General features: G+C 57.8%; 202 protein-coding genes, 2 tRNA genes, 3 rRNA genes, 2 other RNA genes and 1 riboswitch (2 of these 210 only partly in view). Of the genes, 112 read left to right on the forward strand and 97 right to left on the reverse strand.

Going from position 1 to position 230,091, the window contains the following annotated elements; all coding sequences use genetic code 11:
• The 3 genes from yidC to KOL70_RS12280 form a co-directional block, all read left to right on the forward strand.
• Positions 1–1,633, forward strand: partial view of a membrane protein insertase YidC gene (gene yidC, locus KOL70_RS12270; RefSeq protein WP_021506916.1) — the 3' portion only. 14 nt of this gene lie to the left of the window's left edge; the window shows 1,633 of its 1,647 coding nt (coding positions 15–1,647); its start codon lies off the left edge, out of view; it ends in the stop codon at positions 1,631–1,633.
• An 81-nt stretch (positions 1,634–1,714) separates the two neighbouring features.
• Entirely contained in the window at positions 1,715–3,079 is a 1,365-nt protein-coding gene (gene mnmE, locus KOL70_RS12275; RefSeq protein WP_088516155.1) for a tRNA uridine-5-carboxymethylaminomethyl(34) synthesis GTPase MnmE, read from the forward strand.
• A 226-nt stretch (positions 3,080–3,305) separates the two neighbouring features.
• A complete protein-coding gene (locus tag KOL70_RS12280) occupies positions 3,306–3,896 on the forward strand; it encodes a malonic semialdehyde reductase (RefSeq protein ID WP_021506918.1) in 591 nt (196 codons plus the stop codon).
• 41 nt (positions 3,897–3,937) lie between these two features.
• On the opposite strand, the gene KOL70_RS12285 is transcribed toward KOL70_RS12280, so the two are convergent.
• Positions 3,938–4,447 carry a flavin reductase family protein gene (locus tag KOL70_RS12285; RefSeq protein WP_031279601.1) on the reverse strand — a complete coding sequence of 170 codons (510 nt, stop codon included), beginning with the start codon at positions 4,445–4,447 and terminating at the stop codon, positions 3,938–3,940.
• Positions 4,448–4,740: 293 nt separating this feature from the next.
• Between KOL70_RS12285 and KOL70_RS12290 the strand changes: the two genes are divergently transcribed.
• Positions 4,741–5,505 (forward strand): 4'-phosphopantetheinyl transferase superfamily protein, encoded by a 765-nt coding sequence (locus tag KOL70_RS12290; protein ID WP_215480722.1) that lies wholly within the window; start codon positions 4,741–4,743, stop codon positions 5,503–5,505.
• A gap of 27 nt (positions 5,506–5,532) precedes the next feature.
• On the opposite strand, the gene KOL70_RS12295 is transcribed toward KOL70_RS12290, so the two are convergent.
• A complete protein-coding gene (locus tag KOL70_RS12295) occupies positions 5,533–6,846 on the reverse strand; it encodes an NCS2 family permease (protein WP_058770726.1) in 1,314 nt (437 codons plus the stop codon).
• A gap of 151 nt (positions 6,847–6,997) precedes the next feature.
• Between KOL70_RS12295 and yieH the strand changes: the two genes are divergently transcribed.
• Positions 6,998–7,660 (forward strand): 6-phosphogluconate phosphatase, encoded by a 663-nt coding sequence (yieH, locus tag KOL70_RS12300; RefSeq protein ID WP_215480723.1) that lies wholly within the window; start codon positions 6,998–7,000, stop codon positions 7,658–7,660.
• A gap of 227 nt (positions 7,661–7,887) precedes the next feature.
• Here the strand turns inward: yieH and KOL70_RS12305 are convergent, their stop codons facing one another.
• From KOL70_RS12305 to ravA, 27 genes are all read right to left on the reverse strand, one after another.
• Positions 7,888–9,126, reverse strand: a complete 1,239-nt coding sequence (locus KOL70_RS12305) for an MFS transporter (protein ID WP_088516154.1) — start codon at positions 9,124–9,126, stop codon at positions 7,888–7,890.
• Positions 9,127–9,245: 119 nt separating this feature from the next.
• Complete coding sequence (phoU, locus tag KOL70_RS12310) at positions 9,246–9,980, reverse strand: phosphate signaling complex protein PhoU (protein WP_021506924.1); 735 nt, start codon at positions 9,978–9,980, stop codon at positions 9,246–9,248.
• A 14-nt stretch (positions 9,981–9,994) separates the two neighbouring features.
• Complete coding sequence (gene pstB, locus KOL70_RS12315; protein ID WP_021506925.1) at positions 9,995–10,768, reverse strand: phosphate ABC transporter ATP-binding protein PstB; 774 nt, start codon at positions 10,766–10,768, stop codon at positions 9,995–9,997.
• 44 nt (positions 10,769–10,812) lie between these two features.
• A complete protein-coding gene (gene pstA / locus KOL70_RS12320; RefSeq protein WP_021506926.1) occupies positions 10,813–11,700 on the reverse strand; it encodes a phosphate ABC transporter permease PstA in 888 nt (295 codons plus the stop codon).
• Positions 11,697–12,659, reverse strand: a complete 963-nt coding sequence (gene pstC, locus KOL70_RS12325) for a phosphate ABC transporter permease PstC (RefSeq protein ID WP_136546232.1) — start codon at positions 12,657–12,659, stop codon at positions 11,697–11,699. Before pstC ends, pstA begins: the two co-directional genes overlap by 4 nt.
• Positions 12,660–12,745: 86 nt before the next feature.
• On the reverse strand, positions 12,746–13,789 hold the full coding sequence (gene pstS / locus KOL70_RS12330) for a phosphate ABC transporter substrate-binding protein PstS (RefSeq protein WP_021506928.1): 1,044 nt from the start codon (positions 13,787–13,789) through the stop codon (positions 12,746–12,748).
• Between the two features lie 143 nt (positions 13,790–13,932).
• A complete protein-coding gene (locus KOL70_RS12335; protein WP_021506929.1) occupies positions 13,933–14,742 on the reverse strand; it encodes a hypothetical protein in 810 nt (269 codons plus the stop codon).
• A gap of 35 nt (positions 14,743–14,777) precedes the next feature.
• On the reverse strand, positions 14,778–15,269 hold the full coding sequence (locus tag KOL70_RS12340; protein WP_072209746.1) for a fimbrial protein: 492 nt from the start codon (positions 15,267–15,269) through the stop codon (positions 14,778–14,780).
• Positions 15,270–15,752, reverse strand: a complete 483-nt coding sequence (locus KOL70_RS12345) for a fimbrial protein (RefSeq protein ID WP_215480724.1) — start codon at positions 15,750–15,752, stop codon at positions 15,270–15,272.
• Positions 15,753–15,985: 233 nt separating this feature from the next.
• Entirely contained in the window at positions 15,986–17,815 is a 1,830-nt protein-coding gene (glmS, locus tag KOL70_RS12350) for a glutamine--fructose-6-phosphate transaminase (isomerizing) (protein WP_215480725.1), read from the reverse strand.
• Positions 17,816–17,995: 180 nt separating this feature from the next.
• Positions 17,996–19,366: a bifunctional UDP-N-acetylglucosamine diphosphorylase/glucosamine-1-phosphate N-acetyltransferase GlmU gene (glmU, locus tag KOL70_RS12355; RefSeq protein ID WP_215480726.1), complete on the reverse strand. Its 1,371-nt coding sequence runs from the start codon at positions 19,364–19,366 to the stop codon at positions 17,996–17,998.
• A gap of 591 nt (positions 19,367–19,957) precedes the next feature.
• Positions 19,958–20,377: a F0F1 ATP synthase subunit epsilon gene (locus tag KOL70_RS12360; RefSeq protein ID WP_021508191.1), complete on the reverse strand. Its 420-nt coding sequence runs from the start codon at positions 20,375–20,377 to the stop codon at positions 19,958–19,960.
• Between the two features lie 24 nt (positions 20,378–20,401).
• The gene (gene atpD, locus KOL70_RS12365) at positions 20,402–21,799 is read right to left on the reverse strand and encodes a F0F1 ATP synthase subunit beta (RefSeq protein ID WP_021508190.1); all 1,398 of its coding nucleotides are present in this window, start codon (positions 21,797–21,799) and stop codon (positions 20,402–20,404) included.
• Positions 21,800–21,862: 63 nt separating this feature from the next.
• Positions 21,863–22,729, reverse strand: coding sequence for a F0F1 ATP synthase subunit gamma (gene atpG, locus KOL70_RS12370; protein ID WP_021508189.1), 867 nt, complete (start codon positions 22,727–22,729; stop codon positions 21,863–21,865).
• A gap of 52 nt (positions 22,730–22,781) precedes the next feature.
• Positions 22,782–24,323, reverse strand: a complete 1,542-nt coding sequence (atpA, locus tag KOL70_RS12375) for a F0F1 ATP synthase subunit alpha (RefSeq protein ID WP_021508188.1) — start codon at positions 24,321–24,323, stop codon at positions 22,782–22,784.
• A gap of 14 nt (positions 24,324–24,337) precedes the next feature.
• Entirely contained in the window at positions 24,338–24,871 is a 534-nt protein-coding gene (gene atpH / locus KOL70_RS12380) for a F0F1 ATP synthase subunit delta (protein WP_021508187.1), read from the reverse strand.
• Between the two features lie 14 nt (positions 24,872–24,885).
• Positions 24,886–25,356 (reverse strand): F0F1 ATP synthase subunit B, encoded by a 471-nt coding sequence (atpF, locus tag KOL70_RS12385; protein WP_021313757.1) that lies wholly within the window; start codon positions 25,354–25,356, stop codon positions 24,886–24,888.
• 108 nt (positions 25,357–25,464) lie between these two features.
• On the reverse strand, positions 25,465–25,704 hold the full coding sequence (gene atpE, locus KOL70_RS12390; protein WP_003849523.1) for a F0F1 ATP synthase subunit C: 240 nt from the start codon (positions 25,702–25,704) through the stop codon (positions 25,465–25,467).
• A gap of 49 nt (positions 25,705–25,753) precedes the next feature.
• Positions 25,754–26,572 carry a F0F1 ATP synthase subunit A gene (gene atpB, locus KOL70_RS12395; RefSeq protein ID WP_031279833.1) on the reverse strand — a complete coding sequence of 273 codons (819 nt, stop codon included), beginning with the start codon at positions 26,570–26,572 and terminating at the stop codon, positions 25,754–25,756.
• An 8-nt stretch (positions 26,573–26,580) separates the two neighbouring features.
• Positions 26,581–26,961 carry a F0F1 ATP synthase subunit I gene (gene atpI / locus KOL70_RS12400; RefSeq protein ID WP_021508185.1) on the reverse strand — a complete coding sequence of 127 codons (381 nt, stop codon included), beginning with the start codon at positions 26,959–26,961 and terminating at the stop codon, positions 26,581–26,583.
• A gap of 713 nt (positions 26,962–27,674) precedes the next feature.
• Complete coding sequence (gene rsmG / locus KOL70_RS12405) at positions 27,675–28,292, reverse strand: 16S rRNA (guanine(527)-N(7))-methyltransferase RsmG (RefSeq protein WP_058758219.1); 618 nt, start codon at positions 28,290–28,292, stop codon at positions 27,675–27,677.
• A 48-nt stretch (positions 28,293–28,340) separates the two neighbouring features.
• Positions 28,341–30,230 (reverse strand): tRNA uridine-5-carboxymethylaminomethyl(34) synthesis enzyme MnmG, encoded by a 1,890-nt coding sequence (mnmG, locus tag KOL70_RS12410; RefSeq protein ID WP_021508183.1) that lies wholly within the window; start codon positions 30,228–30,230, stop codon positions 28,341–28,343.
• Between the two features lie 441 nt (positions 30,231–30,671).
• The gene (mioC, locus tag KOL70_RS12415) at positions 30,672–31,112 is read right to left on the reverse strand and encodes an FMN-binding protein MioC (RefSeq protein WP_021508182.1); all 441 of its coding nucleotides are present in this window, start codon (positions 31,110–31,112) and stop codon (positions 30,672–30,674) included.
• A gap of 154 nt (positions 31,113–31,266) precedes the next feature.
• Positions 31,267–31,728, reverse strand: coding sequence for a transcriptional regulator AsnC (gene asnC / locus KOL70_RS12420; RefSeq protein ID WP_007893613.1), 462 nt, complete (start codon positions 31,726–31,728; stop codon positions 31,267–31,269).
• Between the two features lie 105 nt (positions 31,729–31,833).
• Positions 31,834–33,972: a 5-histidylcysteine sulfoxide synthase gene (gene ovoA / locus KOL70_RS12425; protein WP_371824657.1), complete on the reverse strand. Its 2,139-nt coding sequence runs from the start codon at positions 33,970–33,972 to the stop codon at positions 31,834–31,836.
• A 71-nt stretch (positions 33,973–34,043) separates the two neighbouring features.
• Positions 34,044–35,504, reverse strand: coding sequence for an ATPase RavA stimulator ViaA (gene viaA / locus KOL70_RS12430; protein ID WP_125311207.1), 1,461 nt, complete (start codon positions 35,502–35,504; stop codon positions 34,044–34,046).
• Positions 35,501–36,997 (reverse strand): ATPase RavA, encoded by a 1,497-nt coding sequence (gene ravA / locus KOL70_RS12435; protein WP_215480728.1) that lies wholly within the window; start codon positions 36,995–36,997, stop codon positions 35,501–35,503. The genes viaA and ravA overlap by 4 nt, the downstream gene beginning before the upstream one ends.
• 299 nt (positions 36,998–37,296) lie before the next feature.
• On the opposite strand from ravA, the gene kup reads away from it, so the two are divergent.
• A complete protein-coding gene (gene kup, locus KOL70_RS12440) occupies positions 37,297–39,165 on the forward strand; it encodes a low affinity potassium transporter Kup (protein WP_021508177.1) in 1,869 nt (622 codons plus the stop codon).
• Positions 39,166–39,176: 11 nt separating this feature from the next.
• On the opposite strand, the gene qseC is transcribed toward kup, so the two are convergent.
• Both qseC and qseB read right to left on the reverse strand, forming a co-directional pair.
• Positions 39,177–40,508 carry a quorum sensing histidine kinase QseC gene (qseC, locus tag KOL70_RS12445; RefSeq protein WP_215480729.1) on the reverse strand — a complete coding sequence of 444 codons (1,332 nt, stop codon included), beginning with the start codon at positions 40,506–40,508 and terminating at the stop codon, positions 39,177–39,179.
• A complete protein-coding gene (gene qseB / locus KOL70_RS12450; protein ID WP_215480730.1) occupies positions 40,505–41,167 on the reverse strand; it encodes a quorum sensing response regulator transcription factor QseB in 663 nt (220 codons plus the stop codon). Before qseB ends, qseC begins: the two co-directional genes overlap by 4 nt.
• Before the next feature lie 170 nt (positions 41,168–41,337).
• Here qseB and KOL70_RS12455 point away from each other — a divergent pair, with 170 nt between their 5' ends.
• The 7 genes from KOL70_RS12455 (at position 41,338) to rbsR (ending at position 47,704) form a co-directional block, all read left to right on the forward strand.
• Entirely contained in the window at positions 41,338–41,733 is a 396-nt protein-coding gene (locus tag KOL70_RS12455; RefSeq protein ID WP_058758226.1) for a YgiW/YdeI family stress tolerance OB fold protein, read from the forward strand.
• Positions 41,734–41,906: 173 nt separating this feature from the next.
• Positions 41,907–42,326 carry a D-ribose pyranase gene (gene rbsD, locus KOL70_RS12460; protein WP_021313542.1) on the forward strand — a complete coding sequence of 140 codons (420 nt, stop codon included), beginning with the start codon at positions 41,907–41,909 and terminating at the stop codon, positions 42,324–42,326.
• A 7-nt stretch (positions 42,327–42,333) separates the two neighbouring features.
• A complete protein-coding gene (gene rbsA / locus KOL70_RS12465) occupies positions 42,334–43,842 on the forward strand; it encodes a ribose ABC transporter ATP-binding protein RbsA (RefSeq protein ID WP_215480731.1) in 1,509 nt (502 codons plus the stop codon).
• Positions 43,839–44,810 carry a ribose ABC transporter permease gene (gene rbsC, locus KOL70_RS12470; protein ID WP_021508172.1) on the forward strand — a complete coding sequence of 324 codons (972 nt, stop codon included), beginning with the start codon at positions 43,839–43,841 and terminating at the stop codon, positions 44,808–44,810. Before rbsA ends, rbsC begins: the two co-directional genes overlap by 4 nt.
• Before the next feature lie 27 nt (positions 44,811–44,837).
• On the forward strand, positions 44,838–45,713 hold the full coding sequence (rbsB, locus tag KOL70_RS12475; protein ID WP_021508171.1) for a ribose ABC transporter substrate-binding protein RbsB: 876 nt from the start codon (positions 44,838–44,840) through the stop codon (positions 45,711–45,713).
• A 64-nt stretch (positions 45,714–45,777) separates the two neighbouring features.
• Positions 45,778–46,707 (forward strand): ribokinase, encoded by a 930-nt coding sequence (gene rbsK / locus KOL70_RS12480; RefSeq protein ID WP_166720610.1) that lies wholly within the window; start codon positions 45,778–45,780, stop codon positions 46,705–46,707.
• Between the two features lie 4 nt (positions 46,708–46,711).
• Positions 46,712–47,704 (forward strand): ribose operon transcriptional repressor RbsR, encoded by a 993-nt coding sequence (gene rbsR / locus KOL70_RS12485; protein ID WP_369597187.1) that lies wholly within the window; start codon positions 46,712–46,714, stop codon positions 47,702–47,704.
• Here rbsR and mdtD read toward each other — a convergent pair.
• On the reverse strand, positions 47,701–49,104 hold the full coding sequence (gene mdtD / locus KOL70_RS12490) for a multidrug transporter subunit MdtD (protein ID WP_215480732.1): 1,404 nt from the start codon (positions 49,102–49,104) through the stop codon (positions 47,701–47,703). The two genes, rbsR and mdtD, sit on opposite strands and share 4 nt — an antisense overlap.
• A gap of 542 nt (positions 49,105–49,646) precedes the next feature.
• Between mdtD and KOL70_RS12495 the strand changes: the two genes are divergently transcribed.
• The 4 genes from KOL70_RS12495 (at position 49,647) to rrf (ending at position 54,791) form a co-directional block, all read left to right on the forward strand.
• Positions 49,647–51,188 (forward strand): 16S ribosomal RNA (locus KOL70_RS12495).
• 88 nt (positions 51,189–51,276) lie between these two features.
• A tRNA-Glu gene (locus tag KOL70_RS12500) sits at positions 51,277–51,351 on the forward strand.
• A 214-nt stretch (positions 51,352–51,565) separates the two neighbouring features.
• Positions 51,566–54,470, forward strand: a 23S ribosomal RNA gene (locus KOL70_RS12505).
• A 205-nt stretch (positions 54,471–54,675) separates the two neighbouring features.
• Positions 54,676–54,791 (forward strand): 5S ribosomal RNA (rrf, locus tag KOL70_RS12510).
• The 16S, 23S and 5S rRNA genes sit together here with 1 tRNA gene alongside, the layout of an rRNA operon.
• Positions 54,792–54,876: 85 nt before the next feature.
• Here the strand turns inward: rrf and mobB are convergent.
• Positions 54,877–55,380, reverse strand: a complete 504-nt coding sequence (gene mobB, locus KOL70_RS12515) for a molybdopterin-guanine dinucleotide biosynthesis protein MobB (RefSeq protein ID WP_215480733.1) — start codon at positions 55,378–55,380, stop codon at positions 54,877–54,879.
• Complete coding sequence (mobA, locus tag KOL70_RS12520; RefSeq protein ID WP_215480734.1) at positions 55,380–55,952, reverse strand: molybdenum cofactor guanylyltransferase MobA; 573 nt, start codon at positions 55,950–55,952, stop codon at positions 55,380–55,382. The genes mobB and mobA overlap by 1 nt, the downstream gene beginning before the upstream one ends.
• Before the next feature lie 71 nt (positions 55,953–56,023).
• On the opposite strand from mobA, the gene KOL70_RS12525 reads away from it, so the two are divergent.
• The 4 genes from KOL70_RS12525 (at position 56,024) to polA (ending at position 61,201) form a co-directional block, all read left to right on the forward strand.
• The gene (locus tag KOL70_RS12525) at positions 56,024–56,299 is read left to right on the forward strand and encodes a YihD family protein (protein ID WP_021313943.1); all 276 of its coding nucleotides are present in this window, start codon (positions 56,024–56,026) and stop codon (positions 56,297–56,299) included.
• Between the two features lie 46 nt (positions 56,300–56,345).
• On the forward strand, positions 56,346–57,332 hold the full coding sequence (locus tag KOL70_RS12530) for a serine/threonine protein kinase (RefSeq protein WP_104094272.1): 987 nt from the start codon (positions 56,346–56,348) through the stop codon (positions 57,330–57,332).
• A 26-nt stretch (positions 57,333–57,358) separates the two neighbouring features.
• Positions 57,359–57,988 carry a thiol:disulfide interchange protein DsbA gene (gene dsbA / locus KOL70_RS12535; protein ID WP_021507125.1) on the forward strand — a complete coding sequence of 210 codons (630 nt, stop codon included), beginning with the start codon at positions 57,359–57,361 and terminating at the stop codon, positions 57,986–57,988.
• 423 nt (positions 57,989–58,411) lie between these two features.
• Positions 58,412–61,201 carry a DNA polymerase I gene (gene polA / locus KOL70_RS12540; RefSeq protein WP_215480735.1) on the forward strand — a complete coding sequence of 930 codons (2,790 nt, stop codon included), beginning with the start codon at positions 58,412–58,414 and terminating at the stop codon, positions 61,199–61,201.
• A 410-nt stretch (positions 61,202–61,611) separates the two neighbouring features.
• On the opposite strand, the gene yihA is transcribed toward polA, so the two are convergent.
• Positions 61,612–62,253, reverse strand: coding sequence for a ribosome biogenesis GTP-binding protein YihA/YsxC (gene yihA, locus KOL70_RS12545; protein WP_215480736.1), 642 nt, complete (start codon positions 62,251–62,253; stop codon positions 61,612–61,614).
• A gap of 555 nt (positions 62,254–62,808) precedes the next feature.
• Between yihA and yihI the strand changes: the two genes are divergently transcribed.
• Together yihI and hemN are read left to right on the forward strand one after the other, a co-directional pair.
• Positions 62,809–63,327 carry a Der GTPase-activating protein YihI gene (gene yihI, locus KOL70_RS12550; protein ID WP_058770999.1) on the forward strand — a complete coding sequence of 173 codons (519 nt, stop codon included), beginning with the start codon at positions 62,809–62,811 and terminating at the stop codon, positions 63,325–63,327.
• 237 nt (positions 63,328–63,564) lie between these two features.
• Positions 63,565–64,938 (forward strand): oxygen-independent coproporphyrinogen III oxidase, encoded by a 1,374-nt coding sequence (gene hemN, locus KOL70_RS12555; RefSeq protein WP_127833482.1) that lies wholly within the window; start codon positions 63,565–63,567, stop codon positions 64,936–64,938.
• A gap of 29 nt (positions 64,939–64,967) precedes the next feature.
• On the opposite strand, the gene KOL70_RS12560 is transcribed toward hemN, so the two are convergent.
• From KOL70_RS12560 to glnA, 4 genes are all read right to left on the reverse strand, one after another.
• The gene (locus KOL70_RS12560; RefSeq protein ID WP_021507120.1) at positions 64,968–65,093 is read right to left on the reverse strand and encodes a YshB family small membrane protein; all 126 of its coding nucleotides are present in this window, start codon (positions 65,091–65,093) and stop codon (positions 64,968–64,970) included.
• Positions 65,094–65,199: 106 nt separating this feature from the next.
• A complete protein-coding gene (gene glnG, locus KOL70_RS12565; RefSeq protein ID WP_031279642.1) occupies positions 65,200–66,609 on the reverse strand; it encodes a nitrogen regulation protein NR(I) in 1,410 nt (469 codons plus the stop codon).
• Positions 66,610–66,616: 7 nt separating this feature from the next.
• Positions 66,617–67,666, reverse strand: a complete 1,050-nt coding sequence (glnL, locus tag KOL70_RS12570; protein ID WP_021507118.1) for a nitrogen regulation protein NR(II) — start codon at positions 67,664–67,666, stop codon at positions 66,617–66,619.
• A 198-nt stretch (positions 67,667–67,864) separates the two neighbouring features.
• Positions 67,865–69,274 (reverse strand): glutamate--ammonia ligase, encoded by a 1,410-nt coding sequence (gene glnA / locus KOL70_RS12575; RefSeq protein WP_031279641.1) that lies wholly within the window; start codon positions 69,272–69,274, stop codon positions 67,865–67,867.
• Between the two features lie 440 nt (positions 69,275–69,714).
• Between glnA and typA the strand changes: the two genes are divergently transcribed.
• The 5 genes from typA (at position 69,715) to fabY (ending at position 74,629) form a co-directional block, all read left to right on the forward strand.
• Positions 69,715–71,535: a ribosome-dependent GTPase TypA gene (gene typA, locus KOL70_RS12580; protein ID WP_058771001.1), complete on the forward strand. Its 1,821-nt coding sequence runs from the start codon at positions 69,715–69,717 to the stop codon at positions 71,533–71,535.
• A gap of 183 nt (positions 71,536–71,718) precedes the next feature.
• Positions 71,719–72,315 (forward strand): glucose-1-phosphatase, encoded by a 597-nt coding sequence (gene yihX, locus KOL70_RS12585; protein ID WP_021507115.1) that lies wholly within the window; start codon positions 71,719–71,721, stop codon positions 72,313–72,315.
• A 6-nt stretch (positions 72,316–72,321) separates the two neighbouring features.
• A complete protein-coding gene (locus tag KOL70_RS12590; protein ID WP_021507114.1) occupies positions 72,322–73,188 on the forward strand; it encodes a virulence factor BrkB family protein in 867 nt (288 codons plus the stop codon).
• Complete coding sequence (gene dtd, locus KOL70_RS12595; protein ID WP_021507113.1) at positions 73,185–73,622, forward strand: D-aminoacyl-tRNA deacylase; 438 nt, start codon at positions 73,185–73,187, stop codon at positions 73,620–73,622. The genes KOL70_RS12590 and dtd overlap by 4 nt, the downstream gene beginning before the upstream one ends.
• Before the next feature lie 59 nt (positions 73,623–73,681).
• Entirely contained in the window at positions 73,682–74,629 is a 948-nt protein-coding gene (gene fabY, locus KOL70_RS12600) for a fatty acid biosynthesis protein FabY (RefSeq protein ID WP_021507112.1), read from the forward strand.
• Positions 74,630–74,831: 202 nt separating this feature from the next.
• Here the strand turns inward: fabY and KOL70_RS12605 are convergent, their stop codons facing one another.
• The 3 genes from KOL70_RS12605 to KOL70_RS12615 all read right to left on the reverse strand — a co-directional run bounded on the left by KOL70_RS12605 (position 74,832) and on the right by KOL70_RS12615 (position 79,048).
• Positions 74,832–76,511: an AsmA family protein gene (locus KOL70_RS12605; RefSeq protein ID WP_215480737.1), complete on the reverse strand. Its 1,680-nt coding sequence runs from the start codon at positions 76,509–76,511 to the stop codon at positions 74,832–74,834.
• A gap of 122 nt (positions 76,512–76,633) precedes the next feature.
• Positions 76,634–78,022, reverse strand: a complete 1,389-nt coding sequence (locus tag KOL70_RS12610; protein WP_021507110.1) for an NCS2 family protein — start codon at positions 78,020–78,022, stop codon at positions 76,634–76,636.
• A 90-nt stretch (positions 78,023–78,112) separates the two neighbouring features.
• Complete coding sequence (locus KOL70_RS12615) at positions 78,113–79,048, reverse strand: zinc-binding alcohol dehydrogenase family protein (RefSeq protein ID WP_215480738.1); 936 nt, start codon at positions 79,046–79,048, stop codon at positions 78,113–78,115.
• A 60-nt stretch (positions 79,049–79,108) separates the two neighbouring features.
• On the opposite strand from KOL70_RS12615, the gene KOL70_RS12620 reads away from it, so the two are divergent.
• On the forward strand, positions 79,109–79,603 hold the full coding sequence (locus tag KOL70_RS12620) for a MarR family winged helix-turn-helix transcriptional regulator (protein WP_254185841.1): 495 nt from the start codon (positions 79,109–79,111) through the stop codon (positions 79,601–79,603).
• On the opposite strand, the gene recG is transcribed toward KOL70_RS12620, so the two are convergent.
• Genes recG through gmk form a run of 5 tightly spaced genes read right to left on the reverse strand, consistent with a single transcriptional unit; the run spans position 79,600 to position 85,462 of the window.
• Positions 79,600–81,678, reverse strand: coding sequence for an ATP-dependent DNA helicase RecG (gene recG, locus KOL70_RS12625; RefSeq protein ID WP_127833486.1), 2,079 nt, complete (start codon positions 81,676–81,678; stop codon positions 79,600–79,602). The genes KOL70_RS12620 and recG overlap by 4 nt on opposite strands.
• A complete protein-coding gene (trmH, locus tag KOL70_RS12630; protein WP_031279638.1) occupies positions 81,675–82,370 on the reverse strand; it encodes a tRNA (guanosine(18)-2'-O)-methyltransferase TrmH in 696 nt (231 codons plus the stop codon). The genes recG and trmH overlap by 4 nt, the downstream gene beginning before the upstream one ends.
• Positions 82,371–82,373: 3 nt before the next feature.
• Positions 82,374–84,485, reverse strand: coding sequence for a bifunctional GTP diphosphokinase/guanosine-3',5'-bis pyrophosphate 3'-pyrophosphohydrolase (gene spoT / locus KOL70_RS12635; protein ID WP_021507105.1), 2,112 nt, complete (start codon positions 84,483–84,485; stop codon positions 82,374–82,376).
• Positions 84,486–84,505: 20 nt separating this feature from the next.
• Positions 84,506–84,781 carry a DNA-directed RNA polymerase subunit omega gene (gene rpoZ / locus KOL70_RS12640; RefSeq protein WP_021314198.1) on the reverse strand — a complete coding sequence of 92 codons (276 nt, stop codon included), beginning with the start codon at positions 84,779–84,781 and terminating at the stop codon, positions 84,506–84,508.
• 57 nt (positions 84,782–84,838) lie between these two features.
• Entirely contained in the window at positions 84,839–85,462 is a 624-nt protein-coding gene (gene gmk, locus KOL70_RS12645) for a guanylate kinase (RefSeq protein ID WP_021507104.1), read from the reverse strand.
• A 238-nt stretch (positions 85,463–85,700) separates the two neighbouring features.
• Between gmk and ligB the strand changes: the two genes are divergently transcribed.
• A complete protein-coding gene (ligB, locus tag KOL70_RS12650) occupies positions 85,701–87,470 on the forward strand; it encodes an NAD-dependent DNA ligase LigB (protein WP_058771005.1) in 1,770 nt (589 codons plus the stop codon).
• Here the strand turns inward: ligB and KOL70_RS12655 are convergent.
• Positions 87,384–88,001 carry a trimeric intracellular cation channel family protein gene (locus KOL70_RS12655; protein ID WP_031279636.1) on the reverse strand — a complete coding sequence of 206 codons (618 nt, stop codon included), beginning with the start codon at positions 87,999–88,001 and terminating at the stop codon, positions 87,384–87,386. The two genes, ligB and KOL70_RS12655, sit on opposite strands and share 87 nt — an antisense overlap.
• 288 nt (positions 88,002–88,289) lie before the next feature.
• On the opposite strand from KOL70_RS12655, the gene KOL70_RS12660 reads away from it, so the two are divergent.
• Positions 88,290–88,979, forward strand: a complete 690-nt coding sequence (locus KOL70_RS12660) for a LuxR C-terminal-related transcriptional regulator (RefSeq protein WP_058771006.1) — start codon at positions 88,290–88,292, stop codon at positions 88,977–88,979.
• 79 nt (positions 88,980–89,058) lie between these two features.
• Here the strand turns inward: KOL70_RS12660 and KOL70_RS12665 are convergent, their stop codons facing one another.
• The 6 genes from KOL70_RS12665 to KOL70_RS12690 all read right to left on the reverse strand — a co-directional run bounded on the left by KOL70_RS12665 (position 89,059) and on the right by KOL70_RS12690 (position 94,585).
• On the reverse strand, positions 89,059–89,703 hold the full coding sequence (locus KOL70_RS12665) for an oligosaccharide flippase family protein (protein WP_088516691.1): 645 nt from the start codon (positions 89,701–89,703) through the stop codon (positions 89,059–89,061).
• Positions 89,704–89,777: 74 nt separating this feature from the next.
• Positions 89,778–90,044 (reverse strand): hypothetical protein, encoded by a 267-nt coding sequence (locus KOL70_RS12670; RefSeq protein WP_021313935.1) that lies wholly within the window; start codon positions 90,042–90,044, stop codon positions 89,778–89,780.
• A 436-nt stretch (positions 90,045–90,480) separates the two neighbouring features.
• Positions 90,481–90,876, reverse strand: a complete 396-nt coding sequence (locus tag KOL70_RS12675) for a polyketide cyclase (RefSeq protein WP_215480740.1) — start codon at positions 90,874–90,876, stop codon at positions 90,481–90,483.
• Between the two features lie 121 nt (positions 90,877–90,997).
• Complete coding sequence (locus KOL70_RS12680) at positions 90,998–92,140, reverse strand: alanine racemase (protein WP_193751817.1); 1,143 nt, start codon at positions 92,138–92,140, stop codon at positions 90,998–91,000.
• Between the two features lie 53 nt (positions 92,141–92,193).
• The gene (gene lpxP, locus KOL70_RS12685) at positions 92,194–93,117 is read right to left on the reverse strand and encodes a kdo(2)-lipid IV(A) palmitoleoyltransferase (RefSeq protein WP_021507097.1); all 924 of its coding nucleotides are present in this window, start codon (positions 93,115–93,117) and stop codon (positions 92,194–92,196) included.
• A gap of 604 nt (positions 93,118–93,721) precedes the next feature.
• Positions 93,722–94,585 (reverse strand): YicC/YloC family endoribonuclease, encoded by an 864-nt coding sequence (locus KOL70_RS12690; RefSeq protein ID WP_021507096.1) that lies wholly within the window; start codon positions 94,583–94,585, stop codon positions 93,722–93,724.
• Positions 94,586–95,151: 566 nt separating this feature from the next.
• Here KOL70_RS12690 and KOL70_RS12695 point away from each other — a divergent pair.
• From KOL70_RS12695 to pyrE, 15 genes are all read left to right on the forward strand, one after another.
• Positions 95,152–95,676, forward strand: a complete 525-nt coding sequence (locus tag KOL70_RS12695; protein ID WP_021507095.1) for a fimbrial protein — start codon at positions 95,152–95,154, stop codon at positions 95,674–95,676.
• Positions 95,677–95,739: 63 nt separating this feature from the next.
• Entirely contained in the window at positions 95,740–96,276 is a 537-nt protein-coding gene (locus KOL70_RS12700) for a fimbrial protein (RefSeq protein WP_021507094.1), read from the forward strand.
• A 29-nt stretch (positions 96,277–96,305) separates the two neighbouring features.
• Positions 96,306–98,852 carry an outer membrane usher protein gene (locus KOL70_RS12705; RefSeq protein ID WP_215480741.1) on the forward strand — a complete coding sequence of 849 codons (2,547 nt, stop codon included), beginning with the start codon at positions 96,306–96,308 and terminating at the stop codon, positions 98,850–98,852.
• 14 nt (positions 98,853–98,866) lie between these two features.
• Positions 98,867–99,616: a fimbria/pilus periplasmic chaperone gene (locus KOL70_RS12710; RefSeq protein ID WP_104094259.1), complete on the forward strand. Its 750-nt coding sequence runs from the start codon at positions 98,867–98,869 to the stop codon at positions 99,614–99,616.
• Positions 99,617–99,619: 3 nt separating this feature from the next.
• Positions 99,620–100,150: a fimbrial protein gene (locus KOL70_RS12715; RefSeq protein WP_058771014.1), complete on the forward strand. Its 531-nt coding sequence runs from the start codon at positions 99,620–99,622 to the stop codon at positions 100,148–100,150.
• A complete protein-coding gene (locus KOL70_RS12720) occupies positions 100,143–100,649 on the forward strand; it encodes a fimbrial protein (RefSeq protein ID WP_081035969.1) in 507 nt (168 codons plus the stop codon). Before KOL70_RS12715 ends, KOL70_RS12720 begins: the two co-directional genes overlap by 8 nt.
• A gap of 9 nt (positions 100,650–100,658) precedes the next feature.
• Entirely contained in the window at positions 100,659–101,174 is a 516-nt protein-coding gene (locus KOL70_RS12725; protein WP_215480742.1) for a fimbrial protein, read from the forward strand.
• Between the two features lie 9 nt (positions 101,175–101,183).
• A complete protein-coding gene (locus KOL70_RS12730) occupies positions 101,184–102,038 on the forward strand; it encodes a winged helix-turn-helix domain-containing protein (protein ID WP_215480743.1) in 855 nt (284 codons plus the stop codon).
• The gene (locus KOL70_RS12735; protein ID WP_127833493.1) at positions 102,005–102,514 is read left to right on the forward strand and encodes a hypothetical protein; all 510 of its coding nucleotides are present in this window, start codon (positions 102,005–102,007) and stop codon (positions 102,512–102,514) included. The genes KOL70_RS12730 and KOL70_RS12735 overlap by 34 nt, the downstream gene beginning before the upstream one ends.
• A gap of 36 nt (positions 102,515–102,550) precedes the next feature.
• Positions 102,551–103,579, forward strand: a complete 1,029-nt coding sequence (locus KOL70_RS12740) for a fimbrial protein (RefSeq protein ID WP_215480744.1) — start codon at positions 102,551–102,553, stop codon at positions 103,577–103,579.
• Between the two features lie 153 nt (positions 103,580–103,732).
• Positions 103,733–104,791 carry a fimbrial protein gene (locus tag KOL70_RS12745; protein ID WP_215480745.1) on the forward strand — a complete coding sequence of 353 codons (1,059 nt, stop codon included), beginning with the start codon at positions 103,733–103,735 and terminating at the stop codon, positions 104,789–104,791.
• Positions 104,792–105,068: 277 nt separating this feature from the next.
• Entirely contained in the window at positions 105,069–106,904 is a 1,836-nt protein-coding gene (locus KOL70_RS12750) for a PglL family O-oligosaccharyltransferase (protein ID WP_215480746.1), read from the forward strand.
• A gap of 7 nt (positions 106,905–106,911) precedes the next feature.
• A complete protein-coding gene (locus KOL70_RS12755) occupies positions 106,912–107,316 on the forward strand; it encodes a DUF3574 domain-containing protein (protein ID WP_072208552.1) in 405 nt (134 codons plus the stop codon).
• Between the two features lie 85 nt (positions 107,317–107,401).
• Complete coding sequence (gene rph, locus KOL70_RS12760) at positions 107,402–108,118, forward strand: ribonuclease PH (RefSeq protein ID WP_021507082.1); 717 nt, start codon at positions 107,402–107,404, stop codon at positions 108,116–108,118.
• Positions 108,119–108,167: 49 nt separating this feature from the next.
• Positions 108,168–108,809 carry an orotate phosphoribosyltransferase gene (pyrE, locus tag KOL70_RS12765; RefSeq protein ID WP_021507081.1) on the forward strand — a complete coding sequence of 214 codons (642 nt, stop codon included), beginning with the start codon at positions 108,168–108,170 and terminating at the stop codon, positions 108,807–108,809.
• Between the two features lie 331 nt (positions 108,810–109,140).
• Here pyrE and slmA read toward each other — a convergent pair whose 3' ends face one another.
• The 3 genes from slmA to coaBC form a co-directional block, all read right to left on the reverse strand.
• Positions 109,141–109,737 carry a nucleoid occlusion factor SlmA gene (slmA, locus tag KOL70_RS12770; protein WP_215480747.1) on the reverse strand — a complete coding sequence of 199 codons (597 nt, stop codon included), beginning with the start codon at positions 109,735–109,737 and terminating at the stop codon, positions 109,141–109,143.
• A gap of 115 nt (positions 109,738–109,852) precedes the next feature.
• Positions 109,853–110,311, reverse strand: a complete 459-nt coding sequence (dut, locus tag KOL70_RS12775) for a dUTP diphosphatase (RefSeq protein WP_215480748.1) — start codon at positions 110,309–110,311, stop codon at positions 109,853–109,855.
• Positions 110,280–111,509 (reverse strand): bifunctional phosphopantothenoylcysteine decarboxylase/phosphopantothenate--cysteine ligase CoaBC, encoded by a 1,230-nt coding sequence (gene coaBC / locus KOL70_RS12780; protein ID WP_215480749.1) that lies wholly within the window; start codon positions 111,507–111,509, stop codon positions 110,280–110,282. The genes dut and coaBC overlap by 32 nt, the downstream gene beginning before the upstream one ends.
• A gap of 190 nt (positions 111,510–111,699) precedes the next feature.
• Here coaBC and radC point away from each other — a divergent pair, with 190 nt between their 5' ends.
• From radC to mutM, 4 genes are all read left to right on the forward strand, one after another.
• Entirely contained in the window at positions 111,700–112,356 is a 657-nt protein-coding gene (radC, locus tag KOL70_RS12785; RefSeq protein WP_215480750.1) for a DNA repair protein RadC, read from the forward strand.
• Between the two features lie 243 nt (positions 112,357–112,599).
• Positions 112,600–112,836 (forward strand): 50S ribosomal protein L28, encoded by a 237-nt coding sequence (gene rpmB, locus KOL70_RS12790; protein WP_010616494.1) that lies wholly within the window; start codon positions 112,600–112,602, stop codon positions 112,834–112,836.
• Positions 112,837–112,847: 11 nt separating this feature from the next.
• Positions 112,848–113,015 (forward strand): 50S ribosomal protein L33, encoded by a 168-nt coding sequence (rpmG, locus tag KOL70_RS12795; protein WP_001051798.1) that lies wholly within the window; start codon positions 112,848–112,850, stop codon positions 113,013–113,015.
• 70 nt (positions 113,016–113,085) lie between these two features.
• Complete coding sequence (gene mutM, locus KOL70_RS12800; RefSeq protein WP_088516674.1) at positions 113,086–113,895, forward strand: bifunctional DNA-formamidopyrimidine glycosylase/DNA-(apurinic or apyrimidinic site) lyase; 810 nt, start codon at positions 113,086–113,088, stop codon at positions 113,893–113,895.
• Here mutM and coaD read toward each other — a convergent pair whose 3' ends face one another.
• From coaD to KOL70_RS12840, 8 genes are all read right to left on the reverse strand, one after another.
• Positions 113,896–114,381 carry a pantetheine-phosphate adenylyltransferase gene (coaD, locus tag KOL70_RS12805; protein ID WP_021507073.1) on the reverse strand — a complete coding sequence of 162 codons (486 nt, stop codon included), beginning with the start codon at positions 114,379–114,381 and terminating at the stop codon, positions 113,896–113,898.
• Complete coding sequence (locus KOL70_RS12810) at positions 114,378–115,154, reverse strand: glycosyltransferase family 2 protein (protein ID WP_215480751.1); 777 nt, start codon at positions 115,152–115,154, stop codon at positions 114,378–114,380. Before KOL70_RS12810 ends, coaD begins: the two co-directional genes overlap by 4 nt.
• 3 nt (positions 115,155–115,157) lie before the next feature.
• Positions 115,158–116,432 carry a lipid IV(A) 3-deoxy-D-manno-octulosonic acid transferase gene (waaA, locus tag KOL70_RS12815; RefSeq protein ID WP_021507071.1) on the reverse strand — a complete coding sequence of 425 codons (1,275 nt, stop codon included), beginning with the start codon at positions 116,430–116,432 and terminating at the stop codon, positions 115,158–115,160.
• Positions 116,433–116,517: 85 nt separating this feature from the next.
• Entirely contained in the window at positions 116,518–117,651 is a 1,134-nt protein-coding gene (locus KOL70_RS12820; RefSeq protein WP_215480752.1) for a glycosyltransferase family 4 protein, read from the reverse strand.
• Positions 117,644–118,720, reverse strand: coding sequence for a putative lipopolysaccharide heptosyltransferase III (gene rfaQ, locus KOL70_RS12825; RefSeq protein WP_215480753.1), 1,077 nt, complete (start codon positions 118,718–118,720; stop codon positions 117,644–117,646). Before rfaQ ends, KOL70_RS12820 begins: the two co-directional genes overlap by 8 nt.
• Positions 118,721–118,793: 73 nt before the next feature.
• Complete coding sequence (locus tag KOL70_RS12830) at positions 118,794–119,795, reverse strand: glycosyltransferase (protein WP_132466122.1); 1,002 nt, start codon at positions 119,793–119,795, stop codon at positions 118,794–118,796.
• Positions 119,776–120,897 carry a glycosyltransferase family 9 protein gene (locus KOL70_RS12835; RefSeq protein ID WP_058759423.1) on the reverse strand — a complete coding sequence of 374 codons (1,122 nt, stop codon included), beginning with the start codon at positions 120,895–120,897 and terminating at the stop codon, positions 119,776–119,778. Before KOL70_RS12835 ends, KOL70_RS12830 begins: the two co-directional genes overlap by 20 nt.
• Positions 120,898–120,940: 43 nt before the next feature.
• Positions 120,941–122,065, reverse strand: coding sequence for a glycosyltransferase (locus KOL70_RS12840; RefSeq protein WP_058759422.1), 1,125 nt, complete (start codon positions 122,063–122,065; stop codon positions 120,941–120,943).
• 314 nt (positions 122,066–122,379) lie between these two features.
• On the opposite strand from KOL70_RS12840, the gene KOL70_RS12845 reads away from it, so the two are divergent.
• Positions 122,380–123,345: a polysaccharide deacetylase family protein gene (locus KOL70_RS12845; RefSeq protein ID WP_132466119.1), complete on the forward strand. Its 966-nt coding sequence runs from the start codon at positions 122,380–122,382 to the stop codon at positions 123,343–123,345.
• 14 nt (positions 123,346–123,359) lie between these two features.
• Here the strand turns inward: KOL70_RS12845 and rfaC are convergent, their stop codons facing one another.
• From rfaC to rfaD, 3 genes are read right to left on the reverse strand one after another with little or no spacing between them, the layout of a single operon-like run.
• Positions 123,360–124,328 (reverse strand): lipopolysaccharide heptosyltransferase RfaC, encoded by a 969-nt coding sequence (rfaC, locus tag KOL70_RS12850; protein ID WP_132466116.1) that lies wholly within the window; start codon positions 124,326–124,328, stop codon positions 123,360–123,362.
• 2 nt (positions 124,329–124,330) lie between these two features.
• Entirely contained in the window at positions 124,331–125,374 is a 1,044-nt protein-coding gene (gene rfaF / locus KOL70_RS12855) for an ADP-heptose--LPS heptosyltransferase RfaF (protein WP_132466113.1), read from the reverse strand.
• 17 nt (positions 125,375–125,391) lie between these two features.
• Complete coding sequence (rfaD, locus tag KOL70_RS12860) at positions 125,392–126,324, reverse strand: ADP-glyceromanno-heptose 6-epimerase (RefSeq protein ID WP_021507062.1); 933 nt, start codon at positions 126,322–126,324, stop codon at positions 125,392–125,394.
• 231 nt (positions 126,325–126,555) lie between these two features.
• Here rfaD and KOL70_RS12865 point away from each other — a divergent pair, with 231 nt between their 5' ends.
• Together KOL70_RS12865 and tdh are read left to right on the forward strand one after the other, a co-directional pair.
• Entirely contained in the window at positions 126,556–127,767 is a 1,212-nt protein-coding gene (locus KOL70_RS12865) for a glycine C-acetyltransferase (RefSeq protein ID WP_058771026.1), read from the forward strand.
• Entirely contained in the window at positions 127,764–128,792 is a 1,029-nt protein-coding gene (gene tdh / locus KOL70_RS12870) for an L-threonine 3-dehydrogenase (RefSeq protein ID WP_215480754.1), read from the forward strand. The genes KOL70_RS12865 and tdh overlap by 4 nt, the downstream gene beginning before the upstream one ends.
• A 30-nt stretch (positions 128,793–128,822) precedes the next feature.
• On the opposite strand, the gene KOL70_RS12875 is transcribed toward tdh, so the two are convergent.
• The 4 genes from KOL70_RS12875 to envC form a co-directional block, all read right to left on the reverse strand.
• Positions 128,823–129,734 carry a hypothetical protein gene (locus KOL70_RS12875; RefSeq protein WP_058775481.1) on the reverse strand — a complete coding sequence of 304 codons (912 nt, stop codon included), beginning with the start codon at positions 129,732–129,734 and terminating at the stop codon, positions 128,823–128,825.
• On the reverse strand, positions 129,727–130,956 hold the full coding sequence (locus tag KOL70_RS12880) for a glycosyltransferase (protein WP_215480755.1): 1,230 nt from the start codon (positions 130,954–130,956) through the stop codon (positions 129,727–129,729). The genes KOL70_RS12875 and KOL70_RS12880 overlap by 8 nt, the downstream gene beginning before the upstream one ends.
• Positions 130,957–131,023: 67 nt before the next feature.
• A complete protein-coding gene (locus KOL70_RS12885) occupies positions 131,024–131,929 on the reverse strand; it encodes a divergent polysaccharide deacetylase family protein (protein ID WP_215480977.1) in 906 nt (301 codons plus the stop codon).
• Between the two features lie 3 nt (positions 131,930–131,932).
• Complete coding sequence (gene envC / locus KOL70_RS12890; protein WP_031279626.1) at positions 131,933–133,234, reverse strand: murein hydrolase activator EnvC; 1,302 nt, start codon at positions 133,232–133,234, stop codon at positions 131,933–131,935.
• A gap of 249 nt (positions 133,235–133,483) precedes the next feature.
• Here envC and KOL70_RS12895 point away from each other — a divergent pair, with 249 nt between their 5' ends.
• From KOL70_RS12895 to cysE, 5 genes are all read left to right on the forward strand, one after another.
• Positions 133,484–133,915 carry a rhodanese-like domain-containing protein gene (locus tag KOL70_RS12895; RefSeq protein WP_127833503.1) on the forward strand — a complete coding sequence of 144 codons (432 nt, stop codon included), beginning with the start codon at positions 133,484–133,486 and terminating at the stop codon, positions 133,913–133,915.
• Positions 133,916–133,934: 19 nt separating this feature from the next.
• Positions 133,935–134,189 (forward strand): glutaredoxin 3, encoded by a 255-nt coding sequence (gene grxC, locus KOL70_RS12900; protein WP_010616518.1) that lies wholly within the window; start codon positions 133,935–133,937, stop codon positions 134,187–134,189.
• A gap of 40 nt (positions 134,190–134,229) precedes the next feature.
• Entirely contained in the window at positions 134,230–134,694 is a 465-nt protein-coding gene (gene secB, locus KOL70_RS12905) for a protein-export chaperone SecB (protein WP_021507054.1), read from the forward strand.
• Complete coding sequence (gpsA, locus tag KOL70_RS12910) at positions 134,694–135,713, forward strand: NAD(P)H-dependent glycerol-3-phosphate dehydrogenase (RefSeq protein ID WP_059010949.1); 1,020 nt, start codon at positions 134,694–134,696, stop codon at positions 135,711–135,713. The genes secB and gpsA overlap by 1 nt, the downstream gene beginning before the upstream one ends.
• Positions 135,714–135,781: 68 nt before the next feature.
• Complete coding sequence (gene cysE / locus KOL70_RS12915) at positions 135,782–136,597, forward strand: serine O-acetyltransferase (protein ID WP_021507052.1); 816 nt, start codon at positions 135,782–135,784, stop codon at positions 136,595–136,597.
• Here the strand turns inward: cysE and trmL are convergent.
• The 3 genes from trmL to cpxR are packed head-to-tail and all read right to left on the reverse strand — an operon-like array spanning position 136,594 to position 139,174.
• Positions 136,594–137,067 (reverse strand): tRNA (uridine(34)/cytosine(34)/5-carboxymethylaminomethyluridine(34)-2'-O)-methyltransferase TrmL, encoded by a 474-nt coding sequence (gene trmL / locus KOL70_RS12920; RefSeq protein ID WP_021507051.1) that lies wholly within the window; start codon positions 137,065–137,067, stop codon positions 136,594–136,596. The two genes, cysE and trmL, sit on opposite strands and share 4 nt — an antisense overlap.
• A 35-nt stretch (positions 137,068–137,102) precedes the next feature.
• Positions 137,103–138,479, reverse strand: coding sequence for an envelope stress sensor histidine kinase CpxA (cpxA, locus tag KOL70_RS12925; protein ID WP_031279625.1), 1,377 nt, complete (start codon positions 138,477–138,479; stop codon positions 137,103–137,105).
• Positions 138,476–139,174: an envelope stress response regulator transcription factor CpxR gene (cpxR, locus tag KOL70_RS12930; RefSeq protein WP_007885339.1), complete on the reverse strand. Its 699-nt coding sequence runs from the start codon at positions 139,172–139,174 to the stop codon at positions 138,476–138,478. The genes cpxA and cpxR overlap by 4 nt, the downstream gene beginning before the upstream one ends.
• A gap of 150 nt (positions 139,175–139,324) precedes the next feature.
• Here cpxR and cpxP point away from each other — a divergent pair, with 150 nt between their 5' ends.
• From cpxP to KOL70_RS12955, 5 genes are all read left to right on the forward strand, one after another.
• Positions 139,325–139,837: a cell-envelope stress modulator CpxP gene (gene cpxP, locus KOL70_RS12935; protein WP_215480756.1), complete on the forward strand. Its 513-nt coding sequence runs from the start codon at positions 139,325–139,327 to the stop codon at positions 139,835–139,837.
• Positions 139,838–140,031: 194 nt separating this feature from the next.
• Positions 140,032–140,934: a CDF family cation-efflux transporter FieF gene (gene fieF / locus KOL70_RS12940; protein WP_021507048.1), complete on the forward strand. Its 903-nt coding sequence runs from the start codon at positions 140,032–140,034 to the stop codon at positions 140,932–140,934.
• A 207-nt stretch (positions 140,935–141,141) separates the two neighbouring features.
• Positions 141,142–142,104: a 6-phosphofructokinase gene (gene pfkA / locus KOL70_RS12945; RefSeq protein WP_021507047.1), complete on the forward strand. Its 963-nt coding sequence runs from the start codon at positions 141,142–141,144 to the stop codon at positions 142,102–142,104.
• 148 nt (positions 142,105–142,252) lie between these two features.
• Entirely contained in the window at positions 142,253–143,242 is a 990-nt protein-coding gene (locus KOL70_RS12950; protein WP_021507046.1) for a sulfate ABC transporter substrate-binding protein, read from the forward strand.
• A gap of 127 nt (positions 143,243–143,369) precedes the next feature.
• Complete coding sequence (locus KOL70_RS12955) at positions 143,370–144,125, forward strand: CDP-diacylglycerol diphosphatase (RefSeq protein WP_215480757.1); 756 nt, start codon at positions 143,370–143,372, stop codon at positions 144,123–144,125.
• 67 nt (positions 144,126–144,192) lie between these two features.
• Here KOL70_RS12955 and tpiA read toward each other — a convergent pair whose 3' ends face one another.
• The 3 genes from tpiA to fpr all read right to left on the reverse strand — a co-directional run bounded on the left by tpiA (position 144,193) and on the right by fpr (position 146,524).
• Complete coding sequence (tpiA, locus tag KOL70_RS12960; protein WP_031279624.1) at positions 144,193–144,960, reverse strand: triose-phosphate isomerase; 768 nt, start codon at positions 144,958–144,960, stop codon at positions 144,193–144,195.
• A gap of 121 nt (positions 144,961–145,081) precedes the next feature.
• A complete protein-coding gene (locus KOL70_RS12965) occupies positions 145,082–145,672 on the reverse strand; it encodes a YiiQ family protein (RefSeq protein ID WP_058775487.1) in 591 nt (196 codons plus the stop codon).
• A 105-nt stretch (positions 145,673–145,777) separates the two neighbouring features.
• On the reverse strand, positions 145,778–146,524 hold the full coding sequence (gene fpr / locus KOL70_RS12970) for a ferredoxin--NADP(+) reductase (RefSeq protein ID WP_215480758.1): 747 nt from the start codon (positions 146,522–146,524) through the stop codon (positions 145,778–145,780).
• Between the two features lie 291 nt (positions 146,525–146,815).
• Here fpr and emrD point away from each other — a divergent pair, with 291 nt between their 5' ends.
• Positions 146,816–148,009 carry a multidrug efflux MFS transporter EmrD gene (gene emrD / locus KOL70_RS12975; RefSeq protein ID WP_305798614.1) on the forward strand — a complete coding sequence of 398 codons (1,194 nt, stop codon included), beginning with the start codon at positions 146,816–146,818 and terminating at the stop codon, positions 148,007–148,009.
• On the opposite strand, the gene glpX is transcribed toward emrD, so the two are convergent.
• The 3 genes from glpX to KOL70_RS12990 form a co-directional block, all read right to left on the reverse strand.
• Positions 147,999–149,009 carry a class II fructose-bisphosphatase gene (gene glpX, locus KOL70_RS12980; RefSeq protein ID WP_021507041.1) on the reverse strand — a complete coding sequence of 337 codons (1,011 nt, stop codon included), beginning with the start codon at positions 149,007–149,009 and terminating at the stop codon, positions 147,999–148,001. The two genes, emrD and glpX, sit on opposite strands and share 11 nt — an antisense overlap.
• Positions 149,010–149,104: 95 nt before the next feature.
• Positions 149,105–150,616 carry a glycerol kinase GlpK gene (gene glpK / locus KOL70_RS12985; RefSeq protein ID WP_211727024.1) on the reverse strand — a complete coding sequence of 504 codons (1,512 nt, stop codon included), beginning with the start codon at positions 150,614–150,616 and terminating at the stop codon, positions 149,105–149,107.
• Positions 150,617–150,645: 29 nt separating this feature from the next.
• Positions 150,646–151,494 carry an MIP/aquaporin family protein gene (locus tag KOL70_RS12990; protein WP_132466092.1) on the reverse strand — a complete coding sequence of 283 codons (849 nt, stop codon included), beginning with the start codon at positions 151,492–151,494 and terminating at the stop codon, positions 150,646–150,648.
• A 416-nt stretch (positions 151,495–151,910) separates the two neighbouring features.
• On the opposite strand from KOL70_RS12990, the gene zapB reads away from it, so the two are divergent.
• On the forward strand, positions 151,911–152,150 hold the full coding sequence (gene zapB / locus KOL70_RS12995; RefSeq protein WP_021507038.1) for a cell division protein ZapB: 240 nt from the start codon (positions 151,911–151,913) through the stop codon (positions 152,148–152,150).
• Between the two features lie 51 nt (positions 152,151–152,201).
• Here zapB and rraA read toward each other — a convergent pair whose 3' ends face one another.
• From rraA to KOL70_RS13020, 5 genes are all read right to left on the reverse strand, one after another.
• Positions 152,202–152,687, reverse strand: coding sequence for a ribonuclease E activity regulator RraA (gene rraA / locus KOL70_RS13000; protein ID WP_021507037.1), 486 nt, complete (start codon positions 152,685–152,687; stop codon positions 152,202–152,204).
• Between the two features lie 165 nt (positions 152,688–152,852).
• The gene (gene mtlR, locus KOL70_RS13005; RefSeq protein WP_193717991.1) at positions 152,853–153,401 is read right to left on the reverse strand and encodes a mannitol operon repressor MtlR; all 549 of its coding nucleotides are present in this window, start codon (positions 153,399–153,401) and stop codon (positions 152,853–152,855) included.
• A gap of 60 nt (positions 153,402–153,461) precedes the next feature.
• Complete coding sequence (gene mtlD / locus KOL70_RS13010) at positions 153,462–154,610, reverse strand: mannitol-1-phosphate 5-dehydrogenase (protein WP_021507035.1); 1,149 nt, start codon at positions 154,608–154,610, stop codon at positions 153,462–153,464.
• A gap of 94 nt (positions 154,611–154,704) precedes the next feature.
• Positions 154,705–156,639, reverse strand: a complete 1,935-nt coding sequence (locus KOL70_RS13015) for a PTS mannitol transporter subunit IICBA (RefSeq protein ID WP_058771034.1) — start codon at positions 156,637–156,639, stop codon at positions 154,705–154,707.
• A gap of 433 nt (positions 156,640–157,072) precedes the next feature.
• Positions 157,073–157,789: a DUF3053 domain-containing protein gene (locus KOL70_RS13020; RefSeq protein ID WP_010616539.1), complete on the reverse strand. Its 717-nt coding sequence runs from the start codon at positions 157,787–157,789 to the stop codon at positions 157,073–157,075.
• Positions 157,790–158,059: 270 nt separating this feature from the next.
• Positions 158,060–158,154: riboswitch (guanidine-I (ykkC/yxkD leader) on the forward strand.
• Between the two features lie 63 nt (positions 158,155–158,217).
• Between KOL70_RS13020 and KOL70_RS13025 the strand changes: the two genes are divergently transcribed.
• The 7 genes from KOL70_RS13025 (at position 158,218) to KOL70_RS13055 (ending at position 166,471) form a co-directional block, all read left to right on the forward strand.
• Positions 158,218–159,276 carry a putative urea ABC transporter substrate-binding protein gene (locus tag KOL70_RS13025; RefSeq protein WP_058758070.1) on the forward strand — a complete coding sequence of 353 codons (1,059 nt, stop codon included), beginning with the start codon at positions 158,218–158,220 and terminating at the stop codon, positions 159,274–159,276.
• A gap of 14 nt (positions 159,277–159,290) precedes the next feature.
• Positions 159,291–160,103 (forward strand): ABC transporter permease, encoded by an 813-nt coding sequence (locus tag KOL70_RS13030; RefSeq protein ID WP_058771035.1) that lies wholly within the window; start codon positions 159,291–159,293, stop codon positions 160,101–160,103.
• A 10-nt stretch (positions 160,104–160,113) separates the two neighbouring features.
• Positions 160,114–160,875: an ABC transporter ATP-binding protein gene (locus KOL70_RS13035; protein WP_215480759.1), complete on the forward strand. Its 762-nt coding sequence runs from the start codon at positions 160,114–160,116 to the stop codon at positions 160,873–160,875.
• A gap of 11 nt (positions 160,876–160,886) precedes the next feature.
• On the forward strand, positions 160,887–161,594 hold the full coding sequence (locus KOL70_RS13040) for an urea amidolyase associated protein UAAP1 (protein ID WP_104094240.1): 708 nt from the start codon (positions 160,887–160,889) through the stop codon (positions 161,592–161,594).
• Positions 161,594–162,229 (forward strand): urea amidolyase associated protein UAAP2, encoded by a 636-nt coding sequence (locus KOL70_RS13045; protein WP_021507029.1) that lies wholly within the window; start codon positions 161,594–161,596, stop codon positions 162,227–162,229. The genes KOL70_RS13040 and KOL70_RS13045 overlap by 1 nt, the downstream gene beginning before the upstream one ends.
• A gap of 80 nt (positions 162,230–162,309) precedes the next feature.
• On the forward strand, positions 162,310–165,909 hold the full coding sequence (gene uca, locus KOL70_RS13050; RefSeq protein WP_215480760.1) for an urea carboxylase: 3,600 nt from the start codon (positions 162,310–162,312) through the stop codon (positions 165,907–165,909).
• 265 nt (positions 165,910–166,174) lie between these two features.
• The gene (locus KOL70_RS13055; protein ID WP_021507026.1) at positions 166,175–166,471 is read left to right on the forward strand and encodes an HTH-type transcriptional regulator; all 297 of its coding nucleotides are present in this window, start codon (positions 166,175–166,177) and stop codon (positions 166,469–166,471) included.
• A 46-nt stretch (positions 166,472–166,517) separates the two neighbouring features.
• Here KOL70_RS13055 and KOL70_RS13060 read toward each other — a convergent pair whose 3' ends face one another.
• On the reverse strand, positions 166,518–167,111 hold the full coding sequence (locus tag KOL70_RS13060) for an HD domain-containing protein (protein ID WP_215480761.1): 594 nt from the start codon (positions 167,109–167,111) through the stop codon (positions 166,518–166,520).
• 60 nt (positions 167,112–167,171) lie between these two features.
• Here KOL70_RS13060 and KOL70_RS13065 point away from each other — a divergent pair, with 60 nt between their 5' ends.
• From KOL70_RS13065 to KOL70_RS13160, 20 genes are all read left to right on the forward strand, one after another.
• Entirely contained in the window at positions 167,172–167,636 is a 465-nt protein-coding gene (locus KOL70_RS13065) for a MarR family winged helix-turn-helix transcriptional regulator (protein WP_010616544.1), read from the forward strand.
• Positions 167,637–167,732: 96 nt separating this feature from the next.
• On the forward strand, positions 167,733–168,161 hold the full coding sequence (locus KOL70_RS13070) for an organic hydroperoxide resistance protein (RefSeq protein ID WP_021507024.1): 429 nt from the start codon (positions 167,733–167,735) through the stop codon (positions 168,159–168,161).
• A 269-nt stretch (positions 168,162–168,430) separates the two neighbouring features.
• Positions 168,431–170,125, forward strand: coding sequence for a kdo(2)-lipid A phosphoethanolamine 7''-transferase (gene eptB / locus KOL70_RS13075; protein WP_159378044.1), 1,695 nt, complete (start codon positions 168,431–168,433; stop codon positions 170,123–170,125).
• Between the two features lie 124 nt (positions 170,126–170,249).
• Positions 170,250–170,326: transfer RNA gene (locus KOL70_RS13080), tRNA-Pro, on the forward strand.
• A 35-nt stretch (positions 170,327–170,361) separates the two neighbouring features.
• A non-coding RNA gene (locus KOL70_RS13085) (RtT sRNA) lies at positions 170,362–170,491 on the forward strand.
• A gap of 38 nt (positions 170,492–170,529) precedes the next feature.
• Positions 170,530–170,659, forward strand: a non-coding RNA gene (locus tag KOL70_RS13090) — RtT sRNA.
• A 979-nt stretch (positions 170,660–171,638) separates the two neighbouring features.
• Entirely contained in the window at positions 171,639–173,249 is a 1,611-nt protein-coding gene (gene dppA, locus KOL70_RS13095; protein ID WP_058758078.1) for a dipeptide ABC transporter periplasmic-binding protein DppA, read from the forward strand.
• A gap of 245 nt (positions 173,250–173,494) precedes the next feature.
• Entirely contained in the window at positions 173,495–174,514 is a 1,020-nt protein-coding gene (gene dppB, locus KOL70_RS13100; protein ID WP_021507021.1) for a dipeptide ABC transporter permease DppB, read from the forward strand.
• Positions 174,515–174,523: 9 nt separating this feature from the next.
• Positions 174,524–175,426 (forward strand): dipeptide ABC transporter permease DppC, encoded by a 903-nt coding sequence (gene dppC, locus KOL70_RS13105; protein WP_021507020.1) that lies wholly within the window; start codon positions 174,524–174,526, stop codon positions 175,424–175,426.
• A gap of 12 nt (positions 175,427–175,438) precedes the next feature.
• On the forward strand, positions 175,439–176,425 hold the full coding sequence (gene dppD, locus KOL70_RS13110; RefSeq protein ID WP_215480762.1) for a dipeptide ABC transporter ATP-binding protein: 987 nt from the start codon (positions 175,439–175,441) through the stop codon (positions 176,423–176,425).
• Positions 176,415–177,425 (forward strand): dipeptide ABC transporter ATP-binding subunit DppF, encoded by a 1,011-nt coding sequence (dppF, locus tag KOL70_RS13115; protein ID WP_021507018.1) that lies wholly within the window; start codon positions 176,415–176,417, stop codon positions 177,423–177,425. The genes dppD and dppF overlap by 11 nt, the downstream gene beginning before the upstream one ends.
• Before the next feature lie 474 nt (positions 177,426–177,899).
• Complete coding sequence (gene bcsO / locus KOL70_RS13120) at positions 177,900–178,532, forward strand: cellulose biosynthesis protein BcsO (protein WP_215480763.1); 633 nt, start codon at positions 177,900–177,902, stop codon at positions 178,530–178,532.
• Positions 178,523–179,323: a cellulose biosynthesis protein BcsQ gene (gene bcsQ, locus KOL70_RS13125; protein ID WP_215480764.1), complete on the forward strand. Its 801-nt coding sequence runs from the start codon at positions 178,523–178,525 to the stop codon at positions 179,321–179,323. Before bcsO ends, bcsQ (KOL70_RS13125) begins: the two co-directional genes overlap by 10 nt.
• A 61-nt stretch (positions 179,324–179,384) precedes the next feature.
• Complete coding sequence (gene bcsA / locus KOL70_RS13130; RefSeq protein WP_215480765.1) at positions 179,385–181,490, forward strand: UDP-forming cellulose synthase catalytic subunit; 2,106 nt, start codon at positions 179,385–179,387, stop codon at positions 181,488–181,490.
• Positions 181,487–184,006, forward strand: a complete 2,520-nt coding sequence (bcsB, locus tag KOL70_RS13135; protein ID WP_215480766.1) for a cellulose biosynthesis cyclic di-GMP-binding regulatory protein BcsB — start codon at positions 181,487–181,489, stop codon at positions 184,004–184,006. Before bcsA (KOL70_RS13130) ends, bcsB (KOL70_RS13135) begins: the two co-directional genes overlap by 4 nt.
• Before the next feature lie 11 nt (positions 184,007–184,017).
• The gene (locus KOL70_RS13140; RefSeq protein WP_215480767.1) at positions 184,018–187,821 is read left to right on the forward strand and encodes a cellulose biosynthesis protein BcsC; all 3,804 of its coding nucleotides are present in this window, start codon (positions 184,018–184,020) and stop codon (positions 187,819–187,821) included.
• Positions 187,821–188,267 (forward strand): cellulose biosynthesis protein BcsD, encoded by a 447-nt coding sequence (bcsD, locus tag KOL70_RS13145; RefSeq protein WP_058758083.1) that lies wholly within the window; start codon positions 187,821–187,823, stop codon positions 188,265–188,267. Before KOL70_RS13140 ends, bcsD begins: the two co-directional genes overlap by 1 nt.
• A 9-nt stretch (positions 188,268–188,276) precedes the next feature.
• The gene (locus KOL70_RS13150) at positions 188,277–189,281 is read left to right on the forward strand and encodes a glycosyl hydrolase family 8 (RefSeq protein WP_031279620.1); all 1,005 of its coding nucleotides are present in this window, start codon (positions 188,277–188,279) and stop codon (positions 189,279–189,281) included.
• A 222-nt stretch (positions 189,282–189,503) separates the two neighbouring features.
• Entirely contained in the window at positions 189,504–189,803 is a 300-nt protein-coding gene (locus KOL70_RS13155) for a BrnT family toxin (RefSeq protein WP_058771045.1), read from the forward strand.
• On the forward strand, positions 189,784–190,086 hold the full coding sequence (locus KOL70_RS13160; protein ID WP_058775497.1) for a BrnA antitoxin family protein: 303 nt from the start codon (positions 189,784–189,786) through the stop codon (positions 190,084–190,086). The genes KOL70_RS13155 and KOL70_RS13160 overlap by 20 nt, the downstream gene beginning before the upstream one ends.
• Before the next feature lie 5 nt (positions 190,087–190,091).
• Here KOL70_RS13160 and bcsC read toward each other — a convergent pair whose 3' ends face one another.
• The 5 genes from bcsC to bcsR are packed head-to-tail and all read right to left on the reverse strand — an operon-like array spanning position 190,092 to position 199,306.
• On the reverse strand, positions 190,092–193,472 hold the full coding sequence (gene bcsC, locus KOL70_RS13165; protein WP_215480768.1) for a cellulose synthase complex outer membrane protein BcsC: 3,381 nt from the start codon (positions 193,470–193,472) through the stop codon (positions 190,092–190,094).
• A complete protein-coding gene (bcsB, locus tag KOL70_RS13170) occupies positions 193,465–195,762 on the reverse strand; it encodes a cellulose biosynthesis cyclic di-GMP-binding regulatory protein BcsB (RefSeq protein ID WP_371824658.1) in 2,298 nt (765 codons plus the stop codon). The genes bcsC and bcsB (KOL70_RS13170) overlap by 8 nt, the downstream gene beginning before the upstream one ends.
• Before the next feature lie 15 nt (positions 195,763–195,777).
• Positions 195,778–198,384 (reverse strand): UDP-forming cellulose synthase catalytic subunit, encoded by a 2,607-nt coding sequence (bcsA, locus tag KOL70_RS13175; protein ID WP_215480770.1) that lies wholly within the window; start codon positions 198,382–198,384, stop codon positions 195,778–195,780.
• Positions 198,381–199,112, reverse strand: coding sequence for a cellulose biosynthesis protein BcsQ (gene bcsQ / locus KOL70_RS13180; protein ID WP_021507006.1), 732 nt, complete (start codon positions 199,110–199,112; stop codon positions 198,381–198,383). The genes bcsA (KOL70_RS13175) and bcsQ (KOL70_RS13180) overlap by 4 nt, the downstream gene beginning before the upstream one ends.
• Positions 199,112–199,306: a cellulose biosynthesis protein BcsR gene (gene bcsR, locus KOL70_RS13185; RefSeq protein WP_021507005.1), complete on the reverse strand. Its 195-nt coding sequence runs from the start codon at positions 199,304–199,306 to the stop codon at positions 199,112–199,114. The genes bcsQ (KOL70_RS13180) and bcsR overlap by 1 nt, the downstream gene beginning before the upstream one ends.
• Before the next feature lie 198 nt (positions 199,307–199,504).
• Between bcsR and bcsE the strand changes: the two genes are divergently transcribed.
• The 6 genes from bcsE to KOL70_RS13215 all read left to right on the forward strand — a co-directional run bounded on the left by bcsE (position 199,505) and on the right by KOL70_RS13215 (position 208,351).
• A complete protein-coding gene (gene bcsE / locus KOL70_RS13190) occupies positions 199,505–201,049 on the forward strand; it encodes a cellulose biosynthesis protein BcsE (RefSeq protein ID WP_215480771.1) in 1,545 nt (514 codons plus the stop codon).
• Positions 201,046–201,234, forward strand: coding sequence for a cellulose biosynthesis protein BcsF (bcsF, locus tag KOL70_RS13195; protein WP_010617915.1), 189 nt, complete (start codon positions 201,046–201,048; stop codon positions 201,232–201,234). The genes bcsE and bcsF overlap by 4 nt, the downstream gene beginning before the upstream one ends.
• Positions 201,227–202,864, forward strand: a complete 1,638-nt coding sequence (bcsG, locus tag KOL70_RS13200) for a cellulose biosynthesis protein BcsG (protein WP_104189219.1) — start codon at positions 201,227–201,229, stop codon at positions 202,862–202,864. The genes bcsF and bcsG overlap by 8 nt, the downstream gene beginning before the upstream one ends.
• Before the next feature lie 204 nt (positions 202,865–203,068).
• Positions 203,069–205,081, forward strand: coding sequence for a biofilm formation regulator HmsP (hmsP, locus tag KOL70_RS13205; RefSeq protein ID WP_021507002.1), 2,013 nt, complete (start codon positions 203,069–203,071; stop codon positions 205,079–205,081).
• 232 nt (positions 205,082–205,313) lie between these two features.
• Positions 205,314–206,594 (forward strand): dicarboxylate/amino acid:cation symporter, encoded by a 1,281-nt coding sequence (locus KOL70_RS13210; protein ID WP_031279619.1) that lies wholly within the window; start codon positions 205,314–205,316, stop codon positions 206,592–206,594.
• A 242-nt stretch (positions 206,595–206,836) separates the two neighbouring features.
• Positions 206,837–208,351, forward strand: a complete 1,515-nt coding sequence (locus tag KOL70_RS13215; protein WP_058771050.1) for a pitrilysin family protein — start codon at positions 206,837–206,839, stop codon at positions 208,349–208,351.
• 135 nt (positions 208,352–208,486) lie between these two features.
• Here the strand turns inward: KOL70_RS13215 and KOL70_RS13220 are convergent, their stop codons facing one another.
• Both KOL70_RS13220 and KOL70_RS13225 read right to left on the reverse strand, forming a co-directional pair.
• Positions 208,487–209,359, reverse strand: a complete 873-nt coding sequence (locus KOL70_RS13220; protein WP_058771051.1) for an alpha/beta hydrolase — start codon at positions 209,357–209,359, stop codon at positions 208,487–208,489.
• Positions 209,360–209,755: 396 nt separating this feature from the next.
• Positions 209,756–210,694 (reverse strand): sugar kinase, encoded by a 939-nt coding sequence (locus tag KOL70_RS13225; RefSeq protein ID WP_215480772.1) that lies wholly within the window; start codon positions 210,692–210,694, stop codon positions 209,756–209,758.
• Between the two features lie 283 nt (positions 210,695–210,977).
• On the opposite strand from KOL70_RS13225, the gene pdeH reads away from it, so the two are divergent.
• Positions 210,978–211,751, forward strand: coding sequence for a cyclic-guanylate-specific phosphodiesterase (gene pdeH, locus KOL70_RS13230; protein ID WP_021506997.1), 774 nt, complete (start codon positions 210,978–210,980; stop codon positions 211,749–211,751).
• Between the two features lie 61 nt (positions 211,752–211,812).
• Positions 211,813–213,873, forward strand: coding sequence for an AsmA family protein (locus KOL70_RS13235; protein ID WP_215480773.1), 2,061 nt, complete (start codon positions 211,813–211,815; stop codon positions 213,871–213,873).
• Here the strand turns inward: KOL70_RS13235 and ppiC are convergent, their stop codons facing one another.
• On the reverse strand, positions 213,874–214,155 hold the full coding sequence (gene ppiC / locus KOL70_RS13240; protein ID WP_058758095.1) for a peptidylprolyl isomerase PpiC: 282 nt from the start codon (positions 214,153–214,155) through the stop codon (positions 213,874–213,876). It lies immediately after the preceding gene.
• A gap of 163 nt (positions 214,156–214,318) precedes the next feature.
• On the opposite strand from ppiC, the gene rep reads away from it, so the two are divergent.
• On the forward strand, positions 214,319–216,340 hold the full coding sequence (rep, locus tag KOL70_RS13245; protein WP_058758096.1) for a DNA helicase Rep: 2,022 nt from the start codon (positions 214,319–214,321) through the stop codon (positions 216,338–216,340).
• 141 nt (positions 216,341–216,481) lie between these two features.
• Here rep and ppx read toward each other — a convergent pair whose 3' ends face one another.
• Together ppx and rhlB are read right to left on the reverse strand one after the other, a co-directional pair.
• Entirely contained in the window at positions 216,482–217,966 is a 1,485-nt protein-coding gene (ppx, locus tag KOL70_RS13250) for an exopolyphosphatase (RefSeq protein ID WP_031279616.1), read from the reverse strand.
• 6 nt (positions 217,967–217,972) lie between these two features.
• A complete protein-coding gene (rhlB, locus tag KOL70_RS13255) occupies positions 217,973–219,268 on the reverse strand; it encodes an ATP-dependent RNA helicase RhlB (protein WP_031279615.1) in 1,296 nt (431 codons plus the stop codon).
• Positions 219,269–219,384: 116 nt separating this feature from the next.
• On the opposite strand from rhlB, the gene trxA reads away from it, so the two are divergent.
• From trxA to wzxE, 11 genes are all read left to right on the forward strand, one after another.
• A complete protein-coding gene (gene trxA / locus KOL70_RS13260) occupies positions 219,385–219,717 on the forward strand; it encodes a thioredoxin TrxA (protein ID WP_021313352.1) in 333 nt (110 codons plus the stop codon).
• Between the two features lie 346 nt (positions 219,718–220,063).
• A complete protein-coding gene (gene rho, locus KOL70_RS13265; protein WP_021506991.1) occupies positions 220,064–221,323 on the forward strand; it encodes a transcription termination factor Rho in 1,260 nt (419 codons plus the stop codon).
• Positions 221,324–221,603: 280 nt separating this feature from the next.
• Complete coding sequence (gene wecA / locus KOL70_RS13270; RefSeq protein WP_021506990.1) at positions 221,604–222,680, forward strand: UDP-N-acetylglucosamine--undecaprenyl-phosphate N-acetylglucosaminephosphotransferase; 1,077 nt, start codon at positions 221,604–221,606, stop codon at positions 222,678–222,680.
• A gap of 37 nt (positions 222,681–222,717) precedes the next feature.
• Positions 222,718–223,767 (forward strand): ECA polysaccharide chain length modulation protein, encoded by a 1,050-nt coding sequence (wzzE, locus tag KOL70_RS13275; protein WP_215480774.1) that lies wholly within the window; start codon positions 222,718–222,720, stop codon positions 223,765–223,767.
• Positions 223,768–223,777: 10 nt separating this feature from the next.
• Positions 223,778–224,902, forward strand: coding sequence for a non-hydrolyzing UDP-N-acetylglucosamine 2-epimerase (gene wecB / locus KOL70_RS13280; RefSeq protein ID WP_058758100.1), 1,125 nt, complete (start codon positions 223,778–223,780; stop codon positions 224,900–224,902).
• 2 nt (positions 224,903–224,904) lie between these two features.
• On the forward strand, positions 224,905–226,164 hold the full coding sequence (gene wecC / locus KOL70_RS13285) for a UDP-N-acetyl-D-mannosamine dehydrogenase (RefSeq protein WP_215480775.1): 1,260 nt from the start codon (positions 224,905–224,907) through the stop codon (positions 226,162–226,164).
• On the forward strand, positions 226,161–227,237 hold the full coding sequence (gene rffG / locus KOL70_RS13290) for a dTDP-glucose 4,6-dehydratase (RefSeq protein WP_021506986.1): 1,077 nt from the start codon (positions 226,161–226,163) through the stop codon (positions 227,235–227,237). The genes wecC and rffG overlap by 4 nt, the downstream gene beginning before the upstream one ends.
• Positions 227,238–227,260: 23 nt before the next feature.
• Positions 227,261–228,142: a glucose-1-phosphate thymidylyltransferase RfbA gene (rfbA, locus tag KOL70_RS13295; protein ID WP_021506985.1), complete on the forward strand. Its 882-nt coding sequence runs from the start codon at positions 227,261–227,263 to the stop codon at positions 228,140–228,142.
• Entirely contained in the window at positions 228,120–228,815 is a 696-nt protein-coding gene (gene rffC / locus KOL70_RS13300; RefSeq protein ID WP_058758102.1) for a dTDP-4-amino-4,6-dideoxy-D-galactose acyltransferase, read from the forward strand. The genes rfbA and rffC overlap by 23 nt, the downstream gene beginning before the upstream one ends.
• Positions 228,815–229,945: a dTDP-4-amino-4,6-dideoxygalactose transaminase gene (gene rffA / locus KOL70_RS13305; RefSeq protein ID WP_021506983.1), complete on the forward strand. Its 1,131-nt coding sequence runs from the start codon at positions 228,815–228,817 to the stop codon at positions 229,943–229,945. The genes rffC and rffA overlap by 1 nt, the downstream gene beginning before the upstream one ends.
• Positions 229,945–230,091: the start of a lipid III flippase WzxE gene (gene wzxE / locus KOL70_RS13310; RefSeq protein ID WP_215480776.1), read on the forward strand. Its footprint extends 1,107 nt past the window's final position; only the first 147 of its 1,254 coding nucleotides appear in the window; the start codon lies at positions 229,945–229,947; its stop codon lies beyond the right edge, outside the window. The genes rffA and wzxE overlap by 1 nt, the downstream gene beginning before the upstream one ends.

Raw genomic sequence — 230,091 nt, forward strand, 5'->3', positions numbered from 1 at the left:
CAATCTCTTTCTCATCGCTTTTCTGTTCGTGTCTTTTATGATCTGGCAAGCCTGGCAGACGGACCACGCTCCGCAGCCACAGCAGACCCAGACCACGCAGAACACAAGCAGCGCAGCGGGTGATGCCGCCTCTTCCGGCGTGCCGGCTAGCGGCCAGGGCAAAACGATCACCGTTAAGACTGATGTCCTGTCACTCAACATTAATACCCGCGGCGGTGATATCGAGCAGGCACAGCTGCTGACTTACCCGGACAAACTGGGTTCAGACGCACCGTTCCAGCTGCTGGAAACCACTCCGGCCTTCGTTTATCAGGCGCAGAGCGGCTTAACCGGCCGTAACGGTCCGGATAACCCGAACAACGGCGCACGTCCGCTGTATACCGCTTCCCAGGATCACTTCGAGATGGCCGATGGCCAGACCGAGCTGCGCGTGCCGCTGAGCTGGACCGGTGAGAACGGCGTGGTTTACACCAAAACCTTCGTGTTCAAACGTGGCGAATTCGCGGTTAACGTCGACTACAACATCAATAACGCCTCGCAGCAGCCGCTGGAAGTGGCGATGTTTGGTCAGCTGAAGCAGACGATTGATCTGCCGAAGCATCGCGATACCGGCAGCAATAACTTTGCGCTGCACACTTTCCGTGGTGCCGCTTACTCGACCAGCGATGCGAAGTATGAAAAATACAAATTCGATACCATCGCTGATAACGAGAACCTGAACACCACCACCAGCAACGGCTGGGTGGCGATGCTGCAGCAGTACTTTGCGACCGCATGGGTGCCGCGCACTCAGGGTAACAATACGCTGTACACCAGCAATCTCGGCAACGGTGTGGCGGCAATCGGCTATAAGTCGGCGCCTGTGACCATCGCCGCCGGCGCGCAGCAGGATCTCGGTGCCACCCTGTGGGTCGGTCCGGAAATCCAGGACAAAATGGCCGCTATCGCGCCGCACCTCGATCTGACCGTGGATTACGGCTGGCTGTGGTTCATCTCTCAGCCGCTGTTTAAGCTGCTGAAGTTCCTGCACAGCTTTATCGGTAACTGGGGCTTCTCCATTATCGTTATCACCTTCATCGTGCGTGGCATCATGTACCCGCTGACCAAAGCGCAGTACACCTCGATGGCCAAGATGCGTATGCTGCAGCCGAAGATTCAGGCCATGCGTGAGCGTCTGGGTGATGATAAGCAGAAGCAGAGCCAGGAGATGATGGCGCTGTATAAGGCGGAGAAAGTGAACCCGCTGGGCGGCTGTCTGCCACTGGTTATCCAGATGCCAATCTTCCTGGCGCTTTACTACATGCTGTCCGGTTCCGTTGAACTGCGTCATGCTCCGTTTGTACTGTGGATCCATGACCTGTCTGCGCAGGACCCGTACTACATTCTGCCGGTCATCATGGGTATCACCATGTTCTTCATTCAGAAGATGTCACCGACCACCGTGACCGATCCGATGCAGCAGAAGATCATGACTTACATGCCGGTTATCTTTACCGTGTTCTTCCTGTGGTTCCCGTCAGGTCTGGTGCTGTACTACATCGTCAGCAACCTGGTAACCATTCTCCAGCAGCAGCTGATTTATCGCGGGCTGGAAAAGCGTGGTTTACACAGCCGCGACAAGAAGAAAGCGTAACGCCCGGCAACGCTGAGCAGGACGCAACATCTCCAGGGGCGGCATTTATGCCGCCCTGTTTTTTTTTGGAAGAAGGTACTTATGAGCCACAGTGACACTATTGTTGCCCAGGCGACGCCTCCCGGCCGTGGTGGCGTCGGTATTCTGCGTATTTCCGGTGGCAAAGCCGCTGAAGTGGCGCAGGCCGTGCTGGGCAAGCTGCCGAAGCCGCGCTACGCCGACTATCTGCCCTTTAACGATGCTGATGGCAGCGTGCTGGATCAGGGCATCGCGCTGTGGTTCCCGGGTCCGAACTCCTTCACCGGTGAAGATGTGCTGGAACTGCAGGGCCACGGCGGTCCGGTGATTCTCGATCTGCTGCTGAAGCGCATCGTGGCGCTGCCGGGTGTGCGCATTGCGCAGCCGGGCGAGTTCTCGGAACGCGCCTTTCTGAATGACAAGCTCGACCTGGCGCAGGCAGAAGCGATTGCCGATCTGATTGATGCCAGCTCCGAGCAGGCCGCCCGCTCCGCCGTCAACTCGCTGCAGGGTGCCTTTTCACTGCGCGTTAATGCATTAGTGGAAGCACTTACTCACTTGCGCATCTATGTGGAAGCGGCGATTGATTTTCCGGATGAGGAGATCGACTTCCTTTCCGACGGCAAAATCGAAGCGCAGCTGAATGCGGTGATCGGCGATCTCAACGGCGTGCGCGCCGAAGCGCGTCAGGGCAGCCTGCTGCGTGAAGGGATGAAGGTGGTGATTGCCGGCCGTCCCAACGCCGGGAAATCGAGCCTGCTCAACGCACTGGCTGGACGCGAAGCAGCGATCGTCACGGATATCGCCGGCACCACGCGTGACGTGCTGCGCGAGCACATCCACATCGACGGCATGCCGCTGCACATCATCGATACTGCCGGTTTGCGTGAAGCCAGCGACGAAGTGGAACGTATCGGCATTGAACGCGCCTGGCAGGAGATTGAGCAGGCGGATCGCGTCCTGTTCATGGTGGATGGCACCACGACTGACGCCACTGAAGCCGCCGCCATCTGGCCTGATTTCGTGGCGCGCTTACCAGCCGCGTTGCCGATTACCGTGGTACGTAATAAAGCGGACATGACCGGTGAAACGCTGGGCCTGACAGAAGTAAATGGCCACTCACTTATTCGCCTGTCGGCGCGCACTGGCGCTGGCGTCGATACGCTGCGCGAGCACCTGAAACAGAGCATGGGCTTCGCCGGCAATATGGAAGGCGGCTTCCTCGCGCGTCGCCGCCATCTGCAGGCGCTGGAGTTAGCAGCCACTCACTTACAGCAGGGCAAAGAGCAGCTGCTGGGAGCCTGGGCGGGCGAACTGCTGGCCGAAGAGCTGCGGCTGGCGCAGCAGGCGCTGAGCGAAATCACCGGCGAGTTTACCTCCGACGACCTGCTGGGCCGGATTTTCTCCAGCTTTTGTATTGGTAAATAGTCGCCGTCACAGGTCGCCATAAATGGCGCCCCTACAGGGGATTCATGCGATGCTGCAGGGTGCGCATTTAGGCGCACCGGGATCGCTACCAACATACATCTTTGTTATTTGGCGCGCCTTCGACTTTGTCGTATAACGGTTGAGGGTCGCCGCGTAAACGCAGCGGCCCCATCCATTATTCATGCTAAAAATCAGGCGCAGGTTGTTGCCTGAACAGGAGAGAAACATGAGTACACCGCTCGACAGCGTGGCGCTGAACGCGCTGTTTACTGAAGCCCGCACCCATAGCTACTGGCAGGATAAACCGATTTCGCAGGAGGTGCTGAAGCAGCTCTATGCGCTGACGGCGCTGGGACCGACCTCAGCCAACTGCTCGCCGGGCCGCTTTGTGTTCGTGACGTCTCAGGAAGGTAAAGAGAAGCTGAAACCGGCGCTCTCCTCAGGCAATGTGGATAAGACCATGGCGGCACCGGTGACGGTGATTGTGGCGTGGGATCCGACCTTTTATGAAGCACTGCCAAAACTGTTCCCGCATGGCGATGCACGCAGCTGGTTTACCAGCAGCCCGGATTTGGCCAAAGAGACCGCGTTTCGCAACAGCAGCCTGCAGGCGGGCTATCTGATTCTGGCGGCCCGCTCGCTGGGACTGGATGCCGGCCCGATGTCCGGTTTTGATCCGGCTAAAGTTAACGCCGCGTTCTTCAGCGAAAATAACTGGCAGGTCAACTTACTGATCAACCTTGGCTATGGCGAAGCCAGTAAGCTGCATCCGCGCCTGCCGCGTCTGAGCTTTGACGAAGCCAGCAAATTTGCCTGATACGTTAAGCAGCGCAGCCGCACGACGCGCTGCGCCATGACTTAGCCCAGCGAGTGAAAACCGCTGTTGAAGTAGACCATCGGCGCTGTCGCTTCGCCCGGCAGCGCAATACCCACGATACGCGCCAGCAGCACGCTGTGGGTGTTCCACTCCACCGTTTTTTCCAGCTGACAATCGAAGCTCACCAGCGCATCAGCCAGCACGGGCGCGCCCGTATTAAGGGTTTGCCATTCACCGCTCTGGAAACGCTCAGCGCGGCGCGTCGGCGAGCTGAACTGCGCGCACAGGTCATCGTGCTGCTCGCGCAGAACGTTCACGGCAAAGTAGCCCGCCTGCAGAATGGCATCGTGGCTTGATGCGCTGCGGTTAACGCAGACCAGCAGGCTGGGCGGTTCCGCTGCCAGTGAACTGACCGAGGTGGCGATCAGCCCGAACTTTTCCCCGCTGGATGAGGTGGTCACCAGCGAGACACCGGCAGTGAGACGGCGCATGCCGTGACGAAATTCATCCAGCGAGATCGATTCCTGGCGAGCAAGAGAGGTAACAGACATAACAACTCCGACGTGCATGGTTTGCGATGCGCACGATTGGCAGATAGGTGAATAATTTAAGCACTTCATTGTGCAGCTCTTTCCTGTCCAAATCCTACACCACATCCGCCGCTTCGGCACCCCATCCGACACCAATGTGCAAAAGCCTCATATTCAATTGCAGCTCATGGCAATGAGATTCGCCTCGTCCTTATCTGAATTTACTGGCTACCCAGTGTAAGCCGGATGCAAACCCATGAGAAAATTCTTACAATAGCCCTGATGATTATCCGACCATTTTCACGGAGCGACAGATGGCTAGTCATTTTGTTCGTTGGGTGGTTAACCCGCCCCTCACCCCAGAGACCATGCGGGTTCCACAGGATGTGATGACCAGCGCCGGGCACCTGCCTGATAAGCGCCGCGGCCGCTTTCTTGCCGCACGCGCGCTGCTGGCCCAGCTGATGCTGCGCGTCTATGGTATTCGTGACCTGCCACCGCTGATCGCCAGCAGCAGCGGTCGTCCCTGCTTCGCCGATCCTAATCTGCCTGACTTCAGTATCTCCTATGCCGGTAACATGGTCGGCGTGCTGCTGGCAGAAGAAGGCGGGCGCGCTGGCCTGGATATGGAAATCGTTCGGGCGCATAGCCGTCAGGCGCAGGATGCCCTCACGCAGGGGCTGTCATCGGGTGAAAAGGCGTGGATTAACGCCCAGCAGGATTTTATGGAAGCGGTGACGCAGATCTGGACGCTACGCCAGAGCATCCTCAAACTGACCGGCGAAGCCAACAGCGGTATTGATGCGCTGCGGCTGCATCCGGCGGCCGGCCGGCTGCGATCCAGCGTCTATCCCGATATTCAGGCGGTGTGTGATGCCGAGCCGACGCTGGTGTGGTCCTGCGCGCTGTCGCCCGGCACTGAGCGTTTACGGCTGTGGGATATTGATGCGCAGCAGCAGTGGCAGTCGCTGCGCGATGTGGAGATGAGCAAACCCAACATCGGGCCGCGCACCCTGCGCCTCACCAGCCTGCCCGGCGAGCGTGTTGCCAGTCAGCCGGAAGTCAGGCATCCCGGATAACCAGGCCGCACCCGCGGCCTGTTGCGTTTAGTGCGCGTCGATAAAAGCGATTTTCAGCACAAACAGCAGCGCCACCACCACCACGCACGGGCTGATTTCACGCCAGCGTCCGGTGCCGAGTTTCATCACGCAGTAAGAGATAAAACCGAGCGCAATACCTTCGGTGATCGAGAAGCTGAACGGCATCATCGCCGCCGTGACAAACGCCGGCACCGCTTCGGTGAGATCGTCCCAGCGCACGCGCGCCAGCGAAGCCGTCATCAGTACGCCGACATAAATCAGCGCGCCGGCCGCCGCATAGGCGGGCACCATAGCAGCCAGCGGCGACAGGAACATCACCAGCAGGAACAGGATGCCGGTCACTACCGCCATCAGGCCGGTACGGCCACCAATCGCCACGCCGGATGAGCTTTCGATGTACGCCGTCACCGAAGAGGTGCCGATCAGCGAACCGGTGACGGAGCTGATGCTATCCACGTACAGCGCCTGTTTCATGCGCGGAAAAGTACCTTTCTCATCGGTCAGGCCCGCTTTATCAGTTACGCCAATCAGCGTACCGGACGAGTCAAACAGATTGACCAGCATGAAGGCGAAGATCACGCCCGCCATGCTCACGTTGAACGCGCCTTTGATATCGACCTGGCCGACCACCGAAGTGATGGCCGGCGGCGCGGCGAACAGCCCGGTAAACTTCACGTCGCCCAGCAGCAGACCGATCGCGGTGGTCACTACGATAGAGACCAGCACCGCCGCGTGGATGTTGCGCGACGCCAGAATCGCAATGATAAAGAAGCCGAGCGCGCCGAGCAGCACGTTGTGCGAGGCCAGGTTGCCGACGGTCACGATGGTGTCCGCGTTGGGCACAATAATACCGGCGTTTTTCAGCCCCATCATGGCGATGAACAGACCAATACCGGCGGTGATGCCCACGCGCAGGCTGAGCGGAATATTGGCGATCATCCAGTAGCGTACGCGCAGCAGCGTCAGGATCAGCAGCCCCAGCGCACCCCAGAAGATTGCACCCATGCCAACCTGCCACGAGTAGCCCATCGCACCCACCACCACAAAGGCAAAGAAGGCGTTGAGGCCCATGGCCGGTGCCAGCGCCACCGGCAGATTGGCCACCAGCCCCATCAGGATGCTGCCGAACGCAGCAATCACGCAGGTGGTAACAAACACCGCCTGGGTGTCCATGCCTGCGGCACCAAGAATCTGCGGGTTAACGAAGACGATGTACACCATCGTCAGGAAAGTAGTGAAACCGGCAATCACTTCGGTGCGCGCGGTGGTTCCGTGTTCCTGCAGCCTGAAAATACGCTGCAAAAGGCCCTGCTCGTTCATTTCGCTGTTCCGATGAAAAATTTATCGCCGCGTATCCTATAGCCTTTAGCGCCGCAAAACACTGATTTTTCGCAACCGGTTGCCTGGGGTCGCTTTCTGCGCTGAGTGCGCTAGAGTGACAGCTTATTGTTTACTAAAAGGATGAGGCGCGATGTCAGTTGAATGTATCTTTTTTGATTGCGATGGCACGCTGGTCGACAGCGAAGTGATCTGCACGCAGTCCTACGTCAACACCTTTGCCCGTTACGGTATCGAACTCTCGCTGCAGGAGATGTTTGAGCAGTACAAAGGGGTGAAGCTTTACGACATCATCCGCGATGTGACGGCACAGCATCAGGTGACACTGCCGCTGGCTGAGGTGGAGAGTGCCTACCGCGCGGAAGTGGCGCGCCTGTTTGATCTTGATCTGCAGCCGATTGCCGGCGCCAGAGCGCTGGTGGAGCGCGTGAAGGTGCCGATGTGCGTGGTGTCGAACGGTACGGTGAAGAAGATGGAGCATTCACTGGGGCTGACCGGCATGCTGCCGTATCTGAGCGGACGCCTGTACAGTGGCTATGACATTAATCACTGGAAACCGGATCCGGAGCTGATGTATCACGCGGTGGAACAGATGCAGGTGCCGATTGAAAAGTGCATTCTGGTGGATGATTCAGAGGCTGGCGCGCGGGCTGGCATCGCCGCTGGCATACCGGTGTTTTATTACTGTGCCGATGCACACAATCCGGTGATTGATCACCCGCTGGTGACGCGTTTTGACGATATGGCGCAGCTGCCAGCGCTGTGGCGTGCGCGTGGCTGGGATTTGGTCAGGTAAGTGCGCGCAGCCCCCTCATCCCAGCCTTCTCCCGCCAGCGGGAGAAGGGGCCGATCGAGCGAGGCTGAACAAAAGTGCCCACCCACATACCGCACCAGACGGTTCCCTCTCCCGCCAGCGGGAGAAGGGGCCGATCGAGCGGGGTTGAACAAAAGTGCCCACCCACATACCGCACCAGACAGTTCCCTCTCCCGCAAGCGGGAGAGGGTTAGGGTGAGGGGAAAAAATCACCCAATCGCGCCCAGCGAATCCTCATTGCCCTGGCTTTTTGGCAGCAGGAACAGCGTAGCGACAATATCCAGCAGATAAATCAGCGCCAGCAGCGTAATCGCAGCGGTGAACGAAATATGCGTGGCCAGCATGCCGATCACCAGCGGACCGAAACCGCCGACGCCGCGGCCGAGGTTGAACAACACATTCTGCGCGGTGGCACGCGCCTGCGGTGGGAAAGTGTCCGAGATCAGCGCGCCGTAGCCGCCAATCATGCCGTTAACAAACATCCCCATGATGGCACCGGTAAACAGCATCACCGTCGGGTCGCGCAGCTGGGCGTAAACCACCACCATCGCCACGGCGCCAAACTGGTACAGCAGGAAAATCTTCCAGCGCGCAAAGCGGTCCGCCAGCACGCCGAACAGCCAGATGCCGAACGTCATGCCCACTACCGTAACGGCCGTCCACAGGCCGGATTTGGTCAGGCTGAAGCCGAAGCTGGAAGAGAGATAACTTGGCATCCAGATCATCAGGCCGTAATAGCCAAAATTCTGCACTGAACAAAGAATCAGAATGCCGAGGCTGGCTTTGCTGGTGGCGCGATCGGCAAACAGCAGTTTAATGCGCGCGGAAAAGGAGAGCTGCGGGGCTTTTTCCACATGGCGGGTGAAGGCTTCCGGCTCGCCCATGCTGCGGCGAATCACAAACGACACCAGCGCCGGCAGCAGGCCAACCAGGAACATACCGCGCCAGCCAATCACGCTCAGCAGCGGCGGCGTGATAAAGGCCGCCAGCAATACGCCGAGCTGCCAGCCGATACCGACCCACGCCGAGGCGCGGTTACGCTTCTCCTTCGGCCAGGCTTCGGCAATCAGCGCCATGCCGATGCCAAACTCACCGCCCAGCCCCATGCCGGCCAGCGTACGATACGCCAGCAGATCCCAGTAGCCCTGCGCCACGGCGCACAGCCCGGTGAACAGCGAGAACATCAGGATCGTCACGGTCAGAATGCGGATGCGGCCGTAGCGATCGCTCAGATGACCAAACACAATGCCGCCGACCACCGCACCGATCAGCGTCCAGGTCACCAGCGAACCGGCCTGCGACGCATCCAGCGCCAGCGACACGCTGATCGCCGGCAGCATAAAGCCCAGAATCAGCAGATCAAATCCATCCATGGCATAGCCGCTGACGGCAGCCACCATCGCTTTCGCCGGCGTAACGGCGGTTTTGTTGTTATTTGCAGAGGACATAAAACAGCACCTGGCAGAAAAATGTGCGCCAAGTATAAAGAGAGCGGCAGGTTGAGAACAGGCAGAAATCAAGCGCACTGCCTGTCAGCCTCAGCGCTAACAGGCAGTCATCACGTCAATCAGGAGGGTTTATTGCTGCCGTCGTCGCCCGACAGCAGTTCATCCAGCTTGTCACCGCCAACGTGACGGAAATCCTGACCTTTCACGAAATAGAAGATAATTTCGCAGATGTTCTGGCAGCGGTCACCGATGCGCTCGATGGCGCGCGCGCAGAACAGCGCGGTGAGCACGCTGGGAATGGTGCGCGGATCTTCCATCATGTAGGTCATCAGCTGGCGCACAATACCTTCGTACTCTTTATCCACCTTTTTGTCTTCGCGGTAGATCTTGATGGCTTCGTTGAGATCCATGCGCGCGAAGGCATCCAGCACATCGTGTAGCATCTGCACGGTGTGATGCCCGAGCGACTCGAGGCTCACCAGCAGCGGCAGATGCTGCTGACCGAACTTCTCCAGCGCGGTACGGCTGATCTTCTCCGCCACGTCGCCGATGCGTTCCAGCTCCGAAATGGTTTTGATGATCGCCATCACCAGACGCAGGTCGCTGGCGGTAGGCTGACGCTTGGCGATGATGCGCACACAGGCTTCATCAATCTCCACTTCCATCATGTTGACCTTCTGGTCACCGTCGATCACCCGGCGCGCCAGTTCGCCATCCTGGTTGTGCATCGCAGTGATGGCATCGGTAAGCTGCTGCTCAACCATGCCGCCCATGATCATCACCTGGGTGCGAATGTGCTCCAGCTCCGCATTGAACTGACCGGAGATATGTTTGTTCAGATTTAAATTATCCATGTTTCTCTCCTGAATCAGCCGTAACGACCGGTGATGTAATCTTCTGTCTGCTTCTGCGCTGGCTTGGTAAACAGCGTGTCGGTGTCGCTGAACTCAATCAGCTCGCCCAGATACATAAACGCAGTGTGATCGGAACAGCGCGCCGCCTGCTGCATGTTGTGGGTCACGATGACCACGGTGTAATCCTGCTTCAGCTCGGTGATCAGCTCTTCGATGCGTCCGGTAGAGATCGGATCCAGCGCCGAACATGGCTCATCCAGCAGCAGCACTTCCGGGCGAATCGCGATGCCGCGCGCGATGCACAGGCGCTGCTGCTGACCGCCGGAGAGACTGTAACCGCTCTGGTGCAGCTTGTCTTTGGTTTCATTCCACAGCGCGGCTTTGCTCAGCGCCCACTGCACGCGCTCATCCATATCGGCACGCGACAGCTTCTCAAACAGCCGCACGCCAAAGGCGATGTTGTCATAAATCGACATCGGGAACGGCGTCGGCTTCTGGAACACCATGCCTACGCGCGCGCGCAGCAGGGCGATATCCTGATGCGATGCCAGAATGTTGTCGCCATCCAGCAGAATTTCACCCTCAGCACGCTGCTCCGGATAGAGCGAGTACATTTTGTTGAAGGTGCGCAGCAGGGTGGATTTGCCGCAGCCCGACGGACCGATAAACGCCGTCACCTGGTTTTTGGCGATATCCAGATTAATGTTCTTCAGCGCGTGGAACTTACCGTAGTGGAAGTTCAGATTGCGCACCTGAATTTTACCGGCAGAAGGAGTTGCCATACTCATTGCTCATCTCTCATGTGCAGCGCCGCCGAAGCCGCGCCGGAAAATTAGTGTTTGCCTTTGGCGAAAATCACGCGCGCCACGATGTTCAGCAGCAGCACGCACAGCGTAATAATCAGCACACCGGCCCACGCCAGGCTCTGCCATTCGGCAAACGGGCTCATGGCGAATTTGAAGATGGTCACCGGCAGGTTGGCCAGCGGCTGCATCATGTCGGTGCTCCAGAACTGGTTCGACAGCGCGGTGAACAGCAGCGGTGCGGTTTCACCGGCAATGCGCGCAATCGCCAGCAGCACACCGGTAATGATGCCGGAGACCGAGGCTTTCAGCGTAATCGCCGAGATCATCTTCCACTTCGGCGTGCCCAGCGCATAAGCCGCTTCACGCATGCTGTCCGGCACCAGCCGCAGCATGTTCTCGGTGGTACGAATCACAATAGGCACCTGCAGCAGCGCCAGCGCTATCACACCGGCCCAGCCGGAGAAGTGCTGCATCTGCGCCACCACGATGGTGTACACGAACAGGCCGACCACAATTGACGGTGCGGACAGCAGGATGTCGTTAATGAAGCGAATCACTTCCGCCAGCCAGTGCTTGCGACCATATTCTGCCAGGTAGATACCCGCCAGAATGCCCAGCGGCGTGCCAAAGAAGGTGGACCAGAAGATCAGCAGGCCGCTGCCCGCCAGGGCGTTCGCCAGACCACCGCCCGCGGTGTTGGGCGGCGGCGTGGATTCGGTAAACAGCGTCCAGCTCAGGCCATCGATCCCTTTCGTGACGGTGGTGAACAGGATCCAGATCAGCCAGAACAGGCCGAACGCCATGGTCAGCAGCGAGAGCGTCAGGGCAATTTTGTTTTTGGTGCTGCGCCACGCCTGCATTTTACGGCGTGAGGCTTCCAGCTCGGCGCGCGCCTGCATTTCAATTGCTGTCATGAACGGGCTCCTTCACTCTTCGCCAGACGCAGGATCATCAGTTTGGAGATCGCCAGTACGATAAAGGTAATCACGAACAGAATCAGGCCAAGCTCCATCAACGCCGCCACGTGCACGCCGGATTCGGCTTCGGCGAACTCGTTCGCCAGCGCTGAGGTGATACTGTTGCCGGGCATAAACAGCGACGCGCTGTCCAGCTGGTAGGTATTACCGATGATAAAGGTGACCGCCATGGTTTCGCCCAGCGCGCGGCCGAGACCCAGCATTACGCCGCCGATCACGCCGTTTTTGGTGAACGGCAGCACGATGCGCCAGATCACTTCCCAGGTGGTGCAGCCGATGCCGTAGGCCGACTCTTTCATCATCACCGGCGTCTGTTCGAACACATCGCGCATCACCGAGGCGATGTAAGGGATAATCATGATTGCGAGGATCACGCCCGCCGCCAGAATACCGATGCCGAAAGCCGGACCGGAGAACAGCGCGCCGACGATCGGGATATTTGCCAGCACCTCGCCAACCGGCGTCTGGAAATACTCCGCGAACAGCGGAGCAAAGATAAACAGGCCCCACATGCCGTACACGATGCTGGGAATGGCCGCCAGCAGCTCAATCGCGGTACCCAGCGGACGGCGCAGCCAGTTTGGCGCCAGTTCGGTCAGAAACAGGGCGATACCGAAACTCACCGGCACCGCGATGATTAAGGCAATCAGTGAGGTTACGAGGGTGCCGTAAATCGGCACCAGCGCACCAAATTCTTCGTTTGGCGCATCCCAGGTTTTGCTCCACAGAAAGGAGAACCCAAATTTCTGGATGCTCGGCCAGGAGGAGAAAATCAGGGAGACGATAATGCCACCCAGCAGCAGTAACACGATCAGCGCGGAGAGCTTCACCAGCGCGCCGAATATCATGTCGCCTTGCTTGCCCGGTGCTTTAAACGTCGGCTTAGTGGCAGCCATAGAATTCTCGATCTCAGAGGGTAATCAGGGCGGCAACAAGGCCGCCCATCAGGCTGGCCAGCGCGGACGCTGGCCGGGTCATACACTTACTGGTACAGCGCTTTACCGGAACTGTCTTTGATGTTGGCTTTCCAGGCAGCACGAATCTGATTCGCTACGCTCTCTGGCAGCGCTGCGTAATCCAGCGCCGTAGCCGTTTTGCTGCCGCCTTTGTACGCCCAGTCAAAGAACTTCAGCACTTCACTGCCCTTCTCCGCATTCGCCTGCTCTTTGTAGATCAGGATGAAGGTGGTTGAGGTGATCGGCCATGCATCGTTGCCTTTCTGGAAGGTCAGATCCTGGGCAAAGGATTTGCTCCAGTCAGCGCCTTTAGCGGCGTTCGCAAAGCTGGCTTCGCTCGGTGCCACTGGCTTGCCATCGGCATCAACCAGTTTGGTGTAAGTCAGGTTGTTCTGTTTGGCGTAGGCGTACTCTACGTAGCCAATCGAGCCTGGCAGACGCTGTACAAACGCGGCCACGCCGTCGTTACCTTTACCGCCCAGACCGGTTGGCCAGTTGACGGTGTTGCCTTTACCGATTTTGCTGTTCCAGGTCTCGTTCACTTTAGACAGGTAGCTGGTGAAGACGAAAGAGGTGCCGGAACCATCCGCGCGGCGCACCACGTTGATGTTGGTGTCTGGCAGCTTCACGCCCGGGTTCAGTTTGGTGATCGCCGGATCGTTCCACTTTTTGATGGTGCCGAGATAGATGTCGCCGACCGTTTTACCGTCGAGCGTCAGCTCACCAGATTTAACGCCGGGAATGTTCACCGCCAGCACCACGCCACCGATCACCGTCGGGAACTGGAACAGGCCATTTTTCTGCAGATCTTCTTCTTTCATCGGCGCATCGGACGCACCGAAATCCACGGTTTTGGCGATGATTTGCTTCACGCCACCCGAGGAACCAATACCCTGATAGTTGATTTTGCTACCGGTGGCTTGCTGATACTCTGCTGCCCACTTGGCATAAACCGGTGCCGGGAACGTCCCGCCTGCGCCTGTCAGGTCGGTGGCTGCAAAAGCAGAAACCGCGCTTACTGCGAAGGTGGCGGCGAGAATTCGGGCTACGGTGCTACGCATCAGTGTCATGTTCCCTCCAGGGGATTAAAAATCAGGCTTGACGCCGTTTTAGTAAGAGTCATTGATTGCTGCTGGAGGCAAAATAGGACAGTTTGATGACAGTGAAATGTACGAATTGTGACAGTTATATGACAACCGGGTCGGCTGGCAAATCAGAGGTAATTAATGAAAACCACCGTGCTGCCGGTAAAGTTACCGGGACTGGGGGTTGTTGAGGAGAGCGTCGAAATCAGCGTGAACGGCGTCGTCACGTTAGCCCGCACTAATTGCGGTTTATTCAGGCTCCCGTCAGCCAGTGATAACAGCGTACTGATGTTGTTGCTCAGTTTGAGGATATTGATCCCACCGGCAAGCGCAAAACTGATATTCACATCACGGTTGCAGAAAAGCGAGAAGTTAACGCTGGCTTTGGCGCCATTAACGGCGGCCGGGGCCAGCGTACCATGATTAATATTCAGCGCGGCTCCGCTTACCGAACAGGATACCGGCACCACCGGAATGTTGACGCAAGGTGCCCAGGGCGCAACCATTCCGGAATAGTCAGTTACGGTCGCGGAGGCTGTCACAAAGCTGCCGCAGTATGAACTGTAATAACGGGTATCTGAGTTACGCAGAAACTTGCCACCCCGACCATTAAAACGGATAAAACGTTCAGCCACCGAGGCCAGGCTCTCGCCCTGATCGACGTAAATTTGTGGCCCGCCCGCAGCGCTGAATACGGTGCCATGCCCGATAAACCAGGCGCTGACACCGATGCCTGCTGCGCAGGTTCTCTCTGAAGAGTTACAGCGGGCATAGCCGGATATCATACCGACATCCACCACTGACCAGGTAATTTCAACCTGGCTTGCGTTGACCCAGCGAATGCCATCCACGCGCGGGGCTTCCATCGCTTGCGCTGAAAAGAACAGCAGCAGGCCAGCAAAAAAAGCCAGATAGCGGAAAACAAGCCCTGTTAGCATTGGTCTAATCCTGTGGTTGCGTCAACGCCGATCATCTACTGGTACTCAACCACCAGCGCAGCAAAAGCAGAAAAGTCACCGCTGGTTAACACCGCGGCGTTTTTTTTCACCGGTACCACCTGAATGACGGGCAGCGCAGGAAAGGTAAACGGCAGCCAGTTATTCAGTGCCAGGGCGTTTTCGCCATTTTTACCGCTTAATATCTGAATCGCCAAATCACGCTGGCTGGTCGCCAGCAAAGCAGAATTAAATGCGCTTCCGGTGCCACTGATTTGTACACGCATACTCTTATCGGGATTATTGCTACAGGTTAACGTCCAGGAGACAGGTTTTCTGTAGCTGTCGCCATTGATTTGGGAAATAACCACTGAACCAAACTCCACCATAATTGGCTTTTCGCCGTTAATCTGACATAACGGCGGCTCGATGAGTTTTCCACTGAAGTTAGCCTGCACGCTGAAAGCAGCCACTGCGCTATACTTCAGCATAGCGGGCAGCAATAGTGCCATTAACCACGTACGTTTCATTTATTGCAGTTCCACTACCAGTGTTGCCGCTGAAGTAAAACTTCCACCCGTTAAACTGCTGCTGTTATCTTTCACCGGGACGGCCGTAATAACCGGCAGCGCGGGATAAGTAAAGTTTACCCAGCTGGTATTAATATTTAACCTTTCAGCGTTAGACTTAAAAAAGGCAATACCTAAACCGCTGACTGATGCGCGTAACGCACCGCTATCAAAGCTGGCTGCATTCCCCTGTAGCTGGAGTTTAAGCGCATTAGAGGGAAGATTAGTGCAGAAAAGCGTAAATGACACAGGTTGCTGATACGCTTTCCCATCTATTTTATCGGTGCGCACATCGCCGAAATTAACACTGATCGGCATACCATTATTTATTTTACAGTCGGCAGGTACCATCACGTTACCGGAAATATTCACACTGAATGACGATGCCAGTGCATCGGATAAAAGCATCAGACACAAAAAAGTAAATATGAAATAACGCGCCATAAATTCCTACATGCAGAGAACGAGTTTGGCTTGCTACATGCATCAGAAAGCTTATGACTGAAAGGTTAAATTAAAGTTAAACAAAAAAGAAGTGAAGGACAGCCAGCGAATTATGAAAGTTGATTTCACATATCAGGGAAAAATTAATTCACAACGTTCACAGAATTCACGATTAATTTAATCGGAACAACAATGAGTTAAAAAACCCGGCCTGTTTCCAGACCGGGCTACGCTTATTCCACCGTAACCGATTTCGCCAGGTTACGCGGCTGGTCGACGTCGGTGCCTTTGATCAGCGCCACGTGGTAGGAGAGCAACTGCAGCGGCACGGTGTAGAAGATTGGGGCAATCATCTCTTCAACGTGCGGCAGCGGGATGATTTTCATGCCTTCGCTGTCGCTGAAACCGGCATCCTGGTCGGCAAACACGTACAGCAGGCCGCCGCGCGCGCGCACCTCTTCGATGTTGGATTTCAGCTTCTCCAGCAGTTCGTTGTTTGGTGCCACCACAATTACCGGCATATCGGCATCAATCAGCGCCAGCGGACCGTGCTTCAGTTCGCCCGCCGCATAGGCTTCGGCGTGGATGTAGGAGATCTCTTTCAGCTTCAGCGCCCCTTCCATGGCAATCGGATACTGATCGCCACGGCCAAGGAACAGCGCGTGATGCTTGTCAGAGAAGCCTTCGGCGAGATTCTCGATCACTTTATCCTGCGCCAGCATCTGTTCAATGCGGCTCGGCAACGCCTGCAGTGCATGAACAATCTCGTGCTCTGTTTCAGCGCGCATGCCGTGCAGACGGCCCAGCTTCGCCACCAGTATCAGCAGTACCGTCAGCTGGGTGGTGAACGCTTTGGTCGAGGCCACGCCGATTTCGGTGCCGGCTTTGGTCATGAGCGCCAGATCTGACTCACGCACCAGTGACGAACCCGCCACGTTGCAGATGGCCAGCGAACCGAGATAGCCCAGCTCTTTGGACAGGCGCAGCGCTGCCAGCGTATCGGCGGTTTCACCGGATTGCGACAGAGTGATTAGCAGGCTGTTTTTACGCACCGCCGATTTGCGATAGCGGAATTCGGAGGCGATTTCCACGTCACACGGGATGTTGGCCAGCGACTCAAACCAGTAACGCGACACCATGCCGGAGTTGTAGGAGGTGCCGCAGGCGATGATCTGAATGTGTTCCACCTGGCTCAGCAGCGTTTCCGCGTTAGCGCCCAGTTCGCTGAGATCAACAATGCCGTCATGAAAGCGGCCGGCCAGCGTGTTTTTGATGGCGTTCGGCTGTTCGTAGATCTCTTTCTGCATGTAATGGCGGTAAACGCCTTTGTCGCCGGCATCGTACTGCGCATTGGATTCGATCTCCGCGCGCTGTGCCTGGTTACCGTGGCGATCGATAATCGTCACTTCGCGGCGGGTAATTTCGGCAATATCCCCTTCTTCGAGGTAGATAAAGCGGCGGGTCACCGGCAGCAGCGCCAGCTGATCGGAAGCGATAAAGTTTTCGCCCACGCCGCGGCCAATCACCAGCGGGCTGCCGGAACGCGCAGCCACCAGCACCGACGGATCGCGGCTGTCCATGATCACCATGCCATACGCCCCGCGCAGCTGCGGGATCACCCGCAGTACCACTTCGCGCAGCGTACCGCCCTGTTTCTGCTCCCAGTGCACCAGGTGCGCCACCACTTCGGTGTCAGTTTCGGAGGCAAAGCGGTAACCGCGTGCGATCATCTGCTCACGCAGCGGTTCGTGGTTCTCAATGATGCCGTTGTGCACAATAATAATGTGCTCTGAGACGTGCGGATGCGCATTGGCTTCCGACGGCTCGCCGTGCGTCGCCCAGCGGGTGTGCGCGATGCCGGTTCCGCCAATCAGCGGCTGCTGTTCCGCCGCTTCTGCCAGATTGGCCACTTTACCCAGACGACGCAACCGCGTCATGTGGCCCTGGCGATCGACAACCGCCAGACCGGCAGAGTCATAACCGCGATACTCAAGACGACGCAGCCCTTCCAGCAGAATTTCTGCGATATCACGCTGCGCTACTGCACCAACAATTCCACACATAGTAATTTCCTGACGTCATGGCTTTCGGCCATTGCGTTGTCATCTGACCTGATTGTTCCCCGAGCCTTGTAGAGAGTGGGGGATATCCCTTCCTATTCCAGGTTGCAGGTGCGTTAGCTGCCTGAAAACCGGAATATGTCGGGTTTTTAATACCGGGCCGATCTTTGCCGGCCCTGACATTTATTTTTTCTTAACCGGACGCTGCCAGCCAGACTTCTGATTTTGCTCTTTGCGGTTATAGACCAGATCGGCAGCGGTAACGTCTTTCATCACCGTCGTGCCGGCGGCGATGGTGGCGCCCGCCGCCACGCTGACCGGAGCCACCAGCTGGGTGTCTGAGCCGACAAACACGTTGTCGCCGATAATGGTTTTAAACTTGTTGGCACCGTCGTAGTTGCAGGTGATGGTGCCGGCACCGATATTCACGCCCGCGCCAATCTCCGCATCCCCGAGATACGACAGATGGCCGGCCTTAGAGCCTTTACCCAGCGTCGCTTTCTTCATCTCGACAAAGTTGCCGACGTGCGCCTGTTCAGCCAGTTCGCTGCCCGGACGCAGGCGCGCAAACGGCCCGACGGTGCAGGCGGCGGCCAGCGTGGCATCTTCAATCACCGAATAAGGGCTGATTTCGCAGTCATCGGCAATCACGCTGTTTTTGATGATGCAGCCAGCGCCAATTTTTACCCGATGGCCCAGCGTGACGTTGCCTTCAATGATCACGTTGGTATCGATATCGACATCACGACCGTGCTGCAGCGTACCGCGCAGATCGAAGCGCGCCGGATCGCGCAGCATGACGCCAGCCAGCAGCAGCTTTTCTGCCTGCTCACGTTGATAAGTGCGCTCCAGAGTGGATAGCTGCAGACGATTGTTCACGCCGTCGGTTTCGCTGATACGCGCCGGGTGCACTGCGTTGATCACGCGGCCTTCCTGATGCGCCATGGCGATGATATCGGTGATGTAGAATTCGCCCTGCGCATTGTGGTTGTTGAGCTGCGCCAGCCAGCGCTTCAGGTCGGCACCGTTGGCAATCAGGATGCCGGTGTTGATCTCCTGAATCTTTAGCTGTTCGGCTGATGCATCTTTTTGCTCCACGATGCCGGTGATGGTGCCGTTTTCACGCACGATGCGTCCGTAGCCGGTGGGGTTATCCAGCACCACAGTGAGCAGCCCGATGCCGCCAGCGGGTTTCGCGTCGCGCAGACGCTGCAGGGTTTCTTCGGCGATCAGCGGGACATCGCCGTACAGCATCAGGATATCTTCGTCATCAGCGAAGAACGGTGCCGCCTGCTGCATGGCATGGCCGGTGCCGAGCTGTTCCGCCTGCAACACCCAGTTCAGCGGGTTATGCGCCAGTTTCTCCTGCAGCAATTCACCGCCGTGGCCGTAGACCAGATGCACCTGCTGTGCGCCGAGGCCGGTAGCGGCATCAATAACGTGTTGCACCATCGGTTTACCTGCCAGGCTGTGCAGCACCTTGGGCAGATCGGAATACATGCGGGTGCCTTTGCCAGCGGCGAGGATCACCACGCTCATTGCGCTTGTCGACATAACTATCCTGACTCAATTTAGCTTTCGAAAGTGTAAGGTTTACCCCTGAGATTACTACATTTTTCTCCGTGCGAAATTAGCGGAAGAGGATGAGCGGCGGCGAGTGGTCAGCACGGGTCGCCGGGGAGGGCATAAGGTAAGGGCGTTGTGCCATTTTCGGTCGCCATAAATGGCGCCCCTACGGGGTAATTGTGCGGTTTTGGACAGGTGCGTATTTATGCGCACCGACATTTGGTCGTCATGAATGACGCCCCTACGGGGTGATTGTGCGGTTTTGGACAGCGTGCGTATTTATGCGTACCGACATTTGGTCGCCATGAATGGCGCCCCTACGGGGTGATTGTGCGGTTTTGGACAGCATGCGCATTTATGCGTACCGACATTTGGTCGCCATGAATGATGTTCATACAAGGCATTAGCACAGCTATTCGTAGGGTGCGCATTTATACGCACCGGCAGATTCGTCGCCATAAATAGCGTTTATACAGGGCACCAGCACAGCTATTCGTAGGGTGCGCATTTATGCGCACCGGCAGCAGGCAAAAAAAATGCCAGCCCGGGGGCTGGCATTTCGTGACGCATAAAGCCTGATTACATCGCTTTTTTGGTCAGCTCGATGACGCGCAGTTTCGCGATAGCTTTCGCCAGCTCCGCAGAGGCCTGAGCATAGTCCACGTCGCCGTGGCTGCTGTTCATGTGCTCTTCTGCTTTACGTTTCGCTTCCAGCGCGCGCGCTTCGTCGAGGTCTTCACCGCGAATTGCAGTGTCGGCCAGAACGGTCGTGCTGCCCGGCTGTACTTCCAGCACGCCGCCAGAGAGGTAGATATACTCCTCTTCGCCGTGCTGTTTAACGATGCGAATCATACCAGGCTTGATGGCAGTCAGCAGCGGGGCGTGGCCCGGGTAAATACCCAGCTCACCTTCGCTACCTGACACCTGGATACGCTGCACCAGACCGGAGAACATTTGCTGCTCCGCGCTGACCACGTCCAGATGATAAGTCATAGCCATACCACTCCTCCTGGGAAACCGTTATTACAGTTTCTTCGCTTTTTCGACAGCTTCTTCGATCGCGCCGACCATGTAGAACGCCTGCTCTGGCAGGTGGTCGAATTCGCCTTCCATGATGCCTTTGAAGCCACGGATGGTGTCTTTCAGCGTCACGTATTTACCCGGAGAACCGGTGAAGACTTCTGCTACGAAGAACGGCTGAGACAGGAAGCGCTGAATCTTACGCGCACGTGCCACCAGCAGTTTGTCTTCTTCAGACAGCTCGTCCATGCCGAGGATGGCGATGATGTCTTTCAGCTCCTGGTAACGCTGCAGCAGCGACTGAACGCCACGCGCGACGTCGTAGTGCTCCTGACCGACGATCAGCGGATCCAGCTGACGGCTGGTAGAGTCCAGCGGGTCAACGGCCGGGTAGATACCCAGTGACGCGATCTGACGGCTCAGCGTAACGGTTGAGTCTAAGTGAGCAAAGGTGGTTGCTGGTGACGGGTCAGTCAGGTCATCCGCAGGAACGTAAACGGCCTGTACGGAGGTGATTGAACCGGTCTTGGTGGAGGTAATACGCTCCTGCAGCACACCCATCTCTTCAGCCAGCGTTGGCTGATAACCTACCGCCGATGGCATACGACCCAGCAGTGCAGAAACCTCTGTACCGGCCAGGGTGTAACGGTAGATGTTGTCGATGAACAGCAGAACGTCGCGGCCTTCATCACGGAATTTTTCCGCCATGGTCAGACCGGTCAGTGCCACACGCAGACGGTTACCCGGCGGCTCGTTCATCTGGCCATACACCAGCGCTACTTTATCGATAACGTTGGAGTCCGTCATTTCGTGGTAGAAGTCGTTACCCTCACGAGTACGCTCACCCACGCCGGCAAAGACCGAATAACCTGAGTGCTCAGCCGCGATGTTACGGATCAGCTCCATCATGTTTACGGTTTTACCCACACCCGCACCACCGAACAGACCGACTTTACCGCCCTTCGCGAACGGACACATCAGGTCGATAACCTTGATGCCGGTTTCCAGCAGTTCCTGAGAGTTTGACTGATCTTCATAAGAAGGCGCTGCGCGGTGAATAGAGGAAACCTCTACAGCGCTGCCGTCTTCTTCTTTCAGGTCGCCTTTCATGTCGATTGGCTCACCCAGCACGTTCATGATACGGCCGAGTGTTGCTTTACCAACCGGAACCTGGATAGGTTTTTTCAGGTCGGTGACTTCCAGACCGCGCTTCAGGCCGTCAGAAGAACCCATGGCGATGGTACGCACCACGCCACCGCCCAGCTGCTGCTGAACTTCCAGCACCAGACGAGCATCACCATTTTTTACCTCGAGAGCGCTGTATACCTGCGGTACCGCGTCCTGAGGGAATTCGACGTCAACTACGGCGCCGATAATCTGGACAATCTTTCCAGCTGCCATCTTGAATCCTCTACCTAATACGAGAATATCCGGCCGCGCTCGCGCGACGGGATATATGCCTGGTTAAACCGCGGAGGCTCCCGAGACGATCTCGGTAAGTTCCTGAGTGATGCTGGCCTGACGAGCTTTGTTGTACACCAACTGCAGCTCTTTGATCAGGTTTCCGCCGTTATCGGTTGCCGCTTTCATGGCCACCATACGTGCAGCCTGCTCACTGGCCAGGTTTTCCACCACACCCTGATAAACCTGCGATTCGACATAACGACGCAGCAGGGTATCCAGCAGCGCTTTCGGATCGGGTTCGTACAGGTAATCCCAGGTCTTCGCCTTCATCTCTTCTTCACCTTCCGCTGGCGGTAACGGCAGCAGTTGGGTAATGGTCGGAGTCTGAGACATGGTGTTATTAAACTTATTGCTGACGATATACAGCTTGTCGATGCGGCCTTCATCATAAGCCTGCAACATCACTTTTACCGGGCCGATCAGGTCGGACAGCGCAGGCTTATCGCCCATGCCGGTAACCTGAGCCACGACGTTGCCACCTACAGAGCCGAAGAAAGAAACGCCTTTGGAACCGATAATCGCCAGATCGCTCTGCACGCCTTTATCAGACCAGCCTTTCATTTCTGCCAGCAATTTTTTGAACAGGTTAACGTTCAAACCACCACAAAGCCCGCGGTCAGTCGAAACGACCAGGTAGCCGACGCGCTTAACGTCGCGCTCATCCAGGTAAGGGTGCTTGTATTCCAGATTACCCAGAGCAAGGTGACCAATCACTTTGCGCATGGTATCTGCATACGGACGGCTGGCCGCCATGCGTTCCTGCGTTTTACGCATTTTGGAGGCGGCGACCATTTCCATCGCTTTGGTGATCTTCTGCGTGTTTTTCACGCTTCCGATCTTGGTACGTATTTCTTTTGCGCCGGCCATTAGCTTCTCCTCAAAGCCTTGCGGCCTGCCTTTTCAGACAAGCCGCCAGACATTACCAGGACTGGGTTGCTTTAAACGTTTCGAGGAGGCCTTTCAGCTTCTCTTCGATTTCGTTGTTGTAGTTACCCGCCTGGTTGATTTCAGCCATCAGCTCCGCGTGTTCGCGATCGGCGAACGCCAGCAGAGCGGCTTCGAAGCTGCCGATTTTCGCCAGTTCAACGTCGTTCAGGAAGCCGCGCTCGGCAGCGAACAGTACCAGACCCTGTTGTGCAACAGACATCGGTGCATACTGTTTCTGCTTCAGCAGCTCGGTCACTTTCTGACCGTGGCTCAGCTGTTTGCGCGTTGCATCGTCCAGATCGGAAGCGAACTGAGAGAACGCTGCCAGTTCACGATACTGTGCCAGCGCGGTACGAATACCACCGGACAGTTTCTTGATGATCTTGGTCTGTGCAGCACCACCAACACGGGATACCGAAATACCCGGGTTAACGGCTGGACGGATACCGGAGTTGAACAGGTTCGATTCCAGGAAGATCTGACCATCGGTAATCGAAATTACGTTGGTCGGAACGAACGCAGAAACGTCACCCGCCTGGGTTTCGATGATCGGCAGCGCGGTCAGAGAACCGGTCTGGCCTTTCACTTCACCGTTGGTGAAACGCTCAACGTAGTCAGCGCTAACGCGTGATGCACGCTCCAGCAGACGAGAGTGGAGGTAGAACACGTCGCCCGGGAATGCTTCACGACCCGGCGGACGGCGCAGCAGCAGAGAAATCTGACGGTAAGCAACAGCCTGCTTAGACAGGTCATCATAAACGATCAGCGCATCTTCACCGCGGTCACGGAAGTATTCACCCATCGCGCAACCGGCATACGGAGCCAGGTACTGCAGCGCAGCGGATTCAGAAGCGGAAGCGACAACCACGATGGTGTTAGACAGCGCACCGTGCTCTTCCAGCTTACGTACCACGTTAGAGATGGTAGAGGCTTTCTGACCGATCGCGACGTAGACACACTTGATGCCAGAATCGCGCTGGTTGATGATGGCGTCGATGGCCATCGCAGTTTTACCGGTCTGACGGTCACCGATGATCAGCTCACGCTGGCCACGGCCGATTGGAATCATCGCATCGACAGATTTGTAACCGGTCTGAACAGGCTGGTCGACTGACTGACGGTCGATAACGCCTGGTGCAATCACTTCAACCGGTGAGAAGCCATCGTTGTCGATAGCGCCTTTACCGTCGATCGGTGCACCCAGGGTGTTAACCACGCGGCCCAGCAGGCCACGGCCAACCGGCACTTCCAGGATACGGCCAGTACACTTCACCTTCATGCCTTCGGCGAGGTCAGCGTACGGACCCATCACTACTGCACCTACAGAGTCACGCTCGAGGTTCAGTGCGATAGCGTAACGGTTGCCCGGCAGAGCAATCATCTCACCCTGCATTACATCGGCCAGGCCGTGTACGCGGATGATACCGTCACTTACAGAAACAATAGTACCTTCGTTGTGAGCTTCGCTCACGACATTGAACTGAGCAATGCGCTGCTTGATCAGTTCGCTGATTTCGGTGGAATTCAGTTGCATATGCTCCAGTCCCCTTAAGACTGCAAGACGTCTGCCAGACGGTCAAGACGGCCGCGCACGCTGCCATCAATCACCAGGTCACCCGCACGGATAACCACACCTGCCATTACAGACTTATCAATTTTGCAATTCAGCTTAACTTTGCGTGACAGACGTTTTTCCATCGCGGCGCTGATTTTACTCAGCTGGCTGTCACTCAGCGCACTGGCGGAGATCACATCAACTTCGGCTGTCGCTTCATAAGCGTCACGCAGTTGAATGAACTGTTCCAGTACCGCTGGAAGCGCTGTCAAACGTCCGTTCTCCGCCATAACCTTAATCAGGTTCTGAGCGTGTTCATCAAGTTGATCACCACAGACTGCGTTGAAAGAAGCAGACAAGGCTTCCGGTGCCAATGCACCGGAAAGGAGTTCTGCCATCTGTTCGTTGCGAGCCACTTCTGCGGCAAACGCCAGCATGGTCTGCCAGCGGTCGATACTTTGATGCTCAACAGCAAAGTCAAAAGCTGCTTTGGCGTAGGGGCGAGCTACAGTAATCAGATCAGACATCAGCCCCTCCCTCCTTACAGTTCAGCGACCAGTTTATCAACGATGTCGCTGTTAGCAGCTTCATCCACGGAACGTTCGATGATCTTCTCGGCGCCAGCTAAGGCCAGCAGCGCGACTTGCTTACGCAGCTCTTCACGTGCACGTGAGCGCTCGGCTTCGATTTCTGCCTGCGCCTGAGACACGATGCGGTTACGTTCAGTCTCAGCTTCAGTTTTTGCTTCGTCCAGAATCTGGGCACGGCGTTTGTTCGCCTGCTCGATAATGACCTGAGCTTCTTCTTTGGCTTTTTTCAGCTGGTCGGTCGCATTGGCCTGCGCGAGATCCAAATCTTTCTTCGCGCGTTCAGCAGAAGCAAGGCCTTCAGCAATTTCTTTCTGGCGCTTTTCGATGGCAGCCATAATCGGCGGCCATACGTACTTCATGCAGAACGCGACAAACAGGATGAACGCGATGGCCTGGCCGAGGATTGTTGCATTAATGTTCACAGCACAATGCCTCTTATTAAGTTAACTTGCTCTGCCGCTATCAGCGATAAACGGCAGAATCCGTTCCTCATCACACTGCGTGCCATGAGTGAACCACGGCTACAGGCTTTAGGCGACAGCAAACATCACGTAGAGACCCAGACCAACAGCGATCATTGGGATTGCATCCACCAGACCCATTACAACAAAGAACTGCGTACGCAGCAGAGGAATCAGATCCGGCTGACGCGCTGCGCCTTCCAGGAATTTACCTCCGAGGATGCCGATACCGATCGCAGCACCGATTGCCGCCAGACCCATCATCACAGCGGCAGCCATGTACAGCAGATCCATATTCAGGTTTTCCATGACAGTCTCCAGTTTGTTTCAGTTAAAAGCTAAGTTGTTGAGATAAAAATCAATGCTCTTCAGATGCCATCGACAGATAGACAATCGTGAGGACCATGAAAATGAAAGCCTGCAGCGAAATAATCAGGATGTGGAAAATGGCCCATGGCACATTCAGCACCCACTGCGACCACCACGGCAGCAGACCGGCAATCAGGATAAAGATCAGCTCACCCGCATACATGTTGCCGAACAGTCGCAGACCGAGCGAAACCGGTTTAGACAGCAGGCTAACACCTTCAAGAATCAGGTTGATGGGGATGAAGATCGGGTGATTAAAAGGCTGCAGCGTCAGCTCTTTGGCGAAGCCACCTACACCTTTCATTTTGATGCTGTAGAACAGAATCAAAATAAATACGCCCAGCGCCATAGACAGCGTGATGTTCACGTCTGCAGACGGCACGACGCGCAGCGCCGGCAGGCCCAGATAGTGCTCGCCGATAAACGGCAGCAAATCGATAGGCAGCAGATCCATGAAGTTCATCAGGAAGACCCAGACGAAAATCGTCAGAGCCAGCGGGGCGATAACTTTACTCTTACCGTGGTACATGTCGCGGACGTTGCTATCAACAAAGCCAACGACCAGCTCGATAGCCGCCTGCATTTTCCCTGGCACACCGCTGGTGGCGCTTTTCGCCACTTTACGGAACAGCACCAGGAACACCAGTCCCAGTACAACAGAGAAAAACATGGAGTCCAGGTTTAACGTCCAGAACGTTGCTGGCGCGTCGTGTGCATTCACCAGCTCGAAAGTACGCAGGTCCATCTGAAGATGTGTCAGATGATGACCTATGTATTCCTGCGGCGTTGAGATCTCTCCTGCGGCCATGATGCCTCTTACCCTTTGTTGTTAATTACAGCCGGCGCGACGATTTGTACCACCAGCACCGATAACCAGGTGATTGCGAGTGGCCAGAAGACCGCTCCAAATCCACCTAACGCCACAACGAGAAAAACAACGGTGGCAAACACCTTGAGCACTTCACCAAAGGCGAAGCTCCAGGCGACACGCCCTTTTGCCGGAGTTTGATCCTGCAGGCGCCAGGCTAAAAACATAAACAGTACGTTTGGCAGCCAGGCTGCCGCACCACCCGCGATGGCAGAGGCGCCCCAGGTGACATCTTTCAGGGCAAACAGCGCACCGATTACGACAAAGGTCACCAGCTGGATCACCAGCACGGTTCGGGCTAATTTCACACTGTAAAGAGACACTGACATGACGCTTAACTCTCCTGCCCCGAACGGGGTATGTCGCGTGTCGTATAAGACTGCCTTTACTCTTTTGAGTCAAGCAGCAAAAGCCGTGCAAATTATACGGGCCGCACCTGCGATTTCAATCGGTAAGTAGCGAAAAGGTGAACAATTATTTAAATTTCTTTCTGGAGGGCTATTTTTCAAAACATCCGCTTCGGCCTGCCTGACGAAACAGGCTTGAAATTGCCCGGCAGACTTGCTTTTAAAGCGTGCTTCAGATCACATTATAAGCACCCCCGGCAGCGATAATTTGCTTTTTAACCCCTGCCGCGCAATTAATGAAACCCGTAATTTACTTTTCTATCAGTAAGATAGAATTATTGCTCCAGGATTAGCGCCAGATTTTCGATAAAAACACTCTATTGACATCACCCACCGCAATAAAAACGTAAAACTGATATTACGTCCGCCGATTTATTGCAGAGTTATATTTTCCGCCGTGACTATTCGGCACAGTAAATACAGCGGTTAAAGTGATGTAACTGATAATGAAATGTGAATTATTCGTTAAATGTAACAGAGGTTTTCGGATAATTTCCGCGGCGGATGTTAACCCGCTTCCCCTGCCCTGTTGAATAAAAGCGTTTATCGTGACGCGTTCAACCGCTGTTTTTTTAGCCGGCTGCTGCGCTAAGCCAAACGGCATGAATCGCGATAAATCCACACCGTTTGTGCGACTATTGCCGCCTGATCACCACCAGATGACGCTCACCTTCCAGTTCCGGCACCCGCAGTGGCTCAATTTTTTCGATGGCGAAGCCGGCAGGCAGCGCGGCAATTTCGTCATCCGGCCTGACGCCTTTCAGCGCATAGAAGTGGCCTGTCGCGCCCGGCAGATGGTGACACCAGTTCAGCATGTCCTCCAGCGACGCAAAGGCGCGGCTGATCACCCCGTCAAACGGTGGCTCAGCAGGAAACTCTTCCACCCGGCTCTGCACCGGCGTGACGTTAGTGAGTCCTAACTCATGTTGCACCTGACGCAGGAAACGCACGCGTTTCCCGAGGCTGTCCAGCAGCGTAAAGTGCGCCTGCGGGCGGACAATCGCCAGCGGGATCCCCGGCAGGCCCGGTCCGGTACCGACATCAATAAAGCGCTCACCCTGCAGGTGGGGTTCTACCACGATGCTGTCGAGAATGTGGCGCACCAGCATCTGCTGCGGATCGCGCACCGAGGTCAGGTTGTAGGCTTTATTCCACTTGTGCAGCAGTTCGACATAACCCACCAGCTGCTGTTTTTGCTGATCGGAGAGGGAAATGTTTGCCGCTTGCAGCAGCCGGGAGAGTTTATTAATCACGACGAGAATTCCATTAACAGGGGCGAGCGTGCCCGCCCCGGGGGTCGATCAGGCGCTTTTACGCAGCAGGCCCTGTTTTTTCAGGTAAATCAGCAGAATTGAAATTGCCGCCGGCGTGATGCCGGAAATACGCGATGCCTGGCCAATGGAGGTCGGTTTGTGGTCGTTGAGTTTGGCGATCACTTCATTCGACAGTCCATTCACCTGGCGATAGTCGAGGTCGGCCGGGAGTAAGGTGTTTTCATTGCGCTGCTGGCGATCGATCTCCTCCTGCTGACGCGCGATGTAACCTTCATACTTCACCTGAATCTCTACCTGCTCTGCGGCCTGCTCATCCGCCAGCGCCGGACCGTAGCTCGGCAGCGACATCAGCAGTTCGTAGGTCATCTCCGGACGACGCAGCAGATCTTCCGCGCTGGCCTCTTTGGTGAGCGGCGCGCTGATTACCGTGTTCACTTCGCTGACGTTTTCAGACTTCGGATGCACCCACAGGTCACGCAGACGCTGACGCTCCTGCTCAATCGCTTCCAGCTTCTGGTTATAACGAGCCCAGCGCGCGTCGTCGACCAGGCCGAGTTCACGTCCGGTTTCGGTCAGGCGCAGATCGGCGTTATCTTCACGCAGCATCAGACGATACTCGGCGCGCGAAGTAAACATGCGATACGGCTCTTTAGTGCCCAGCGTACACAGATCGTCGACCAGCACGCCAAGATAGGCCTGATCGCGACGCGGCGCCCAGCCCTCTTTGTCCGCAGACTGACGCGCAGCGTTAAGGCCGGCCAGCAGCCCCTGCGCCGCGGCTTCTTCATAACCGGTGGTGCCGTTGATCTGGCCGGCAAAGAACAGGCCGTGGATAAATTTACTCTCCAGCGTCGGCTTGAGATCGCGCGGATCGAAGAAGTCATACTCGATGGCGTAGCCCGGACGCACGATCTTCGCGTTCTCCAGACCTTTCATCGAGCGCACGATCTGCATCTGCACATCAAACGGCAGGCTGGTGGAGATACCGTTCGGGTAGATTTCGTTGCTGGTCAGCCCTTCCGGCTCAAGGAAAATCTGATGCGCGTTACGATCGGCAAAGCGCATCACTTTGTCTTCGATCGACGGGCAGTAGCGTGGCCCGATCCCCTCGATGATCCCGGCATACATCGGGCTGCGATCGAGGTTATTGCGGATCACTTCATGTGTCTGCTCGTTGGTGTGGGTGATCCAGCACGGCACCTGCTGCGGATGCTGTCCGGCATGGCCCATAAACGAGAACACCGGCATCGGGTCATCTCCGTGCTGCGGCGTGAGCACCGAAAAGTCGATGGTTCGGGCATCGATACGCGGTGGCGTACCGGTTTTCAGGCGGTTTACGCGCAGCGGCAGCGCACGCAGACGTTTAGCCAGCGGAATCGACGGCGGATCGCCTGCCCGGCCACCGCTGTAGTTATCGAGGCCGATGTGGATTTTGCCGTCCAGGAAGGTGCCCACCGTCAGAACGACGGTTTTCGCCCGGAACTTCAGGCCCATCTGGGTTACGGCGCCGACAACGCGATCGTTCTCCACAATCAGATCATCAACCGCCTGCTGGAAGATCATCAGGTTCGGCTGGTTTTCCAGCGCAGTGCGTACCGCCTGGCGATACAGTACCCGGTCTGCCTGTGCACGCGTGGCACGCACCGCCGGGCCTTTGCTGGCGTTTAGTATCCTAAACTGAATACCGGCCTGATCGATCGCGCTGGCCATCAAACCGCCTAAGGCATCCACTTCCTTAACCAGGTGTCCTTTCCCGATGCCACCGATCGCCGGGTTACAGGACATTTGTCCCAGCGTATCAATATTATGGGTGAGTAACAGGGTTTGCTGACCCATTCGGGCAGCGGCCATGGCGGCTTCTGTGCCCGCATGACCACCACCGATTACGATGACGTCAAAAGGATCTGGATAAAACATGAAGTGGGTCCTCGTTAGTGTTCGGACAGGGATCGTTGCCCTGGGCGGTGGATTCTACTGAAATTCTGTTCAGGGCGAAAGTCGCGGGATCCTGCGGTTTAAAAGAAAGGATCTTAAGTCTTTTATATGATCTCTCTGTTAGATCTCTTATTAGGATCGCCCCTGGCTGTTGATAACCCGGAAAAGCGCTGTGGCAACAGGGGATTAGCGAGGATCGTTTACTGTGAATGATCGGTGATCCTGATCCGTATAAGCTGAGATCAACTTTGCTACTTATGCACAGCGTAAAAAAACATCAGCGGTTGTTCTTTGGATAACTACTGGTTATACGCATGAAATAACGGATCTTATCCACAGAGCGACGCAGGTAAAAGGCGATAAAACAGCGGAATCAACTGGGGATCGACACAAATACCCGATCCCCGACCAGCAAAGATCGTCTTAAATCTGCGGGTGCCAGCTGGCGACCCACACTTCCGCCGGATCTTCCGGAATCTCATGTTCCAGCACGTCGATCTCCAGCCGATCGCCAATACGTTTGGCGCCCAGCTGCGTTAACGTCGTCTCCAGCAGCTTGATCGCACCGCAGAACAGATCGTATTCATGATTACCGATACCCACTGCGCCAAAGCGTACGCCTGACAGATCCGGCTGGCTCTCCTGCAGCGCTTCATAAAACGGCAGCAGGTTGTCCGGCAGTTCGCCGGCACCGTGCGTTGAGCTGACAATCAGCCAGACGCCCTCCTGCGGCACCTCATCCAGCTCGGGTCCGTGCAGCAGTTCGGTTGAAAAGCCTGCTTCCTGCAGTTTCTCTTCCAGATGTTCAGCGACATATTCGGCGCTGCCAAGGGTACTGCCACTGATTAAGGTAATATCGGCCATGATGCTCTCCCGCACTAAAGGCGAGCATTGTACGCTGTGATCAAGCGGTGATCCACCTGTGGAAAACAGGGTTAATCGTCGATAGCATCAGGCGACAAGGCGCATCACAAAAGCGATCCGCCCGGGATAAGGTTATGCACAGCGGGGAAGCCGATCACGGCTTGATGGTGCGCATGATCGGGTTTTGCAGGGAGATCAGCGTTTCGGTGGACTGGATTTCATCAATGGTCTGGATCTTGTTGATCAGCACCTGCTGCAGCGCGTCAATGGAGCGGCACATCACTTTAATAAAGATGCTGTAGTGGCCGGTGGTGTACCAGGCTTCCACCACCTCATCCAGCGCTTCCAGTTTGCTGAGCGCTGCCGGATAGTCGCGCGCGCTTTTCAAAATGATGCCGATAAAACAGCAGACATCAAACCCGAGCTGCCGTGGATCGATCTCCACGCGCGTACCCAGAATAATCCCCGCCTGACGCATCTTCTCGACGCGCACGTGAATCGTGCCGGGGCTGACGTTGAACTGCTTGGCGAGTTCGGCGTACGCGGTGCGCGCGTTTTGCAGCAGCGCATTTAAAATGCCGCGGTCGAGATTATCCAGTTGCAGGTGTTCCGCCATCATCCATCCTCATTAGGTTCTTCTTCTCTGAACAGGGAGAATGTGCAGCAAATTAGCGGGACAGGCAAGGCGCAGACAGCGGAGCTGCCGCTGTCTGCACGCTTTTTAGCGCTTACGCCACAGCGTCAGCTGGGCCTGTGTGTGCTGGAACTTACGCGCGGTTTCGCGAATCACAAACGGCACGTCCTGCGGCGGCGCAACCTCCTCAAAGGCATCGCGCAGCAGTCGTTGCAGCGCCTGCCAGGTGGTGAGCGCTTCACCGTTTTCACGGAAACCGCCCAGCCAGTTCTCCTTCGGCGTGAACTCTTCCAGCCAGGTGTAAGGTGAGGAGATAGCCAGCAAACCGCCGGAGCGGATCATCGGCGTGATGTCCTGCAGGAAGCGCTTCGGCTGGCGCAGGCGATCGATCAGGTTAGAGGCCAGTACCAGATCGTAGCCATCGGGCTGCGGTTTCAGGTTACAGGCATCGCCCTGCACAAACTGAATGCGCTGTGCCAGGGTCTCATCGAAACCAAACTCTTTTAGCCGCACCTGGCGATACTCCACCAGCTCTCCCTCTTCCGGCACCACGTAACGGAAATCCTCGCCCGAGGTCAGCTGCAGCGCCACGTCGATAAAGCGCGCCGAGTAATCCATGCCGGTGACCGCAGCAAAATGGCGCGCCAGTTCAAAGCTGGCACGGCCGGTGGCGCAGCCGATATCCAGTGCACGGCCGCGCTGCGTGCAGTGCGGCAGCACGATGTCGACCAGCGCCGCCGCGTAGTTCGGCACACCGTAATAGCCGGGGCCGTACTGGAAGTCGAGGTACTGCGACACCATGCTGTCGGTTTCATACGGATTCAGCGCCATGCTCTCCTGATGCGAGGAAACCACGTAGCGGAAACCGGCATGCTGGAAGAAGTGGCGCCGGAAGGCGTAGCGTGAGGATTTCAGCGCTTCGTTGCCGGTGGAGATCCAGCTGCCGCCTTTGATCAGCGCATGTTTGCCGTCAAAGGTGGGCGTGGAGAAATCGTCATACAGCGGATGTACCCTGAAGCCTTCAAAGCCGTTGGTCGGCGTGGTGGTCCACTGCCAGACGTTGCCGACGATGTCGAAGAAGTCACCCTGGGCAAAATGGTCTACCGGGCAGGAAGAGGCCCAGCGGGCAAGGTTGATGTTGCCCGGCGCGTCGATCCAGTCCGGCTGATCGCCGGCAACCTGCTCGCGCAGCTGCATCCACTCGGCTTCGCACGGCAGCTGGATCGCTTTGCCGCTTTCTTCCGCCAGCCAGCGGCAGAACGCCGCCGCTTCCAGCTGATTCACTTCGGCGGGCCAGTCCCACGGCATCGCCACTTCTTCGGTCATCAGGCGCAGCCGGAGATCGTCAGGTTGCGCGATGTCACCCACCCAGAAAGTCGGCATCTGCGCCTGGGCAAACTCGCGCCAGCCCCAGCCTTCGTCATCCCACCAGCGGCGTTCGTTATAGCCGTTGGCGGCAATAAAATGAAAGAACTCGGCGTTGCTCACCAGCATTTTGCTGGCTTTGAACGGTTTCAGCTCCGTTGAAAGGCTGCCGTATTCGTTATCCCAGCCGTAGGTATCATCGGTTTTACCCTGCGTGACGCGTCCGCCTGGCATCGCCACCAATGTATTGGCCGGTACCGAGGCACGATCGTGGCGCGCCTGCGGACACGCCGGCCAGTGCGGCTGCGGTTTTACCCACTCAAGCGGCAGCTGGCGGATCAGCACGCTGGAGGTTTCGAGGTGAATACGCTCATGCTCAATGCCCATCAGAATCACCCACGCCGGGCTGTCCCAGTCAATCGGCAGCTCCAGCGGCATGGTGCGGATGAATTCACTTACCACGGTTTTCACTTTGCCGCGGTAGTCGCGCACCTCGGCTACGTCCGGCCAGCTGTAATGGCTGTCGTCGAGATCGTCCCAGCTCATCTCATCCACGCCGATCGCCATCATCGCCTCGATGCGATCGTCAATACGCTGCTGCAGATAACCGCCCGCCATCAGCTTATTAATGTAGAAAGTGGCGGTATGGCCAAAGTAAAAGATCAGCGGATGGCGCAGGGTGATGGCTTTATTAAAGTACGCGCGCTCATCGGCGAGGCAGTCGAACAGGCTTTCATACAGCTCCCAGGTCTGGGTGAAATAGGCCAGCAGTTCGGCGCGTTTGGCGTCGCTGCTGCTGCCGGAAAGCCGGACGGTGCGGGTGGGCGCAGGCAATTGATCGTGAAGATGAGCGGTTGTCACAGTGAACTCCGTAAGCTGATTAAACACAGCGGGTAATTCACTATAGCAAATTAGCATTTCTGCCTGATGAATTAGCGTTTCCAGCGGCGCAGCAGGCGGCTTTTCAGGCCGGTATCAAAGCGCCAGATGTGATCGAAAATGCGCAGAATGCCGGGTTTGCCGTGCGCCGACATCGCCACGGCGTGGAAGCGTTGCTGGTGGTGACGCTGGCGCTGTTTAATGATGCTGACGATGTCGTCCGGCAGACGCTGGGCGATAAAATCGGAAACGATCACCGCATCGGCTTCCTGCCACTGACTGCCCTCCATACGCGTGACCACCGCAGACAGGCAGGCGGCCAGATCGGTGCCGCCGCGAAAACGCTGGCTGAGAAAACGGATTGCCTGCTCAATGCCATTATCGGCGGTCAGCTCGTAGCCAATCACTTCATGAGCAAACAGCATGATGTAGCAGCGCCGCCTGTCGGCCAGCGCCACCTTCAGCAGCGCCAGACAAAACGCTTTGGCGCAGCGTTCATTGAAACCGCCCATCGAACCAGAGGTATCCACGCAGACGATGAACGGGCCGCGCGGCTGCGCTTCGTGCTGCTGATGGCTGGCCGGGCGCAGCGTCACTTTCTCGTGCCAGGCATCGCCCTGTAACCGGTAGGTCAGCAGGCGTTTCTCCACCAGCCGGCGATAAAATTCCAGCTCCAGTTCGCTGATGCTCAGCGCCGCCAGCTCCGGCGGCAACAGACGCAGCACATCGTCACTCTGATGGATGCCGCTGACCTCTTCCGGCACGTTGTCCGGCTCGCGCACCAGCTGATGAAACGCTTCCAGCGGCGCATCCTGGGACGGTACCGATTTCGCTTCGCGGCTGCGTCCCAGCTGCTGCGCCAGTTTCATCAGTTCCGGCTGCTGGGCGAGGAAATCGCCGTACTGCACAATCAGCTCATAGTCGCCATGCTGCAGCGGTGCCTTGCTCAGATCCCACAGGCGTCCGGCGGCGGCTTCGTCGTCATCGGTCAGAATCGGCGCCAGCTGGCCGCTGATGGCCATGCGCTGCTGCAGCTCGGCCATCAGGCGTTCCCGCTGCTCTTCCAGCAGGGTTTCGTTCAGCGTCAGGGTTTGCAGCGTCAGGCTCAGGCGCCAGCGCTGCAGGAACAGCGTGTGCTGCGCATTGCTCAGCTGGGCGCTGTCGGTATGCAGCAGCAGTTTGCTGGCTTCTTCGATAAACGGGGACGGCAGCGCTTTCAGCTGCGTCATGATGGCGGGCAGTTGTTCACTGAAGGCGTGGCTGCTGAGCAGCTGCATCTGCTGGAACAGCTGAAATTCGCGTGCCAGCGCGTCCGGCACCGGCGTGGTTTTCATCTGGGCGGCAATCTCGGCGCGCCAGCGCGGCAGCTCGCCCATCATTGCCTGTTTCAGGCGCGGAAATTTTTCAAAGAACAGCGCCAGCTGCGGCGAGGCCAGCAGTGCCACGATCAGCTCTTCGATCAGCTCGGTTTCGCCAATCGACAACAGCGTGCTGAGCGTCTCCAGCGAGATCATTTTCTCGCCTGTTTCTGCTGTTCCGCCACATCCTGCAGGCTGGTTTCGACGCGCGCCAGCCAGTCGTCGCTGATAAACAGGCAGCGCTGGTGCTGGCTAAACAGCGTGCGCTGCGCGCGCAGCTGGGCCTCCAGCGCGTCGTATTCTTCAATGATTTCCTGTGGCACGTCGCTGCTGCTGGCGGCACCCGGCAGCGTCAGGCGCGTGGACTGCAGGCTGACGTCGCGCAGCGTCAGACAGTGGTGCGCATCCACCAGCAGGTCGAGCGTCTGGCCAAAGCCGATGCCGTTGAGCTTGCCGCGGATCTCGCCCGCTTTCAGCAGCCACTGATTGAGCGCATCGCGTGCCACCACCACGTGCGTGACCTGCATGTCGTGCAGCGTCAGCGGCTGTTGCAGCATCAGGGTCAGCTGTTCGTCCGTGATCGAGGCCGGTAATTCATAGTGCGGTTTGCGGCTGAACATGCCGCTGTGCTTCTCCAGCGTCAGCGCCTGCGCCACGCTCTGCTGCTGTTGCAGCGCCAGCCGGCGCGCTTTGATCTGCTGCAGCGTGTGCAGCATCGCCTGCTGCTGCCACGCGTGCTGCGTCATCAGCGCATCAATTTCACGGTCCAGCAGCTGCATCGACGCCACGTCGTGCCACAGACAATCTTTCAGCAGGATCAGATCAAGCGGGGCAATCGCCACACGGCCGCTGTAAAACGCGCTGGCCTGCAGCAGATGGATGGCTTTTTTCCAGCGGCGGTCGGAGATATACGGCGCCTCTGGCAGGTTCTCCAGCTGCTGGCGCAGCTGATAGATCAGTTCAAACACATGATCGGGCAGGCTGACCTGGCTGATGCCTTTCTGCCACTGCTGATACTCTTCATCGCTGATGCACAGCGATTCCGCCACCGGGTTGGCGTTTTCATCCTGCTGGTGGGTCAGCATGCTGCGGAAGTTCTGCTTTTCATGCACGTTGTCGAGCCACAGCCGGATCAGCATACGGTCGTACAGCGCTTCCAGACCGCTGTCGGCTTCTGGCAGTTCGTTGGAGGCGGTGACCAGCAGGCGCATCGGGATCGGCTCTTCGCTGTCGCCGTTGCGGAAGCGACGTTCGTTGATGGCAGTGAGCAGCGTATTGAGAATCGCCGGACCGGCTTTCCAGATCTCATCCAGAAAGACAATTTCGGCATCCGGCAGATAGCCTTTGGTCAGACGCTGATAGCGGCCTTCATCTTTCAGCGCCTGAATCGACAGCGGGCCAAACACCTCTTCGGGCGTGGAAAAACGGGTCATCAGGTATTCAAAGGCACGGGCGTGCTGGAAGGCGTATTTCAGGCGGCGGGCAATCAGGCTCTTGGCGATGCCCGGTGGCCCAAGCAGAAATACGCTTTCGCCGCTCAGCGCTGCCAGCAGGCAGAGACGAATGGCATGATGCCGTTCATACAGCCCTTTCTCCAGGGCATTGCTGAGGCGAGAAATTCTTTCTGCCAAAAGATGGGGTTGAGCCATAATCACATCATTGTCCTTCTGATCCTGGTGCCGTCATATTCTGGCGAGCGCAATACTCTACTGTTTATCACGCGTGAAAGCGTTGATAGCCGTCAGCTTTTTTGTTTCAGAAGGTTGAGGTGAGGCAAATCGCGGGTTTTCAGCGCATTTCGCGCCGATTTTCGGCGAAAAAACGCCGTGCTGACGGCGTAATGCCAGACGGTAAAAGTAGGTTTTTTCGGGAATATGTGCATACTGTGCGCTTTTTGATGATCTGAGCGCCGGGCTGAGGCCTGCGCGGCTCCAACAAAAGACAACTTATGAGCTCGGATAAGAAACAGTCCCTTGGCGCAGTCACTCTGGCGGCGATCGGCGTGGTGTATGGCGATATCGGTACCAGCCCGCTCTATACCCTGCGCGAGTGTCTCTCTGGTCAGTTCGGCTTTGGCGTGGAACGCGAGGCGGTGTTTGGCTTTCTGTCGCTGATCTTCTGGCTGCTGATTCTGGTGGTTTCGCTTAAATACATCAGTTATGTGATGCGCGCCGACAACGCCGGTGAAGGCGGGATCCTGACGCTGATGTCACTGGCGGGCCGCAATACCGGCGCACGCGCCACGGCGATTCTGGTGATCATGGGGCTGATTGGCGGCAGCTTCTTCTACGGGGAAGTGGTGATCACGCCGGCGGTATCCGTGCTTTCGGCCATCGAAGGGCTGGAGATCGCCGCGCCGAGCCTCGATAGCTACATTGTGCCGCTGGCGATTGCGGTACTGACGCTGCTGTTTGTTATTCAGAAACATGGCACCGGCATTGTCGGTAAGCTGTTTGCACCGGTAATGCTGCTGTGGTTCATCATCCTGGCGGTGCTGGGCGCGCGCAGTATCATCAATAATCCCGAGGTGCTGCACGCCATGAACCCGTACTGGGCGCTGCACTTCTTTATTCAGTACAAAACGGTATCGTTCTTCGCGCTGGGCGCGGTGGTGCTGGCGATCACCGGCGTTGAAGCGCTGTATGCCGATATGGGCCACTTTGGTAAGTTTCCGATTCGCCTGGCATGGTTTGTGGTGGTGCTGCCGTCGCTGGTGCTCAACTATTTCGGCCAGGGGGCGCTGCTGCTGGAGCATCCGGAGGCCATCAAAAACCCGTTCTTCCTGCTGGCGCCGGACTGGGCGCTGATTCCGATGCTGATTCTCGCTACGCTGGCCACGGTGATCGCCTCGCAGGCGGTGATCTCCGGCGTATTCTCGCTGACGCGCCAGGCGGTGCGTCTTGGCTATCTGCCGCCGATGCGCATCGTGCACACGTCCGAAGAAGAATCCGGCCAGATTTATATTCCGGTGATCAACTGGCTGCTCTATTTCTCTGTGGTGATTGTGATCGTCGGCTTTGAGCACTCCAGTAATCTGGCGGCCGCCTACGGGATTGCGGTGACCGGTACCATGGTGCTGACCGCCATTCTGTGTTCAACGGTGGCGATTCAGAACTGGCACTGGAATCGCTACCTGGTGGTGCTGATTCTCATCGCGATGCTGTGCATCGATGTTTCGCTGTTCTCCGCTAACCTGGTCAAAGTGTTCTCCGGCGGCTGGCTGCCGCTGACGCTGGCACTGATGATGTTTATCGTGATGACCACGTGGAAGAGCGAGCGCTTCCGCCTGCTGCGTCGTATGCATGAGCATGGCAATTCGCTGGAGGCGATGATCGCCTCGCTGGAGAAATCGCCGCCGGTGCGCGTGCCGGGCACGGCGGTCTACATGTCACGGGCGCTCAATGTCATCCCCTTTGCCATGCTGCATAACCTGAAGCACAACAAGGTGCTGCACGAGCGCGTGGTGCTGCTGACGCTGCGTACCGAAGATGCGCCTTATGTGCACAACGTGCGTCGCGTGACCATTGAGCAGCTGTCGCCCACCTTCTGGCGCGTGGTGGCAAGCTACGGCTGGCGCGAAACGCCGAACGTCGAGGAGATTTTCCACCGCTGCGGCCTCGAAGGGCTCAACTGCCGCATGATGGAAACCTCGTTCTTTATGTCACACGAGTCGCTGATCATCGGCAAACGCCCGTGGTATCTGCGTCTGCGCGGCAAGCTGTTCCTTGCGCTGCAGCGCAACGCCCTGCGCGCGCCGGATCAGTTTGAAATTCCGCCTAACCGGGTAATCGAGCTCGGTACTCAGGTCGAAATCTGACGCATCGCGCGTCACCAGCTGAGGGTGACGCGCAGCCCCTGCGGCTGCACCGCGCTAAAGGTCAGCCGGATGCCGTGCAGCTGAGCCACATTTTTCACAATCGACAAGCCAAGCCCGCTGCCGGTTTGCGCCTGCCCCGGCGGTCGCCAGAAGCGTTCGCCCAGCCGCGCCAGCTGCTCTGCGCTGACGCCCGGTCCGTTATCCGCGATCTCCAGCCTGCGCGCGCTGAGCCGCAGCTGAATCTCACTGCCGGACGGCGTGTAGCGCAGCGCGTTATCCAGCAGATTGCGCAGCAGTAAACCCAGCAGCAGTGGATGACCGTTCATCACCGGTTCCGCGTCAGCCGTCAGCGTCAGCCTGATATGCTGCGCTGCCGCCTGTGCCTGATGTTCGGTCACCAGCTGGTGCAGCAACGGCGCGAGGGGGACCGGCTGAAATTCGCTGCGCAGATCGTCCGCTTCGACGCGCGACAGCGTCAGTAGCTGATCGACCAGCCGCGTGGCGCGCAGGATGCCGCTGTCGAGCTGCTGCAGCGCATGGTTACGCATCGCCTCGTCATCGCCGGCCAGCTGAATCACCTCACTCTGCACGCGCAGCGCCGCCAGCGGGCTGCGCAGCTCGTGCGCCGCATCGGAGGTAAACTGCCGCTCGCGCTGGACCAGCTGTGCCATACGGGCAAACAGGCCATTCAGCGCCGCCACCAGCGGCTTCACCTCCAGCGGCAGGCGTTGCGGCGTCAGCGGGGTGGCATCATCCGGCGCGCGCTGCTGCAGCGATGCAGTCAGGCGTTTCAGCGGACGCAGCTCAAACCACACCAGCGCCAGCAGCAACAGCAGCATCAGCGGCATGGCCACCAGCCACGGCAGCAGGCTGCTCAGTGCCAGATCGCGCGTCATGTCATCACGATATTCCCACTCCTGTCCGACCACCACGCGCCACTGCTTATCGGCTGACGTCAGCCACAGCAGCCGCCAGCGATCGTCATCGCCACGCAGGCGACCATCGTGGAAGCCGTCACGATCCGCTGTAAACTGCAAATCGCGGCCGTTTTCGCCGTCGTTCAGCAGCGGTTTGCCGTCGGCGCTGAACAGCGCAAAGGCCAGCGCGTCGTCATCCTGATCGCCGCGATGGTGGCGCAGAATCGCTTTGGTTTTTGGCAGCGAGGCGGCCTGCAGGCGACTGGCATCCAGCGCCAGCAGGCGTTTGGCGAACAGCATCTGCTGGGTATCAAACAGCTCATTAACGGTGTCGCGCGTCTGCTGCCATGCGCTAAAGGTGGCGCTGGCTCCACACAGAATAATTAACAGCAGAAAGCCAATGGCCAGTCGCAGGAACAGACTCATTCTGCCGCTCCCAGCGTGTAGCCAATACCGTGCACGGTGCGGATGAACTGACTGCCGAGCTTTTTACGCAGATGGTGGATGTGCACTTCGACCGCGTTACTGGAGACGTCGTCGTCCCAGTTGTACAGTTTCTCCTCCAGCTGTGCGCGCGTCAGCACGCGACCGGGATTGCGCAGGAACAGCTCCAGCAGCGCCAGCTCACGGCTTTTCAGGCTGAGCGGTTCGCCATCGACCATCACGCTGTGGCTGCCGGGAGCCATCACCACCCTGCCGTGACGCAGCTCCGGCTGCAGCTGACCGTGACGGCGACGAATCAGCGCCTGCAGACGCGCGGCCACCTCCGTCAGCGCAAACGGCTTACACAGATAGTCGTCGGCACCGAGTTGCAGGCCCTGCACGCGCTGGTCCAGCGCATCGCGTGCGGTGAGGATCAGCACCGGGACATCCGCGCCCTGCTCACGCCACTGGCGCAGGATGTCCAGCCCGTCACGTTGCGGCAGCGACAGATCCAGCACCACGGCATCCCATGGCGCCGCGTTGAGCGCCTGAAATCCGGCTTCGCCGCTGACAAACCAGTCGACGCTGAAACCCAGTTTGGTCAGGCCGACCTTCAGGCCATCGCCAATCAGCGTATCGTCTTCAATTAATAAAATGCGCATGCGTTTCTCCCGGTTATCTGGGGGTTTATACGAAGCAGATGCGCGCTTGTACAGCGTCATTCGCCCGTTTTGGCTTATTTTTCCCCTCTTTTTTTCCCTTAAGATCCTGTTAAGAACCCTGTGGTGAAATAGCTCCCGTAATCCGCACAGACATGGAAATGAGGTGAAAAATGAAAAAGAGTGCAGCGCTATTCGCCATTATCGCCCTGGCGGCAACCCCGGTGTTAGCCGCCCAGCAGGGTGGCTTTGTCGACCCGAACGCGCCAGCCGCTCAGGCTAAAGCCGGCGGTTTTAAGGCCGATAACAGCAGTGTGGTGACGGTCAAGCAGGCCGAAGAGATGAAGGATGACAGCTGGATCACCGTGCGCGGCCAGCTTGATAAGCAGATCGGCGATGAAGATTATCTGTTCCGCGACAGCAGCGGCAGCATGAAAGTGGAGATCGACCACAAACGCTGGAACGGCCAGACCATTACGCCGAAGGATCAGGTCGAGTTGACCGGCGAACTGGATAAGGATTTCAATTCGATTGAACTGGACGTTAAACAGGTGCGTAAACTGCCTTAACTTCCCCCTGCGGAGCCACGTCGCTGGCTCCGCCATCCCGCCAAACTCAAATTTTCCCCGGCCCAGGCGAAACGTTTCGATGGCGATCACATTTCCGTGATGCCGTCATTGAGTTGCCATGTACATTTAATACACTGCCAGACAGCGAAACGTTTCGCTGTGGAGTGGAATAAATGAAAAAAGGTCGCCTGTTAAACGCTGAAGTCTCTCATGTGATTGCCCGCCTCGGGCATACCGATACGCTGACGATTGCCGATGCGGGCTTGCCGATCCCGGCCGGTCCACAGCGCATCGATCTGGCGCTGACGCCCGGTACGCCCGATTTTTTACAGGTGGTGGAGGTCATCACGCAGGAGATGCAGGTTGAGAGTGCCCTGATAGCGGAAGAGATCCAACAACACAATCCGCAACTCCACAGCCAGCTGATCGCCGTGCTCGAAGCCTTGCAACAGCACCAGGGGAATGTGATTAGCGTTCGTTACACCAGCCATGAACAGTTCAAACAACACACTCAGCGCAGTCAGGCGGTCATTCGCAGCGGAGAGTGCTCTCCGTATGCGAATGTCATCCTGAGCGCGGGCGTCACTTTCTGAGGCCGCTATGCAACCATTATTGCAACTCAGGGGCATTGAAAAATCCTTTCCCGGCGTGAAGGCGCTCAATGGCGCATCGCTGGCGGTCTATCCCGGGCGCGTGATGGCGCTGGTCGGGGAAAACGGTGCAGGCAAATCCACCATGATGAAGGTGCTGACCGGCATCTACAGCATGGACGCCGGTTCGCTGCACTGGCTGGGCAAAGAAGTGACGTTCTCCGGGCCGAAAGCGTCTCAGGAAGCCGGCATCGGCATCATCCATCAGGAGCTGAACCTGATCCCGCAGCTGACCGTCGCGGAGAATATTTTCCTCGGCCGCGAATTCGTGAACCGCTTTGGCCGCATCAACTGGAAACAGATGTATGCCGCCGCGGATGCGCTGTTAAAGCGTCTTAATCTGCGCTTCAGCAGCCACAAGCTGGTGGGCGATCTGTCGATTGGCGACCAGCAAATGGTGGAGATCGCCAAAGTGCTCAGCTTCGAGTCGCAGGTCATCATTATGGATGAACCGACCGATGCGCTGACCGATACCGAAACCCTGTCGCTGTTCCGCGTCATCAATGAGCTGAAAGCGCAGGGCTGCGGCATTGTTTATATCTCCCACCGCATGAAAGAGATCTTTGAGATTTGCGACGACGTCACCGTGTTCCGCGACGGCCAGTTTATTGCCGAGCGCGCGGTGGGCGATCTGAGCGAAGAGGGCCTGATCGAAATGATGGTCGGCCGCAAGCTCGAGGATCAGTATCCGCATCTCGATCAGACACCGGGCGAGGTGCGGCTGCGGGTCGAGCACGTTAGCGGACCGGGCGTAGAGGATGTCAGTTTTACCCTGCGTAAGGGCGAGATTCTGGGCATCTCCGGTCTGATGGGCGCGGGCCGCACCGAATTAATGAAGGTGCTATACGGCGCGCTGCCGCGTACGCACGGCAAAGTGACGCTTGACGGCCGCGAGATTGTCACCCGCTCGCCGCAGGACGGCCTGGCCAACGGCATCGTCTATATCTCGGAAGACCGTAAGCGTGACGGGCTGGTGCTCGGGATGTCGGTCAAAGAGAACATGTCGCTGACCGCGCTGCGCTACTTCAGCCGCGCCGATGGCGGCCTGAAGCACGCCGAAGAGCAGCTGGCGGTGGGCGATTTTATCCGCCTGTTCAATGTGAAAACGCCGTCAATGATGCAGCCGATCGGTCTGCTGTCCGGCGGTAATCAGCAAAAAGTGGCGATTGCGCGTGGCCTGATGACGCGCCCGGATGTGCTGATCCTCGACGAGCCGACGCGCGGCGTCGATGTCGGGGCGAAAAAAGAGATCTATCAGTTAATTAACCAGTTTAAAGCCGAAGGGCTGAGCATCATCCTGGTGTCGTCGGAAATGCCGGAAGTGCTGGGCATGAGCGACCGCATTCTGGTGATGCATGAAGGCCATCTGAGTGGCGAATTTTCCCGTGAGCAGGCTACCCAGGAATCCCTGATGGCAGCGGCGGTCGGTAAGCAACACAGCGAGGAGTTAGTTGTATGAGTACCCAAACCTTACCTGCCAGCCGTCGCTGGTTCAGCAAAGCCTGGCTGCTGGAGCAGAAATCGCTGATCGCGCTGATTGTGCTGATCGCCGTGGTCGCCAGCCAGAGCCCGAACTTCTTCACGCTGCCCAACATGTTCAACATCCTGCAGCAGACATCGGTCAACGCCATCATGGCGGTGGGCATGACGCTGGTGATCCTGACCTCAGGCATCGACCTTTCGGTCGGCTCGCTGCTGGCGCTGACCGGCGCGGTAGCGGCATCGATTGTCGGGCTGGAAGTTAATGCATTGGTGGCCGTAGCGGCATCGCTGGCGCTGGGTGCCTTTATTGGTGCCATTACCGGTGTGATTGTGGCACGCGGCAAGGTGCAGGCGTTTATCGCTACGCTGGTGATGATGCTGCTGCTGCGCGGCGTCACCATGGTTTACACCAACGGCAGTCCGATCAACACCGGCTTCAGCGATAACGCCGATCTGTTTGGCTGGTTCGGTATTGGCCGTCCGCTGGGCATTCCGACGCCGGTATGGCTGATGGCGGTGGTGTTCGCGCTGGCGTGGTACATGCTGCATCACACCCGCCTCGGCCGCTATATCTATGCGCTGGGCGGTAACGAAGCGGCCACGCGCCTGTCCGGCATCAACGTTAACCGCGTTAAAGTCATCGTCTATTCGCTGTGCGGCCTGCTGGCGGCACTGGCGGGCACCATCGAAGTGGCGCGTCTCTCTTCAGCGCAGCCGACGGCGGGCACTGGTTATGAACTGGATGCGATTGCCGCAGTAGTGCTGGGCGGGACCAGCCTCGCGGGCGGTAAAGGGCGCATTATGGGCACGCTGATCGGTGCGCTGATTCTCGGCTTCCTCAATAACGGCCTCAACCTGATGGGCGTATCGTCTTACTACCAGATGATTGTCAAAGCCGTCGTCATTCTGCTGGCGGTGCTGGTGGATAACAAAAGCAGTAAGTAACTCTGACCTTCACACAGGATTAAAGAAATGAAAAAGTTAACTGCATTGGCCGTCATCCTTGGCGCCACCCTCAGTGCTGGCGCGATGGCTAAGGATACGATTGCGCTGGTGGTCTCAACCCTGAATAACCCGTTCTTTGTGTCGCTGAAAGATGGCGCACAGAAAGAAGCCGATAAGCTGGGCTATAACCTGGTGGTGCTCGACTCACAGAATAACCCGGCAAAAGAGCTGGCAAACGTGCAGGATCTCACCGTGCGCGGCACCAAACTGCTGCTGATCAACCCAACGGATTCTGACGCGGTCGGTAACGCCGTGAAAATGGCTAACCAGGCGAACATCCCGGTGATTACGCTGGACCGTATGGCGGCGCAGGGTAAAGTTGTCAGCCACGTGGCGTCTGATAACCGCTTCGGCGGCAAAATGGCCGGCGATTTCATCGCGAAGAAACTGGGCGACGGTGCGAAAATCATCGAGCTGCAGGGTATTGCCGGCACCTCCGCTGCCCGCGAACGTGGTGAAGGCTTTAAGCAGGCCGCCGATGCGCACAAATTCAACGTGCTGGCCAGCCAGCCGGCCGACTTCGACCGTACTAAAGGTCTGAACGTGATGCAGAACCTGCTGCAGGCGCATCCGGACGTGCAGGCAGTCTTTGCCCAGAACGACGAAATGGCGCTGGGCGCGCTGCGTGCGCTGCAGACTGCAGGCAAAACCGACGTGCTGGTGGTGGGCTTTGACGGCACCGCGGACGGCGTGAAGGCGGTAGAATCCGGTAAACTCAGCGCGACCGTTGCACAGATGCCAGACAAGATTGGTATGATTGGCGTCGATACCGCAGATAAAGTTCTGAAGGGCGAAAAAGTGCAGGCGATCAACCCGGTTGACCTGAAACTGGTTACTAAATAAAACCCAAAGAAAAGCATGGCAACGCGCCACCCTCGCGGTGGCGCAACTTCCTGGATAACTCCCTATGAGCAAAAGCGCAAAACTGGCGGTACTCGGCAGCATCAACGCCGACCACATCCTCAACCTCGCCCATTTTCCCCGTCCGGGTGAAACGGTGATCGGGAAACAGTATCAGGTTGCCTTTGGCGGTAAAGGGGCCAACCAGGCCGTCGCGGCTGGCCGTGCCGGCGCTGACATTGCTTTTATTGCCTGCGTGGGTGCAGATGACATCGGCGAACGTATTCGCCAGCAGCTGCAGCAGGACCAGATTGATACCGCTCCGGTGGAAACCGTGGCGGAAGAAGCCACCGGCGTGGCGATGATCTTCGTGAATGGCGAAGGCGAAAATAACATTGGCATCTACTCAGGCGCCAACGCGGCGCTGACGCCAGCCTGTGTGGAGCGCCACCAGCAGGTGATTCGTTCGGCCGATGCGCTGCTGATGCAGCTGGAGTCGCCGCTGGACAGCGTGCTGGCCGCGGCCCGCATCGCGCGCGCCAGTCACACTCAGGTGATCCTCAATCCGGCGCCGGCGACCCAGCTCTCTGATGAGCTGCTGGCGCTGATCGACATTATTACGCCGAATGAAACCGAAGCGGAAATCCTCACCGGCATCGCCGTCAACGACGACGACGACGCGGCGCGGGCAGCCCAGGCGCTGCACGCCAAAGGCATCGATACCGTATTGATTACGCTGGGCCGGCGCGGCGTATGGCTCAGCGAGCAGGGCCAGGGACAGCGTATTCCCGGCTTCAGCGTGCAGGCGGTGGATACCATCGCTGCCGGTGATACCTTCAACGGGGCCTTCATTACCGCGCGGCTGGAAGGCGTGGCGATGCAGGATGCGGTCCGTTTTGCCCATGCGGCGGCAGCCATTGCCGTGACGCGCCCGGGCGCACAGCCCTCAGTGCCATGGCGCACTGAGATTGACGCATTCCTGCAGCAACAGGGTTAAGCGTTTGGCTACCATGAAAGATGTCGCCCGTCTGGCGGGCGTCTCCACCTCCACCGTTTCGCACGTTATCAACAACAACCGTTTTGTTAGCGAGCAGGTGCGCGACAGAGTGGAACAGGCGATTCGCGAATTAAACTACGCGCCGTCGGCGCTGGCGCGCAGCCTGAAGATCAAGCAAACGCGCACCATTGGTATGTTACTGACCGCCAGCAGCAACCCGTTCTACTCGGAAGTGGTGCGCGGTGTAGAGAACAGCTGCTATGAACGCGGCTACAGCCTGATTCTGTGCAATACCGAAGGCGATGAAGAGCGCATGAATCGCAGCCTTGAAACGCTGATGCAGAAGCGCGTGGATGGCCTGCTGATGATGTGCACGGAAACCCATCTGCCCTCCGCTGATATCCTTAATCGCTATCCTTCGGTGCCGATGGTGATGATGGACTGGGCGCCGTTTGAAGGGCGCGGCGATATTATTCAGGATAACGCGCTGCTGGGCGGCGAACTGGCTACGCAGTATCTGATTGATCGCGGTTACACCCGCATCGCCTGTATTGCCGGGCCGCTGGATAAAACCCCGGCGCGCCTGCGTCTGGACGGTTTTCATCAGGCGATGGCCGCCAGTGGGCTGGCGGTGCCGCCGGGCTATGTGGTGGACGGCGATTTCGAATTTCAGGGCGGTTTCAACGCCATGAATCAGCTGCTGGCGCTCGATCCGCCACCGCAGGCGGTGTTTACCAGCAACGATGCGATGGCGGTGGGCGTCTATCACGCCCTGTATCAGGCGGGACTGCGCGTGCCGCAGGATATGGCGGTGATGGGCTATGACAACATTGAGCTGGCGCGCTATCTGACGCCGCCGCTCAGTACCATTCATCAGCCGAAAGATGAGCTGGGCGAGCTGGCCATTGATACGCTGATTCATCGTATGAGCGATCCCGACGCCAGCCAGCAAACGCTGGTGCTGACGCCGGAGCTGGTGGAGCGCGGTTCGGTTTAACTGCTTTTACGCGTTTTCTCGCGGTTGGCGATCAGGTTACGGCCATCACCCGGCCGTAACATCAGAAACGCCAGCGCCGACAGCACGGTAATCACGCCCATGGTAAAGAAGGTAGCGTGGAACTGCTGCACCGTGGTGCTCTCAAAATCCTGGTAAAAGCGCAGCACGGCGGCGCTGACCGCCACGCCAAAACTGATCGACACCTGCTGCGTTACCGCCAGCACGCTATTGCCGCCGCTGGCGTTCTCATCATTCAAATCCGCCAGCGTGATGGTATTCATGGCGGTAAACTGGGTAGACATCGCCATGCCCAGTACAAACAGCGCCACCAGCAACATGATGATGCTTCCGTCCGGCGACTGCAGCGCGAAGCTGGCGACCAGCACGCCGATGATAACCGTAATGCCCACCAGCGTTTTACGATAGCCAAAGCGGCGCAGCACCTGAGTCACGGTGGATTTGGCCAGCAGCGAGCCAATCGCCGTAGGGCCCATCATGCAGCCGGCGATGATCGCCGGATAGCCAAATCCTACCTGTAACATCAGCGGCATCAGGAACGGAATACAGCCGGTACCGAGACGCGCGGCAATATTACCGATAATCCCGACGGAGAACGTGCGTGTCTTAAACATCGGCAGACTAATCAGTGGAGCCGGATGGCGACGCGCATGCATAATATAGAGCAGCAGCAATACCACGCCGCTGACCAGCACCAGCACCGCCTGCCACGGCGATACGATACGCTCGCCAAACAGCTCAATACCGATGGAGATCAGCACCAGGCCAAAACCAAACAGCATAAAGCCGCCGAAATCGAAGCGGCGTTTTGGCGTGGTGAAGTCTGGCATATATTTGCGTGCATAGAAGATGCCGGCGATGCCGATAGGAATATTAATCAGGAAGATCCAGTGCCAGCTGGCGTAGGTGACCAGCAGACCGCCGAGCATAGGGCCAAGAATCGGTCCGACCAGGCCGGGCATGGTGACGAAGTTGAATACCGGCAGCAGTTCGCTGCGCGGATAGGCGCGCAGCAGCGCCAGACGCGCTACCGGCATCATCATTGCTCCGCCAACGCCTTGCACCACGCGCGAAACCACCAGCATGCTCAGCGATCCGGACAGTGCACAGGCCAGTGACCCGAGCGTGAACAGGGAAACCGCCACAATAAACACTTTACGCGTGCCAAAGCGATCGGCCAGCCAGCCGCTGACCGGAATCAACATCGCGACCGTGAGCGTATAACTGATGACGGCGGACTGCATGGCGAGTGGGGAACGTTCAAGGCTGGTGGCAATGGCGGGAAGCGCGGTATTCAGGATGGTGGCGTCGAGAGCCTGCATAAAAAACGCCATGGCGGCGATCCAGGGCAGGCCGGCCATACTGCGCGCGGAGCGAATCATTGAAAATCCTTCTTGAAGAAAATCGGTCAGCAAAGAGCGTAAGTTAAACAGGATAGCATCGGTCGCTGCGATGATGGCGCTGATTTGTGCCGCTGTGAGAGCTGATTTGCCTGATTATTAGACGGGAAATGTCTGTTTTTACCGCGTTCGTATAAAAAAGTAGCTTTCAGTCAATTTTTTTCAGGAAATGCTTGTCACTTCAGATTAACTCCCTATAATGCGCCACCACTGAGACGGCAAAGCGGCAACGCAGGCGGCTCAGCAGGGCGTGAAGTGATTCACCCCGCCGGAGAAAAACGCTGAAAAAAGTGTTTGACTCTGAAGGAGGAAAGCGTAATATACGCCACCTCGCGACAGCAGGCCGAACGCCGCGTCGCACCGCTCTTTAACAATTTATCAGACAATCTGTGTGGGCACTCGCAGGATTGATATCAGCGTCTCCGGACGTAAAAAATATCAAGTCTTTGCTGAGTGAACACGTAATTCATTACGAAGTTTAATTCACAGAGCATCGCTGCACTCGTTGCAGCAAATCAAACTTTAAATTGAAGAGTTTGATCATGGCTCAGATTGAACGCTGGCGGCAGGCCTAACACATGCAAGTCGAACGGCAGCACAGAAGAGCTTGCTCTTTGGGTGGCGAGTGGCGGACGGGTGAGTAATGTCTGGGAAACTGCCCGATGGAGGGGGATAACTACTGGAAACGGTAGCTAATACCGCATAACGTCGCAAGACCAAAGTGGGGGACCTTCGGGCCTCACACCATCGGATGTGCCCAGATGGGATTAGCTAGTAGGTGGGGTAATGGCTCACCTAGGCGACGATCCCTAGCTGGTCTGAGAGGATGACCAGCCACACTGGAACTGAGACACGGTCCAGACTCCTACGGGAGGCAGCAGTGGGGAATATTGCACAATGGGCGCAAGCCTGATGCAGCCATGCCGCGTGTATGAAGAAGGCCTTCGGGTTGTAAAGTACTTTCAGCGGGGAGGAAGGCGGTGAGGTTAATAACCTCGCCGATTGACGTTACCCGCAGAAGAAGCACCGGCTAACTCCGTGCCAGCAGCCGCGGTAATACGGAGGGTGCAAGCGTTAATCGGAATTACTGGGCGTAAAGCGCACGCAGGCGGTCTGTTAAGTCAGATGTGAAATCCCCGGGCTTAACCTGGGAACTGCATTTGAAACTGGCAGGCTTGAGTCTCGTAGAGGGGGGTAGAATTCCAGGTGTAGCGGTGAAATGCGTAGAGATCTGGAGGAATACCGGTGGCGAAGGCGGCCCCCTGGACGAAGACTGACGCTCAGGTGCGAAAGCGTGGGGAGCAAACAGGATTAGATACCCTGGTAGTCCACGCCGTAAACGATGTCGACTTGGAGGTTGTGCCCTTGAGGCGTGGCTTCCGGAGCTAACGCGTTAAGTCGACCGCCTGGGGAGTACGGCCGCAAGGTTAAAACTCAAATGAATTGACGGGGGCCCGCACAAGCGGTGGAGCATGTGGTTTAATTCGATGCAACGCGAAGAACCTTACCTGGCCTTGACATCCAGAGAACTTAGCAGAGATGCTTTGGTGCCTTCGGGAACTCTGAGACAGGTGCTGCATGGCTGTCGTCAGCTCGTGTTGTGAAATGTTGGGTTAAGTCCCGCAACGAGCGCAACCCTTATCCTTTGTTGCCAGCGGCTCGGCCGGGAACTCAAAGGAGACTGCCGGTGATAAACCGGAGGAAGGTGGGGATGACGTCAAGTCATCATGGCCCTTACGGCCAGGGCTACACACGTGCTACAATGGCGCATACAAAGAGAAGCGACCTCGCGAGAGCAAGCGGACCTCATAAAGTGCGTCGTAGTCCGGATTGGAGTCTGCAACTCGACTCCATGAAGTCGGAATCGCTAGTAATCGTAGATCAGAATGCTACGGTGAATACGTTCCCGGGCCTTGTACACACCGCCCGTCACACCATGGGAGTGGGTTGCAAAAGAAGTAGGTAGCTTAACCTTCGGGAGGGCGCTTACCACTTTGTGATTCATGACTGGGGTGAAGTCGTAACAAGGTAACCGTAGGGGAACCTGCGGTTGGATCACCTCCTTACCTGAAGATACCTTCCCGCGAAGTGCTCACACAGATTGTCTGATAGAAAAGTAACGAGCAGGACGGCTGCGAAGTCGTGACACTTTGTGTCCCCTTCGTCTAGCGGTTAGGACTCCGCCCTTTCACGGCGGCAACAGGGGTTCGAATCCCCTAGGGGACGCCACTGCTTGGTGACAGGTGAAAGGTGTCTCCACAGAATATCTCAAAACTGACGGTAACGTCGTGTTTGAGATATTGCTCTTTAACAATCCGGAACAAGCTGAAAATTTGAAACGACGCGTCGTTTTCATTCTCCGTAATAAGAATGAAATCACGATGCGTTCGGGTCTCTCAAATGCTTGCAGTCCGCAGCGTTGCAAAACGCCTGTGGGTTGTGAGGTTAAGCGACTAAGCGTACACGGTGGATGCCCTGGCAGTCAGAGGCGATGAAGGACGTGCTAATCTGCGAAAAGCGACGGTAAGGTGATATGAACCGCTACAGCCGTCGATGTCCGAATGGGGAAACCCGGTGCACTCTGTGCATCATCGTTTGATGAATACATAGTCAAACGAGGCGAACCGGGGGAACTGAAACATCTAAGTACCCCGAGGAAAAGAAATCAACCGAGATTCCCCCAGTAGCGGCGAGCGAACGGGGAGCAGCCCAGGACCTGAATCAGCTTGTGCATCAGTGGAAGCGTCTGGAAAGTCGCGCGATACCGGGTGACAGCCCCGTACACGAAGATGCACAGGTTGTGAGTCCGACGAGTAGGGCGGGACACGTGGTATCCTGTCTGAACATGGGGGGACCATCCTCCAAGGCTAAATACTCCTGACTGACCGATAGTGAACCAGTACCGTGAGGGAAAGGCGAAAAGAACCCCGGCGAGGGGAGTGAAACAGAACCTGAAACCGTGTACGTACAAGCAGTGGGAGCACCTTCAGGGTGTGACTGCGTACCTTTTGTATAATGGGTCAGCGACTTATATTCTGTAGCAAGGTTAACCGCATAGGGGAGCCGAAGGGAAACCGAGTCTTAATTGGGCGTTAAGTTGCAGGGTATAGACCCGAAACCCGGTGATCTAGCCATGGGCAGGTTGAAGGTTGGGTAACACTAACTGGAGGACCGAACCGACTAATGTTGAAAAATTAGCGGATGACTTGTGGCTGGGGGTGAAAGGCCAATCAAACCGGGAGATAGCTGGTTCTCCCCGAAAGCTATTTAGGTAGCGCCTCGTGAACTCATCTCCGGGGGTAGAGCACTGTTTCGGCTAGGGGGCCATCCCGGCTTACCAACCCGATGCAAACTGCGAATACCGGAGAATGTTATCACGGGAGACACACGGCGGGTGCTAACGTCCGTCGTGAAGAGGGAAACAACCCAGACCGCCAGCTAAGGTCCCAAAGTCATGGTTAAGTGGGAAACGATGTGGGAAGGCACAGACAGCCAGGATGTTGGCTTAGAAGCAGCCATCATTTAAAGAAAGCGTAATAGCTCACTGGTCGAGTCGGCCTGCGCGGAAGATGTAACGGGGCTAAACCATGCACCGAAGCTGCGGCAGCGACACTATGTGTTGTTGGGTAGGGGAGCGTTCTGTAAGCCGCTGAAGGTGTGCTGTGAGGCATGCTGGAGGTATCAGAAGTGCGAATGCTGACATAAGTAACGATAAAGCGGGTGAAAAGCCCGCTCGCCGGAAGACCAAGGGTTCCTGTCCAACGTTAATCGGGGCAGGGTGAGTCGACCCCTAAGGCGAGGCTGAAAAGCGTAGTCGATGGGAAACAGGTTAATATTCCTGTACTTGGTGTTACTGCGAAGGGGGGACGGAGAAGGCTAGGTTATCCGGGCGACGGTTGTCCCGGTTTAAGCGTGCAGGTGTGAAGACCAGGCAAATCCGGTCTTCTTTAACACTGAGGCGTGATGACGAGCCGCTACGGCGGTGAAGTAACTGATGCCCTGCTTCCAGGAAAAGCCTCTAAGCTCCAGGTAACACGAAATCGTACCCCAAACCGACACAGGTGGTCAGGTAGAGAATACCAAGGCGCTTGAGAGAACTCGGGTGAAGGAACTAGGCAAAATGGTGCCGTAACTTCGGGAGAAGGCACGCTGGCGCGTAGGTGAAGGGACTTGCTCCCGGAGCCGAGGCCAGTCGAAGATACCAGCTGGCTGCAACTGTTTATTAAAAACACAGCACTGTGCAAACACGAAAGTGGACGTATACGGTGTGACGCCTGCCCGGTGCCGGAAGGTTAATTGATGGGGTTATCCGCAAGGAGAAGCTCTTGATCGAAGCCCCGGTAAACGGCGGCCGTAACTATAACGGTCCTAAGGTAGCGAAATTCCTTGTCGGGTAAGTTCCGACCTGCACGAATGGCGTAATGATGGCCAGGCTGTCTCCACCCGAGACTCAGTGAAATTGAAATCGCTGTGAAGATGCAGTGTACCCGCGGCAAGACGGAAAGACCCCGTGAACCTTTACTATAGCTTGACACTGAACATTGAGCCTTGATGTGTAGGATAGGTGGGAGGCTTTGAAGCGTGGACGCCAGTCTGCGTGGAGCCAACCTTGAAATACCACCCTTTAATGTTTGATGTTCTAACGTAGGCCCGTAATCCGGGCTGCGGACAGTGTCTGGTGGGTAGTTTGACTGGGGCGGTCTCCTCCCAAAGCGTAACGGAGGAGCACGAAGGTTGGCTAATCCTGGTCGGACATCAGGAGGTTAGTGCAATGGCATAAGCCAGCTTGACTGCGAGAGTGACGGCTCGAGCAGGTGCGAAAGCAGGTCATAGTGATCCGGTGGTTCTGAATGGAAGGGCCATCGCTCAACGGATAAAAGGTACTCCGGGGATAACAGGCTGATACCGCCCAAGAGTTCATATCGACGGCGGTGTTTGGCACCTCGATGTCGGCTCATCACATCCTGGGGCTGAAGTAGGTCCCAAGGGTACGGCTGTTCGCCGTTTAAAGTGGTACGCGAGCTGGGTTTAGAACGTCGTGAGACAGTTCGGTCCCTATCTGCCGTGGGCGCTGGAGAATTGAGGGGGGTTGCTCCTAGTACGAGAGGACCGGAGTGAACGCACCGCTGGTGTTCGGGTTGTCATGCCAATGGCACTGCCCGGTAGCTAAGTGCGGAAGAGATAAGTGCTGAAAGCATCTAAGCACGAAACTTGCCCCGAGATGAGTTCTCCCTGACCCCTTGAGGGTCCTGAAGGGACGTTGAAGACGACGACGTTGATAGGCCGGGTGTGTAAGCGCAGCGATGCGTTGAGCTAACCGGTACTAATGACCCGTGAGGCTTAACCTTACAACGCCAGAGGCGTTTTGGTCCGAGAGACCGAAAGAATTTTCAGCTTGTGACGGAAAAATTAGCGGAAACGAAAGATTTTGCGCTGAGGCAAGGCGCCGGACGAGACGGTACGAGGGAGCATACAGAAGTATGTGACTGAGTAGCGCGAGGACGGGCAACGCGGCATCAGTGAAAAAGATTCGTTTCGCGCACAAAGAATTTGCCTGGCGGCAACAGCGCGGTGGTCCCACCTGACCCCATGCCGAACTCAGAAGTGAAACGCCGTAGCGCCGATGGTAGTGTGGGGCCTCCCCATGCGAGAGTAGGGAACTGCCAGGCATCAAACCAGTGAAGAAGCCCCGGACGAGAGTCCGGGGCTTTTTACGTCCGTACTTCAGCAAATTTCCCGCTAAAAACCGCGTGATTAGCGGTTTTTTAGCCATTGAACAATATACTCTGCAACCTGATCAGGCTGATTGATATCCAGCACCGGCACCTGAAGCGCTAACGCTTCATCCGTCGCAACGGCAATCACCCAGTCGTCCAGCAATTCATCAATTTCTCCCTTAACGCCGCGCCGCCATAGCACCATCCTGGGTACGGGTTCCTGTTTAAACCCCTCGACCAGCACCAGATCCAGCGATGCAGCGTCCATACGGCCTGCCAGCTGCGCTAACCTAAGCGGCTGCTGCGGCGTTTCGCACATTAACGCCCAGCGTTGTTCGCTGGCGACGATCACCTGATCGGCTCCCGCTTTGCGCAGCAGATAACTGTCTTTTCCCGGCGTATCGATATCCATCTGATGATGGGTATGCTTGATCAGCCCGGGGCGAATGCCCTGCGCTCTCAGTAGCGGAATCACCTGTTGTAACAGGGTGGTTTTGCCGGTGCCACTCCAGCCCACCACCGCCAGTAACGGCACACTCATCACGCACTTTCCTCGTTAACCAAATCGTCAGGCGTATTGATATTGCGGAAGGTGGCTTCATCATCATCAAACAGTACGCCGTGTCCGCCATGTTCACGCATAAACTGCATCAGACGGCGTTCTCCGCGCAGCAGCCACGCTTCCAGATCATCAGCCAGCGCACGATGCACCAAAGCCAGCGCCGGATGATCACGCTGACCCGATGTCACCCACACGGCGGCGGCTGCACCACGCTGCTGCCACAGCCGTGCAACAAAATCCTGCGGTAGCCACGGCGTATCGCAGGCGCAAAACGCCACCCATTCGGTCTGGCTGTGCCGCAGGCCGCTGAGCATGCCTGCCAGCGGACCGGGATAATCAGGCAGCGAATCACGAATCACCTGACAACCACTTGCCTGATAACGATCAATGTTACGGTTGGCGCTAATCAACACAATATTGACCTGCGGCTGTAAACGCTGCAGAACGTGCTGATAAAGCGGTTTGCCCTGTAATGGCAGCAAGCCCTTATCCTGACCTCCCATACGGCTGCCTTGCCCGCCTGCGAGGATCACACCGGTAAATGCGGTCATCTTCGTCTCCCTGTTTATTCTGGACGATACTTAACTCGCGGTAGCGAACCACCTGCGCAAAGGAATCAATGATGAAATATCACCGACTCAATGAACTGCTCGAACTGCTGCAGCCTGCCTGGCAGCAAGAACCCGATCTCAACCTGCTGGCATTTTTACAAAAACTGGCGCAGGAATCAGGTTTCAGTGGCCCATTAAGTGAATTAAGCGATGACGTATTGATTTACCATCTCAAAATGCGTGATGCCGGTAGTCAGGCTGTGATCCCGGGTCTGAAGAAAGATTATGAAGTGGACTTCAAAAGCGCGCTATTACGTGCGCGCGGTGTGATCAAGGATGATGAGTAGTGTTATCCTTGCGCGTTCAACGCACAGGTAACACACAGGCACAATGATGAGCGAAGCCGCTTTTAATTTTCAGACGCTGAATCCCGACGTCATCCTCGATGCGCTCTGGGATGCCGGTCTGCGGGTCGAGTCCGGCTTAACCGCCCTGAACAGCTACGAAAACCGCGTCTATCAGTTCAGCGATGAGGATAAGCGACGCTATGTCGCTAAGTTCTATCGTCCGCAACGCTGGAGCGCCGCGCAGATCGCTGAAGAGCATCGCTTTGCTCAGGATCTGCTGGATGATGAAGTGCCGGTTGCCGCACCGCTGGCGCTGCAGGGCAATACGCTCAATCAGCACGCTGGCTTTATGTTCGCGGTGTTCCCCAGCCTCGGTGGCCGGCAGTATGAAACCGACAATGAAGAGCAGATGGAGTGGGTAGGTCGTTTCCTTGGCCGTATCCATCAAACCGGACGCCACAGCCCGTTCCGCCAGCGGCCCACCCTGGGCCTGCAGGAGTATGTGGTTGAGCCACGTCTGCAGCTGGAACAGAGCACGCTGGTGCCCGCCTCGCTGAAGGATGCGCTACTGAAGGCGTTAGATAAACTCAGCCTCACGCTGCAGCAGAGCTGGCATAGCCAGTGGCAACCGCTCCGGCTGCACGGTGACTGCCATCCCGGCAATATTCTGTGGCGCGATGGGCCGATGTTTGTCGATCTCGATGACGCGCGCACCGGTCCGGCTGTGCAGGATTTGTGGATGCTGGTGAACGGCAGCCGTCAGGAACAATTGATCCAGTGGGATATTTTGCTGGAAGCGTATAACGAATTTGGTGATTTCGATTTACACGAATTGACACTGATTGAGTCTTTACGCGCCATGCGCATGGTTTATTATCTGGCCTGGGTGGTACGCCGCTGGCAGGATCCCGCTTTTCCGCGCGCCTTCCCCTGGATGACCGATGAGGACTTCTGGCGCCGGCAGATTGCACTATTTATCGAGCAGGAAAGGCTGTTACACGAACCGCCGTTACAGCTTAGCCCGCAATTTTAATGAAGTACTCAGGAGATGTTCTCACGATGAAAAAGATTTGGTTTGCGCTGGTAGGTTTGATGCTGGCATTTAGCGCCTCAGCGGCACAGTTCAACGACGGTAAACAGTACGTTACGCTGCCAAAACCGGTCGCCGGTGAGCCGCAGGTTATGGAATTCTTCTCCTTCTTCTGCCCGCACTGCTACCAGTTTGAACGCATTTACCACGTCAGCGATGCGGTGAGAAAGAATCTGCCAGCGGACACCAAAGTGACCAAATATCACGTTGATTTCCTCGGCGGCGACTTCGGTCCGGTGGTCACGCATGCGTGGGCAGTGGCAATGGCGCTGGGTGTGGAAGATAAAGTGACCGCACCGATTTTCGACGGCATCCAGAAGACCCAGACCATTACCGACGCAGCCAGCCTGAAAGAAACCTTTATTAAAGCAGCGGGTATCACCTCTGAAGATTACGATGCAGCGTGGAACAGCTTCGCCGTGAAGGCGCTGGTTGCACAGCAGCAGAAAGCGGCTTCGGATGTTAATCTGCAGGGCGTACCGGCGATTTTCGTTAACGGCAAATACATGGTTAACAACGGCGGCCTGGACACCAGCTCAATGGATAACTTCGTGGCGGATTATGCCAACGTCGTGAAATTCCTGGTTGAGAAAAAGTAATTAAGCGCTGAAAACGCGATGGCTTATGCTGTAGCGGCGCGGTTATCACCCGCCGCTACAGTGAAACCAACCCACACCACATCCTTAATTCACTAAGCTATTCATCCCTTACCGCCAGCGTTTTTTGATTACCCTTTCGCTTAATATCCACATAGACGATCGCCTTTTTAAAAAGGTGTTTCGTATCACGGCAAGATTATAACTGACTGATTGTAAAAACATTTTAATCGTAAAATGATTGCAATTAACGTAAATAACAATACGTTATGAATTTTACGCACAAAGTTATCCACAAGATGATCCTTGCGATCCGCGCCGCGTAACCGCGAAAAAGATCCTCACTTTCTGCTGTTACTTCAACATTGTTCGCTGGTTGTGGCATCCTTATAACCCTGATTATCGCAACGAAGAAAATACAAACCTATGGCGCAAATTGCAGAAAATCCCCTGATTCTGGTAGATGGCTCTTCCTACCTCTACCGTGCATATCATGCCTTTCCGCCGCTGACCAACAGTGCGGGTGAGCCAACCGGCGCCATGTATGGTGTGCTCAACATGCTGAAAAGCCTGCTGATGCAGTATCAACCCAGCCATGTGGCTGTGGTCTTCGATGCCAAAGGCAAAACGTTCCGCGATGAGCTGTTTGAAAATTACAAATCGCATCGTCCACCGATGCCGGATGATTTACGCGCGCAAATCGCGCCGCTGCATGAAATGGTAAAAGCCATGGGGCTGCCGCTGCTGGCGGTGTCCGGCGTGGAAGCCGATGACGTGATTGGCACGCTGGCGCTGGAAGCGGAAAAGCAGGGGCGTGCGGTGCTGATCAGCACCGGCGATAAAGACATGGCGCAGCTGGTGACGCCGGGCATTACTCTGATTAACACCATGACCAACACCGTGCTCGGGCCGGAAGAAGTCGAGCAGAAATATGGAGTACCGCCTTCGCTGATTATCGATTTCCTCGCCATGATGGGCGACAGCTCGGACAACATCCCGGGCGTACCGGGCGTGGGCGAGAAAACCGCACAGGCGCTGCTGCAGGGGCTGGGCGGCATGCAATCCATCTACGACAACCTTGATAAAGTGGCCGGGCTCTCCTTCCGTGGAGCAAAAACCATGGCGGCGAAGCTGGAGCAGAATCGCGATGTGGCGTTTCTCTCCTACCAGCTGGCGACCATCAAAACCGATGTGGAACTGGAGCTGGCCTGCGAGCAGCTGACGGTTAACGAGCCTGACGTTGAAGCATTGCAGACGCTGTTCAGCCGCTATGAATTCAAACGCTGGCTTGCCGATCTGCAGGAAGGAAAATGGCTGCAGGGTAAAAAGAGCAATAGCCAGGCGCAGAAATCGCTGCCGGATGAACCCGCCGTGGCCGCAGCGGAAACGGTCAGCGTGCTGTCCTCCGACGGCTATGTCACCATCCTCGACGAGGCGACCTTTGCCGACTGGCTGAAAAAACTGCAAAGCGCCGACGTGTTTGCTTTTGACCTGGAAACCGATTCGCTGGATACCCTGAGCGCCAATATTGTCGGCATTGCCTTCGCCGTGGCACCGGGCGAGGCCGCTTACCTGCCGGTGGCGCATGACTATCTTGACGCACCACCGCAGCTGGACCGCGCCGCGGTGCTGAAGCAGCTGAAACCACTGCTGGAGGATAGTAAAGCAGCGAAGGTCGGGCAGAACCTGAAGTACGATCGTGGCGTACTGAAAAATTACGATATTGAGCTGAACGGCATCAAATTCGACACCATGCTGGAGTCTTACTGCCTGAACAGCGTCGGCGGCAAGCATGATATGGACAGCCTGGCGGCCCGCTGGCTTAACCACAAAACCGTCACTTTCGAAGAAATCGCCGGTAAAGGTAAAAATCAGCTCACCTTCAATCAGATCGCGCTTGAGCAGGCGGCGCACTATGCGGCAGAAGACGCTGACGTCACGCTGCAGCTGCACCTGCAGATGTGGCCGAAGCTGGAGCAGGAAGCCGGTCCGAGACAGGTATTCGAGGCGATTGAGATGCCGCTGGTGACGGTCATTTCCCGCGTAGAGCGCAACGGTGTGCTGATCGATCAGAACATCCTCGCGAAACATTCGCAGGAGCTGACCACGCGTCTGGCCGAGCTGGAGCAGAAGGCGCGCGAGCTGGCCGGTGAGCCTTTCAACCTTTCCTCCACCAAACAGCTGCAAACCATTCTGTTTGAGAAGCAGGGGATTAAGCCGACGAAGAAAACGCCGGGCGGCGCGCCGTCGACCAGTGAAGAAGTGCTGGCTGAGCTGGCGCTCGACTATCCGCTGCCGAAAGTGATTCTTGAGCATCGCGGCCTGTCGAAGCTGAAATCCACTTACACCGATAAGCTGCCGCAGATGATCAATCCGATCACCGGCCGGGTACACACCTCTTATCACCAGGCGGTGACGGCCACCGGACGACTCTCCTCGACCGACCCGAACCTGCAAAACATTCCGGTGCGCAACGAAGAGGGACGGCGCATTCGTCAGGCGTTTATTGCGGGCGCGGATAAGCGCATCGTGGCCGCCGACTATTCGCAGATTGAGCTGCGAATTATGGCGCACCTGTCGCAGGACAAAGGCCTGCTGGATGCGTTTGCGCAGGGTGAGGATATCCACCGCGCCACGGCGTCTGAAGTTTTCGGTGTGGCGCTAAGCAAGGTTTCCGGTGAGCAGCGCCGCAGTGCGAAAGCGATTAACTTCGGGCTGATTTATGGCATGAGCGCATTTGGTTTGTCGCGTCAGCTGAACATTGGTGCCGGCGAAGCGAAGAAGTACATGGATCTCTACTTTGAGCGCTATCCGGGCGTGCTGCGTTATATGGAAGCGACGCGCGCACAAGCTGCAGATAAGGGGTACGTCGAGACGCTGGATGGTCGTCGTCTGTGGCTGCCGGACATCAACTCCAGCAATGCCATTCGCCGTAAAGCCGCCGAGCGTGCGGCGATCAACGCACCGATGCAGGGTACCGCGGCGGACATCATCAAACGTGCCATGATCGCTGTTGACGGCTGGCTGCTGCAGCAGAACAGTGACGAGGTGAAAATGATCATGCAGGTACACGATGAACTGGTATTTGAGATCCACAAAGATGCCGTCGCAGGTGCCAGCCAGACGATCCGCGAACTGATGGAGAACAGCATGAAGCTGGATGTACCGCTGCAGGTTGAAGTGGGGACGGGCGATAACTGGGATCAGGCGCACTAAGGGCCTGCTGCCCGCCGCAGATGCAGGCGGCGGGTAACGTCATAAGAAAAAAGTTTACTTAATCGGTTCAGCCGGTCATCAAAATTGCCGGTAAAATACAGGTTAAGTAACTGCTTATCGGCTAAGCATTTTTTTGGTAATTAAACTACATGCCCTGCGCGAAAATGTGACGAAGCTGGTAAAAAAGATGTCGAATTCTGAAACTTAACAACAAAAAACCCTTTGTTGGTCAGAAAAAATCGGGTAAAGTTCATCGCGTAGGGTACAGAGGTAAGATGTTCTATCTTTCAGACCTTTTACTTCACGTAATCGGATTTGGCTGAATATTAGCCGCCCCAGTCATTTATGACTGGGGCGTTTTTTATTGGGCTTTTTCTGAAAAAAAGCGGACGCAAAGGTCCGCTCAGGCGCTACTCTGACAGCGCTTCACCGCCGCCTTCCTGCGCCGGAGTCAGCTCGCTAAACCAGGTATCAAGTTTCTGACGCAGCTTATCGACGCCCAGTTTTTTCAGCGATGAGAACATCTCGACCTGGACATCGCCCATAAATGCCAGCGATGCCTCACGCACCATGTTCAGCTGCGCTTTACGGGCACCGGAAGCCAGCTTGTCGGCTTTAGTCAGCAAAATCATAACCGGAATACCGCTCTGCACCGCCCACTCAACCATTTGCTGATCGAGATCTTTAAGCGGATGGCGGATATCCATCAGTACCACCAGTCCTTTCAGGGCCTGACGTTTCTGCAAATATTCACCCAGCGCGCGCTGCCATTTACGCTTCATCTCTTCCGGGACTTCCGCATAACCGTAACCTGGTAAATCCACCAGGCGTTTGCCTTCCACCACTTCAAACAGGTTAATCAGCTGCGTGCGGCCTGGCGTTTTACTGGTACGCGCCAGGCTTTTCTGGTTGGTCAGGGTATTCAGCGCGCTGGATTTGCCTGCATTTGAGCGCCCGGCAAAGGCAACTTCAATGCCCGTATCCGCCGGTAGATGACGAATATCCGGCGCGCTGAGCATGAAATGGGTGACGTGATAGTTCAAAGCAGACAATGTAAAACTCCAGCAGAATGATCGGGCAATGGCGCTGATTATACCTGTTATGGCGCAAAAGTGCCCGACAGGCGTCTTAACGCGCTATTTTGTAAGAGATCGCCGCTAACTGCTACCAGTGATGACGGATTCATGCAACATTCATTCGCTACATTACTGTTTATTTTCATCAGCTTACGTTAAAAATGAAAAAGACCGCTCTAAATTAGAGACAAGTCTCACTTGTTCAATTTACTGTTTGGTCTACATTTGTTGTCAGTGCACGGCAGCACCCATCAGGATGATGAGCTCAGGAGCGTCGGGGATGACCGCGAGCATGGCAGGAGAGCGATTCAGGCAGGAATCGGACAGGGACAGGGATTACTCGCAGGAGCGATGTGGCGATGGAGCAACCGGGACGTTGTGAGCCGTAAAGGATTTGACGCGTGTTTCCTTCGTATGAAGGTGCGAAATAAGGCGATAGCACAGGCTATCGCCTTTTTTCTTTGTCATCTTTCTGCTAGATTTCGCCGCAATTCTATACTGAACTCACCAGGCATCGCCGAGACCGAATACATGAAGCAACCTGCACCAGCCCAGCGTGGCAAACCTGCTGCTAAAGCGAAACGCAAATCGCGTGAAGAACTGAACCAGGAAGCCCGCGATCGCAAGCGCGATAAAAAGCACAGCGGCCACAAATCCGGCAGCCGCGCCAACCCGGAAACGCAAAGCGCCGGTAAAGGGCACAGCAAAAAGAGCGCCGATCCGCGCGTGGGCAGCAAAAAGCCAGTCGCGCTGGTGGCGGACGGCAAAACCCTGCCCGAAAAGAAAGTGGCGAAGCCAAAACCCAAAGCCGAAAAAGTGCGCCTGACGCCGCAGGAAGAGCTGGCCAAGCTGGAGAATGATGAGCGTCTCGACACGCTGCTCGATCGCCTTGAGAGCGGCGAAACCCTGAGCGCAGAAGATCAGGCGTGGCTGGATGAGACGCTGGATCGCATTGACGAGCTGATGGAAACGCTGGGCATTGCGCTGGACGACGACGCCGAAGACGAGCAGGCAGAAGAGGATATGATGCGCCTGCTTAAGGGCCACTAACCGCCATTTTTGATCGGCATGCGGCTTTGCGCATGCCGCGCTAAACAGGTATTCACCTATGTTTTGGCCTGGATCAATTTTAGCGCTGCTGCTGACATGTTATCTGCTGTGGTTATTGTTTAAACTACGCCGCCTGTCGCGGCTGAAATCGCGCTTACGGCGGCGTTCCGCCCAGCGCTTCGTCTCCTCTTCTGCCACGCGACCCGCCCTCAGACGACGTCACCGTAAGGAGTGAGCATGTCATCGCAGCAGATTGAGTGGGATCAGCGGCTCATCGAAAAATACAATTACGCCGGTCCGCGTTACACCTCCTATCCCACCGCGCTGGAATTCAGTGAAAGCTTTGGCGCGAGCGATTTTCAGCGCGCGGTTGAGCGCTATCCCGAGCGCGCGCTGTCGCTGTATGTGCATATCCCGTTCTGCCATCGTCTGTGTTACTTCTGCGGCTGCAATAAAATCGTGACGCGCCAGCTGCACAAGGCCGATCGCTATCTGGAGGTTCTGGCGCAGGAGATTCGTCAGCGCGCTCCGCTGTTTGCCGGCCGTCGCGTTACGCAGCTGCACTGGGGCGGCGGCACGCCCACCTTCCTTAATCAGCAGCAGGTCAGCCGGCTGGTGGCGCTGCTGCGCAGCCATTTCGACATCGCTGACGATGTTGAGATGTCGATCGAAGTCGATCCGCGTGAAATTGAGCTGGAGATGATCGATCATCTGCGCGCGGAGGGCTTCAATCGTCTGAGCATGGGCGTGCAGGATTTCAACAAGACAGTGCAGGAGCGGGTCAACCGCGTTCAGGATGAAGAGACCATTTTCGCCCTGGTGCAGCGTGCCCGCGCGCAGGGATTCCGCTCAGTCAGTCTGGATTTAATCTACGGCCTGCCGCTGCAGACGCCAGAGAGCTTTGCCTTTACGCTGCAGCGGGTGATTGCGCTCAATCCGGATCGCCTCAGCGTCTTCAACTATGCGCACATGCCTGCGCTGTTTGCCGCTCAGCGCAAAATCAAAGATGAGGAGCTGCCGACGGCGGCGCAGAAGCTGCAAATCCTGCAGCAAACCATTGCGACGCTGACCGGTGCGGGTTACCAGTTTATTGGCATGGACCACTTTGCCAAACCGGATGATGAACTGGCGGTGGCACAGCGCGCCGGCGTACTGCATCGCAATTTCCAGGGTTACACCACGCAGGGCGAAACCGAACTGCTCGGACTGGGCGTTTCGGCCATCAGCATGCTGGGCGACAGCTATGCGCAGAATCAGAAAGAGTTAAAAGCCTGGTATGCCAGCGTTGAGCAGCAGGGCCATGCGCTGTGGCGCGGTTTAACCCTGAGCGAGGATGATTGTCTGCGGCGGGATGTGATTAAAGCGCTGATCTGTAACTTTGCGCTGGATTTTGCCGACATCGAAGCCCGGTGGCCAGTGGTGTTTGAACGCTATTTTGCTGAGGATTTAGCGCTGCTGGCGCCGCTGGTGGCGGACGGCTTGCTTGAGATGGGTGAGCGCCGGCTGCAGGTCACCGGCATTGGCCGTCTGCTGATTCGCAACATCTGCATGTGCTTTGACCGCTATCTGCGGCAGAAAGCACGGATGCAGCAATTTTCGCGGGTAATTTAAGCATAAAGGGAGCCAGCGCTCCCTTTATGTTAACTGAACAGACTGACGCTGATGGCGCAGACCACGGCGGCCAGCGCGGTTTGCGGTGAGTGAGTCACAGCATTACCGATTGCCGCCACGTTATGCGCGATCAGCTGGATGACAGATTGCAACATGTTAGCCTCTCCCGATTGCCGCCAGTATGATACTGAACGGCACCGGTCTGTACAGATGTTACGCGCAGAAAGTGTGCAATAAATAACCCTTTTACACTTTTCCGCGTTATTCCATGCCCAGTTCTTTCAGTTTACGCGTGAGCGTATTGCGGCCCCAGCCCAGTAAACGTGCCGCTTCCTGCTTGTGGCCCTGCGTATGACGCAGCGCAGTGGTCAGCAGCGTACGCTCCATCTCCGGCTGTGCTTCTGACAGCAGGTTCTGATGACCGGAACGCAGCGCGCGGTCTGCCCACTGCGCCAGCAGCGTTGCCCAGCTGTCCGGCAGCGACTGCACCGGATTTTCCGGCGTACTCGACTCAAACAGCTCCGGCGGCAGATCCTGAATCAGCACTTCCTGGCCCGCGGCCATCACCGTCAGCCAGCGGCAGGTGTTCTCCAGCTGGCGCACGTTACCCGACCAGTGCAGTCGCGTCAGCGCGGCTTCAGTCTCCGGATGCAGAATTTTCGCTTCTACGCCCAGCTCACGCGCTGCGACCTGCAGGAAGTAGCGCGCCAGACGCGGGATATCCTCACGACGTTCACGCAGCGGCGGCAGATGCACGCGAATCACGTTGAGGCGATGGAACAGGTCCTCACGGAACTTGCCCTCCTGCACGCGCAGCTCCAGATTCTGGTGGGTAGCGGCGATGATGCGCACATCCACTTTGACCGGCGCATAGCCACCAACACGATAGAACTGGCCATCGGCCAGCACGCGCAGCAGGCGCGTCTGTACATCAAGCGGCATATCGCCGATTTCGTCGAGAAACAGCGTGCCGCCATCGGCCTGCTCAAAGCGGCCCTGACGAATCTGGTTCGCGCCGGTAAACGCGCCTTTCTCGTGGCCAAACAGCTCCGATTCGATCAAATCCTTCGGGATCGCCGCCATATTCAGCGCGATAAACGGGGATTTGGCGCGCGGGCTGTGGCGATGCAGCGCATGCGCGACCAGCTCTTTACCGGTACCGGACTCGCCGTTGATCAGCACGCTGATCGACGAACGCGACAGACGGCCGATGATGCGGAAGACATCCTGCATCGCCGGCGCTTCGCCGATGATATCGGTGGTCGGGCCGCTTACCGGCTGATTGCGCGGCTGCTGCTGCTCCTGATAGTGACTGATGGCACGCTCTACCAGCGCGACCGCTTCATCAATATCAAACGGCTTAGGCAGGTAATCAAACGCGCCCTGCTGATAAGCGCTGACCGCCGCGTCGAGGTCCGAATGCGCGGTCATAATGATGACCGGCAGCATCGGATGACGCTGTTTGATCTGCTTCAGCAGCGCCAGACCATCCATGCCTGGCATACGAATATCCGACAATAATACGTCCGGGGTTTTGGTCGAGAGCGCATCCAGCACCTCGTTGCCGCTGTCAAAGGTGGCGCAGCTTAAACCGGCTCCAGTGAGCGCACGTTCAAGCACCCAGCGGATGGAGCTATCGTCATCGACGATCCAGACTATCCCTCGTTGCATAGAAACCTCACTGGCGAATAGGCAGGTAAACCGAGAATTCGGTGTGGCCTGGCCAACTGTTAAATTCAATTTTTCCCGAATGCTGATCGATCAGGCTGCGGGCGATAGAGAGACCTAAACCGGTGCCGCCTTCGCGTCCGCTGACCATCGGATAGAACAGCGTATCCTGCAGCTGGGCCGGAATGCCCGGGCCATCATCTTCAATGTCGATACGCGCCACCAGCCGGTAACGCGTGCCATGTAACGTCAGCTGAAACGCGGTACGGGTGCGGATGACAATGGTGCCGCCCGCTTCGCCCAGCGCCTGCAGCGCGTTACGCACCACGTTGAGCAGCACCTGCTCAATCTGGTCCGGGTCGTGTGGCAGCTCCGGCAGGCTGGGGTCATAATCACGCACCAGCGAGACGTTTTCCGGCAGCTCCATCGACACCAGGTTAACCACACGTTCAGCCACCTGATGGATGCTCTGGGTCACGTGCAGTCCGGGCTGCTGCGGACCCAGCAGGCGGTCGACCAGGTTACGCAGCCGGTCGGCCTGCTCAATAATCACTTTGGTATATTCATTCAGCGCCGGATCGGGCAGGGCGCGCGATAATAGCTGTGCCGCGCCGCGCAATCCGCCGAGCGGGTTTTTAATTTCGTGCGCCAGGCCGCGTACCAGATCGCGCGCGGCAACCTGCTGAGCGTGCTGAATCTGCTCCTGGCTGAGACGGCGCTGATTATCCATCGGCGCCATTTCCAGCAGAATAAATCCGTCGGGTAGACGCTGTGCCGTGAGCGACATAATGTGCGCGCGGCCATCCACCACTAACGTGACTTCGCTATCGGTAAAGCCCTGGCCTGCCCCTAAACTCTCGCTCATTACCTCAATGTTCAGCGAAAAATAGCCGGTAAGTTCCGGTAAGGGCGTGCCGAACAATTTTCGTGAGCTTTGCGCCAGTAATTGCTGGGCCGCCGGGTTGGCGTAGTGGATAACCAGATCGTTATCGACCAGCAAAATACTGTTGATCAGGGAGTTGAGAATCTGCCCCGCGTCGGGCAGCGTGCCAGTTGCCATACAGCGTTCCTCTGCACTAAATTAGTGCATTATAGCCTTTGGGGACGCAAATCTATCCGTCGAACGATGAATTCGCGGTGAAAAAAGCCCATCCGGAGATGGGCTAAAGTTTCCACGGCAACAAAAAATCTTCAGCGCCAGGATTAGCACCGTCGCGGCGTTGGCGGCTACGGTGCATCTGCGCGAATCTTTTAAGGATTAAACGCTGTAGTACAGTTCGAACTCAACCGGGTGCGGGGTCATGCGTACGCGGTCGTTGTCAGCTTTACGCAGTTCGATGTAAGCATCGATAGCGTCGTCGGTGAACACGCCGCCACGGGTCAGGAACTCGCGGTCTTCGTTCAGTGCGTTCAGCGCTTCTTCCAGTGAACCGGCCACTTTTGGAATCTCAGCTTCTTCTTCCGGCGGCAGGTCGTACAGGTTTTTGTCCATCGCATCGCCAGGGTGGATCTTGTTGATCACGCCGTCGAGGCCGGCCATCAGCAGTGCGGTGAACGCCAGGTATGGGTTAGCCGCTGGATCCGGGAAGCGCGCTTCGATACGGCGTGCTTTCGGGCTGGCCACCACCGGGATACGGATAGAGGCAGAACGGTTACGCGCTGAGTAAGCCAGCATTACCGGTGCTTCGTAGCCTGGGACCAGACGCTTGTATGAGTTGGTGGTCGGGTTTGCCAGGGCGTTGATGGCTTTAGCGTGCTTGATGATACCGCCGATGTAGAACAGGGCAGTTTCAGACAGGCCGCCGTATTTGTCGCCAGAGAACAGGTTTACGCCGCCTTTAGACAGTGACATGTGGCAGTGCATACCGGAACCGTTGTCGCCAAACATCGGCTTCGGCATAAAGGTAGCCGTTTTGCCGTAGGCGTGCGCGACGTTGTGCACGACATATTTGTAGATCTGAATTTCGTCAGCTTTCTTGGTCATGGTGTTGAAGCGGGTAGCCACTTCGTTCTGACCAGCAGTAGCCACTTCGTGGTGATGCGCTTCTACCACCAGACCCATCTGCTCCATGGTCAGACACATGGCAGAACGGATGTCCTGTGATGAGTCAACCGGTGGCACCGGGAAGTAGCCGCCTTTCAGACCTGGACGGTGACCTTTGTTACCGCCTTCGTACTCTTTACCGGTGTTCCAGGCTGCTTCGATGTCGTCGATAGCCACGTGTGAGCCGGAAGTTGAAGAGCCGAAACGGATGTCGTCAAACAGGAAGAACTCTGGCTCAGGTCCGAACAGTACGGTGTCGGCGATGCCGGAAGAACGCAGGAACTCTTCTGCGCGCTTGGCAATGGAGCGCGGGTCGCGATCGTAGCCCTGCAGCGTGCCTGGCTCGAGAATGTCACAGCGGATGATGAGCGTCGGATCTTCGAAGAACGGATCCATTACGGCAGTTGTTGCATCCGGCATCAGCACCATGTCTGATTCGTTAATGCCTTTCCAGCCGCCGATGGAAGAGCCATCGAACATTTTGCCTTCTTCGAAGAAGTCAGCGTTAACCTGGTGAGCAGGGATAGTAACGTGCTGTTCTTTACCTTTGGTATCGGTAAAACGCAGGTCAACAAACTTAACTTCGTGCTCGTTCATCATCGAGAGAACGTGTTCAGCGGACATACTCAACTCTCCTGGAAATGGTCATTTTGTCGTCGTGGTGAGAGAACTTCTGTTGCCGGGAATGTGTCACGACTACTGACCACCCCTGACCAAGATCTCGGCAAGCTCTTCAACCGTTGTGCAACTGTCGTTTTCGCTTAAAAGATATAAAGCGAATTCTGTGCCAACTTTATTACAATGGTAAAAATGGCGCTGTGATGCGCCCTGCGGTGAGACGACGGCTGCACCAGCGTGGATGGAATGCACCAAAACAGTGCCGTCAGTTTAGGGGTAAGCACTTAAATGGTGCAAAGCGCCATCAAAGTGCAGCTTAATGCACCGTTATTGGTGCTAAAAACGCGCACTGCGAGAATCTTTCGGCGAAAACTGTGATCATGTTCAGTCTTTCGCTTAATCCGTGTACAATACCGCGTTATTTCTATAATGCCTGAGGCAAAGCTGTGATCGAAAATTTGCGTAACATCGCCATCATCGCGCACGTTGACCATGGTAAGACCACCCTGGTTGACAAACTGCTGCAACAGTCCGGTACTTTTGATGCCCGTACCGAAGCGACTGAGCGCGTGATGGACTCCAACGATTTGGAGAAAGAGCGTGGGATTACCATCCTCGCGAAAAACACCGCCATCAAATGGAACGACTACCGTATCAACATCGTTGATACCCCGGGACACGCCGACTTCGGTGGTGAAGTTGAGCGCGTCATGTCCATGGTGGATTCGGTGCTGCTGGTTGTAGACGCGATGGATGGCCCTATGCCGCAAACCCGCTTCGTAACCAAGAAAGCCTTTGCCCACGGTTTGAAGCCGATTGTAGTCATCAACAAAGTTGACCGTCCTGGTGCGCGTCCGGACTGGGTTGTGGACCAGGTATTTGACCTGTTCGTTAACCTCGACGCGACCGACGAGCAGCTCGATTTCCCGATCATTTATGCGTCTGCGCTGAATGGTATCGCCGGTCTGGATCACACCGACATGGCTGACGACATGACCCCGCTGTATCAGGCCATCGTCGACCACGTTTCTCCACCGCAGGTTGAAGTTGAAGCCCCACTGCAGATGCAGATCTCGCAGCTGGACTACAACAACTACCTCGGCGTAATCGGTATCGGCCGCATCAAGCGCGGTAAAGTGAAGCCAAACCAGCAGGTTACTGTGATCGACAGCGAAGGGAAAACCCGTAACGCGAAAGTCGGTAAAGTGCTGGGCCATCTGGGTCTGGAGCGTATTGAATCCGACCTGGCTGAAGCGGGCGACATCATCGCTATTACCGGTCTGGGCGAGCTGAACATCTCCGACACCATCTGCGACACGCAGAATGTGGAAGCGCTGCCAGCGCTGAGCGTGGATGAGCCAACCGTAACCATGTTCTTCAACGTCAACACCTCACCGTTCTGTGGTAAAGAAGGTAAGTTTGTGACGTCGCGTCAGATCCTTGAGCGTCTGAACAAAGAGCTGGTGCACAACGTAGCGCTGCGCGTAGAAGAAACTGAAGATGCTGATGCATTCCGCGTATCCGGTCGTGGTGAGCTGCACCTGTCAGTTCTGATCGAGAATATGCGTCGTGAAGGCTACGAGCTGGCGGTATCCCGTCCGAAAGTTATCTACCGTGAATTCGAAGGCCGCAAGCAGGAGCCATTCGAAAACGTTACCCTCGACATCGAAGAAACCCACCAGGGTTCGGTGATGCAGGCGATGGGTGAGCGTAAAGGCGACCTGAAAAACATGGATCCGGATGGTAAAGGCCGCGTACGTCTCGACTACGTGATCCCAAGCCGTGGTCTGATCGGCTTCCGTAACGAATTCATGACTATGACTTCCGGTACTGGTCTGCTGTACTCCACCTTCAGCCACTACGACGACGTGCGTCCGGGCGAAGTGGGCCAGCGTCAGAACGGCGTGCTGATCTCCAACGGTCAGGGTAAAGCGGTTGCCTTCGCCCTGTTCGGCCTGCAGGATCGTGGTAAGCTGTTCCTCGGTCACGGTGCGGAAGTGTATGAAGGCCAGATCATCGGTATTCACAGCCGCTCTAACGACCTGACCGTAAACTGCCTGACCGGTAAGAAACTGACCAACATGCGTGCGTCAGGTACTGACGAAGCTACCACCCTGGTACCACCGCAGAAAATGACGCTGGAGCAGGCTATCGAGTTCATCGATGACGACGAACTGGTAGAAGTGACGCCGCAGTCAGTACGTATTCGTAAACGCCACCTGACCGAGAACGATCGCAAACGCGCGTCTCGCGGCAGCAAAGAGTAAGCGAAATCGTCTGATAATGAGCCCCGCACCCGCGGGGCTTTTTTTTGCCTGCCGTCTGAGGCAGCGCGACCCGCACGAAATCAGACCCCGCTTGCGGAATGCGGATTTCCCCTAAGCGTACCTGTTCAGGCTTGCCTTTTACCGCTAGAGTGAATGATCCAGGGAACGTAGAGGAGAGGTGTCATGCTGTACATCTTTGATTTAGGCAATGTGATTGTTGATATCGATTTCAATCGGGTACTCGGCGTCTGGAGCGATCTGGGACGCGTGCCGCTTGCCACGCTGCAGAGCCGTTTTCGCATGGACGAGACCTTCGAGCAGCACGAGCGGGGCGAAATCAGCGACCCGGAGTTTGCTGCGCGGCTGTGTGACCAGCTCGATATTGCCCTGAGCTATCCGCAGTTCACTGCGGGCTGGCAGGCGGTGTTTGTCGGCGTGCGTCCGGAAACGCTGGCGATCATGAACCAGCTGCGCGCCAGCGGCGAGCGCGTGGTGATTCTGTCTAACACCAACCAGCTGCATTTCGAGTTCTGGCCAACGCAGTATCCGGAAGTACAGCAGGCTGCCGACCACATCTATATGTCGCAGGATATCGGCATGCGCAAACCAGAAGCGCGCATCTGGCACTACGTACTGGAGCATGAAGGCTTCACCGCCGATCAGGCGGTATTCTTTGATGACAACCAGGCTAATGTTGATGCGGCGCGCGCGCTGGGCATTGAGAGCGTGCTGGTCGAAGATGCGAAAACCGTGCCTGACTGGTTTGCGAGCCGTCGCTGAGTGACCATGCGAACTCATCTGCGCCACTCGGCGCATGCGTTTTTCCTGTGGATCAAACTGCTGTGGCGCCGCATCGATGAAGACAACATGACCACGCAGGCCGGTAACCTCGCCTACGTGTCACTGCTGGCGCTGGTGCCGCTGATTGCCGTGGTATTCGCGCTGTTTGCCGCCTTCCCGGTGTTCTCGGACATCAGCGTGCAGCTGAAGAACTTCATCTTCACTAACTTCATGCCGGCCGCCGGGGATGTGATTCAGCGCTATCTCGATCAGTTTGTCGCCAACGTCAATAAAATGACGGCGGTGGGAGCGGTCGGGCTGATAGTCACTGCGCTGCTGTTGATGCACTCGGTCGACAGCGCACTCAACGCCATCTGGCGCAGCGACAAGCCGCGCCCGATGGTTTACTCCTTTGCGGTCTACTGGATGATCCTGACGCTGGGACCGCTGCTGGCCGGTGCCAGTCTGGCCATCAGCTCCTATCTGCTGTCGCTGCGCTGGGTGAACGTGACCGGCGTCACCAGCCTGATCGATCAGGCGCTACGCATCTTCCCGCTGGTTTTGTCGATTCTCGCCTTCTGGCTGCTGTACAGCATTGTGCCGACGCGGCGCGTGCCGGGACGCGATGCGTTGATAGGTGCGGTGGTCGCGGGTCTGCTGTTCGAGCTGGGCAAAAAAGGCTTTGCGCTCTATGTTACGATGTTTCCTTCGTATCAGTTAATTTACGGCGTGCTGGCGGTGATCCCCATCCTGTTTCTGTGGGTTTACTGGACCTGGTGTATTGTGTTGTTAGGCGCGGAAGTGACCGTCACGCTGGATGACTATCGCCAGTTAAAACAGCAGGAACGCGATAAAGAACGAGAGGAAACATGATTGCTTTGATTCAGCGTGTGACGCGCGCCAGCGTCAGCGTGGATAACGCCACGGTGGGCGAAATTGGCGCCGGTCTGCTGGTGCTGCTGGGGGTGGAAAAGGGCGATGATGAGCAGAAATCACAGCGCCTGGCGGAGAAAGTGCTGGGCTACCGCATCTTTGGCGATGAGAACGACAAAATGAATCTCAGCGTACAGCAGACAGGCGGTAGCGTGCTGGTGGTTTCGCAATTCACCCTGGCGGCCGACACGCAAAAAGGCATGCGTCCCTCTTTCTCTGGCGGCGCGCATCCGGCGGAAGCCGAGCGCCTCTATCACGACTTCAGCGATCGCTGCCGGGCGCTGGGCGTCACCACCGCCAACGGGCGCTTCGCCGCCAATATGCAGGTTTCGCTGATTAACGATGGTCCGGTGACCTTCTGGTTACAGGTGTGAGATTTTTAGCCGAGCGGCAAGGGATCAGCCACGCAAGCTCCGAACGAGAGAATCACTTTATGTATCATCTTCGCGTACCGCAAACGGCGGAAGAACTGGATATGTATTACCAGTTCCGCTGGGAAATGTTACGGAAGCCGCTGCGCCAGCCGCAGGGCTCAGAACGTGATGCCTGGGATGCGCTGGCGCATCACCAGATGGTGGTGGATGAGCACGGCAAACCGGTAGCGGTAGGCCGGCTGTATATCAATGCGGAAAATGAAGCGGCGATCCGCTTTCTGGCGGTGCATCCGTCGGTGCAGGGCAAAGGGCTGGGTACGCTGGTGGCGATGACGCTGGAGTCGGTGGCGCGCCAGGAAGGGGCCAAACGCGTCACCTGTAGCGCGCGCGAGGATGCGGTGGAGTTCTTTGCCAAGCTCGGCTTTGTCAATCAGGGCGAAATTACTGCACCGCAAACCACGCCGGTGCGTCACTTCCTGATGATTAAACCGGTGGTGACGCTGGATGATATTCTGCATCGCGCCGACTGGTGTGGACAGCTGCAGCAGGCGTGGTACGAACACATCCCGCTGAGCGAAAAGATGGGCGTGCGCATTCTGCAGTATACCGGGCAGAAGTTTGTTACCACCATGCCGGAAGCCGGCAACCAGAACCCGCACCACACGCTGTTTGCCGGCAGCCTGTTTTCACTCGCCACGCTTACCGGCTGGGGATTGATCTGGCTGCTACTGCGCGAACGCCATCTCGGTGGCACCATCATTCTGGCCGATGCACATATTCGCTACAGCAAACCGATCAGCGGACGGCCCGGCGCCATCGCCGATCTCGGCTCGCTGAGCGGCGATCTCGACCGTCTGGCGCGCGGACGAAAAGCACGCGTACAGATGGAGGTGGAGCTGTTTGGGGATGATGAGCTGGGCGCGGTGTTTGAAGGTGTCTACATCGTGTTACCCGCCGATCCCGACGGACCGCTGGAAGAGGGCGGTTCAGGCGCGCGTATTAATTAACCACGCAGCGCGCAACAAAACCACAGGGTCACTCTGCATGGCGTAATGCTTGCCAGCTAAGATTCAAATGCATTCAACAACAGTTGCATTTTTGGTAGCGGCGCAATTTATTGCGCGATAAATCGCGCCGCTACAAATATTGTGCGATTGGCGATGACCTGACGCGCCCGCATCGCGCTTTTCAGCGCGATCGGTCATGCAATCACTGCACCTGTCCGCCACGCATCGTCTGCTGCAGCGACTGCGTATCCGTCATCACCGACAAACTGCCTTCTGCGCTGGTACGTAACGGTGCGCCCGCGCTGAGCGAGCCCTTCAGCTGCAGCTGCAAATTACTGCTACCGCTCAGCGGCAGCGCAGGCCAGCCCCAGTTTTGCAGCACGTTTGCCGGCACCGCCTGGCCTTTCAGGTTCAGCGTAAACGGACGCTGTGCTTCCTGTCCTGCGGTTGCCGTGCCTTCCAGTAATCCGCTGCCGTTAAAGGCGCTCATCTCGCTGACCTCAATCTGCCGATCGCTGGCGTTCAGGCTAATCGACGGATGGCGCAAATCGGTGCGGTTAAAGGTGGCTTCCGCCGCGTTAAAGCTGGCTTTGCCCGCCCAGATGCCCCATTGATGCTGGCGCGCCAGCAGCAGATTCTCTGCATTACCGTCGAGCGCGGTCATCTGGAACGGGAAGGCCGGATTGATATCAATCACCAGGTTACGGTTAGCCGTCGCCCGCTTCACCAGCACGCTATCCAGCCAGCCCGGCAGCGTCTGCTGCCAGCGATCGCGCCAGTTTTGCGGCAGCGTGTATTCCAGGCCGGCAATGGCTAAATCGTCAAGCGTCAGGCGCTTATCGCTGCGCGTCCAGCTGCCGCTGGCGCGAATCACGCCGTTGACCCAGCGTGAGCTGAACTGCGTCAGCTGAATGCCCTGCGGTGAGAATTCGGCGTTGACGATCGGATCGTTGAGTTCAAAGCTGCCGTTAATAAAGTTGCCGGCGTTCATGGCCAGCGAACCGTCGTCGCTCTGCCAGTCATCGCCGCGCAGTGTAATGTTCTTCAGGGTCAGATCGAGATCGGTCACCGCCCAGTCCGGGCCCTGCAGGCGCGCATCGGTCATATCCAGCCGGTTGATGCTCACCGAAGGCACGTCACGCAGCGGACTGAGGAACTCGCTCAGGCTCTGCTGAGTTTGCAGGCGGATATCGTTAAGACGCAGCTGGTTGATTTGCCAGTTACCCTGCGCGTCGCGCTCGGCACGTCCGGTCATTGAGCCGCGCGCCAGATCGGCGCCGATATTGCTCAGCACCAGCCGGCGTTTGGCGATATTGCCCTGCAGCAGCACGTTGTTACCGGCGACGCCGTCCAGCGTCATGGCACCTGCGCTCATCTGGAACTGCGCATCGCTGCCCAGCATATCGTCAGGCGTGGGCTTCCACGGCACAATGCCGCCGTTGACCCGCTGCGCCGCCAGCGGCAGGGCGCTGTGCGGGCTTTCGATCTGCACATTATTGAGCTGCAGCCGGTTGGCCTGAATCGGCAGCGTGGTTTGTGGTGACTGGTTAGCGAGGTTGATGTCGCCGTCGCGCACTTCAATGCTGTCGAAATGCAGCGGATCGCTGAACTGCACCAGTGCCAGTCCGAGATCGACGCGCTTCGCCACCAGCACCGCCGGCTGGCCGTCGTGGCCGAAGCTGAAGTCATCCAGGATGATGTGGGAAGGCGAGGAGAAGTTGTGCTCAATCTTACTCAGCGACAAATGCCAGGCGGTTTTATCGCTTACCCAACGGCTAAACCAGCCTGAGCCCCACTGGGTTTGCAGCAGCACATAGAGAACCACCAGCGCCAGCAGAATCAGCAGTAACAAGGTAAGGAAAAACTTGCCTAAAAATTTCATCGCATCCATCCATCCCGATATTTATCCGGTGAGTGGTTGTTATGCCTGAATTACCGTTACAGCTCAACAGCCTGGATGAAAAAGCGGATAAATAACAGGCAGGCCGTAGCCTGCCAGCAGCATTACTTTTCCTGCGGAAAGACGAGGTTAAGCACGATAGCGGTGATCCCCCCGGCGGCGATGCCGGATGACAGCAGGGTTTTCAGCCAGTCCGGGGCAAATTGCAGAATCAGCGGCTGTTGCGATACGCCAAGGCCCACCGCCAGCGACAGCGCGATGATCATAATGGCGCGGCGATTGAGCGGCTCGCGCGACACAATGCGCACGCCGGAAGCGGCAATGGTACCAAACATCACGATGGTGGCACCGCCCAGTACCGGTTCCGGAATATGCTGCACAAAGCCGCTCACCGCCGGGAACAGGCCGAGCACGATCAGCATCAGCGCCACCACAAAGCCCACGTAGCGGCTGGCCACGCCGGTCAGCTGAATCACCCCGTTGTTCTGACCAAAGCAGGAGTTAGGGAAGGTGTTGAACAGCGCCGACACAAATGAGTTGAGACCATTGGCCAGCACGCCGCCTTTCAGACGCTTCATATACAGCGGACCACTGACCGGCTGCTCGGAGACATCGGAGGTGGCGGTAATATCGCCGATGGTTTCCAGCGAGGTCACCATAAACACCAGCATCAGCGGGATCAGCAGATTCCAGTCAAAACCGAGGCCGTAGTAGAGCGGCGACGGCACGGCCAGCAGCGCCTGGTTGGTTGGTGCAGAGGTAGCGGGCAGCATATCCAGCGCCCAGGCCAGCGCATAACCCACCGCCATGGCGATCACCAGCGACGCGACGCGCAGATAAGGGTTGCGCTGGCGGTTAAGCAGGATGATAACCACCAGCACGGCACCGGCCAGCAGCAGATTTTTCGGCGCACCAAAGCTGTGATCGTTCATGGCAGCGAAGCCACCGCCAATCGAGGTCAGGCCGACCTGAATCAGCGACAGACCGATAATCATCACCACAATGCCGGACACCAGCGGCGTGATGATGCGGCGCGCGAGGTGCAGCACGCGTGACAGCAGCATCTCGGTACAGGAAGCCACCATCAGGGTACCAAACAGCGCCGCCATCATGGTTGGCACATCGGCACCGCCGTTTTTCAGCGCCATACCGCCCATGATCAGCGGCGTGACAAAGTTAAAGCTGGTGCCCTGAATCGACAGCAGGCCAGAACCCACCGGTCCCCAGGTTTTGATTTGCAGAATGGACGCCACGCCCGAAGCAAACAGCGACATGCTGATGATGTGCTGCGTGTCCTGCGCCGGTAAGCCGAGCGCCTGGCAGATCAGCAGTGCCGGGGTAATCACCGCCACAAACATCGCCAGCAGATGCTGGCAGGCAGCAAACAGCGTTTGCGGCAGCGGCGGACGATCTTCAAGACGGTAAATCAGTTCACTTTTGCTCTCGCCTGGCGCAGTGGCAGGCTGGCGGGATTCAGCAGTATTGACGGACATGGTGGCTTCTCAATAACAACAAAGGGGCGATTTTAAACGGTTGCGTTGTGAAAGCAATCGTTTGCAATGCCACTTTTAGTTGCGATTGATCTAGAGCGTAAACACGGTGCGGCAGCGGCTGTCATCCTGCTGCCACGCCTGCTCTACCTCACTCAGCGGACGCTGCTGAAAAGCGATGGAGAAGTCACTTTCAGCGGCGGCGTTCAGCATCTCACCAATACAGGCGATCAGTTCGCTGTCAGAGACGCTGCCCAGTCCGCTGCCCATCAGCGTCAGCCCGGATGAGCGCAGCAGTTTACTGTGCAGCGCGATCTCCTGCCCGCTGAGCGAGCCAATCTGCACGAAGCGCACCGTTTTCTCACCGCCGGCCACCGCCGCGTGCATGATGTCGAGCGCACTCTGGCCCCACAGATAATCCAGCACCACATCAATGCCCTGCTGCATCAGCGCTGGCAGCGCGCCGGGCAGTTCATCCAGCGTCAGGATGATATCCGCGCCCTGCGTGCGCAGCTGCTCCAGCACCGCGCGGTTACGGCCGGTGGCGATGATTTTCCCGGCACCGAGGTGACGTGCAATGCGCACCGCCAGCCCGCCGGAGGTGCCGGTTGCACCGTTGATCAGCACGGTTTCACCCGCCTGAAACTGCGCGCGACGCGTCAGTGCGGCCCACGAGGACATGCCGGGATTGGCGATTGCCGCAGCCAGCAGCGGATCAAGCGTCGGCGGCAGCGCAACCACCGCCGCAGCCGGCACCCGGGTCTGCTGCGCCATACTGCCCCACGGCGCGCTAAAGGCGAGAAAATAGACCGGATCGCCGTTGCTCAGCGTGCCGGTGCCATCAATACCGGCGATAAACGGATAGTGGCTACCGGCGCTGTAATGGGAGCCGGCAGCGCGCGCTTTCGCCAGCTGGCTGATGGCGGCGGCCTTCACCGTCACCACCACATGCTGTTCATCGGCCTGCGGTGGCGGGAAATCGCCCCATACCGGTTTCTCACCTGCGGCACTGACAATAGCTGCTTTCATGTTTCACCTTCAGTTCATCGGATAATATGTGTAATATGCACACATTAGGCCTGCTCTGGGATGACGTCAATGAAAAACGTGCAAAATACACATAATAATGCCGGCTTCGATGATTTGCACAATGCGCTGCTGATGATCGTCGGCACCTTTAATCGTCCGCAACGCGATGAATTACTGATAAAAGAGTCCGGTATCCAGCTGGATCGCGCCCTGTTTCCGCTGCTGATCCAGATTGGCCGCTTTGGTCCCCTCGGCGTGGTCGAGCTGGCCGATCGCGCCGGGCGCGATTACACCACCGTCAGCCGTCAGGTGGCGAAGCTGGAAGAGCTGGGGCTGGCGCAGCGGCAGAAAAATGCCAGAGACAAGCGGGTCAATGAGGCGGTAATCACGGCGGCGGGAAAAGCGATGACGGATAAAATCGACGCGGCGCGCACCCAGATCTATCAGCAACTGTTCGCTGACTGGCCAGCCGAAGAGCGCGCTGAGTTAACGCGCCTGTTACAGCGCTTCGTCGGGGATTTTATGGCGGTGGATCGTCAGCCGCAGGCGGATTAAGCGTGGCTGTAGCGCTCGGTTTCCGGCAGCCAGCGCTCGATCAGCGCCTGAGCCTGTTCAGGATAATGCTGGTGAATATGGCGCGCCACGCGCTGAACTTCCGGAATCATGCTTTGATCGCGCAGTAAATCGGCGACCTTAAACTCGGCGTTGCCGGTCTGGCGCGTGCCGAGCAGTTCACCCGGACCGCGAATTTCCAGATCGTGCTGGGCGATGACAAAACCGTCGTTGCTGTCGCGCAGCACCTGCAGGCGTTTCTGCGCGGTTTTACTCAGCGGCGCTTTATACAGCAGCACGCAGTGTGAGGCGACGGCACCGCGGCCAACGCGTCCGCGCAGCTGATGCAGCTGCGCCAGACCAAGCCGTTCCGGGTTTTCGATGATCATCAGGCTGGCGTTGGGCACATCCACGCCAACCTCAATCACCGTGGTGGCCACCAGCAGCTGGATTTCGTTGGCCTTGAACGCCGCCATCACCGCCTGCTTCTCCGCGGGCTTCATGCGCCCGTGTACCAGACCAACCTGCAGGTCCGGCAGCGCCACTTTCAGCTCCTGCCAGGTGGCTTCCGCCGCCTGCGCTTCCAGCACGTCGGATTCATCGATCAGCGTACACACCCAATAGGCCTGACGGCCCTCGTGGCAGGCGCTTTGCACCCGGCTGATGATGTCGCTGCGGCGGGTATCGGGAATTGCCACCGTGGTCACCGGCGTACGGCCCGGCGGCAGCTCGTCAATGGTTGAGGTATCGAGATCGGCGTAGGCCGTCATCGCCAGGGTGCGCGGAATCGGGGTGGCGGTCATGATCAGCTGATGCGGATGGAAACCCTGCTCTTCGCCTTTTTCCCACAGCGCCAGCCGCTGATGCACGCCGAAACGGTGCTGCTCATCAATGATCACCAGCGCCATGCCGTTGAACTTCACCTGTTCCTGGAACAGCGCGTGCGTGCCCACCACCATCGCCACCTGACCGCTGGCAATCGCCTCCTGCTGCGCTTCGCGCGCTTTGCCTTTCTGCTTTCCGGCCAGCCAGCCAACCTCTACGCCAAGCGGCGCAAACCACTGGCGGAAATTACTGGCGTGCTGTTCAGCCAGCAGTTCGGTCGGCGCCATCAGCGCCACCTGTTTGCCGTGGGCGATCACATTCAGCGCCGCCAGCGCAGCCACCAGCGTTTTACCGGAGCCGACATCCCCCTGCACCAGGCGCATCATCGGGAAGTCGTGCGCCAGATCGCGCTCAATCTCTGCGACCACGCGCCGCTGCGCCGCGGTGGGCGAGAATGGCAGTGCAGCCAGCAGTTTATCCACCAGTTGGTGGCGTGCCGGCATGGGCAGGGCGTGATGGCGCTGCGCGCCGGCGCGTACCGCCAGCATGCTGAGATTGTGCGCCAGCAGCTCTTCGAGAATCAGACGCTTCTGCGCCGGATGACGGCCGGTTTCCAGCTCGCTCAGGCGCAGGTCCGGCGGCGGCCGGTGCAGGGTGCGCAGCGCCTCTGGCAGGCTGATCAGACCGCCGCTCAATTCCGGCGGCAGCAGCTCGGCAATCGGGCAGCTCTCCAGCAGCGTCAGCGCCTGATCGGTGAGATTGCGCAGCGTGGCCTGGCGAATACCTTCGGTGGTGGGATAGACCGGCGTCAGGGTTTCCTGCAGCTCAACGCCACCCAGCTCGCCCTGGACGCGATACTCCGGATGAATGATTTCGGCGCCGCGCTGGCCGCGTTTGATCTCGCCATAAGCGGTGACGCGACGGCCCGGTGCCAGGCTGTTTTTCATGCCGGCGTTGAAGTTGAAGAAGCGCATCGTCAGCACGCCGCTGCCGTCGCTGATCTGGCATACCAGCATGCGGCGGCGGCCAAAGGTGATTTCGCTGTGCAGCACTTCACCTTCCACCGTCGCCCAGATGCCGGGCAGCAGATCGTTAATTTTGTACAGCTGGGTGCGGTCTTCGTAGCGCAGCGGCAGGTGCAGCAGCAGATCCTGAATGGTAAACAGGCCGAGTTTCGCCAGCTTACCCGCCTGGCTGGCGCCGACGCCGGTCAGGGTACTGAGCGGAATGGCATCCAGCAGACGGCCTTTCATTTTTTACCCGTCGCTTGCATGGTGGACCACCAGGCGGCATCGGCTTCGACTTCGCCCTGCGCGTTGATGTGCGGATAGGGCAGGCCTTTCTGCTTCGCTACGCGCGCCAGCACCGGATACCCGCCCTCAAACAGCAGACGCTGCTGCTCATCCTCGTCCAGCAGGCTGTGCTGGCGGCGATACATGCCGGCGTTTTGCCGCTGACGCTGGGCTTCATACAGAATCAGCGCGGAGGCCACGGAGACATTCAGTGACTGCACCATACCGACCATCGGAATGATGATATCGCGGTCGGCCAGCGCCAGCGCTTCAGCGGTGATGCCGGTTTTCTCCTGGCCCATCAAAATACAGGTCGGTTTGGTGTAATCGATCTCGCGGAAATCGACCGCTTTGTCTGACAGATGGGTCGCCAGCACCTGCATGCCGCGATCTTTCAGATGGCGCACCGCATCAGCAATGTGGCGATGGGTTTTCACCTTCACCCAACTGTTACTGCCCGCCGACGCGGACACCATGGTGCGCATACGCACGCTGGGCCATACCGCGTGCACTTCGTGGATGCCGACGGCGTCGGCGGTGCGGATCACCGCAGAGACATTGTGCGGCTTATGCACCTGCTCCATGCAGACGGTGAGATCGTGCTGGCGCATGGCCAGCATCTCCTGGATACGAGCAAAACGTTGAGCGTTCATGCACTAATTACGGTTACGGTGAACTTTAATCACGTCCGGCATCACGCGGATTTTACGCATGATATTGGCCAGATGGACGCGATCGTTCGCGGTGAGGCGGATGAAGGCGCTGTAAACGCGGCCGTCACGCTCTTCGGTATTGAGGCTTTGAATATTCGAACCTGCGGTATTGATTGCCGCGGTCAGGTTGGCCAGCGCGCCCTGGTGGTTAAACATATCCACCTTAATCTCGGCGACAAACTCCTGATCGGTCACTTTATCCCATTCAACCGGCATGAATTTTTCCGGTTCTTTCTGGTAGCCGCGAATGTTACGGCAGGATTCGTGATGCACCACCAGACCTTTACCGGGGCTGACGTGCGCGACAATCGGGTCGCCAGGAATCGGACGGCAGCACTTGGCGAAAGTGATCAGTACGCCATCAGCGCCCTTGATTGGCAGCTTTTTGCTGCGCTTACTGCTGCCAGATGACGGTTCGCTGCCGGATTGCAGCAGGTTCTTCGCCACCACTACGCTCATGGCATTGCCAAGGCCAATCTCCGCCAGCAGATCGTCGATGCTGGAGAGCTTCATACGCTCCAGTTCCTGCTGAATATTCTCCGCCGGAATCTCGGCCAGTTTTTTGCTGCCGCCGAGCGCGTGGCTCAAAAGACGACGACCGAGGTTAACGGAATCTTCGCGCTTGAGGTTTTTCAGCAGCTGGCGAATTTTGGCACGCGCTTTTGAGCTCACCACAAAGTTGAGCCACGCGGCATTTGGCCGGGCGCCAGGTGCGGTAATGATTTCAATCGTCTGGCCGCTGGTCAGCGCCTGCGACAGCGGATACGGCTGGCGATCGACGCGCGCACCGACGCAGGCGTGGCCGATATCGGTGTGCACCGCATAGGCGAAATCCACCGGCGTGGCGCCAGCGGGCAGTTCGACGATACGGCCTTCCGGCGTAAACACGTAGATCTCATCCGGGAACAGATCGGATTTTACGCTCTCGATGAATTCAAACGAGCTGCCAGCGCTCTGCTGCAGTTCCAGCAGGCTTTGCAGCCAGCGCTGGGCGCGAATTTGCGCGGTGGTACCGCTTTCGCCGGCTTCTTTATAAGCCCAGTGGGCCGCCACCCCCATCTCCGCCATCTGATCCATATCTTCGGTACGGATTTGCACCTCAACCGGCACGCCGTGCGGGCCGATCATCGAGGTGTGCAGTGACTGATAGCCGTTGGCTTTGGGAATGGCGATGTAATCTTTCACGCGTCCGGGACGCGGTTTGTACAGGCTGTGCATCTGACCGAGCACGCGATAGCAGGTATCGAGGTCTTTCACGATGACGCGAAAGGCATAAATATCCATGATCGAGTGAAATCGCTGCTCTTTCAGGTGCATTTTGCGGTAGATCGAATAGAGATGCTTTTCACGTCCGCTGACGCGGCACGGAATGCCGGCTTCCTGCAGACGCCCGTCGATTTCCGACAGGATCTTCTGAATCATCTCTTTACGGTTACCGCGCGCCGCTTTCACTACCTCTTTAATCACGCGGAAACGGTTTGGATAGAGCGCTTCAAAGCCGAGCTCTTCCAGTTCCGTTTTCAGGTGATGAATACCGAGGCGGTGCGCCAGAGGACTGTAAATCTCCAGCGTTTCCAGCGCGATGCGCCGTTTTTTATCCGGACGCAGCGCACCCAGCGTGCGCATGTTGTGCGTGCGGTCAGCCAGTTTGATCAGGATGACGCGAATGTCCTGCACCATCGCCATGATCATTTTGCGGAAGTTTTCAGCCTGCGCTTCTTTCTTGTCGCGGAATTTCAGCTTATCGAGCTTGGAAACGCCTTCTACCAGCTCGGCCACGCTTTTTCCGAACAGCTGTTCCATGTCCTGATAGGTGGCGGGCGTATCCTCAATCACATCATGCAGCAGCGCCGCCATCAGCGTTTCGTGGTCGAGCTTCATCTCGGCCAGAATGCAGGCAACCGCAACGGGATGGGTGATATAGGGTTCGCCGCTGGAGCGTGTCTGGCCCTCGTGGGCATCACGTGCGACAAGGTAAGCTTGCTTGAGGCGCTTGATTTGCTCCTCAGGCAAGTATTTTTCAATCAGCTGATTGAGGCTTTCAAACAGATACAAGGTTGACCTGCAGAGTGCTGTTAACGACGACCTTCAGCGATAGCGGTAACGGCTTGTAACTCAGCGGCTTCCTGCTCTTGCTGTTCCTGACGATCACGGACATCCAGAATCTGGTTGGTGATCAGGCCTTCTTCGATTTCGCGCAGGGCGATAACGGTGGCTTTATCGTTCTCTTCCGGAACCAGCGGATCTTTGCCGCCTACCTGCATCTGACGTGCACGACGTGCAGCGACCAACACCAGGTCAAAACGGTTACCAACTTTCTCTACTGCGTCCTGAACGGTTACGCGTGCCATAGGTGTGCTACTCCACAGATGATGAAGAAATGACTGGGCATAATACTGAAAGTGACTTCAGACTGCCAATAGTTTGCTGATTAAAGCATCATGTCGCGCTTTCTGGCGACCCATACGCAGACGTTCTGCGCGAATAATGGTTTTCAGATCCGACAGCGCCAGATCGAAATCATCATTAACAATCAAATAATCGTATTCGGCATAGTGGCTCATTTCTGCCACTGCCTGCGCCATGCGGCGGGCGATCACCTCTTCGCTGTCCTGACCGCGGCCGCGCAGGCGGCGATCCAGCTCTTCGGTGGACGGCGGCAGAACAAAGATGCTGCGGGCGGCCGGCATTCTCTGGCGAATCTGCTGTGCGCCCTGCCAGTCAATGTCGAGAAACACGTCAACGCCGGTCGCCAGCACCTGCTCAATCGCCGCGCGTGAGGTGCCGTAATAATTGCCAAACACTTCCGCATGCTCAAGGAAAGCATCCTCGGCGATCATGCGTTCGAATTCAGGCTTTGAGACGAAAAAGTAGTGTTCACCATGCGCTTCGCCGGGGCGCACGCCGCGGGTGGTATGAGAAACAGACACCTGCGTATCGTACAGCGGTTGTGTCTTTAACAGCGCCTGAATCAGGCTGGATTTACCTGCGCCGCTGGGGGCGGAAACAATATAGAGCGTGCCTTGAGCCATGGTTATCTTGAATTGAGTAAAGAGCGGAGTCGATTTCCTGCACAGTATACACGGCTTAAGCGCAGCACGCAGCGTTTGCCGCCCGCACGCGGCAATTCTTTTTCTGTGCGCGCCCTCCAGCGGCAGCGCAACTTTCTGCAATTCGCACAAAAACCCGTCAGCCTCGCTCCACAATCGGCTTTTTAACGCTGGTGTCACTCACCGCGGCACGCTGCAATCAGCAAAAAAGGAGGCGACGATGAAAGGATGGAGATGGCTGGGTGCGATGTTGCTGGCGGGATGTGCGAATGGGATGGCGGTCTGTCCCAACTGGTCACCGGTGCGCGCTGAACAGGAGATGGGCGTGCTGCACAACCAGCTGCGCCACTGGGATGATGCCTACTACCGTCAGGGGCAAAGCCCGGTAAGCGATGCCGACTACGACAGCCTGCAGCAGCGCTTACAGCAGTGGCAGCGCTGCTTCACGCCGGCGTTGCCCGGCTATGCGGCACAGCTCAGCACCGACGGCAGCACGCTGCACCCGGTGGCGCATACCGGCGTGCGCAAGCTGCGTGACAAGCTGGCGGTGGCCTACTGGATGCAGGATAAACCGGCACTGTGGGTGCAGCCGAAAGTCGATGGCGTGGCGGTGACGCTGGTGTATCGCCACGGCGAACTGGCTGGCCTGATCAGCCGGGGCGACGGACTGCGCGGTGAACAGTGGCTGGCGAAAGCACCGCACATTGCGGCGATCCCGCGGCATATCGCGACCGACCGTGCGGAAGTGGTGTTACAGGGCGAACTGTTTCTGACGATGACCGATCACCAGCAGGCGCGCGACGGCGGTCAGAATGCGCGCGCCCAGGTGGCGGGCGCCATGATGCGGCGCGAAGCCAGTCCGCTGCTGTCGCGCATTGGTGTGTTTATCTGGGCATGGCCGGATGGGCCGCCGATGATGCAGGCGCGGCTGGCGCAGCTTACGCAGTGGGGCTTTGCCCTGACGCAGCAGTGGAGCCGCCAGGTCAGCAATGAGGAGGAGGTCGCGGCCTGGCGTGAGCGCTGGTATCGCCAGCCGCTGCCTTTTGTCACTGATGGTGTGGTGATTCACCAGTCACCGCAGCGCGTCGGGCGCGACTGGCAGCCCGGACAGGGCAGCTGGTCGGCCGCGTGGAAATATCAGCCTGCCGAAGTCAGCAGCGAGGTGCTGTCGGTGGATTTCAACGTCGGACGCACCGGAAAAATTGCCGTGGTGCTGAACCTGCAGCCGGTGCAGCTGGAGGATAAAACCGTCCGGCGGGTCAATCTGGGCTCGCTGCGTCGCTGGAAGCAGTGGGATGTGATCGCCGGCGATCAGGTCACGCTGTCGCTGGCCGGGCTGGGTATTCCGCGGCTGGAACGAGTGATTTGGCGCGTGGCGCAGCGCGACTATCCGTCGCCGCCGCAGGACGACGCATTCAATCCGCTGAGCTGCCTGCACTTCAGCGCAGGGTGTCGCGCGCAGTTTCTGTCGCGTCTCAGCTGGCTAAGTCATAAGTCGGTACTGGATATTGCTGGCATGCAGCGCAGTAGCTGGCAGCGCCTGCTGGACGGCGGCAGCGTCAGCCACCTGTTCTCCTGGCTGACGCTCACGCCAGAGCAGATTGCGCAGGCACAGGGCATCTCCACCGTACGCGCCCGGCAGATCTGGCATCGTTTTAACCTGACGCGCCAGCAGCCGCTGCGCCGCTGGATCAGCGCGCTGGGCTTACCGCTGCCGCGCACGGCGCTACAGGCGTTGCCCGATACGCAGTGGTCGCAGTTGCTGGCGCGTTCAGCCGACAGCTGGCAGCAGCTGCCGGGTATCGGCAGCGTACTGGCACAGCGGCTGGTGACGATGCTGCAGGATGCGCGCCTGCAGTCGCTGATTCACTTTCTGCAGCAGCAGAATATCCCGGCGCAGCCGTCAGTGCTCGGGGTGGGGGTAGTTGAAAATCGGCAGACCGAGGCGGAAGCGCAGCGCCAGCAGGCGGGCGAAGAAGCCGAACAGTAGCGTGATGATCACCACCACTTCATGCGCCAGCGGTGTTTTCAGCAGCAGGATATACATCCAGCCGGAGGCAAAAGCGATGCCGGCGTACAGCTCTTTCTGGAACACCAGCGGAATGCGGTTGCAGAACATATCGCGCAGCACGCCGCCAAAAACGCCAGTTATGACTGCGGCGATGGCGGCGATGATCGCCGCATGGCCGGAATCCAGCGCAACCTGTGCGCCGATAATCGAGAACACCACCAGACCCAGCGCATCCAGCACCAGAAACACTTTACGCAGATGATTCATCAGCGGCGCGACAAAGGTGGTGACCACGGCCGCCGCCGCGACGATCATGATGTATTCCGGGTGTTTCACCCAGCCGAGCGGATAGTGGCCCAGCAGAATATCGCGCACCGAGCCGCCGCCAATCGCCGTGACCGACGCAATAATAATGACGCCAAACAGGTCCATTTTGCGTCGGCCTGCCGCCAGCGCACCGGTCATTGCTTCGGCGGTAATACCAATGATGTACAGGACGGTTAATAACATAGAGCACTCCAGTAAACTGGCGGCAAGGCTAAAGATTTCCCAGAGTGTAGACCACTGAGATTTTCTAAAAAAATGTTTTCGGATTAGCCATGCTGATGGCGAGCCTGCTGATGGGCTTGTTACAGAGGAACTGCGGTTGTCAGCCGGTGTTTTCGCATCAATAAAAATGATGCGAGACGGCGGATCGGCCCTGATTTAAGTTTCGCCGATGATGTGTCGTACCTGATTAATGCCTGCTCATTCAGGCTCATCATTTACGGGCGCGACGTGCAGCAACTCTGGACAGGCATGAAAAAACACAGCGAAGACATCCTCTATTACTCCTCCGATAAGCTGGCGGCACTCGGGCTGGAAAGCCTGCTATCAGCGTTACCGGTGGGCTGCCGGGTGCATGAACTCTGGTCGCTCAGTACCGTCATCTCGCAGTGTGAAAGAGTGCGGCCGCGGTTACTGGTGTTTATTTTTCACGAGAATATGCCGCTGGCTGGCACCTTCAAAGTGCTGTATGCGCTGCAGCAGCAGTTTCCGGCCATGCAGATGCTGGTGCTGACCCGACGTCTGTTGCCGATGATGCACGCTCTCAGTCGTTATCTGCCCGGACTCAGCGTCCTCGATTTAAAGTCCTCACACACCGCGCTGCGTCGTTGCCTGCTGGCCTGTATCGCCGGCGGGATACCGCAGTTGCAGGAGGGGGCTGACATTCTACTACCGGACCGGCAGCTACGGGTGCTGCTGATGATGGCGTGGGGCTACAACACGGAGCAGATTGGTAACCGGCTCGGTATCAGCCATAAAACGGTGAATGCACACAAGCTAAATGCGTTAACCCGCCTGCAGGTGAAAAGCAAAAACGACATGGCCGATCTGTTTATGGTGATTGACGAGCTGCGCATGCTGGTGGGATGGCTGCGCCTGCACCGCAATGGCAAGCTGAGCGAGCTGGCTTATCATTCGCTGGAAGAGTTACTGGAAGCATAAAAAGAAAAAAGCGTGCTGGTAACCAGCACGCGAACGCATCTTGCAGATGCCCAGAGCCCACCATACAGACTTGTTGTTATTATCCGTTTCTTGCTCGCACTGCGGCGAAAGCTTTCAGGCTAAAACGGTACTCCGGCTGGAACCAGGGACGTCCGTAGTAGCAGTAGATCAGCATTCTGATGGAAACCATCGCCAGGTAACCCCAGATGGCGCACAGCACTGACGGCGTCAGCCACACGGTAAACAGCGTGACCGCCAGCCCTGCCAGCACGGAAGACGTTTCCGTAAAGGCAATGCGCGTAAATTGTTTTTCCCGTTGCAGGATGGCGCGATAGTGCTGCCCCTGCGGAATAATAATAAAGATGACGGAAATCATCTCCAGCATAATTGCCAGTTCCGGCTGTCCCATTATTCGGCTGTAAATGTCACTGCCGATAAACAGCGCGGCAAAAATAAATAGACCGCTTAATACATTACCCCAGTAAAGCGTCGAGAGTTCGCTGTTATTTAAACTTTGATAGCGAATAAGTGCGTTACCGAAGCCGCGATCGGCTAGTGTATCAATCACTAATAAGATCACTACGGCAATCGCGAGCAAATTGAGCTCATTTGCCTGCAGGATTTGCGCCAGCAGTGAAAGCTGTAATACCCCAATGCCAACGATTTTTATGGATGACAACACTGACCATTTGGCGCTGGCCAGATTTCTTTCGCGTATCGCCATACTCTGCTCATTATGGTACATGTACCAGTGCAATTAAGGGTTCACCCGGGCGGCGGCCCAGAGTACAGATCACATCAATGCAGCGCTTCCTGTCGCAGTCCTGAGATACCTTTCAGGGCCGGCCACGTTGCGATGCTGTTAATCAAGTGATGCTCTGATAATAAAATGATGCCCCTGGCGCGTAATTGTTGTGGCGTCTGCGCGGTATCTCCTCCGGTCAGGAGGAAATCCGCGAGATCGTTATAAAATCCTTTTGCATTATTATATTTCCCGGCCAATATCCGTCTGGCGATCTCAACAAATTCTTTTTCAGATAACAAAGGATAGGTTGAGCGATCCATGTTATGTCCCTGCTGTTTTTATTATTAAGTACTGCTGTGTGTGAAGGAGTTATACCGTGTTTTATTTAAATTAACACCATAAGAAAACTCCTATAAATCGACTGCAGGAATAAATGGTTTCAGAATATGGATGTGAATATATAAGTTCTGGTCTTTACAATTTATTAGTCCTTTTCCACCTTTTATGGTGCTGCAAAGTTGAACAAGTCAGCGCACAGGAAAAAACAGAGATAAATCAGAAGCACTCAGCTCTCGCCAGTCCGGCACGACCAGGAATTTTCCCGGTTACGACGCTTTAGCCAGACTGGTGAATGGTGCGAAAATGCGCTTTGCGCGCGGTGAAACAGTTAAACACCGCTGCGCGAAAAAAATGCCGCTTTTTCGCGATTGCGTCCAGCGCAGTATAAAGGGCGGCTGGTGGGATAATGCATTGATTCTAATGGGTTAACAGATGCAGGAGACGCTCGAGATCGCGTTTTACCCAGGCAACATCCCCGGCGAACTTCTCATCAGACATCAGCGGCTGGCGATAAACCACCATGACGACTTCGGCCCCCTGATCGTTGGCAATGACCCGCATCGGCATATAAATCTCTTTACCGCTGCCGGTGTCGATCCAGTGATCCATCACGCCAAACGGGTTATAGGGAGTAAAACGAATCTTCACTGTGCCTTCCGGGCCTTTCGCTTTCCAGTACTGGCCTTCCTGCGTCAGCGTTCTGCTGCTCAGGCCGCTGGCCCACTTCGCAAAACATTCGGGTTTCCAGATGGTTTCGTACAGATCTAACCAGTTACGGGGAATGGTGAGCGTCACTGTCTGAGATGGCAGCATGGAGCCTCCGCGGGGCAGGTAAACGACAAATTAAACCTGAAACATCGCCTGTCACCTTAACTGAAGGTCACCGGACTGCAAACGGCCCGGTGACGGAAGTGTGCTGCAACAGCGTTTTCTGTCAGATAAAACGGCCACGGCCCTGAATGTCATGCGGTTCGGCGCTGCCGTCGGCCTGACGCAGCACGAAGCGATCGGATTGCGCCACCACCGCACAGCTGTGGTTAGGGAAGATGCGCAGCAGGGCGCCAACTGCAGGCGCATGTTCGCCATAGGTTAAAAAGCCGTGCTCTTCCGACAACTTCTGCACTTCATACTGATGGCCATGCTCGTCCACTGCGATGCCGAAACCGCTGGCATTGGTGCCGTGCGGGCCTTTATCCGAGCTCAGCATTTTGGATCCGGCATCAATGATGGCGTAATAAGGATTAACGGCCACCACGCGCGTCACGACCGTTAACGCCAGCGCATCCGCATCACACAAGCCCAGACGCCAGGCGGTGAGATCCAGCAGGGCATAATTGCCGGGACGAATTTCATCGCTGCCGGCGGCTACCGGTGCCGCCAGCGCCGTGGGCGTGGAGCCAACCGAGACGGGACAAGGGGCAAAACCGGCATCCAGCAGCCGCCGTTGCAGGTCACGCATCAGCGCGATCTCCTGCTGCGCCACCTCAGCTATCGCCGTGGCATGACCCGCAGCGTACGCATGACCCGCATGCGAGATCAGCCCGGCGAAGGGCAATCCGCTGGCGACAATCTGCTGCGCCAGCGTCAGCGCGCTATCGCTATGCGGATCGACGCCAACGCGATGCAGACCCACATCCACTTTAATGGCGATCGCCAGCGCGCAGTCCGGCTGCTGCTGATGGGCGGCGGCAATGGCGCTCACGCCCGCCGCGCAATCTGCGATGCAGGTAATGCGTGCCTGATGCTGTGCCGCCAGCTGCAGCAGTTCGGTCAGCGCGGCGGCGTGCACCACGGGATAGGCCAGCAGCACATCGCGTGCCCCGCCGAGCACAAAAGCCACGCCTTCGCTCGGTTTCGACACGGTAATGCCGCGCGCACCCAGCTGGTGCTGCTGTTCAGCGATCCAGACGCTTTTATGAGTTTTGATGTGGGGACGCAGCGCGACGCCGGCGGCATCGGCTTTCTGTTGCATCAGTTGCAGGTTACGCTGCAGGCGCGCAGCATCAACTTCCAGGTAGGGCGTAAGCTGGTCGGCGTGCAGCGGTCGCAGCCAGCCTGCTGTCTCAGAGTGTTCCATTATAATAGTCCGCAGGTTATGTCTTGGTGCGGACTATCATTCACGAGCGCCGGTTAGACGTAAAGTGAAGCTTCGCCTGGCGGACGGGTTTTAAAGCGGCGATGCAGCCACAGATATTGCTCAGGCGCGCGCAGAATTTCTTTCTCAATCACCCGATTCATGTACGCCGCGGCGGCCGCTTCATCATCATGCGGGTAGTTTTCCAGCTGCGGCTGAATGATCAGCTGATAGCCGTCTTTGCGCGCATTACGAATCAGCACGATGGTCAGCATCGCCGGTTTCGCCAGCCGCGACAGCACAAAGGTGCCATTAGTGGTGGCCGCTTTCTCGACCGCGAACAGTGGAGCAAACACGCTGCCTTTCGGGCCGTAGTCCTGATCCGGCGCGAACCAGACGGCTTCTCCCTGTTTGAGCGCCTGAACCATGCCGCGCAGATCGCGTCGATCAATCATTGCTTTATTGGATCGCATGCGCCCTTTGGTTTGCGCCCACTCCATCGCCTGATTATTGTGCGGGCGATACATCGCCATCATCGGCTGGCACAGTCCGGTAATACGGCCGCCCAGCTCCAGCGACATAAAGTGCACGCCAATCACCATCACGCCGCGCTGCTGGCTCTGCGCATGCTGAAGATTGGCGATGCCGTGCACCTGAAACAGCTGCCGCACGCGCGCATCGGACCAGAACCAGGCGATGCCGGTTTCCGCCAGCGCCATGCCCAGCGACTCAAAATTGCCGGCAATCATCATCTCTTTCTCGTCTTCATTAATGTGCGGGAAGCAGAGTTCGATGTTACGCCGCGTGATGCGTTCGCGCCGCTTCAGGAAGTGGCGTGATAGCCGGCCCGCTGTCGCACCCAGCCGGATTAATAAAGGATAGGGGAGCTGCACCAGCAGCCAGAGCACTGCCAGCCCGAACCAGGTAAACCAGTAGCGGGGATGCAAAAGTTTGGAACAGAACTGCCCGGTTTTCTTCATAGCGCCTTCATGTCAGGAGTGAATGTAACGCGCGAAGAAGTCGGTCCATGGTTCCCGGTGCGGTACAACTGTAGTTATTACGACCGCCACTTTAGCAAATAGTGCCGTATAAGTGATGTAAACTCTGCAATCTTCAGGATTCAGATGATTGATGGATCGTGCACTAACTGGCGTGAGAATGAAATCGGATTGGGTTTAAACTGCTTAAAAACAATAGGTTGGTGGATTGGCTGGCCAGATTTATATGTCATTTTCGGTCAGTAACAGACACAGTTGTTCATCATTCAGGCAATAATCCTTACATTGCGAAAATTAAATATTGGTCTACCACTGCAACTGGTAGCTTCTGCAAGCCAGTTTCAGACACAGTAATGTCCATTTGACGCTAAAAAAGCCATGCTCAGACACTATTGTGTCTATATGGAAGCGTTATAGCTCAATCAGGCTTACCCTATGGCTACGGTGTGCAGCAAAATCTCACCGCATACCTGCGGCAGGCCGTAAAACCGTGCGATCCAGCAACCAGGCGCTATACAAACCGGCGTAATGGCTGCTGTTAGCAAGGAAAGATAAAGCCCTGAGCAGGGCTTTACAGAGACAAGCGTTACTCGATGTTCTGAATCTGCTCGCGCATCTGCTCGATCAGCACCTTGAGCTCAATTGCCGAGGCGGTGATGTCCGCATTGATCGATTTCGACGCCAGCGTGTTCGACTCGCGGTTGAACTCCTGCATCATAAAGTCGAGGCGACGGCCGACGGCTTCTTTCTTCTTCAGAATGTTGTAAGTCTCTTTTACGTGCGCATCGAGGCGATCCAGCTCTTCGGCTACATCAATACGCTGGGCCATCATCACCAGTTCCTGCTCAAGGCGATTGTTCTCCAGCTGAACCTCAGCTTCTTCCAGCTTGCTCACCAGACGCTCGCGCTGCCATTTCAGCACTTCTGGCATCTGCGCGCGCACTTTGCTGACCTGCTCGGTCACGCCCTGCAGTCGCTGTTCGATCAGCGCTTTCAGCGCGTTGCCTTCACTTTCACGCGCAATGATGAAATCGTCCAGCGCGCCATCCAGCGCCGCCAGCAGTTCCGCGTTGATGGCGTCCAGATCCTGCTCCTGCGCGGTCATCACGCCCGGCCAGCGCAGAATATCCAGCGGGTTAATTGCGCCTTCATCACTCTGCATCTTCACCCAGTTCGCCGCCTGCACCAGCTGTTTAGCCAGCGACTCATTCAGCTGCAGCTCACCCTGGGCGCTGGCATCGGCGTCGAAGCGCAGGTTGCACTCGATTTTGCCGCGCGTCAGTCGGTTGCGGATGCGTTCGCGAATCACCGGCTCCAGGCTGCGAAACTGCTCCGGCAGGCGGATATAGGTTTCGAGGTAACGCTGGTTGACGGAACGCAGTTCCCAGGCGGCGCTGCCCCAGCTGCCTTTGGCTTCACGGCGGGCGTATGCGGTCATACTGCGGATCATAAGCTTCTACTCATTCAGGAAATGTTCTTCGAATTATAGCGAGGGTGCTCCCGGCATGATAGGCGTAAACGCACTGCAGGGCGCCAGGCCTTTGACAATCGCGTTTATTGTTATTTACCGATGTTTTCAGGCGATAAAAATATCAAGGTTGTGAATGCAGAGATAAATAACGTTTTAATCTGGCGAAAAAATAGCTACTGCGTGAATTGACCTGCGTTAATTATCGCCAGCTTGTGAACGGGCAGGGTTTTTCCCTTGATTAAAATCATTAAAACACTGATGCAAAGCTGTGAATTGTGTCAATCCATTGATTTAAATGGCTTTAATAACCGTTAAAACATAATGGATTTGTGAGTGTTGTTTTTGATCATATATAACGAAAATACCGTTGCGCAGGGCAAAATTGATCTCTATCGTTGGCACCACTTGAGGACGACAACCACAAAAATGATGTGGACGGCCATCAGGAAAAATATAAGTAATTAAATTTTTCTATACACAGCAAATTGAATAAGACCGACGCAGAACGCGCTCCTTGTTTTATTCACCTAAATGGAAATCAGCAAATGAACATGAACAAAATCGTTGTGGCTTTAGGTCTGTCTATGTCTCTGGTGGCGGGTTCTGCGATGGCAGCAGGTGAAGGTAACGGTACTGTGACGTTTAAAGGTGCGATTGTTGATGCGCCATGCTCCATCGAACCGGGTTCAGTCGATCAGACGGTTGAGCTGGGTCAGATTTCCAACCTGGCGCTGAAAGACGGTGGCCGTTCTACGCCGCGTCCATTCCAGATCAAACTGGAAAACTGCGACACCGCAACGAAGAAAGAAGTGACCGTGACCTTTGCCGGTACTGGCTCTCAGGTTATCCCGGGCAAACTGGCCATCACCGGTACTGCATCAGGCGCGGCGATCGGCATTAACTTCGGCGATACCGAAATTGAACTGGGTACCGCGACACCAGCGCAAAAACTGATGGACGGCAACAACCAGCTCTCCTTCGCAGCCTTCCTGCAGGGTGGCGGCGCTTCTGAGACTATCGTCCCGGGCGAATTCCAGAGCGTGGCTGACTTCGCACTGAACTATCAGTAATGGTCAGAGACTGGCGGGCTTCCTGGCCCGCCACTCTATCTTTTCGCTTAAGGAACTGCGGCGATGAGTCGTTTTATGCCTGCGGCGATAGTTTCGGCATCGGTGCTTTTCATCAATGACTGCCGCGCCGAACAGTTGATCGACCGCGGCCGCGTTGCGTTACGCGGCGCCATTCATCAGGGTGCCTGCGCCATTAAGGTCGATGATGCTGAACAAACCATCGCGATGGGGGTGCTGCCGCTGGCGCGCCTGCAGCGTGACGGTAAAGGGCCGGGTTTTCCCTTCTCTATCCAGCTGGTGAATTGTCCGGTGGAGTACAGCGCGTCGGGAGGCGTGGCACGCACCTTTTCTATCACCTTTGACCACGATGGCCCGCCGGGTCAGCAGCGTTTTGCTGTGTATGGCGATGCCAAAGGGGTAGAGCTGATGATTACGGATACGCAGGGCAACACCATTGCTCCCGGTGAGGCGCAGCCGATCGATCAGCATCTGACGCAGCAGCACGACCTGCGTTATCGGCTCACGCTGGTCAGCAACCAGCAGCAACTGCACAGCGGGAGTTACGCCGCCGCGATTCGTTTTCACATTAATTACAACTGATCTTTCACGGTTTACGGACACCGCTTGCCATGAAAAAGGCTTCATTAACTGCGCCAGCCTCATGTGCGCGCAGGCAGCGTATCAGGCTGACGCCGCTCAGCGTGGCGTTAATGTTAGCCCTCGGCTACAGTGCTCCGCTCTTCGCTGCCGGTGCAGTGTCATTCAACACCGATATTCTTGATCTCAACGATCGGCAAAACATCGATCTGTCGCAGTTTGCTCAGGCTGGCTACATCATGCCGGGCGAATACATGATGGAGCTGCGCGTCAACCAGACACAGATTCCGGAAATGCTGGTGCGCTACTACGCGCCCGAAAATGCGCCGAATGAAAGTCTGCCCTGCCTGACACCCGAAATGGTGGATAAACTGGCGCTGAAACCGGAAGTGCTGAAAAACGCGTCGTGGCTGCAGGATGGCCAGTGTCTGGCGGTGGATTCCATCTCCGGTATGCAGGTGCGCGGCAATCTGGGTGAATCTCGCCTCAACATCACCATTCCACAGGCATGGCTGGAGTACAGCGCCGCCAACTGGGAACCGCCGTCGCGCTGGGATAACGGCGTCCCGGGCCTGTTAATGGATTACAACCTGTTTGCCTCCACTACGCGTGCGCAATACGGCGCTAAAAGCCAGAGTGTGAGCGGCAACGGCACCGGTGGCGTTAACGCCGGTGCCTGGCGCCTGCGTGCGGACTGGCAGATGCAGCAAAATCGTGGCACGGGCAGCCATCGCCAGGAATTCACCTGGACACGCTTTTACGCCTATCGGCCGCTGCCTTCTCTCCAGGCGAAAGCCACGCTGGGCGAGAACTATCTCGATTCCGGCATGTTTGACAGCTTTCGCTATCTTGGTGCGGCGATCACCAGCGATGACAACATGCTGCCGCCCAACCTGCGTGGCTATGCGCCGGAAGTAACCGGTATCGCCAAAACCAACGCCAAAGTCACCATTAGCCAGCAGGGACGGGTGATTTATGAATCGCAGGTGGCTGCCGGTCCATTTCGTATTCAGGATCTCAATGATGCCGTCTCCGGCCAGCTTGACGTGCGCGTCGAGGAGCAGGACGGCAGCGTGCAGACCTTTAGCGTCGATACCGCCACCATCCCGTATCTGACCCGTCCGGGCCGCGTGCGTTACAAATTCGCCAGCGGCAAACCGGGCAGCGAAGAGCACAAAACGCAGGGGCCTACGTTTGCCACCGGCGAATTCTCCTGGGGGATCAGTAACGGCTGGTCGATGTACGGCGGCGGGCTGGCCGCCGGCAATTACAAAGCATTATCGATGGGTCTGGGACGCGATCTGCTGTTGCTGGGCGCCATTTCGTTTGATGCCACCCAGTCTCAGGCTGGCTTGCCGCAGCAGGGCAACAAAAGCGGCGGCTCTTATCGCCTGAGCTATTCCAAACGCTTCGAGGAACTTGATGGTCAGGTGACGTTTGCCGGCTACCGTTTTTCGCAGCGCAATTTTATGAGTCTGCCGCAGTATCTCGACGCGCGTTATCGCAACCAGCAGGTTTCTAACAGCAAAGAGCTCTACACCATTACGCTCAACAAGCACTTTCGCAGCCTGAACCTGAGTAGTTACCTCAGCTACAGCCATCAGACCTATTGGGATCGTGCCCCGCTGGATCGCTGGAGCTTTTCCACTTCGCGCTACTTTGATGTCGGCCGGTTTAAGAATCTGAGTTTAAGTCTGTCGCTCAACCGGACGCAATATAACGGCAAAAACGATGACAGCGTTTACCTCAACTTCAGTATGCCGATTGGCGGTGACAGTAGCCTGAGCTACAGCCAGCAAACCAGCGGTAAGCAAACCACCCACTCGGCCAGTTTTTATGACCGGCTGGACAGTAACAACAGCTACAGCCTGAGCGCCGGCCTCAATAACGATCGCCGTCAGTCGTTCAGCGGGTTTTACAGTCATCAGGGCAGTCTGACCAGCATGACGGCCAGCGCCAGCGCGCAGCAGGGTCAGTACCGCAGCGCCAGCCTGTCACTGCAGGGCGGTTTAACGCTCACGCCGCAGGGCGCGGCGCTGCACCGGCTGGGTATGCCCGGCAGCACGCGTCTGATGGTCGATACCGATGGCGTTTCCGGCGTACCGGTCAACGGTGGTGGCAGTAACACGTATACCAATTTCTTTGGCAAAGCGGTGATTTCGGATGTGAACAGCTACTACCGTAACACCGCCAGTATCGATGTCACCGGACTGGCCGACAACGTGGAAGCGTCGCGCCCGGTAACCCAGATCACCCTGACCGAAGGTGCCATCGGTTACCGGCGTTTTGGTGTGATTAAAGGCATCAAAGCCATGGCCGCCATCCGGCTGGAAGATGGTAGCTGGCCGCCCTTTGGTGCCAGCGTCCAGAGTAACGGACGCGAAGTGGGCATTCTGGATGATGACGGCCTGGTATGGCTGAGTGGCATTGAGGCCGGTGCCAGCATGGATGTGCGCTGGAACGGCGAAACCCAGTGTCAGCTGGCATTACCCGATCCTCTGCCGCAGCAGTTGCTCGACGAAGGACAGAACTTGTTATTACTTTGCACGCGCCGCGCCGCGCCTGCTTCTTCAACGTAAGGAAAGAGTTAATCATGCTGGTAAAAACGCTGAGCGGCGCCTTGCTGCTCTCCACGCTGACGCTATCGCTGCAGGCTCACGCGGCGATTGCGCTTGATCGCACCCGGGTCATTTTTAACGGTAACGAAAAAAACGTCTCACTGAATATCAGCAATGAAAACAAGCAGCTGCCTTATCTGGCGCAGGGCTGGATTGAAGACAGCAGCGGTAAAAAAATTACGTCACCGCTGGTGCTGCTGCCACCGGTGCAGCGCGTCGAACCGGGCGAACGCAGCGTGGTGAAAGTGCAGGCGCTGCCAGCCATCAAGGCGCTGCCACAGGATCGTGAATCGGTGTTCTATTTCAGCATGCGTGAAATCCCGCCGCGCAGCGAGAAGAGCAACGTGCTGCAAATCGCGTTGCAGACGCGTATCAAGCTGTTCTATCGCCCGGAAGCGATCGTGGTGAGCAATCCGTCAGTGGTGACGCCATGGCAGGAAAAACTGACGCTGACGCGCAAGGGTGCACGCTACCAGCTGAATAATCCCACGCCTTACTTCATTACGCTGGTGGATGCACAGCCAGCGAAAGGCCAGTCGCTGAAGAAGAGCTTTGAACCGGTCATGGTCGCGCCAAAAACCAGTATCGATCTGGGCGTGAACGCAGCAGAACTGGGCAGCGCGCCGCTATTAACCTACATCAACGACTACGGCGGCCGTCCAACGCTGGCGCTGAAGTGTGCCGGCGACAGCTGCAGCGTCGTCAGTAACAAGGTGGAGCAGTAAGCGATGCGTGTGCTGTTGCTGGTGCTGACGCTGTTGAGCCCGACTCTGCAGGCGGCAACCAACGGCGTGGTGCATGTGTATGGCGCGCTGCAGGAGAGTCCATGCTGGCTTGACGTCGGTAACAATGATCAGGCGGCTGGCCTCGATACCACGCCGACCGCCGCGCTGCAACAGGTCGGCGAGCAGGTGATGAAGCAGGCGTTAACGCTGCATTTGCAGGACTGTCCGTACAGTATCCGCAATGTCGCCGATCCGCTATGGCTGCAACATGTGCCGTCCATCAGCATCGACTTTTTTGCCCCGCAAAGCCTGGCCGACCCGCAGCTGATTCGCGTACAGGGCTCTGACGGCGTGGGCCTGCAATTGTTTGATGAGAACCATCAGCCGCTGCCGCCCACCTTCCGCAATCTGCGCGTGCCGCTCAGCGCCGGCAGCAATGTGCTGAGCTGGCTGACGGTTGAGGAACGCACCGCGCTGCCGCTGCAGCCGGGTGCCTGGTCAGCCAGCGGTCAGTTACAGGTGAACTATGACTAAGCATCGACTTGTTCCGTTGATGAAGTATTACAGCAGGCTGCTGATCGGTAGCCTGCTGCTGTGCATCTGCTGGCCGCTGCATGCGGTGGAGCTGCGCCTGCACGGTACGCTGATTGAGAATCCGCCCTGCACGCTGAATGACAACCAGAGCCTGATGATTGAGTTTGGCGATGCGCTGAGCGTGAAAAAGATCGATGGCGTCAACTATCTGCAGCGTAAGGCGATACCGGTCAAGTGCACCGAGGATCCGGGTGCGGCATTGCAGGTGCGTCTGACCGGTACCGCTTCCGGTTTCGACAGCAGCGCGCTGCTCAGCAGTGTGAGTGCGCTGGGTATTCGCTTTTATCTGGCCAGCAAGCCGCTGGCGGTCAACAGCACGTTGCCGATTGTTTTCCCCGGCACACTCGATCTCGGCGCGGTGCCGGTACAGCAGCCGGGCGTGACGCTGGAGGGTGGGGAGTTCACCGCCAGCGCGGCGCTGCTGCTGGAATATCAGTAAGGAGAGGCGATGAGAGCGGGCGTAATGCTGGTACTGGGATGGCTGCTGGTGTCACCGGCACAGGCGATAGAGATGCAGCTGCACGGCACGCTGGTGGCGGAACCCTGTTCGCTGGAACCGGAACAGCAGCAGCTGGAACTCAACTTTGGCGATATCGTCGCGAAATCGCTGTATCAGAATCCGCGCACGCCGGCGCGTCCGCTGGTGATGCGTCTGAGCGGTTGTGATACCGAACTGGGTAAAGACGTCGAGCTGGTGTTCAACGGCATTGCCGATGCCGAGCAGCCCGATCTGCTGGCGCTGGCCGGTGATGCCGGTGCCAAAGGCGTGGCCATTGGCCTGAGTGATGCGGACGGAAAGCTGGTGCCCATTAACCGCGGCGTGATGCATTTTCCGCTGCAGCAGGGCGACAACCAGCTGCAGTTCAGTGCCTGGCTGCAGGCTTCGGCGAGCGCGATTGCCGAGCGCACCATTGAGCCTGGCAACGTATCGGCGATTGCTACTTTTTATCTGAACTATCCCTGAGTGCCTGTTATGTGGTTGATAAATCAACATATCACGTTTGACCCGGATCGGCGCCTGTTGCGCGATCGGCATGATAACGAGCTGCTGCTCAACCAGAGCAGCGCACGCTGCCTGGCGCTGTTTCTGCAAAAGCCGGGTGAGGTCATTAGCCACGAAACGCTGCTGGATGAAGGCTGGCGTAGCCAGGGGGTGCACGTGACGGAAAACTCGCTGCGCCAGATGCTATCGATGCTGCGTAAGCAGTTTCTGCAACTGCGGGTTGAAGGAGAAACCTTTGTCACCGTTCATCGTCAGGGCTACCGGCTGCATGAGTCGGTGCGGGTGGAAGCCTGTTTACCGCTGGCTGAAGCCGTAGAAGAAGCGCGCATTGCGTCGGAAGCACGTATTCAGCCGCTGGTGACCACTCATGTGCACACGTCGCCGCTGCCGGTGATGGTGCAGCCGCCAGCCACCGCCACCGTGGCGGAGCAAACGACCGCTGCGGCACCACGCAGCCGTTCCGGGCTGGTGTTAATCGGCATGTTGATCAGCGCGGTGCTGTTACTGGTGCTGGCCTTACTCGGCATTAAAGTGCTGGAGATTCGCGACGTGGTGACTGTGACCTATGCACCCTATCGCCACGTGCAGGGCCGGCAGTGGTATATCCAGGACGACTTCAGCGCCACCGAGCGTGAAGAGATCGATCAAAATCTGCAGCTGGTGAGTGACAGCATGGCGCGCTTTATCCAGCTGGCCGAAGAGGAACGCCACATTTATATCAACCGCACCAAGCTGGCTGACCGTTACAGCTGGTTTATCTGTCAAAACCCTATCGAGCAGAAGGATGCGTTATGTCGGTCAGCCATATATTTCGTCGCCGAGTAACCTGGGTGTTGCAGGGGGGATTACTGATGCTGGCGCTGGTACTGGCGGCTATCCTGATTTATCAGCTGTCGCGCCGTATCCCTCATTGTGAAGCGGATTCGATTCTGATTTCCAGAGAGGCGGGACAGCTGGTGGTGTCGCACGGGCAGTGGAAAGTGCAAAACAGTCTGTTTCAGGCCACCGGCAATTACAGCGGCATGATCAGTTATTACTCGCCACAACAGCAACTGCAGCGCCGCGAACCGGTTGATGTCTCTTTTGAACTGCGCCACAGCTTCTCCGGCGCCGCGCTGCGCAGCGAAACCACTGCTATCTCCTACAATCTCGCCAATCGCGCCTCACCACAGAATATTGAGCGCTATATCTCCGCCGGACTGGCGCCCGGCCATGTCAATTACGGCTGGATTTATCGTCTGCAGAATGTGCGTTATGTGATTGGCAATAATGCGAATCCGTCTGTGATTTGTAAGAAATAACATTATTTTTAAGCTTTAAAATTAAGGGCGCTACAAATGGGAAAATTAATTATTATCTTCATTTCTTTCACGATGATTAATTCGGTAGTCGCTTATGCAAGGAATGAAAACGCATGCTGGGGAGAACCCGTAAATATCACGGCAATTTCAGCAACTTCAATTGGCTCTTTCCCTTCTAATAGAAAAGGTACAGAGAAAAGAATTTTCTTTAAGACAGAGCCAACAACATTTCCTGGTTATTGTAATAAAAGTTTTGCGGGAACACCGAATGGCATGCATTATTATGGGGATATGAATCCATTATTTTCTCTTTCTGAGTTAAATCAAGGGTACTATAAATTAAGTGAAGATGTTGATATCAGAATATCTCTTGGGACAATTTATAAAAGTTATAAGTTTCCTATGATTCCTCCGAATTCTGTAAGCGGAGCTGTCAAGCCAAATGGTGTGGGTGAAAGAATATACGTTAATAATTTTTCAGCCGCAGGTGAGGGTTTTATAGATTTAGTACTTAGGCGGGATATCATTGGTGGGGCTATAATTATACCGGCTGGTGTAAAGCTCTACGATATGTATAGAGTTTTAACTATATCTCCATACCCACCTAAACCTGAAGATCCACTTCTTCAAGGTGTTATTATGGGCGGAGGAGTTATAATCCCAGTTCCTGTTGTCTGTAAAATTAATCAGGATAATCTAATTCAGGTAGAGTTTGGTAATTTAAGTATTGCAGCTGTTTCTGATTCTGAATCAAATCCGTCCTTCATCAAAGACATTCCTATTGACGTGTCGTGTAGTGAGAGTATCACAAAAAAGGTTGGAATAAAGCTGGTTTCAGAGTTCTCTCCATTTTCGAGTAATCTGGTGGCAACAAGTAATCAAAGTTTAGGTCTTGCCATGCTTCATAATGGGGTAATAATAAAGCCGTACGACTCTTTTCCAATGGATATATATGATGGGTTAGGTCATGCTGCCTTTAGTATATTTCCTGTAAAAAATAAAATGTCCAAGTTAGAATCAGGTGAATTTACTGCTTCTGCGATCTTAATTGTGACACCAGACTGAGCTCTGTTTAAATAAAGCATGATGGTTGTTGTATTGCACATTGTAAGTCTGGCTCGATTCTGATTTCTCAGGAGGCAGGTATCTTTTGCGATTCTTTGCAAAATAACAACGGTCTAATTTGATTGTTTTAAAATATTTGTGCGTGAATAGACTATGATGATTATTTTGTTGCGAAGGAAATATATATTATTTATTGCTAAGGCTTTTTTCATGAGCACCTTTTCTCATCAGGCTCATGCTGGTCTTGATTATGCCTGCTGGACTGACCCCTTAGCGGTAATGGTGTTGACATCAGGCCGTTTGGCTAGCTACACGCCTCCTAAAGAAGGAGCGAGTGGCAGGATATTCTTTGATGAATCATTAGGGTATTTTTCTGGCATATGTAACAACCCTGGAAAATATGAATGGAATAGTGTGCGTATCGAGGCTGACCTTGGCGCCTATTTCATCCCATCAGTTAAAAATAGCGGATATTACAGGCTCACCGATGAAGTAGACGTGAAGGTGCAAGTATATGCGCCAGACTGGTATCCTTATCCAGTGCGCTTCGAAGATGGTAGATATAAAGGTCCTGGTCGTGGGGTAATAAAGCCAGGTTTAGGTAGGGTTCATGATGTTTTTTCAACTGCTGGATATAACCTGACTGATTTTATTATAACTAAAGATATTGTGGGTGGAGCAATTTTTGTTCCACCCAATGTAGAGATTGCCACCATTTATACTATTGGATATGTAACGCGGCCTTATCCTCCGAGACCCGAAAAACCCTTGCTAAAAATCGTTATCGGACCTCACGGCATTATCATCCCGGTACCCATTGTCTGCGATATCAATAACGGCACGGATATTAACGTTGAATTTGACCGCATCGCGGTAAGCTCCGTTTCTGAATCAGTGTCCAATACCGCCAACTACAAAGATGTGCCGTTAGAAGTCAAATGCAGTTCCGCATTAAATCAGGAAGTCAATTTACGCTTAGTCGCCGGCACCACCTCTTTCTCGGATGAACTCATCGCCACCAACTATCCTGATCTGGGCATTGCAGTTAAACATAAAGGACAATTGCTCAAACCGATGGGCACTTCTGCTGTCCGGTTAATCAACGGCATGGCGTCAGAAGTTATCACCGTGTTCCCGGTGAAAAAGAAAGGACAACCGCTGAGCGGTGGTGAATTCAATGCTTCAGCAACATTGCTGATCAGCATGCCTTGATGATGCTTTAATCCGCGTTATTGATATTAATGTTAATTAATCTTTTTATGATGGTTAAAGTTAAACACTTATCAGAGGGAGATCGGCTTAACCTGCAGCGATACAGATTAACGGTGTTTGAAAATATTTTTCATCATCACAGCTCTGTGAATCACCATGATTCACGGGGGTTTTCACACCATTCACAGCTTTTTGGCCGTACATTTTCTGTAGCCAAAGTCTATCAACCATTATTCAACGAGACAGTTTTTGGCCTGTTTCGGCAATTGGGTTTGCTATGCTCTTTCTCTGTTTTATGTCGTGGTATCTGTCCGGACGAGACCCGCGCGTCACGCCACCTTTGCTGATGCAGCAATTTCTGCAGCGGCGGCGTCGGGGACAGTGCGGTGAGAAAGTCGCCTCTTTCCCTTTCGCTTCGCTGGCCTGTCTTATCTGTTTTCTCCCTACGCTGATTTATCTGCCCAACAGTGGTGGCAATGGCTTTGATCTGCCGCTGAATTTGCTCACTGCAGGCTGCCTCGCGCTGCTGGCGGCCACGCTGCTGTTGAAGAACTGGCGCCAGCCGCGCGATTTAATTGATGACAACGTCATGACGCATGCGCTGTTGCTGATGCTGTTTTGCTTTGCGCTGGCGGTGATCCTGCAGGAGAACGATAACGGACTGCTGACCGGCGTTATCCGGCTACTGGGGCTCAGTGCCATACTCATTCTGTGGCTGCTGCTGGGCCTGATGCCGCAGCTCTGGCAGCAGCGTCAGCAAATCATTGCCGGCATCGTATTGCTCAGCACCTTGCAGGCGCTGCTGGCGATTGCGCAAACCTGTTTTCCGGCCCAGCTGCAAACGCTGATGGAGTTTCGTTATCACGCCGGCCAGATTCGCCCTTACGGTATTTTTCAGCAGTTCAATTTGCTGGCCAGCTTTCTGGCGACCGGTCTGGCGGCTACGGTCTGGCTCTGTCTGCAATCTGACATCAGGCACCGCCTCTTGCTGTTTCCGGCAGTGCTGATCAACAGCCTGGCACTGCTTCTGACGCAGTCGCGTACCGGTGCGTTTGGTTTTGCGCTGGCGCTGCTGGTGATGCTGCTGGTGTGCGATCGTCGCCAGCGCGCGGTAATCATCAGGATCGTCATGGTGATGGCGCTGGCCGTGCTGTGCGCCCTGCTGCTGCGCAATGAATTAGCGCCTGGCATGCGTGAATTTGCGGCGTCCGACCTGGCGCGCCAGCAGCTGCTGGAATACACGCTGCGGATGATCATGGAAAAACCGTTCAGCGGCTGGGGCTTTGGTCAGTTTGAGTATCATTTTTCGCGGATACGCATGGTGGACGCGATCCACCTGAAAGATTTCAACGCCACCCATCCCCATAACGAGTGGCTGTATAGCTGGGTGGAAGGCGGTGTTTTGCCGATGGTAGGCTTCACCGCCGTGTTGCTGGCATGGCTGACGCCGCTGTGGCGCTGGCGCAGTCAGCCGCAGCGCCTGATGCTGTGGAGTCTGACGCTGCCCGTCATGCTGCACACCATGGTCGAATTTCCGCTCTATCAATCGCTGCCGCATCTGTGGCTGCTGATGCTGCTTACCCATCTGGCGTTACGTCAGCCCGAAGATCGATCAATGATTGAACCTGCGACGCCGGGACTGCCGTCGCGTATGCTGCGCCTGAACATGGCCGGCGGCGCGATTGCGCTGATGCTGTTTTTCTTCAGCGGCCTGCAGACCAACGCGCTGCTCACCCAGGCGGAGCGCGGTCAGTTCCTCTCGTATCCTTCACGCGATCAGCTGTGGAATCCGTGGATTCAGGGCGAGCGCTATGAGTTCGGTGAAATGGTGCATTGCCTGATGCGCTACAACCAGACGCGGGATGAGCGCCTGCTGGCGCGCTTTGTGCAGCAGTCGTCGCTGTGGCTGGAGCGCCATAACGATCTCAACGTGTTCCGGAATGCGGTAATGATTGAGTGGCATCTGCGGCACTATCAACGCTCGCGCAGGCTGCTGCGTCAGGCGCTGACTCTCTATCCAACAGATGAAAGCCTGCTGCAGCTGAAAGCAAAAATGATGACGGAATGGTCATCGGCGGCCTATGCTGTGACAGATGAGACAGGCAACTTCTGAGGCTAAGATGTTGAATAAATGGATGAGGCCGCTGGGCTTCGCCATGATGTTAAGCGGATGTCAGACTTCTCCGCCCACCCCGCAGGTTATTCCGCCGCACACCGCGCCCGTGGCCGTGTGCGGGGCCGGCGAGATGATGATGCAAACCACGCTGTGGTTTGACCTGCCGTCCTCCGCTGGCGCAGCGGGCTGGTCGCAGTTTGCTGAACGCGACATCACGCCGCACTTTCCCTCGCCGCTGACGACTTACGATGCCCGCGGCCCGCAGGGCAATCGCAAGGTACTGGTATTGCTTCATCCTGCGGATCGGGCCAGCTCCGAAAGCATTAACGCGCTGCGCGACAAGTTTAAACATCGTTTTGCGACACAACCGGTGACGCGTATCGACTCGCTGGTGTGCGCGGCGCTGTAACACGCGCTGCCTGCACGCGGGCAGGACAGCCGCCTGTGAAGTCCGTATAATGCGCAGCCAAACCCAAGCAAGCCGGAGAGAAACCATGCGTCCAGCAGGCCGTAGCACTTCTGAAGTGCGTCCCGTCACCCTCACTCGTCACTTTACCAAACATGCGGAAGGCTCGGTTCTTGTCGAGTTCGGCGAAACCAAAGTCCTGTGCACCGCGACCGTTGAAGAGGGCGTGCCGCGTTTTCTCAAAGGCAAAGGCCAGGGCTGGGTAACCGCAGAATATGGCATGCTGCCGCGTTCGACGCATAGCCGTATGGCGCGTGAAGCCGCCAAAGGCAAGCAGGGCGGTCGTACGCTGGAAATCCAGCGCCTTATCGCCCGCTCGCTGCGTGCGGCGGTTGATCTGCAGGCGCTGGGTGAATTCACCATCACGCTGGACTGCGACGTAATTCAGGCCGACGGCGGCACGCGCACCGCGGCAATCACCGGTGCCTGCGTGGCGCTGGCGGATGCGCTGAACGCGCTGGTGGCAGCCGGTAAACTGAAAGCCAGCCCGCTGAAAGGCATGGTGGCGGCGATCTCGGTCGGCATCGTGGCCGGTGAAGCGGTGTGTGATTTAGAGTATGTCGAAGACTCTGCCGCTGAAACGGATATGAATGTGGTGATGACCGAAGATGGCCGCATGATTGAGGTGCAGGGCACCGCAGAAGGCGAGCCGTTCAGCCATGACGAATTGTTGCAGCTGCTGGCGCTGGCGCGCGGCGGCATTGAGCAGCTGATTCAGGCGCAGAAAGCGGCGTTAATTGATTGATGTAACAGGCGACCACAGAGTCGCCTTTTCTTTATTTGAGGAGTGAGAAATGAAAGCCTGGCAGCGTCAGTTTATTGAGTTCGCCCTGAACAAAGGGGTATTGAAGTTTGGTGAGTTCACCCTGAAGTCCGGTCGCAAAAGTCCCTATTTCTTCAATGCCGGTCTGTTCAATACCGGGCGCGATTTAGCGCTGCTGGGCCGTTTCTATGCGCAGGCGCTGGTGGATGGCGGCGTCGATTTCGACCTGCTGTTTGGCCCGGCCTACAAAGGCATTCCCATTGCGACCACTACTGCCGTGGCGCTGGCCGATCATCATGACCGCGATGTGCCGTACTGTTTTAACCGTAAAGAGGCCAAAGATCACGGCGAAGGCGGTTTACTGGTGGGCAGCCCGCTGCAGGGCAAAGTGATGCTGGTCGATGATGTGATCACCGCCGGCACGGCAATTCGTGAATCAATGGACATCATCAATGCCCATAACGCCACGCTGGCCGGCGTGCTGATTTCACTCGACCGCCAGGAGCGTGGCCGTGGCGAGATTTCCGCGATTCAGGAAGTGGAGCGCGATTATCAGTGCAAGGTCACCGCGATCATTACGCTGAGCGAGCTGATTGATTACCTGGCGGAGAAGCCAGAGATGGCCGACCATCTGGCGAAGGTGAAGGCGTATCGCAAAGAGTACGGTATTTAAGGTTTGCCGCGGTCGCCATTAATGGCGACCCTACAGTAGCAGGATGCCAGGTCACAGGGTGCGCATTGATGCGCACCAGGTGGCGAAGGTCGGGGCGTATCGCAAAGAGTACGGCATTTAAGGTTTGCTGCGGTCGCCATGAATGGCGCCCCTACAGTCGCAGGATGCCAGGGCGTAGGGTGCGCATTAATGCGCACCTGGTGGCGAAGGTCGGGGCGTATCGCAAAGAGTCAGGTTTTGAGTTTTTGCCGCGGTAGTCAGCGCCGCACGATAGCGTAGCGGCGCAATTTATTGCGCGATGAATCGCGCCGCTACAAATCCGCTGTGCGTATTAAACCAGCTGTGCGGCAATCAACGGCCAGCGGCTGTCGAAATCGGCGGTCGGACGATAACGGAACTCCGAGCGCACATAGCGTGACAGCAAACCTTCGCAGAACGCCAGCAGCTGGCTGGCGAGCAGCGTCTCATCGGTCTGGAAACCTTCGCCGTCGCGCATCTTCTTCTCTTTCATCACCTGGCGCAGCTGAACTTCGATACGCTCAAACAGCTGATTAATACGCCCCTGCAGGCGATCCTGTTCAAACATCAGCGCGTGGCCGGTCAGGATGCGCGTCAGCCCTGGATTACGCTCACCAAATCCCAGCAGTAATTGCACGATCAGGCGCAGACGCGCCATCGTCACTTTTTCATCTTTCAGGATCAGATTGATGCGGGTAATCAGACTGTCTTCAATAAACTCAATCAGGCTATCAAACATGCGCGTTTTGCTGGGAAAGTGGCGATATAACGCCGCTTCCGAAACGCCGACATTGGCGGCCAGCTTGGCGGTGGTGATACGCTGACTGCCATCGCCCGACTCCAGCATTTGCGCCAGCGCCTGCAAAATCTCTTCGCGACGATTCCGTTTCGCGACTTTTTTTTCTGCCATGACCTTCAACACCCCTGAAATTCACCAAAAACAGGCAATACTGCCTTATCTGCCACAGATAAAGCGGCCTGTGGCGACAAGAAATAAAAAGATGGCTATGCGAAAAGTGAGCGTATTACTGACGGCCAGAGTGACCGAAACCGCCTGCGCCGCGTTCGCTGGCGTCAAAATCTTCCACCAGGTTAAATTCGGCCTGCACCACCGGTACAAACACCAGCTGAGCCAGGCGATCGCCAGGCTGCAGCGTGAAGCTATCCTGGCCACGGTTCCACACTGAAACCATCAGCTGGCCCTGATAGTCGGAGTCAATCAGCCCCACCAGGTTACCCAGTACGATGCCGTGTTTGTGACCGAGACCGGAGCGCGGCAGGATGACGGCAGCCAGTGACGGATCGGCAATGTGAATCGCCAGGCCGGTCGGCACCAGCGTGGTCATGCCCGGTGCGATTTCCAGTGCGTCATCAAGGCAGGCGCGCAGATCGAGACCCGCGGAGCCAGAGGTCGCATAGGTGGGTAGTGGGAATTCCTTGCCTACGCGCGCATCAAGTATTTTTACGTCGATTTTTTTCATCATAACGGCTGACAATCTCGTCTATTAATTGTTGGCCAAGGAGCGTCTTATCACTGAGTGGTAAGACTTTCTCTCCCTCCTGCCAAAAAAGGTGAAGAGCATTGGTGTCGCTATTGAAGCCCTGCCCGGCCTGCGCCACATCATTGGCGCAAATCAGGTCCAGGTTTTTCCGCACCCGTTTTTGCCGCGCGTATTCTTCCACATTCTGGGTTTCGGCAGCAAATCCCACCACGAAAGGGCGCTGCACTTTGAGCGCCGCGACGCCTGCAACAATATCCGGGTTCTTCACCAGCTGCAGCGTGACGTTATCATCGCCACCCTGTTTTTTAATTTTCTCTGCGGCAATGTTTGCCGCCCGGTAGTCTGCCACGGCTGCGCTGGCAATGAAAATATCTTGTTGGCTGATTTGCGCCATCACCGTCGCTTCCATCTCCAGTGCGCTGTTGACATCAATGCGCGTCACGCCGGCGGGCGTGGCTAAGTTCACCGGACCGGAAACCAGCGTCACGTTTGCGCCGCGCTTTGCCGCCGCAGCAGCAACTGCATAGCCCATCTTGCCGGAGCTGTGATTACTGATATAGCGCACCGGATCCAGCGCTTCACGCGTCGGACCGGCGGTGATCATAATGTTGAGATGTTGCAGATCGTTGACGGGCGCGGCCCACTCCAGCGCATGCGCAACGATGGCCAGCGGGTCCAGCATGCGGCCCGGGCCGATATCACCGCACGCCTGGCTGCCGCTGTCCGGTCCCCAGACCAGCACGCCGCGCTGCGCCAGACGCTGCAGATTCTCCTGCGTCACGGCCGCGCGGTACATCTGCTGGTTCATGGCCGGCACGATGGCGACCGGTGCCGCGCTGGCCAGGCAGGCGGTGGTGACCAGGTCGTTTGCCATGCCGGCGGTAATGCGTGCAATCAGATCGGCGGTTGCGGGCGCAAGCACAATCAAATCGGCCCATTTTGCCAGTTCGATATGGCCCATTGCCGCTTCGGCCGCCGGGTCGAGCAGGTCATCAAACACCGGATAGCCGGAAACCGCCTGCAGGCTGAGCGGCGTAATAAAGGCTTTGGCTGCATCGGTCATCATCACGCGGACATCCGCGCCGCGATCGCGCAGACGGCGCACCAGTTCCGGTGCTTTATAGGCCGCGATGCCGCCGCTGACGCCCAGCAGAATTTTTTTTCCGGCTAATCCCATCATGTTGTTTGCCTCACTTCAACGCAGAGTGCCGCGCCTGGCGCGACAGATGCAGGCAACTTTATCACAAAATCGGCGACCCGCCTTTTCACTGCCTGCGCCCTTTGCGAGCCGGCTCTGGAATTTGTCACGCGCCGCTGGTGGCCTGCAATGCACCGGCGCAGAATGGGGGCATTGCAGGGAGGGCGGAACGATGACGGAACTGGCACCACGGGAAAAACTGACGCTGCTGGGCGCCGAGGCGCTAAGCGATGCCGAACTGCTTGCGATCTTTTTACGTACCGGCACGCGCGGCAACAGCGTCATGGGGCTGGCGCGGCTGATGCTGAATGAATTCGGTTCGCTGTATCGCATCATGACCGCCAGTAAAGAGGAGCTCGGGCAGATAAAGGGCGTCGGCAGCGCCAAAATGACGCAACTGCATGCCATTGCGGAACTGGGGCGGCGCTTTTTTGCCAGCCAGCTGGCGCGCGAAAATGTGATGGAGAATCCGCAGGTCACGCGCCACTACCTGCAAAGCGTGCTGGCACATCAGGAGCGTGAAATCTTTATGGCGCTGTTTCTGGATAACCAGCACCGCGTTTTGCAGGCGCAGAAGATGTTTTCCGGCTCCATTGCCAGCGTGGAAGTGCATCCGCGTGAAATCGTGCGTGAGGCGCTAAAGCTCAACGCGGCGGCGGTGATACTGGCGCACAATCATCCGTCCGGCATGGCGGAACCGAGCCGTGCCGATCGTGAGACTACCAGCAAGGTGGCGCAGGCCTGCGCGCTGTTGAATATCCGCTTATTAGATCATCTGGTGATTGGTCACGGCGAGTTTACCTCTTTCGCCGAGCGCGGCTGGCTGTAATTCGCGGCGTCAACTGGGCAGAAATCCGGCGTTTTTGCGCGATCCGGAGGGATCTTTATCTGTTCGGGACTTGAGCACTTCGGCTTAGCGGCGTATACTACGCCACCTTTGAGAATCTCGGGTTTGGCGTTTGGGCCAGCTTAGCGGGTTCACATGGAACTCGCCTGGGCGGGCTAAGGCCTGACGAGGCGGCCAAAACCTAGTTTTTAAAGCTCGAGCTGATTTGATTTTTGGAGAATAGAAATGTCACGAGTCTGCCAGGTAACTGGAAAGCGTCCGGTGACCGGTAACAACCGTTCCCACGCAATGAACGCGACGAAACGCCGTTTCCTGCCGAACCTGCACTCTCACCGTTTCTGGGTTGAGAGCGAGAAGCGCTTCGTTACTCTGCGTGTATCTGCTAAAGGTATGCGTGTTATTGATAAAAAGGGCATCGATACGGTTCTGGCCGAAATCCGCGCCCGTGGTGAGAAGTACTAAGGAACTGAATCATGGCTAAAGGTATTCGTGAGAAGATCAAGCTGGTTTCCTCTGCTGGTACAGGTCACTTCTATACCACCACGAAGAACAAACGTACTAAACCTGAGAAACTGGAACTGAAAAAGTTCGATCCGGTTGTACGTCAGCACGTGATCTACAAAGAAGCCAAAATTAAGTAATTTTGGTGTTCTTGCGAAAAACCCGGCTCCGGCCGGGTTTTTTGTTTCTGCGCTACGTTGAGGAGATGAGATGCCTGAATTACCTGAGGTAGAAACCAGCCGACGCGGTATAGAACCTCACCTGGTGGGAGAAACCATTCTGCATGCCATTGTGCGCAATCCGCGTCTGCGCTGGCCGGTTTCCCATGAAATCCACGCGCTGAGCGACCAGCCGGTGCTCAGCGTACAGCGTCGCGCCAAGTATCTGCTGCTGGAGCTGCCGCACGGCTGGATCATCATTCATCTTGGCATGTCCGGCAGCCTGCGCGTTCTGCCCGGCGAACTGCCGGCTGCGAAGCACGACCACGTCGATTTGGTGATGAGCAATGGCAAAGTGCTGCGCTATACCGATCCGCGGCGTTTTGGCGCCTGGCTGTGGACTACCGATCCGGAAGGCAGCAGCGTGCTGGCGCACCTCGGTCCGGAACCGCTGAGCGATGCCTTCAGCGGCGGGTATCTGTATGAAAAGTCGCGCGGCAAACGCACGGTGATCAAGCAGTGGCTGATGGATAACAAAGTGGTGGTGGGCGTGGGTAACATCTATGCCAGCGAATCGCTGTTTACCGCCGGGATCTTACCCGATCGTCCGGCGATGAGCCTGAGTGAAGCGGAAGCGGAACTGCTGGCGAACACCATCAAAGCCGTACTGCTGCGTTCGATTGAGCAGGGCGGCACCACGCTGCGTGATTTCCTGCAGACCGACGGTAAGCCAGGCTATTTTGCGCAGCAGTTGCAGGTGTATGGACGCACTGGCGAGCCCTGTCGCGCCTGCGGTACGCCGATCCTCAGCGGTAAACACGGTCAGCGCAGCACCTTCTGGTGTCCACGCTGCCAGCACTGATTACGGCTGCGCCAGCTTCGCCAGCAGCGCCTGATGCACCACGGCAGGCAGAAATGCCTGCACGTCACCCTGATGGCGCGCCACTTCCTTGACCAGCGACGACGAGACAAATGAGAAGCCTTCGGACGGCATCAGAAACACGCTCTCCAGCGTGGGCAGCAGATGACGGTTCATGTGCGCCAGCTGCAGCTCATACTCAAAGTCCGATACCGCACGCAGACCGCGCACCAGCACGTTCGCGTTCTGCGCCTGGGCAAAATTCGCCATCAAATCGCTAAAGCCAACCACCTCAACATTTGGCAAATGGGCCGTAACCTGGCGCGCCAGATCGACACGTTCATCAAGGCTAAACAGCGGCTTCTTACTCGGGCTGGCGGCAATTGCCAGCACGATGCGATCAAACATCTGCGCTGCGCGCGTGACGATATCCAGATGGCCCAGCGTCATCGGGTCAAATGTGCCAGGATAAATCGCTTTAGTGCTCATACGCGGCCCTGTGTTGAGGTGTGATGCAGCGCCCAGAGCGCCGAGTATTTATTAAAGGTGTATTGTGCGTTGACCACCGCCAGAATCCAGCCCTGTTTACCATCGAGAAAACCGGCGCGCAGCAGCAGCGTCTTAATAAACGCGCCTGCGGTGTGGCTGAAAACAGAGAGAATACTGCAGCGCTTGCCGCGCTGAAAGCGCTCCTGCGCCCAGGCTTCGGCATAGTTCATCTGCTTGCGCTGGAAGGCGATCAGGTCGCGGCAGGTCAGGTGCTGCAAATCACCCGGCAGCGCCACCACCGGCGTGCCCTGCGTCTCCAGCGATTCGTGCACCAGATTGTCGTTATAGCGCAGATGGCGCGGATAGAGGCGCAGCACGCGGTCGGGATACCAGCCGCTGTGGCGCATAAAGCGGCCGAGAAACATATTACTGCGCCCGAGGCTGTAAACCTTATCGCTGGGTGGCTGTATCAGCACCTGCTCAATGGCGCGGCGCAGTTCTGGCGTAACCCGTTCATCGGCATCCAGCATCAGAATCATATCGCCGCTGGAAAAGGCCTGGGCGCGCTGACGCTGCTTACCAAAGCCGGCCCAGCCGTCTGCCTGATAGACCTGTGCACCGTGCGCGCGTGCCACCTCGATGGTCGCATCGCTGCTGCCCGAATCCAGCAGAATGATTTCATCTGCCCAGCTGACGGAAGCCAGCGCCTCCGGAAGGAGTTCAGCTTCGTTTTTGGCGATCATCACCACGGAGAGACGTTGGCGTTGTGACATGCGTTAATGAGCTCGTGGAGGCAGATGCGGTTCGAGTAACTGTAGCAGACGCTGCAGTGCGCCCTGATTCTGGTGCAGCACGTCTACCGCGTGGCGGCCGTAGTAGCGGCGATAATCGTCATCCTGCAGCAGGTTCGCCACTTCTTTTTCCAGCGACACCACATCAGTAACGGTGATCAGCCCTTCCGCCTGTTGCAGACGGGCGCAGATATCTTTGAAGTTCCAGATGTGCGGGCCCATCAGCACCGGAATGGCATGCGCAGCGGGCTCGAGCGGATTGTGGCCGCCGCGCTCCACCAGGCTGCCGCCGACAAAGGCCAGATCGGCGATGCCGTACAGCAGCATCAGTTCGCCCATGGTATCGCCAATCACCACCTGCGTGGCGCTGGAGGGAATCTCGCCGCTGCTGCGCAGGGTAAAGCTGAAGCCGCGTTTTTGCGTCAGGTTGCAGGCATCTTTAAAGCGTTCCGGATGGCGCGGCACCAGAATCAGCAGCAGATCCGGGAACTGTTGCAGCAGGCGGCGATGGGCGTCGAGCACGATGGCCTCTTCGCCTTCGTGCGTGCTGGTGGCGATCCACACCGGCCGGCGCGACGCCCACTGGCGGCGCAGCGTCACCGCGCGTGCTGCCAGTTCCGGCGTAACGGAGATATCAAACTTCAGACTGCCGGTCACGGCCAGGTGCGAGCGCTTCAGGCCGAGGCTGAGGAAACGATCGCCATCTTCGACGTTCTGCGCGGCGATCAGCGTAATGCGCTGCAGCAGGTCACGCATGAAACCGCCGAGCTTTTTATAACCTCTGGCGGAGCGTTCAGACAGGCGCGCATTGGCAATCACCAGCGGAATCTGGCGCTGATGCAGAATGCGAATGATGTTCGGCCACAGCTCGGTTTCCATGATAATCACCAGCCGCGGGTCGACGGTATCGAGGAAACGGTTAATTGAGCCGGGCAAATCGTACGGCAGATAGACGTGGTGCACGTCTTTGCCAAACGCCGACTGGGCGCGCTCGGAGCCGGTGGGCGTCATGGTGGTCACGGTAATGGGCAGCGTCGGATAGCGATGACGCAACGCGCGCACCAGCGGCACGGCGGCGAGCGTTTCACCGACCGAAACCGAGTGCAGCACGATGCCGTGCGGTGCCACTTTACCGCTGCAGTAGCCGTAGCGTTCCGCCCAGCGTTTACGATAGGCCGGTGCTTTTCGACCGCGCAGCCACAGGCGCAGCCAGATCAGTGGCTGAATCAGATAAAGCAGGGCTGTATAGAGAGTCGTCATAGTTAAGGTTACGACCAGTTCGCGTCAAAAAACACAGGAAAGGCGGCATGTTAACAGAAACTGACCGCCTGCTCATACCACTTCGTCAACGGGTTTGCAGGACGTGCTGATAAAGCGAAGTCAGCGCCTGCGCCAGTCTTTGCGGACCATAAGGTTCAATTTTGCGACGTGCGGCTTCGCCCAGCGCCGGATTGAGCGAAAGTGCGGGCGTTGCGATTACCGCTTCGTTTAACGCTTTGATATCCAACGCATCGCAGACAAAACCCTGTTCACCGTTGGTGATAAATTCTGCGCCGCCGCAGCCGGTGCTGGTAATGATTGCCAGCCCGCAGGCCATCGCCTCCAGCACCACATTGGGGAACGGATCGTACAGGGTTGGCAACAGCAGCGCATCGGCGGCGTGATAAAACGGCTGAACGTCCTGCTGCACGCCCGCAAAGCGCAGGCGGTCAAGACAGTTAAGCTGGTTCGCCAGCTGCTGATAGCGCGCCAGCTGTTTGTCCTGGCCGACCACCACCAGGTAGCGATCGCTATTAGCGACCGCTTCGATAGCGGCCTTTAGCCCTTTGCGTTCGAAGCCGGAGCCGACGTAGATCATCACCGTGGCGTCCTGCGGCAGGTTGAGTCGCTGACGCGCGGCGTGACGCAGCGTATCGCTGGCAGGCTGAAAACGCTGGCTATCAATGGCGTTGTGAATCACGTGGATTTTGCTGGCATCCAGCGCGAAGTGGCGCAAAATATCCTGCTTCACCATGTGCGAATTACAGATCACCGCTTTCAGCGAGGGCGCGTTGAACATCTCCGCTTCCGCCTGCAGCACATAGCGATGGTACGGGCTCAGGCTGGCGCTCAGCCGCTGCCACGGCGAAACAATGCGCGCGCGCTGCTCCAGCCATACGCGATGCACACCGTCGCCGGCGCGGAAAATATCGCAGCCGGCGATGCGCTCGTGGCTCTGTACGATATCGAATTTTTCCCGCTCCCAGCAGGCGCGCGCCGCGCGGGCAAAGCCGCGTTCACGCGAGATGCGGCCGAACTTTGCCGGATTGCAAATGTGCAGGTGCCAGGCCGGGTTCGGCGTGCCCTGCCAGCTGCGGGTAATGATGTTGAGATCGAGCTGCTCGCCGTCCAGCGCTTCCAGCGCGCGTGAGATAAAGCGCTCGGCACCGCCGTCCGGCCGGTATTTCTGCCGGACAATCGCCAGCCGTAACTTAGTCATGCAAAAGGCTCCTGGCGGCGTCAAGCACATCCTCAACCGGGATGGCAGACAGATAGCGCTGCTCGGTATTGGTATTGATCGAATCCGGTGACGGCAGCGGCGCATAGTCGCCCGCCCAGATAACGCGGTTATTGTCGCCCCACGGGCGCCAGTGCTGCAGCTTGGTCGGGCCGAACAGCGCCAGGCACGGCGTCTGCAGCGCCGCGGCCATGTGCATCGGTGCGGAATCAACGCCAATAAACAGCTGTGCCGCGTCGATCAGCGCCGCCAGCTGCGGCAGCGAGAGCTGGCCCGCCAGCGACACCACGTTCGGCGTGCGGCACAGCGACTGGATATGGGCGATCATCGCCAGCTCTTTCTGATCGGGCGCGGCGGTCAGCACCACGCTGCGACCATCAGCGGCCAGCGCATCAATCAGCTGCGCCACCTTTTCATCTTCCCAGCACTTAAAAACCCAGCGCGAGGTGGGCTGCAGCACCACAAACGGGCCGGTAATCGACTGCTGAGCGAGGACATCCTGCACTTTTTGCTGGTCGGCGGCGCTGAAATGCATGGAGGCTGTCGCCCCGGCGGTGGGAATGCCGAGCGGCTGCAGCGCCGTCATGTTTTGTTCCACGGTGTGCAGCTGATGGTGACGGTCGGTGGAAACCAGCTGGTTATGGCACCAGCGCCAGAACGCGTTGTCGCGCTTGCGGTAGGCAAAGCCAATGCGAACCGGCGCACCGGACAGGCCGGTAATAATGGCGCTGCGCCACTGGTCGGCCAGATTAATCACCACATCGTAATGGCAGGCGCGCACCGCCCGCACCAGCGCGACCTCATGGCGAAACTTCTGCCAGCCGCCTTCCTTTTTCCAGTTGCGATCGATGATATGCAGCTGACGGATCGCCGGATGCGCTTCCAGCATCGGGCGCGTCTCTTTATACAGCAGCACATCAATGTTGGCCTGCGGATAGCGCTGGCGCAGCGCATTGATGGCAGGCGTGGTCAGCAGCATATCGCCATGATGACGCAGCTTTATCAGCAAAATATTTTGCGGTGCAAAGTGGGCTGGAATCGGGCTTGCCATACTCAAATCATCTCAAAATTCAGTGAGCTGATTGTAGGGCAAACCCTGGAGGGGTTAAAGCCGCGGCGGGCGCTTATTTATTGCGCCAGCGATAAATGCGGCTCAGCCACAGCAGCAGCTGATACCACTGACGCGCGCCGCGCGCATTGCGCAGCATGCGTTTGTGCGTCTGGCTGCTAAACAGATCGGCGATCATTGCCTGGCGCGCTGCGGCGTCCGGTTCGCGCCGGATAGCGTGGCACACGCTAAGCGCTTCGCGGGTAATCTGCGCGTGGAAGCTCGGGTAAATCTTCACCTTGTGACGATAGCGCGTATTAATCTCTTCCAGCATGCGCGCGATTTTCAGGTAGTGACGCTGATAGTCGACGTTGTGCTGGCCGGTGCGCTTGCGGTTGCTGATCGACGCATCGTGCATGTAGTAGCGATACAGCACCCGATCGGTGTAGCGCACGCGTTTAACGTTGAGCATGAACTCAGTGGTCCACGGGATGTCCTGATGATGCAGACCGGGTTCAAACTGCAGATTAAGCTGTTCGATCAGCTCACGGCGGTAGATACCGAGCCACACGACGTGCAGGTAACGCCGGGTTTTCAGCGCCTTGTTGAGCCACTCCGGCCCGCTTAATACGCCAGTGCTGGTGAGGCGATCCCGCGGAATCATCGGCTTAGTTGTCTGGCTGGCCTTGAAAAACCACTCGGCGTTGCACTGCGCAGCGTCCAGCCGATCGCGCTCCGCCATGTCGACCAGCGTCTGGTACATCGCCGGGTCCATGGTGTCGTCAGCGTCGGGAAAGCTGACGTATTTACCCCGCGCCACGGCCAGCCCGGCATTGCGCGCACGCGACACGCCACCGTTCGGCTGATGAATCACCTGGATATGTGGGTACTGCTGCGCCAGCGCGTCGGCGCGCTCGCCGGAGCCGTCGGTGGAGCCATCGTCAACAATGATGATCTCCAGCGACGTCAGGGTTTGCGCCAGCAATGCATTGATACAGCCGGTAAAGTCAGCACCAGCGTTAAACATCGGGATAATGAGACTGAGTAGCGGGGATGAGCTATCGGGCTGCGCTGTCATGTTCTTCGTTGTTCCGTCGCGCCAGGCGCTGCTGCTGCCGGGTGCGGATAAAATCATGGATATCATTTAGCTTGCGTTCATCCAGCTCGAACAGCTGTTCAACCGGATGGGCAAATTTGTATTGCGCAGCGAACACAAACGAAGAGGGCGCGATGTGGTTCGGGCCAATTAAGAGCACGTCACCCAGCGGCCTTTGCTCCTCTACGCAGCAGGGACCATAAATTAAAATCACCGGTACCTGTTGCGCGTCGGCAATATACACATTGCCGGAATCCGAGGCGATATAGAAATCCATCTCGTTAATGGCGGCAGGCAGCGCCTCGAGCGGAATTTTACCTACCAGACTCACCAGATTGTTTCGCTGACCGGCAACTTTAAACAACTCCTGAACGCGTGATTGTTCATTCGGTGCGCCGAAAGCAAAAAAAGTGCAGGGGAGATCGCTCAGGTGGTCGAAAAGCCGACACCAGATTAACGGCGGAATGGTTTTGGCCTGATTCCCTGCCGTTACGCTAATACCAATACGGATGCCCGGCGCCTGAGTAATTTCCGCTGGCAGGGTTTCCGGTTGCCACAGTGGCAGGGTGGCATGTTTGGGATAACTCTCTTTGGTAAAAGAGCGATCGGCCAGTTTCAGGTAATTTTCCAGCGTTAAGGTATTTTTCTCGTGGTAAACCACGCCGCTGGCCGTTAAATAAAACAGGCCCTGATAGCCTTTGCGGCGATAGCTGGAAAGAAATTGTTTGTTGCTGGCATTGCAGCAGGCGGCAATAAATAAATTGAGATTGGTGGGATGCAGCAAATAAATATTGTCGTAGCGATTGAGCAGCTGCCACACCAGTTTTATTTTTTTCATCAAACCGGAGCGATGATCTTCGATATACCAGATGTGCTCCAGCGTGGCGTCACGTTCAGCCAGCGGGGCGACACTATAGCTCAGCAGGGCATCGCTTTTTCCCAGGTGGGATAATAACGGCGTGATATTAATATAGTCGCCGATTTTAGCGGTTTGTATCACCAGATTTTTACCGGTGCGGCCATGGACAAACTTCATCACCCATTTGACCGGCGAAAAAAGAATAAACAGTAGTACGTACGTCAAGTAGTCATCCCCATGATTCGGTCACACCGTCATGGGGGACCTGTTAACCTGAAACGTGCTGCGTGGTTGAAAATGACGTCTCCGCCACCTGAATAAGCTGCAGGTATTGCTGGCAAACAACGCTCAAACTATAAATGCTTAAGTCCAGATGTTGCAACCTGGGGGGAGTTGTATAAATTTCTCGCATTTTTTCTGCCAGCGATGTTGCATTCATCTCTGCCAGACCGCGTGACAGTTCGCCGGTGAGGATCGAAACAGGACCGCCCGGACAGCGCGTACTGACCACCGGGGTGCCGCAGCTCAGGGCTTCGACCAGCACATTACCAAAACCTTCACTGTCGGAGCTGACCACCAGCAGGCGCGCGTGCCGTATCCAGGGATAAGGATTGCGCTGAAAACCCTCGAAGCGTACGCGCTCCGCAATGCCAGAATTCTGCGCCTGCTCACGCAATTTTTGCGTTATTTTTTCGCTTCCCTGTCCCAGCAAAACCAGCGGCGCGGTGATGCCACTCAGGGCATATGCTTCGAGCAGGCGGTCATGGCGTTTGGTTTCATGGAAGCGTCCCACGTGCACCAGGAAATCGGTGCCGGCTAACGGGCAGGGTTCAGCGGCCAGCCGGGCGAGGCTGTCAAAATCGAAAGGATTGGCGATCACTTTGGCCTGGCGAGGCTGTACGCCAATGTTTTGCACCATATCGTCGATGACGTACTGCGAAACCCCGACGATTTGGCGATCCTGATAAACATGACGGATTTTCAGCCGCTTCAGCCACAGCGAGAAGCCGGTTTTACGTGCCAGATACGAAGCAGAAAACACGCCGTGCAGACAAAACCAGGTCCTGTCTCCATCGAGAGCAGGCGTTTGCCTGACAATGCGGTCAGTTTTATGCAGATGAGAGAGGATCAGATCAAATTTGCCGTGCCGCGCTTCACTGTCGCGCACCGCACGATCCAGCAGGCGCGCGCGGCGCCATGTTTCTGTCAGCTTGCGCCACGGGTGGTTACAGCGATCAAGAATCACCTGGTAATCCACGCCAGCCGGAATAGGGTAATCACATACCTTCCGCAATGAGAAGATCGAAACCTGGTGTCCCTGACTGAGGAAGCCCCCCGCCAGAGTCAGTACGACTTTTTCGGCGCCGCCGCCCGGCAGGCCATCAATCACCATTAAAATGCGTTTCGACAAAATTTTTTACCCCTACATGCCAGTCTGCTGTAAAGACTTAGCTGCTATCATTCCCGGTGCTATCAGGACTTAATATAAGAAAATTCAATTAATTATTTTTATGGCCAGGTAATTTTACACGAACGTGCGCTCGGTTAATTGATAAAATTCAGGCCAGTGAAGAGTTTAAATTATTCTAGTTTAACTAATCTTATACCGCTATCGACTTCCCCCTGAACCCGCATGGGAAAAGTTTGCGCCCGTCAGTGGCGTTGCGTACCATAGCGATTATAACACTGTAATTCACCGGATAAGTTATGGAAAAACCTGCCTTTTTAATTACCCTTGATACCGAAGGGGATAACCTGTGGCGCAATCGCAGCGGCAAGGTCACTACCCATAACGTCCGGTTTTTACCGCGCTTCCAGGCGCTGTGTGAGAAATACGCTTTTAAACCGACCTGGCTGACCAACTATGAGATGGCCAGTGACCCGGCTTATGTCGAGTTCGGGCGCGATCTGCTGGCGCGCGGTCAGGGCGAAATCGGTATGCATTTACATGCCTGGTACAGTCCACCTGAATATGCGCTGACCGACGATGAGTGGCGTTACCAACCTTATCTGATCGAATATCCGGAAAACGTCCTGCGCGATAAAGTCGCCTTTATGACCGATCTGCTGGAGAACGCTTTTCAGCGTAAAATGACCAGCCACCGCGCCGGCCGCTGGGCATTTAATGAAGTGTACGCCCGCGCCCTGATCGATCAGGGCTATCTGGTTGACTGCTCGGTTACGCCGCGCGTGAGCTGGCGTAATGCGCAGGGTGCACCGCAGGGACAGGGCGGAACGGATTACAGCCATTTCCCCGATCGCGCTTATTTCCTCGATGAACAGGATATTTCCAGGCCGGGCGACAGCCCGCTGCTGGAACTGCCGATGAGCATTCAGTATCGCTATGGCGCGTTCACCAATCAGCTCAAACAAGTGTGGAATGGCATCCGCGGCAGGCAGCGTGGACCTTCAGTGAACTGGCTGCGTCCGGTGGGGGGGAATCTGGCCCAGATGAAACAGGTGGCAGAACAGACGCTCGCACAGGGCAACGACTATGTGGAGTTCATGCTGCATTCATCCGAGTTTATGCCAGATGGCAGCCCCACGTTTAAAACGGAGGCTGATATTGAACGCCTGTATGACGATCTGGAAGGCCTGTTCAGCTGGCTGGCGACCCGGACGCAGGGGATGACGCTCACGGAGTTTGCCCTGCTGAAGCAACAGCAGCGCTAAGCCGCCCAATCGCGTTATAGCGCGATCTCAGCCAGCATGGCCATCACGTCGTCAGGCTGAATGTCTGCCATGCTGCTGCCCTGAGCGGGCCGTAACGCATGCTGATTCCTGCCGTAGCCACCAATCAGACCCGGGTCAGTCGGGCCGAACAGGGTGATGTTGGGGCGATCCAGCGCGGCGGTCAGATGGCTCAAACCGGTATCCACCGAGACCACCGCACGGGCGCCCGCCAGCTGCTGCGCCACCTGCTCCAGCGTTAGCTTCGGCAACACCTCTGCGTGATCAAACCCTGCTGCCAGCCGCTGCGCGCGCTGATGCTCGTGTTCGGCGCCCCACGGCAGCCTGACGCGCAGGCCAGTGGGCTGAACCCGCGCGATGAGCTGACGCCAGTGATCTTCCGGCCAGTGTTTGTTGTCGCGCGTTGTGGCGTGCAGAAACACCAGGTACGGTTGGCCATCCTGCGGTTGTGCCGCGAGAAAATGACCGGCAATGGCATAGTCGCCCTGCGTGGCCGGTTTTTCATAGCCCAGACTTTTCGCGAACAGTTCGCGCGTGCGTTCCACGGCGTGCTGCTGCTTGCCAATCTCATGACGCTTGTCATACCACCAGCTGGCGAACGGTTCGCGTGCGCTGCGGCTGTCCTGACCATGTTTGATGCCTTTGGCGAGGCGCGTCACCAGCGCGGCGCTTTTAATCAGCCCCTGGGCATCAATCACCACGTCGTACTGACGTGACTGCAGCTCGCGTTTGAATTGCACGCGCTCTTCGCGCTGCTGGCTGCCAAACCAGTGTTTGCGCCAGCGACGAATCGCCACCGGCAGGACTTTGTCAACGGCCGGATGCCAGCCGGGGATCTGCGCAAAATTCTCTTCCACCACCCAGTCGAAGCGAATGCCGGGAATCGCCTGCATCGCGTCGGTCAGCGCCGGCAACGTGTGCAGCACATCACCCATCGACGAGGTTTTAACAATCAAAACGTGCATGGTTACTCCTGCACCGGATGCAGTAACTCGTTGAGTTCCTGATGCACGCGTGCCGGTTGAATATCAATCAGGCTCTGGTGATAGCCCTCTGCGGCATCGCCTTTGCGCACTTTGTGGTAGCCGGTAATCAGGCGAATGATGCGCGCCTGATGGGACAGCGGCGGCGTGAAGTCCGGGCTGCTCGGGCCATACAGCGCCACCAGCGGCCGGTTGAGCGCGGCGGCAATGTGCATCAGTCCGGAATCATTGCTGACGACCGCAGCACAGTGGGCGATCAGAATCACCGCCTGCTCCAGCTGCGTTTCGCCCGCCAGATTGCGGCAGTGCGCGCGTGCCGTGTCCGGCAGCGCCTGCAGGATCGCCTCGCCGGTTTCCCGATCTTTAGCCGAGCCGAACAGCAGCACCTGATAGCCTTCAGCAATCAGCTGTTCCGCCAGCGCGGCGTAGTGATAGTGTGGCCAGCGCTTCGCGGGACCAAACTCAGCGCCGGGGCAGAAGCCGATGGCCGGGCGATCGGCCGACAGCGCAAACTGCGCTGCGGTCATGCGTTTTTCATCGTCGTCGACGCGCAGCTGCGGCCACAGCAGCGGCTGCGGCAACTGTGCTGCCGACGTAACCGGCTGGTCATAGCCCAGCGCCACATAGCGCTCCACCATTAAGGGAAACGCGGCTTTGTCCAGCACCCGCACGTCATTCAGCACGCCATAGCGCATTTCACCGCGCCAGCCGATGCGGCGTTTGATGCCGGCAAAAAACGGCACCAGCGCCGATTTAAACGAGTTTGGCAGCACATAGGCGCGATCGTAACCGCTGGCCCGCAGCGCTTTGCCCAGGCGACGCCGCTCACCCAGCGCCAGCGCACCGTGGCCAAGCGGCATCGCCAGCGCCTGATTCACTTCCGGCATGCGTGACAGCAGCGGCCGGCACCAGGCCGGCGCCATCACATCAATTACCGCCTCAGGGTGCGCCTGTTTCAGCGTGCGATAGAGACTTTGCGACATCATCATATCGCCGACCCAGGAGGGGCCAATAACCAGAATTTTCATCGCCGGTGCCGGTTTCCTTATGCGTGACGGTTCAGCCAGGCCATGTATTCGCCCACGCCCTGCGCAACGGTTTTAAACGGTTTGTCATAGCCCGCGGCGCGCAGTTTGCTGAGATCCGCCTGCGTAAAGGCCTGGTAGCGCCCTTTCAGTTTGTCCGGGAACGGGATGTATTCGATCTGGCCTTGCTGGTGGAACTTCAGCACCGCATCCGCCACTTCCTGGAAAGATTCGGCGCGGCCGGTACCACAGTTATAGATGCCGGATACGCCGTTTTCCCAGCACCACAGATTGACCGCCACCACATCATCGACGTGGATGAAGTCACGACGGAAGCTGTCGCTGCCCTCGAACAGCTTAGGATTTTCACCGTTGCTGATTTGCGTATTGAGGTGGAACGCGACGCTCGCCATGCTGCCTTTATGGCCTTCACGCGGCCCGTACACGTTGAAATAGCGGAAGCCGCACACTGGTGAATCCGCTTCCGGCAGAATCTGGCGGACATAGTGGTCGAACAGCATTTTTGAGTAGCCGTACACGTTGAGCGGCTGCTCGTACTGGCGCTCTTCAATGAAGTTCTCGTTACGCCCGCCGTAGGTGGCGGCCGATGAGGCATACAGGAACGGAATTTCACGTTCGAGGCAGAAGTGCAGCAGATCTTTTGAGTACTGATAGTTGTTGTCCATCATGTACTTACCGTCCCACTCGGTGGTGGCTGAACAGGCACCTTCATGGAACACCGCTTCAATCGGACCCAGATCTTCACCCGACATGATGTAGGTGAGGAACTCCTCTTTATCCATATAATCCGCGATGTCCAGATCCGCGAGGTTCACGAACTTGGTGCCATCTTTCAGATTATCCACCACCAGGATGTCGGTGTGACCGCGATCGTTGAGCGCTTTCACAATGTTGCTGCCAATCATGCCCGCGCCGCCGGTTACGATAATCATATGCTTTGCCTTTAAACAGTTGGGGTGAAACAGGAGGTTTCACGCACGAATACCTAACATCATAACATTTCAGCCCGATGCGGACAGCCAGATGACGCCGATCGCGCTGCACAAATCCTGCGCGCCGCGTGAACTATGCTGCAAAACGGAGATTTCCCTGGCTGAATTGTCGTCCATTCGCTTTTCGATCAGTAATATGTGCCAAAATTTTGCTATCTGAGGAGCAGAATCATGTCCGATCAGTTCTATTCACAAATCCGGCAACAGCTTGAGACAACGCGGCAGGACGGATTGTTCAAACAGGAGCGCACCCTGACCTCGGCGCAGCAGGCGGAAATCAACGTCGCCAATAGCCCGCCGGTGATCAACTTCTGCGCCAATAACTATCTCGGCCTTGCGAACCATCCGGCGCTGATTCAGGCCGCCAAAGACGGTATGGATACGCATGGTTTCGGCATGGCGTCGGTGCGTTTTATCTGCGGCACGCAGGACAGCCATCAGCTGCTGGAGCGCCGGCTGGCGGAGTTCCTCGGCATGGAAGAAGCTATCCTGTTCTCCTCATGCTTCGACGCCAACGGCGGGCTGTTTGAGACCCTGCTGGGCGCGGAAGACGCGATTATCTCGGATGCGCTCAACCATGCGTCGATCATCGACGGCATCCGCCTGTGCAAAGCTCAGCGCTATCGTTACGCCAACAATGATATGGCTGAGCTGCGCGCGCGCCTGCAGGAGGCCCGCGACAAGGGCGCGCGCCACCTGCTGATTGCCACCGACGGCGTGTTCTCCATGGATGGCGTGATCGCTAACCTGCAGGGCATTTGCGACCTGGCCGATGAGTTTAATGCGCTGGTGATGGTGGATGACTCGCACGCGGTGGGCTTTGTCGGCGCAAGCGGACGCGGCACGCATGAATACTGCGGCGTGATGGATCGCGTGGATATCCTGACCGGCACGCTGGGTAAAGCGCTGGGTGGTGCGTCCGGCGGTTACGTGGCGGCAAAACGCGAGGTGGTTGAATGGCTGCGTCAGCGCTCGCGCCCTTATCTGTTCTCTAACTCGCTGGCACCGGCGATTGTGGCCGCGTCGCTGCGCGTGCTGGATCTGCTGAACGAAGGCGATGGGCTGCGGCAGCGGCTGTGGGAAAACGCCCGCTTCTTCCGGGAAAAAATGACCGCCGCGGGCTTTACGCTGGCCGGTGCCGATCACGCCATCATTCCGGTGATGCTGGGCGATGCCAAAGTGGCGCAGCAGTTTGCCAGCCTGCTCCAGCAGGAGGGCATCTACGTTACCGGCTTCTTCTATCCGGTGGTGCCACAGGGCCAGGCGCGCATTCGCACGCAGATTTCTGCCGGCCACACTCAGGCGCAGCTGGAGCACGCGGTGGCGGCCTTCACGCGCATCGGACAACAGTTAGGGGTTATCACTGCAGGAGCCAACGGATGAAAGCACTGGCTAAACTGAAAGCGGAAGAGGGGATCTGGATGGTGCACGACGCGCCGGTGCCGGAGCCCGGTCATAACGATCTGCTGATTAAAATCCGCAAAACCGCCATTTGCGGCACCGATGTGCATATCTATAACTGGGACGACTGGTCACGCAAAACCATTCCGGTGCCAATGATCACCGGCCACGAATACGTGGGCGAAGTGGTCGGTATCGGTCAGGAAGTGAAGGGTTTCGCCATTGGCGATCGCGTATCGGGTGAAGGTCACATCACCTGTGGCCACTGCCGCAACTGTCGCGCCGGCCGTACCCATTTATGCCGTAATACCGTGGGTGTCGGGGTTAATCGTCAGGGCTGCTTCGCTGAATATCTGGTGATCCCGGCGTTTAACGCGTTCAAAATTCCCAACAATATTTCCGACGAGCTGGCGGCGATTTTCGATCCGTTCGGTAACGCGGTGCATACCGCGCTCTCGTTTGATCTGGTAGGTGAAGACGTGCTGATCTCCGGTGCCGGACCGATTGGCATTATGGCGGCAGCGGTGTGTAAACACGTCGGCGCGCGGAATGTGGTGATCACTGACATCAATGAGTACCGCCTCGGGCTGGCGCGTGAAATGGGCGTGACGCGTGCGGTCAACGTGGCGCAGCAGAATCTGCGCGAGGTGATGACGGAACTGGGGATGACCGAAGGCTTTGATGTCGGACTGGAGATGTCCGGCGCGCCGCCGGCGTTTCGTACCATGCTGGAGACCATGAATCACGGCGGACGCATTGCACTGCTGGGCATTCCGCCGGGTGAGATGTCGATTGACTGGAATCAGGTTATCTTTAAGGGGCTGTTTATCAAGGGGATTTACGGCCGTGAGATGTTTGAAACCTGGTACAAAATGGCCGCGCTGATTCAGTCCGGCCTCGATCTGACGCCGATCATCACGCATCGCTATCACATCGACGACTTCCAGCAGGGCTTCGACGAGATGCGTTCCGGGCGTTCAGGCAAAGTGGTGCTGAGCTGGGATTAAACGACACACCGGCCTGCGGGCCGGTGACGCTCAGGATTGCTGTTTTTCCGCATCGGTCAGGTAACGCACCTTACGCGTGTAATCCTGGCCCTTAAAGCTCAGCGGCTGGTGCGGATCCTGCAAATATTTTTGCCATTCACTTAAGGGAAAGCCGCCATGCGCGCCAATCACCTGCGGTGGAATCACGGCCGACTGACCACCAATGCGTTTCGACACCGGCCAGTTAGCCCATTCGCCCAGATTGACCGTGCGGAGATCCAGCAGGTCGAGCAGGGCAGCGAGCGGTAGCTGATCGGTTGGCGGCTGGTCGTCGTTCATCAATTCCCAGGTATCATTAAATAACGTCAGCCACAGCGGACAAATACGCTGCCATGTGCGACGGGAGGCCGCCAGATAGGCGCCATTCACGTGATCCTGCAAATAAGGGCGAACGGTGTGGTGGTAATAGGCCGGAATATGTTCTTCTGGCGCGCCGGCCAGTTTGGCGATCATCTTGCCCTGACGGAAGCTGCTGTACAGATGATGCTCACGCATCGCAATATCCGGCGTTTTTAATAAATTGAGATCGGAATCGATCATCAATATACCTTCACCGGTCGCCTGCAAGGGGGCCTGAAGTTTAATCAGGCGGCTGCGGTAGATCTGTTTATAGCGGTAGTTTTCTTCACGAAACGGCACCTCCAGCGTCACCACACGCACTCGTGCCGGCAGCGGCGGAAAAGCGCTGGAAGGCTGATCGCTGACGATGACAATTTCGCTGATGGTGTCGGCGCAGCGGCTGGCAAAATAAGCGCTGAGCACCGCTTCTTCAATGTAATCAGCGCCGGTACAGGGGATGACGACGGAACTGACGGCAATGGTGCCCTGCGCATCCGCCTGCGTGGCGGGAATGTTGTGGCGCGAGAGAATATAGCGACGGTGTTTATTTAAAAAATCAAACATGCTTTTTTCTCTCCATGACGTTTTCCAGAATGTTTTCCACGCCCGATACGTAATGTTCAATGCTGTAGCGCTCGCGTACCCGGGCGGCGGCGGCGGCGACTAAACGCTGGCGCAGTGCAGTATCCTGCCACAGCGCGCTAAGATGCTGGCTAAGCTGTTGCGTATTGCCATAGTCAAACAGTAAACCGGTCTCGCCGTGTTGAATTAATTCCGACGTACCGACGACATTCGAACCTATCACCGCCGTATTCACCAGCATCGCTTCCAGCACCACGCGCGGCAGCCCTTCACTGGCTGAGGCGAGAATAAACGTATCGAATGCCGCCAGATAATCCAGCGCGTTATTTTGAAAGCCGGTAAAAATAACCTGCGCGGCGATACCCTCTTTTTGCGCCAGCTGCTGTAAGTGCTGCTGCTCCGGGCCGGCACCGACGATCACCATTTTCCATTTAGCGGCAGGATGCGCGCGGCTGAATGCACCCAGCGCCTGCAAAATATGATGGTTAGATTTACGCGCAATCAGAGAACCGATGGAGCCGAAAATAAAGGTATCCGCGGGATAATCAAAGCGCTGACGCACCGCCTCACGCACCGGCAGCGGCTGATGAATATCGATAGCGTTGGATACGGTAAAGCAGCGCTGCGCATCAACACCGCTTTCGCTCAGGGTGCGGTGTACGCCCTGTGACACGGCAATCACCGCATCACAATGCCGATTAATCATCTTGACCAGCGCATTATTGAGTAATGGATCAATGCGGCAGTGCTGAATTAACGCCACGTGAGTCTGTTCAGCGGCGAGATAGCCTTCAACGTTGGTGCTGGGCTGATTATTCATGTACAGCGCATCATAGCCACCGTCGCGTAAAATCGTCGCGATTTGGCGGGCGTTAGGCTGCATGCGCCACTGGCGATCGATGCGGTCGATGGCGTTTTTTTTCACCGCGCGGTTAAAAAACAGCAGGGTGCGCAGCAACTCTTTGGTGATTTTTGCCCATAGCGGCTGGCGACGCTGCGCAATAAATATCACCGGAATGCCGATCGCGTCTAATACCGAGGCAATGGTCTCCTGATTGCCACGCGCATAATTCTGATAAAAACAGCAGGTGATAGCGAAACGCTGGCGATCAATGCGCTTGAGTAATTCCAGCATGCTGTTGGTGCCGCCGCCCCATTCGCGCCCGGTATCCAGCAGCAGAATTTTCTTTCTGGTTGACGTCATCTGTTCCGATATCCTTGCGCGGAAAAGGTGTGGCGTTAAATAAGGCGCAGCACGCTGCGCCTTATAATCAGAATAGCTGTTTAAGCGACTGCACGAGTGGACTGCCGGTAATGCTCTCTGTCACCACCTCCACCGCACGACTCTGCGGTACGGCAGGCAGCGGCTGGCCCGGCTTACACACGCCCGGCGCACGGAACACCGGGGTGCGCGGTTTCACCGGCGTGCTGGCCGGCGGCGTAGCGCCCTGGCGCAGCGGTTCGTTGAGCAACTGGCTGGGGCGGACCAGGGTGATATCGCCCGGTAGCGTCGGCAACATCTGCTGCAACACCCGTACCGTGGTGGGATGCGGATGGCCAATGGCGATAGCGTAGCCATCACGCTGTGCCAGCTTCACTGCGCGGTTGAACTGGGTGCGAATCGCCGCTTCATTCTGGCTGTCGTCGAGGAATACGCGCCGCTTCAGGACTTTGACCTGCGTGCCCTGCGCGGCCGGGACCGACTGGCTGTTGCCAATGGTCATGCTATCGAGGAAGTAGTAGTTGTAGTGATTAAGCACCTGCATCACTTTCTGCATGCCGGGCAGGCTGGAGGTCATTTTGCTGCCCATATGGTTGTTCAGGCCAACCGCATACGGCACTTTGTTGCTGGCGTCACGCACGATGCGCGCGATCTCTTCGCTGCTCATCTCCGGCGTTAGCGTGTCCTTCTCCAGCGGCTGTTTGCTCAGCGGCGCCATCGGCAGGTGAATCAGCACTTCATGACCGCCCTGATGCGCTTTGGTTGCCATATCACGCGCATGAGGCGCGTTGGGTAGCACCGCCACAGAAATCGCGGCGGGCATCTGCAGCACTTTATTCTCTTCAGCCGGGCGGTAGCCGAAGTCGTCAATGACGATAGCCAGTTTTCCCGCATGGGCGGCAAAGGTGAAAAACAGCCCGCACAGGGCGGCGCTAAGCTTTTGGGACTGAAACAACACTTATCTTCCTAACCACGGCAGTGGGTTGACGGCCTGTCCCTGACGACGAATTTCAAAGTAGAGCGAGGGCGTACCGCGGCCGCCGCTGGTGCCCACGAGGGCGATAGGCTGTCCTGCCTTCACCTGCGCACCGACGCTCACCAAGGCGCTCTGATTGTAGCCATAAAGGCTCATATCGCCTTTACCGTGTTCGACGACCACAACCAGGCCGTAGCCTTGCAGCCAGTCGGCCATCAGCACGCGACCATCAGCAATGGCTTTGACTTCAGTGCCTTCCGGCGCATCAATCACCAGACCTTTCCAGCGCAGTTCGCCCTGCATTGCTTCACCAAAGCGATGTTCAATGCGACCGCGCACTGGCCAGATAGCCTGTCCGCCCGGCCGGCCAAGGCCGCCGGTGCGCGCCATCAGCTCGCGCTCGCTTTGCGTAGGGGAATAGCTGGAGCCTTTGGCTTTTGCCTGGGCCTGACGCTGGCGCACTTTTTCCGCCTCGCGCGCTTCGCGTTGCGCCCGTTCGCGCGCCTCACGTTCGGCTTTGGCGATTTTGTCCTGCAGGCGGCTTTCGTTCTGGCGCATCTCGACCAGATCGGCCTGGTCTTTCTCCAGCGCGCTCTCCAGTGCGGACAACGTTTTCTTGCGTGCGGCGCTGGCGGTTTCCAGTTTGTTCTGTTGCGTCTGCTGCTGCGCTAAAAGCGACTTTTGCTGCTCCTGCTTGCCCTGCAGCGCCTGACGCTGCTGCGCCAGTTCCTGCTGAGTCTGCTTAAGCTCATCGATATTTTTCTGCCGGGCGGCATTGAGGTAGCCAAAATAGGCCAGAATACGTTCGCTGCGCTGTGCTTCTTCACCGCCGAGCAGCAGCTGCACGCCGTTGTGCTGGCCCTGACGAAACGCGGCATCCAGCTGCTGCGCCAGCAGTTTTTCCTGCTGCGCCTGCTGCTTTTCCAGCCGGGCAATGGCGGCGGTGGTTTGGGCGATTTCGCCGTTCAGCGCGCTCAGGCTGTTGCGGGTTTCACGCAGCTGGCGACTGGCCTGGGCAATCACTTTTTCCTGACTCTGCAGCTGATCGAGCAGCTTACTGCGCTGCAGCTTCTGCGCTTTAACGCTTTTCTCTTTTTCGGCGATGTCCTGCTGAATGGACTTTAGCTGCGTTTTGCTGTCATCGGCGCTATGCGCGGCGACGGGCAACAGCAACGCACCCGCACAAAGCAGGCTGAGGGAGATATCGGACCAGCGAAATGACAACGGAGATGCCGGATCGTTGTAACGGGTCCTTGTGTGTGTAACGGTCGCTTTTCCCTTCATAGTCGATAATTATTCCACGATGAACAGCCGCTTACCAGTTATCCCGGCCGGGTTTTGCTTTACGAAAGATGTCGGCCACAGCTTACCGGGATAAAGATTGTCTCAATTTTGCGATTAGAACACTTTTTTTGGAAAATGACGCACAAATCGTAACTCTGCCCGCTTCGCGACTGTACATGCGAAGTGGCGCAGGTATACTCAGAACCCTTGTTTTAGCTTATTAGCCCCGGTCTGGAGTCGTTACCCCTCATGCAAGAAATTATGCAGTTTGCAAGCAATCACCCCATCCTTAGTCTGGCATGGGTCGCTTTACTTATTCTGGTGATTGTAACCACCGTTAAAGGTATGTTCTCTAAGGTAAAAACCATCAGCCGTGGTGAAGCAACCCACCTGATCAACAAAGAGGACGCGGTGGTGGTAGACGTTCGTTCACGCGACGACTATCGCAAAGGACACATTTCAGGGGCTATTAACATCGCCGCAGCCGATATCAAAAAAGGCAGCTTCGGCGAGCTGGAAAAGCACAAGTCGCAGCCCATAATTGTGGTATGTGCCACCGGCCAGAGCGCCGCAGAACCGGCAGCCACCCTTAGCGCAGCGGGTTTTGAAAAAGTGACCGTGCTGAAAGATGGTGTGAGCGGCTGGAGTGGCGAAAACCTGCCGCTGGTTCGCGGTAAATAACATCCTGAGGTATCACCGCATGGCGAATGTTGAGATTTACACCAAAGTGACCTGTCCTTACTGCCACCGGGCGAAGGCGTTGCTGGATCAAAAAGGCGTGTCATACCAGGAGATTCCCATTGATGGGGACGCGGTAAAGCGCGAAGAGATGATCAAACGCAGCGGCCGCACCACGGTGCCACAGATCTTTATTGACGCGCAGCACATTGGCGGCTGTGACGATCTCTACGCGCTGGACGGGCGTCAGGGACTCGATCCCTTGCTCCGCGCATAACATTTTCGACCGACAATTTTCACTTAAAGGATTCAGTAACATGTCAGAGCATAGCAGCAACGAAATGCAGTTCCAGATTCAACGCGTTTACACCAAAGACGTTTCATTTGAAGCGCCAAACGCACCTCAGGTTTTCCAGAAAGAGTGGGAACCGGAAGTGAAGCTGGATCTGGACACCGCCTCTTCTCAGCTGGCGGATGAAGTGTATGAAGTCGTGCTGCGCGTTACTGTCACCGCCACCGTGGGCGAAGACACCGCGTTCCTGTGCGAGGTACAGCAGGCCGGTATCTTCACCATCAGCGGTATCGAAGGCACGCAGATGGCACATTGCCTCGGCGCTTACTGCCCGAACATTCTGTTCCCGTATGCGCGTGAATGTGTCACCAGCCTGGTGTCACGCGGTACCTTCCCTCAGCTCAATCTGGCGCCGGTCAACTTTGATGCGCTGTTCATGAATTATCTGCAGCAGCAGGGTGAAGGCGAAGCGCCACGTCAGGATGCCTGATGACTACACTCAACGCTTCGATTAGCGTCATCGGTGCCGGCTCGTACGGCACCGCACTGGCCATTACGCTGGCCCGTAATGGCCACCCGGTGCTGCTGTGGGGCCACAATCCGCAAAGCGTGGCGCAGCTGCAGGCTGACCGATGCAATACCGCTTTCCTGCCCGATGTTCCTTTCCCCGATAATCTCGTTCCTGAAGCCGATCTGGCCCGCGTCGTCAGCGCCAGCCGCGATCTGCTGGTGGTAGTGCCAAGCCATGTGTTCGGCGACGTGCTGATGCAGCTCAAACCGCTGCTGCGTGCCGACTCACGCATTGTCTGGGCGACCAAAGGACTGGAAAAAGAGACCGGACGGCTGCTGCAGGATGTGGCGCGCGAAATCCTCGGCGACAGCATTCCGCTGGCGGTGATTTCCGGCCCGACCTTTGCCAAAGAGCTGGCGGCCGGTTTGCCGACGGCGATTGCGCTGGCGGCCACTGACGCGCAGTTTGCCGACGATCTGCAGCAAAAGCTGCACTGCGGCAAAAGCTTCCGCGTTTACAACAATCCGGACTTCATCGGCGTGCAGCTGGGCGGCGCAGTGAAAAACGTCATTGCGATTGGTGCCGGGATCTCCGACGGCATTGGCTTTGGTGCCAACGCGCGTACGGCACTCATCACCCGCGGTCTGGCGGAGATGAGCCGTCTCGGTGCTGCGCTGGGTGCCGATCCGACGACCTTTATGGGCATGGCGGGTCTTGGCGATCTGGTGCTGACCTGTACCGATAATCAGTCGCGCAACCGCCGTTTCGGCATGATGCTGGGGCAGGGCGAAAGCGTGGATGAGGCGCAACGCATTATCGGACAAGTTGTAGAAGGCTACAGAAATACCAAAGAAGTCAAAGCATTAGCTGCTCGTGTGGGCGTGGAAATGCCAATAACCGAGCAAATTTATCAGGTATTATATTGCGAAAAATCGGCGCGAGAGGCAGCATTGAGCCTGCTTGGTCGTACAAGGAAGGACGAAAACAGCCAAAGCTAAAGCAGGACGCTTAAGCATTATCACCTGTAGCGCCTAATCGGGCGCTTTTTTATCGGGAGCAAACAGCAATGTCGTCTGAAGAGTTAGAACTGGTCTGGAACCATATCAAAGCCGAAGCCAGAGCGCTGGCCGATTGTGAACCGATGCTGGCCAGTTTTTACCATGCGACCTTGCTCAAGCACGAAAATCTCGGCAGCGCGCTCAGCTACATGCTGGCTAACAAGCTCGCTAACCCGATCATGCCCGCTATTGCCATACGCGAAATTGTTGAAGAAGCCTATCGTCAGGATCCTGAGATGATTGTCTCGGCCGCGTACGATATTCAGGCGGTGCGTCAGCGCGATCCGGCGGTCGACAAATATTCCACGCCGTTACTCTATCTGAAAGGCTTCCACGCGCTGCAGGCGTACCGTATTGGCCACTGGCTGTGGAAAGAGGGACGGCGCGCGCTGGCGGTGTATCTGCAAAACGAAATCTCGGTCTCATTCGCCGTGGATATTCATCCGGCGGCGCGCATCGGGCGCGGCATAATGCTGGATCACGCCACCGGCATCGTGATTGGTGAAACGGCTGTGGTGGAAAATGACGTCTCCATTCTGCAGTCGGTCACGCTGGGTGGTACCGGTAAAACCAGCGGCGATCGCCATCCGAAGATCCGTGAAGGGGTGATGATTGGCGCGGGGGCCAAAATCCTTGGCAATATTGAAGTCGGGCGCGGTGCTAAAATCGGTGCCGGTTCGGTGGTCTTGCAGCCGGTACCACCCCATACCACGGCGGCCGGCGTGCCGGCGCGCATTGTCGGTAAACCAGCCAGCGACAAACCGTCGATGGATATGGATCAGCACTTCACCGGCGCCGGGTTTGAGTACGGCGACGGCATCTAGCCTTTGATCAGCGCGCCCGCATAATCCAGCTGGCGCCACGCCTCATACACCACCACTGAAACCGCATTCGACAGGTTCATGCTGCGGCTCTCTGCGCGCATCGGAATGCGGATCTTCTGTTCTGCCGGCAACGCATTAAGAATTTCTGGCGGTAAGCCACGGCTCTCCGGGCCAAACAGCAGATAGTCGCCCGGCTGATAGCTGACGGCGCTGTGCGCCGGTGTGCCTTTGGTGGTCAGCGCGAATAAGCGCTGTGGCGCTTCCGCCGCCAGAAAAGCAGCGTAGCTGGCGTGCTTTTTCAGCGCGGTATATTCATGGTAATCCAGTCCGGCGCGGCGCAGGCGTTTATCATCCCAGGCGAAGCCTAACGGCTCAATCAGGTGCAGCTGAAAGCCGGTATTGGCGCACAGGCGGATGATGTTGCCGGTATTTGGCGGGATTTCAGGTTCAAATAAGACAATGTTTAGCATAAGGCCCCCGGAAACGAGGGCCGCAGCATAGCAAATTATTGCCGGGCGGAGTACAGCGGCAGCCACAGCGTCAGGCGCAGACCGCCTAACGGGCTATCATCGGCTTTCACCCAGCCGCGGTGCTGTTGCACGGCGGTTTCGACAATCGCCAGCCCGAGCCCGGTGCCGCCGGATTCACGGTCACGCGCTTCATCGGTGCGGTAGAACGGACGGAAAATCTGCTCGCGATCTTCCGGGCTGACGCCGGGACCGTCGTCGTCGACGTGCACGGTAATGCCCTGAATATCCACGGCAAAGCTAACGCTGATGTGCGTGTGCGAATAGCGCAGCGCGTTGCGCACAATGTTCTCCAGCGCGCTTTCCAGCGCGTGCGGGTTACCGTACAGCGGCCACGGACCGGGCGGATACGGCACGTCCATGGTTTTACCCATCTGCTCCGCTTCGAATTTGGCATCTTCCAGCACGCCATTCCACAGCTGGTTGGCCTTCATCGCTTCGCTCACCAGCGCGTTCTTATGCTGGGTGCGCGACAGTACCAGCAAGTCGTTGATCATGCCGTCCAGACGCTGCGCTTCGGTCTCAATACGCTCCAGTTCTTTGCCTTCGCCATGACGCCGGCGCAGTAGCGCAGTCGCCAGCTGCAGACGCGTCAGCGGCGTGCGTAATTCATGGCTGATATCCGACAGCAGTCGCTGCTGTGCCGTCATCATGCGTTCGAGCGCGCTCACCATCTGGTTGAAACTGGAGCCGGCTGCGAGAAATTCCTGCGGGCCCGATTCCAGTTCCGGATGCTGACGCAAATTTCCGCTCGCCACTTCATCCGCGGCATGTTTTAGTTTGCGTGCCGGACGCGCCAGGCTCCACGCCAGCCACAGCAGCAGCGGTGAGCTGATTAACATCGTGACGATGAGCAGCAGCAGAGGACGGTCAAACAGCAGGTTGACGAAATCGAGCTGGGAACTGGTGGCGGGACGGATCAGATACAGCTGGTAATTGTCTTCGCCGTCGCGCACCGCGAAGGGGCCGACCATCTCGACGCGGCCATACTTTTTCTTCTGCGGATGATCGGCATTATCGGACTGGCCGATAAAGTTACGGATCACCTGCATTTCATTGTGCTGCGCACCGATCACCCGTCCTTCGCTGGTCACCAGCAGCAGGCGCTGACCGGGCGGTGCCCATTTGTCGATGGCGCGAAACAGCCGGCGCCACCACATCAGGTCGTTGGGCGGATCCTGTGACAGCTCCGCCTCAACGTGTTGCTCAATCATGGTGCCCTGGCGCTGTTCGCTCTCCATCAGCGAGGTCATCTGGCGCGAATCGAGTTTGGGCACCATCAGTACCAGCATCAACACCAGCGCCAGGGTGAGCCAGAAGATGGCGAAGATGCGGGTGGTCAAACTTCCAATCATGATGCCGAAACCATCAGATAGCCGCGTCCGCGCAGAGTTTTGAACCACGGATGACCATCACGACGTTCCGGCAGCTTACGACGCAGGTTGGAGATGTGCATATCGATGGCGCGGTCAAACGGCGTCAGGCGCTTGCCCAGCACTTCCTGGCTGAGATGCTCGCGTGACACCACCTGGCCAAGATGCTGCGCCAGTAAGTAGAGCAGGGTGAACTCGGTGCCGGTGAGATCCAGCGTTTCGCTGTCGAAGCTGGCTTCCTGACGGCCCGGATTCAGGCGCAGGCAATCCACTTCCAGCGTCGGTGAGCTGTTATCGTGCTGTTGCTGCTGTTCGCTCCAGTTGGAACGGCGCAGAATCGCACGGATACGCGCCACCAGTTCGCGATCGTTGAACGGCTTTGGCAGATAGTCATCCGCGCCCAGTTCCAGGCCCAGAACGCGGTCCAGCTCGCTACCGCGGGCGGTCAGCATGATGACAGGGGTTTGATGTTGCTGGCGTAGCTCTTTTAACGTGTCGATACCGTTCTTCTTCGGCATCATGACATCGAGCAAAAGCAGGTCGACGGTGTTGTCCAGCAGATTGAGCGCCTGCTCGCCATCGCTGGCGACAATCACCTCAAAACCTTCCATTTCAAGCAGTTCTTTAAGCAGCGAAGTCAATTCGCGGTCGTCATCAACCAACAGGATTTTATTCATTTTTTGTTGCCCTCCGCAGGCAAAATACCGTGTTCCTATAGTGGCAATCCAACGCTTTACGTAGTTTTACACCCCCTGACGGATGTTTGCAGCTGTCGCCGTACACTAGCTCTCGTTGAATCGCAAAACGGAACGAACCGGGAGTAAACGATGCGCTACTTAACCGCCGTCGTCTTTGCCTCAGCGATGGTTCTCAGTCACGCCAGCGCAGAAGCAGCAGACACGACGACGATTGACGAGATGCATCATAACGGCGGATTGACGACAGGCAGTATGACGCAAAATCCGCAAAGCCACATGTTCGATGGCATTGAGCTGACTGAACAACAGCGGCAACAGATGCGCGACCTGATGCAGCAAGCGCGCCATGAACGCCCGGTGTTAAGCGTTCAGGATATAGAAACTATGCATGACCTTGTCATTGCAGACAAATTTAACGAATCGGCTATCCGCCAGCAGGCAGAGAAACAGGCCCACGAGCAGGTAGAACTGCAAATCGAGATGGCCCGGGTTCGTAATCAGATGTATCACCTGCTAACGCCTGCACAGCAAGCAACATTGCAGAAGAATTTTGAGCGGCGCCTGAATGAAGCGCGTCGGCTCTCCGAATTGCAGCCATCATCACCGCTGCAAGCAGTGAGTAGTACCAGCAGTAACCAGTAACATAGTATCCCTGTTTTCCTTGCCATAGACACCATCCCTGTCTTCCCCGCCATGATGGCGGGGTTTTTTTTGCCCTGAATTCGCGGGCAAATTGCATCCGTTTCGCTATCCTGTCACGCAGTCTGCACGGTACGGTGATAAACTTGAGCCATTTTCCACTGCATGGCGTGCTGCAGCGCCTGACGAGGCAAGGCATGGAACCTTCCTACGCAAAACTGGTAAACCGCGCGGCGCTGGCGGCGACCACGCTGGCAACGCTGTTGCTGATCGTGAAAATTTTCGCCTGGTGGTACACCGGTTCGGTCAGCGTGCTGGCGGCGCTGGTGGATTCGCTGGTCGATATCGCCGCGTCACTGACCAATCTGCTGGTGGTGCGCTATTCATTGCAGCCTGCCGATGACGATCACACCTTTGGTCATGGCAAAGCGGAATCGCTGGCGGCACTGGCGCAAAGCATGTTTATCTCCGGATCGGCGCTGTTTTTGTTTCTTACCGGGCTGCAGCATCTGGCCACGCCGGAAACGCTGCGTGCGCCGCTGGTGGGTATAATAGTGACGCTGATCGCCCTCAGCTCCACGCTGGTTCTGGTCGCTTTTCAGCGCTGGGTGGTGCGGCGTACCCGCAGCCAGGCGATTCGCGCGGACATGCTGCATTATCAGTCGGATGTGGTGATGAACGGCGCGATTCTGGTGGCGCTGGGCTTAAGCAGTTATGGTTTTAAGCGTGCGGATGCGCTGTTTGCGCTCGGCATTGGCGTATATATCCTCTATAACGCGCTGCGCATGGGCTATGAAGCGGTGCAGTCGCTGCTCGATCGTGCGCTGCCGGAGCAGGAAAAACAGGCGATTATCGCGCTGGTAAGCCACTGGCCCGGCGTGCGCGGTGCCCATGCATTACGTACGCGGCAGTCCGGTCCTACGCGGTTTATTCAGCTTCATCTGGAGATGGACGATCATCTCCCGCTGGTGCAGGCGCATCAGGTGGCGGATCAAATTGAGCAGGCATTACGGCAAAAATTTCCCGGCTCAGATGTGATCATTCATCAGGACCCCTGTTCTGTTGTGCCGCAAAATCAGCAGGGTTTTTTTCAGTTTTAGCCGTTATAAAACATAGTATTGCGTAAAAAAAATGACGTAACGCTAACAACTCTGTAAAAAATTAGCGAAAACTTGTCTGACCTGAATCAATTCAGCATCAAGCCTTTGATATACTATCTGCAACTATTAAGCCGTGCGATCGCGAGCTGGTCCACACCGGTCGACAGGCAGGAATAATCCTTAGTTTTGAACAATCCAGAGGTTGTCATGATCAAAAAAATCGGAGTACTGACCAGCGGCGGCGACGCCCCAGGCATGAACGCAGCCATTCGCGGAGTTGTCCGTTCCGCGCTGAGTGAAGGCCTTGAAGTTTTTGGTATTTATGACGGCTATCTGGGTTTGTACGAAGACCGCATGATCAACCTCGACCGCTACAGCGTGTCGGACATGATTAACCGCGGCGGCACCTTCCTCGGCTCGGCGCGTTTCCCGGAGTTCCGCAACGAAGAAGTGCGTCAGGTCGCGATCGAAAACATGAAAAAACGCGGCATTGATGCGCTGGTGGTGATTGGCGGTGACGGTTCTTACATGGGTGCCAAACGCCTGACCGAAATGGGTTTCCCGTGCATTGGCCTGCCGGGCACCATCGATAACGACGTCGCCGGTACCGATTACACCATCGGTTATTTCACCGCGCTGGAAACCGTGGTTGAAGCGATTGACCGTCTGCGCGACACCTCTTCTTCGCATCAGCGTATCTCCATCGTAGAAGTGATGGGCCGCTACTGCGGTGACCTGACCTTAGCGGCGGCCATCGCCGGTGGCTGTGAGTTCATCGTGCTGCCTGAAATCCCTTACACGCGCGAAGAGCTGGTGGCAGAAATCCAGGCTGGCATTGCGAAAGGTAAAAAACACGCCATCGTGGCGATCACCGAACATATCTGTGACATCGACGATCTGGCGCACTTTATTGAAGCGGAAACCAAGCGTGAAACCCGTGCCACCGTGCTAGGCCACATCCAGCGCGGCGGTGCGCCATGCGCTTACGACCGCATTCTGGCATCACGCATGGGTGCTTATTCAATTGAGCTGCTGCTGCAGGGCTACGGCGGTCGCTGCGTGGGTATTCAGAACGAGAAGATGGTGCATCATGACATCATCGACGCTATCGAAAACATGAAGCGTCCGTTCAAGCGCGACTGGCTGGATACCGCGAAAAAACTCTACTAATCAACGATAAATCGGGCGCGATCGCTTTCGCGCCCTTTTTTTATGCCTTGCTTTATTCTCCATAGTTATAACAGCTTATTTTTAATTCTTTAATCCATGGATTGCTTTGTGTCAGTCTTGTTCTATAACGACCTCGGGAGAGCAAGCAATGAACAAGTGGAGTATTGGTGTCACCCTGTTACTGGCTTCAACCAGTGTTCTGGCAAAGGATATTCAGCTGTTAAACGTCTCTTACGATCCAACCCGTGAGCTGTACGAGCAGTACAACAAAGCATTTAGCGCGCACTATAAGCAGGAAACCGGCGATAACGTGGTGATCCGCCAGTCGCACGGCGGTTCGGGTAAGCAGGCGACGTCCGTGATCAATGGCATCCGCGCAGATGTGGTGACGCTGGCGCTGCAGTCCGACGTGGATGCTATTGCTGACCGTGGTCGTATCGATAAAAACTGGATCAAGCGTCTGCCGGACAACTCGGCACCTTATACTTCCACCATCGTGTTCCTGGTACGCAAAGGCAATCCTAAAGGCATTCATGACTGGCCGGATCTGATTAAGCCAGGCGTTTCCGTGATCACGCCAAATCCGAAAACCTCCGGCGGCGCACGCTGGAACTATCTGGCGGCCTGGGGCTGGGCGCTGGACCAGAACCACGGTGACCAGGCCAAAGCGCTGGCTTACGTCCGGGCGCTGTTCAAAAACGTTGAAGTGCAGGATTCCGGTGCACGTGGCGCGACCAATACCTTCGTTGAGCGCGGTATCGGTGATGTGCTGATTGCATGGGAAAACGAAGCCTATCTGGCCGTCGATAAGCTGGGCAAAGACAAGTTTGAAATCGTTACGCCGAGCGAATCGATCCTCGCCGAACCAACGGTCTCCGTGGTCGATAAAGTGGTGGATGAGCAGGGCACGCGTAAGGTGGCGGAAGAGTACCTGAAATATCTCTACTCACCGGAAGGCCAGACCATCGCGGCGCAAAACTTCTATCGCCCGCGCGATCCTGAGGTGGCGAAGAAGTTTGCCAGCAGCTTCGCGCCGGTTAAGCTGTTCACCATCGATGACAAGTTTGGCGGCTGGAGCAAAGCGCAGAAAGCACACTTTGCCGACGGCGGCAGCTACGATCAGGTCATGAAACCGTAACCGCGTTTTCATCATGACGAAACGGTCAGCCCTGCGCTGGCCGTTTTGCTTTACGGCGCGGAAAAAGCCGTGACTTTCCGCTGGCGACAGGTGAGGATGCTGACAGCTCATCACTGAGGATCTGGCCATGCAGGCGCGCCGCCGTAGTGTTACGTTGCTGATTATCGCGTTCATCCTTCTGATTGCCGGGCTGATCGCCGGTGCGGTGCATTTACATAAAAACGCCGATGCGCTGTGGCAGATTGTCAGCGAAAAGTGCGTACCGGACATGACGCAACGCGGCAATCCTGCCCCCTGTCAGCAGGTCAATCTGGTGCAGGGTTACGTTACGCTCAAAGATCTGAATGGCCCGCTGCAATATCTGCTGATGCCGATAGCGAAAATCACTGGCATGGAGAGCCCAATCCTTCTCGAACCTACCACGCCGAACCTGTTTGCTGCCGCCTGGCAGCAGCGCCGCCTGCTGGCGCAGAAGCGCGGTGCGCCTGTCGACGACCGCGTGCTGTCGCTGGCCATCAACGCGCAGTATGGTCGTACGCAGAATCAGCTGCACATTCATATCTCCTGCCTGCGACCGGATGTGCGTCAGCAGCTGGATACGCTGGCACCGAAGCTGAATGCGCAGTGGCAGACGGCAACGCTGCTGCGGCATACCTGGCTGATTCGCACGCTGAGCACCGCCGAACTGGCGCAGCAGAGCGTGTTTATCCGGCTGGCAGAGGAGGTGCCGCATGCGCGCGGTGAGATGGGAAAATACGGGCTGGCGCTGGCCCAGCTGCCGGATGGACGCCTGGCGCTGCTGGCGCTGGAGCGCAACTGGCTCAAGCTGAATCGCGGTTCGGCGGAAGAACTGCAGGATCACCAGTGCCGTTTGCTGGAGTGAGTGGCATCGCGACTGCTCAGGCAATAAAAAAGGCGGCTTATCAGCCGCCTTTTTCTGCGTGAGAAACTTACGCGTTTTTGGCTGCTGCAGCGGCTTTGACGATCACCGCGAAAGCGTCGGCCTTCAGTGACGCACCGCCCACCAGCGCGCCATCGATGTCCGGCTGAGTGAACAGTTCTGCGGCGTTTTTGTCGTTAACCGAACCGCCGTACTGAATGATTACCTGCTCAGCGATAGCGGCATCTTTCTTCGCGATGTGATCACGAATGAATTTGTGTACTGCCTGCGCCTGCGCTGGGGTCGCTGATTTGCCGGTACCGATGGCCCAGACTGGCTCATAGGCGATAACCGCGCCTTCGAAGGCCGCTGCACCTTGGGTTTCCAGCACGGCGTCGATCTGACGTGCGCACACTTCTTCAGTTTTGCCGGCTTCGTTCTCGGCTTCGGTCTCACCGATGCACAGCACTGGCACCAGGCCTGCGGCCTTCAGCACGGCGAATTTCTTCGCGATGAACTCGTCGCTCTCTTTATGGTAGGTGCGGCGCTCAGAGTGGCCGATGATGATGTATTTCGCGCCGATGTCTTTCAGCATCTCGGCAGAGGTTTCACCGGTGAAAGCGCCAGACAGGTTCACGTCAACGTTCTGCGCACCCAGCGCAATGTGGCTGCCGGAAATGGCGTGCTTGGCCTGATCCAGATAGATCGCCGGCGGAGCAATCGCCACACCGCAGCCTTCCACACCTGACAGCTCTTTGCGCAGGCCTTCAATCAGCTCGCCCGCCATGTGCTTGCTGCCATTCAGTTTCCAGTTACCCATAACCAGTGGATGTCGCATTCTTTCCTCCGCATAACGCGATTCATGAAATAGCGCTGCCATCGGGGCAGCGATGTCTGCCAGACAGTATAGAGATCAAATGGGGCGCTGGCTTTGCTTTTCGTCATTTTTGCCGGGGAGATCAGGGGCTAGCGAGCGCCAGTTTGATGGGCTCAACGGCGAAGGTCAGTCCCTTGTCGCCGTTGTCTGCGACCACGAAGCGCAGTGCACCTTCGGTGCGGGAAAAATAGCGTGCACCCTTGCCGGCGCTGAGCAGGCCGTCGAGCTTCTTGTGTCCCTCATCCGCTGACAAACCGGGCACAAAAAAGCGCAGTAGCGCAGTCATGTAATCCATGGCGCGTGTCTGTGCCGCTTTCATATCCGGGCCCGGCACCGGCAGCCAGGTAATCTGCAGCGTTTTAATCTTGCCGGTGCCCTGTTCCAGCGCGGTAGAGGCATACAGCGTTTCGCTGATTTTACTGGCGGCACGTGTCAGGTGGCTCTTGTCATCGCGGTTGTCGATGGCGCGATACTCCTGCAGCGGGAGGTCAGGATTGGCGGCGTTATACTTTTCGCGGAACTGCGCGATGGTCATATCAAAGGTGGGCGCACCCGCCAGCAGATACGGCGCCGCAGGCAGGTGATCGTTGCGATCCTGCGCGGGCGCGTCCTCCGCCCAGGCGGGAAATGTCAGTGCGACGCTGAGCAGCAGCGCGACTGGCAGATTCTTCATTGCTTCGGCCCTAAATCATTCACTTAGCCCACGATTAGAACGGTTTTTACCGCTGAAAGTCAAAACCCGCGCCGGGAAAAATCTGACATTTTGCTGCCAGCGCGATTACCAGTAATGCTCGCTGGTCATGTGACCGGGTTTACGTTTGAAATGCTTGCGCATATCGCGGGTCTCTTTCAGCAATTGCTGGGTATCGCGCACCATCTGCGGGTTACCGCACAGCATCACGTGGCTGGTGTCGGCGAGCATCGGCAGGCCCACGGCGTTTTCCAGTTCTCCGCTCTCGATCAGCTGCGGTACGCGGCCATGCAGTGAACCGGGCATCTGCTCGCGGCTGACCACCGTCTGAATGTGCAGCTTGCCCTGATAACGCTGCTGCAGTTGCTGCATCAGCGGCAGAAAACTCAGGTCGGCGGCATAGCGCGCAGCGTGTACCAGCACAATGTTGTCGAAGCGCTCCAGCCCTTCGCCCTGTTGCAAAATCGACAGATACGGGCCGATCGCCGTGCCGGTCGCCAGCATCCACAGCGTCTGGCAGTCGGGGATCTCATCCAGCACAAAGAAACCGGCCGCCTCTTTGGTCACCATCACCTGATCGCCGGGCTGCAGCGCCTGCAAACGCGGGCTGAGCTTCCCTTCCGGCACCGTTACCAGATAGAACTCCAGCAGCGGATCCTGCGGCGCATTAACGTAGGAGTAGGCGCGCTGCACGCGCTCGCCGTCGACTTCCAGCGCCAGCTTGGCAAACTGGCCGGCGGTAAAAGGGTCGATGGGCGCCGTGACGCGCAGTCTGAACAGTGCATCGGTCCAGTTTTTCACTTCTTTAACTTCTGCATTGACCCACTCTGCCATGTTCGCTCCTGATGATTGATAATTGGTCTCTTTCTATCTTCGTCAGCCCGGCACCAGATTTCCAGCCCCGCAGCGGGCAAAGGGCTCTCTGCGACAAATCGTCCGCACACATCAGCAACTGTAGCGGCCACGTTACAGCCTGGTACAGAAGCTTGACGGTGTCTGAGCTATCGCTTTACGCCCGCCTCTCGCTTTGTGCGCAATTCCTGATATTTTTGCCGCCATAACTCTCCGGCAGCCCTGTTTAGTGCTGTCATTACTTTGTTTCTCAGGCAGACATTTTGTTCCATGATGATGAGTAATACGCAAAACCGCTTCATGCTGTTCATGCTGATTGTGCTGGTGGCGGTGGGACAGATGGCGCAGACCATCTATGTGCCCGCCATGGCGAACATGGCAGAGGCGCTTAACGTGCGCAGCGGCGCCATGCAGCAGGTGATGGCGGCCTATCTGATGACCTACGGCGGATCGCAGCTGATCTACGGGCCGCTGTCGGACAGTATTGGCCGGCGTCCGGTGATCCTCTCGGGAATGTCGATCTTCGCGGCGGGCGCGCTGATCGCCCTGTTTGCGCCGTCGCTGAGTGTGCTGGTGCTGGGCAGTGCGGTGCAGGGACTGGGTACCGGCGTGGCTGGCGTGATGGCGCGCACCATGCCGCGCGATCTTTACTCCGGCATTGCGCTGCGCCAGGCCAACAGCCTGCTCAACATGGGCATTCTGGTCAGCCCGCTGCTGGCGCCGGTAATCGGCGCGCTGCTGACCCATCTGTTTGGCTGGCACGCCTGCTTTGCTTTCCTGCTGCTGCTGTGTGTTGGCGTAACGGCGGCAATGGCCCGCTGGCTCCCGGAGACCCGTCCGGTGGATGCGCCCGCGACACCGTTTCTGCGCCGCTACATCACGCTGCTCAGCGACGGCAACTTTGTGCGTTATCTGCTACTGCTGATCGGCGCGCTGGCGGGCATTGCGGTATTTGAGGCCAGCTGTGGCGTACTGATGGCGGGCGTGCTGGGGCTGGACGGGCTGACGGTGAGTATTTTGTTCATCCTGCCGATTCCGGCGGCCTTTTTTGGTGCCTGGTTTGCCGGCCGCGAGCAGAAATCCTGGCATACGCTGATGTGGTACGGCGTGAACAGCTGCCTGCTGGCGGGCCTGCTGATGTGGCTGCCGGCGTGGTTTGGCGTGATGAATATCTGGACGCTGCTGGTACCGGCCGCGCTGTTTTTCTTCGGCGCAGGCATGCTGTTTCCGCTGGCAACTTCTGGCGCGATGGAGCCCTACGCGTGGCTGGCCGGCAGCGCCGGTGCGCTGATTGGGGGGCTGCAGAATCTGGGTTCCGGCGTGGTGGCGTGGCTCTCAGCGCTGCTGCCGCAGCACGATCAGTCGAGCCTCGGTATGCTGATGTTTGTGACGTCGCTGGTGATGCTGCTGTGCTGGTGGCCGCTCTCGCGTCATCCGGAGAGCGGCAAACAGACGGTTACAGGATAAAAGGGTGCAGCGCCGCGTCTTTGCGGTCCAGATAGTGGATCGACTGAATGCGGCGAATGGTGCGCGATTTACCGCGCACCAGCAGCGTTTCGCTGGTGGCGATATTGCCCTGGCGCGTGATGCCTTTTAGCAGATCGCCCGTGGTGATGCCGGTCGCCGCGAAAATCACGTTATCGTTACGCGCCATCTGTTGCAGCGTCAGCACTTCCCCGGCGTTGATACCCATTTCGGCACAGCGCGCCAGCTCCTGCTCACCCAGACGGCGGTTTTCGGCCGAATCCCCTTTGACCTGATGACGAGCCAGCAGGCGCGCCTGCATGTCGCCATCCATGGCGCGGATCACCGCCGCCGATACCACGCCTTCTGGCGCACCGCCGATGCCATACAGCACGTCCACTTCGCTGTCCGGCATGCAGGTAAGAATGGAGGCCGCCACATCGCCGTCCGGAAAAGCAAACACGCGCACGCCCAGCTGCTGCAGCTGCGCGATGACCGCATCGTGGCGCGGTTTGGCGAGAATCGACACCGTCAGCTGGCTGAGCGGTTTATTGAGCGCCTGCGCAATCGCCTGCAGATTGGTGGCGAGCGGCAGGTTGAGATCGATAGCGCCGCGCGCGCCCGGACCGACAATCAGCTTTTCCATATACATATCAGGTGCGTGCAGGAAGCTGCCTTTATCGCCCACCGCCAGCACCGCCAGCGCGTTGGCCTGGCCCATCGCAGTCATACGCGTGCCTTCGATAGGATCAACTGCAATGTCCACCGCATCGCCGTGGCCGGTACCGACTTTTTCACCAATGTAAAGCATCGGTGCTTCGTCGATTTCGCCCTCGCCAATCACGATCTGGCCGTCGATATTGATGGTGTTGAGCATAATGCGCATGGCGTTGACGGCGGCGCCGTCAGCGGCATTCTTATCGCCGCGTCCTAACCAGTGATAGCCCGCTAACGCAGCGGCTTCGGTCACACGGGAAAATTCAATCGCGAGTTCTCGTTTCATGGTCTGCACCTGACAAAAAACAGGCGGGCAGTGTAGCACAGCGGGGCAGGGGGACGGGAAAAACCCGCGGCAGGGCACCGCGGGTCAGCACAGTGTTACTCTTCTTCTTCCCACGCTTTGGCACGCGCCACGGCTTTTTTCCAGCCGGCATAGCGTACGTTGCGTTCGGTGGTTTCAATGCTTGGACGGAACTCGCGTTCCACCACGGCTTTAGCACGAACTTCTTCCAGATCGTTCCAGAAACCGACTGCCAGACCGGCGAGGTAAGCCGCACCCAGCGCGGTCACTTCGCGCACTTCCGGACGCTCCACGCGCGTGCCGAGAATATCGGACTGGAACTGCATCAGGAAGTTGTTGGCCACCGCACCGCCATCCACGCGCAGCGACTGCAGGCGGGTATCGGCATCGTTCTGCATCGCTTCCAGCACATCACGCGTCTGGTAAGCAATGGACTCCAGCGTGGCGCGAATGATGTGGTTGGCGTTGGCACCACGGGTCAGACCGAAGATTGCGCCGCGCGCATACGGGTCCCAGTACGGTGCGCCGAGACCGGTAAAGGCCGGCACCATGTACACGCCGTTGGTGTCTTTGACTTTCATCGCGAAGTATTCGGAGTCGCCCGCATCGCTGATCAGCTTCATCTCATCGCGCAGCCACTGAATTGACGCACCACCGATGAACACGGCACCTTCCAGCGCGTAGTTCACCTCGCCGCGTGGACCGCAGGCGATGGTGGTCAGCAGACCGTGAGTTGAGGTAACCGCTTCGGTACCGGTGTTCATCAGCATAAAGCAGCCGGTGCCGTAGGTGTTTTTCGCCATGCCAGGCTGCACACACAGCTGGCCATACAGCGCAGCCTGCTGGTCACCGGCGATACCGGCGATAGGAATACGCGTGCCGCCCTTACCACCAATGTTGGTCTGGCCGTAGATTTCGGACGATCCTTTCACTTCCGGCAGCATTTCACGCGGAATATCCAGAATCTCCAGCATGCGCGCATCCCACTCCAGCTTGTGGATGTTGTACATCATGGTACGCGATGCGTTGGTGTGATCGGTGATGTGCACGCGGCCCTGGGTCATTTTCCACACCAGCCAGGTGTCGACGGTGCCGAACAGCAGTTCGCCGCGTTTTGCCCGCTCGCGCGCGCCTTCCACATGGTCGAGAATCCACTTCACCTTGGTGCCGGAGAAGTACGGGTTAATCACCAGGCCGGTGGTGTGCTGGATGTACTCTTCCAGACCCTCTTTCTTCAGCTTGTTACAGTAGTCGGCGGTGCGTGGATCCTGCCAGACGATGGCGTTGTAAATTGGTTTGCCGGTCTCTTTGTCCCAGACAATCGCGGTTTCACGCTGGTTGGTGATACCGATGGCGGCGATCTGGTCAGAACGGATATCAGCGTGTGCCAGCACTTCCACCAGCGTGGAGCTCTGTGAGGCCCAGATGTCCATCGGATCGTGTTCAACCCAGCCGGCTTTCGGGTAGATCTGGGTGAATTCGCGCTGTGAGACGGCGACGATGTTGGCGTCATGATCGAGCACCACGGCACGTGAGCTGGTTGTGCCCTGATCGAGCGCGACAATATATTTTTTATCAGTCGTAGTCATTATGGTTTCCTGATGATTAACGATGAAACTTACGCTTTACGCTGCTCAGCGCGCGCAACCGGTTTTTCTGTTTTACTGGTTTCTGCAAGGTTGCCCGGCAGGTTACGGCCAATCAGCGCACGGTAACCGAAGGCACCGAGGCAGGCTCCGACCAGCGGGCCAAAAATTGGCACCAGGAAGTAAGGAATATCTTTACCACCGGTGAACGCCACGTTACCCCAGCCCGCGAAGAAGGCGAACAGCTTCGGACCGAAGTCACGCGCCGGGTTCAGGGCGAAGCCGGTCAGCGGACCCATGGAACCGCCAATCACCGCCACCAGCAGACCAATCAGCAGCGGCGCCAGCGGGCCACGCGGTACGCCGTTGCCGTCGTCGGTCAGCGCCATGATCACCGCCATCAGCACGGCGGTAATTACCATTTCCACCAGGAACGCCTGCGCCACGGTGATGTGCGGGTTCGGATAGGTGGAGAAGATACCGGCCAGATCGAGGCTCTGCACGCTGCCGCGTACCATCTGGTGGCTGGCTTCGTAATCAAAGAACAGATTGTAGTAAAGACCGTAGACCAGCGCCGCCGCACAGAACGCGCCAGCGATTTGCGACACAATATAAGGTAAAACTTTGCGGCCTTCGAAGTTGGCGAATAGGCACAGGGCAACCGTGACTGCCGGATTGAGGTGAGCGCCGGATACGCCTGCGCTCAGATAAACCGCCATGGAGACAGCAAGACCCCAGATGATACAAATTTCCCACTGGCCGAATGCGGCACCGGCCAGCTTCAGCGCCGCCACACAGCCGGCACCAAAAAAGATGATCAAACCGGTACCGAGAAACTCGGCGATGCACTGACCTTTGAGTGTGTTCGTTGTCTGACTCATAATGGAATTCCTGAAGCGAGGTTAAATTTTATCAGTTTTTGTTCTCAATCCTTGAGTCGCCCAGCTCTAATGTAGGGTTGATGTGAATTTATCGTTAACGAGCATAAACGAGAAATAGCGAAATCGAATTTTGTGTGCCGCGTCATAAAAATGCGCGTTTTCGCGTCTTTTGTCTGTGTTTAGGGCCAAAAACCCCCGCTGCGCTGCACCCTGCGCGTGTGACCGCGCGCAAAATGCGCGAAGTTGCGCGTTTTCCAGGTATAAACTGAAAAGTGTTACAGACTTCCCTCGCAGGCCTTGTGCTGCTGGACTTGCCGGGTGTGGCTACATACAATCGGGACATCGTGGCTGGACGCACTATTTTAAGGCACGCCCGGTCTATCAACGCCTTGCACGATTTAGGAGAGGTCAGAAAGATGTCATTTGAAGTATTCGAGAAACTGGAAGCGAAAGTACAGCAGGCGATTGATACCATCACCCTGCTGCAGATGGAAATTGAAGAGCTGAAAGAGCAGAACAATAACCTGAAAAACGAAATGAGCCAGGCATCCGGCAATCACGAAGCGCTGGCGCGTGAAAATCAGCACCTGAAAGAAGAGCAGCATGTATGGCAGGAGCGCCTGCGTGCACTGCTGGGAAAAATGGAAGAAGTTTAAGCCTCAGCGCTTAAACCAACGGGTGCCGCGGCACCCGTTTTTGTTTGTCGCTTACTCGATATCGAGTGCGTCTTCAGACAGGATCATGCCGGTGTTGTCGGCGTAGAGATGATCGCCGGAGAAGAAGGTGACGCCGCCGAAGTTAACCCGCACGTCGCTCTCGCCGATGCCTTCGCCTGCGGCGCCAGCCGGAATGGCCGCAATCGCCTGAATGCCGATCTCCAGCTCTTCCAGCTCATCGACCTGGCGAACCGAGCCGTACACCACGATGCCTTCCCACTCGTTTTGCGCCGCCAGTCTTGCTAACTGTGCGTCAACCAGCGCGCGCCGCACTGAGCCGCCGCCATCGACCAGCAGCACGCGACCGCGACCGTTCTCTTCGAGCAGGTCATACAGCAGGCCGTTGTCTTCGAAACATTTCACTGTGGTAATTTGACCACCGAATGAGGTGCGCCCACCAAAGTTCGAAAAAAGCGGTTCAACAACGTTCACTTCTTCATGGTAGATGTCGCAGAGTTCAGATGTATCGTATTTCATAGGGATGTCGTCTGTTTGCCACAGGAGCGGTAAGTATATCGCTATCTGACGATTGTTGGCAAAATCATCAACCGCCAAAAAAAGCGCTGCATCAATATCCTGCGTAATAATTTGTCTGCGGCGGAGAGAACAGCGGCGCGTGGCAACAGCGCCGCAGGGGAAGCGTTACACGGCGGGCTTCTTGAAGGCCTGTTTGTGCGAGATACGGGAAATCAGCTCGGTCAGCGACAGCACCATGGTGGAGCGCACCATCTGCAGGTAGCGCTGCTGCTGCATGGCGCGCAGCGCGGCGTCGTCGCGGGTGAAATCGGGTTGCGGCGGCCAGGCCAGCACGCAGTGCAGTTCGCCGAACGGGCCGAGTATTTCATCGTCGGTAAAGCGGTAGTCGCTGGTGTCGTGATTCAGCTCCTCACGCAGCGCCAGCAGCAGCTCGCAGTCTTCGTATTCGTGGCGATTGATCACCCCCAGGCCGTAGATGAGCTTCAGGCGTACCGACAGCTCGCCCAGCGGGCCGTCGCCCAGCAGCAGCGGTTCCACCGCATATTTCACCGCGTAGTCGTCTTTGCGAAAGACCTGCAGCACCAGCAGATTGACTGCTTCCGCCAGCAGTTCGACAGCGGCGATCAGGAAGCTTCTCACCGAACGACCGGCGTTCAGCCGCTCAAGCACCCGGTTTTCAAAAGCCTGCTTCTCTTCCATTATTGCCTGCATCATTCAGCTACCGTCGACGGGCACGCGGCTGCCGTGCCCGAATTGACCACTAAAGGGCGCGCATTATGCCATAGCGTGGTAAGCGCTCACCACTGAGCTCACCACTTCGCTATTGGCATCGAGGCCAGAAATCTCCGCCAGCGCCGCCTGTGGGCCTTTCTGCGCGATCAGTGACGCCAGCTCCTGCGCCTGCGGATCGGCTTCGCTGCGATAGTGCATCGCGGCAGCAATACCCTGCACCAGGCTGGCGTGCGGCAGCTGATACTCCAGCGTGCCCAGCGTCGGCTTGATCAGGCGATCGCCGGCACTCAGCTTGCGCAGCGGCTGACGGCCGACGCGCTCGACGTCATCTTTCAGGTACGGGTTTTCGAAACGCGTCAGGATTTTCTGGATATACGCGGCATGTTTCTCCGCATCGAAACCATAACGCTTGATCAGCACCGCGCCGCTCTCCTGCATCGCGCCCTGCACCACGGCACGTACTTTCTGGTCGAGAATGGCTTCGCGAATGGTGGCGTGACCGGCGAGCTGGCCGAGATAAGCGGTAATGGCGTGACCGGTGTTGAGGGTAAACAGCTTGCGCTCGACGAACGCCATCAGGTTATCGGTCAGCTCCATGCCAGGAATGTCCGGCAGCGCGCCTTTAAACTGGGTTTTGTCGACAATCCACTCGCTGAAGGTTTCTACGGTAACTTCCAGCGGATCGGTGCTGCCGGCTTCAGATGGCGGCACGATGCGGTCAACTGCCGAATCGACAAAGCCAACATGCTCTTCAACCCACGCATGATACTGCTGCGGCAGCGCCTTCAGTACGTGCTGCTTCAGCTGGCTGGTGCCGCGCACCATGTTTTCACAGGCGATGATATTCAGCGGACGGACATTACCGTTGTCACTGCGTTTGGCCAGACCCTGCGCCACGCTGCCCGCGATGCGCTCAAGGATCTGCGGACCAACCGCCGTGGTAACGATATCAACCTCAGCGATCAGCGTGACGATGTCGTCGCTGGTGCTGTTCACCGCGCTGACGCCGGTAACGATTTCGACCTGCGCCTGCTCGCCCACCACGTGAACCGGATACTCATGACGGGCGTTAAGGGCATCAAGCACCACCTGATTCACATCAGCAAACACCAGTTCGATACCGGCATCCGCCAGCAGCTTACCAATAAATCCACGGCCGATGTTACCTGCTCCAAAATGTAACGCTTTCATAAATTTGACCCATATCAAATGACGAAGGGGCGGGCATGTCCGCCCCGGAAAGTGGGGACGGGCTTGCCCGCCCCAGGGAAGTTAAAACCGCGAATTACGCGTTGGCAGTGCTGCCAGACAGCAGATCCAGCACATCCTGCACGCTGGTGGTGTTCGCCAGCTTCTCGATTACGCTGTCGTCGTCGAGCGCATTGGTCAGGCTGGTGATCACCTGAATGTGTTCGTTATTGCGTGCGGCAATACCAATCACCAGTCGCGCGACTTCGTCCGGCTCATCGCCAAACTGCACGCCGGCCGGATACTGGCAGAATACCACGCCGGTTTTCAGCACGCGGTCTTTGGCTTCGACGGTGCCGTGCGGCACAGCGATGGATTCACCGAGGTAGGTTGGCGTCAGCTGCTCGCGCGCCAGCATCGCTTCAACGTATTCCGGCTGCACGTAGCCACCTTTCACCAGCTGCTCGCCGGCGAAGCGAATCGCCTGCTCTTTATTGCTGGCGCTCAGGCCGAGGAACACGTTGTCAGCGCCCAGTTTGAACAGGTGCGCGCTGCCGTCGTCATAGCTGTCTGCCAGCGCGGTCTGTACCGTTTCACGGTGGGCTTCGCTGCGGTTCGCCGCCACCAGACGCTCAGTCAGGTTGGTGTACAGCGCGCTGTCGAGGAAGTTGTTCAGCGAGATGTGCTGCGCCTGTGGCGCCTGACGCATCGCACGTTCGGTCAGATCGCGGTGAGTAATCACCAGATCGACATCGCCCGGCAGCGAGTTAATCGCGCTGTTGGTCACAGAGATATTGCTCAGGCCCGCATCCTGCACCTTCTTGCGCAGCACGCCTGCACCCATCGCGCTGGAGCCCATACCGGCATCACAGGCGACGATGATTTTGCGCACGTGGCTGACGTCAACGCTGCTGGCATCGGCTACCACCGGTGAACCGGCAACGGCCTGGCCTTTTGACTGCGCTTTCATGTCTTTCATGCGCTGGGTCGCCGCTTCGATGTCGTCTTCTTCTTTTACTTTGCTGGTTTTCAGCAGAATCGAGGAGACCACGAAGGAGACGGCGAAAGCCGCAACGATAGCCGCGATGTTAGCGAAGTAAGCGCCTTTTGGCGTCATCGCCAGTACGGCCAGAATCGAACCTGGTGAGGCCGGTGATACCAGACCGCCGTTCAGCAGCGTCAGGGTGAACACGCCGGTCATACCGCCGAGGATTACTGCCAGCAGCAGGCGCGGCGCCATCAGCACGTACGGGAAGTAGATTTCGTGGATACCGCCAAGGAAGTGGATGATCGCTGCGCCGCCCGCAGACTGCTTGGCGCTGCCGCGGCCGAAGATCATATAAGCAACCAGCACGCCCATACCCGGACCCGGGTTCGCTTCAATCAGGAAGAAGATCGATTTGCCCGCTTCGCTGGCCTGCTGGATACCCAGCGGCGAGAAGATACCGTGGTTGATGGCATTATTGAGGAACAGGATTTTCGCCGGTTCAACAAAGATTGAGGTCAGCGGCAGCAGGTTGTTCTGCACCATCAGGTTTACGCCGGCGGCGAGAATGTGTGACAGACCTTCTACCAGCGGACCGATAGCGAGGAAGGCCAGCAGCGCCAGCAGCATACCGATAATACCGGCCGAGAAGTTGTTGACCAGCATCTCGAAGCCGCTTTTGATTTTGCCGTCAACCGCGCGGTCAAACGACTTAATCGCCCAGCCGCCCAGCGGACCGGCAATCATCGAGCCAAGGAACATCGGCATATCGGCACCGACGATCACGCCCATGGTGGTGATGGCACCGACCACGCCGCCGCGATCGCCACCCACCAGACGACCACCGGTGAAGCCGATGAGCAACGGCAGCAGGTAGGTAATCATCGGGCCGACCAGTTTGGCCAGCGTTTCGTTAGGAATCCATCCGGTTGGAATGAACAGTGCTGTGATGATACCCCAGGCGATAAACGCACCGATGTTTGGCATCACCATATTACTCAGAAAGCGACCAAAGCTCTGAACCTTGACCTTGACTGATGAGGACATAAACCCACCCCTTATTGAGACGCGCTGCAATAAGAGAGCGCGTTTGTTTTTGTTAAGACGTTACGGCGGGGGCCGTGGCATTACTGTATGCACGCGGACTCTAGCACTAGTTGATTACACTGCGTAGCGTCAGGAAAAAGTGTGATGCATATCACGTTAAGTTGGGGTGGGCAGGGGGATTAAAGGTGACTTTGATCACAAAAATACTCTGTAAGAAAGCAACGCTGGCGAAAAAATGCGCGCAACAGCGGTAGAAATGTGACAAAAATCACCTTTCACCTGGGCCGGTTTGTTTCACAAATGTGATTGAGATCACAAACTATTTTTGGTTGAAAATGCGCCAGATCACACTCTGTGCTGACAGAAAAAGCCGATGTAAGGAAGTGACGAAAATCTGAAAAAGCGGGCAGGGGAGAACTGCCCGCTGAACGGCTTACTGCAAACCGCCCTGTACGGCATTTTGTGCCTGGGTCAGCGCCTGCGTGTTGCTGGCGAGATTGCTCATCAGCGTGTTGTACTGCGTGGCCTGCTCCTGGGTCGGGAACTGAACGCCGCCGTCATTGAAACTGACGCGCGCGCCCTGCGACTGCAGATAATCGCCGGCCTGAACTGCCGACTGGCTCAGCGCCTGCAGCTGCGGCAGCAGCGGAATCAGCGTGCTGGCTGGCTGCGTCACCACTTTGGCGTACACGCTGTCGTACACTTTCTTCAGATCGTCCGGCTGCTTCAGCGTGGCTTTGCTGCTGTCGGCCTGCATTTTGGCGCTCTGAATCTGCTGCGTCAGCACGCTCAGATTGCCGCTCGCCTGGCGCAGGCTGTCGCGGCGTGTCAGGTAATCCTGCGGCACGCGAATAGCCGCCAGCTCATCAACCACCGGGCGCATGCCCTGATCCACCGCCTGATTCACCTGCTGCGAGAAGCCATACAGGATGGCGTAATCACTGGCGTAATTACCGAAGGTTTGCTTCTGGTTTTCGCTCAGGCTGGGCAGATGTTCACCGCTGCGCATCACGGTGTTTTGCAGAAAATCAGTAAAGGCTTTGCGCTGATCGCCCTCTTTATCGCCGCAGGCGGTAAGCTGCAGCACAAGTAGCACGCCGGTCAGCAGCATGCCGCTACGCATCCAGATGCGGGAAATTCCTGACGCCATAATTCAACTCCTGTTGTGACGATGGCTAAATTCGATTCGCTGGGAAAGGTCCTAAAGAATAGTGCAATGGCCCCGGCTGTACAACGGCTGGTCTGCAGTGCTTCACGCTGGTGCGTGCCTGCTGCACAACTGTGCAGCGCAGCCTGCCTGCGAGCGCAGCGCTGTGCAATAACGCATGTAATTCAGGCTGATAGCAACCTGGCATTGATATTGCCTGCTTTCTGGCAGATGCAGGAGCGATCGCGGGCAACCGACGTCGCCACACAATTTGCAATGGGTCACTAGGGTTCCGATCGCGAGATGCTGGTCCGAGAGTGACCGACCGTCCTCTGACGGTTACACGGCGGGAAAAAAGCCCGGGAGGAAAGCGAGAACGTTGCTCGCCGCCTCCTGCCTGATTTTCGTCCGTTAACGCCAGAGGAATCATCATGATTAAAGCCTGTCTGCGCCTGCTGCTGATTTGCAGCGTCGCCCTGTTCAGCGTTCCGTCGCTGGCCGCCGCTAAACCTTCCTTTAAGCTTTGCTGGTCCATCTACGCTGGCTGGATGCCGTGGGATTACGCCCAGCAAAGCGGCATCGTGAAAAAGTGGGCCGATAAGTACGGCATCGATATTCAGTTTGTGCAGGTTAATGACTATATCGAGTCGGTCAATCAGTACACCGCAGGTGGATTTGACGGCTGCACCATGACCAATATGGATGCGCTGACCATTCCGGCGACCGGCGGCGTCGACAGCACCGCGCTGATTGTCGGCGACTACTCCAACGGTAACGACGGCATTCTGCTTAAAGGCGCGGACAGCGTCAGCGCGCTGAAAGGCAAACCCATCAACCTCGTCGAACTGTCGGTCTCACACTATCTGCTGGCGCGCGCGCTGGAGAAATCCGGCATGAGCGAGAAAGATGTCAGGGTGGTTAACACCGCCGATGCCGATCTGGTGGCGGCGTTTGGCACTGCTGACGTTAACGCCATCGTCACGTGGAATCCGCTGCTGGCGGAAGCAGAGAAGCAGCCGGACAGCCATCTGGTGTTCTCCTCGGCGCAGATCCCGGGCGAAATCCTCGACCTGCTGGTAGTTAACACCGCCACGCTCAACAAATATCCTCAGCTCGGCAAAGCGCTTACCGGTGCCTGGTACGAGACGCTGCACAGCATGGCCGGGCAGAGCGACAGTGCCAAAGCGGCGCGCACGCAGATGGCGCAGGCATCCGGTACCGATCTGGCCGGTTTTGATCAGCAGCTTGCCGCGACACACCTGTTCAGCGATGCCAAAACCACGCTGGATTTTGTCGACAGCCCGCAGCTGAAAGCCACCATGCAGCTGGTGGCTGAATTCTCCTTTAAACACGGCCTGCTGGGTGAAGGCGCGCCGGGGGCCGATGCGGTAGGGGTCGCTACCCCGGCCGGTAACTGGGGCGATGCCGGCAACATCAAACTGCGCTTTACCGACACCTTCACCAAACTGGCCGCCGCCGGTCAGCTGTAAGCGAGGCGCTGCCGATGCGTAAATTGATTAACTACCAACCGCTGCCGCTCGGCCGCCTGCTGCTTGGCATTCTGCCGCTGCTGGCGGTGCTGCTGGTCTATCTGTTCGCGTCGGATGCGCGTCTCAGCCTGAACGCGGCAGACAAGCTGCTGCCGGGATTCAACGCCATGGGCGAGGCCATCAGCCGGATGGCGTTTCAGCCCAGCCCGCGCACCGGCGAGTATCTGCTGTGGAGCGATACCGCCGCCAGCCTGCTGCGTTTGCTGAGTGGTGTCGCTATCAGCGCGCTGCTGGCACTGGCAATTGGCCTGTTCACCGGCGCGCTACCGGTGGTGCGCGCGGTGCTGGCGCCGCTGGTGACGCTGTTTGCGCTGGTGCCGCCGCTGGCGATTCTGCCCATTTTGTTTATCTGCTTTGGCCTTGGCGAAGTCTCCAAAGTGGTGCTGATCGTTATCGGCATCACGCCGCTGATCGCCCGCGATCTGCAGCTGCAGGTGCAGAAAATCCCGCAGGAGCAGCTGGTCAAAGCGCAGACGCTGGGTGCGCATAGCGCTCAGATTCTATGGCGGGTGATTCTGCCGCAGCTGATGCCGCGTCTGTGCGATGCGGTGCGGCTGTCGCTCTGTTCGGCGTGGCTGTTCCTGATTGCTGCCGAAGCGATTGCGGCCACGGAAGGCCTCGGTTACCGCATCTTCCTGATGCGCCGCTATCTGGCCATGGATGTGATTCTGCCGTACGTGGCGTGGATCACCCTGCTGGCCTTTGCCCTCGACCTGCTGCTGCGGCTCGTCAGCCGACGCTGCTGGCCGTGGTATCACGCCAAATAAGGAGCGCGCGATGCCCTTACTGCAACTGAAAAATCTGGAAAAACACTACGGCGATCAGGTGGTGCTGGAGCGGCTGAATATAGAGGTCGAGCGCGGCGAGTTCGTGGCGATTGTCGGCGCCTCCGGCTGCGGCAAAACCACGTTTCTGAATATGCTGCTCGGCACCGAAGCGCCGACCAAAGGCGAGCTGCTGCTGGATGGCGCACCGATTCCCGACGAGCCGGATGCCCATCGCGGCGTGGTGTTTCAGCGCTACTCGGTGTTTCCGCATCTGACGGTGCTCGGCAACGTGATGCTGGCTGACGAGTTCAGCAGCGCACGCTGGCTGGGACGCGTCTGGGGACGCAAACGTCAGGCGATTCGCCAGCGCGCGCAGGCAATGCTGGCGCAGGTCGGACTGGAACAGGCGCAGAGCAAATATCCGCATCAGCTGTCGGGCGGCATGCAGCAGCGTCTGGCCCTGGCGCAGGCGCTGATGAAACAGCCGCGCATTCTGCTGCTGGATGAACCTTTTGGCGCGCTCGATCCCGGTATTCGCAGCGAGATGCATCAGCTGATCACCCAGCTGTGGCAGCAGCATCAGCTGACCATTTTCATGATCACCCACGATCTGAAAGAGGGCTTCAGCCTCGCGTCACGCCTGCTGGTGTTCGACAAAGTGCGCCACGATCCGCACGCGCCGCAAGCCTGGGGCGCCACTATCACTTACGACCTGCCGCTGGATCGCACTCAGCCCGCCGCTGAAGTGCTGTCCGCAACGCAGGTGGCTTAAAGGAGAGCACGATGCAGCCATACCAAACCCTGCTGCCCGCCGGGGCGCACTGGTCTTTTGTCATGCGCAGCGGCAGCGCGCTGACGCTGACCGATGTGGAGGGCGGCGCCAGCGCCAGCCTGCTGTTTTATAACCCGGAAAACCTGCTGGAGCGCTATAACGCGCCGGATACGCTCAAGTGCCAGCACACTTTCCGGCTCACCGCCGGCCACTGTCTCTACTCGGACATGGGGCGCATTTTCTGCGGCATTGAACACGATAGTTTCGGCTGGCACGAGAGCGTGTGCGGCACGCTGAACGCGGCACAAACGGCCGCGCGCTATGGAGTCAGCGACTATCAGCAGGCGCGCAACCTGCGCCATCAAAACGGCTATGACAGCTTCCTCGTCGAGCTGGCGAAATATGGCCTTGGCCAGCGCGACATGGCGGCCTGCCTCAATCTGTTTGCGCAGGTACGCGCCGATGACAGCGGGCGCTTAACGCTGGAGCGGCAGGGCGAAGCCGGCGCGCAGGTTCGGCTGCGTTTCGCCATGGACACGCTGGTGCTGCTGCACACCTGTCCGCACCCGCTCAGCCCGGCAAGCGATTATCCGCGTCAGCCGCTGCAGCTGACGCTGGATGCGCAGCGCGCGCCGCTGCCGGAAATCTGTCTGCAGCGCGCGGAAAACCAGCGCGGCCTGCGCAATAACGCCCTCTATCAACTGCAGGGAGAAGTGTGATGATCAAAGAGAGTGAACGAAACCCGGCGCAGGCGCGTCTGCAGCAGCAGATCGACGCCGGTGATTACTGGCTGCAGCGCATTGCCGCCGGAGAAACGCTGCGCATTACCGATCTGGAAGGCAATCAGGCGGCGGATACGCTGTTTTTCAACGCCGACGATACCGCCGAGCGCTACAGCATGAGCGAGACGCTGCGCGGCCAGCACAACGTGTTTCTCACGGCCGGCAGCGTGCTGCGTTCTAATCTTGATCGGCCGATGCTGACCATCACCGCCGATACCTGTGGCCGTCACGATACGCTCGGCGGCGCCTGCTCGTGCGAGAGTAATACGGTGCGTTATGACCTCGAAAAGCGTCACATGCACTCCTGCCGCGACAGCTGGATGCTGGCGGTCGCCGCGCATCCGGAGTCTGGCCTGACGCGCCGCGATATCACGCACAACATTAACTTCTTTATGAATGTGCCGGTGACCCACGACGGCGGCCTGACGTTTGCCGATGGCATCTCCGCGCCGGGTAAGTATGTTGAGATGGTGGCGCAGATGAACATTCTGGTGCTGATCTCCAACTGTCCGCAGCTCAACAATCCCTGTAACGGTTACAACCCGACGCCGATTGCCGTCAGCGTGTGGTGATTCTCTGACGCAACGGGACGACCCGTTTTACGCCGTCACAGCTGGTGCAGGACGACCTGCCGCAATAAGAGTATTCAGTCATGATTGATCGCGTATTGATTGCCAACCGTGGCGCGATTGCCGTGCGTATCATCCGTACCCTGCAGGCCATGAATATCCGGGCGATTGCCGTCTATGCCGAAGCCGACCGCCATGCGCGCCACGTGCGGCTGGCCGATGAAGCCTGGTCGCTGGGCGAGGGCCAGGTGCGCGACACCTATCTCAACCAGGACAAACTGCTGGCGATTGCCGCGCAGAGCGGCGCACAGGCGCTGCATCCGGGCTATGGCTTTCTCAGTGAAAAACCGGAGTTCGTCACGCGCTGCGAAGCGGCGGGCCTGCATTTTCTCGGGCCGGATGCGGCGCAGATGCGGGCGTTTGGCCTGAAACATCGCGCGCGCGAACTGGCTGAGCAGAACGCGGTGCCACTGCTGCCGGGCAGCGGCCTGCTGACCTCCCTGCAGCAGGCACAGGCCGCCGCGCAACAGATTGGCTATCCGGTGATGCTGAAAAGCACCGCCGGCGGGGGCGGCATTGGGATGCAGCGCTGCAACAGCGCGGACGAGCTGGAGGAAGCCTTTACCCGCGTGAAGCGGCTGGCAGGTAACAACTTCGCCGACGATGGCGTCTTCTTAGAGAAATTTATCGCCCGGGCGCGGCATATCGAAGTACAGATTTTTGGCGATGGCCAGGGCGACGTGATTGCGCTGGGCGAACGCGACTGCTCGGCGCAGCGCCGTAATCAGAAGGTGCTGGAGGAAACACCCGCGCCGCGGCTCAGCGATGCGGTGCGCGCGCAGTTGCAGGCCACCGCCGTACGGCTGGCGCGCGCGGTTAACTATCGCAGCGCCGGCACGGTGGAGTATGTCTACGATGAGGTCAGCCAGCAATTCTGGTTCCTGGAGGTGAATACCCGCCTGCAGGTCGAGCATGGCGTCACTGAACTGGTGTACGGCGTGGATCTGGTGCGCTGGATGGTCGAACTGGCGCAGCAGCGCCTGCCGCCGCTGGCGACGCTGCAACCGGTGGCGCAGGGCCATGCTATTCAGGTGCGGCTGTACGCTGAGGATCCGGCGAAGCAGTTTCAGCCGAGCGCCGGACTGCTCAGCCACGTGCAGTTCCCGACGGCGCTCGATCACGCCACGCTGCGCATCGACAGCAGCGTAGAGAGCGGCATGGAGGTTTCACCGTTTTACGATCCGATGCTGGCGAAGATCCTCGTGCACGCGGCCGATCGCCAGCGCGCGCTCGACGGCATGATCGCGGCGCTGGCGCAGAGTGAGCTGTATGGCATCGAGACCAACCTGCGCTGGCTGCGTCAGCTCTGTACGCTGCCGGACGTGCAACAGGGGCGCATCATTACCGCCACGCTCGGCAGCGTGGCGTGGCAGCCGCCGACGCTGGATATCCTCAGCGGCGGTACCCTCACCACGGTGCAGGATGCGCCGGGCCGCGTCGGCTACTGGCACGTCGGCGTACCGCCTTCCGGGCCGTTCGACAGCCGCGCCTTCCAGCTCGGCAATCGCCTGCTGGGTAATGAGGCCCAGGCGGCCGGGCTGGAAATCACGCTGCGCGGTCCGACGCTGCGCTTTAATCAGGCGTGCAGCTTTGTGCTGAGCGGCGCGCCGCTGGCAGCCACCCTCGACAGCCAGCCGCTGGCGATGCATCAGGTGCTGCATGCGCAGGCCGGGCAAATCCTGACGCTGGGCGACGTGCGCGACGGCTGCCGCAGCTATCTGCTGCTGGCGGGCGGGCTGGATACGCCGCGCTATCTGGGCAGCCGCAGTACTTTTACGCTGGGTAAGTTTGGCGGTCACGCCGGGCGGGCGCTGCGCGCCGGCGACGTGCTGCAGCTGGCCGCGCCGCGTCAGGCTGCGGCGGCGCGCCTGCCTGAGACGCTGCTGCCGCCGCTTAACGGTGAATGGCAGCTGCGCGTTATTTATGGTCCGCACGGCGCACCCGCCTTTTTTACCGATGACGATATCGAGGAATTTTTCGCTGCCGAGTGGCAGGTGCACTACAACTCCAGCCGCACCGGGATTCGGCTGATCGGCCCGAAACCAGACTGGGCGCGCAGCGATGGCGGCGAGGCGGGCATGCATCCGTCCAATATTCACGACAACGCCTATGCCTTTGGCACGGTGGATTTTACCGGTGATATGCCGGTGATCCTTGGTCCGGACGGCCCTTCGCTGGGCGGCTTTGTCTGTCCGGCGACGGTGATCGACGCCGATCTGTGGAAGCTGGGTCAGCTGAAAGCGGGCGATCGGCTGCGCTTTGTGCCGATCGCCCTTGCTGATGCCGATCGTCTGGCGCAGGCGCAGCGTCACGAGATCGCGCATCTGCAAGCGGAAGCGGTGCGCGTGGCGCCAGCACTGCCGCTGATCGATCCGATCTTGCACCAGCATGCAGCAACCGCCGGGCGGCCTGCACTGTGCGTGCGCGCCGCGGGTGACCGTTTTCTGCTGGTGGAGTATGGCGCGCTGACGCTGGACATTGCGCTGCGTTTCCGCGTTCACGCCCTGATGCAGTGGCTGGAGGCGCATCCGCTGGCGGGTCAGCTGGAGCTGACGCCCGGCATCCGCTCGTTACAGGTGCATTATGATGCGCAGCAGTGCGCAAGAAGTGAGCTGTTGGCGCAAATTTTGCACGCTGATAATCTGCTGGGCGACCTCGCCGACGCGGCTGTGCCATCGCGCACTGTGTGGCTGCCGCTCAGCTGGGATGATGCCGCCTGCCGTGAAGCCGTAACACGCTATAGCCAGTCGGTGCGTCCGAATGCGCCCTGGTGCCCGAGCAACATTGAGTTTATCCGGCGCATCAACGGGCTCGATAGCGTGGAAGCGGTGAAACAGATTGTGTTCAGCGCCTCGTATCTGGTGATGGGGCTGGGCGATGTCTATCTCGGCGCACCGGTGGCGACGCCACTCGATCCGCGTCACCGCCTGGTGACCACCAAATACAATCCGGCGCGCACCTGGACAGCGGAAAACTCGGTGGGCATCGGCGGCGCGTATCTGTGTGTTTATGGCATGGAAGGGCCGGGCGGCTATCAGTTCGTCGGACGCACGCTGCAGATGTGGAATCGCGATCGCCGCACCAGCGCCTTTACCCAGCCGTGGCTGCTGCGTTTCTTCGACCAAATCCGTTTTTATCCGGTCAGTGCCGACGAACTGCTGCAAATCCGCGAACGTTTCCCGTGGGGCGATTATCCGCTGCGCGTGGAAGCCGGGGAATTTCGCCTCGCCGACTATCAGGCACTGCTGACTGCCCAGGCGACGGAGATCGACGCATTCCAGCAGCAGCGTCAGCAGGCGTTTGACGCCGAGCTGGCGCGCTGGCGCGCCGATGGTCAGTTCACCTTCGACAGCCAGCTGCAGGCGCAGAGCAGCGAGGAAGTGGTGGTGCCGGCGGGCTGCCACAGCGTCGAGAGCCAGGTGGCGGGCAGCGTGTGGCAATGGCTGGTGGAGGAAGGCAGTGACGTAACCGCGGGTGCCACGGTAGGCATTCTCGAATCCATGAAGATGGAAATCCCGATCGTGGCGCCGGTCAGTGGCAAAATCCACAGTCTGCAACGCCAGGCCGGGCAGCAAGTGCAGGCGGGTCAGTTACTTATGGTGATCGATCCGTTTGCAGTATAAGAAAGAAGAAAAAATAATCAGGAAACAGGCAGCAAAGCCGGGGATCTGACCCATACTTAGAGACCCGGTTCAATGTTGCATTGCTCTGACATCTTTTCGCAGTGTGCAACAGGCTGTGTCCCGTAACGGTTTCATTAAAACACTATTTTCGCCCTGATAAGGGAAAACTGTTTCGGGATACAGCCTGATAAGGCCGGTTTCAGCGCCTGGTGGCGCTTACCTCTCTACTTTCACGTGCTTCATAGTGAGTTTTAAGGAGTTCTCTATGGAAATAAAAGATCCAATGGTCGAATTACTCAGCAGTCTTGAGCAAATTGTTTTGACACGTGATGCACAGACTCCCGTATCAGAAATTGCACTCAATACCGTTTCCGTTCCCGAACCGCAGCGTTTACGCGAGATGACCGGCATGCAGGTGGATGAATTCGCCCGCGTGATGGGGGTGAGCGTCTCGTCAGTAAAAAGCTGGGAAGCGCAACGTACGCGCCCATCCGCCACGGCTCGCAAACTGATGAAACTGCTGCAGGCCAATCCGTATCTGGGCCGACAGCTGCTGGAATAACGCCGACTATCGGTTCTCTGTGACCCGCCTGCACGGCGGGTTTTTTTCAGCTTAAGCCACCGTATTTCGCCGCCTGTTTGACAAACCAGCTTTCCGGCACGCTGTACGGCGGTTTTGCCAGCTGCGCGATGCCCTGTTCAATGATGTGATTCGCCTGCTGCCACAAACGCCGATCGCCCTGCTGTAACAGCTGAATCTGAATCTGTTTCTCGACCAGGTAAACCCGGGCAAAATTGGGATCGAACTGCACGATGGCACGGGTGTTATCGATGATATCGGCCAGCTTGATGGTTTGCGCCTCGGGCGAGGCTTCGGCAGTATGGCGAAAGTGTGCCAGCTTACGGGCGGTACGATTTTTCGCCTGCGGCTGGGCGCTGTCGGTAAGCATGTCCACCAGGTGTGCAACACGCGTCCCGAAGTGTTCTTCAATATCCTGTAAGGTACTGGCGGTGTCCTCCACCGTGTCGTGCAGCCAGGCGGCAGCGATCATCGCTTCGTCATCGCTTACGCTGCGCACCAGCTCCGCGACGGCAGCCGGATGCACAATATAGGGTTCGTCGGTGTATTTGCGACGCTGGCCCGCATCGGCATGTGCCTGCGTGGCATAACGGCGCGCCTGCTCTTCCAGTGAATCACGCATCTTCACACTCCAGGAAAAAGTTGCTTGCAATTATCTAGCGCGCTATCTATATTGAGTCGCATGAACAGTAATCAAGATGACAAAAAAGTGAAGCCTGCGCCACTCCAGCTTGATCAGCATCTGTGTTTCGCGCTCTATTCGGCGAACCTGGCGATGCATAAAGTCTATCGCCAACTGCTGGCGGCGCTGGAGATCACCTATCCGCAATATCTGGTGATGCTGGTGCTGTGGCATCAGGATGATCTGACGGTATCGGAGATTGGCGAAAAGCTGTTTCTCGATTCGGCCACCCTGACGCCACTGCTGAAACGACTGGAGAGCGCTGGTCTGCTGCGCCGCCAGCGTTCGCGTCAGGATGAGCGCCAGGTCGTGGTCACGCTGACCGACCAGGGACGCGCGCTGCAGGAAAAAGCCGCCAGCATTCCGGAAGCGGTACAGTGTGCGACCGCCTGCGATACCGACACTATGGCGGCGCTGAAACAGCAGCTGGACGATCTGCGCGGCAACCTGAATCGCGCCACCTGAGCATCAGGGATGTCGCTGCGGCGGCATCCTGAGAGTGAAGTTTTCCCTTGTGCCTTATAAATAGCACGCGATTGTATAGCGAATAGTGAGGTTATGATGTCTTTAGAAAAAGTGATTTACACCGCCAAAGCCAAAGCAACCGGTGGCCGCGATGGCCGCGCCACCTCGTCTGATAACGTGCTGGACGTGAAGCTGGGCGTGCCAAAAGAGATGGGCGGCGCGGGCGGCGAGGTGACGAACCCGGAGCAGCTGTTTGCTGCCGGCTACTCTGCCTGCTTCCTCGGCGCGATGAAATTTGTCGCCGGCCGCGACAAAATCGCCATGCCAAAAGACGCGTGGATTGAGGGCGAAGTGGGGATTGGTCCTATCCCAACCGGTTTTGGCATTGAAGCAAAACTGAATATCCATCTGCCAGAGATGGACGCGGCGGAAGCGCAGAAGCTGGTTGATGCGGCACACATTGTTTGCCCGTACTCAAACGCGACGCGCGGCAACATCGACGTGACGCTGAATATCATCAACTAAGTTGATGCATGCATAAAAGGCTCCTGCGGGAGCCTTTTTTATCACGAACACCATCCCGCATCCCATCGAACTAAAGAATTTTCTGGTCTTACCATTGGTTAAATGTTCTACTGCTGCGCTCCGTGCATCATCGTAATTATTTGGGTTCAGATTCGTCCCGATCCTACTCGCCAGGTCACGCTTTTCTGCTACGCAAGCGAACCTTACGCTCTTTGCACAGTCACATTTACGGTTGAAGCATCGACACCAGGTCGGGAACAGAAATTTATATGAATTACATTAAAAGTTTAACGCAGCAAAAGTTGTCGCTTTTGCTGGCGCTCTATCTTGGCATCTTATTGAATTTGCCAATCTTTTATCGCCGTTTTGACGGCTTCTTAACGAAATCCACCGTCACCAACTGGTTATCCGCCGCGGCGGAAGTGACCGCTGCCGTACTGCTGACCTTCTTCCTGATGCGACTGCTGTCGCTGGGTGGCAAATGGTTTTATCGCGTGATCGCCAGCCTGCTGGTGGTGATTTCGGTGGCCGCCGCTTATTACATGGCGTTCTTTAACGTGGTGATCGGTTACGGCATCGTGGCGTCGGTCATGACCACCGATGTCGATCTCTCTAAAGAGGTTATCGGGCTGCACTTTGTGCTGTGGATGGTGCTGGTGAGCGCACTGCCGCTGCTACTGATCTGGCGCAATAACCTGAGCCTGACACTGATTGAACAGCTGAAAACCCCCGGTCAGCGCCTGAAACCTACAGTGATCCTGCTGCTGAGCGTAGCGCTGGTATGGCTGCCGATTCGCTACTTCGACAAGCTGCAAAAAGCCAATGAAGAGCTCACCAATATCGACCTGCCAAGCTATGGCGGCGTAGTGGCGCACTCTTATCTGCCTTCGAACTGGATCGCGGCGCTGGGCCTGTTCGCCTGGACCAAGGTGGATGAGAAGCTGGACAGCCAGGAGTTACTCGATCCGGCGAAGAAGTTTACCTATATAGCGCCGCCTGGCATTGACGATACCTATGTGGTGTTTGTGATCGGCGAGACGACGCGCTGGGATCACATGGGCATGCTGGGCTATAACCGCGATACCACGCCGAAGCTGTCGAAAGAGAAGAATCTGGTGGCATTCCGCGGTGAATCCTGTGATACCGCCACCAAGCTGTCGCTGCGCTGCATGTTTGTGCGCGAGGGCGGCACCATGGATAACCCTGGCCGTACGCTGAAAGAGCAGAACATTTTTGCGGTGATGAAAGAGCTGGGCTTCACCTCCGAGCTGTTCGCCATGCAGAGCGAAGTGTGGTTCTACGACAACGCCGATGTGAATAACTTCTCGTTCCGCGAGCAGATTGGTTCTGAGAAGCGCAATCAGGGCAAAGCGGTGGACGATATGCTGCTGGTGCCGGAGCTGCAGGCTTCGCTGCAGCGCTTCCCGAAAGGTAAGCATCTGGTGGTGTTGCACACGAAAGGTTCGCACTATCTTTATTCACAGCGTTATCCGCGCGAGTTTGCCCGTTATCAGCCTGAGTGTATTGGCGTGGACGATAAGTGCAGTAAAGCCCAGCTGATTAACGCCTACGACAACTCGATTCTGTATGTTGATACCATGCTGGACAGCGTGCTGGATCAACTGCGTGATAAGAAGGCGATTGTGTTCTATGCCGCGGACCACGGTGAGTCGATCAGCGAAAATATGCACCTGCACGGTACGCCGCGCGAGATGGCGCCGCCGGAGCAGTTCCGCGTGCCGATGATTGTCTGGGCGTCCGATAAGTATTTGCAGGACCCGACTAACCGCAGCAACTTTGAGCGCTTACAGGCGCAGCAGCGCGTCGGCAAAACCCATCGTCACGTTGAGCTGTTCGACACCATTTTAGGGTGTCTGGGTTATACCTCGCCGGATGGCGGTATTAAAGCAGCGAATAACTGGTGCCAGGCACCTGCCACTGCCAGCAGTGCGAAAGCGCTGTAATTCGTGCCTGGATCTTATTGAGCAGGCAGGTGTTTAAGGCACTGCTTGCTTTCCAGGCAATCAGGCGGATTTTCGGGAAAAGGGATTGACGCTCTAAAGTCACGGCAGTAATATTCGCCCCCATCGGCGAGTAGCGCAGCTTGGTAGCGCAACTGGTTTGGGACCAGTGGGTCGGAGGTTCGAATCCTCTCTCGCCGACCATATTCGAAAAGCCCGCTTTGCAAAAAGCGGGCTTTTTTCGTTCGTAGCAAAAGAGGATGAGAACCTCCGAAGGAGGTTTGAGCCGAGCGCAGCGAGACAACGTTGCGTCAGCAACGGCCCGCAGGGCGCTTCTCGCAGAGAAGCGTAATCCTCTCTCGCCGACCATCATTCAGGAAACCTGCTTTGCAAAAAGCAGGTTTTTTTTCGTCTGTAGCAAATAGAGGATGAGAACCTCCGAAGGAGGTTTGAGCCGAGCGCAGCGAGACAACGTTGCGTCAGCAACGGCCCGCAGGGCGCTTCTCGCAGAGAAGCGTAATCCTCTCTCGCCGACCATCATTCAGGAAACCTGCTTTGTAAAAAGCAGGTTTTTTTTCGTCTGTCGTATTTGCACTCTCAGGGTGAAATACGCGACCGCTCCGTAAAGACGCTGTCTCGTCCCTGATCGCTCGGCACACGCCATCCCTGGCGTGTGACGCTTTACTCCACGGCCTCGCATTCCACCCTTTATCTGGCTTCGGTGATGACTGAAGATTTACTGACTGCCGTGCACATCCCCCAGGTGCGTATAAATACGCACCCTACAAAAGTGCATAATCCTGTAGGGGCGCCATTCATGGCGACCGGACGGCCACGCCGGAACCCCCGCCGATCATCCATGGCGATCTAATGACCTTCCCTGAACCAGACTCACATTCTCGCAGCCATCAAGCAAAGTCATCAATTTACGCGTTCCATTAATCATCACCGGGATAAACCGTATTATCCTTCAACACCGCTCTTCATCCCTTGCTGCATCAAAGCACCTCTCTTAATTCGCGACACATTCTGCTTATGACCGGCTTTTGCTTTTTGCTGATTTCTTATGCCATTACGCCAGCATATTTCGCTGCCTGAACGTCATAACGCACGGGGAATCGTTCAGATATTCAACATTTACCGACAACTTTAAGACGTTTTTTAACGGTGATAATCACTGTCATCAGGCGCTATTGCCAGAGAATCACACGGCATTGCGCGCTTTATCACCTTTTTAAATTTTGGCTTAGCGTGCAAACACTGTTTTTTATCGTTGCTTGCACTTACTCACACTCTGTGTAAATAACCCCACGTTGTATTGACGTTCATTGCAACTGTTGACAAATTGATGCGTCAATAAGATGCAGAGACGGCCTGCGCTGGCAGGTTCCACGGCGTCAGCGCTACAACAATAACCGCTCGCATTTTGGTCATTACATAACTGACCTGCCCGAACCGCATAAAAAAATCAGAGGTCGGGCGACGCACACAACATCACATCACAATGGAGCAAAACATGATCAACTCCCTGGCCAAATCCAGGATGCTGAAGGTCGGTCTTAGCCTGATTGCTATGACCGTGGCCGCGGGCGTTCAGGCGAAAACCCTCGTTTACTGTTCAGAAGGTTCGCCGGAAGGCTTCAACCCGCAGCTGTTCACATCCGGCACCACTTACGATGCCAGCTCAGTACCGATCTACAACCGTCTGGTTGAGTTCAAAACCGGTACCACTGAGCTGCAGCCGGGCCTGGCAGAAAAATGGGACGTCAGCGAAGATGGTAAAACCTATACCTTCCATCTGCGTCAGGGCGTGAAGTGGCAAACCACCAAAGACTTCAAGCCGACCCGCACCTTCAACGCTGATGACGTCGTGTTCTCCTTCGAGCGCCAGCTCGATAAAAACAACAAGTACCACGGTGTCTCCGGCGGCAGTTACGAATACTTCGAAGGCATGGACATGCCGAAGCTGATCGCCAAAATCGAAAAAGTGGATGACTACACCGTACGCTTCACGCTGACCCGTCCGGAAGCGCCGTTCCTCGCCGACCTTGGCATGGACTTCGCGTCAATCCTGTCGAAAGAGTACGCCGACAACATGCTGAAAGCCGGCACGCCAGAAAAACTGGACCTCAACCCGGTGGGTACCGGTCCGTTCGTGCTGCAGCAGTACCAGAAAGACTCACGTATTCTGTACAAAGCCAACCCGGACTTCTGGGGCACCAAGCCAAAAATCGATCGTCTGGTATTCTCCATCACGCCAGATGCTTCGGTGCGCTACGCCAAACTGCAGAAAGGCGAGTGTCAGGTGATGCCGTATCCCAACCCGGCTGATATCGCCAGCATGAAGAAAGACACCAAAATCAACCTGATGGAACAGCCAGGGCTGAACGTCGGTTACCTGTCTTTCAACACCGAGAAAAAACCGCTGGATAACGTCAAAGTGCGTCAGGCACTGACCATGGCGGTGAACAAGCAAGCGATCATTGATGCGGTCTATCAGGGCGCCGGTCAGGCAGCGAAAAACCTGATCCCACCAACCATGTGGGGCTACAACAATGACGTCAAAGACTACGCTTACGATCCGGCCAAAGCCAAAGAGCTGCTGAAAGAAGCGGGCATGCCGGATGGCTTCAGCATTGACCTGTGGGCGATGCCGGTACAGCGTCCGTACAACCCGAATGCCCGTCGTATGGCGGAAATGGTTCAGGCTGACTGGGCGAAAATCGGCGTGAAAGCCAAAATCGTTACTTTCGAGTGGGGCGAGTACCTGAAGCGTGCTAAAGCCGGTGAACACCAGACCGTGATGATGGGCTGGACCGGTGATAACGGGGATCCGGATAACTTCTTCGCCACCCTGTTCAGCTGCGCGGCAGCGAAAGACGGTTCCAACTACTCACGCTGGTGCTACAAGCCGTTTGAAGATCTGATTCAGCCAGCGCGTGCTGAAGCCGATCACAACAAACGTATTGAGCTCTACAAGCAGGCGCAGGTGGTGATGCACGACCAGGCGCCAGCACTGATCATCGCGCACTCAACCGTGTACGAGCCAGTGAGCAAGAAAGTGAGTGGCTATGTGGTTGATCCATTAGGTAAACATCACTTCGAAAACGTCGACATCCAGGAATAACCTTTCGGATTATCGCGGTCAGGGCCAGCCATGCTGGCCCTCGGGCGGCACCTTCGCCGCCCGTACTCCGCACTTTATTTCCGGCTAATTTCTTATAAACCCTCAATACCTTGCGCTGATGCAGCGTGAAGTATGACGGGGATTTTGAAGCGCTTCTTGCGTCGCGTCCGGCTATGCCGGCTGCGGATTGTGAGCAATGTAGTCCATGGCGTTAGCGCCACGGAAAATGACTGAGAATCCGGCTTATGCTGCAATTCATACTCCGACGTCTGGGCCTTGTCATCCCGACGTTCATCGGTATTACATTATTGACCTTTGCCTTCGTTCACCTGATCCCCGGCGACCCGGTGCTGATCATGGCCGGTGAACGCGGCATCTCCCCCGAACGTCATGCGCAGCTGATGGCCCAGTTTGGTCTCGATCAGCCGATGTGGAAACAGTACATCACTTACATCAACGGCGTGCTGCATGGCGACCTCGGCATCTCGCTGAAAAGCCGCATCCCGGTGTGGGATGAGTTCGTGCCGCGCTTTAAAGCCACGCTTGAGCTGGGCATCTGCGCCATGATCTTCGCCGTTGCCGTGGGTATTCCGGTCGGCGTGCTGGCGGCGGTGAAACGCGGCTCAATTTTTGATCACACCGCAGTGGGCATCTCGCTGACCGGCTACTCAATGCCGATCTTCTGGTGGGGCATCATGCTGATCATGCTGGTGTCGGTGCAGCTCAACCTGACGCCGGTCTCCGGCCGCGTCAGCGACACCATCTTCCTTGACGACAGCCATCCGCTCACCGGCTTTATGCTGATTGATACGCTGCTGTGGGGCGAAGAGGGTGATTTCAAAGATGCGGTGATGCACATGATCCTGCCGGCCATCGTGCTGGGCACCATTCCGCTGGCGGTGATTGTGCGTATGACGCGCTCCTCAATGCTGGAAGTGCTGGGTGAAGATTACATCCGTACCGCGCGCGCCAAAGGCCTGACGCGCATGCGCGTGATCGTGGTGCATGCGCTGCGTAACGCCATGCTGCCGGTGGTCACGGTGATCGGTCTGCAGGTGGGCACGCTGCTGGCGGGCGCCATCCTCACCGAAACCATCTTCTCCTGGCCGGGACTCGGCCGCTGGCTGATCGAAGCACTGCAGCGCCGTGATTATCCGGTGGTGCAGGGCGGCGTGCTGCTGGTGGCAATCCTGATCATTCTGGTCAACCTGCTGGTTGATCTGTTGTACGGCGTGGTGAATCCGCGCATCCGTCATAAGAAATAAGGGGGAATCATGTCTGCTGTTGATCCCGCAAGCGTCACCGCTGCACCGAAGCCGATGACCCCGATTCAGGAATTCTGGCACTATTTTAAACGTAACAAAGGCGCGGTTATCGGCCTGGTTTACATCATTCTGATGCTGCTGATCGCCATCTTCGCCGATGTGCTGGCACCGCATGCCCCGGCTGAGCAGTTCCGCGATGCGCTGTTGCACCCGCCGGTGTGGCAGGAAGGCGGCAGCTGGAAATTTATTCTCGGCACCGATGACGTCGGCCGTGACATCCTGTCGCGCCTGATGTTTGGTGCGCGCCTGTCGCTGCTGGTGGGCTGCATGGTGGTCGTGCTGTCGCTGATTCTGGGGGTGATTTTCGGTCTGATGGCCGGTTATCTCGGCGGCGTGGTGGATGCAGTGATCATGCGCCTCGTCGATATCATGCTGGCGCTGCCAAGCCTGCTGCTGGCGCTGGTGCTGGTGGCCATCTTTGGCCCGTCGATTGTCAACGCCTCGCTGGCGATCACCTTCGTCGCGCTGCCGCACTACATTCGCCTGACGCGCGCAGCGGTGCTGGTGGAAGTCAATCGCGACTACGTAACCGCCTCCAGCGTGGCCGGTGCCGGTACGCTGCGCCAGATGTTCATCAATATTCTGCCTAACTGCCTGGCACCGCTGATCGTGCAGGCGTCGTTAGGTTTCTCCAACGCCATCCTGGATATGGCCGCGTTGGGCTTTCTCGGTATGGGGGCGCAGCCGCCGACGCCGGAGTGGGGCACCATGCTCTCCGACGTGTTGCAGTATGCGCAGAGTGCCTGGTGGGTCGTGACCTTCCCCGGAGTGGTCATCCTGCTGACGGTTCTGGCCTTTAACCTCATGGGCGATGGTTTGCGTGATGCACTCGACCCGAAACTCAAGCAGTAAAGAGGCACCGAGATGGCGTTATTAAATGTAGAAAAACTGTCGGTGCATTTCGGCGACGAAAAGGCACCGTTCCGTGCGGTTGACCGCATCAGCTACCAGGTAGAACAGGGCCAGGTCGTCGGGATTGTCGGCGAGTCCGGCTCCGGTAAATCGGTCAGCTCGCTGGCGATCATGGGGCTGATTGACTATCCCGGCCGCGTGAAAGCAGAGAAGCTGGAGTTCAATCAGCGCGACCTGCAGCGCATCTCCGAAAAAGAGCGCCGCCAGCTGGTGGGCGCAGAAGTGGCGATAATCTTCCAGGACCCGATGACCAGCCTCAACCCGTGTTACACCGTGGGCTACCAGATCATGGAAGCGCTGAAAGTGCATCAGGGCGGCAGCAAGCGCACGCGGCGTCAGCGTGCCATCGACCTGCTGGAGCAGGTGGGCATTCCCGATCCGGCATCGCGGCTCGATGTCTATCCGCATCAGCTGTCCGGCGGTATGAGCCAGCGCGTGATGATCGCCATGGCCATTGCCTGTAAGCCGAAGCTGCTGATTGCCGATGAGCCAACCACGGCGCTCGACGTAACCATTCAGGCGCAAATCATCGAACTGCTGCTGGAGTTACAGAAGCAGGAGAACATGGCGCTGATCCTGATCACGCACGATCTGGCGCTGGTGGCCGAAGCGGCGCAGCACATCATCGTGATGTACGCCGGTCAGGTGGTGGAAAGCGGCAAAGCGGTGGATATCTTTAAAGCGCCGCGTCACCCGTATACGCAGGCGCTGCTGCGTGCGCTGCCGGAGTTTGCCGCCGACAAAGCGCGGCTGGCGTCGCTGCCGGGCGTGGTGCCGGGCAAGTATGACCGCCCTAACGGCTGTCTGCTCAATCCGCGCTGCCCGTACGTGACCGACCGCTGCCGTACTGAAGAACCTGAGCTGCGCGATATTCCGGGCCGCCAGTCCAAATGTCACTTCCCACTGGATGATGCCGGGAGACCGACTTATGAGTCTTGATAACACGAAGCAGGATTACCTGCTGCAGGCGATTGACCTGAAAAAACACTATCCGGTGAAAAAGGGTCTGTTCGGCCAGGAGCGCCTGGTGAAGGCGCTGGACGGCGTCTCCTTTAACCTCGAGCGTGGCAAAACGCTGGCGGTGGTGGGCGAATCCGGCTGCGGTAAATCCACGCTGGGTCGCCTGCTGACAATGATTGAAACGCCGACCGCCGGCGAGTTGTACTGGCACGGGCAGGATCTGCTGAAACACGATCCGCAGGCGCAAAAGCTGCGCCGGCAGAAAATCCAGATTGTGTTCCAGAACCCGTATGGCTCGCTCAATCCGCGTAAGAAAATCAGCCAGATTCTGGAAGAGCCGCTGGTGATCAATACCGCGCTGAGCAAAGCGGAACGGCGGGAAAAAACGCTGGAGATGATGGCCAAAGTGGGCCTGAAAACTGAGCACTACGATCGCTATCCGCACATGTTCTCCGGCGGTCAGCGCCAGCGTATCGCTATTGCACGCGGCCTGATGCTCGATCCCGACGTGCTGATTGCCGATGAGCCGGTCTCGGCGCTCGACGTCTCGGTGCGCGCTCAGGTGCTCAACCTGATGATGGATTTACAGCAGGATCTCGGCCTGTCCTATGTGTTCATCTCGCATGACCTGTCGGTGGTGGAGCACATCGCCGACGAGGTGATGGTGATGTACCTCGGACGCTGTGTGGAAAAGGGCAGCAAAGAGGCGATCTTCAGCAACCCGCGCCATCCGTATACTCAGGCGCTGCTGTCGGCCACGCCACGCCTCAATCCGGACGAACGCCGCGAGCGCATCAAACTGACCGGTGAGCTGCCGAGCCCGCTGAATCCGCCGCCGGGCTGTGCGTTCAACGCACGCTGCCGCCGCCGTTTCGGTACCTGCGTGCAGCTGCAGCCGAAACTGAAGCAGTATGGTGAGCAGCAAATCGCCTGCTTCGCCGTCGACCAGGATGAGAATCAGCCGGTGGCGACGCCGTAATTACGGCCAGCCAGTGCGAAAGGCTCCTGCGGGAGCCTTTGTTATTGGTGGCCTGATACATGAGTAAAATTAACCTGACGTGTCTTAATCGCCTGCGATGGCAGAAATGTATTACGCGACTGAATCTTTAAATCGCTGGTCCTGAACCACAGCGAAAAGGTTAAGGCAAATTCTGAATCCGTGCCGCATTGTGTGAGCGCCGTCACGGCCAGAGATAACTGCACATTTCAATGGTAAGTTGTTTATTATCAGTGCATTACTTTAATTATCTCCCGGCTGCTATTTCCGTTAATCGATTTTTATTAATCCTGCTCAATTAATCAGTGCATGCTTTTTGCATCTGTATATTTTCAATCTTTCAGATAAAACTCTTTTGTCGAATCTGCGGTTTTAATAATCAGAATTCTCTCACCGTGTCTTAACGTGTGTGTTATATTCGCGGAAATTACCCCTCCGCTTTAACAGGCTCTGATCATGAAGAACTACGACGATCTGCAGCGTTTCCAGGAAAAAACGCAAACGCTGGACATTGCTTTTAAGGATATGTCCGGGCAATCGCTGGAAGCCGATCACAGCCAGTGGGCGATCATCCGTCAGCTGGCGACGGATGATGAGCCGAAGCTGGGTAGCGGCCAGCGCGTCGATCTGCCGCAGCCGCAGCCGATTCGCGGCGATGAGTTTGTCGCGCCGCCGCAGGCTCTTAATCCGGCGCCCGTCGCCCGCAGTGAAAAGGCGTCGCTGCTGCAGAGCCTCGCCGCCAGCGCGCCGGCACCCGACACAGAAACACCGCGCAGCGCGCTGTTTCCACCGGCAAGCAGCGCGCCCACTGCCGCATCCGTGTCGTCGCTGGCACCGGCAGCCACGCACGTAGCGCGTCAGGCGGCCACTTCACTGTTCCCACCGCCGCCGGTCAGCGCGCCGGTCGCTGAACATGCGGTCGCCCCTGCTGCCGCAGCACCGGCCACTGCGCCCGCCGTGGCGCAGCCGGAGCCTGCTACGCCCTCGCGCTTTGGCGCACTGTTCCGCTCGCGTGCGGCGGAACCGGTTCATTTATCTAAAGAAACACTGCTCAAACCGTTACTGGAGAAGATCGCGCTATGCCATTAGTTTGTGTGTGCTCGCCAAAAGGGGGAGTAGGAAAAACCACCATGGCGGCCAACCTGGCCTGGAGTCTGGCGCGTGCCGGCAGCAAAGTGCTGGCGATCGATTTTGACGTACAAAATGCGCTGCGCCTGCATTTTGGCGTACCGCTGCACGACAGCCGCGGCTTTGTGGCGCGCTCGGAAGAGCAGGCTGACTGGAGTCAGTCAATCCTTACCACCGGCAGCAACATCTTTGTCATGCCTTACGGTGAAGTGACTGAAGCGCAGCGTGAGCGCTTCGAACACAACCTGGCGCACGATGCCCATTTCTTAAAACGCGGCCTGGATACCGTTCTGAATTATCCGGATCTGGTGATTATTGCGGATTTTCCGCCAGGACCCGGTCCGGCGCTAAAAGCCATGCAGGCGCTGGCCGATATGCATTTAGTGGTGATGCTGGCGGATACCGCCTCGGTGGCGCTGCTGCCGCAAATTGAAAACCATCGCATGATTGGCCAGCCATTAAATAATCAGCACGGTCATTATTTCGTGCTCAACCAAAGTGATAATCGCCGGAATATCAGCCGTGAAGTAACCGCATTTATGCAGCAGCGGCTGGGCGATAATTTACTTGGCGTGGTGCACCGCGATGAAAGCGTGGCTGAGGCCAATGCCTCGCAGCAGTCAATCTATGATTTCAGCCCGGCTTCGGCAGCGGCGTTTGATATTGAACTGGTGGCAAAACGGGTGGCGAATATCCTGAATATCAACGTAGGCAACGGCGAAGTTCAGGCACCGATCCGCAGTCATTATTAACAAGCCCGGCCGCCAGCGGCCTGGTTCAAATAATAACAACACAGCTTCTTCAGGGTGAATCATGAGTAAACTCGGGTTTTACCTGCTGCTGCTGGTGCTTGCACCGGTCGCTGCGGTAATCGTCATCACGCCTATGGACAGCCAGAAACAGTATATTTTTGGTTTGATCAGTATTGGCATGATGTTTTTACTGGGCTTCAGTAAAAGCCGTAAAATAACCATTGTGATGGTTTTTCTTTCCGCGCTGATGTCGACCCGATATATCTGGTGGCGCACCACGGAGACGCTGCAGTTTAATTCCGAAATTGAAGCGATTCTCGGTATCGGCTTATATCTGGCCGAGCTGTACGTGTGGCTGATCTTAATTCTCGGCTTCCTGCAAACCAGCTGGCCATTAAAACGCACCATCGAACCGCTGCCGGATGATACCCGCTTGTGGCCGACGGTCGATGTCTACGTGCCGACCTACAACGAAAGCCTCGACGTGGTGCGGGATACCGTGCTGGCGGCGCAGTGTATCGACTACCCGCGCGATAAGATCAAAGTTTACCTGCTGGATGATGGCAAACGCAGCGAGTTCGCGGTATTTGCCGCCGACGTTGGCGTCGGCTATATCACGCGTGACGATAACCGCCACGCCAAAGCCGGCAACCTCAATCACGCCATGAAAATCACCAAAGGCGAGCTGATTTGCGTGTTTGACTGCGACCACGTGGCGACGCGCACGTTCCTGCAGGCTACCGTCGGTCCGTTCCTGAAAGATCCGAAGCTGGCGCTGCTGCAGACGCCGCACTACTTCTATTCGCCGGACCCGTTCGAACGTAACCTGCGCGCCGCGCGCAGCATCCCGAATGAGGGCTCGCTGTTTTACGGCCCGGTGCAGCAGGGCAACGATAACTGGAACGCCACGTTCTTCTGCGGCTCCTGTGCGGTGATCCGCCGCAGCGCGCTGGAACAGATTGGCGGCTTCGCGGTGGAAACCGTCACCGAGGACGCGCATACCGCGCTGAAAATGCAGCGTCTCGGCTGGGGTTCGGCGTTCCTGGCAATTCCGCTGGCGGCGGGACTGGCGACCGAACGTCTGGGTCTGCACGTGATTCAGCGTACCCGCTGGGCGCGCGGCATGACGCAGATTTTCCGCGTCGACAATCCGCTGCTGGGCCGTGGGCTTAAGTGGCAGCAGCGTCTGTGCTACCTCAACGCTATGCTGCACTTCCAGTTTGGCCTGCCGCGCGTGGCATTCCTCACCGCGCCGCTGGCTTACCTGCTGTTTAACCTGAATATTATCCACTCGTCGGCGTCGCTCATCTTTGCCTACGTACTACCGCATCTGGTGATGTCGCTGTATGTCAACTCGCGCATGAACGGCAAATTCCGCTACACCTTCTGGGGTGAAATCTACGAAACCGTGATGTGCTTCCACCTGGTGATTCCGACGCTGCTGACTCTGCTGTCGCCAAAGCACGGCAAATTCAACGTGACGGATAAAGGCGGCCTGCTGGACCAGGGCTTCTTTGACTTCCACATCGTGCGGCCTCACGTCATCGTTGCCGCGCTGCTGTCGATTGGCATCTTGGCCGGCGTGGTGCGCGCCGTGGCGCATGATTACTTCGGGGTGGACCCGTATGTGATTGCGCTCAACGTCGGCTGGGCGGTGTTCAGCCTGATCATCCTGATGGCGGCGATTGCCGTGGCGCGTGAAACCAAACAGGTGCGTAAAACCATTCGTATCGAGGTGCAGATCCCGGCGGTGATTCACTATGCCAGCGGCATCTCTTCGCGCACGCAAACCAGCGATCTGTCGATGGGCGGCGCGCAGCTGGATGCGCCGGACAACCGGCATGAGCACGATGAAATCGAAGAGATCGATCTGCTGCTGAAATCGGGTGCCATCACCATTCCGGTGAGCAAGATCTCCGGTGATGAGGAGACCATTCGCCTGCGCTTTGGCGCGATGCCGCTGGCGCGCCGCCGTGAACTGGTGCGCGTGGTGCTGGCGCGGGCCGATGCGTGGATCCAGCCGGAATATAAGCAGGACAATCCGCTGGTGTCGCTCGGCACCATCATCCGTACCGTCTTTGAGCTGTTCTGGCTGAGCTGGAAAGATCGCCGTGAGGCGCGCAAGCGTGATGGCCAGGCAACGGCCAAAGAGGACAGCGCAGCATGAAAACATTGACGTACACGCTGCTGGCCAGCGCGCTGACCACCACGCTGCTGCTCGCCCCTGCCTGGGCAGAGACGCCGGCGGTAACCCAGGACAGCGCCGCGCTCTCTGACGTACCGCCGCCGCAGGGGCTGGATGGCAGTGCCGATCCGCAGCTGAAGCAGGCCGCGGGCGACGCGCCGTACACGCCGGGCGATGCAGCGCCGGTGCAGGAAAATACAGCACCCGCACAGCCAGCAGAGTCAGCACAGCCGGCAGAGTCAGCACCGCCAGCAGCATCGGCGGCGCCTGACATCGTCATACCGCAGGTGGCTGCAGAGGCACCGGCTGCCGCTGAGCCTGCTGGCGCGCTGTTAAACCAGCCGGTGAGTAGCACCATTTCGGTGGCGCAGATGGGACAGCCGCGCGGCATCACCCTGACCGGCGGCCAGCTGCAGTCCGGTATTCTGTTTACCCTGCCGGGTGATGAGGTGATCACTAATGCGCGGCTCAACCTGTCGCTGCGCGTCTCTGCCGCGCTGGCGGCGCGCAACACGTCGCTGCAGCTGATGCTCAACGGCCAGCCGCTCGGCACGCTGCCGCTGGGTGCCAGCGACAGCGATGTCAGCGACTATCAGCTGGATATTCCGGCGGCGATGGTGGTTTCCAGTAATAACCTCAGCTTTAAAATCAACGATGCTGACAAGCTGCTGTGCGAAAAAGAGAGCGCGCAGCAGTATCAGGTCACCATTCTGCCGAAAACCACGCTGAGCCTTGAAGGCCAGCAGCTCAACATCGGCACCAGCCTGCGCAACTTCCCGCGTCCGTTTATTGATGTGCAGCGCATGACGCCCGCCAGCGTGACCTTTGGTTTTGCCGCTAACGTTTCGCCGGATAGCGTCAGCGCCGCCGCGCTGGTGGCTTCCTGGCTCGGCATTCAGTCGGATTACCGTGGCATCCGTTTCCCGGTGGTGCGCGGCGATCTGCCCGAGCACAACGGTATCCTGATCGGCCATCCGGGTGACAAAATCGGCAGCGTGACGCTGCCCGCAGCCCGTGGTCCGCTGCTGCAGGTGATCGATAACCCCAACAATCCGGTGTACAAACTGTTGCTGGTGGTCGGTGCGGATGATGCCCAGCTGCGTCAGGCGGCCAACCGCCTGACCACGCAGCCGCTGGCCACCGATGCCAGCAGTCTGAACGTACCGCCGCAGCCGCTTGGCACGCGCAAACCGTACGACGCACCGCGCTGGATCAACACCAGCCGCCCGGTGCGTCTCAGCGAGCTGCTGCGTAAAGATCAGAGCCTGACCACCACCGGTATCTGGCATGATGCGCTGCGGGTTAACTTCCGCGCGGCGCCGGATCTGTTCCTGTGGGACGGCGACGCGATTCCGGTCAATCTGCACTACCGTTTCCCGTCGGAAAGCTGGATCGATGAAAACAATTCGTTCCTCAACGTCACGCTGAACGGTACTTTTCTGCGCAACCTGACGGTGAACAAAGTCGGGCTGCTGGAGAGCGCCTGGCACCGGCTGGGCGGAGATGCACGCCAGGAGCAGTACACGCTGAAGCTGGAGCCATACCTGATTTACGGCGACAACCAGCTGGCGCTCTACTTCAACATCAAGCCAAAGGCGGATGCGCCGTGCGGCGTGCTGCTCAACAACAACATCAAGAGCCGTATCGAAGAGGATTCGTGGATCGATCTAAGCCACACGCGCCACTTCACTATGCTGCCGAACCTGTCGTACTTCGTCGGTGCTTCGTTCCCGTTCTCACGGCTGGCGGATTTTTCGCAAACCACGCTGCTGCTGCCGGAGGCGCCGGGTGATGCCGAGATCGCGACGCTGCTGGACATGGCCGCGCGCGCCGGTAACGCCACCGGCGTGCCGCTGGTGCAGAATCAGGTGTTGTTTGGTCTGCCGAACGGTGGCACCAATCTGACGCGCCTGCAGCACAGCGATGTACTGGCGGTGAGCACCATGCAGCACAGCGCCTTCACGCAGCAGATGCTGGCCGGCACCGCTTACCAGACCAGCGGCAACACGCTGGGCGTCAAAGAGCCGACCACCGTCGATAAGCTGCGCGGCTGGCTGACCGGTGACTGGTCTCGCCAGCAGCTGGATGCCGATCGCTACTTCTCTTCGAATGAAGCGTGGCGCGGCTTTGTCAGCTATCGCTCACCGTGGAGCGCCGATCGTCTGGTGGTGATGACGGTCGCCACCAGCGATCAGCAGCTGCTGCGTCTGCACGATGATTTGAATTCGGCGCGCATCAACGCCGGTATCCGCGGTGATACCGCCATCATCACCGATGAGAACGGCATCCGCAGCTTCCGCGTCGGGCCGCAGTTCCCGAGCGGTGAAATGCCGTGGTACATGATGGTGGTGTGGTATGCCAACCAGCACTCGGTACTGATGGCGCTGGCGGCGCTGCTGCTGTCGGCGCTGATCGGCAGTGCGGCCTGGGTGATGCTGAAGCGCCACGCGTGGCGCCGTCTCCACCCGCAAGACGATAGCCACTCCGGCCGGAAGTAAGGATAAAAATAATGAAAAAACAGCTGATAAGTGCCGGTATTCGTCAGGCGTTCCTGCTGGGCGGCGCGCTGACGTTCTCACAGCCGCTGCTGGCGGCGGAGAGCACCAATCCGGCGTTACAGGCACTGTTCGACCAGGCGGCCTACTGGCATCAGAAAGCGCATGACGATCTGGCGAAAGCCTCGCTGCAAAAAATCCTGATGGTGGAGCCGAACAATACCCAGGCGCTGTATCTGCTGGCGCTCTATTCACAGCAAAGCGGCAGCGCGGCCGATGCGGCACAGTGGCGCGCCCGCCTGAGTGCGGTTTCGCCTAACGATCCGCATCTGACGGAACTGGACAACGCGCGGCAGCTGCAGAGCATTCCGCAGGCGCAGCTGTCGCTGGCGCGTCAGCAGGCGCGCAGCGGTAACATCGCCGCCGCGCTGCAAACCTGGCGCAATACCTTCAGCGGCAACGAGCCGCCACCGAGCGTGGCGGCAGAATATTATCTGACCATGGCCGGCGACCGCACGCTGCTGCCCCAGGCGGTGGAGGCGCTGCGGCAGTTTGCCGCTGATCATCCGCAGGATACCGGCGCTCAGCTGGCGCTGGGCAAAGCGCTGACCTATCAGGAAGCGACACGCCGCCAGGGCATTGATGTGCTGGCCAGCATGGCGGACGGTAATAAAGAGGCCGATCGCTCGCTGCGTCAGGCGCTGCTGTGGCTGGCACCGCAGGCGTCGGACGCCGCGCTGTACCAGACTTGGCAGCAGCGCCATCCGCAAGACAGTGCAGTGGTGGATTACTACCGCAAAAATGTAGGCGGCGCGGAGAAGGGCGCGGGCTTTAGCGCGCTGAACAGCGGCGACGTCAGCGGTGCGCAGAACAACTTTGAAAAAGTGCTGCAGGCCAACCCGCAGGACGCCGATGCGCTGGCCGGTATGGGCTACGTGGCGCAGCGCGCCGGACGCTACGCCGAAGCCGCCGATTATCTGACGCGCGCCGCACAGTTGGGCGGCGATCAGAGCCAGCAGCGTCAGCAGCAGGCGGCCGACGCCCGCTTTTATGCGCAGCTGGCGAATGCCCAGCAGGCGCTGAAAAACGGTGACAGCGCGCAGGCGCTGGCGCTGAGTGAGCCGCTGACGCAGGCTGAGGGCGAAAAAGGCATATCGGCGAAGCTGTTCCGCGCTGATGTGCTGCGCCGCAGCAATCAGCTGCAGCAGGCGGAGCAAACCTACCGGGCCATTCTGCAGAGCGATGCCGATAACCGCAGCGCCAAAGAAGGGCTGTTTTACGTGCTGCGCCAGCAAAACCGCAGCGCCGAAGCCAATACCCTGCTGGCATCATTGCCCGACAGCGTGCGCCAGAGCGTGGCACCGCGCGGTAACAGCAGCGATCCGCTGCGTGCGCAGGCAAAACGCGAGCTGGCGGCAGGCAATCGCAGTGCGGCCATCGCCACGCTGAACAGCGCCATTCAGCGCTATCCCAGCGACGGCTGGCTGCGACTCGATCTGGCGCGCATCTACCGCGCGCAGGGCGATAATTTACTGGCCGCCAACGTCATGCAGCCGACCCTGCGCAGCGGCGCCAGCACCAGCGAGCTGTATGCCGGTGCGCTCAACGCCAGCGAGAGCGGTGCCTGGCAGCAGGCCAGCCAGCTGCTGGCGCGCATTCCCAACGGCAGCAAGAACAGCGAGATGCGCGAACTGGCGCAGCGCGTGAATTTCAATCTGCAAATGGCCACCGCCGATCGCTATCTGGCGCAGGGCTCTGACGCGGCGGCGGCCAATACGCTGCGCGCGCTGGCCGCCACGCCGCCAGCCAATCCGGTCGATGCCGGTAATCTGGCGCAGAAACTGGCCAAAGCCGGCGATCTCACCACGGCGGTGACGGTGGTGCGCGGCAACATGCAGCGCGGCGTGCAGGGCAACGCCGGTGATTACGCCGCGCAGGTGGCGGTGCTGAATCAGGCCGGGCTGACGACCGAAGCACAGAGCTTCCTCAGCAGTCCGGAGCTGCAGGCGCGCAGTACGCCCACGCAGCTGGCCGGTATCCGCAACGGTTATCTCATCAATGAAGTCGATCGCCTGCGCGAGCAGAAGCAGTACGCCGCCGCCTATGACAAGCTGGTGGGCGCGCTGCAGCACGATCCGCAGAACCGCGATCTGATGTTTGCCATGGCGCGTCTGTATCAGTCCGGCAAGATGAACAAAGAAGCGGGCGTGGTGTATGACTATCTGCTGACGCAGGATACGCCCACTCAGGATGCGCGCACCGGTGCTATTGATGTGGCCCTGGCGCAAAATGACGTCGACAAAGCGAACACCTTAACCCGCGGCCTGCGCAATGAGCAGACGCCGGATCGCCTGTTACTGCTGGCACGCGTGGCGGAAGCCAACGGCGAGCACAGCCAGGCGATGAGCTACCTGCGCAGCGCGCGCGGCCAGCTGATTGGTCTGCAGGGCGCACAGAGCGGCAGCGTGCCGACCGTCGGCGGCCTGGCGCTGGCGGACAATCCGTTTATCAACCGCAGCACCTCGCCGGTGTCCGGTTCGCCTTCCAGCTATGGCACGGTAATGCCGTGGCAAACGGCACCGGCCACCAGCAGCAGCGCGCAGGACGTCACGCTGGCGAGCACCACGCCGGCGGTCCGGCAGAGCCAGACGCTGCGCCAGATTGACGAGATGATGGACAATCTGCAGGAGAAAACCGGCACCTGGGTACAGGGACAGATGCAGGTGCGCGGACGCGACGGCGAATCGGGGCTCAGCAAGCTGACCGAAGCCAAAGCGCCGCTGACCTTCTCGACCGTGCCGTTCGGCGAGTCGCGCTTCGACTTTACTATGACGCCGGTGTCGCTCACCGCTGGCAGTGCGGCCGGTGATGCGTGGCGTCGCTTCGGCAGCAACGCGCTGGTGCAGGGCAATGTGGTGGCATCCGGCGCGGCCAAAATAGACGACACGCCGTCTTCGTCGACCGATTCGCAAAAGGCCACCGGCGTGGAACTGGATATGGCGCTGAAGGGCGACAGCTATAAGATCGATCTCGGCAGCACGCCGCTCGGCCAGGATCTCAGTACGCTGGTGGGCGGCGTGCAGTGGTCGCCGAAGCTGACCGATTTCCTGACGCTGATCCTCACCGGTGAACGCCGCGCCATGACCGATAGCCTGCTGTCGTACGTTGGCGTGGAGGACAAGACCAGCGGCAAGCGCTGGGGGCGCGTCACCAAAAACGGCGGCAACGCCATGCTGAGCTTCGATAACGGCGACGCGGGTTTCTACGTCGGCGGCGGCGCTTACAGCTATCTGGGCGAGAACGTGGCGAGCAACAACAGCGTGCAGGCCACGGCGGGCGCTTACGTGCGGCCTTACCACTACGACGACCGCGAGCTGAAGGTCGGCATGAGCCTGTCGTGGATGGATTTCTCCAAAAACCTGAGTTACTTCAGCTACGGTCAGGGCGGCTATTTCAGTCCGCAGAATTATGCCGCGGTATCGTTCCCCATCGACTTCAGCCGCAAGTTTGATGACCTGAAAGTCAACGTTGGCGGTTCGGTCGGCTATCAGTCCTACAGCCAGGACAAGAGCGCGTATTTCCCCAACGATCCGTCGCTGCAGTCCCAGCTGCAAAGCCTCGCCGATCAGGGCTTTGTCAAAAGCGCCTACTACAGCGGTGAGAGCAAAAACGGCATCGGCTATAACCTGCACGCCGGTGCCGATTATAAGATTAATAAAGACGTCACCATCGGCGGCCAGCTCGGCTATGACACCTTTGGCGATTACAACGAAAGCACAGCCAATCTGTACTTCCGTTATCTGTTTGGAGACAACTAATGAGTGAGCAACCGGGCGCACGCATCAGCCATCCGTATCAGCCGGGCTGGTTTGATCTGGTCAGCGTGATGATTGAGAGCATGCTGGACAACGCTGGCGCGGAGGCGGAAGCCTTCCTCAACGGCGTGGGCGAATTGCTGGCAACGCGCTATCCTTTGCCGGAGGCGCGCACCGTGCAGGATCTGGAGCGCGAAATTAATCTTCAGCTGGCGCGCTTTAACTGGGGCTTTGTTCAGCTACAGCCGCAGCAGAACGCGATTATGCTTGAGCACCATGCCCTGCCGCAGGGCGACAGCCAGCTTGATGCAGAACGCTGGCAGCTGGCGCTGAGCGCAGTGCTGGCCGGCGTGTACGCGCAGTGGCTACGTGCACAGGGTGGCAGCGCGGCGGTACCGCTGACGCTGGAAAAAATCGACGGCGGCACGCTGCATTATCGATACCAATAGGAAGCTGTGATGAGAGTGATGCGGTTCTGGCGTCAGTGGATGCTGTGTTTCATGGTGATATTTTTCAGTGCTCAGGCGGCCGCCGATGGCTGGAGCAGTTACAAAAGCCGCTTTATGAGCAGCGACGGCCGCATCAGCGATACGGCCAACAACAACGTCAGCCACACCGAAGGTCAGGGCTACGGCATGCTGCTGGCGGTGGCGTATAACGATCGCGCCACCTTTGATTTGCTGTGGCAGTGGACGCGTACCCATCTGCGCAATCCGCAGAATGACCTGTTCTACTGGCGCTATACGCCGGGCGCAGCCGATCCCATCGCCGATAAGAATGATGCCTCGGACGGGGATGTGCTGATCGCCTGGGCGCTGCAGCGCGCGGCACAGAAGTGGGGCGGTGATTATCAGCAGGCGTCGGATCGCATTCAGCGCGCGGTCATCAAGCTAACGGTGATCGACTACGCCGGCCGCAAGGTGATGTTGCCGGGCGCGCAGGGCTTCAATAAAACCAGCTATGTGGTGCTTAACCCTTCCTATTTCCTGTTCGCCGCATGGCAGGAGTTTGCGCAGCACAGCCATCTGCGCGTGTGGAACACGCTGATTGATGATGGCCTTGCGCTGCTGGGCGACATGCAGTTTGGCAAAACCGGCCTGCCGCTGGACTGGGTGGCGCTGAACGCCGATGGCTCCGTCGCGCCGGCGGTCGGCTATTCCAACCGCTTCAGCTATGACGCGATTCGTATTCCGCTGAATATCTGGTGGTACGATCCGCAAAGCCTGCGGCTGGTGCCCTTCCAGCGCGTCTGGCAGGGCTACGCGCGCGACACCACGCCAGCGTGGTTTGATGTGCTGGCCAATACCCCGGCACCTTACAATATGGAAGGTGGCCTGACCGCGGTGCGCGACCTGACGCTCAACCAAACCGGCTACCTCAGCGACCGCCTGGCGCCGGAGCAAAACTATTTCTCCGCCAGCCTGCAACTGCTGACCTGGCTGGCTTATCAGGAGAAGCGATAGCCTCTCTGTGCCGGACGGAATCAACCTTCCGTCCGGCCGATCACCATCAGGCCCGCCCGCCTGGCTTCAAACCCTGTTCCACCGTTTCACTCGATTCCAGACCTGTCTGTATTTCATTTCATTCCTGTACTGACCGCGCAGCTATTGCGCCCGATCAACACCATCAGCGCGTACTACACGCAATTTGTCATGCTAAAATGTATAGACAAAAGTGTATGATAAATGCAAACGGAACCGGAGTTTGAGTGGGATACCACCAAGGCGGAAACAAATTTCCGCAAGCATGGTATCCGCTTTGAAGTTGCAGCCCGCGTGTTTGAGGATCCTTTCCACCTGTCGGTGCAGGATCGTTATGAAAATGGGGAATATCGCTGGCAAACCATTGGTAATGTTATGGGGCATGTGGTCATTCTGGTGGCCCATACGGTGCGCTTCGAAACAGATGTTGAGCGAATAAGGATTATCAGCGCACGCCATGCAACGCGTATTGAGAGGAGGCGCTATGAGCAAAGTCAGGTTTAAACGCAGTGAATTACCGCCGCTCACCGATAAGCAACAGGCGGAGCTGGATGCTTTGAGCCGGAAACAGGACAGCGACATCCAGTGTGATGATATTGCGCCGTTAGACGACAGTTTCTGGCAGGCTGCCGAACGGGGGCGTTTTTACCGCCCGGTAAAAACCCAGGCTTCGATCAGAATCGATGCGGATATTCTTGAGTGGTTAAAGGCGCCTGGCAAAGGTTACCAGACGCGCCTCAACGCGATCCTGCGAGCCGCGATGCTAAGAGAACTGCAGGGTAAATAGTGTGCTTATTTAAAATCCGCATACGGTTCCAGTGGCTGTGGTGGCATATCCATGTCGCCGTTCCAGCCGGCCATTGAGTAGCGCACATACAGCAGCCCGTGGCTTGGGGTGTAATCTTTCGCCTGCTGAATGTCCATGGCCAAACCCAGCGACCAGTGCGGCGTGATGCGCCGTTCTATCAACGCCTGCACGGTATAGCCGAAACCGCGTCCGGAACTGCTGTCCGATGACGGATTGCTGGCCAGCGTAAAGCCTGGATTCACCGGGTAGCGCGCCTGAGCGTCGGTGGTTGACTGTGACCACGACACCGAACCGCCGAGTTCATACGACCAGTTTTCCGTGCGCTGACGCCAGGTCAGCGGCACCGCCAGCGAGAAGTAGCGCTGCGGGCTGTAATAGCCGCCCTGGCCAAAGGTGTAGTCGCTCAAATCTTTCTGATAGTGCCACAGCATACTGTTCAGGCCGATGGTGGCGCGCTGGTTGTCGCTATTGATCAGCTTATAGTAATAGCCTGCCATCAGCCGTTCGCGGCTGTTGTCCGCCACGTTTTCACCGCTGATTTGATGGGCGCTGAGATCGGCCCACACCCCGTGCGCGCCGCCCCGATCGTAGCTCAGGCCGATGCCGCCGCCGGTCGCGACGACGCCGCCCCAGTTTTTGCCGCCGTTAGTGGCCGGATCGCGCGCGCCGGCGTAAGCCAGCAGCGAACTGGAGATCGGGCGACGTGAAGCGGTAAAAGTCACCCCGAGATCGTCGATGTCAGTTTTCCAGCTTACGCCGCCGACCCAGTTAGTGACGGTAAAACCGAGCGGCGTGGTGCCGATATCGGCTGACCAGCGATCGTTGTGCCAGCCGACGCCCAGCGCGGTGCCTTCGTCCCGCTGGGTGAAATCGCGCCGGCAGCCCCCGGCGTTGGCATCGTTACAGCTGCCGAACTGTTCACTGTGGCTGCCATCAGTGGTGGAAAATGTTCCGGCAGACACCTGTACGTGATCGACGCGCACAAAGCTGCGGCCATCGGCCAGCGGGGTTTCCGCCTGCAGCATGGTGGTATGGGCGGTAAAGTCAGAGGTGCCTCCGTTGCCCTTATCGCGCGAGTAGTCCTGTTCCAGCGTCACAGTGGTGTCCTGCTGGCGATACAGGTCAGCGGCGTCGCTGCGAATGCTGCGCTTCAGCCAGTCGTCCTGGGCCTGCGTGCGCGTCAGCCGGGTATAGCGGGCGTTATCGTCTGGCAGCGCAGGCGTGATGCCGCTGGCGACCATCGCCGCGCGGTAATCCTGCTGTGCCAGCGCGGGCTGGCGCTGCTGTCTCTCCAGCCGCGCGGCATCACGCAGCACCAGCGCTTTTTCCTGTGACGGCGCGACAGCAGCGGCGCGGGTTTTCAGCGCGCTGAACAGCTGCTGCGCTTTGAGGAGATCGCCGCTGTTTTGCCAGGCGAGTGCCACGCGCCGGCCGCTGTTCAGGCTCTGCTGCGCCACGCTGTCCGGCAGGCTGTGCAGCGCTGCGCGCGCTTCGGTGGTGCGCTGCAGCACCAGCAGCGCCTCGATGCGGCCGATCGCGGCATCGTTGTTGCTGGCGTCCTGCTGCAGCACCTGCTGATAACCGGCCAGCGCTGTTGTGGCATCGCCCCGCTCCAGCGCCCAGTCGGCCAGCGTAATGTCGCGGCGCGGCGAGGCCGGCTGCTGTTGCAGCAAGCGGATGGCGGCGGCTTCATCACCGCGGGCGCGTAGCTCCCCGGCACGTCCGAACGCCTGGTTTTGCGCCAGGCGGTCCGCCAGTTCATGCATGTTACTGTCCCAGCGGGCGGTGGGTAAACGGTGCAGCGTGGCCAGCGCGGCGGCATCGTCGTCGCCGGATGACTGCCACAGTGCCGTGGCATACAGCGCGGCTGGCTGCTGCGGCTGCTGGCGCACCATCGCGGCCATTACCGCCGCGCCTGCCTGGTTGTCACCGCTGCTGCGTAGCGCATTGGCCAGCCGCCAGGCCAGCCAGACATCATCCGGTCGCGCCTGAGCCGCCTCACGGTATTTCGCTACCGCCTGCGGCCATTGCTGCTGCTGCGCCAGCGTGTCTGCGTCGGCCAGCAGGCTCTCAATACGTAAATTGCTCAGGCGCTGCTGCGCCGTGCCGTTGCTGCGGTCAAGGCGCAGCGCCTGCTGCCAGTACTGCCGGGCTAACGCGCTGTTTTTACGCGCCTGCGCCACATCGCCGAGGCCGATGAGCGCCCAGCTGTCATTGCTGTCGATGGCCTGCGCGCTGCGGTACTGCCGCTCAGCGCCGGATAAATCCCCCTGCTTCAGCGCCGCGTCGCCGCTGTCGATAGCCAGCCAGTAACGATTGGTCTGTAACAGGGACTGCCACTTGCCGATTTGCGTGCTGGCCTGGCCCGCCTGAATCGCTTTCTGTAGCCAGCTGATGGCGGCGGCGCGGTGACCGGCACGCGCCTGCGCCTGGCCCATGGCACCGAGCAGTTCGGCGTCGTCCGGATTGGCCTTCAGCGCCGCCTGTAATGCGCCGATAGCCGCCGCGCCGCCGCCAGCCTCGACCAGCGCCAGGCCGCGCATGCGCTGGCGGAAGGCCGGATCGGCCAGCATTTTTTGCTGACGCGCCAGCTCATCCGCTCCGCGCTGTTGCGCATCGCCGCTGGTGAACACCTGCAGATACTGCTGCAGGCTGGCAACGCTGCGCTCGCTTACCGGCTGGTTCTGGATCTGCTGCAGCCACAGTTCGGACGCGGCATCGCGGCCGCCGTCGCGGTTGGCCAGCTGACGCAGCTGGGTCACCGCCTGATCCGGCTGATTATTATCAAACGCCATGCGCGCCAGCTGTAGCTCGACGCCGATATTGCCCGGATAACGCTGCTCCAGCGCCTGCAACTGACGCCAGGCGAGCGGCTGCTGGCCTGGCAGGCGCGCCACCAGTCGCCAGTACTCCAGTTCGGTGTTTACATCGGGAAAGACGCCGTGAAATAGCGCATCCCACGCTGCTTTGGCCTCCGGCAGCCGTCCGGCGGTGGCCAGCAGCCGCGCCTGCTGCAGCTGCTGACGCCCTTCGGGGCTCATCAGGCGCAAACCTGCCGCAGATTCACGCGTGGCGGCGTCATCCGGCGCAGCCTTTTGCAGCGCATCGAACAGCTGCTGCGCTTTGGCCTGATCGCCCTGACGCAGCGCCATACGAATGCGCGCCGCCAGCACCTGCGGGTTATCCGGATCGATTTTTTCCAGCCGGTACAGCGACTGCTGCACCAAATCGTATTTGTTGGTGGATTCGCCGGTACGAATCTGCATCAGCAGCCACGCTACCGGCGCCACCTGCGGACCGGGCGCGGCCGCCACGCTGCCGGCCAGCGCACTGGCGATCAGCAGCGCAAGCGGTAACTTATTCATCGTCATCCAGCTCAGTCAGGCGACGACGGCTCACCATGCGCATCAGGCGCCAGGCCATCAGGGCGAACAGGATCACCACCAGCACGGCACACACGGCCAGCCATACCGGATGGGTGGCCAGCAAATTCCACAGCCGCTCCCACCACGGCAGATGCCCTACAAAGTAGGTATCGCCCACGCGCACGCTGTTGACGCCGGACTCCCGGACGATGCTGACGGAACCGAACATCGCCGCGCGTTTGCCGCTGTCGCGCAGCGCTGCATTCAGCAAATCCCAGCCGCGCGGGCTGTCAGCCAGCAGCGCCACCACGCTGCGCTGATCGTGGAACGGCGACTGGAAGCCAACCAGGGCGCCGAGCGGACCGCGCGAACTGATGCCGGTCTGGCTTTCGGCGGTGCGCTCGCTGGCTGACAGTGGCACGTTGGGCGCGCTGCCCGGGCGCGATGGCATGTTGAGGGTACTGCGCGTGCGATCCACCAGCAGATTGATCGCCGTCTCCGCCTGCAGATCCGGCGGAATGCTGCCGATCAGCAGCAGATCGGCATCGTGGTCTTTGGCGTTGCGCCAGTCATCGCTCATTTGCACGCGCAGTGCCGGATAGCCGGTCTGGGCGCCGATCGCCCCCAGCGCGTCAAGCAGCGTACTGACTTCGCCGCTCTCCGGTTTTGCCGGCACCAGCACCAGGGTTTGCGCCAGATCGGCGAAGCGGCTGAACGGGAAGCCAGCGCTGGCAAACGCGCCGAGCGAAGGCATTTCGATGTAGTGACGATAGCCGGAGAAATCGATGCTGGAGCGATCGTCGATCACCGCATGATGCGCGACGGGGGTGACGGTTTCACAGCGGCCATCGGCAGTGCCGCCGATAAAGGTATTGGCGTAGTCAAAATCAAAGCGCAGCTGGTTCACCACACCGAGACGCAGTGCCGGAATGGTCAGCTGACGGCTGTTGTCCTGCAGGCCCTGCATCAGCGGAATGCGCATCAGCTGCTGGCCCGCGCCATCTTTACTGGTCAGCGGATAATCCTGCATGAACTGGTTATTGAGATGCACCGCCAGCCGTGAGCCGTCCTGCTGCACCGGTGAGGTGTAGCGATAGATCAGGTCCATATCAATGCCGCGTGCGCGCACCAGGAACAGATCCGGCGGCAGGTTGAGCGTCAGGCTAATCGGGTTGGGTTGCAGGCCATCAGCCTGCAGCTGGTTCTGATACTGCGTCAGTTCACCAAAGGTGGTGCGGCGATCGGTGCGTACCCAGTTTGGCGCATCGTATGGCTGGCGCGGGGCCAGCAGTTTCACGCTGTCGATGGTGGCGCGCTCGCCGCGCAGCAGCAGTTCACCCTGCGCAATGCCCTCTACTGCAGTGATCAGATCGTTATCGTCGCGGCCGAGAATCAGCAGCATCTTCTGATAGGGATTGTCCGGCTGGCTGACCATTTCCACGGTGGGTTTGTCCACCGGCGGCAGCGTTTGCAGGAAGTCAGGCCGGCGATCGTTAGTGGCGAACACCACCGCGTGCTGTCCTTCCGGCAGCTGGTTATACAGCACCGGGAAGGACTGGCCGCGCCACTGCGCCTGGCTACCGAACCACGAGGCCAGCAGGCCTGCCGCACGCTGTTGCTGCACATCCGGCTGGCCGCTGAACACCATCGGCAGCTGCAGCGGCCGATTGTCGCGCGCGTCAAAGAATGGCTCCGGGAAATGGGAGAGATCGTTTTTCAGCGGCAGCTTCTGCAGCGTCAGGTCCAGTTTGCTCGCTTTACCGATATCCAGCCAGATGGTGCTGTTGGCCGGATTTTCACACACGTTGGCGTAATGGCCGACCAGTTCCAGGCGGATGCGGTTAAAGTCGCTAATGTAGCGCGGGTCGATCGCCAGCTGCGTCTGGTTCTCTTTGCCGAGCTGATCGGCGGTGACGGTGACCAGTCCCACCAGTTCATCGTTGAGATACACCTTGAGCTGCGACTGCGTCGGCAGCAGCGCCGGCGAAGGCCGGTAGTTGAGCGTCAGCAGCGCGCGCGTGACCACTTCGTCGCTGCGCACGCCGAACTCAATCTGGCTGGTGGGGACGGTGCCGCGCAGCGTCATGCTACCCGGCGGCGGTGCCACCTGGGTAAACAGCAGCTGGCTATCGCGCAACGGGGCGCTGGCATCGAGCGGTTGGTTCACGTCGGACAGCGGCACAGAGGTTGCCGCAGGCGGTGCAGCAGGAAGCGCCGCCGGAAGTGCCGCCTGCGCCAGCGACGCCGTGCCCAGCAGCAGGGCGGTGAACCAACTCAGTTTTCTCGTCATGGTCATATCATCAGCTTAGGTAAAATCAGTGTTGAGCGTTGCCGGTCGCGGACGGACGTTATGCGGCAACAGCGTTGCCAGCCAGTGCAGTCCGGCGGTCAGGCCACGGAACAGGCGGCGCAGCGGTGCCGGACCATACTCCGCCAGCCGCAAATAGCCTTTGAAGCCGAGCAGCATAATGTCCGCCAGGCTCTGCACCGGTTTATCCTCCGGAAAACCGTCCTGCCACAGCGCCCAGGTATCGGCGCGCGCAAAGGTGCACTGAATAAATTCGATGTGCTGGCGGGTGGAGAGCTGGTGCAGGCGGATACCCGCGCGGCGGCCAAATACGCGCTGTACCTGGCACGGGAAGCTGAACTCCTGCTGTCCGCGCCGCAGCAGCAGCGAGACGCTTTCGTTCTCGCGCAGTGCATCCGGCTCGCGCAGTTCGACGCCCACGCCGCCGTCAGAGTAGTCGCGCAGCGTGCACGGCAGCATATGACCATCGGCGCGTGCCAGCGCCGCCGGCATGGCGATCTCCACGCGGTGCGCTTCACGGATTTGACGCGCTTCCACCGACACCGCCACCGCGCCGCCGAGAATAATCATGTTGTAAACCACCCACACCAGACTGACCCAGATGGTGAGCAGCTCATTGGCCGGGCCGTGCGCCATGCGCCAGAAGCCCATGCCGATACCGGCAATGTTCAGCAGCACCAGCAGCATATAGGGTTTGGTGATCACCCAGTCGAGATGGCGCTCTTCTACCAGGCCCCCTTTGGCGGTCACGTTGAATTTGCCTTTGTGCGGATTAAACAGCGCGACGGTGGTGGGGCGGGCGATGTACCAGGCGAGCACGGTTTCATACACCTCGCTCCAGAACGAGTGGCGCCAGCGCCCCTGGATGCGCGAGTTGGTCAGGCTGGTATGCACCATGTGCGGCAGCACGTAGATGGCGATGGCCAGCGCGGGCGCATAGATGATGTAGGCATGGCACAGCAGAAACGCCAGCGGCGCCAGCAGAAAGATCAGCCGGGGAATACCGGCAAGAAAGTGCAGCATGGCGTTGGCGTAACACAGTCGCTGTACCAGCTTCAGCCCTTTGCCAAACAGCGGATTATCGAGACGGAAGATCTGCACCATGCCGCGCGCCCAGCGGATGCGCTGGCCAATATGCGCTGACAGACTTTCGGTCGCCAGCCCGGCGGCCTGTGGAATGCGGATGTAGGCTGAGGTGTATCCGCGGCGGTGCAGTCGCAGCGAGGTGTGCGCATCTTCGGTAACGGTCTCTACCGCGATGCCGCCAATCTCATCCAGCGCGCTGCGGCGCAGCACTGCGCAGGAGCCGCAGAAAAAGGCGGCATCCCAGGTGTCGTTACCATCCTGCACCAGACCGTAAAACAGCGAGCCTTCATTCGGCGTCTGGCGGAAGCGGCCGAGGTTGCGCTCAAACGGGTCCGGTGAGAAGAAGTGGTGCGGCGTCTGCAGCATGCCCAGCCGGTGATCTTTCAGGAACCAGCCCATGGTGAGCTGCAGGAACGAGCGCGTCGGCACGTGGTCGCAGTCAAAAATCGCCACGTATTCGCTGCGGCAGGTGGTTTTCAGCGCATGGTTGATGTTGCCGGCCTTGGCGTGTTCGTGGCTGGGCCGCACCACGTAATTGACGCCCACGCTGGCGGCAAACTCGCGGAACTCCTCGCGCGTGCCGTCATCAAGAATATAGATGTTGAGTTTATCCTGCGGCCAGTCGATGCCCAGCGCAGCATAGATGGTGGGTTTGACCACGCTGAGCGGCTCGTTGTAGGTCGGCACCAGAATATCGACGCTGGGCCAGCTGGCGATCTCCGGCGGCATGGAGACCGGCTGGCGGTTGAGCGGCCACAGCGTCTGGAAATAGCCCAGCACCAGTACCGTCCACGCGTAGGTTTCCGCGCCAATCAGCAGCAGGCCAAACGTCAGGCTGAGCGGATCGTCCCAGTTAAGGGTTTCCGTATAGCGCCACCACAGATAGCGGCAGGAGATGGTGAGCGACAGCACAATCAGCATGATGGTCACCAGCCGGCCCGGCATACGGCGTACCAGCATGGCCAGCGCCCACAGCAGCAGCACAAACACAAACTGCGTGGTGATATCAAACGGCTGCGAGATGCACAGCAGCGCCAGCAGGCTGGCAGCGATCGCCACTACGATGAACAGCAGCTGACGCACGCGCCGTGGCAGGCGCTGCAGCCAGCGTTCGCTGCGCTGCGGCACGCCGCTGTGCTCCAGCCGCGCCGGCAGCTGCGCCAGCCATTGATACAGCTGCTGGCGCCAGCGGAACAGCGAGCCAAAGGCGTTAAAACGTTTACGCTCGCTGCGCGCGCTGCCGTCCAGCGGCAGCATGATAAGCAGCCACAGGCTCTGGAGTGCATAGCGCACGATATCGAGCGGACGCGGGCGCAGCGGAGAGATATGCGGGAAGTAGCGCTGACGCTGCTGCAGCACGCGCCGCCACGCCGGCGTTTCCAGCCGCAGCAGCGACCACGCGAGCACGCACCACAGCAGATGCAGCGCGACCGTTAACCGCCCGGCGCCGTGCTGACGCGCCAGGTGCGCGCGCTGCTGCAATGCCTGCGGCACCAGCAGCCAGCGCAGCGCATTCATGCGCCACCTCCGGCGACATGCAGCAGCAGCCAGTTGGCCAGCGTATTGATCTCTTCGCTGGCCAGCGCATGCGGACGCCAGGCGCCCACCGGCTGTTTCATCATCAGCGCTTCCGCCAGCGCTTCATCGCGATGAATCACCTGTGGAATCAGGTTTTTAAGCGAGCGCAGCCACAGCTGATGCAGATCCTGCTGCAGCTGGCTATTGGCGTTGAACTGGTTAATCAGAAACAGCGTCTGCGGCGAAAAGTGCGCGCGGTGCAGGCGCAGCTGGCAGTTGGCATCCAGCGTTAACAGCTGAAGCAGCCGATCGGCGGCCGGGATGAACGCCTGCTGCCACGGCAGCAGATCCGCCGGAAGGTCGAAAATAATCCACTGATAGCGCTGTTTCAGGGCCGGCAAAGCCTTAAGCAGCGGTTGTGCAATTTCCGCTGTCGCTGCGTTTAAGGATAAGGTCTGCTGATGCGTGAGCGTGCCAGACGGCAGAAAATCCAGCCCCGGCTGATAGCGCAGCGCGCTGTGCTGCCACGGCTGGTTATCCAGCTGTGCACGCAGCCAGCCGTGCGGCGTGTCGAGCGGCAGATTAAAGTGGGCCGCCAGTTGGTTGGCTGGCGAAAGGTCGATAAGCAGCACCGACTGCTGCAGCGCGTTTAGCGCCCAACCCAGCGCGGCACTGAGTGCCGTCGCGCCACACCCGCCACGCAGCCCCTGTAAGGCGAGAACCGGCATTAGCGTGGTGACTCCGGTCCCTGCGTGCATTCCTGCAACAACGGCCAGCGCGACAGCAGCTGTTGCAGACGCGCTTCACGGGCAATATCAATATAGCGAAACGCCTTCAGTGAAAAGGCGTCACTCAGGGCGTTAATATCATCCTGATCTTCGCTGCCGACAGCGATCAGTGAAAAAGCATTTTCAGTTTTCATTACTTTTTTGCCACCAAAGAAACGACAACGGATAAAGAGGGGTGATATTTTTCTTGTCGCGTATAAAACCGCAGCCAGCGATTTCTGACCCGGCAAAGTCAAACAGTCTGGCGCGTGCGCAGCTTTTTTTATTTCAGCAGTTCCAATCGTTGCCGTCTATATTAAACTAGCCTGGATTGTACAGATCGCGACGCTAATATGAAAAATCTTTATACGCTTGGCCTGCAGCAGGTACAACAGGAATTAATCGCCCTGCAGTCGCCGGGATTTTACTGGATAACCTGCCAGCGGCCCGAAGACGCACGAACGCTGTTACGTCAGGTGGTTAGCCAGCAAAAGGCGGCCACGCTGGTGAGCGCGGATGAACCCCCGCAGGCGCTGTTAACGCCCGATCCGCCCGGCGGTCCGGCGCGTATTCCCTTATTTTCGCTGCCTGCCAATAAAGCCAGCCTGCAACATCTGGCCAGCGATATGGCGCGCGTAATGAATAAACGTAGCGGTCTGGTCATGTTTTATAGTCAGGCGGCGCTGTGGAGCAAATTATCCCCGGATGAACTAACCGTGTGGATAAAAGGCTTGCGCCGGGTTCTGTTAAAAAAACAAATGACGCTGCTAATGATCACCTGCGGAACCGCAATTATTCCCCTGCGAAATCATCTGCAGCGTTATTTTCGTCAGCTTGATGGTGTCGCTCATTTAGAATTTCAGCAGGATAGCTGGCAATATCGAATTAACTGGTGGTATTCCGCCGATAAATTGCTGGCCGACCGCGCTATCCGCCTGAACTGTATTGATAATCAGTTTATTGCGCAGGCTGAAGCTGCCGCGTCGCAGCCGCTGAGCCTCAATGATGAAAACCAGTTTCTGGCCCAGCAGGATGTGCTGGAAGGGGCGCCGCCGCTTTCCGCGCAGTGGCAACTGTTCAGCGATAACGAGAGCGTGTATGCGCGCGCGCAGCAGGCCAACGCCGCCACGGTCATCTTTAGCCTGGCCCATAATCAGGATGTACCGACTCTGGCGAGCATGGTCCATGGTTTGCGGCGATCGCGCGGCAACGCGCTGAAAATCGTGGTGCGGGAACTCGGCACCAGCCTGCGCTACAGCGATGAACGTTTGCTGCTGGCGTGCGGCGTTAACAGCATTGTCCCGACGGCGGCGCCGCTGTCGCGCTTGCTGACTGCACTGGAAGGCGTGCAGGGCCAGCAGTTTACCCGCCACGTGCCGGCCGATCTGCCGGCGCTGGTGCAGGCGCTACAGCCGCTGCAGCAGAAAGGCTATTTGCCGCTGGAGCGTTTCTGTGCGGCGGTACAGCAGTTGATGAACAATACGCTGCTGCCGGAAAACGACAAAGGGCTGATGGTGGCGCTGCGCCCGGTGCCGCAGCTGTCGCCGCCGCAGGTACTGACGCTGTGTAAACCGCGTCGTTTTGGCGATTTGGTGACGCTGGTTGACGATCGGCTCTATTTATTCCTCTCTTCCTGTCGCTTTAACGACCTGGACATTGCCCTGAAATCGATATTTTCCCTGCCGCACGACGAGCTGTTCAGCAACCGCATGGTGTGGTTTGCCGACAATCAGATTTTGTCGGAGGTGAATAAAGTGCGGCAGCTGACGCCGGTGGCGCAGTTCGAACCGCTCACGGTACCGGCCGCTGCGCAACCTGCTGCGCCGGCAGCGGCCGCGCCGCGCGGCCCTCAGACGCCGCAGCCGATCATCATCGACCTCGGGGAGCCGCACGTATGACGCTGATGGATGGTGTGCAGGTGGCGATCCTGCTGTTACTGATTTTGCTGTTCCTGAAATCGCTGTGGCGACGCTGGCTGCCGCAGCGCAGCACCAGCCTGCTGATGCGCCTGTTACCTGCCCGCGCCCTCAAATCGGAAGGGCAGTGGCAACGCCAATCGACCAAAACGGATAAACATGGATAACACACCTTCGACGCTGCACGCGGCGCGCTGGCGCGGCCTCGGCGGCTGGAACTTTTACTTTCTGATCAAATTTGGTCTGTTGTGGTACGGCTATCTCAACTTCCATGCACTGAGTAATCTGGTGTTTCTGGCGTGGCTGCTGTTTCCGCTGCCGTCAGCGCGGCTGCATCGTCTGCGCCAGTGGGTTTCGCTGCCGATTGGCTTCGCGCTGTTCTGGCACGATACCTGGCTGCCGGGTCTGAACTCGCTGCTCAGCCAGGGCAGCCAGGTGGCGGGATTCTCGCCGGCCTATCTGCTGGATTTGCTGCAGCGCTTTATTAACTGGGAGATGATCGGCGCGGCCTTTGTGCTGCTGGTGATTTACCTGTTCGTGGCGCAGTGGATTCGCGTCACCGTGCTGGTGTCGCTGGCGCTGATCTGGCTGAACGTGCTGACGCTCGCCGGCCCGGCGGTCAGCCTGCTGCCCAGCAAAGCCGCCGCACCGCCGGTGGCGCTGAACGACAAACCGGCCGCCAGCCCGGCCGCGGCGGGACTCGATCAAAGCGCACCGCCCACCAGCGCCAACCTCACCGCGTGGCTGAATCGCTTTTACGACAGCGAACGCCAGCGCGTCACGCACTTCCCGGATGCGCTGCCCGCCGATTCCCAGCCGTTCGATATTCTGGTGATCAACATCTGTTCGCTGGCGTGGTCGGACATTGATGTGGCGCAGCTGCGCGACCATCCGCTGTGGAAGCACTTTGATATCGTGCTGAACAACTACAACTCTGCCACCGGCTACAGCGGTCCGGCCGGTATTCGCCTGCTGCGTGCCAGCTGCGGCCAGACCTCACACAGTAACCTGTATAAAGCCACCGACCAGCGCTGCTATCTGTTTGATAATCTGGCGAAGCTTGGCTTTAAGCAGCAGCTGATGATGGACCATACCGGCGTGTTCGGTAACTACCTGAAAGAGCTGCGCGAGGACGGCAACATGCAGGCGCCGCTGATGTCGCAGGCCGGGATTGCGCCAGAGCTGACGTCTTTTGATGGTTCGCCGGTGTACAACGACGGGCAGCTGATGCAGCGCTGGCTTGATGACCGCAGCAAAAGCAGCGATGCGCGCAGCGCCACCTTCTACAACCTGATTCCGCTGCACGACGGTACGCGCGAGCTGGGCAGCACCCGCACCGCCGAGTGGCAGCCGCGCGCACGGGTACTGTTCGACCAGCTCGATACCTTCCTGACCAATCTGGAAAAGTCGGGACGCCGGGTGATGGTACTGGTGGTGCCGGAGCACGGTGCGGCACTGCAGGGGGATAAAATGCAGATGTCCGGGCTGCGCGACATTCCGAGCCCGGGCATCACCCACGTGCCGGTTGGCATTAAATTTGTTGGCATGAAAGCGCCGCATCAGGGCCAGCCGCTGACCATCGATACGCCTGTCAGCCTGCTGGCGATTTCCGAGCTGGTGTCGCGGGTGGTGGACGGTCAGGTGTTTAACGCACCGAATGTCAACATGTCGGTGCTGGCGGATAACCTGCCGCAGACGCCGGTGGTGTCGGAAAATGATAACGCCGTCGTGATGATGTATCAGGGCAAACCGTGGATCCGCCTTAACGGCGGCGACTGGGTGGCCTATCCGCAGTAAAACCTGAGCGGCAAACGGTGCGGGCTGGCGCGCACCGTTTTGTCTCTGCGCCGCTAATGGCTGACAAAATGCTGAAACCGCGCGCAAAGCGGGGCAGTTGCGTGATTTTCGCCTTTATCCCGGCGCAAAAAAATGCTGACCTGGGATATACTTGCTGCGCATTCCGGCAACTGTCACGGCCCCCGGCGGCCAGGAGAGGTTTTGTTGCGCGTCAGTCGTTCGTTAACGATAAAGCAGATGGCCACCGTGTCCGCCGTGGCGCTGGTCACCATCTGTATTTTTATCGTCATCCAGTTATTCCATTTTGTGCAGCAGCGCAGGGTGGATTACGCCCAGCAGATGGAGAACGTCGCGCATACCGTGCGTCAGCCGCTGTCCGAAGCGGTGCTCAAAGCCGATATCCCGCAGGCCGAACGCATTCTGAATACCCTTAAGCCGGCGGGCATTCTGTCGCGCGCCGATGTGGTGCTGCCGAACGCCTTCCAGGCGCTGCATGCCGACTTCGCGCCGGAGAAACCGGTGCCGCGCTTTGTCGCCCGGCTGTTCGAACTGCCGGTGCAGATTACGCTGCCGCTCTATTCGGTCGAGCGCAGCGGGCTGCCGAAGCCGATTGCCTATCTGGTGCTGCAGGCTGATTCGTCGCGCGTTTATCAGTTCCTGCTGAGCACGCTGTCCACCATGATCACCACCTATCTGCTGCTGGCGCTGATTCTGTCCGTGGCGATCAGCTGGTGTATCAACCGGCTGATTGTGCATCCGCTGCGTAATATTTCGCGTGAGCTGCAGGAGCTGCCGCCGCCCGCCATTCTCACCCATAAGCTGGCGCTGCCGCACAATCATCGCGACGATGAGATCGGCATGCTGATTCGCAGCTACAACCGCAACCAGCAGGTGCTGGAGTCGATTCACGATGAGATGAGCCGGCTGACCACCCATTTCGCGGTGACCGATTTGCCCAACCGCGCGCTGTTTCTGGCGCTGCTTGATCAGCACATCCGCCATCGCCACAGCCAGCAGCCGTGGGGGCTGATGGTGATCCGCATCGAAACCCTGCAGGAAGCCAATGGCGTCCTGAGCGATGAGCAGCGCGATACGCTGATGCTGACGCTGGTGGAAAAAATCCGCAGTACCATTGATGACCATACGCTGCTGGCACAGACCGGACCGAGTGACTTTGCGCTACTGATGAAGCGTGCGCACAACCCATTTCGCGCCATGCGGCTGGCGCGCAATCTGATGCTACGCATCAACCAGCCGGTGAACCTGTATCAGCTGCAGCTGCGCCCCAACGCAAGCATTGGCCTGGCGCTGCACGATGACAATACCGTGTCCGCAGGCGAACAGCTGGCGCGCGCCACGTCGGCGATGATGTCGGCGCGCCATCAGGGTAAAAACCAGATTCTGTTCTTTGACCCGGCGCTGACCGAGCGGGCGCAGAAGCGCTTAACCCAGGAGCACGACATCCTGCAGGGTCTGCAGGATGGTCAGTTTGCGCTCTATCTGCAGCCGCAAATCAATATGGCCACCGGCGAGCTGGCCGGCGCAGAAGCGCTGCTGCGCATGCGGATGCCGGACGGCAGCTACGGGTTATCCGAAGAGTTCATCGCCAGCGCCGAAGAGATTGGCGTCATCTCCGCGCTCGGCCGCTGGGTATTTGAAGAGGCGTGCCGCATTATCGCTGGCTGGCAGCGCCACGGCATCAATCTGCCGCTCAGCGTGAATATCTCCGCAGTACAGCTGCGCGATGCCAGCGTGGTGAGCCACCTGCAGGGGCTGCTGGAGCGCCACCGCATTGCGCCGGGTAACTTCGTGCTGGAGATCACCGAAACCGCGCAGATTGGCGATGCTGAACAGGCGATGGCGCTGCTGCGCTCGCTGCAGCAAACCGGGGTGGCGGTCGCGCTGGATGATTTCGGCATGGGCTACTCCAACCTCAACTACCTGCATCAGTTCAAAGCGCTGCCGGTTAATAAGCTGAAAATGGATCGCAGTTTTGTCGCCGCGCTGCCGGATGATGACACCATGGTGCGCATCGTGGCGGCAATTGCCGATATCATCCACCTCGACGTGATTGCCGAAGGCGTCGAAACCGCCGAGCAGCGCGACTGGCTGCTGGCGCGCGGAATTACCATCGGGCAGGGCTACTTATATGCTGAAGCCCTGCCGTTATCGGTGTTTAACCAGCGCTGGCTGGCCAGCTCGTCACCGTCTGAATAATCACCTTATTTATTGATTTTCCTTGCAGAATTGCACCGTTATGGGATGCTGAAGCGTTTCAGTTCATAGTTAGAGTTTTGTAACTTTTGTAAGGAATGTAAGGGTATACTAATCCTGTTAACAGAGTGTTATTTTCCTCGCCATCGGTAAGGTCATACGCTTCCAGGCGGCTTGCCGCATGCGTTTCTCCATAACAATGGCGGTGAATGCCGTCTATACCTGGACACCTGTTATGAAACTGTTCAAAAGCCTCTACTTTCAGGTGCTGGTTGCCATCGGCATCGGCGTCCTGTTAGGCCACTACTACCCTGAGTTAGGCGCGCAAATGAAGCCGCTTGGCGATGGCTTCGTTAAGTTGATCAAGATGATCATCGCCCCCGTGATTTTCTGTACGGTGGTGACCGGTATTGCCGGCATGGAGAGCATGAAAGCAGTTGGACGGACCGGCGCAGTGGCGCTGCTCTATTTCGAAATTGTCAGCACTATCGCGCTGATTATCGGTCTGGTGGTGGTCAACGTGATCCAGCCGGGCGCGGGGATGAACGTCGATCCGGCGACGCTGGATGCCAAAGCGGTTGCGGTCTACGCGCAGCAGGCTGAGCAGCAGGGCGTGATTGCCTTCCTGCTGGACGTGATCCCGAACAGCGTGGTCGGTGCCTTCGCCAGCGGTAACATCCTGCAGGTGCTGCTGTTCGCTATCCTGTTTGGCTTTGCGCTGCATCGCCTCGGTAACGCCGGCACCGTGATGTTCAACGTTATCGAGAGCTTCTCGAAGGTGATTTTCGGCGTGATCAACATGATCATGCGTCTGGCACCGATTGGTGCGTTCGGCGCCATGGCGTTCACCATCGGTAAATATGGTGTCGGATCGCTGGTGCAGCTCGGTCAGCTGATTATCTGCTTCTACATCACCTGCGTACTGTTCGTGGTGATTGTGCTGGGCATTATTGCCCGCTGGGCCGGCTTCAACATCTTTAAGTTTGTTGCCTACATCAAAGAAGAGCTGCTGATTGTACTGGGAACGTCTTCGTCCGAGTCGGCGCTGCCGCGCATGCTGGATAAGATGGAGAAACTGGGCTGTAAGAAATCGGTGGTCGGGCTGGTGATTCCAACTGGCTACTCGTTCAACCTCGATGGCACGTCGATTTACCTGACCATGGCGGCGGTGTTTATCGCTCAGGCGACCAACGCCCACATGGATGTCTTCCACCAGATCACGCTGTTAGTGGTGCTGCTGCTATCCTCCAAAGGCGCGGCAGGGGTGACCGGCAGTGGCTTTATCGTGCTGGCGGCTACGCTGTCGGCGGTGGGACATCTGCCGGTGGCCGGTCTGGCGCTGATTCTCGGGATTGACCGCTTCATGTCGGAAGCCCGTGCGCTCACCAACCTGGTGGGTAACGGTGTGGCGACCGTGGTGGTGGCGAAGTGGGTCGGCCAGCTGGATGAAGCGCAGATGAAAGCGACGCTTTCTTCAGCGAAAAAGGTCAATAACGCTTCACAGACCAGCGCGTAACCCTCTATTTGCGTTAATTTGTCGTGAAATGCCCGCTGTCGCTTGCCCTGACAGCGGGCATTTGCATAATAACCCCATTGATTTTTTTCCCGATTTTTTTCCTCGTCGCGCGACATCCTGGCCTTCCTGTGGTCAAAGAGTCTGTCGTTGAATAAACGTGGCGGCAGCCTGCCGCCGTGGTTCGCTGAAAAGCGGCCGCCTATGGCGCGCACGAGCGTTTATCTGTTTGAGTAGGGGTTCACATGCAGGGCACCAGAATTCGGCTTTTGGTTGGCGGATGGCTGCTTGCGGCATCTGGCTTCGGCGTCCACGCCGAAACACTTCAGCCTGATCCCGCCTGGCAGGAAGGCAAACTGGACAATGGTTTCAGCTGGCAGCTGCTGACCACACCACAACGTCCGAGCGATCGCATCGAGCTGCGCCTGATAGTTAATACCGGTTCGCTGGTGGAAAGCGCCCAGCAAACCGGGTTCAGCCATCTTTTACCGCGTCTGGCGATGGTGCATAACACCGCGCTGGATACCAATCAGCAGCGCGCACTGTGGCAACAGGCGATGGATCCGCAGCGACCGCTGCCGCCGGCCATCTCATCTTATGATTTCACCCAATACAATCTCAGCCTGCCGAACAACCGGCCGGAGCTGCTGAAAGAGGCGCTCAGCTGGCTGGCGGCCACCGCCGGTAAAATGACCATCAATGAGCAGGTGGTGTCGACCGCGCTGACCGCCACCGATCCCATCGCGACCTGGCCGCCCAATACGCAGGATGTGTGGTGGCGCTATCGCCTGAAAGGGTCGACCATGCTGGCGCATGATCCGGGCGAACAGCCGCGCGCGCCGGTGGATATCGCGCAGCTTAATGCCTTTTACCAGCAGTGGTACACGCCGGACGGCATGACGCTGTACGTGGTGGGCAACGTGGATAGCCGCAGCATGGCGGAGCAGATCAACAAAGCGTTCTCGCCACTGCAAGGCAAACGGGTGGCGCCCGCGGCGCTGCCCACGCTGTCGCCGCTGCCGCATCAGCCAATCAACCTGGTTAACGGCGGCATGATGCAGGATCGCCTGTCGCTGGTGTGGGATACGCCATGGCAGCCAATCCGCGACTCGCAGAATCTGCAGCGCTACTGGCAGAGCGATCTGGCGCGCGAAGCGCTGTTCTGGCACGTCCAGCGCGCGCTGGCCGACAGCAAAGCGCAAAACGTGCAGGTTGGCTTCGACTGTCGCGTGCTGTATCAGCGTGCGCAGTGCGCCATTAACATGGATTCGCCTAACGCGTCGCTGGCGCAGAACCTGAACCAGGTGGCGCGTGAGCTGGCCACCGTGCGTGATAAAGGTCTGCCGCAGGAGGAGTTTGATGCGCTGATGGCGCAAAAGCTGCTGGAACTGAACAAACTGTTTGCCACCTACGCGCGCACCGACACCGATATTCTGATGGGGCAACGTTTGCGCTCACAGCAGAATTCCGTGGTGGATATCGCGCCGGAGCAGTATCAGAAACTGCGTCAGGCGTTTCTCAGTGAGTTAACGCGCGACCAGCTCAACCAGGAGTTGCGCCAGCAGTTAACGCAGGAGCTGACCATGGTGCTGATTCAACCGCAGGGTGAGCCCGAAACCAACGTCAGGATGCTGCAGGACAGCTGGGACAAGGTGATGAAGGTTCCGGATGCGCCTGCCGCCGCTGCTACCCCGGACGAAGCTAAACCCGAAAATAATGGCAGCGCGAGCGCGACCGATCCGGCTCAACCCTCGTCATAACACAGGGCGCATAAATCCCCCGCAATAAGGTGCGCAGCAGCAAGGCGGCACGGGTGTTCATCCTCAGGAGCTTACATAAGTGACCGGGATGAACGCGCGCCGCCAGCGCCGCTGCGGTTCAACGTAGCAGGGGCATCAGGTCTTTGCGCGCAGCCATTCGGTCACCAGCATCGGCCAGCTGGCCAGCGGCAGATCCGCCACGCCACGAATCCCAAAGCCGTGGCCACCTTTCTGATAAAAGTGAATTTCCGCCGGTACCTTGTGCTCACGCAGGGCACTAAAAAACACCATGCTGTTATTAACGGAAACCGTCTCATCGTCAGCGGCGTGGATCAGCAGCGTCGGCGGCGTCTGGCCGTGCACGCGCGTCTCCAGCGAATAAGCCTCAATGCTTTTCTGATCCGGCCACGCGCCCAGCAGGCGGGTGCGTGAACTTTCATGCGCCAGACCGTCGCGCATGCTAATGACCGGATAAAGCAGTACCATCGCATCAGGCCGCGGTGACAGGCTGTCGGCCTGATCCTGCAGCGGATAGATTTTTTCGCCAAAGCGGGTGCCGAGGCTGGCGGCCACGTGCCCGCCGGCCGAAAAGCCCATCATCACGATGTACTTTCCGTTCAGGCCGCGCTGTGAGCGCTCGCGCAGCACGCGCACCGCACGCTGGGCATCAGCCAGCGGCGCATCCGGTCCTTCATGATGGCCGTCGTACGGCAGGCGATAGGTCATTACCGCCAGGGTGTAACCCATCGAGGTGAAAAAGGTGGCGAGGGCGCTGCCTTCGCGGTCGATCAGTACGCGCTGATACCCGCCGCCCGGTGCCACCAGCAGGGTGATACCGTTTGAGGTTTCCGGATGCCAGATCGCCATCTCCGGGCAGCGCACACCGGTGGCGGCGCGGTCGTAAGGTTCGAACTCTCTGGCCAAATCGACGATCTGCGGCTGAGCGCGCGAGTCACTCGCGCCTGGCGCGTCGCCGTGCGGCCAGATATTGATAATTTCTGTGTGCATAAATCTGTCCTGAGCGAGTCATGTTGTCGTTATTGTGTTCGCGGTCGACCTGACAGCTTCCTGCTGTGGTTGATTAAAACATGGTCTTTTTTCGCGCGATCGTCCAGCCGAAAACCGCCGGCGTCGCCAGTTTCGGACTATGCCTGGCGGTCGGGTTTATCATCGTAATGCATTGAATTTAAATCAGTCTGATTAGCGGCATTTAAGTGGTGAGCGTCAGGCAGAGAGGAGGCTGGATGGCATGCGTCATTAGTAAAAATTGCCCGGCGAATCTGCGTCATTAAGCCAAATTTTCGCGGTGATATTTTTCAGCGTAATAATCAATTTGCCGTCAGGGCAGAGGGGAAATTGTCGCGACGCGTAGCAGGCAGCGCGGCGCGACAATCGTGTGCGGTGTTAAACGGTTTTTGGCATCGCGCTGTGCGGAATAATCGCGCCGCGATGCTGGATCACCGTACTGGCGGTGAGATGGCCGCGCGCTGCGGCCTGCTCCACGCTGCCACCCGCGAGGCGCACGGCCAGATAACCGGCGCTGAAGGAGTCACCTGCGGCGGTGGTATCGACAATCTGCGCCGGAGCCAGTTTGATGGCCGCAACATCCCGCAGCGGCTCGTCGCCGCGCGCCACCAGGCAGGAGTCAGCACCACGTTTGATCACAATCTCCTGCACGCCGGCGGTGCGCGTGCGCGCAATCACGTCCGCCAGCGGCTGTTCGCCCCACAGCAGGTGTTCATCATCCAGCGTCAGAAAGGCGATATCGGTGTGGCGTAGCATCGCCGCATACGCCTGCTGCGCACTGGCGCTATCCGCCCACAGACGCGGCCGGTAGTTGTTGTCAAAAATCACGGTGCCACCGTTTTGCCGGCAGGCACTGAGCAGCACCATCAGCTTTTCGCGGCTGGCCTCAGGCAGGATCGCCAGGCTGATGCCGCTCAGGTAGAGATAGTCGTAATGCGCCAGCTGCTGACAGATGGCCCCGGCCTGCGGGCTATCCAGCCAGAAGCGCGCGGCAGCATCGCTGCGCCAGTACCAAAAGGTGCGCTCGCCGTGGGCATCGGTTTCGATGAAGTAAAGCCCGGGCATTTTGTCCGGCAGGCGCTGCACCAGCTGCGTGTGCACCTGCTCCTGCTGCCAGGCCGCGATCATCTGGTCGCTGAAGCTGTCGGTGCCAAGCGCGGTGACATACTCCACACGCAGCTGGCTGGAATCGCTCTGCCGTGCCAGATAGACCGCGGTATTCAGCGTATCGCCGCCAAAGCCGCGTTTGATGTTCTCACCTTTTTCGGACAGCTCAATCATGCATTCGCCAATAATGGCGATGGTTTTCTGCGTCATGGTGTTTGGCCTGTAGTGAATGCTGCGCTCTAGTCTCGCGTCTGGTATGGCAGTCGTCAATGCTTTTTAAAACGCTGTTTTAATTTGCCTTAAGGCGTAAAACCGCGCTTCTGCACCGATTTAGCGGCCAAACCGGGGGTTGTTTTGCCGATTAAGCCGCGGACACGCTGCTAGACTCAACAGCTCGTGTGGCTGCGCAGACCAATAAAGTTATCCAGGGGAGAGCCGATACTTGCCACTGAGATGCTATTTGCAGGCACTCAATACCAACCAGGAAAACACCATGGTGATGAAGAATTTGAGTCATCGGCTGCCTTTTTCTCCCGAACTTGAGCAACAACAGGAAACCCGTCTTTACTGGCAGCAGTGCCAACGGTGCTACACTTTCCAGCCGATTTACCAGGTTTCTGGCCGCTTACTGGCTATTGAACTGCTTACCGCCGTGGTGCATCCCGCCGCACCTGAGCAAAACGTGTCACCCGAAGACTATTTCGAGGCGCTGACCATTGCCCAGCGTCTCGACATCGTCCAGGAGCAGCTTGAACTGTTATTACAGTGGGCTTCCTTCTTCAGCCAGCGTCAGCTGGTGGCCTCCGTCAATATTGATGGTCCCACGTTACTGGCCATTCAGCAGCATGCGCCCGTGCGCGCGCTGATCGTCCAGCTGCCGTGGGTGCGCTTCGAACTGACCGAGCACCACGCGCTGCCGCAGGAAGAGATGGTGGCGCAGATGCCGGAGCTGGGCCCGCTATGGCTGGATGACTTTGGGTCCGGCATGGCCAACTTCTCCGCGCTGACCGAACTGCGCTACGACTACATCAAGCTCTCGCGCGAGCTGTTTATGCTGCTGCGCGCCAGTGATGAAGGGCGCTCGCTGTTCTCCATGCTGCTGGCGCTGATTAACCGTTACTGTAACGGCGTGATCGTCGAAGGGGTGGAAAACGAGGAGGAGTGGCAGCAGGTGCGCAACTCGCCCGCCATGGCCGCACAGGGCTATTATTTTTCCCGTCCGCTGCCGTTTAACCAGCTGGAAAACCTGGTACTTGAGCTTCCGTAATTCCGTTCTGCCGCGTCTCGACTATCTTTAAGGAGACGTGGAAGGGCAAGGAGGAGGCAAAATGTCGCGTACAGGAAAAATAATTAGCTGGGTGGTCGGGATTTTATTGTTGCTGGTTGTGGTGGTCGTGGTGATTATCGCCACCTTTGACTGGAACCGCCTGAAGCCAACCATCAACCAGAAAGTCTCGGCAGAACTGAACCGGCCGTTCGCTATTCGCGGCGATCTTGGCGTTGCCTGGGTGCGCAATCGCGAAGAGCCAGGCTGGCGCAGCTGGGTGCCGTGGCCGCAGGTGCACGCTGACGATGTCATGCTCGGTAATCCACCCAGCGTGCCGGAAGTGACAATGGTGCATTTGCAGCGGGTGGAAGCCACGCTGGCGCCGCTGGCGCTGCTGCACAAAGAGATTTACCTGCCGTGGATTAAGATGCAGCAGCCGGATGCGCGACTGGTGCAGACCGCCGATAAGAAAAATAACTGGACCTTCAACCTCGCCAGCAGCGAAAACAGCGACCCCAACGCGCCGCCTTCGGCATGGTCATTCCGCCTTGATAATATCCTGTTCGATCAGGGACAGCTGCGCTATCGCGACGCCATCAACAAAGCCGATGTCACGGTGAAGATCAATCCGCTGGGTAAACCGGTGCCGTACGCGCAGGTCGCCGGCGGTAACGACCAGCAAAAAGGGGCCGGCGATTTTGTGTTTGGCTGGCAGGCGAGCGGGACCTACAACAACCAGAAACTCGATGGTGACGGTAAGATTGGCGGTATGTTGTCGCTGCGCAGCAAAACCACGCCGTTTCCGTTGCAGCTCGACGTACGCAACGGCACCACACGTGTGCGCGTGGATGGCACCCTGCAGGATCCGCTCAATCTCGGCGGGCTGGATGTGCGGCTGCGTTTCTCCGGCGACACGCTGGCAAATCTGTACGGCTTAACCGGCGTGCTGCTGCCGGACACGCCACCGTATGAAACTGACGGCCATCTGATTGCGCGTTTCAACGAAGAGAAAGGGCCGCTGTTCCGCTACGAAAAATTCAACGGTCATATTGGTGACAGCGATATTCACGGTTCGCTCAGCTACCGTCAGGGCAAACCGCGTCCGACGCTGAGCGGCGAGCTGACATCGAACCAGCTGCGTATGGCGGACCTTGGGCCGCTGATTGGGGTTAACTCCGGCAAGGGCAGTGAAAAAACGGCGCAGGCCAAAGCGCAGCGCGGTGAGGCCAGCACCCAGCCGGCGGATCGCGTGTTGCCACATGACAAGTTCGATACCAAAAACTGGGATGTGATGGACGCTGACGTGAAGTTCAGCGGCAAGCGTATCGAGCACAGCAGCAAGCTGCCGCTCAGCGATCTCTACACCCATCTGCAGCTGAAAAATGGCGACCTGCTGCTGGATCCGCTGCGCTTCGGCATGGCCGGCGGCAGCATTAATTCGACCATCCATCTGGAGGGCGATCGCTCACCGATGCGCGGCCGTGCCGACCTGCATGCGCGCAAGCTGCAGCTGCGTCAGCTGTTCCCGGATGTCACCGCCATGCAGCGTAGTCTCGGCCAGCTCAACGGGGATGCCAGCCTGACCGGCACCGGCAATTCGGTGGCCGACCTGCTGGGCACCAGCAATGGCGAGCTGAAACTGTTGATGAACGATGGCCTGATCAGCCGCAGCCTGATGGAGATTGCCGGGCTGAACGTTGGTAACTATGTGGTGGGTAAACTGTTTGGCGACGATGAGGTGCGCATCAACTGTGCCGCGACCGACCTGAATATCCGTCAGGGACTGGCGACGCCGCGGCTGTTTGTGTTCGATACCGAGAACGCGGTGATTAACGTTACCGGCAACGCTAACTTTGCTAATGAGCGACTGGATCTGTCGATCAATCCGGAGAGCAAGGGCATTCGTATCATTACGCTGCGTTCGCCGCTGTATGTGCGCGGCACCTTCAAAAACCCGGATGCCGGAGTCAAAGCCGGTCCGCTGCTGGCGCGCGGTGCCGCAGCCGTCGCGCTGGGGGCGGTGGTCGCGCCGGCGGCCGCACTGCTGGCGCTGATTTCGCCGAGCGACACCGATGACAATCAGTGCAGCAACGTACTCAAGCAGATGAAAAGCAAAAAGTGATCAGTTACGCCACAGCACTTTGATGATGTGGTAGCCGAAAGCGGTTTTCACCGGTCCGTAAGGTTGCAGCAGCGGGCAGGTGAACACCGCTTTATCAAACGCCGGCACCATCTGCCCTTTGCGAAACTCCCCCAGATCGCCCCCGTTACGCCCGGACGGGCAGGTCGAGTGTTTTTTTGCCAGTTGCTGAAAGTTCGCGCCTTTTTCCAGCTGCGCCAGCAGCGCTTTCGCCTGCGCTTCCTGTTTCACCAGGATATGTAAAGCCGCCGCGGTTTTCGCCATGATGGTGTTCCCGTTATGTATAATGTGCGACGCATTATAGCGTAGTGCGCGTCAGTTGTAGGGTCGCCATTGATGGCGACCTTTGCGCTCAGGTGCGCATCAATGCGCACCCTACGGCGCGATGTAAATCTTCCTGTCTGATTAAATTGAGTGATGTTTTTCTATGCGTCTTAATCCCGGCCAACAACGTGCTGTCGAATTTGTCACCGGTCCCTGTCTGGTGCTGGCCGGTGCGGGTTCCGGTAAAACCCGCGTGATCACCAATAAAATCGCCCATCTGATCCGTGAATGCGGCTATCAGGCGCGCCATATCGCGGCGGTGACCTTCACCAACAAGGCGTCGCGCGAGATGAAAGAACGTGTGGCGCAAACGCTGGGACGTAAAGAGGCGCGCGGCCTGATGATCTCAACCTTCCACACGCTGGGCCTGGAGATCATCAAGCGCGAGTACAAGGCGCTGGGCATGAAATCGACCTTCTCGCTGTTCGACGATCAGGATCAGCTGGCGCTGCTTAAGGACCTGACCAAGCAGTGGCTGGAAGAAGATAAAACCCTGTTGCAGCAGCTGATTTCCACCATCTCCAACTGGAAAAACGACCTGGTCGATCCGCAGGGCGCGGCCGGCCTCGCCAAATCGCAGCGCGACCAGATTTTTGCCCACTGCTACGCGCTGTACGATCAGCATCTGAAAGCCTGTAACGTGCTGGATTTCGACGATCTGATTCTGCTGCCGACCCTGCTGCTGCAGCGGAATCAGGAAGTGCGCGAACGCTGGCAACAGCGCATCCGCTATCTGCTGGTGGATGAGTATCAGGACACCAACACCAGCCAGTATGAGCTGGTGAAGTTGCTGGTCGGCGCCCGGGCGCGCTTTACCGTGGTCGGCGATGACGATCAGTCTATCTACTCGTGGCGCGGCGCGCGGCCGCAGAATCTGGTACTGCTGAAAGAGGATTTCCCGGCGCTGGAAGTGGTGAAGCTGGAGCAGAACTACCGCTCGACGCAGCGTATCCTTAAATGCGCCAATATCCTCATCGCCAACAATCCGCACGTGTTTGAAAAGCGGCTGTTCTCTGAGCTGGGCGAGGGCAGCGAGCTGAAAGTGCTGAGCGCCAACAACGAAGATCACGAAGCCGAGCGCGTGGCGGGCGAGCTGATTGCCCATCATTTTATTAATAAAACCCAGTACAAAGATTACGCGATTCTTTATCGCGGTAACCATCAGTCGCGCGTGTTTGAAAAGCTGCTGATGCAAAACCGTATTCCTTATCGCATCTCCGGCGGCACGTCGTTTTTCTCGCGGCCGGAAATCAAGGACTTGCTGGCCTATCTGCGCGTGCTGACCAATCCGGAAGATGACAGCGCGTTTCTGCGCATCGTTAACACGCCACGCCGCGAGATCGGCCCCGCGACGCTGCAGAAGCTGGGTGAATGGGCCAATTTGCGCAACAAAAGCCTGTTTAACGCCAGCTTTGATATGGGGCTGGAACAGACGCTTTCCGGGCGCGGGCTGGAGCATCTGCAGCGCTTTACCCACTGGCTGAATGAAATCGTTCAGCTCACCGAGCGTGAACCAGTGAATGCGGTGCGCGACCTGATTCGCGGCATCGACTACGAAAGCTGGCTGTTCGAAACCTCTCCCAGCCCGAAAGCGGCGGAAATGCGCATGAAGAACGTCAATACGCTGTTTCAGTGGATGACCGAAATGCTGGAGGGCGACGAACTTAACGAGCCGATGACGCTGGCGCAGGTGGTGACGCGTTTTACCCTGCGCGACATGATGGAGCGCGGCGAGAGTGACGAAGAACTCGATCAGGTCCAGCTGATGACGCTGCACGCCTCGAAAGGCCTGGAGTTCCCCTATGTCTATCTGGTGGGCATGGAAGAGGGGCTGCTGCCGCATCAGAGCAGTATCGATGAGAACAATATCGAAGAGGAGCGTCGCCTGGCCTACGTGGGCATCACCCGCGCGCAGAAAGAGCTGACTTTTACCCTGTGCCGCGAGCGCCGTCAGTACGGCGAGCTGGTGCGTCCGGAACCAAGCCGCTTCCTGCTGGAATTGCCGCAGGATGATGTGGCGTGGGAGCGTGAGAAAAAGGTCATCAGCGCCGAAGAGCGGGTGAAAACCGGGCAAACGCGTGTCGCCGGCTTACGTGCGATGCTGGAGAACGCGAAGAAGGGGTAATGGTTTCGTCACAGCCGCAAGCCTGGCCTGTGGCGAAATCTGTTGCGCGCGCCGCAGAGGCAAAGCGCCCGGCAAAGCAAACTTCACTCGCGTAAAGGCGCAGTTGCCGGGCGCTTTTCAACGCAGCAGCAGCAGGTTCGATCAGGAAATCGTCAGCAGCCAGTGCACATACGACTGGTAATGGCTCTCCTGCTCCAGCAGCTCGGCGCGCAGCGGATGCGCAGCCAGCCAGCCTGCCGGCAGCGTCAGATGCAGCGCATCATCATCCGCCTGCAGACGCACCGCCGGCAGCGTGTCGTCGCGCCGCCGGCTGGAGAAGATGATTGCCAGCCGCAGCAGACGGCTCAGTCGCTCAGCCATGCGCGGCGGCACGGCGTTTTGCTGCGTCAGCAGCGCCAGATCAATGCTGCCGCTCTGGTTCTGCAGCAGGCAGGCCAGCATTTTTTTCTGTGCGGGGGTGAAACCAGGAAGATCGAGATGGCGAATCAGATACGCGGCGTGCTGCGGTGCCTGGCGGAAATCGACGCTCAGGCCAATTTCGTGGATTGAACAGGCGCTGAGGAGTAAATCGCGACATCGCTGATCCAGCTTCCAGCTGCTGCTCACCTGACGGAAAAAGCTCTCTGCCAGCTGGCGCACGCGGCCCGCCTGCTCAACATCAATGGCGAAACGACGCTGAACGTTCTGCAGCGTGCGGCTGCGAATATCGCGGTCAATCGGCAGATGCAGCATGCCGTACACCAGCCCTTCGCGCAGTGCGCCGCCGGCCAGCGTCATGCTCTCAATGCTCAGCTCGTGGAAAATGGCGATCAGAATCGACAGGCCGCTGGGAAACACCAGCGCGCGCTCCAGCGTCAGCCCTTCAATCTCCAGCTCCTCCAGCTTGCCGCACTGAATGGCACGCTGTTTGAGCTGCTGCAGTTTGCTCAGAGTGATGCGCTCATCCATGCCCTGCGCCACCATGATCTCCTGCAGCGCCTGGACAGTGCCGGACGCGCCCACGCAAATCTGCCAGCCTTTCTCTCGCAGCGCCGGCGCAATCGGACGGATCATTTCACGTGCGGCCTGTTCGGCCTGGGCAAAGTTCTCTTTGGCGAGATGACGATCGCTGAAGAAGCGCTCCAGCCAGGTTACACAGCCCATCGACAGGCTAAACAGCGTCGTGGCGTGCGCACCTTCGCCGGTCACCAGCTCGGTGCTGCCGCCGCCGATATCGACCACCAGCCGCTGGTCAGAGCCGCCGGTGGTGTGCGCAACACCCTGATAGATCAGGCGCGCTTCTTCCTCGCCGCTGATGACGTTCACCGCACAGCCGAGAATCTGTTCCGCCTGAGTCAGGAAATCCTGCGCGTTACTGGCAATGCGCAGCGTGGCGGTTGCCACCACGCGGATTTGTTCCGGGGGAATGTCCTGCAACTGCTCGGAGAACAGACGCAGGCACTGCCAGCCGCGCTGCATCGCCTCAGCCGAGAGATGGTTGGCCGCATCAAGACCTGCCGCCAGACGCACCTTGCGTTTAATTCGCGCGACGGTCTGAATACTGCCGGACACTTCGCGCACCACCAACATATGAAAGCTGTTAGAACCTAAATCAATCGCAGCATAAAGTGACGATGCGCTTAGCATGTGTGCTTAACCCGAACGTTTACGGTTGTTGTTGCGCGGGGCACCGCCGCGACGGTTGCTGTTGTTGCCACCGCGACGTGGACCGTTGCCCGAGCGGTTACGCTGCAGGCGTTTCGGTGGCGGCAGGTCGCTCAGCAGGGCGTCGCTGTTGTACTTGCTCACCGGAATACCATGACCGATGTACTCTTCAATCGCCGGCAGGTTGAGCGCGTACTCTTCACAGGCCAGGCTGATGGAGTGACCGCTGGCGCCAGCACGACCGGTACGGCCAATGCGGTGCACGTAATCTTCGCGATCGTCCGGCAGGTCGTAGTTGAAGACGTGCGTAACTGCCGGGATGTGCAGGCCGCGCGCGGCGACGTCGGTGGCAACGAGGATATCCACGTCACCTTTGGTGAAGTCGTCCAGAATGCGCAGGCGTTTTTTCTGCGCCACGTCGCCGGTCAGCAGGCCCACGCGGTGACCATCGGCAGCCAGGTGGCCCCAGATATCTTCACAGCGGTGCTTGGTGTTGGCGAAGACGATGGCGCGATCCGGCCACTCTTCTTCCAGCAGGGTCTGCAGCAGACGCATCTTCTCTTCGTTCGAAGGGTAGAACAGCTCTTCTTTAATACGGTGGCCGGTTTTCTGCTCGGGCTCAACTTCAACGTATTCGGCGTTGTTCATGTGCTCGAACGCCAGTTCACGTACGCGATAAGAAAGCGTGGCCGAGAACAGCATACTCAGGCGCTGGGTGGCCGGCGGCATGCGGCGGAACAGCCAGCGAATGTCTTTAATGAAGCCGAGATCGAACATGCGATCTGCTTCATCCAGTACCACGACCTGAATGGCGCCGAGGTTGATGTGATTTTGTTTGGCGTAGTCAATCAGGCGTCCGGTGGTGCCCACCAGAATATCGACGCCGTCTGCCAGCACTTTCAGCTGCTTGTCATAGCCATCGCCGCCATAGGCGAGGCCCAGCTTCAGACCGGTGGCCTGCGCCAGCGGCTCGGCATCGGCATGAATCTGCACCGCAAGCTCACGCGTCGGTGCCATGATCAACGCGCGTGGCTGATTAACCTGGCGGCCTTCAGCAGCAGGATGAGAAAGAAGATAATGAAACGTTGACGTCAGGAACGCCATCGTTTTGCCGGTACCGGTTTGCGCCTGACCCGCGACATCACGCCCTGAAAGCGCAAAAGGCAACGCGAGCGCCTGAATCGGCGTGCAGTTATGAAAGCCTTTCTTATCAAGGGCTTCCACTACCTGTGGGTGCAGGGCGAAGTCGGAAAACTTCTGTTCTGTTAAGTGTGTTTTGCTCATAGTGTGGTAGAATATCAGCTTACTATCGCTTTACGAAAGCGTATCCGATGAAATAAAGTCAACCTACGTTGGTATATTTTACGCCAATTCGCCAGGCATAATCTTTGGAGTTAAACATGAGCAGCGATAAAATCGTTCACCTGACCGATGACAGTTTCGACACTGACGTGCTGAAAGCCGACGGTGTGACGCTGGTAGATTTCTGGGCTGAATGGTGTGGTCCTTGCAAAATGATCGCCCCGATTCTCGACGAAGTCGCAGAAGAGTACGACGGTAAGCTTACCATCGCCAAGCTGAACATTGATGAAAACCCAGGTACTGCGCCAAAATACGGTATTCGCGGTATCCCGACCCTGCTGCTGTTCAAGAACGGCGAAGTGGCGGCGACCAAAGTGGGTGCGCTGTCTAAAGGTCAGCTGAAAGAGTTCCTGAACGCTAACCTGGCCTAAGCCCGGCGCGGTGTTTGTTCGGCAGTGGTGAATTTTTTCGCCACTGCTGGACGTCTCCCTTCAGGCGTGTTAAGTTGACCTCACTGCATTACGCACTTACCTTGTAGTTTGCATCTAAAGTTTTCCCTTGTCAGACCCAGCTCGCATTGAACGTTTTCGTGGTTTGGCAATCTGACGGCTAGCACATTCGGCATCACCTTTCGACCGTCTCCTCGCTTCCTATCGCCACATCTGACGATAACCGTCGAGCAGCGTTGAAAAAGAGCCATTAACAGGCATGGAATTTTTGCCATACCATTCACGACAAACATTTCGAGAATTACCCCGAGTTTAAGAACCCATCACTATGAATCTTACCGAATTAAAGAATACGCCGGTTTCTGAGCTGATTACTCTCGGCGAAAATATGGGGCTGGAAAACCTGGCGCGTATGCGCAAACAGGACATTATTTTCGCCATCCTGAAACAACACGCGAAGAGCGGCGAAGACATCTTCGGTGATGGTGTGCTGGAGATACTGCAGGATGGATTTGGTTTCCTCCGCTCCGGAGACAGCTCCTACCTCGCCGGTCCCGATGACATCTACGTTTCTCCCAGCCAAATCCGCCGCTTCAACCTCCGCACTGGTGACACCATTTCTGGCAAAATCCGCCCACCGAAAGAAGGTGAACGCTATTTTGCGCTGCTGAAAGTTAACGAAGTTAACTACGACAAGCCAGAAAACGCCCGTAGCAAGATTCTGTTTGAAAACCTGACGCCGCTGCACGCGAACAACCGTCTGCGCATGGAGCGTGGTAACGGTTCGACCGAAGACCTGACGGCGCGCGTGCTGGATCTGGCATCGCCAATCGGTCGTGGTCAGCGTGGTCTGATCGTCGCACCGCCGAAAGCCGGTAAAACCATGCTGCTGCAGAACATCGCGCAGAGCATCGCGTACAACTACCCTGACTGCGTGCTGATGGTGCTGCTGATTGACGAGCGTCCGGAAGAAGTGACCGAAATGCAGCGTCTGGTGAAAGGCGAAGTTATCGCATCTACCTTTGACGAGCCGGCCTCGCGTCACGTGCAGGTTGCAGAGATGGTGATCGAGAAGGCTAAGCGCCTGGTCGAGCACAAAAAAGACGTTATCATCCTGCTGGACTCCATCACCCGTCTGGCGCGCGCCTACAACACCGTAGTGCCGGCGTCGGGTAAAGTCCTGACCGGTGGTGTTGACGCCAACGCCCTGCATCGTCCGAAGCGTTTCTTCGGTGCGGCACGTAACGTGGAAGAGGGCGGCAGCCTGACCATCATCGCCACCGCGCTGGTTGATACCGGTTCGAAGATGGACGAAGTGATTTACGAAGAGTTTAAAGGTACAGGTAACATGGAACTGCACCTGTCACGTAAAATCGCTGAGAAGCGCGTGTTCCCGGCTATCGATTACAACCGTTCCGGTACGCGTAAAGAAGAGCTGCTCACCTCTCAGGAAGAGCTGCAGAAGATGTGGATCCTGCGCAAAATCATCCATCCGATGGGTGAAATTGACGCGATGGAGTTCCTCATCAATAAACTGGCAATGACCAAAACCAACGACGAATTCTTCGATATGATGAAACGCTCGTAATCTGTTGCCGCCGGTAACGGCCTGAGCCAGCCGGCTAACGGCACAAATTGCCAGGATTTATGACTAACGCCACGTCTTAACGTGGCGTTTTTCATTTGTGGGCATTAGGATTATGCCTGTCAGGAAGCAGACATATTGACTGAGGCAGCAAAGCGGCGGTTTTTTCAGCAAACGCACGCGCTGCGACAGAATTCAGACCAGGGATATACAGCAATGGCGGGAAAATTGCTTATTGTTGTCCATGATTTTAGCTGAGAGCGTTAACGTGAATTTACTCACTATGAGTACTGAGCTTGGTTTAGTTTTTCTTTTTTCTTTAGCGTTCCTGTTTTTTGCTCGTAAAGCGGCTAAAAAAATTGGGCTTGTGGACACGCCGAATTCCAGAAAACGACACCATGGCGCCATTCCGTTAGTCGGCGGTATCTCCGTGTATGCGGGGATTTGCTTCGCCTTTGCCATCTCAAATTATTATCTGCCGCACGCCGTACTGTACCTCTTCTGCGCCGGGGTACTGGTGCTGGTCGGCGCGCTCGATGACCGCTTTGATATCAGCGTCAAAATCCGTGCCGTGGTTCAGGCGGCGATTGCCATCGTGATGATGGTCGGGGCAAAACTCTATTTACTGAGTCTGGGTTTTATCATTGGTCCGGTCGAGCTGATCGTCGGGCCTTTCGGCTATGTGCTGACGCTGTTCGCGGTATGGGCAGCGATCAATGCTTTCAATATGGTGGACGGTATTGATGGTCTGCTGGGTGGCTTATCCTGCGTCACCTTCGCCGCGATGGGCATCATTCTCTACTTTGACGGACAGACCAGCCTGGCGATGTGGTGCTTCGCGATGATCGCCGCCACTATTCCCTACATTCTGCTTAATCTCGGCTTTTTAGGCCGCCGTTATAAAGTGTTTATGGGTGATGCCGGCAGTACCATGATCGGCTTCACCATCATCTGGATTCTGCTGGAAACGACGCAGGGCCTCAGCCATCCCATCACGCCAGTTACCGCCCTGTGGCTGATTGCTATTCCGCTGATGGACATGGTGGCGATCATGTATCGTCGCCTGCGCAAGGGCATGAGCCCGTTCTCGGCCGATCGTCAGCATATCCATCACCTGATCATGCGGGCCGGTTTTACCTCCCGCCAGGCCTTTTTATTGATTACCGTGGCCGCCGCGCTGCTGGCCGGAATTGGCGTGCTGGGCGAATATCTGGCATTTATTCCCGAGTGGGTCATGCTGGCGCTGTTCCTCGCTGCTTTCCTCCTTTACGGTTATTGCCTGAAACATGCATGGCGCGTCGCGCGCAAAATCCGTCGTATCAAACGTCGCTGGCAAAGCAGCGGCGAAGAGAAAAAATAATTACCCAGATAAGTACCCGGATAAGGACACTTTTGTTATGACCTCTGTCGTTGTGGAGAACGAACTGGATGTACGCGGCCTCGGCTGCACGCTGTGGCGCGGCAAAGGCTGGATTATTGGCCTGGCGCTGATGTTTGTGCTGCTGGCGTGGCTGGCTTCCATGTTAATGAAGCAATCCTGGAGCGCCACGGCGGTGACCGATCGGCCGACGGTGAATATGCTGGGCGCATTCTTTGTGCAGCAGCAGTTCCTCAATAATCTGGATGTGCGCAACGAGACCGTCAGCCTGAATACGCCAGCGCCGACGGTGATGGATGAGGTCTATCAGGAGTTCACCATGCAGCTGGCGTCGTGGGATACGCGTCGCGATTTCTGGCTGCAGACTGATTACTATAAGAGCCGAAAAAGCGGTAATGCACACAATGATGCCGCGCTGCTCGACGATCTGATCACCAACATTCAGTTCACCCCGGCCGATGCCACCCACAATACGCTGGATAACATTAAGCTGATCGCGGAGACCGCCGGCGACGCCAACAATCTGCTGCGGCAGTACATTGCCTATGCCAGCGAACGCGCCGCGCGCCATCTCAACGATGAGCTCAAAGGAGCGTGGCAGGCGCGCAGCGTGCAGCTGCAGGCGCAGGTCAGCCGTCAGCAGGAAGTGGCACAGGCGGTGTTTGATCGCCGTCGCCAGCGCATCGAGCAGGCGCTGAAAGTGGCCAGCCAGCAGGGCATTAAAGAGAACCGCGCGCCGGTCAGCGGTGAAGCGCTGCCGGACAGCGATCGCTTCCTGCTGGGGCAGCAGATGTTGCAGGCGCAGCTGGATACTCTGCAAGCCAGCGGACCTGCTTACGATTTAAGCTATGATCAAAACAGGGCGATGCTCAACACACTGCAGGCCGGACCGCGCCTGGATAAACCGTTCCAGACCTACCGTTACCTGCGCACGCCGGAAGAGCCGGTCAGCCGCGATAGCCCACGTCGTCTGTTTATGATGGTGATGTGGGGCGCGATCGGTGCGCTGGTGGGTGCCGGCGTAGCGCTGGTGCGTCGTCCGCGTGCAACATTCGCCAACCGTCACTAAGAGAATCCGCGTGAAAGTTCTGACTGTATTTGGCACGCGCCCTGAAGCGATCAAAATGGCTCCGCTGGTGCAGGCACTGGCGCAGGATGCTGCCTTCGAATCGCGCCTGTGCGTGACGGCACAGCATCGTGAAATGCTTGACCAGGTACTGCGCCTGTTCCGGCTGCAGCCCGACTATGACCTCAATATTATGCGGCCCGAGCAGGGGCTGACCGAGATCACCAGCCGCATTTTGCAGGGTATGAAGACCGTGCTGGCAGACTTCCAGCCGGATGTCGTGCTGGTGCACGGCGATACCACTACCACCTTTGCCGCCAGCCTGGCCGCGTTTTACCATCAGATTCCGGTGGGCCACGTTGAGGCGGGTCTGCGGACCGGTAACCTGATGTCACCGTGGCCGGAGGAGGCCAACCGTACCCTGACCGGCCATCTCGCCAGCTATCACTTCACGCCGACAGAAAATTCGCGGCAAAACCTGCTGCGCGAAAATCTGCCCGACGCGCGCATTTTCGTCACTGGCAATACGGTGATCGATGCGCTGCTGTGGGTACGCGATCGCGTGCTGGATGATGCCGATCTCAATGCCCGCCTGGCGGCGCGTTACCCGTTCCTTGAGGCCGGTAAAAAGCTGATTCTGGTTACCGGCCATCGGCGCGAAAGCTTTGGCGAAGGCTTTGAACGCATCTGCAGCGCGCTGGCGCAGCTGGCGCGTCAGCATCCGCAGCTGCAAATTGTCTATCCGGTGCACCTCAACCCTAACGTCAGCGAGCCGGTGAACCGTATTCTGAGCGGTATCAACAACATCATTCTGATTGAGCCGCAGGAGTACCTGCCGTTTGTCTGGCTGATGAATCGCGCCTGGCTGATTCTTACCGATTCCGGTGGCATCCAGGAAGAGGCACCGTCGCTGGGCAAACCGGTGCTGGTGATGCGTGAAACCACCGAGCGGCCGGAAGCGGTCGCGGCCGGTACGGTGAAGCTGGTCGGCACCGACGTGAATAAAATTGTTGCTGAAGTCAGCCTGCTATTGCAGGACGACGAGGCGTGGCAGGCGATGAGCCGCGCGCACAATCCGTATGGCGACGGCCATGCCTGCGCGCGCATCCTGCAGGCACTTAAACAACACAGAGTTTAACTATGCGTTTTTCAACCATTTCCGTTATCGGACTGGGCTACATTGGGCTGCCGACGGCAGCCGTTTTTGCTTCGCACGGGAAACAGGTCATCGGCGTGGATATCAATGCGCGCGCGGTGGAAACCATTAATCGCGGCGAAATTCATATCGTCGAGCCTGAACTGGGCGACGTAGTACGTGCAGCGGTGCACAACGGCAACCTGCGCGCCACCACCCAGCCTGAAGCTGCCGACGCCTTTCTGATTGCCGTGCCGACGCCGTTTGTCGGCGATCATCAGCCGGATCTCAGCTACGTGCAGGCGGCTGCGCTGTCGATTGCGCCGGTGCTGAAGGCCGGCGATCTGGTGATCCTCGAATCAACCTCGCCGGTGGGCGCTACTGAACAGATGGCGCAATGGCTGGCGGCGGCGCGCCCGGATCTGCGCTTCCCGCAGCATGGCGAGCAGCCTGATGTGTTTATCGCTTACTGCCCGGAGCGTGTGCTGCCGGGGAAAGTGATGGTCGAGCTGCTGGAAAATGACCGCGTGATTGGCGGCATGACGCCGGCCTGTTCGGCGCGCGCCAGCGAGCTGTATCGCATTTTCCTGCGCGGCGAGTGTGTGGAAACTAACGCGCGCACCGCAGAGATGTGCAAGCTGACGGAAAACAGTTTCCGCGATGTGAACATCGCCTTTGCCAACGAACTGTCGCTGATCTGCGCCGAACAGGGGATCAACGTGTGGGAACTGATTGCGCTGGCGAACCGCCATCCGCGCGTCAATATCCTGCAGCCGGGACCGGGCGTCGGCGGCCACTGCATTGCGGTCGACCCGTGGTTTATCGTGGCGCAAAACCCGCAGCAGGCACGGCTGATCCGGACCGCGCGTGAGGTTAACGATGCCAAGCCGGGCTGGGTGCTGGATCAGGTTAAACAGGCGCTGGCCGAGTGCCTGACGGCCAGCGGCAAGCGTGCCACGGACGTGACCATCGCCTGCTTCGGTCTGGCATTTAAACCTAATATCGATGACCTGCGTGAAAGCCCGGCGATGTCGGTGGCGCAGCGTATTGCGGGCTGGCACAGCGGCCGCACCTGGGTGGTCGAGCCGCATGTGGCGGATATTCCGCCGCAGCTCGCCGAACGCGCTACGCTGGTGTCGCTGGCTGATGCCCTGCAACACGCCGACATTCTGGTGATGCTGGTCGATCATGCGCAGTTCCGCGCCGTCACCCCTGAACAGGTGACGCAGTCGTGGATTGTGGATACCAAAGGAGTCTGGCGATGAAACAGTTTTTAGTCACCGGCGGCGCCGGTTTTATTGGCTCCGCGCTGGTGCGCTTCCTGATTGCCAATACCGACCACCGGGTGGTGGTGGTAGATAAGCTGAGCTATGCCGGTAATCTGGCGTCGCTGGCACCGGTTGAGCAGGATGCACGCTTTGCTTTTGAGCAGGTCGATATCTGCGACCGCGCCGCGCTGGATCGCGTGCTGGCGCAGTACCAGCCGGACTGCATCATGCATCTGGCGGCAGAGAGTCACGTGGACCGCTCGATTGACGGGCCAATCGCCTTTGTCGAAACCAATATTGTCGGCACCTACCAGCTGCTGGAGGCGACGCGCCATTACTGGAACGGCATGACGGATGAGCGCAAGAAGGGCTTCATCCTGCACCATATCTCCACCGACGAAGTGTTTGGCGATCTGCACGGCACGGAAGATTTCTTTACCGAAACCACGCCGTACGCCCCGAGCAGCCCTTACTCGGCGACCAAAGCCAGCAGCGACCATCTGGTGCGCGCGTGGCTGCGCACCTACGGACTGCCTGTGGTGGTCACCAACTGTTCCAACAACTATGGCCCTTACCATTTTCCGGAAAAACTGATCCCCCTCACCATTATCAATGCGCTGGCCGGTAAGCCGCTGCCGGTGTACGGCAACGGCAGCCAGATTCGTGACTGGCTGTATGTGGAAGATCACGCCCGCGCGCTGTACACCGTGGTCAGCAGCGGCAAAGTGGGCGAGACCTACAACATTGGCGGCCACAACGAGCGGCGCAATATTGAGGTGGTGGAGACGCTGTGTGATTTGCTGGATGAGCTGGCACCGCAACAGCGCGCTGCCGGGCTGAGCAGCTACCGGGAACTGATCACTTTTGTCCACGATCGTCCCGGCCACGACCTGCGCTATGCCATTGATGCCAGTAAAATCGCCCGTGAACTGGGCTGGACGCCGCAGGAAACATTCGACAGCGGCATCCGCAAAACCGTGCAGTGGTATCTGGCCAATCCGCAGTGGTGGCAGGCGATTCTCAACGGCAGTTATCGCGGCGAGCGTCTGGGCTTAGCCACCCCGCGTTAAGCGCGCATGCAGGAGGAGCAACGATGAAAGGTATCATCTTAGCCGGTGGCTCGGGCACGCGCCTGCACCCGATAACCCGGGCGATATCCAAGCAGCTGCTGCCGGTGTACGACAAACCGATGATCTACTATCCGCTGTCGGTGCTGATGCTGGCGGGGATTCGCGACATTCTTATTATTACCACGCCGGACGATCGCGCCCATTTTGAGCGGCTGCTGGGAGATGGCAGTGAATTTGGCCTGCAGCTGCAGTATGCCGAGCAGCCGAGTCCGGATGGCCTGGCGCAGGCCTTTATCATCGGTGAATCCTTCATTGGCGACGACAGCTGTTGTCTGGTGCTGGGCGACAATCTCTACTTCGGCCAGGGCTTCAGTCCGAAACTGAAAAAGGTGGCCGCGCGCAGCCACGGTGCCACGGTCTTTGCCTATCAGGTCATGGATCCGGAACGTTTTGGCGTGGTGGAATTTGATGACGACTTCAACGCGCTGTCGATTGAAGAGAAGCCGCAGCAGCCGAAATCGCGCTGGGCAGTCACCGGCCTCTACTTTTACGATAACCGCGTGGTGGAGTTTGCGAAGCAGGTGCAGCCCTCGGCGCGCGGCGAGCTGGAAATTACCGCCATCAACCAGATGTATCTGGAGCAGGGCGAACTGGCGGTGGAGCTGTTGGGGCGCGGCTTTGCCTGGCTGGACACCGGCACCCACGACAGCCTGATTGAGGCCAGCGTGTTCGTGCAAACGGTGGAGAAACGCCAGGGCTTTAAAATTGCCTGCCTCGAAGAGATTGCCTGGCGCAACGGCTGGCTGAGCGACGAGCAGCTGCTGGCAGCGGCACAGGCGTTGACCAAAACCGGCTACGGCCAGTATTTGCTGGATATTCTGCATGCCCGTCCGCGTCAGTATTGATCCCCTTGCATGGGAGAGCGACTTCTTCCGCTGCGCCACGGCGCGGCTGACGCTGGACGGCGATGTGCCGCTGGCCGAGGCGCTGCAGCAGCCTTACACGCTGTGGCAGGTTAAGGTGCCGGCGCAGGACAGCGCGGCGATAGATGCGCTGAGCCAGCACGGTTTTCAGCTGGTGGAAGGCGAAGCGGATCTGGCGATCAATATCAAACGCACCGAACGGCAGACCGGCGTGCGTATCGCGCGTGAAGCGCAGATCCCGCAGCTGCGCGCGGCAGCGGCCCAGGCGTTTAGCCAGAGCCGTTTTCGTGCTCCCTGGTTTGACGCTGAAGATAGCGGCCGCTTCTACGCACAGTGGATTGAGAACGCGGTGCGCGGCACTTTTGATCACCAGTGTCTGATCGCCTGCGACGAGCAGGGCGCGCTGCAGGGTTTCGTCTCCATGCGCGAAGTCGCCGGTGACGCGCGTATCGGTCTGCTGGCGGTGCTGCCGGCGGCGCAGGGCAACGGCGTCGGGCAGCGTTTGCTGCTGGCGGCAGCCGACTGGGGCCGGGTGCGCCAGCTCGAACGTCTGCGGGTCGCAACCCAACTCAGCAATCTTACGGCGATGCGCCTCTATTTACGCAGCGGTGCCCGGCTGGAAAGCACCGCCTACTGGTTTTACAGGAAAGCCTGATGATCCCATTTAACGCGCCCCCGGTTGTGGGCACCGAAGTTGACTATATGCAGTCGGCGATGGCCAGCGGCAAGCTGTGCGGCGACGGCGGCTTTACCCGGCGCTGTCAGCAGTGGATGGAGCAGCACTTTGGCAGCAAAAAAGTGCTGCTGACGCCCTCGTGCACCGCTTCGCTGGAGATGGCCGCACTGCTGATCGATATTCAGCCCGGCGATGAAGTGATCATGCCGAGCTACACCTTTGTCTCCACCGCCAACGCCTTCGTGCTGCGCGGTGCCACCATTGTGTTCGTCGACGTGCGTCCGGATACGCTGAATATCGACGAAACGCAGATTGAAGCAGCAATCACGCCGAAAACGCGCGCCATCGTGCCGGTACATTACGCGGGCGTGGCGTGCGAGATGGATACCATCATGGCGCTGGCGGCGAAACACCAGCTGTATGTGATTGAAGATGCGGCGCAGGGCGTGATGTCGCAGTACAAAGGGCGCGCGCTGGGCACCATCGGCCATATTGGCTGCTTTAGCTTCCATGAGACGAAAAACTACACCGCTGGCGGTGAAGGCGGCGCCACGCTGATCAACGAGGCGAAACTGATCGAGCGTGCGGAGATCATCCGCGAAAAAGGCACCAACCGCAGCCAGTTCTTCCGTGGACAGGTGGATAAATATACCTGGCGCGATATTGGTTCCAGCTACCTGATGGCGGATTTGCAGGCGGCTTATCTGTGGGCACAGCTGGAAGCGGCGGAACGCATCAATCAGCAGCGTCTGCGCCTGTGGCAGAACTATTACGACGCGCTGCAGCCGCTGGCGGCCAGCGGGCGCATTGCGTTACCGGCGGTGCCGGCCAGCTGCCGTCACAACGCCCACATGTTCTATCTCAAATTGCGCGACAGTGAGGATCGCCAGGCACTGATTAACTGGATGAAGGAAGCGGAGATCCTCACCGTGTTCCACTATATCCCGCTGCACTCCTCACCGGCCGGCACGCGTTTTGGCCGCTTCCACGGCACGGATGCGTTCACTACGCGCGAGAGCGAGCGCCTGCTGCGGCTGCCGCTGTTCTACAACCTGTCGGACAACAACCAGCGTACGGTAATCAGTTCGCTGCTGAGCTTCTTTGCCTGATGTCGTTAGCCAGAGCCTCAGTGTGGACCGCCTCGTCCACGCTGGTAAAAATTGTCGCTGGTCTGCTGGTGGTGAAACTGCTGGCGGTGAGCTTCGGCCCCGAGGGCGTCGGCCAGGCGGGTAACTTTCGCCAGCTGATTACCGGG

Source organism: Pantoea sp. B270, assembly GCF_018726825.1.
GTDB lineage: Bacteria > Pseudomonadota > Gammaproteobacteria > Enterobacterales > Enterobacteriaceae > Pantoea > Pantoea dispersa.

Excerpts from the sequence above, each read along its gene's own strand:
- mnmE (WP_088516155.1), top strand. The coding sequence starts at position 1,715 with ATGAGCCACAGTGACACTATTGTTGCCCAGGCGACGCCTCCCGGCCGT.
- KOL70_RS12280 (WP_021506918.1), top strand. The coding sequence starts at position 3,306 with ATGAGTACACCGCTCGACAGCGTGGCGCTGAACGCGCTGTTTACTGAA.
- KOL70_RS12285 (WP_031279601.1), bottom strand. The coding sequence starts at position 4,447 with ATGTCTGTTACCTCTCTTGCTCGCCAGGAATCGATCTCGCTGGATGAA.
- KOL70_RS12290 (WP_215480722.1), top strand. The coding sequence starts at position 4,741 with ATGGCTAGTCATTTTGTTCGTTGGGTGGTTAACCCGCCCCTCACCCCA.
- KOL70_RS12295 (WP_058770726.1), bottom strand. The coding sequence starts at position 6,846 with ATGAACGAGCAGGGCCTTTTGCAGCGTATTTTCAGGCTGCAGGAACAC.
- yieH (WP_215480723.1), top strand. The coding sequence starts at position 6,998 with ATGTCAGTTGAATGTATCTTTTTTGATTGCGATGGCACGCTGGTCGAC.
- KOL70_RS12305 (WP_088516154.1), bottom strand. The coding sequence starts at position 9,126 with ATGTCCTCTGCAAATAACAACAAAACCGCCGTTACGCCGGCGAAAGCG.
- phoU (WP_021506924.1), bottom strand. The coding sequence starts at position 9,980 with ATGGATAATTTAAATCTGAACAAACATATCTCCGGTCAGTTCAATGCG.
- pstB (WP_021506925.1), bottom strand. The coding sequence starts at position 10,768 with ATGAGTATGGCAACTCCTTCTGCCGGTAAAATTCAGGTGCGCAATCTG.
- pstA (WP_021506926.1), bottom strand. The coding sequence starts at position 11,700 with ATGACAGCAATTGAAATGCAGGCGCGCGCCGAGCTGGAAGCCTCACGC.
- pstC (WP_136546232.1), bottom strand. The coding sequence starts at position 12,659 with ATGGCTGCCACTAAGCCGACGTTTAAAGCACCGGGCAAGCAAGGCGAC.
- pstS (WP_021506928.1), bottom strand. The coding sequence starts at position 13,789 with ATGACACTGATGCGTAGCACCGTAGCCCGAATTCTCGCCGCCACCTTC.
- KOL70_RS12335 (WP_021506929.1), bottom strand. The coding sequence starts at position 14,742 with ATGCTAACAGGGCTTGTTTTCCGCTATCTGGCTTTTTTTGCTGGCCTG.
- KOL70_RS12340 (WP_072209746.1), bottom strand. The coding sequence starts at position 15,269 with ATGAAACGTACGTGGTTAATGGCACTATTGCTGCCCGCTATGCTGAAG.
- KOL70_RS12345 (WP_215480724.1), bottom strand. The coding sequence starts at position 15,752 with ATGGCGCGTTATTTCATATTTACTTTTTTGTGTCTGATGCTTTTATCC.
- glmS (WP_215480725.1), bottom strand. The coding sequence starts at position 17,815 with ATGTGTGGAATTGTTGGTGCAGTAGCGCAGCGTGATATCGCAGAAATT.
- glmU (WP_215480726.1), bottom strand. The coding sequence starts at position 19,366 with ATGTCGACAAGCGCAATGAGCGTGGTGATCCTCGCCGCTGGCAAAGGC.
- KOL70_RS12360 (WP_021508191.1), bottom strand. The coding sequence starts at position 20,377 with ATGGCTATGACTTATCATCTGGACGTGGTCAGCGCGGAGCAGCAAATG.
- atpD (WP_021508190.1), bottom strand. The coding sequence starts at position 21,799 with ATGGCAGCTGGAAAGATTGTCCAGATTATCGGCGCCGTAGTTGACGTC.
- atpG (WP_021508189.1), bottom strand. The coding sequence starts at position 22,729 with ATGGCCGGCGCAAAAGAAATACGTACCAAGATCGGAAGCGTGAAAAAC.
- atpA (WP_021508188.1), bottom strand. The coding sequence starts at position 24,323 with ATGCAACTGAATTCCACCGAAATCAGCGAACTGATCAAGCAGCGCATT.
- atpH (WP_021508187.1), bottom strand. The coding sequence starts at position 24,871 with ATGTCTGATCTGATTACTGTAGCTCGCCCCTACGCCAAAGCAGCTTTT.
- atpE (WP_003849523.1), bottom strand. The coding sequence starts at position 25,704 with ATGGAAAACCTGAATATGGATCTGCTGTACATGGCTGCCGCTGTGATG.
- atpB (WP_031279833.1), bottom strand. The coding sequence starts at position 26,572 with ATGGCCGCAGGAGAGATCTCAACGCCGCAGGAATACATAGGTCATCAT.
- atpI (WP_021508185.1), bottom strand. The coding sequence starts at position 26,961 with ATGTCAGTGTCTCTTTACAGTGTGAAATTAGCCCGAACCGTGCTGGTG.
- mnmG (WP_021508183.1), bottom strand. The coding sequence starts at position 30,230 with ATGTTTTATCCAGATCCTTTTGACGTCATCGTAATCGGTGGTGGTCAT.
- mioC (WP_021508182.1), bottom strand. The coding sequence starts at position 31,112 with ATGGCCGATATTACCTTAATCAGTGGCAGTACCCTTGGCAGCGCCGAA.
- asnC (WP_007893613.1), bottom strand. The coding sequence starts at position 31,728 with ATGGCGGAACACCTGCAACTGGATAATCTCGACCGCGGCATTTTAAAT.
- viaA (WP_125311207.1), bottom strand. The coding sequence starts at position 35,504 with ATGATCTCGCTGGAGACGCTCAGCACGCTGTTGTCGATTGGCGAAACC.
- ravA (WP_215480728.1), bottom strand. The coding sequence starts at position 36,997 with ATGGCTCAACCCCATCTTTTGGCAGAAAGAATTTCTCGCCTCAGCAAT.
- kup (WP_021508177.1), top strand. The coding sequence starts at position 37,297 with ATGAGCTCGGATAAGAAACAGTCCCTTGGCGCAGTCACTCTGGCGGCG.
- qseC (WP_215480729.1), bottom strand. The coding sequence starts at position 40,508 with ATGAGTCTGTTCCTGCGACTGGCCATTGGCTTTCTGCTGTTAATTATT.
- qseB (WP_215480730.1), bottom strand. The coding sequence starts at position 41,167 with ATGCGCATTTTATTAATTGAAGACGATACGCTGATTGGCGATGGCCTG.
- KOL70_RS12455 (WP_058758226.1), top strand. The coding sequence starts at position 41,338 with ATGAAAAAGAGTGCAGCGCTATTCGCCATTATCGCCCTGGCGGCAACC.
- rbsD (WP_021313542.1), top strand. The coding sequence starts at position 41,907 with ATGAAAAAAGGTCGCCTGTTAAACGCTGAAGTCTCTCATGTGATTGCC.
- rbsA (WP_215480731.1), top strand. The coding sequence starts at position 42,334 with ATGCAACCATTATTGCAACTCAGGGGCATTGAAAAATCCTTTCCCGGC.
- rbsC (WP_021508172.1), top strand. The coding sequence starts at position 43,839 with ATGAGTACCCAAACCTTACCTGCCAGCCGTCGCTGGTTCAGCAAAGCC.
- rbsB (WP_021508171.1), top strand. The coding sequence starts at position 44,838 with ATGAAAAAGTTAACTGCATTGGCCGTCATCCTTGGCGCCACCCTCAGT.
- rbsK (WP_166720610.1), top strand. The coding sequence starts at position 45,778 with ATGAGCAAAAGCGCAAAACTGGCGGTACTCGGCAGCATCAACGCCGAC.
- mdtD (WP_215480732.1), bottom strand. The coding sequence starts at position 49,104 with ATGATTCGCTCCGCGCGCAGTATGGCCGGCCTGCCCTGGATCGCCGCC.
- mobB (WP_215480733.1), bottom strand. The coding sequence starts at position 55,380 with ATGAGTGTGCCGTTACTGGCGGTGGTGGGCTGGAGTGGCACCGGCAAA.
- mobA (WP_215480734.1), bottom strand. The coding sequence starts at position 55,952 with ATGACCGCATTTACCGGTGTGATCCTCGCAGGCGGGCAAGGCAGCCGT.
- KOL70_RS12525 (WP_021313943.1), top strand. The coding sequence starts at position 56,024 with ATGAAATATCACCGACTCAATGAACTGCTCGAACTGCTGCAGCCTGCC.
- KOL70_RS12530 (WP_104094272.1), top strand. The coding sequence starts at position 56,346 with ATGAGCGAAGCCGCTTTTAATTTTCAGACGCTGAATCCCGACGTCATC.
- dsbA (WP_021507125.1), top strand. The coding sequence starts at position 57,359 with ATGAAAAAGATTTGGTTTGCGCTGGTAGGTTTGATGCTGGCATTTAGC.
- polA (WP_215480735.1), top strand. The coding sequence starts at position 58,412 with ATGGCGCAAATTGCAGAAAATCCCCTGATTCTGGTAGATGGCTCTTCC.
- yihI (WP_058770999.1), top strand. The coding sequence starts at position 62,809 with ATGAAGCAACCTGCACCAGCCCAGCGTGGCAAACCTGCTGCTAAAGCG.
- hemN (WP_127833482.1), top strand. The coding sequence starts at position 63,565 with ATGTCATCGCAGCAGATTGAGTGGGATCAGCGGCTCATCGAAAAATAC.
- KOL70_RS12560 (WP_021507120.1), bottom strand. The coding sequence starts at position 65,093 with ATGTTGCAATCTGTCATCCAGCTGATCGCGCATAACGTGGCGGCAATC.
- glnG (WP_031279642.1), bottom strand. The coding sequence starts at position 66,609 with ATGCAACGAGGGATAGTCTGGATCGTCGATGACGATAGCTCCATCCGC.
- glnL (WP_021507118.1), bottom strand. The coding sequence starts at position 67,666 with ATGGCAACTGGCACGCTGCCCGACGCGGGGCAGATTCTCAACTCCCTG.
- glnA (WP_031279641.1), bottom strand. The coding sequence starts at position 69,274 with ATGTCCGCTGAACACGTTCTCTCGATGATGAACGAGCACGAAGTTAAG.
- yihX (WP_021507115.1), top strand. The coding sequence starts at position 71,719 with ATGCTGTACATCTTTGATTTAGGCAATGTGATTGTTGATATCGATTTC.
- KOL70_RS12590 (WP_021507114.1), top strand. The coding sequence starts at position 72,322 with ATGCGAACTCATCTGCGCCACTCGGCGCATGCGTTTTTCCTGTGGATC.
- dtd (WP_021507113.1), top strand. The coding sequence starts at position 73,185 with ATGATTGCTTTGATTCAGCGTGTGACGCGCGCCAGCGTCAGCGTGGAT.
- fabY (WP_021507112.1), top strand. The coding sequence starts at position 73,682 with ATGTATCATCTTCGCGTACCGCAAACGGCGGAAGAACTGGATATGTAT.
- KOL70_RS12605 (WP_215480737.1), bottom strand. The coding sequence starts at position 76,511 with ATGAAATTTTTAGGCAAGTTTTTCCTTACCTTGTTACTGCTGATTCTG.
- KOL70_RS12610 (WP_021507110.1), bottom strand. The coding sequence starts at position 78,022 with ATGTCCGTCAATACTGCTGAATCCCGCCAGCCTGCCACTGCGCCAGGC.
- KOL70_RS12615 (WP_215480738.1), bottom strand. The coding sequence starts at position 79,048 with ATGAAAGCAGCTATTGTCAGTGCCGCAGGTGAGAAACCGGTATGGGGC.
- KOL70_RS12620 (WP_254185841.1), top strand. The coding sequence starts at position 79,109 with ATGACGTCAATGAAAAACGTGCAAAATACACATAATAATGCCGGCTTC.
- recG (WP_127833486.1), bottom strand. The coding sequence starts at position 81,678 with ATGAAAGGCCGTCTGCTGGATGCCATTCCGCTCAGTACCCTGACCGGC.
- trmH (WP_031279638.1), bottom strand. The coding sequence starts at position 82,370 with ATGAACGCTCAACGTTTTGCTCGTATCCAGGAGATGCTGGCCATGCGC.
- rpoZ (WP_021314198.1), bottom strand. The coding sequence starts at position 84,781 with ATGGCACGCGTAACCGTTCAGGACGCAGTAGAGAAAGTTGGTAACCGT.
- gmk (WP_021507104.1), bottom strand. The coding sequence starts at position 85,462 with ATGGCTCAAGGCACGCTCTATATTGTTTCCGCCCCCAGCGGCGCAGGT.
- ligB (WP_058771005.1), top strand. The coding sequence starts at position 85,701 with ATGAAAGGATGGAGATGGCTGGGTGCGATGTTGCTGGCGGGATGTGCG.
- KOL70_RS12655 (WP_031279636.1), bottom strand. The coding sequence starts at position 88,001 with ATGTTATTAACCGTCCTGTACATCATTGGTATTACCGCCGAAGCAATG.
- KOL70_RS12660 (WP_058771006.1), top strand. The coding sequence starts at position 88,290 with ATGAAAAAACACAGCGAAGACATCCTCTATTACTCCTCCGATAAGCTG.
- KOL70_RS12665 (WP_088516691.1), bottom strand. The coding sequence starts at position 89,703 with ATGGCGATACGCGAAAGAAATCTGGCCAGCGCCAAATGGTCAGTGTTG.
- KOL70_RS12670 (WP_021313935.1), bottom strand. The coding sequence starts at position 90,044 with ATGGATCGCTCAACCTATCCTTTGTTATCTGAAAAAGAATTTGTTGAG.
- KOL70_RS12675 (WP_215480740.1), bottom strand. The coding sequence starts at position 90,876 with ATGCTGCCATCTCAGACAGTGACGCTCACCATTCCCCGTAACTGGTTA.
- KOL70_RS12680 (WP_193751817.1), bottom strand. The coding sequence starts at position 92,140 with ATGGAACACTCTGAGACAGCAGGCTGGCTGCGACCGCTGCACGCCGAC.
- lpxP (WP_021507097.1), bottom strand. The coding sequence starts at position 93,117 with ATGAAGAAAACCGGGCAGTTCTGTTCCAAACTTTTGCATCCCCGCTAC.
- KOL70_RS12690 (WP_021507096.1), bottom strand. The coding sequence starts at position 94,585 with ATGATCCGCAGTATGACCGCATACGCCCGCCGTGAAGCCAAAGGCAGC.
- KOL70_RS12695 (WP_021507095.1), top strand. The coding sequence starts at position 95,152 with ATGAACATGAACAAAATCGTTGTGGCTTTAGGTCTGTCTATGTCTCTG.
- KOL70_RS12700 (WP_021507094.1), top strand. The coding sequence starts at position 95,740 with ATGAGTCGTTTTATGCCTGCGGCGATAGTTTCGGCATCGGTGCTTTTC.
- KOL70_RS12705 (WP_215480741.1), top strand. The coding sequence starts at position 96,306 with ATGAAAAAGGCTTCATTAACTGCGCCAGCCTCATGTGCGCGCAGGCAG.
- KOL70_RS12710 (WP_104094259.1), top strand. The coding sequence starts at position 98,867 with ATGCTGGTAAAAACGCTGAGCGGCGCCTTGCTGCTCTCCACGCTGACG.
- KOL70_RS12715 (WP_058771014.1), top strand. The coding sequence starts at position 99,620 with ATGCGTGTGCTGTTGCTGGTGCTGACGCTGTTGAGCCCGACTCTGCAG.
- KOL70_RS12720 (WP_081035969.1), top strand. The coding sequence starts at position 100,143 with ATGACTAAGCATCGACTTGTTCCGTTGATGAAGTATTACAGCAGGCTG.
- KOL70_RS12725 (WP_215480742.1), top strand. The coding sequence starts at position 100,659 with ATGAGAGCGGGCGTAATGCTGGTACTGGGATGGCTGCTGGTGTCACCG.
- KOL70_RS12730 (WP_215480743.1), top strand. The coding sequence starts at position 101,184 with ATGTGGTTGATAAATCAACATATCACGTTTGACCCGGATCGGCGCCTG.
- KOL70_RS12735 (WP_127833493.1), top strand. The coding sequence starts at position 102,005 with ATGTCGGTCAGCCATATATTTCGTCGCCGAGTAACCTGGGTGTTGCAG.
- KOL70_RS12740 (WP_215480744.1), top strand. The coding sequence starts at position 102,551 with ATGGGAAAATTAATTATTATCTTCATTTCTTTCACGATGATTAATTCG.
- KOL70_RS12745 (WP_215480745.1), top strand. The coding sequence starts at position 103,733 with ATGATGATTATTTTGTTGCGAAGGAAATATATATTATTTATTGCTAAG.
- KOL70_RS12750 (WP_215480746.1), top strand. The coding sequence starts at position 105,069 with ATGCTCTTTCTCTGTTTTATGTCGTGGTATCTGTCCGGACGAGACCCG.
- KOL70_RS12755 (WP_072208552.1), top strand. The coding sequence starts at position 106,912 with ATGTTGAATAAATGGATGAGGCCGCTGGGCTTCGCCATGATGTTAAGC.
- rph (WP_021507082.1), top strand. The coding sequence starts at position 107,402 with ATGCGTCCAGCAGGCCGTAGCACTTCTGAAGTGCGTCCCGTCACCCTC.
- pyrE (WP_021507081.1), top strand. The coding sequence starts at position 108,168 with ATGAAAGCCTGGCAGCGTCAGTTTATTGAGTTCGCCCTGAACAAAGGG.
- slmA (WP_215480747.1), bottom strand. The coding sequence starts at position 109,737 with ATGGCAGAAAAAAAAGTCGCGAAACGGAATCGTCGCGAAGAGATTTTG.
- dut (WP_215480748.1), bottom strand. The coding sequence starts at position 110,311 with ATGATGAAAAAAATCGACGTAAAAATACTTGATGCGCGCGTAGGCAAG.
- coaBC (WP_215480749.1), bottom strand. The coding sequence starts at position 111,509 with ATGATGGGATTAGCCGGAAAAAAAATTCTGCTGGGCGTCAGCGGCGGC.
- radC (WP_215480750.1), top strand. The coding sequence starts at position 111,700 with ATGACGGAACTGGCACCACGGGAAAAACTGACGCTGCTGGGCGCCGAG.
- rpmB (WP_010616494.1), top strand. The coding sequence starts at position 112,600 with ATGTCACGAGTCTGCCAGGTAACTGGAAAGCGTCCGGTGACCGGTAAC.
- rpmG (WP_001051798.1), top strand. The coding sequence starts at position 112,848 with ATGGCTAAAGGTATTCGTGAGAAGATCAAGCTGGTTTCCTCTGCTGGT.
- mutM (WP_088516674.1), top strand. The coding sequence starts at position 113,086 with ATGCCTGAATTACCTGAGGTAGAAACCAGCCGACGCGGTATAGAACCT.
- coaD (WP_021507073.1), bottom strand. The coding sequence starts at position 114,381 with ATGAGCACTAAAGCGATTTATCCTGGCACATTTGACCCGATGACGCTG.
- KOL70_RS12810 (WP_215480751.1), bottom strand. The coding sequence starts at position 115,154 with ATGTCACAACGCCAACGTCTCTCCGTGGTGATGATCGCCAAAAACGAA.
- waaA (WP_021507071.1), bottom strand. The coding sequence starts at position 116,432 with ATGACGACTCTCTATACAGCCCTGCTTTATCTGATTCAGCCACTGATC.
- KOL70_RS12820 (WP_215480752.1), bottom strand. The coding sequence starts at position 117,651 with ATGACTAAGTTACGGCTGGCGATTGTCCGGCAGAAATACCGGCCGGAC.
- rfaQ (WP_215480753.1), bottom strand. The coding sequence starts at position 118,720 with ATGGCAAGCCCGATTCCAGCCCACTTTGCACCGCAAAATATTTTGCTG.
- KOL70_RS12830 (WP_132466122.1), bottom strand. The coding sequence starts at position 119,795 with ATGACAGCGCAGCCCGATAGCTCATCCCCGCTACTCAGTCTCATTATC.
- KOL70_RS12840 (WP_058759422.1), bottom strand. The coding sequence starts at position 122,065 with ATGGTGATTGATGGCCTGCCGGGCGGCGGCGCCGAAAAAGTCGTACTG.
- KOL70_RS12845 (WP_132466119.1), top strand. The coding sequence starts at position 122,380 with ATGGAAAAACCTGCCTTTTTAATTACCCTTGATACCGAAGGGGATAAC.
- rfaC (WP_132466116.1), bottom strand. The coding sequence starts at position 124,328 with ATGCACGTTTTGATTGTTAAAACCTCGTCGATGGGTGATGTGCTGCAC.
- rfaF (WP_132466113.1), bottom strand. The coding sequence starts at position 125,374 with ATGAAAATTCTGGTTATTGGCCCCTCCTGGGTCGGCGATATGATGATG.
- rfaD (WP_021507062.1), bottom strand. The coding sequence starts at position 126,324 with ATGATTATCGTAACCGGCGGCGCGGGCATGATTGGCAGCAACATTGTG.
- KOL70_RS12865 (WP_058771026.1), top strand. The coding sequence starts at position 126,556 with ATGTCCGATCAGTTCTATTCACAAATCCGGCAACAGCTTGAGACAACG.
- tdh (WP_215480754.1), top strand. The coding sequence starts at position 127,764 with ATGAAAGCACTGGCTAAACTGAAAGCGGAAGAGGGGATCTGGATGGTG.
- KOL70_RS12875 (WP_058775481.1), bottom strand. The coding sequence starts at position 129,734 with ATGTTTGATTTTTTAAATAAACACCGTCGCTATATTCTCTCGCGCCAC.
- KOL70_RS12880 (WP_215480755.1), bottom strand. The coding sequence starts at position 130,956 with ATGACGTCAACCAGAAAGAAAATTCTGCTGCTGGATACCGGGCGCGAA.
- envC (WP_031279626.1), bottom strand. The coding sequence starts at position 133,234 with ATGAAGGGAAAAGCGACCGTTACACACACAAGGACCCGTTACAACGAT.
- KOL70_RS12895 (WP_127833503.1), top strand. The coding sequence starts at position 133,484 with ATGCAAGAAATTATGCAGTTTGCAAGCAATCACCCCATCCTTAGTCTG.
- grxC (WP_010616518.1), top strand. The coding sequence starts at position 133,935 with ATGGCGAATGTTGAGATTTACACCAAAGTGACCTGTCCTTACTGCCAC.
- secB (WP_021507054.1), top strand. The coding sequence starts at position 134,230 with ATGTCAGAGCATAGCAGCAACGAAATGCAGTTCCAGATTCAACGCGTT.
- gpsA (WP_059010949.1), top strand. The coding sequence starts at position 134,694 with ATGACTACACTCAACGCTTCGATTAGCGTCATCGGTGCCGGCTCGTAC.
- cysE (WP_021507052.1), top strand. The coding sequence starts at position 135,782 with ATGTCGTCTGAAGAGTTAGAACTGGTCTGGAACCATATCAAAGCCGAA.
- trmL (WP_021507051.1), bottom strand. The coding sequence starts at position 137,067 with ATGCTAAACATTGTCTTATTTGAACCTGAAATCCCGCCAAATACCGGC.
- cpxA (WP_031279625.1), bottom strand. The coding sequence starts at position 138,479 with ATGATTGGAAGTTTGACCACCCGCATCTTCGCCATCTTCTGGCTCACC.
- cpxR (WP_007885339.1), bottom strand. The coding sequence starts at position 139,174 with ATGAATAAAATCCTGTTGGTTGATGACGACCGCGAATTGACTTCGCTG.
- cpxP (WP_215480756.1), top strand. The coding sequence starts at position 139,325 with ATGCGCTACTTAACCGCCGTCGTCTTTGCCTCAGCGATGGTTCTCAGT.
- fieF (WP_021507048.1), top strand. The coding sequence starts at position 140,032 with ATGGAACCTTCCTACGCAAAACTGGTAAACCGCGCGGCGCTGGCGGCG.
- pfkA (WP_021507047.1), top strand. The coding sequence starts at position 141,142 with ATGATCAAAAAAATCGGAGTACTGACCAGCGGCGGCGACGCCCCAGGC.
- KOL70_RS12950 (WP_021507046.1), top strand. The coding sequence starts at position 142,253 with ATGAACAAGTGGAGTATTGGTGTCACCCTGTTACTGGCTTCAACCAGT.
- KOL70_RS12955 (WP_215480757.1), top strand. The coding sequence starts at position 143,370 with ATGCAGGCGCGCCGCCGTAGTGTTACGTTGCTGATTATCGCGTTCATC.
- tpiA (WP_031279624.1), bottom strand. The coding sequence starts at position 144,960 with ATGCGACATCCACTGGTTATGGGTAACTGGAAACTGAATGGCAGCAAG.
- KOL70_RS12965 (WP_058775487.1), bottom strand. The coding sequence starts at position 145,672 with ATGAAGAATCTGCCAGTCGCGCTGCTGCTCAGCGTCGCACTGACATTT.
- fpr (WP_215480758.1), bottom strand. The coding sequence starts at position 146,524 with ATGGCAGAGTGGGTCAATGCAGAAGTTAAAGAAGTGAAAAACTGGACC.
- emrD (WP_305798614.1), top strand. The coding sequence starts at position 146,816 with ATGATGAGTAATACGCAAAACCGCTTCATGCTGTTCATGCTGATTGTG.
- glpX (WP_021507041.1), bottom strand. The coding sequence starts at position 149,009 with ATGAAACGAGAACTCGCGATTGAATTTTCCCGTGTGACCGAAGCCGCT.
- glpK (WP_211727024.1), bottom strand. The coding sequence starts at position 150,616 with ATGACTACGACTGATAAAAAATATATTGTCGCGCTCGATCAGGGCACA.
- KOL70_RS12990 (WP_132466092.1), bottom strand. The coding sequence starts at position 151,494 with ATGAGTCAGACAACGAACACACTCAAAGGTCAGTGCATCGCCGAGTTT.
- zapB (WP_021507038.1), top strand. The coding sequence starts at position 151,911 with ATGTCATTTGAAGTATTCGAGAAACTGGAAGCGAAAGTACAGCAGGCG.
- rraA (WP_021507037.1), bottom strand. The coding sequence starts at position 152,687 with ATGAAATACGATACATCTGAACTCTGCGACATCTACCATGAAGAAGTG.
- mtlR (WP_193717991.1), bottom strand. The coding sequence starts at position 153,401 with ATGATGCAGGCAATAATGGAAGAGAAGCAGGCTTTTGAAAACCGGGTG.
- mtlD (WP_021507035.1), bottom strand. The coding sequence starts at position 154,610 with ATGAAAGCGTTACATTTTGGAGCAGGTAACATCGGCCGTGGATTTATT.
- KOL70_RS13015 (WP_058771034.1), bottom strand. The coding sequence starts at position 156,639 with ATGTCCTCATCAGTCAAGGTCAAGGTTCAGAGCTTTGGTCGCTTTCTG.
- KOL70_RS13020 (WP_010616539.1), bottom strand. The coding sequence starts at position 157,789 with ATGGCGTCAGGAATTTCCCGCATCTGGATGCGTAGCGGCATGCTGCTG.
- KOL70_RS13025 (WP_058758070.1), top strand. The coding sequence starts at position 158,218 with ATGATTAAAGCCTGTCTGCGCCTGCTGCTGATTTGCAGCGTCGCCCTG.
- KOL70_RS13030 (WP_058771035.1), top strand. The coding sequence starts at position 159,291 with ATGCGTAAATTGATTAACTACCAACCGCTGCCGCTCGGCCGCCTGCTG.
- KOL70_RS13035 (WP_215480759.1), top strand. The coding sequence starts at position 160,114 with ATGCCCTTACTGCAACTGAAAAATCTGGAAAAACACTACGGCGATCAG.
- KOL70_RS13040 (WP_104094240.1), top strand. The coding sequence starts at position 160,887 with ATGCAGCCATACCAAACCCTGCTGCCCGCCGGGGCGCACTGGTCTTTT.
- KOL70_RS13045 (WP_021507029.1), top strand. The coding sequence starts at position 161,594 with ATGATCAAAGAGAGTGAACGAAACCCGGCGCAGGCGCGTCTGCAGCAG.
- uca (WP_215480760.1), top strand. The coding sequence starts at position 162,310 with ATGATTGATCGCGTATTGATTGCCAACCGTGGCGCGATTGCCGTGCGT.
- KOL70_RS13055 (WP_021507026.1), top strand. The coding sequence starts at position 166,175 with ATGGAAATAAAAGATCCAATGGTCGAATTACTCAGCAGTCTTGAGCAA.
- KOL70_RS13060 (WP_215480761.1), bottom strand. The coding sequence starts at position 167,111 with ATGCGTGATTCACTGGAAGAGCAGGCGCGCCGTTATGCCACGCAGGCA.
- KOL70_RS13065 (WP_010616544.1), top strand. The coding sequence starts at position 167,172 with ATGAACAGTAATCAAGATGACAAAAAAGTGAAGCCTGCGCCACTCCAG.
- KOL70_RS13070 (WP_021507024.1), top strand. The coding sequence starts at position 167,733 with ATGTCTTTAGAAAAAGTGATTTACACCGCCAAAGCCAAAGCAACCGGT.
- eptB (WP_159378044.1), top strand. The coding sequence starts at position 168,431 with ATGAATTACATTAAAAGTTTAACGCAGCAAAAGTTGTCGCTTTTGCTG.
- dppA (WP_058758078.1), top strand. The coding sequence starts at position 171,639 with ATGATCAACTCCCTGGCCAAATCCAGGATGCTGAAGGTCGGTCTTAGC.
- dppB (WP_021507021.1), top strand. The coding sequence starts at position 173,495 with ATGCTGCAATTCATACTCCGACGTCTGGGCCTTGTCATCCCGACGTTC.
- dppC (WP_021507020.1), top strand. The coding sequence starts at position 174,524 with ATGTCTGCTGTTGATCCCGCAAGCGTCACCGCTGCACCGAAGCCGATG.
- dppD (WP_215480762.1), top strand. The coding sequence starts at position 175,439 with ATGGCGTTATTAAATGTAGAAAAACTGTCGGTGCATTTCGGCGACGAA.
- dppF (WP_021507018.1), top strand. The coding sequence starts at position 176,415 with ATGAGTCTTGATAACACGAAGCAGGATTACCTGCTGCAGGCGATTGAC.
- bcsO (WP_215480763.1), top strand. The coding sequence starts at position 177,900 with ATGAAGAACTACGACGATCTGCAGCGTTTCCAGGAAAAAACGCAAACG.
- bcsQ (WP_215480764.1), top strand. The coding sequence starts at position 178,523 with ATGCCATTAGTTTGTGTGTGCTCGCCAAAAGGGGGAGTAGGAAAAACC.
- bcsA (WP_215480765.1), top strand. The coding sequence starts at position 179,385 with ATGAGTAAACTCGGGTTTTACCTGCTGCTGCTGGTGCTTGCACCGGTC.
- bcsB (WP_215480766.1), top strand. The coding sequence starts at position 181,487 with ATGAAAACATTGACGTACACGCTGCTGGCCAGCGCGCTGACCACCACG.
- KOL70_RS13140 (WP_215480767.1), top strand. The coding sequence starts at position 184,018 with ATGAAAAAACAGCTGATAAGTGCCGGTATTCGTCAGGCGTTCCTGCTG.
- bcsD (WP_058758083.1), top strand. The coding sequence starts at position 187,821 with ATGAGTGAGCAACCGGGCGCACGCATCAGCCATCCGTATCAGCCGGGC.
- KOL70_RS13150 (WP_031279620.1), top strand. The coding sequence starts at position 188,277 with ATGAGAGTGATGCGGTTCTGGCGTCAGTGGATGCTGTGTTTCATGGTG.
- KOL70_RS13155 (WP_058771045.1), top strand. The coding sequence starts at position 189,504 with ATGCAAACGGAACCGGAGTTTGAGTGGGATACCACCAAGGCGGAAACA.
- KOL70_RS13160 (WP_058775497.1), top strand. The coding sequence starts at position 189,784 with ATGAGCAAAGTCAGGTTTAAACGCAGTGAATTACCGCCGCTCACCGAT.
- bcsC (WP_215480768.1), bottom strand. The coding sequence starts at position 193,472 with ATGAATAAGTTACCGCTTGCGCTGCTGATCGCCAGTGCGCTGGCCGGC.
- bcsB (WP_371824658.1), bottom strand. The coding sequence starts at position 195,762 with ATGACGAGAAAACTGAGTTGGTTCACCGCCCTGCTGCTGGGCACGGCG.
- bcsA (WP_215480770.1), bottom strand. The coding sequence starts at position 198,384 with ATGAATGCGCTGCGCTGGCTGCTGGTGCCGCAGGCATTGCAGCAGCGC.
- bcsQ (WP_021507006.1), bottom strand. The coding sequence starts at position 199,112 with ATGCCGGTTCTCGCCTTACAGGGGCTGCGTGGCGGGTGTGGCGCGACG.
- bcsR (WP_021507005.1), bottom strand. The coding sequence starts at position 199,306 with ATGAAAACTGAAAATGCTTTTTCACTGATCGCTGTCGGCAGCGAAGAT.
- bcsE (WP_215480771.1), top strand. The coding sequence starts at position 199,505 with ATGAAAAATCTTTATACGCTTGGCCTGCAGCAGGTACAACAGGAATTA.
- bcsF (WP_010617915.1), top strand. The coding sequence starts at position 201,046 with ATGACGCTGATGGATGGTGTGCAGGTGGCGATCCTGCTGTTACTGATT.
- bcsG (WP_104189219.1), top strand. The coding sequence starts at position 201,227 with ATGGATAACACACCTTCGACGCTGCACGCGGCGCGCTGGCGCGGCCTC.
- KOL70_RS13210 (WP_031279619.1), top strand. The coding sequence starts at position 205,314 with ATGAAACTGTTCAAAAGCCTCTACTTTCAGGTGCTGGTTGCCATCGGC.
- KOL70_RS13215 (WP_058771050.1), top strand. The coding sequence starts at position 206,837 with ATGCAGGGCACCAGAATTCGGCTTTTGGTTGGCGGATGGCTGCTTGCG.
- KOL70_RS13220 (WP_058771051.1), bottom strand. The coding sequence starts at position 209,359 with ATGCACACAGAAATTATCAATATCTGGCCGCACGGCGACGCGCCAGGC.
- KOL70_RS13225 (WP_215480772.1), bottom strand. The coding sequence starts at position 210,694 with ATGACGCAGAAAACCATCGCCATTATTGGCGAATGCATGATTGAGCTG.
- pdeH (WP_021506997.1), top strand. The coding sequence starts at position 210,978 with ATGGTGATGAAGAATTTGAGTCATCGGCTGCCTTTTTCTCCCGAACTT.
- KOL70_RS13235 (WP_215480773.1), top strand. The coding sequence starts at position 211,813 with ATGTCGCGTACAGGAAAAATAATTAGCTGGGTGGTCGGGATTTTATTG.
- ppiC (WP_058758095.1), bottom strand. The coding sequence starts at position 214,155 with ATGGCGAAAACCGCGGCGGCTTTACATATCCTGGTGAAACAGGAAGCG.
- rep (WP_058758096.1), top strand. The coding sequence starts at position 214,319 with ATGCGTCTTAATCCCGGCCAACAACGTGCTGTCGAATTTGTCACCGGT.
- ppx (WP_031279616.1), bottom strand. The coding sequence starts at position 217,966 with ATGCTAAGCGCATCGTCACTTTATGCTGCGATTGATTTAGGTTCTAAC.
- rhlB (WP_031279615.1), bottom strand. The coding sequence starts at position 219,268 with ATGAGCAAAACACACTTAACAGAACAGAAGTTTTCCGACTTCGCCCTG.
- trxA (WP_021313352.1), top strand. The coding sequence starts at position 219,385 with ATGAGCAGCGATAAAATCGTTCACCTGACCGATGACAGTTTCGACACT.
- rho (WP_021506991.1), top strand. The coding sequence starts at position 220,064 with ATGAATCTTACCGAATTAAAGAATACGCCGGTTTCTGAGCTGATTACT.
- wecA (WP_021506990.1), top strand. The coding sequence starts at position 221,604 with ATGAGTACTGAGCTTGGTTTAGTTTTTCTTTTTTCTTTAGCGTTCCTG.
- wzzE (WP_215480774.1), top strand. The coding sequence starts at position 222,718 with ATGACCTCTGTCGTTGTGGAGAACGAACTGGATGTACGCGGCCTCGGC.
- wecC (WP_215480775.1), top strand. The coding sequence starts at position 224,905 with ATGCGTTTTTCAACCATTTCCGTTATCGGACTGGGCTACATTGGGCTG.
- rffG (WP_021506986.1), top strand. The coding sequence starts at position 226,161 with ATGAAACAGTTTTTAGTCACCGGCGGCGCCGGTTTTATTGGCTCCGCG.
- rfbA (WP_021506985.1), top strand. The coding sequence starts at position 227,261 with ATGAAAGGTATCATCTTAGCCGGTGGCTCGGGCACGCGCCTGCACCCG.
- rffC (WP_058758102.1), top strand. The coding sequence starts at position 228,120 with ATGCCCGTCCGCGTCAGTATTGATCCCCTTGCATGGGAGAGCGACTTC.
- rffA (WP_021506983.1), top strand. The coding sequence starts at position 228,815 with ATGATCCCATTTAACGCGCCCCCGGTTGTGGGCACCGAAGTTGACTAT.